General features: G+C 73.6%; 233 protein-coding genes, 3 tRNA genes, 2 pseudogenes and 1 riboswitch (2 of these 239 only partly in view). Of the genes and pseudogenes, 147 read left to right on the plus strand and 91 right to left on the minus strand.

Translation table 11 applies throughout. The annotated features are described in order from the left end of the window. A protein-coding gene (locus ABZW14_RS01985) for a citrate synthase 2 (RefSeq protein WP_355338243.1) crosses the window boundary here: on the minus strand, positions 1 to 89 show its start. 1,018 nt of this gene lie to the left of the window's left edge; only the first 89 of its 1,107 coding nucleotides appear in the window; it begins with the start codon at positions 87 to 89; its stop codon lies beyond the left edge, outside the window. A gap of 248 nt (positions 90 to 337) precedes the next feature. On the opposite strand from ABZW14_RS01985, the gene pdxH reads away from it, so the two are divergent. The 7 genes from pdxH (at position 338) to ABZW14_RS02020 (ending at position 6,331) form a co-directional block, all read left to right on the plus strand. After that, complete coding sequence (gene pdxH / locus ABZW14_RS01990) at positions 338 to 994, plus strand: pyridoxamine 5'-phosphate oxidase (protein WP_355338246.1); 657 nt, start codon at positions 338 to 340, stop codon at positions 992 to 994. After that, positions 991 to 2,295, plus strand: coding sequence for an MFS transporter (locus ABZW14_RS01995; RefSeq protein ID WP_355338249.1), 1,305 nt, complete (start codon positions 991 to 993; stop codon positions 2,293 to 2,295). Before pdxH ends, ABZW14_RS01995 begins: the two co-directional genes overlap by 4 nt. 10 nt (positions 2,296 to 2,305) lie before the next feature. After that, positions 2,306 to 3,235, plus strand: coding sequence for an aldose 1-epimerase family protein (locus tag ABZW14_RS02000; RefSeq protein WP_355338252.1), 930 nt, complete (start codon positions 2,306 to 2,308; stop codon positions 3,233 to 3,235). A gap of 2 nt (positions 3,236 to 3,237) precedes the next feature. After that, on the plus strand, positions 3,238 to 3,840 hold the full coding sequence (locus ABZW14_RS02005; protein WP_355338255.1) for a nitroreductase family protein: 603 nt from the start codon (positions 3,238 to 3,240) through the stop codon (positions 3,838 to 3,840). Between the two features lie 131 nt (positions 3,841 to 3,971). Further along, positions 3,972 to 4,277, plus strand: coding sequence for a type II toxin-antitoxin system VapB family antitoxin (locus tag ABZW14_RS02010; protein ID WP_046566293.1), 306 nt, complete (start codon positions 3,972 to 3,974; stop codon positions 4,275 to 4,277). A 31-nt stretch (positions 4,278 to 4,308) separates the two neighbouring features. After that, complete coding sequence (locus ABZW14_RS02015) at positions 4,309 to 5,469, plus strand: acyl-CoA dehydrogenase family protein (protein WP_355338258.1); 1,161 nt, start codon at positions 4,309 to 4,311, stop codon at positions 5,467 to 5,469. Between the two features lie 100 nt (positions 5,470 to 5,569). Further along, positions 5,570 to 6,331, plus strand: a complete 762-nt coding sequence (locus ABZW14_RS02020) for a DUF4230 domain-containing protein (RefSeq protein WP_355338261.1) — start codon at positions 5,570 to 5,572, stop codon at positions 6,329 to 6,331. A gap of 46 nt (positions 6,332 to 6,377) precedes the next feature. Here the strand turns inward: ABZW14_RS02020 and ABZW14_RS02025 are convergent, their stop codons facing one another. Further along, entirely contained in the window at positions 6,378 to 6,584 is a 207-nt protein-coding gene (locus tag ABZW14_RS02025; protein ID WP_355338264.1) for a PspC domain-containing protein, read from the minus strand. 304 nt (positions 6,585 to 6,888) lie between these two features. Between ABZW14_RS02025 and ABZW14_RS02030 the strand changes: the two genes are divergently transcribed. From ABZW14_RS02030 to ABZW14_RS02075, 10 genes are all read left to right on the plus strand, one after another. Continuing rightward, the gene (locus tag ABZW14_RS02030; protein ID WP_355338267.1) at positions 6,889 to 8,259 is read left to right on the plus strand and encodes an L-serine ammonia-lyase; all 1,371 of its coding nucleotides are present in this window, start codon (positions 6,889 to 6,891) and stop codon (positions 8,257 to 8,259) included. A 67-nt stretch (positions 8,260 to 8,326) separates the two neighbouring features. Then, positions 8,327 to 9,154 carry an ABC transporter permease gene (locus ABZW14_RS02035; protein WP_355338270.1) on the plus strand — a complete coding sequence of 276 codons (828 nt, stop codon included), beginning with the start codon at positions 8,327 to 8,329 and terminating at the stop codon, positions 9,152 to 9,154. Beyond that, complete coding sequence (locus tag ABZW14_RS02040; RefSeq protein ID WP_355338273.1) at positions 9,155 to 9,898, plus strand: ABC transporter ATP-binding protein; 744 nt, start codon at positions 9,155 to 9,157, stop codon at positions 9,896 to 9,898. It begins immediately after the preceding gene. Between the two features lie 38 nt (positions 9,899 to 9,936). Further along, the gene (locus tag ABZW14_RS02045) at positions 9,937 to 11,826 is read left to right on the plus strand and encodes a DUF5941 domain-containing protein (protein ID WP_355339376.1); all 1,890 of its coding nucleotides are present in this window, start codon (positions 9,937 to 9,939) and stop codon (positions 11,824 to 11,826) included. A 16-nt stretch (positions 11,827 to 11,842) separates the two neighbouring features. Further along, entirely contained in the window at positions 11,843 to 14,035 is a 2,193-nt protein-coding gene (locus ABZW14_RS02050) for a bifunctional glycosyltransferase family 2 protein/CDP-glycerol:glycerophosphate glycerophosphotransferase (RefSeq protein ID WP_355338276.1), read from the plus strand. Positions 14,036 to 14,193: 158 nt separating this feature from the next. Beyond that, positions 14,194 to 15,501, plus strand: a complete 1,308-nt coding sequence (locus ABZW14_RS02055) for an ABC transporter ATP-binding protein (protein ID WP_355338279.1) — start codon at positions 14,194 to 14,196, stop codon at positions 15,499 to 15,501. A gap of 74 nt (positions 15,502 to 15,575) precedes the next feature. Further along, a complete protein-coding gene (locus tag ABZW14_RS02060) occupies positions 15,576 to 15,971 on the plus strand; it encodes a VOC family protein (RefSeq protein WP_355338282.1) in 396 nt (131 codons plus the stop codon). Between the two features lie 9 nt (positions 15,972 to 15,980). Continuing rightward, on the plus strand, positions 15,981 to 16,448 hold the full coding sequence (locus ABZW14_RS02065; protein ID WP_355338285.1) for a DUF4442 domain-containing protein: 468 nt from the start codon (positions 15,981 to 15,983) through the stop codon (positions 16,446 to 16,448). Between the two features lie 47 nt (positions 16,449 to 16,495). After that, positions 16,496 to 17,245: a beta-phosphoglucomutase family hydrolase gene (locus ABZW14_RS02070; protein ID WP_355338288.1), complete on the plus strand. Its 750-nt coding sequence runs from the start codon at positions 16,496 to 16,498 to the stop codon at positions 17,243 to 17,245. Beyond that, positions 17,242 to 19,614, plus strand: coding sequence for a glycoside hydrolase family 65 protein (locus ABZW14_RS02075; RefSeq protein WP_355338291.1), 2,373 nt, complete (start codon positions 17,242 to 17,244; stop codon positions 19,612 to 19,614). Before ABZW14_RS02070 ends, ABZW14_RS02075 begins: the two co-directional genes overlap by 4 nt. Positions 19,615 to 19,663: 49 nt before the next feature. Here ABZW14_RS02075 and ABZW14_RS02080 read toward each other — a convergent pair whose 3' ends face one another. The 3 genes from ABZW14_RS02080 to ABZW14_RS02090 form a co-directional block, all read right to left on the minus strand. After that, on the minus strand, positions 19,664 to 19,843 hold the full coding sequence (locus ABZW14_RS02080; protein ID WP_355338294.1) for a hypothetical protein: 180 nt from the start codon (positions 19,841 to 19,843) through the stop codon (positions 19,664 to 19,666). 61 nt (positions 19,844 to 19,904) lie between these two features. Further along, positions 19,905 to 20,252, minus strand: a complete 348-nt coding sequence (gene trxA, locus ABZW14_RS02085) for a thioredoxin (RefSeq protein ID WP_355338297.1) — start codon at positions 20,250 to 20,252, stop codon at positions 19,905 to 19,907. Then, positions 20,222 to 20,614 (minus strand): MerR family transcriptional regulator, encoded by a 393-nt coding sequence (locus ABZW14_RS02090; RefSeq protein WP_091260961.1) that lies wholly within the window; start codon positions 20,612 to 20,614, stop codon positions 20,222 to 20,224. The genes trxA (ABZW14_RS02085) and ABZW14_RS02090 overlap by 31 nt, the downstream gene beginning before the upstream one ends. Positions 20,615 to 20,809: 195 nt before the next feature. On the opposite strand from ABZW14_RS02090, the gene ABZW14_RS02095 reads away from it, so the two are divergent. Then, a complete protein-coding gene (locus tag ABZW14_RS02095; protein ID WP_355338300.1) occupies positions 20,810 to 21,472 on the plus strand; it encodes a dienelactone hydrolase family protein in 663 nt (220 codons plus the stop codon). A 32-nt stretch (positions 21,473 to 21,504) separates the two neighbouring features. On the opposite strand, the gene ABZW14_RS02100 is transcribed toward ABZW14_RS02095, so the two are convergent. After that, positions 21,505 to 22,608, minus strand: coding sequence for an AI-2E family transporter (locus tag ABZW14_RS02100; RefSeq protein ID WP_355338303.1), 1,104 nt, complete (start codon positions 22,606 to 22,608; stop codon positions 21,505 to 21,507). A gap of 129 nt (positions 22,609 to 22,737) precedes the next feature. Between ABZW14_RS02100 and ABZW14_RS02105 the strand changes: the two genes are divergently transcribed. The 3 genes from ABZW14_RS02105 to ABZW14_RS02115 all read left to right on the plus strand — a co-directional run bounded on the left by ABZW14_RS02105 (position 22,738) and on the right by ABZW14_RS02115 (position 24,569). Beyond that, complete coding sequence (locus tag ABZW14_RS02105; RefSeq protein ID WP_355338306.1) at positions 22,738 to 22,920, plus strand: antitoxin; 183 nt, start codon at positions 22,738 to 22,740, stop codon at positions 22,918 to 22,920. Between the two features lie 183 nt (positions 22,921 to 23,103). Then, a complete protein-coding gene (locus ABZW14_RS02110; RefSeq protein WP_355338309.1) occupies positions 23,104 to 24,309 on the plus strand; it encodes a cytochrome P450 in 1,206 nt (401 codons plus the stop codon). Positions 24,310 to 24,335: 26 nt separating this feature from the next. Next, entirely contained in the window at positions 24,336 to 24,569 is a 234-nt protein-coding gene (locus tag ABZW14_RS02115; RefSeq protein WP_355338312.1) for a ferredoxin, read from the plus strand. Between the two features lie 3 nt (positions 24,570 to 24,572). Here the strand turns inward: ABZW14_RS02115 and ABZW14_RS02120 are convergent, their stop codons facing one another. Next, complete coding sequence (locus ABZW14_RS02120) at positions 24,573 to 25,475, minus strand: SMP-30/gluconolactonase/LRE family protein (protein ID WP_355338315.1); 903 nt, start codon at positions 25,473 to 25,475, stop codon at positions 24,573 to 24,575. A 96-nt stretch (positions 25,476 to 25,571) separates the two neighbouring features. On the opposite strand from ABZW14_RS02120, the gene ABZW14_RS02125 reads away from it, so the two are divergent. Continuing rightward, complete coding sequence (locus tag ABZW14_RS02125) at positions 25,572 to 26,027, plus strand: Lrp/AsnC family transcriptional regulator (RefSeq protein ID WP_355338318.1); 456 nt, start codon at positions 25,572 to 25,574, stop codon at positions 26,025 to 26,027. A 54-nt stretch (positions 26,028 to 26,081) separates the two neighbouring features. On the opposite strand, the gene ABZW14_RS02130 is transcribed toward ABZW14_RS02125, so the two are convergent. Next, positions 26,082 to 26,675: a hemerythrin domain-containing protein gene (locus tag ABZW14_RS02130; RefSeq protein ID WP_355338320.1), complete on the minus strand. Its 594-nt coding sequence runs from the start codon at positions 26,673 to 26,675 to the stop codon at positions 26,082 to 26,084. 206 nt (positions 26,676 to 26,881) lie between these two features. Here ABZW14_RS02130 and ABZW14_RS02135 point away from each other — a divergent pair, with 206 nt between their 5' ends. Next, the gene (locus tag ABZW14_RS02135) at positions 26,882 to 28,144 is read left to right on the plus strand and encodes an alkaline phosphatase (protein ID WP_355338323.1); all 1,263 of its coding nucleotides are present in this window, start codon (positions 26,882 to 26,884) and stop codon (positions 28,142 to 28,144) included. Between the two features lie 52 nt (positions 28,145 to 28,196). On the opposite strand, the gene ABZW14_RS02140 is transcribed toward ABZW14_RS02135, so the two are convergent. From ABZW14_RS02140 to eccB, 9 genes are all read right to left on the minus strand, one after another. Then, complete coding sequence (locus ABZW14_RS02140) at positions 28,197 to 28,871, minus strand: HAD-IA family hydrolase (RefSeq protein WP_355338326.1); 675 nt, start codon at positions 28,869 to 28,871, stop codon at positions 28,197 to 28,199. 86 nt (positions 28,872 to 28,957) lie between these two features. Beyond that, positions 28,958 to 29,602, minus strand: a complete 645-nt coding sequence (locus ABZW14_RS02145) for a C39 family peptidase (protein WP_355338329.1) — start codon at positions 29,600 to 29,602, stop codon at positions 28,958 to 28,960. A gap of 269 nt (positions 29,603 to 29,871) precedes the next feature. Then, positions 29,872 to 30,294: a TIGR03618 family F420-dependent PPOX class oxidoreductase gene (locus tag ABZW14_RS02150; RefSeq protein WP_355338332.1), complete on the minus strand. Its 423-nt coding sequence runs from the start codon at positions 30,292 to 30,294 to the stop codon at positions 29,872 to 29,874. Between the two features lie 49 nt (positions 30,295 to 30,343). Further along, entirely contained in the window at positions 30,344 to 30,685 is a 342-nt protein-coding gene (locus ABZW14_RS02155; RefSeq protein WP_355338335.1) for a YkvA family protein, read from the minus strand. A gap of 43 nt (positions 30,686 to 30,728) precedes the next feature. Continuing rightward, the gene (locus ABZW14_RS02160; RefSeq protein ID WP_355338338.1) at positions 30,729 to 31,565 is read right to left on the minus strand and encodes a hypothetical protein; all 837 of its coding nucleotides are present in this window, start codon (positions 31,563 to 31,565) and stop codon (positions 30,729 to 30,731) included. A gap of 132 nt (positions 31,566 to 31,697) precedes the next feature. Further along, complete coding sequence (locus ABZW14_RS02165; protein ID WP_355338341.1) at positions 31,698 to 32,138, minus strand: hypothetical protein; 441 nt, start codon at positions 32,136 to 32,138, stop codon at positions 31,698 to 31,700. Between the two features lie 163 nt (positions 32,139 to 32,301). Next, entirely contained in the window at positions 32,302 to 33,570 is a 1,269-nt protein-coding gene (locus tag ABZW14_RS02170; protein WP_355338344.1) for a WXG100 family type VII secretion target, read from the minus strand. Further along, positions 33,563 to 33,934: a hypothetical protein gene (locus ABZW14_RS02175; protein WP_355338347.1), complete on the minus strand. Its 372-nt coding sequence runs from the start codon at positions 33,932 to 33,934 to the stop codon at positions 33,563 to 33,565. The genes ABZW14_RS02170 and ABZW14_RS02175 overlap by 8 nt, the downstream gene beginning before the upstream one ends. A 116-nt stretch (positions 33,935 to 34,050) precedes the next feature. Next, a complete protein-coding gene (eccB, locus tag ABZW14_RS02180; protein ID WP_355338350.1) occupies positions 34,051 to 35,517 on the minus strand; it encodes a type VII secretion protein EccB in 1,467 nt (488 codons plus the stop codon). 161 nt (positions 35,518 to 35,678) lie between these two features. Between eccB and ABZW14_RS02185 the strand changes: the two genes are divergently transcribed. Continuing rightward, complete coding sequence (locus ABZW14_RS02185; protein ID WP_355338353.1) at positions 35,679 to 36,851, plus strand: type VII secretion protein EccE; 1,173 nt, start codon at positions 35,679 to 35,681, stop codon at positions 36,849 to 36,851. Here ABZW14_RS02185 and eccD read toward each other — a convergent pair. Then, positions 36,835 to 38,232: a type VII secretion integral membrane protein EccD gene (eccD, locus tag ABZW14_RS02190; protein WP_355338356.1), complete on the minus strand. Its 1,398-nt coding sequence runs from the start codon at positions 38,230 to 38,232 to the stop codon at positions 36,835 to 36,837. The two genes, ABZW14_RS02185 and eccD, sit on opposite strands and share 17 nt — an antisense overlap. Before the next feature lie 171 nt (positions 38,233 to 38,403). Here eccD and eccCa point away from each other — a divergent pair, with 171 nt between their 5' ends. The 7 genes from eccCa (at position 38,404) to ABZW14_RS02225 (ending at position 45,016) form a co-directional block, all read left to right on the plus strand. Further along, on the plus strand, positions 38,404 to 42,369 hold the full coding sequence (gene eccCa, locus ABZW14_RS02195) for a type VII secretion protein EccCa (protein WP_355338359.1): 3,966 nt from the start codon (positions 38,404 to 38,406) through the stop codon (positions 42,367 to 42,369). Between the two features lie 68 nt (positions 42,370 to 42,437). After that, the gene (locus ABZW14_RS02200) at positions 42,438 to 42,851 is read left to right on the plus strand and encodes a YbaB/EbfC family nucleoid-associated protein (protein ID WP_355338362.1); all 414 of its coding nucleotides are present in this window, start codon (positions 42,438 to 42,440) and stop codon (positions 42,849 to 42,851) included. A 16-nt stretch (positions 42,852 to 42,867) separates the two neighbouring features. Continuing rightward, positions 42,868 to 43,161, plus strand: coding sequence for a hypothetical protein (locus tag ABZW14_RS02205; protein WP_355338365.1), 294 nt, complete (start codon positions 42,868 to 42,870; stop codon positions 43,159 to 43,161). 31 nt (positions 43,162 to 43,192) lie between these two features. Then, a complete protein-coding gene (locus tag ABZW14_RS02210; protein ID WP_355338368.1) occupies positions 43,193 to 43,918 on the plus strand; it encodes a hypothetical protein in 726 nt (241 codons plus the stop codon). A gap of 17 nt (positions 43,919 to 43,935) precedes the next feature. After that, on the plus strand, positions 43,936 to 44,196 hold the full coding sequence (locus ABZW14_RS02215; protein ID WP_355338371.1) for a hypothetical protein: 261 nt from the start codon (positions 43,936 to 43,938) through the stop codon (positions 44,194 to 44,196). Positions 44,197 to 44,400: 204 nt separating this feature from the next. After that, positions 44,401 to 44,709 carry a WXG100 family type VII secretion target gene (locus ABZW14_RS02220; RefSeq protein ID WP_091260910.1) on the plus strand — a complete coding sequence of 103 codons (309 nt, stop codon included), beginning with the start codon at positions 44,401 to 44,403 and terminating at the stop codon, positions 44,707 to 44,709. A gap of 28 nt (positions 44,710 to 44,737) precedes the next feature. Beyond that, positions 44,738 to 45,016, plus strand: coding sequence for a WXG100 family type VII secretion target (locus tag ABZW14_RS02225; protein WP_091260908.1), 279 nt, complete (start codon positions 44,738 to 44,740; stop codon positions 45,014 to 45,016). Positions 45,017 to 45,119: 103 nt separating this feature from the next. Here ABZW14_RS02225 and mycP read toward each other — a convergent pair whose 3' ends face one another. Both mycP and ABZW14_RS02235 read right to left on the minus strand, forming a co-directional pair. Continuing rightward, complete coding sequence (mycP, locus tag ABZW14_RS02230; protein ID WP_355338376.1) at positions 45,120 to 46,358, minus strand: type VII secretion-associated serine protease mycosin; 1,239 nt, start codon at positions 46,356 to 46,358, stop codon at positions 45,120 to 45,122. 56 nt (positions 46,359 to 46,414) lie between these two features. Further along, entirely contained in the window at positions 46,415 to 46,756 is a 342-nt protein-coding gene (locus ABZW14_RS02235) for a helix-turn-helix domain-containing protein (protein ID WP_355338379.1), read from the minus strand. A gap of 207 nt (positions 46,757 to 46,963) precedes the next feature. On the opposite strand from ABZW14_RS02235, the gene ABZW14_RS02240 reads away from it, so the two are divergent. Next, complete coding sequence (locus tag ABZW14_RS02240) at positions 46,964 to 47,632, plus strand: carbonic anhydrase (protein ID WP_355338382.1); 669 nt, start codon at positions 46,964 to 46,966, stop codon at positions 47,630 to 47,632. Between the two features lie 63 nt (positions 47,633 to 47,695). On the opposite strand, the gene ABZW14_RS02245 is transcribed toward ABZW14_RS02240, so the two are convergent. Next, entirely contained in the window at positions 47,696 to 48,715 is a 1,020-nt protein-coding gene (locus ABZW14_RS02245) for a hypothetical protein (RefSeq protein ID WP_355338385.1), read from the minus strand. 3 nt (positions 48,716 to 48,718) lie between these two features. After that, positions 48,719 to 48,850: riboswitch (cyclic di-AMP (ydaO/yuaA leader) on the minus strand. A 154-nt stretch (positions 48,851 to 49,004) separates the two neighbouring features. Beyond that, positions 49,005 to 50,279: a YibE/F family protein gene (locus ABZW14_RS02250; RefSeq protein WP_355338388.1), complete on the minus strand. Its 1,275-nt coding sequence runs from the start codon at positions 50,277 to 50,279 to the stop codon at positions 49,005 to 49,007. 196 nt (positions 50,280 to 50,475) lie between these two features. Between ABZW14_RS02250 and ABZW14_RS02255 the strand changes: the two genes are divergently transcribed. Further along, a complete protein-coding gene (locus ABZW14_RS02255; protein WP_355338391.1) occupies positions 50,476 to 50,901 on the plus strand; it encodes a hypothetical protein in 426 nt (141 codons plus the stop codon). Between the two features lie 81 nt (positions 50,902 to 50,982). Beyond that, positions 50,983 to 51,609, plus strand: a complete 627-nt coding sequence (locus ABZW14_RS02260) for a DUF305 domain-containing protein (protein WP_355338394.1) — start codon at positions 50,983 to 50,985, stop codon at positions 51,607 to 51,609. 51 nt (positions 51,610 to 51,660) lie between these two features. On the opposite strand, the gene ABZW14_RS02265 is transcribed toward ABZW14_RS02260, so the two are convergent. Beyond that, a complete protein-coding gene (locus ABZW14_RS02265) occupies positions 51,661 to 51,873 on the minus strand; it encodes an SHOCT domain-containing protein (protein WP_355338397.1) in 213 nt (70 codons plus the stop codon). 147 nt (positions 51,874 to 52,020) lie between these two features. After that, positions 52,021 to 52,320: a metal-sensitive transcriptional regulator gene (locus tag ABZW14_RS02270; RefSeq protein WP_030504325.1), complete on the minus strand. Its 300-nt coding sequence runs from the start codon at positions 52,318 to 52,320 to the stop codon at positions 52,021 to 52,023. Between the two features lie 152 nt (positions 52,321 to 52,472). Here ABZW14_RS02270 and ABZW14_RS02275 point away from each other — a divergent pair, with 152 nt between their 5' ends. From ABZW14_RS02275 to ABZW14_RS02320, 10 genes are all read left to right on the plus strand, one after another. Continuing rightward, on the plus strand, positions 52,473 to 52,682 hold the full coding sequence (locus ABZW14_RS02275) for a heavy-metal-associated domain-containing protein (RefSeq protein ID WP_030504324.1): 210 nt from the start codon (positions 52,473 to 52,475) through the stop codon (positions 52,680 to 52,682). Positions 52,683 to 52,717: 35 nt separating this feature from the next. Further along, positions 52,718 to 53,698, plus strand: coding sequence for a hypothetical protein (locus ABZW14_RS02280; protein ID WP_355338402.1), 981 nt, complete (start codon positions 52,718 to 52,720; stop codon positions 53,696 to 53,698). A 14-nt stretch (positions 53,699 to 53,712) separates the two neighbouring features. Beyond that, the gene (locus ABZW14_RS02285; protein WP_355338405.1) at positions 53,713 to 55,962 is read left to right on the plus strand and encodes a heavy metal translocating P-type ATPase; all 2,250 of its coding nucleotides are present in this window, start codon (positions 53,713 to 53,715) and stop codon (positions 55,960 to 55,962) included. 130 nt (positions 55,963 to 56,092) lie between these two features. Further along, positions 56,093 to 56,266, plus strand: a complete 174-nt coding sequence (locus tag ABZW14_RS02290) for a CsbD family protein (RefSeq protein WP_355338408.1) — start codon at positions 56,093 to 56,095, stop codon at positions 56,264 to 56,266. A gap of 136 nt (positions 56,267 to 56,402) precedes the next feature. Beyond that, a complete protein-coding gene (locus ABZW14_RS02295) occupies positions 56,403 to 56,906 on the plus strand; it encodes a hypothetical protein (RefSeq protein ID WP_355338411.1) in 504 nt (167 codons plus the stop codon). Positions 56,907 to 57,017: 111 nt separating this feature from the next. Beyond that, positions 57,018 to 57,443 (plus strand): YbaB/EbfC family nucleoid-associated protein, encoded by a 426-nt coding sequence (locus ABZW14_RS02300; RefSeq protein WP_355338413.1) that lies wholly within the window; start codon positions 57,018 to 57,020, stop codon positions 57,441 to 57,443. Continuing rightward, on the plus strand, positions 57,443 to 57,766 hold the full coding sequence (locus ABZW14_RS02305; protein ID WP_355338416.1) for a hypothetical protein: 324 nt from the start codon (positions 57,443 to 57,445) through the stop codon (positions 57,764 to 57,766). Before ABZW14_RS02300 ends, ABZW14_RS02305 begins: the two co-directional genes overlap by 1 nt. A gap of 2 nt (positions 57,767 to 57,768) precedes the next feature. Next, a complete protein-coding gene (locus ABZW14_RS02310; RefSeq protein ID WP_355338419.1) occupies positions 57,769 to 58,263 on the plus strand; it encodes a hypothetical protein in 495 nt (164 codons plus the stop codon). Positions 58,264 to 58,270: 7 nt separating this feature from the next. Next, positions 58,271 to 58,777 carry an EndoU domain-containing protein gene (locus ABZW14_RS02315; RefSeq protein ID WP_355338422.1) on the plus strand — a complete coding sequence of 169 codons (507 nt, stop codon included), beginning with the start codon at positions 58,271 to 58,273 and terminating at the stop codon, positions 58,775 to 58,777. A gap of 17 nt (positions 58,778 to 58,794) precedes the next feature. Beyond that, positions 58,795 to 59,235: a hypothetical protein gene (locus tag ABZW14_RS02320; protein ID WP_355338425.1), complete on the plus strand. Its 441-nt coding sequence runs from the start codon at positions 58,795 to 58,797 to the stop codon at positions 59,233 to 59,235. Between the two features lie 3 nt (positions 59,236 to 59,238). On the opposite strand, the gene ABZW14_RS02325 is transcribed toward ABZW14_RS02320, so the two are convergent. The 3 genes from ABZW14_RS02325 to ABZW14_RS02335 all read right to left on the minus strand — a co-directional run bounded on the left by ABZW14_RS02325 (position 59,239) and on the right by ABZW14_RS02335 (position 62,139). Then, positions 59,239 to 60,483, minus strand: coding sequence for a sigma-70 family RNA polymerase sigma factor (locus tag ABZW14_RS02325; protein WP_355338428.1), 1,245 nt, complete (start codon positions 60,481 to 60,483; stop codon positions 59,239 to 59,241). Beyond that, entirely contained in the window at positions 60,480 to 60,842 is a 363-nt protein-coding gene (locus tag ABZW14_RS02330; protein ID WP_313724683.1) for a YciI family protein, read from the minus strand. Before ABZW14_RS02330 ends, ABZW14_RS02325 begins: the two co-directional genes overlap by 4 nt. Positions 60,843 to 60,945: 103 nt before the next feature. Continuing rightward, positions 60,946 to 62,139, minus strand: coding sequence for a DUF2786 domain-containing protein (locus tag ABZW14_RS02335; RefSeq protein WP_355338431.1), 1,194 nt, complete (start codon positions 62,137 to 62,139; stop codon positions 60,946 to 60,948). A 165-nt stretch (positions 62,140 to 62,304) separates the two neighbouring features. Between ABZW14_RS02335 and ABZW14_RS02340 the strand changes: the two genes are divergently transcribed. From ABZW14_RS02340 to ABZW14_RS02360, 5 genes are all read left to right on the plus strand, one after another. Continuing rightward, positions 62,305 to 63,144 (plus strand): DUF3152 domain-containing protein, encoded by an 840-nt coding sequence (locus ABZW14_RS02340; RefSeq protein WP_355338434.1) that lies wholly within the window; start codon positions 62,305 to 62,307, stop codon positions 63,142 to 63,144. Positions 63,145 to 63,199: 55 nt separating this feature from the next. After that, positions 63,200 to 63,865, plus strand: coding sequence for a response regulator transcription factor (locus tag ABZW14_RS02345; RefSeq protein ID WP_355338437.1), 666 nt, complete (start codon positions 63,200 to 63,202; stop codon positions 63,863 to 63,865). Positions 63,866 to 63,878: 13 nt separating this feature from the next. Continuing rightward, entirely contained in the window at positions 63,879 to 65,069 is a 1,191-nt protein-coding gene (locus ABZW14_RS02350; protein WP_355338440.1) for a HAMP domain-containing sensor histidine kinase, read from the plus strand. Between the two features lie 80 nt (positions 65,070 to 65,149). Then, positions 65,150 to 65,665 (plus strand): DUF2231 domain-containing protein, encoded by a 516-nt coding sequence (locus ABZW14_RS02355; RefSeq protein WP_355338443.1) that lies wholly within the window; start codon positions 65,150 to 65,152, stop codon positions 65,663 to 65,665. Between the two features lie 46 nt (positions 65,666 to 65,711). Continuing rightward, positions 65,712 to 66,692: an aldo/keto reductase gene (locus ABZW14_RS02360; RefSeq protein ID WP_355338446.1), complete on the plus strand. Its 981-nt coding sequence runs from the start codon at positions 65,712 to 65,714 to the stop codon at positions 66,690 to 66,692. A gap of 5 nt (positions 66,693 to 66,697) precedes the next feature. Here the strand turns inward: ABZW14_RS02360 and ABZW14_RS02365 are convergent, their stop codons facing one another. The 3 genes from ABZW14_RS02365 to ABZW14_RS02375 all read right to left on the minus strand — a co-directional run bounded on the left by ABZW14_RS02365 (position 66,698) and on the right by ABZW14_RS02375 (position 68,842). Then, positions 66,698 to 67,123 carry an ATP-binding protein gene (locus ABZW14_RS02365; protein ID WP_355338449.1) on the minus strand — a complete coding sequence of 142 codons (426 nt, stop codon included), beginning with the start codon at positions 67,121 to 67,123 and terminating at the stop codon, positions 66,698 to 66,700. 82 nt (positions 67,124 to 67,205) lie between these two features. Beyond that, positions 67,206 to 67,961: a class I SAM-dependent methyltransferase gene (locus ABZW14_RS02370; RefSeq protein ID WP_355338452.1), complete on the minus strand. Its 756-nt coding sequence runs from the start codon at positions 67,959 to 67,961 to the stop codon at positions 67,206 to 67,208. A gap of 131 nt (positions 67,962 to 68,092) precedes the next feature. Then, the gene (locus tag ABZW14_RS02375; RefSeq protein WP_355338455.1) at positions 68,093 to 68,842 is read right to left on the minus strand and encodes a DNA-formamidopyrimidine glycosylase family protein; all 750 of its coding nucleotides are present in this window, start codon (positions 68,840 to 68,842) and stop codon (positions 68,093 to 68,095) included. 161 nt (positions 68,843 to 69,003) lie between these two features. On the opposite strand from ABZW14_RS02375, the gene ABZW14_RS02380 reads away from it, so the two are divergent. The 9 genes from ABZW14_RS02380 (at position 69,004) to ABZW14_RS02420 (ending at position 79,043) form a co-directional block, all read left to right on the plus strand. Continuing rightward, complete coding sequence (locus ABZW14_RS02380) at positions 69,004 to 70,038, plus strand: PHB depolymerase family esterase (RefSeq protein ID WP_355338458.1); 1,035 nt, start codon at positions 69,004 to 69,006, stop codon at positions 70,036 to 70,038. 65 nt (positions 70,039 to 70,103) lie between these two features. Further along, positions 70,104 to 70,319 carry a hypothetical protein gene (locus ABZW14_RS02385; protein WP_244167616.1) on the plus strand — a complete coding sequence of 72 codons (216 nt, stop codon included), beginning with the start codon at positions 70,104 to 70,106 and terminating at the stop codon, positions 70,317 to 70,319. A 156-nt stretch (positions 70,320 to 70,475) separates the two neighbouring features. Then, complete coding sequence (locus tag ABZW14_RS02390) at positions 70,476 to 70,643, plus strand: hypothetical protein (RefSeq protein WP_355338461.1); 168 nt, start codon at positions 70,476 to 70,478, stop codon at positions 70,641 to 70,643. 227 nt (positions 70,644 to 70,870) lie between these two features. Next, positions 70,871 to 70,960, plus strand: coding sequence for a K(+)-transporting ATPase subunit F (kdpF, locus tag ABZW14_RS02395; RefSeq protein WP_154936237.1), 90 nt, complete (start codon positions 70,871 to 70,873; stop codon positions 70,958 to 70,960). Next, entirely contained in the window at positions 70,960 to 72,615 is a 1,656-nt protein-coding gene (kdpA, locus tag ABZW14_RS02400) for a potassium-transporting ATPase subunit KdpA (RefSeq protein ID WP_355338465.1), read from the plus strand. The genes kdpF and kdpA overlap by 1 nt, the downstream gene beginning before the upstream one ends. A 20-nt stretch (positions 72,616 to 72,635) precedes the next feature. Further along, complete coding sequence (kdpB, locus tag ABZW14_RS02405) at positions 72,636 to 74,828, plus strand: potassium-transporting ATPase subunit KdpB (protein WP_355338468.1); 2,193 nt, start codon at positions 72,636 to 72,638, stop codon at positions 74,826 to 74,828. Beyond that, a complete protein-coding gene (locus ABZW14_RS02410) occupies positions 74,828 to 75,709 on the plus strand; it encodes a potassium-transporting ATPase subunit C (protein ID WP_355338471.1) in 882 nt (293 codons plus the stop codon). The genes kdpB and ABZW14_RS02410 overlap by 1 nt, the downstream gene beginning before the upstream one ends. 83 nt (positions 75,710 to 75,792) lie before the next feature. Beyond that, positions 75,793 to 78,348: a DUF4118 domain-containing protein gene (locus ABZW14_RS02415; RefSeq protein WP_355338474.1), complete on the plus strand. Its 2,556-nt coding sequence runs from the start codon at positions 75,793 to 75,795 to the stop codon at positions 78,346 to 78,348. Then, positions 78,345 to 79,043: a response regulator gene (locus tag ABZW14_RS02420; RefSeq protein ID WP_355338477.1), complete on the plus strand. Its 699-nt coding sequence runs from the start codon at positions 78,345 to 78,347 to the stop codon at positions 79,041 to 79,043. Before ABZW14_RS02415 ends, ABZW14_RS02420 begins: the two co-directional genes overlap by 4 nt. Here ABZW14_RS02420 and ABZW14_RS02425 read toward each other — a convergent pair. Further along, positions 79,006 to 80,223: an MFS transporter gene (locus tag ABZW14_RS02425; protein ID WP_355338480.1), complete on the minus strand. Its 1,218-nt coding sequence runs from the start codon at positions 80,221 to 80,223 to the stop codon at positions 79,006 to 79,008. The genes ABZW14_RS02420 and ABZW14_RS02425 overlap by 38 nt on opposite strands. Before the next feature lie 376 nt (positions 80,224 to 80,599). On the opposite strand from ABZW14_RS02425, the gene ABZW14_RS02430 reads away from it, so the two are divergent. The 6 genes from ABZW14_RS02430 (at position 80,600) to ABZW14_RS02455 (ending at position 84,583) form a co-directional block, all read left to right on the plus strand. Continuing rightward, a complete protein-coding gene (locus tag ABZW14_RS02430; protein ID WP_355338483.1) occupies positions 80,600 to 81,529 on the plus strand; it encodes a DUF4331 family protein in 930 nt (309 codons plus the stop codon). 129 nt (positions 81,530 to 81,658) lie between these two features. After that, a complete protein-coding gene (locus ABZW14_RS02435; protein WP_355338486.1) occupies positions 81,659 to 82,069 on the plus strand; it encodes a hypothetical protein in 411 nt (136 codons plus the stop codon). 16 nt (positions 82,070 to 82,085) lie between these two features. Then, entirely contained in the window at positions 82,086 to 82,682 is a 597-nt protein-coding gene (locus tag ABZW14_RS02440; protein ID WP_355338489.1) for a cell wall protein, read from the plus strand. A 120-nt stretch (positions 82,683 to 82,802) separates the two neighbouring features. After that, a complete protein-coding gene (locus ABZW14_RS02445) occupies positions 82,803 to 83,669 on the plus strand; it encodes a MauE/DoxX family redox-associated membrane protein (RefSeq protein WP_355338492.1) in 867 nt (288 codons plus the stop codon). Between the two features lie 103 nt (positions 83,670 to 83,772). Next, positions 83,773 to 84,435: a hypothetical protein gene (locus ABZW14_RS02450; RefSeq protein ID WP_355338495.1), complete on the plus strand. Its 663-nt coding sequence runs from the start codon at positions 83,773 to 83,775 to the stop codon at positions 84,433 to 84,435. A gap of 72 nt (positions 84,436 to 84,507) precedes the next feature. Continuing rightward, a tRNA-Arg gene (locus tag ABZW14_RS02455) sits at positions 84,508 to 84,583 on the plus strand. Positions 84,584 to 84,861: 278 nt separating this feature from the next. Here the strand turns inward: ABZW14_RS02455 and ABZW14_RS02460 are convergent. Continuing rightward, positions 84,862 to 85,599 carry a class I SAM-dependent methyltransferase gene (locus tag ABZW14_RS02460; RefSeq protein WP_355338498.1) on the minus strand — a complete coding sequence of 246 codons (738 nt, stop codon included), beginning with the start codon at positions 85,597 to 85,599 and terminating at the stop codon, positions 84,862 to 84,864. 43 nt (positions 85,600 to 85,642) lie between these two features. Further along, entirely contained in the window at positions 85,643 to 86,596 is a 954-nt protein-coding gene (locus ABZW14_RS02465) for a WYL domain-containing protein (protein ID WP_355338501.1), read from the minus strand. 79 nt (positions 86,597 to 86,675) lie between these two features. Here ABZW14_RS02465 and ABZW14_RS02470 point away from each other — a divergent pair, with 79 nt between their 5' ends. After that, entirely contained in the window at positions 86,676 to 87,374 is a 699-nt protein-coding gene (locus ABZW14_RS02470; RefSeq protein WP_355338504.1) for a VOC family protein, read from the plus strand. Between the two features lie 174 nt (positions 87,375 to 87,548). Beyond that, positions 87,549 to 88,325, plus strand: a complete 777-nt coding sequence (locus ABZW14_RS02475) for an HAD-IIB family hydrolase (RefSeq protein WP_355338507.1) — start codon at positions 87,549 to 87,551, stop codon at positions 88,323 to 88,325. 40 nt (positions 88,326 to 88,365) lie between these two features. Here the strand turns inward: ABZW14_RS02475 and ABZW14_RS02480 are convergent, their stop codons facing one another. After that, positions 88,366 to 89,211 (minus strand): SDR family oxidoreductase, encoded by an 846-nt coding sequence (locus ABZW14_RS02480; protein ID WP_355338510.1) that lies wholly within the window; start codon positions 89,209 to 89,211, stop codon positions 88,366 to 88,368. A 118-nt stretch (positions 89,212 to 89,329) separates the two neighbouring features. On the opposite strand from ABZW14_RS02480, the gene ABZW14_RS02485 reads away from it, so the two are divergent. Beyond that, positions 89,330 to 89,686, plus strand: a complete 357-nt coding sequence (locus ABZW14_RS02485) for a helix-turn-helix domain-containing protein (protein WP_355338513.1) — start codon at positions 89,330 to 89,332, stop codon at positions 89,684 to 89,686. Positions 89,687 to 89,779: 93 nt separating this feature from the next. After that, on the plus strand, positions 89,780 to 91,573 hold the full coding sequence (locus tag ABZW14_RS02490) for an adenylyl cyclase (protein WP_355338516.1): 1,794 nt from the start codon (positions 89,780 to 89,782) through the stop codon (positions 91,571 to 91,573). A 72-nt stretch (positions 91,574 to 91,645) separates the two neighbouring features. Here ABZW14_RS02490 and ABZW14_RS02495 read toward each other — a convergent pair whose 3' ends face one another. Together ABZW14_RS02495 and ABZW14_RS02500 are read right to left on the minus strand one after the other, a co-directional pair. Next, positions 91,646 to 92,221, minus strand: a complete 576-nt coding sequence (locus tag ABZW14_RS02495; protein WP_355339381.1) for an ATP-dependent Clp protease proteolytic subunit — start codon at positions 92,219 to 92,221, stop codon at positions 91,646 to 91,648. A gap of 156 nt (positions 92,222 to 92,377) precedes the next feature. Beyond that, the gene (locus ABZW14_RS02500) at positions 92,378 to 92,950 is read right to left on the minus strand and encodes a helix-turn-helix transcriptional regulator (protein ID WP_355338519.1); all 573 of its coding nucleotides are present in this window, start codon (positions 92,948 to 92,950) and stop codon (positions 92,378 to 92,380) included. Between the two features lie 163 nt (positions 92,951 to 93,113). Here ABZW14_RS02500 and ABZW14_RS02505 point away from each other — a divergent pair, with 163 nt between their 5' ends. Continuing rightward, the gene (locus ABZW14_RS02505; RefSeq protein ID WP_355338522.1) at positions 93,114 to 94,127 is read left to right on the plus strand and encodes a potassium channel family protein; all 1,014 of its coding nucleotides are present in this window, start codon (positions 93,114 to 93,116) and stop codon (positions 94,125 to 94,127) included. A gap of 31 nt (positions 94,128 to 94,158) precedes the next feature. Here ABZW14_RS02505 and ABZW14_RS02510 read toward each other — a convergent pair whose 3' ends face one another. Then, positions 94,159 to 94,641 carry a MarR family winged helix-turn-helix transcriptional regulator gene (locus ABZW14_RS02510; RefSeq protein ID WP_355338525.1) on the minus strand — a complete coding sequence of 161 codons (483 nt, stop codon included), beginning with the start codon at positions 94,639 to 94,641 and terminating at the stop codon, positions 94,159 to 94,161. Between the two features lie 84 nt (positions 94,642 to 94,725). Between ABZW14_RS02510 and ABZW14_RS02515 the strand changes: the two genes are divergently transcribed. Continuing rightward, positions 94,726 to 95,373, plus strand: coding sequence for an NAD(P)H-dependent oxidoreductase (locus ABZW14_RS02515; protein ID WP_355338528.1), 648 nt, complete (start codon positions 94,726 to 94,728; stop codon positions 95,371 to 95,373). 66 nt (positions 95,374 to 95,439) lie between these two features. Here the strand turns inward: ABZW14_RS02515 and ABZW14_RS02520 are convergent, their stop codons facing one another. The 3 genes from ABZW14_RS02520 to ABZW14_RS02530 form a co-directional block, all read right to left on the minus strand. Then, positions 95,440 to 96,474 (minus strand): 2-oxoacid:ferredoxin oxidoreductase subunit beta, encoded by a 1,035-nt coding sequence (locus ABZW14_RS02520; protein WP_355338531.1) that lies wholly within the window; start codon positions 96,472 to 96,474, stop codon positions 95,440 to 95,442. Then, positions 96,467 to 98,314, minus strand: coding sequence for a 2-oxoacid:acceptor oxidoreductase subunit alpha (locus tag ABZW14_RS02525; protein WP_355338534.1), 1,848 nt, complete (start codon positions 98,312 to 98,314; stop codon positions 96,467 to 96,469). Before ABZW14_RS02525 ends, ABZW14_RS02520 begins: the two co-directional genes overlap by 8 nt. Positions 98,315 to 98,600: 286 nt before the next feature. Continuing rightward, positions 98,601 to 100,034, minus strand: a complete 1,434-nt coding sequence (locus ABZW14_RS02530; protein WP_355338537.1) for a hypothetical protein — start codon at positions 100,032 to 100,034, stop codon at positions 98,601 to 98,603. Between the two features lie 129 nt (positions 100,035 to 100,163). On the opposite strand from ABZW14_RS02530, the gene ndhC reads away from it, so the two are divergent. Next, positions 100,164 to 100,541, plus strand: coding sequence for an NADH-quinone oxidoreductase subunit A (gene ndhC, locus ABZW14_RS02535; RefSeq protein ID WP_355338540.1), 378 nt, complete (start codon positions 100,164 to 100,166; stop codon positions 100,539 to 100,541). A 6-nt stretch (positions 100,542 to 100,547) separates the two neighbouring features. Here the strand turns inward: ndhC and folP are convergent, their stop codons facing one another. Beyond that, positions 100,548 to 101,417, minus strand: a complete 870-nt coding sequence (gene folP / locus ABZW14_RS02540) for a dihydropteroate synthase (RefSeq protein ID WP_355338543.1) — start codon at positions 101,415 to 101,417, stop codon at positions 100,548 to 100,550. 118 nt (positions 101,418 to 101,535) lie between these two features. Between folP and ABZW14_RS02545 the strand changes: the two are divergent. The 4 genes and pseudogenes from ABZW14_RS02545 to ABZW14_RS02560 form a co-directional block, all read left to right on the plus strand. Next, positions 101,536 to 101,892, plus strand: a pseudogene (locus ABZW14_RS02545) (DivIVA domain-containing protein); the annotation flags it as partial. Positions 101,893 to 102,317: 425 nt separating this feature from the next. Further along, entirely contained in the window at positions 102,318 to 102,815 is a 498-nt protein-coding gene (locus tag ABZW14_RS02550; RefSeq protein WP_355338546.1) for an SRPBCC family protein, read from the plus strand. A gap of 46 nt (positions 102,816 to 102,861) precedes the next feature. Beyond that, positions 102,862 to 103,446, plus strand: a complete 585-nt coding sequence (locus ABZW14_RS02555; protein WP_355338549.1) for a DNA-3-methyladenine glycosylase I — start codon at positions 102,862 to 102,864, stop codon at positions 103,444 to 103,446. A gap of 55 nt (positions 103,447 to 103,501) precedes the next feature. Then, positions 103,502 to 104,125, plus strand: coding sequence for a hypothetical protein (locus tag ABZW14_RS02560; protein WP_355338551.1), 624 nt, complete (start codon positions 103,502 to 103,504; stop codon positions 104,123 to 104,125). A gap of 10 nt (positions 104,126 to 104,135) precedes the next feature. Here the strand turns inward: ABZW14_RS02560 and ABZW14_RS02565 are convergent, their stop codons facing one another. Continuing rightward, positions 104,136 to 104,927: an enoyl-CoA hydratase-related protein gene (locus ABZW14_RS02565; protein ID WP_355338554.1), complete on the minus strand. Its 792-nt coding sequence runs from the start codon at positions 104,925 to 104,927 to the stop codon at positions 104,136 to 104,138. Positions 104,928 to 104,931: 4 nt separating this feature from the next. Next, positions 104,932 to 105,750, minus strand: a complete 819-nt coding sequence (locus ABZW14_RS02570; RefSeq protein ID WP_355338557.1) for a PaaX family transcriptional regulator C-terminal domain-containing protein — start codon at positions 105,748 to 105,750, stop codon at positions 104,932 to 104,934. Between the two features lie 190 nt (positions 105,751 to 105,940). Here ABZW14_RS02570 and ABZW14_RS02575 point away from each other — a divergent pair, with 190 nt between their 5' ends. Together ABZW14_RS02575 and ABZW14_RS02580 are read left to right on the plus strand one after the other, a co-directional pair. Beyond that, positions 105,941 to 106,108, plus strand: a complete 168-nt coding sequence (locus ABZW14_RS02575; RefSeq protein WP_013283866.1) for a DUF3117 domain-containing protein — start codon at positions 105,941 to 105,943, stop codon at positions 106,106 to 106,108. 145 nt (positions 106,109 to 106,253) lie between these two features. Then, positions 106,254 to 107,714, plus strand: coding sequence for a leucyl aminopeptidase family protein (locus ABZW14_RS02580; RefSeq protein ID WP_355338560.1), 1,461 nt, complete (start codon positions 106,254 to 106,256; stop codon positions 107,712 to 107,714). Positions 107,715 to 107,727: 13 nt separating this feature from the next. Here ABZW14_RS02580 and ABZW14_RS02585 read toward each other — a convergent pair whose 3' ends face one another. Continuing rightward, a complete protein-coding gene (locus ABZW14_RS02585) occupies positions 107,728 to 108,339 on the minus strand; it encodes an O-methyltransferase (protein ID WP_355339384.1) in 612 nt (203 codons plus the stop codon). A gap of 247 nt (positions 108,340 to 108,586) precedes the next feature. Between ABZW14_RS02585 and ABZW14_RS02590 the strand changes: the two genes are divergently transcribed. Together ABZW14_RS02590 and ABZW14_RS02595 are read left to right on the plus strand one after the other, a co-directional pair. Continuing rightward, on the plus strand, positions 108,587 to 109,894 hold the full coding sequence (locus ABZW14_RS02590) for a trypsin-like peptidase domain-containing protein (protein ID WP_355339387.1): 1,308 nt from the start codon (positions 108,587 to 108,589) through the stop codon (positions 109,892 to 109,894). A 72-nt stretch (positions 109,895 to 109,966) separates the two neighbouring features. Further along, on the plus strand, positions 109,967 to 110,389 hold the full coding sequence (locus tag ABZW14_RS02595; RefSeq protein ID WP_091260793.1) for a preprotein translocase subunit TatB: 423 nt from the start codon (positions 109,967 to 109,969) through the stop codon (positions 110,387 to 110,389). A 66-nt stretch (positions 110,390 to 110,455) separates the two neighbouring features. Here ABZW14_RS02595 and ABZW14_RS02600 read toward each other — a convergent pair whose 3' ends face one another. The 3 genes from ABZW14_RS02600 to ABZW14_RS02610 form a co-directional block, all read right to left on the minus strand. Next, positions 110,456 to 111,604: a P-loop NTPase gene (locus tag ABZW14_RS02600; RefSeq protein ID WP_355338563.1), complete on the minus strand. Its 1,149-nt coding sequence runs from the start codon at positions 111,602 to 111,604 to the stop codon at positions 110,456 to 110,458. A 174-nt stretch (positions 111,605 to 111,778) separates the two neighbouring features. Further along, positions 111,779 to 112,384, minus strand: coding sequence for a DUF1003 domain-containing protein (locus tag ABZW14_RS02605; protein WP_355338566.1), 606 nt, complete (start codon positions 112,382 to 112,384; stop codon positions 111,779 to 111,781). Next, the gene (locus tag ABZW14_RS02610; RefSeq protein ID WP_355338569.1) at positions 112,377 to 113,663 is read right to left on the minus strand and encodes a CBS domain-containing protein; all 1,287 of its coding nucleotides are present in this window, start codon (positions 113,661 to 113,663) and stop codon (positions 112,377 to 112,379) included. The genes ABZW14_RS02605 and ABZW14_RS02610 overlap by 8 nt, the downstream gene beginning before the upstream one ends. 33 nt (positions 113,664 to 113,696) lie before the next feature. Here ABZW14_RS02610 and ABZW14_RS02615 point away from each other — a divergent pair, with 33 nt between their 5' ends. Both ABZW14_RS02615 and ABZW14_RS02620 read left to right on the plus strand, forming a co-directional pair. Further along, the gene (locus ABZW14_RS02615; protein WP_355338572.1) at positions 113,697 to 114,566 is read left to right on the plus strand and encodes a PhzF family phenazine biosynthesis protein; all 870 of its coding nucleotides are present in this window, start codon (positions 113,697 to 113,699) and stop codon (positions 114,564 to 114,566) included. 57 nt (positions 114,567 to 114,623) lie between these two features. Continuing rightward, positions 114,624 to 115,154: a hypothetical protein gene (locus ABZW14_RS02620; RefSeq protein WP_355339390.1), complete on the plus strand. Its 531-nt coding sequence runs from the start codon at positions 114,624 to 114,626 to the stop codon at positions 115,152 to 115,154. Between the two features lie 57 nt (positions 115,155 to 115,211). On the opposite strand, the gene ABZW14_RS02625 is transcribed toward ABZW14_RS02620, so the two are convergent. Then, on the minus strand, positions 115,212 to 115,907 hold the full coding sequence (locus ABZW14_RS02625; RefSeq protein ID WP_355338575.1) for an HAD family hydrolase: 696 nt from the start codon (positions 115,905 to 115,907) through the stop codon (positions 115,212 to 115,214). 103 nt (positions 115,908 to 116,010) lie between these two features. Here ABZW14_RS02625 and ABZW14_RS02630 point away from each other — a divergent pair, with 103 nt between their 5' ends. Further along, a complete protein-coding gene (locus ABZW14_RS02630) occupies positions 116,011 to 116,964 on the plus strand; it encodes a DMT family transporter (RefSeq protein ID WP_355338578.1) in 954 nt (317 codons plus the stop codon). Positions 116,965 to 117,019: 55 nt separating this feature from the next. Continuing rightward, positions 117,020 to 119,176: an APC family permease gene (locus ABZW14_RS02635; RefSeq protein ID WP_355338581.1), complete on the plus strand. Its 2,157-nt coding sequence runs from the start codon at positions 117,020 to 117,022 to the stop codon at positions 119,174 to 119,176. 77 nt (positions 119,177 to 119,253) lie between these two features. Here ABZW14_RS02635 and ABZW14_RS02640 read toward each other — a convergent pair whose 3' ends face one another. Together ABZW14_RS02640 and ABZW14_RS02645 are read right to left on the minus strand one after the other, a co-directional pair. After that, positions 119,254 to 119,544, minus strand: coding sequence for a hypothetical protein (locus ABZW14_RS02640; RefSeq protein ID WP_355338584.1), 291 nt, complete (start codon positions 119,542 to 119,544; stop codon positions 119,254 to 119,256). 49 nt (positions 119,545 to 119,593) lie between these two features. After that, a complete protein-coding gene (locus tag ABZW14_RS02645) occupies positions 119,594 to 120,418 on the minus strand; it encodes an SDR family NAD(P)-dependent oxidoreductase (RefSeq protein WP_355338587.1) in 825 nt (274 codons plus the stop codon). 126 nt (positions 120,419 to 120,544) lie between these two features. Here ABZW14_RS02645 and ABZW14_RS02650 point away from each other — a divergent pair, with 126 nt between their 5' ends. Further along, entirely contained in the window at positions 120,545 to 121,501 is a 957-nt protein-coding gene (locus tag ABZW14_RS02650; RefSeq protein WP_355338590.1) for a CoA ester lyase, read from the plus strand. 45 nt (positions 121,502 to 121,546) lie between these two features. Here the strand turns inward: ABZW14_RS02650 and ABZW14_RS02655 are convergent, their stop codons facing one another. After that, positions 121,547 to 122,134: a DUF4190 domain-containing protein gene (locus tag ABZW14_RS02655; RefSeq protein WP_355338593.1), complete on the minus strand. Its 588-nt coding sequence runs from the start codon at positions 122,132 to 122,134 to the stop codon at positions 121,547 to 121,549. Positions 122,135 to 122,247: 113 nt separating this feature from the next. Here ABZW14_RS02655 and ABZW14_RS02660 point away from each other — a divergent pair, with 113 nt between their 5' ends. Beyond that, positions 122,248 to 123,138 (plus strand): SDR family NAD(P)-dependent oxidoreductase, encoded by an 891-nt coding sequence (locus tag ABZW14_RS02660; protein ID WP_355338596.1) that lies wholly within the window; start codon positions 122,248 to 122,250, stop codon positions 123,136 to 123,138. Between the two features lie 3 nt (positions 123,139 to 123,141). Here ABZW14_RS02660 and ABZW14_RS02665 read toward each other — a convergent pair whose 3' ends face one another. Further along, the gene (locus ABZW14_RS02665; protein WP_355338599.1) at positions 123,142 to 123,576 is read right to left on the minus strand and encodes a DUF4190 domain-containing protein; all 435 of its coding nucleotides are present in this window, start codon (positions 123,574 to 123,576) and stop codon (positions 123,142 to 123,144) included. 181 nt (positions 123,577 to 123,757) lie between these two features. On the opposite strand from ABZW14_RS02665, the gene ABZW14_RS02670 reads away from it, so the two are divergent. Then, entirely contained in the window at positions 123,758 to 124,954 is a 1,197-nt protein-coding gene (locus ABZW14_RS02670) for an acyl-CoA dehydrogenase family protein (RefSeq protein WP_154229816.1), read from the plus strand. Positions 124,955 to 125,043: 89 nt separating this feature from the next. Here ABZW14_RS02670 and ABZW14_RS02675 read toward each other — a convergent pair whose 3' ends face one another. Then, complete coding sequence (locus ABZW14_RS02675; RefSeq protein WP_355338603.1) at positions 125,044 to 125,697, minus strand: hypothetical protein; 654 nt, start codon at positions 125,695 to 125,697, stop codon at positions 125,044 to 125,046. Positions 125,698 to 125,792: 95 nt separating this feature from the next. Here ABZW14_RS02675 and ABZW14_RS02680 point away from each other — a divergent pair, with 95 nt between their 5' ends. Beyond that, a complete protein-coding gene (locus ABZW14_RS02680) occupies positions 125,793 to 126,392 on the plus strand; it encodes a TetR family transcriptional regulator C-terminal domain-containing protein (protein ID WP_355338606.1) in 600 nt (199 codons plus the stop codon). 8 nt (positions 126,393 to 126,400) lie between these two features. Here ABZW14_RS02680 and ABZW14_RS02685 read toward each other — a convergent pair whose 3' ends face one another. Genes ABZW14_RS02685 through ABZW14_RS02695 form a run of 3 tightly spaced genes read right to left on the minus strand, consistent with a single transcriptional unit; the run spans position 126,401 to position 129,666 of the window. Then, positions 126,401 to 126,808, minus strand: a complete 408-nt coding sequence (locus tag ABZW14_RS02685; protein ID WP_355338609.1) for a CoA-binding protein — start codon at positions 126,806 to 126,808, stop codon at positions 126,401 to 126,403. A gap of 48 nt (positions 126,809 to 126,856) precedes the next feature. Then, positions 126,857 to 127,603 carry a hypothetical protein gene (locus ABZW14_RS02690; RefSeq protein WP_355338612.1) on the minus strand — a complete coding sequence of 249 codons (747 nt, stop codon included), beginning with the start codon at positions 127,601 to 127,603 and terminating at the stop codon, positions 126,857 to 126,859. A gap of 23 nt (positions 127,604 to 127,626) precedes the next feature. Next, positions 127,627 to 129,666: an intein-containing Rv2578c family radical SAM protein gene (locus ABZW14_RS02695; protein ID WP_355338615.1), complete on the minus strand. Its 2,040-nt coding sequence runs from the start codon at positions 129,664 to 129,666 to the stop codon at positions 127,627 to 127,629. A gap of 92 nt (positions 129,667 to 129,758) precedes the next feature. Between ABZW14_RS02695 and ABZW14_RS02700 the strand changes: the two genes are divergently transcribed. After that, complete coding sequence (locus ABZW14_RS02700; protein ID WP_355338618.1) at positions 129,759 to 130,139, plus strand: DUF393 domain-containing protein; 381 nt, start codon at positions 129,759 to 129,761, stop codon at positions 130,137 to 130,139. A 15-nt stretch (positions 130,140 to 130,154) separates the two neighbouring features. On the opposite strand, the gene ABZW14_RS02705 is transcribed toward ABZW14_RS02700, so the two are convergent. Genes ABZW14_RS02705 through ABZW14_RS02730 form a run of 6 tightly spaced genes read right to left on the minus strand, consistent with a single transcriptional unit; the run spans position 130,155 to position 137,452 of the window. Continuing rightward, entirely contained in the window at positions 130,155 to 130,901 is a 747-nt protein-coding gene (locus ABZW14_RS02705) for a cellulose binding domain-containing protein (RefSeq protein WP_355338621.1), read from the minus strand. Positions 130,902 to 130,956: 55 nt separating this feature from the next. After that, entirely contained in the window at positions 130,957 to 131,337 is a 381-nt protein-coding gene (locus ABZW14_RS02710; protein WP_355338624.1) for a DUF742 domain-containing protein, read from the minus strand. Beyond that, entirely contained in the window at positions 131,315 to 131,758 is a 444-nt protein-coding gene (locus tag ABZW14_RS02715) for a roadblock/LC7 domain-containing protein (protein WP_355338627.1), read from the minus strand. The genes ABZW14_RS02710 and ABZW14_RS02715 overlap by 23 nt, the downstream gene beginning before the upstream one ends. Further along, positions 131,755 to 133,620: a nitrate- and nitrite sensing domain-containing protein gene (locus ABZW14_RS02720; protein WP_355338630.1), complete on the minus strand. Its 1,866-nt coding sequence runs from the start codon at positions 133,618 to 133,620 to the stop codon at positions 131,755 to 131,757. The genes ABZW14_RS02715 and ABZW14_RS02720 overlap by 4 nt, the downstream gene beginning before the upstream one ends. After that, the gene (locus ABZW14_RS02725; protein ID WP_355338633.1) at positions 133,617 to 136,172 is read right to left on the minus strand and encodes a LuxR C-terminal-related transcriptional regulator; all 2,556 of its coding nucleotides are present in this window, start codon (positions 136,170 to 136,172) and stop codon (positions 133,617 to 133,619) included. Before ABZW14_RS02725 ends, ABZW14_RS02720 begins: the two co-directional genes overlap by 4 nt. Positions 136,173 to 136,183: 11 nt before the next feature. Beyond that, entirely contained in the window at positions 136,184 to 137,452 is a 1,269-nt protein-coding gene (locus tag ABZW14_RS02730; RefSeq protein WP_355338635.1) for an Hsp70 family protein, read from the minus strand. Positions 137,453 to 137,740: 288 nt separating this feature from the next. Here ABZW14_RS02730 and ABZW14_RS02735 point away from each other — a divergent pair, with 288 nt between their 5' ends. The 3 genes from ABZW14_RS02735 (at position 137,741) to ABZW14_RS02745 (ending at position 142,087) form a co-directional block, all read left to right on the plus strand. Then, the gene (locus ABZW14_RS02735) at positions 137,741 to 138,667 is read left to right on the plus strand and encodes an IniB N-terminal domain-containing protein (RefSeq protein ID WP_355338638.1); all 927 of its coding nucleotides are present in this window, start codon (positions 137,741 to 137,743) and stop codon (positions 138,665 to 138,667) included. A gap of 100 nt (positions 138,668 to 138,767) precedes the next feature. Further along, entirely contained in the window at positions 138,768 to 140,624 is a 1,857-nt protein-coding gene (locus tag ABZW14_RS02740; protein WP_355338641.1) for a dynamin family protein, read from the plus strand. After that, on the plus strand, positions 140,621 to 142,087 hold the full coding sequence (locus ABZW14_RS02745) for a dynamin family protein (protein WP_355338644.1): 1,467 nt from the start codon (positions 140,621 to 140,623) through the stop codon (positions 142,085 to 142,087). Before ABZW14_RS02740 ends, ABZW14_RS02745 begins: the two co-directional genes overlap by 4 nt. On the opposite strand, the gene ABZW14_RS02750 is transcribed toward ABZW14_RS02745, so the two are convergent. The 3 genes from ABZW14_RS02750 to trxA (ABZW14_RS02760) form a co-directional block, all read right to left on the minus strand. Continuing rightward, on the minus strand, positions 142,001 to 142,903 hold the full coding sequence (locus ABZW14_RS02750) for an HTTM domain-containing protein (protein ID WP_355338647.1): 903 nt from the start codon (positions 142,901 to 142,903) through the stop codon (positions 142,001 to 142,003). The genes ABZW14_RS02745 and ABZW14_RS02750 overlap by 87 nt on opposite strands. After that, positions 142,900 to 143,340 carry a hypothetical protein gene (locus tag ABZW14_RS02755; RefSeq protein WP_355338650.1) on the minus strand — a complete coding sequence of 147 codons (441 nt, stop codon included), beginning with the start codon at positions 143,338 to 143,340 and terminating at the stop codon, positions 142,900 to 142,902. The genes ABZW14_RS02750 and ABZW14_RS02755 overlap by 4 nt, the downstream gene beginning before the upstream one ends. Positions 143,341 to 143,488: 148 nt before the next feature. After that, on the minus strand, positions 143,489 to 143,857 hold the full coding sequence (gene trxA, locus ABZW14_RS02760) for a thioredoxin (RefSeq protein WP_355338653.1): 369 nt from the start codon (positions 143,855 to 143,857) through the stop codon (positions 143,489 to 143,491). Positions 143,858 to 144,403: 546 nt separating this feature from the next. On the opposite strand from trxA (ABZW14_RS02760), the gene ABZW14_RS02765 reads away from it, so the two are divergent. From ABZW14_RS02765 to ABZW14_RS02815, 11 genes are all read left to right on the plus strand, one after another. Then, positions 144,404 to 144,919, plus strand: coding sequence for a MaoC family dehydratase (locus tag ABZW14_RS02765; protein ID WP_091314480.1), 516 nt, complete (start codon positions 144,404 to 144,406; stop codon positions 144,917 to 144,919). A gap of 93 nt (positions 144,920 to 145,012) precedes the next feature. Continuing rightward, complete coding sequence (locus ABZW14_RS02770; RefSeq protein WP_355338656.1) at positions 145,013 to 145,504, plus strand: hypothetical protein; 492 nt, start codon at positions 145,013 to 145,015, stop codon at positions 145,502 to 145,504. Positions 145,505 to 145,574: 70 nt separating this feature from the next. Beyond that, a complete protein-coding gene (locus tag ABZW14_RS02775) occupies positions 145,575 to 146,198 on the plus strand; it encodes an RNA methyltransferase (RefSeq protein WP_355338659.1) in 624 nt (207 codons plus the stop codon). Between the two features lie 65 nt (positions 146,199 to 146,263). Then, entirely contained in the window at positions 146,264 to 146,950 is a 687-nt protein-coding gene (locus ABZW14_RS02780; protein WP_355338662.1) for a DUF6758 family protein, read from the plus strand. A gap of 118 nt (positions 146,951 to 147,068) precedes the next feature. Then, a complete protein-coding gene (locus ABZW14_RS02785) occupies positions 147,069 to 147,227 on the plus strand; it encodes a hypothetical protein (protein WP_013283898.1) in 159 nt (52 codons plus the stop codon). Positions 147,228 to 147,233: 6 nt separating this feature from the next. Further along, the gene (locus ABZW14_RS02790) at positions 147,234 to 148,109 is read left to right on the plus strand and encodes a PH domain-containing protein (RefSeq protein ID WP_355338665.1); all 876 of its coding nucleotides are present in this window, start codon (positions 147,234 to 147,236) and stop codon (positions 148,107 to 148,109) included. Positions 148,110 to 148,200: 91 nt separating this feature from the next. Then, positions 148,201 to 148,896, plus strand: a complete 696-nt coding sequence (locus tag ABZW14_RS02795) for a SigE family RNA polymerase sigma factor (protein WP_355338668.1) — start codon at positions 148,201 to 148,203, stop codon at positions 148,894 to 148,896. A gap of 56 nt (positions 148,897 to 148,952) precedes the next feature. Then, a complete protein-coding gene (locus tag ABZW14_RS02800) occupies positions 148,953 to 150,158 on the plus strand; it encodes a hypothetical protein (RefSeq protein ID WP_355338671.1) in 1,206 nt (401 codons plus the stop codon). A gap of 21 nt (positions 150,159 to 150,179) precedes the next feature. Continuing rightward, positions 150,180 to 151,046, plus strand: coding sequence for a PHP domain-containing protein (locus ABZW14_RS02805; protein WP_355338674.1), 867 nt, complete (start codon positions 150,180 to 150,182; stop codon positions 151,044 to 151,046). Between the two features lie 31 nt (positions 151,047 to 151,077). Further along, on the plus strand, positions 151,078 to 151,692 hold the full coding sequence (locus ABZW14_RS02810; protein ID WP_212838156.1) for a MarC family protein: 615 nt from the start codon (positions 151,078 to 151,080) through the stop codon (positions 151,690 to 151,692). Positions 151,693 to 151,824: 132 nt separating this feature from the next. Next, on the plus strand, positions 151,825 to 152,670 hold the full coding sequence (locus ABZW14_RS02815; protein WP_355339393.1) for a PD-(D/E)XK nuclease family protein: 846 nt from the start codon (positions 151,825 to 151,827) through the stop codon (positions 152,668 to 152,670). 13 nt (positions 152,671 to 152,683) lie between these two features. Here the strand turns inward: ABZW14_RS02815 and ABZW14_RS02820 are convergent, their stop codons facing one another. Both ABZW14_RS02820 and ABZW14_RS02825 read right to left on the minus strand, forming a co-directional pair. After that, positions 152,684 to 153,535 (minus strand): oxygenase MpaB family protein, encoded by an 852-nt coding sequence (locus ABZW14_RS02820; protein WP_355338677.1) that lies wholly within the window; start codon positions 153,533 to 153,535, stop codon positions 152,684 to 152,686. A gap of 44 nt (positions 153,536 to 153,579) precedes the next feature. Next, a complete protein-coding gene (locus tag ABZW14_RS02825) occupies positions 153,580 to 154,008 on the minus strand; it encodes a Fur family transcriptional regulator (RefSeq protein WP_091260714.1) in 429 nt (142 codons plus the stop codon). 174 nt (positions 154,009 to 154,182) lie between these two features. Between ABZW14_RS02825 and ABZW14_RS02830 the strand changes: the two genes are divergently transcribed. Next, positions 154,183 to 154,665: a DUF2231 domain-containing protein gene (locus ABZW14_RS02830; protein ID WP_355338681.1), complete on the plus strand. Its 483-nt coding sequence runs from the start codon at positions 154,183 to 154,185 to the stop codon at positions 154,663 to 154,665. A 98-nt stretch (positions 154,666 to 154,763) separates the two neighbouring features. On the opposite strand, the gene ABZW14_RS02835 is transcribed toward ABZW14_RS02830, so the two are convergent. Further along, complete coding sequence (locus ABZW14_RS02835; RefSeq protein ID WP_355338684.1) at positions 154,764 to 155,576, minus strand: hypothetical protein; 813 nt, start codon at positions 155,574 to 155,576, stop codon at positions 154,764 to 154,766. Positions 155,577 to 155,695: 119 nt separating this feature from the next. On the opposite strand from ABZW14_RS02835, the gene ABZW14_RS02840 reads away from it, so the two are divergent. Then, positions 155,696 to 155,872 (plus strand): hypothetical protein, encoded by a 177-nt coding sequence (locus tag ABZW14_RS02840; protein ID WP_355338687.1) that lies wholly within the window; start codon positions 155,696 to 155,698, stop codon positions 155,870 to 155,872. A 10-nt stretch (positions 155,873 to 155,882) separates the two neighbouring features. Here the strand turns inward: ABZW14_RS02840 and ABZW14_RS02845 are convergent, their stop codons facing one another. The 3 genes from ABZW14_RS02845 to ABZW14_RS02855 all read right to left on the minus strand — a co-directional run bounded on the left by ABZW14_RS02845 (position 155,883) and on the right by ABZW14_RS02855 (position 157,813). Then, positions 155,883 to 156,440 carry a flagellar biosynthesis protein FlgA gene (locus ABZW14_RS02845; protein WP_355338690.1) on the minus strand — a complete coding sequence of 186 codons (558 nt, stop codon included), beginning with the start codon at positions 156,438 to 156,440 and terminating at the stop codon, positions 155,883 to 155,885. 303 nt (positions 156,441 to 156,743) lie between these two features. Then, positions 156,744 to 157,103, minus strand: coding sequence for an FmdB family zinc ribbon protein (locus tag ABZW14_RS02850; RefSeq protein ID WP_355338693.1), 360 nt, complete (start codon positions 157,101 to 157,103; stop codon positions 156,744 to 156,746). A 62-nt stretch (positions 157,104 to 157,165) separates the two neighbouring features. After that, the gene (locus ABZW14_RS02855; protein ID WP_355338696.1) at positions 157,166 to 157,813 is read right to left on the minus strand and encodes a 5-formyltetrahydrofolate cyclo-ligase; all 648 of its coding nucleotides are present in this window, start codon (positions 157,811 to 157,813) and stop codon (positions 157,166 to 157,168) included. An 83-nt stretch (positions 157,814 to 157,896) separates the two neighbouring features. On the opposite strand from ABZW14_RS02855, the gene ABZW14_RS02860 reads away from it, so the two are divergent. The 7 genes from ABZW14_RS02860 (at position 157,897) to ABZW14_RS02890 (ending at position 164,894) form a co-directional block, all read left to right on the plus strand. Further along, complete coding sequence (locus tag ABZW14_RS02860) at positions 157,897 to 160,089, plus strand: diguanylate cyclase (RefSeq protein ID WP_355338698.1); 2,193 nt, start codon at positions 157,897 to 157,899, stop codon at positions 160,087 to 160,089. 9 nt (positions 160,090 to 160,098) lie between these two features. Further along, positions 160,099 to 161,094 carry a UTP--glucose-1-phosphate uridylyltransferase gene (locus tag ABZW14_RS02865; RefSeq protein WP_355338701.1) on the plus strand — a complete coding sequence of 332 codons (996 nt, stop codon included), beginning with the start codon at positions 160,099 to 160,101 and terminating at the stop codon, positions 161,092 to 161,094. Beyond that, positions 161,091 to 162,404, plus strand: coding sequence for a gephyrin-like molybdotransferase Glp (gene glp, locus ABZW14_RS02870; protein WP_355338704.1), 1,314 nt, complete (start codon positions 161,091 to 161,093; stop codon positions 162,402 to 162,404). The genes ABZW14_RS02865 and glp overlap by 4 nt, the downstream gene beginning before the upstream one ends. A gap of 32 nt (positions 162,405 to 162,436) precedes the next feature. Continuing rightward, on the plus strand, positions 162,437 to 163,045 hold the full coding sequence (locus ABZW14_RS02875; RefSeq protein ID WP_355338707.1) for a GNAT family protein: 609 nt from the start codon (positions 162,437 to 162,439) through the stop codon (positions 163,043 to 163,045). Between the two features lie 178 nt (positions 163,046 to 163,223). Then, complete coding sequence (locus tag ABZW14_RS02880; RefSeq protein WP_355338710.1) at positions 163,224 to 164,006, plus strand: hypothetical protein; 783 nt, start codon at positions 163,224 to 163,226, stop codon at positions 164,004 to 164,006. Positions 164,007 to 164,100: 94 nt separating this feature from the next. Next, entirely contained in the window at positions 164,101 to 164,652 is a 552-nt protein-coding gene (locus ABZW14_RS02885) for a dihydrofolate reductase family protein (RefSeq protein WP_355338713.1), read from the plus strand. 168 nt (positions 164,653 to 164,820) lie between these two features. Then, positions 164,821 to 164,894: transfer RNA gene (locus tag ABZW14_RS02890), tRNA-Ala, on the plus strand. A 107-nt stretch (positions 164,895 to 165,001) separates the two neighbouring features. On the opposite strand, the gene ABZW14_RS02895 is transcribed toward ABZW14_RS02890, so the two are convergent. From ABZW14_RS02895 to ABZW14_RS02910, 4 genes are all read right to left on the minus strand, one after another. Further along, the gene (locus ABZW14_RS02895) at positions 165,002 to 165,445 is read right to left on the minus strand and encodes a hypothetical protein (RefSeq protein WP_355338716.1); all 444 of its coding nucleotides are present in this window, start codon (positions 165,443 to 165,445) and stop codon (positions 165,002 to 165,004) included. Between the two features lie 46 nt (positions 165,446 to 165,491). Continuing rightward, on the minus strand, positions 165,492 to 165,968 hold the full coding sequence (locus ABZW14_RS02900) for a hypothetical protein (protein WP_355338719.1): 477 nt from the start codon (positions 165,966 to 165,968) through the stop codon (positions 165,492 to 165,494). Positions 165,969 to 166,055: 87 nt separating this feature from the next. Beyond that, complete coding sequence (locus ABZW14_RS02905) at positions 166,056 to 166,868, minus strand: G5 domain-containing protein (protein ID WP_355338722.1); 813 nt, start codon at positions 166,866 to 166,868, stop codon at positions 166,056 to 166,058. A gap of 188 nt (positions 166,869 to 167,056) precedes the next feature. Then, the gene (locus ABZW14_RS02910) at positions 167,057 to 167,248 is read right to left on the minus strand and encodes a general stress protein CsbD (protein WP_355338725.1); all 192 of its coding nucleotides are present in this window, start codon (positions 167,246 to 167,248) and stop codon (positions 167,057 to 167,059) included. Between the two features lie 211 nt (positions 167,249 to 167,459). Between ABZW14_RS02910 and ABZW14_RS02915 the strand changes: the two genes are divergently transcribed. Continuing rightward, positions 167,460 to 168,647: a hypothetical protein gene (locus ABZW14_RS02915; RefSeq protein WP_355338728.1), complete on the plus strand. Its 1,188-nt coding sequence runs from the start codon at positions 167,460 to 167,462 to the stop codon at positions 168,645 to 168,647. Between the two features lie 105 nt (positions 168,648 to 168,752). Here ABZW14_RS02915 and ABZW14_RS02920 read toward each other — a convergent pair whose 3' ends face one another. Together ABZW14_RS02920 and ABZW14_RS02925 are read right to left on the minus strand one after the other, a co-directional pair. Then, on the minus strand, positions 168,753 to 169,793 hold the full coding sequence (locus ABZW14_RS02920; protein WP_355338731.1) for a DUF4352 domain-containing protein: 1,041 nt from the start codon (positions 169,791 to 169,793) through the stop codon (positions 168,753 to 168,755). A 76-nt stretch (positions 169,794 to 169,869) separates the two neighbouring features. Further along, positions 169,870 to 170,526: a 4'-phosphopantetheinyl transferase superfamily protein gene (locus ABZW14_RS02925; RefSeq protein ID WP_355338734.1), complete on the minus strand. Its 657-nt coding sequence runs from the start codon at positions 170,524 to 170,526 to the stop codon at positions 169,870 to 169,872. A gap of 163 nt (positions 170,527 to 170,689) precedes the next feature. Here ABZW14_RS02925 and ABZW14_RS02930 point away from each other — a divergent pair, with 163 nt between their 5' ends. Continuing rightward, positions 170,690 to 170,908, plus strand: a complete 219-nt coding sequence (locus ABZW14_RS02930; protein WP_355338737.1) for a hypothetical protein — start codon at positions 170,690 to 170,692, stop codon at positions 170,906 to 170,908. Positions 170,909 to 170,962: 54 nt separating this feature from the next. Here ABZW14_RS02930 and ABZW14_RS02935 read toward each other — a convergent pair whose 3' ends face one another. The 3 genes from ABZW14_RS02935 to ABZW14_RS02945 form a co-directional block, all read right to left on the minus strand. Beyond that, positions 170,963 to 171,736 carry a peptidase gene (locus tag ABZW14_RS02935; protein ID WP_355339396.1) on the minus strand — a complete coding sequence of 258 codons (774 nt, stop codon included), beginning with the start codon at positions 171,734 to 171,736 and terminating at the stop codon, positions 170,963 to 170,965. Positions 171,737 to 171,744: 8 nt separating this feature from the next. Next, entirely contained in the window at positions 171,745 to 173,022 is a 1,278-nt protein-coding gene (locus tag ABZW14_RS02940) for a VWA domain-containing protein (protein WP_355338740.1), read from the minus strand. A gap of 394 nt (positions 173,023 to 173,416) precedes the next feature. Next, positions 173,417 to 175,114: a phospholipid carrier-dependent glycosyltransferase gene (locus ABZW14_RS02945; protein WP_355338743.1), complete on the minus strand. Its 1,698-nt coding sequence runs from the start codon at positions 175,112 to 175,114 to the stop codon at positions 173,417 to 173,419. A gap of 83 nt (positions 175,115 to 175,197) precedes the next feature. On the opposite strand from ABZW14_RS02945, the gene rsmI reads away from it, so the two are divergent. Further along, positions 175,198 to 176,046: a 16S rRNA (cytidine(1402)-2'-O)-methyltransferase gene (gene rsmI, locus ABZW14_RS02950; RefSeq protein ID WP_355338746.1), complete on the plus strand. Its 849-nt coding sequence runs from the start codon at positions 175,198 to 175,200 to the stop codon at positions 176,044 to 176,046. A gap of 6 nt (positions 176,047 to 176,052) precedes the next feature. Here rsmI and ABZW14_RS02955 read toward each other — a convergent pair whose 3' ends face one another. Then, positions 176,053 to 176,922 (minus strand): hypothetical protein, encoded by an 870-nt coding sequence (locus ABZW14_RS02955; protein ID WP_355338749.1) that lies wholly within the window; start codon positions 176,920 to 176,922, stop codon positions 176,053 to 176,055. Between the two features lie 138 nt (positions 176,923 to 177,060). On the opposite strand from ABZW14_RS02955, the gene metG reads away from it, so the two are divergent. Next, positions 177,061 to 178,863 carry a methionine--tRNA ligase gene (gene metG / locus ABZW14_RS02960; RefSeq protein WP_355338752.1) on the plus strand — a complete coding sequence of 601 codons (1,803 nt, stop codon included), beginning with the start codon at positions 177,061 to 177,063 and terminating at the stop codon, positions 178,861 to 178,863. A gap of 58 nt (positions 178,864 to 178,921) precedes the next feature. On the opposite strand, the gene ABZW14_RS02965 is transcribed toward metG, so the two are convergent. Both ABZW14_RS02965 and ABZW14_RS02970 read right to left on the minus strand, forming a co-directional pair. After that, the gene (locus ABZW14_RS02965; RefSeq protein WP_355338755.1) at positions 178,922 to 179,773 is read right to left on the minus strand and encodes an alpha/beta hydrolase; all 852 of its coding nucleotides are present in this window, start codon (positions 179,771 to 179,773) and stop codon (positions 178,922 to 178,924) included. A gap of 61 nt (positions 179,774 to 179,834) precedes the next feature. After that, positions 179,835 to 181,073, minus strand: coding sequence for a hypothetical protein (locus ABZW14_RS02970; RefSeq protein ID WP_355338758.1), 1,239 nt, complete (start codon positions 181,071 to 181,073; stop codon positions 179,835 to 179,837). An 82-nt stretch (positions 181,074 to 181,155) separates the two neighbouring features. Between ABZW14_RS02970 and ABZW14_RS02975 the strand changes: the two genes are divergently transcribed. The 6 genes from ABZW14_RS02975 to ABZW14_RS03000 all read left to right on the plus strand — a co-directional run bounded on the left by ABZW14_RS02975 (position 181,156) and on the right by ABZW14_RS03000 (position 187,053). Beyond that, the gene (locus tag ABZW14_RS02975) at positions 181,156 to 182,115 is read left to right on the plus strand and encodes a TatD family hydrolase (protein ID WP_355338761.1); all 960 of its coding nucleotides are present in this window, start codon (positions 181,156 to 181,158) and stop codon (positions 182,113 to 182,115) included. Positions 182,116 to 182,128: 13 nt separating this feature from the next. Beyond that, on the plus strand, positions 182,129 to 182,998 hold the full coding sequence (gene rsmA, locus ABZW14_RS02980) for a 16S rRNA (adenine(1518)-N(6)/adenine(1519)-N(6))-dimethyltransferase RsmA (RefSeq protein WP_355338764.1): 870 nt from the start codon (positions 182,129 to 182,131) through the stop codon (positions 182,996 to 182,998). 83 nt (positions 182,999 to 183,081) lie between these two features. Continuing rightward, entirely contained in the window at positions 183,082 to 184,035 is a 954-nt protein-coding gene (locus ABZW14_RS02985; RefSeq protein ID WP_355338767.1) for a 4-(cytidine 5'-diphospho)-2-C-methyl-D-erythritol kinase, read from the plus strand. A gap of 77 nt (positions 184,036 to 184,112) precedes the next feature. After that, on the plus strand, positions 184,113 to 185,912 hold the full coding sequence (locus ABZW14_RS02990) for an ABC-F family ATP-binding cassette domain-containing protein (RefSeq protein ID WP_355338770.1): 1,800 nt from the start codon (positions 184,113 to 184,115) through the stop codon (positions 185,910 to 185,912). 93 nt (positions 185,913 to 186,005) lie between these two features. Then, positions 186,006 to 186,461, plus strand: coding sequence for a DUF4383 domain-containing protein (locus tag ABZW14_RS02995; protein ID WP_355338773.1), 456 nt, complete (start codon positions 186,006 to 186,008; stop codon positions 186,459 to 186,461). A 115-nt stretch (positions 186,462 to 186,576) separates the two neighbouring features. After that, complete coding sequence (locus ABZW14_RS03000; protein ID WP_355338776.1) at positions 186,577 to 187,053, plus strand: DUF4383 domain-containing protein; 477 nt, start codon at positions 186,577 to 186,579, stop codon at positions 187,051 to 187,053. 7 nt (positions 187,054 to 187,060) lie between these two features. Here the strand turns inward: ABZW14_RS03000 and ABZW14_RS03005 are convergent, their stop codons facing one another. Both ABZW14_RS03005 and ABZW14_RS03010 read right to left on the minus strand, forming a co-directional pair. Next, on the minus strand, positions 187,061 to 187,744 hold the full coding sequence (locus ABZW14_RS03005) for a TetR/AcrR family transcriptional regulator (protein ID WP_355338779.1): 684 nt from the start codon (positions 187,742 to 187,744) through the stop codon (positions 187,061 to 187,063). A 41-nt stretch (positions 187,745 to 187,785) separates the two neighbouring features. Then, positions 187,786 to 188,757 (minus strand): acyl-CoA desaturase, encoded by a 972-nt coding sequence (locus ABZW14_RS03010; protein WP_355338782.1) that lies wholly within the window; start codon positions 188,755 to 188,757, stop codon positions 187,786 to 187,788. Between the two features lie 120 nt (positions 188,758 to 188,877). On the opposite strand from ABZW14_RS03010, the gene ABZW14_RS03015 reads away from it, so the two are divergent. From ABZW14_RS03015 to cysN, 9 genes and pseudogenes are all read left to right on the plus strand, one after another. Continuing rightward, positions 188,878 to 189,603 carry a helix-turn-helix domain-containing protein gene (locus ABZW14_RS03015; protein WP_355338784.1) on the plus strand — a complete coding sequence of 242 codons (726 nt, stop codon included), beginning with the start codon at positions 188,878 to 188,880 and terminating at the stop codon, positions 189,601 to 189,603. 15 nt (positions 189,604 to 189,618) lie between these two features. Further along, positions 189,619 to 189,690 (plus strand) — tRNA-Gln (locus ABZW14_RS03020). A gap of 103 nt (positions 189,691 to 189,793) precedes the next feature. Beyond that, positions 189,794 to 191,320, plus strand: a pseudogene (glmU, locus tag ABZW14_RS03025) (bifunctional UDP-N-acetylglucosamine diphosphorylase/glucosamine-1-phosphate N-acetyltransferase GlmU). Positions 191,321 to 191,372: 52 nt separating this feature from the next. After that, the gene (locus ABZW14_RS03030) at positions 191,373 to 192,353 is read left to right on the plus strand and encodes a ribose-phosphate diphosphokinase (RefSeq protein WP_091260632.1); all 981 of its coding nucleotides are present in this window, start codon (positions 191,373 to 191,375) and stop codon (positions 192,351 to 192,353) included. A gap of 298 nt (positions 192,354 to 192,651) precedes the next feature. Next, complete coding sequence (locus ABZW14_RS03035) at positions 192,652 to 193,344, plus strand: 50S ribosomal protein L25/general stress protein Ctc (RefSeq protein WP_355338787.1); 693 nt, start codon at positions 192,652 to 192,654, stop codon at positions 193,342 to 193,344. A gap of 97 nt (positions 193,345 to 193,441) precedes the next feature. Beyond that, positions 193,442 to 194,032 (plus strand): aminoacyl-tRNA hydrolase, encoded by a 591-nt coding sequence (gene pth / locus ABZW14_RS03040; RefSeq protein ID WP_355338790.1) that lies wholly within the window; start codon positions 193,442 to 193,444, stop codon positions 194,030 to 194,032. A gap of 94 nt (positions 194,033 to 194,126) precedes the next feature. After that, entirely contained in the window at positions 194,127 to 194,960 is an 834-nt protein-coding gene (locus ABZW14_RS03045) for an inositol monophosphatase family protein (RefSeq protein WP_355338793.1), read from the plus strand. An 80-nt stretch (positions 194,961 to 195,040) separates the two neighbouring features. Further along, positions 195,041 to 195,952, plus strand: a complete 912-nt coding sequence (gene cysD, locus ABZW14_RS03050) for a sulfate adenylyltransferase subunit CysD (RefSeq protein ID WP_355338796.1) — start codon at positions 195,041 to 195,043, stop codon at positions 195,950 to 195,952. Continuing rightward, on the plus strand, positions 195,952 to 197,256 hold the full coding sequence (gene cysN, locus ABZW14_RS03055) for a sulfate adenylyltransferase subunit CysN (protein WP_355338798.1): 1,305 nt from the start codon (positions 195,952 to 195,954) through the stop codon (positions 197,254 to 197,256). The genes cysD and cysN overlap by 1 nt, the downstream gene beginning before the upstream one ends. Positions 197,257 to 197,313: 57 nt before the next feature. On the opposite strand, the gene galK is transcribed toward cysN, so the two are convergent. Next, positions 197,314 to 198,480, minus strand: coding sequence for a galactokinase (gene galK / locus ABZW14_RS03060; protein ID WP_355338801.1), 1,167 nt, complete (start codon positions 198,478 to 198,480; stop codon positions 197,314 to 197,316). After that, a complete protein-coding gene (gene galE, locus ABZW14_RS03065; protein WP_355339399.1) occupies positions 198,477 to 199,406 on the minus strand; it encodes a UDP-glucose 4-epimerase GalE in 930 nt (309 codons plus the stop codon). Before galE ends, galK begins: the two co-directional genes overlap by 4 nt. Before the next feature lie 229 nt (positions 199,407 to 199,635). On the opposite strand from galE, the gene ABZW14_RS03070 reads away from it, so the two are divergent. From ABZW14_RS03070 to ABZW14_RS03095, 6 genes are all read left to right on the plus strand, one after another. Then, positions 199,636 to 200,661, plus strand: coding sequence for a hemolysin family protein (locus ABZW14_RS03070; protein WP_355338804.1), 1,026 nt, complete (start codon positions 199,636 to 199,638; stop codon positions 200,659 to 200,661). Between the two features lie 33 nt (positions 200,662 to 200,694). Further along, positions 200,695 to 201,720: a tryptophan--tRNA ligase gene (trpS, locus tag ABZW14_RS03075; RefSeq protein ID WP_355338807.1), complete on the plus strand. Its 1,026-nt coding sequence runs from the start codon at positions 200,695 to 200,697 to the stop codon at positions 201,718 to 201,720. 47 nt (positions 201,721 to 201,767) lie between these two features. Next, a complete protein-coding gene (locus tag ABZW14_RS03080; protein WP_355338810.1) occupies positions 201,768 to 202,325 on the plus strand; it encodes a 2'-5' RNA ligase family protein in 558 nt (185 codons plus the stop codon). Between the two features lie 57 nt (positions 202,326 to 202,382). Next, positions 202,383 to 203,318 (plus strand): YhjD/YihY/BrkB family envelope integrity protein, encoded by a 936-nt coding sequence (locus tag ABZW14_RS03085; protein ID WP_355338813.1) that lies wholly within the window; start codon positions 202,383 to 202,385, stop codon positions 203,316 to 203,318. Then, positions 203,315 to 203,689: a GntR family transcriptional regulator gene (locus tag ABZW14_RS03090; RefSeq protein WP_355338816.1), complete on the plus strand. Its 375-nt coding sequence runs from the start codon at positions 203,315 to 203,317 to the stop codon at positions 203,687 to 203,689. The genes ABZW14_RS03085 and ABZW14_RS03090 overlap by 4 nt, the downstream gene beginning before the upstream one ends. A gap of 74 nt (positions 203,690 to 203,763) precedes the next feature. Further along, positions 203,764 to 204,201, plus strand: coding sequence for a hypothetical protein (locus ABZW14_RS03095; RefSeq protein WP_355338819.1), 438 nt, complete (start codon positions 203,764 to 203,766; stop codon positions 204,199 to 204,201). A gap of 3 nt (positions 204,202 to 204,204) precedes the next feature. Here ABZW14_RS03095 and ABZW14_RS03100 read toward each other — a convergent pair whose 3' ends face one another. From ABZW14_RS03100 to ABZW14_RS03110, 3 genes are all read right to left on the minus strand, one after another. Further along, positions 204,205 to 204,567 carry a VOC family protein gene (locus ABZW14_RS03100; RefSeq protein ID WP_355338822.1) on the minus strand — a complete coding sequence of 121 codons (363 nt, stop codon included), beginning with the start codon at positions 204,565 to 204,567 and terminating at the stop codon, positions 204,205 to 204,207. A 156-nt stretch (positions 204,568 to 204,723) separates the two neighbouring features. Beyond that, positions 204,724 to 206,367, minus strand: a complete 1,644-nt coding sequence (locus ABZW14_RS03105) for a glycoside hydrolase family 13 protein (protein WP_355338825.1) — start codon at positions 206,365 to 206,367, stop codon at positions 204,724 to 204,726. Between the two features lie 138 nt (positions 206,368 to 206,505). Continuing rightward, complete coding sequence (locus ABZW14_RS03110) at positions 206,506 to 207,606, minus strand: LacI family DNA-binding transcriptional regulator (RefSeq protein ID WP_355338828.1); 1,101 nt, start codon at positions 207,604 to 207,606, stop codon at positions 206,506 to 206,508. Positions 207,607 to 207,785: 179 nt separating this feature from the next. Here ABZW14_RS03110 and ABZW14_RS03115 point away from each other — a divergent pair, with 179 nt between their 5' ends. The 4 genes from ABZW14_RS03115 to ABZW14_RS03130 all read left to right on the plus strand — a co-directional run bounded on the left by ABZW14_RS03115 (position 207,786) and on the right by ABZW14_RS03130 (position 213,531). Next, a complete protein-coding gene (locus tag ABZW14_RS03115) occupies positions 207,786 to 209,036 on the plus strand; it encodes a maltose ABC transporter substrate-binding protein (RefSeq protein WP_355338830.1) in 1,251 nt (416 codons plus the stop codon). Then, the gene (locus ABZW14_RS03120) at positions 209,036 to 210,679 is read left to right on the plus strand and encodes an ABC transporter permease subunit (protein WP_355338833.1); all 1,644 of its coding nucleotides are present in this window, start codon (positions 209,036 to 209,038) and stop codon (positions 210,677 to 210,679) included. Before ABZW14_RS03115 ends, ABZW14_RS03120 begins: the two co-directional genes overlap by 1 nt. Continuing rightward, positions 210,676 to 211,578 (plus strand): sugar ABC transporter permease, encoded by a 903-nt coding sequence (locus ABZW14_RS03125; protein ID WP_355338836.1) that lies wholly within the window; start codon positions 210,676 to 210,678, stop codon positions 211,576 to 211,578. The genes ABZW14_RS03120 and ABZW14_RS03125 overlap by 4 nt, the downstream gene beginning before the upstream one ends. A gap of 141 nt (positions 211,579 to 211,719) precedes the next feature. Then, the gene (locus tag ABZW14_RS03130) at positions 211,720 to 213,531 is read left to right on the plus strand and encodes a glycoside hydrolase family 13 protein (protein WP_355338839.1); all 1,812 of its coding nucleotides are present in this window, start codon (positions 211,720 to 211,722) and stop codon (positions 213,529 to 213,531) included. 68 nt (positions 213,532 to 213,599) lie between these two features. Here the strand turns inward: ABZW14_RS03130 and ABZW14_RS03135 are convergent, their stop codons facing one another. Further along, positions 213,600 to 214,202 carry a TetR/AcrR family transcriptional regulator gene (locus ABZW14_RS03135; RefSeq protein WP_355338842.1) on the minus strand — a complete coding sequence of 201 codons (603 nt, stop codon included), beginning with the start codon at positions 214,200 to 214,202 and terminating at the stop codon, positions 213,600 to 213,602. Between the two features lie 98 nt (positions 214,203 to 214,300). On the opposite strand from ABZW14_RS03135, the gene ABZW14_RS03140 reads away from it, so the two are divergent. From ABZW14_RS03140 to ABZW14_RS03170, 7 genes are all read left to right on the plus strand, one after another. After that, on the plus strand, positions 214,301 to 215,308 hold the full coding sequence (locus tag ABZW14_RS03140) for a hypothetical protein (protein ID WP_355338845.1): 1,008 nt from the start codon (positions 214,301 to 214,303) through the stop codon (positions 215,306 to 215,308). Positions 215,309 to 215,365: 57 nt separating this feature from the next. Further along, positions 215,366 to 215,707: a hypothetical protein gene (locus ABZW14_RS03145; protein WP_355338848.1), complete on the plus strand. Its 342-nt coding sequence runs from the start codon at positions 215,366 to 215,368 to the stop codon at positions 215,705 to 215,707. A gap of 277 nt (positions 215,708 to 215,984) precedes the next feature. Next, on the plus strand, positions 215,985 to 217,055 hold the full coding sequence (locus tag ABZW14_RS03150) for a BMP family ABC transporter substrate-binding protein (protein ID WP_355339402.1): 1,071 nt from the start codon (positions 215,985 to 215,987) through the stop codon (positions 217,053 to 217,055). A gap of 267 nt (positions 217,056 to 217,322) precedes the next feature. Continuing rightward, a complete protein-coding gene (locus tag ABZW14_RS03155) occupies positions 217,323 to 218,816 on the plus strand; it encodes an ABC transporter ATP-binding protein (protein ID WP_355339405.1) in 1,494 nt (497 codons plus the stop codon). Beyond that, a complete protein-coding gene (locus tag ABZW14_RS03160; protein WP_355338851.1) occupies positions 218,813 to 220,165 on the plus strand; it encodes an ABC transporter permease in 1,353 nt (450 codons plus the stop codon). The genes ABZW14_RS03155 and ABZW14_RS03160 overlap by 4 nt, the downstream gene beginning before the upstream one ends. Before the next feature lie 2 nt (positions 220,166 to 220,167). Beyond that, positions 220,168 to 221,448 (plus strand): ABC transporter permease, encoded by a 1,281-nt coding sequence (locus ABZW14_RS03165; protein WP_355338854.1) that lies wholly within the window; start codon positions 220,168 to 220,170, stop codon positions 221,446 to 221,448. Between the two features lie 92 nt (positions 221,449 to 221,540). Further along, positions 221,541 to 222,161, plus strand: partial view of a cytidine deaminase gene (locus tag ABZW14_RS03170; RefSeq protein ID WP_355338856.1) — the 5' portion only. The gene runs 99 nt beyond the window's last position; 621 of the gene's 720 nt are visible here — the first part of the coding sequence; it begins with the start codon at positions 221,541 to 221,543; the stop codon falls past the right edge of the window.

The following is a 222,161-nucleotide window of genomic DNA, read 5'->3' on the forward strand; positions in this document are numbered from 1 at the left end:
TAGCGCAGCGCGCCACCCTCGCGGTCGGGTTCGGCGATCTGGGTCTCGAAGGCTACGACGCCCTCCAGGCCCGGTTTGAAGTCGGACATGTCGTCTCCTGGCTTCCGGCGGTGGTGGTGGCCGCGCGGGCTGGACGGGCCCGCGGCTCGGGCGACCCCCTCAGGGATGTGTTCGGAACATCTTGCCTGCTCGGTAACCGGGTTCGCGACCCGCAGCGACTGTGCGCCACATGACATCCCCGCCGGTGGACATGCTCACGGGCTGGAGAAGACTGGGTGGTGGGGCCTGGCCAGCGTCGGGGGACGCCGGCATCCCCGGGAGAGGGACGACGAGAGTGATGGGCGACACACCTGCCCCGGCCGGTATGCGTAACGAGTACGCCGCCGACCTGGGCCTTTCCGAATCGGATCTCGCGCCGGACTGGCACACCCAGTTCGCCCGCTGGTTCGCCGACGCGGTGGCGCATCCGCTGCCCGAACCGAACGCCATGGTGGTCGGCACGGCCGACGCCGACGGGCGGCCGAGCGGCCGCACCGTGCTGCTCAAGGGGTACGACCCGGACGGGTTCGTCTTCTACACCAACTACGACTCCCGCAAGGGCGACGAGGCGACCGTCAACCCGTGGGCCAGCCTGGTGTTCCCCTGGTTCCCGATGCAGCGGCAGGTGACGGTCACCGGCCGGGTGAGCCGGGTCGACCGGGCCGAGACCGAGGCGTACTTCGCCGTCCGGCCGCGCGGCTCCCAGCTCGGCGCCTGGGCGAGCACCCAGTCCCAGGTGGTGCCCGACCGCGCGGCGCTGGACGCGGCGTACCGGGCGGCGGCCGAGCGCTTCGCCGACGTTGCGGAGATCCCCGCGCCGCCGCACTGGGGCGGCTTCCGGGTGCGGCCGGAGACCGTGGAGTTCTGGCAGGGCCGGGCCAGCCGGCTGCACGACCGGCTGCGGTTCCGGCGCACCGGGGACGGCACCTGGGCGATCGAGCGGCTGGCCCCGTGACGGGGGTGACGGAGGCCCGGCAGCGCGGAGCGCGCCGCTGGGCGATCGACCTGCGCCCGCTGGGCGTGCCCGCGTACCGCCGGGTGTGGCTCGGCAACGCCGTGGCGATGTTCGGCTTCCAGTTCACCGCCGTGGCGGTGCCCGTGGAGATGTTCGACCTGACCGGCGGCTCGTTCTGGGTCGGCCTGCTCGGGATCGCCGGCTTCCTGCCGCTGCTGGTCTTCGGGCTGTGGGGCGGGGCGGTCGCGGACGCCCGGGACCGGCGGCGGGTGCTGCTGGGCGGCGGCGCCCTGCTCTGGGCGTCGACCCTGGCGCTGCTGCTCCAGTCGCTGCTGCGCGTGGGCAGCCCGGTGCTGCTGCTGGTCCTGGTCGCGGTGCAGTCGATCGCGTTCGCCATAACCTCGCCGACCCGCAGCGCGATCCTGCCCCGCCTCGTGCCGGCCGAGCTGGTGCCGGCGGCCAGCACGCTGAACTTCACCACGTTCACCGCGACCTCGGTCTTCGGGCCGCTCGCCGCCGGCCTCATCTTCGCGACCTGGCGCATCGACATCGGGCTGCCGATCGCGTACGGGGTCGACGCGCTGCTGTTCACCGTGTCGCTCTGGGCCACCCTGCGGCTGCCGGCCATGCCGCCCGAGCCGGACCCGGGCGGCGACGGCACGCCGCGCAAGGCGGGGCTGGCCAGCATCGTCGACGGGCTCCGCTATCTGGCCACCACGCCGGTGCTGCTGCTCTCCTTCGCCATCGACCTGATCGCGATGATCCTGGCCATGCCCCGGGCGCTCTTCCCCGAGCTGGCGCACGAGCGGTTCGGCGGCGGGGCGGCGGTCGGCTGGCTCTACAGCGCGATCGCCATCGGCGCCATGCTGGGCGGCCTCACCTCCGGCTGGATCGGCCGGGTACGCCGGCAGGGGCTGGCGCTGGTGGTAGCCGTGGTCGGCTGGGGCGTGGCGATCGCCGCCGCCGGCCTGGCCCGCCAGCTCTGGCTGGTGGTGGCCCTGCTCGGCCTGGCCGGCGCCGCCGACCTGGTCAGCGCGACCCTGCGGCAGTCGATGCTGCTGGTCTACGCGCCGGACCGGATGCGCGGCCGGCTCCAGGGCGTCAACACGGTGGTGGTCGCCGGCGGCCCGCGCCTGGGCGACCTGCGGGCCGGCGCGATGGCCGCCGCCTCCGGCACCACCATCGCCATGGTGGGCGGCGGCATCGCCTCAGCCGTGCTCGCGGTGCTGCTCGTGACGGTCTTCCCGGCCCTGCTCCGCTACCGGGCCGCCGGGGCGGGCGAGCGGGACCGGACGGGCTAAGGTCGCCGGCATGGAGACCGACGCGCGCCCGTCCCCGTCGGGGGCACAGTGGACCATTGCCGCCGACGGGCACGAGGCCGTCGTGGTGGAGGTCGGCGGTGGCCTGCGGGCCTACCGGCACGACGGGACCGACTACCTCGACGGGTACGAGGCGGACGAGCTCTGCCCCGGCTCGGCCGGTCACGTGCTGGCCCCCTGGCCGAACCGGATCCGGGACGGCGCGTACACCTTCGGGGACCGGTCGTTCCAGCTCGACCTGACCGAGCCGGCCCGGCACAACGCCATCCACGGCCTGGTCAACTGGGTGCGGTGGGAGCTCGTCGAGCAGTCGCCGGACAGCGTGACGATCGCCTACGAGCTGCCGCCCAGCCCCGGCTACCCATGGGCGCTGCGGCTGCGGAGCCGGTGGAGCGTCGGCGCGGACGGGCTGCGGGCCGAGCACGAGGTGACCAACCGGTCCGGCGAGCCGGCCCCCTTCGGCTTCTCCGTGCACCCCTACCTGCAACTGCCGAAGGTCGGCGTGGACGAGCTGACCCTGCGGGTGCCGGGGCGGACCCGGGTGCTGCTGGACAACCGGCTCCTGCCGGTGGCCGCGACCGAGGTGGCCGGCACCGAGTTCGACTACACCGAGCCGCGCGCGATCGGCGGCGCGGTGCTCGACGTGGCCTTCGGCGACGTGGTGCGGGACGTGGACGGGGGCTCGTCGGTGACCCTGGCCGCCCCGGACGGCTCGGCCGCGGTGCACGTCTGGGCGGACGGCGAGTTCGGCTGGTGGCAGGTCTTCACCGGGGACACCCTCACCGGGGAGCGGCACCGGCGCTCGGTGGCGGTCGAGCCGATGACCTGCCCGGCCGACGCCTTCCGCTCGGGCCGGGACCTCATCACGCTGGCTCCCGGGCAGACCTGGCGGGGTGCCTGGGGCATCCGGCCCGGGGCCTGAGCGTGGAGTTCGCCGAGGTCGTCCGGCGCCGACGGATGGTCCGCAACTACGACCCGGACCGCCCGGTCCCGCCCGAGGTGGTGGACCGGCTGCTGGACCACGCCGTACGGGCCCCGTCGGCCGGGTTCGCCCAGGGCTGGGGGTTCCTGGTGCTGGAGGAGCCGGCAGACCGGGAGCGGTTCTGGGCGGCGGCCACCCCGGCCGGCGGCGGCCGGGAACGCTGGCTGGCCGGGATGCGCAAGGCCCCGCTGATCGTGGTGCCGCACGCCAACCGCTCCGCGTACCTCGACCGTTACGCCGAGCCGGACAAGGGCTGGGCGGACCGTTCCGAGGACCGCTGGCCGGTGCCCTACTGGTACGTCGACACCGGCTTCGCCGCCCTGCTGATGCTGCTCACCGCCGTGGACGAAGGGCTGGGGGCCTGCTTCTTCGGGATCCCGCCGCAGCGGATCGGGGCGTACCGGGAGGCGTTCGGCGTGCCGGCGGAGTACCACCCGATCGGCGCGCTCACGGTAGGTTACCGGGCACCCGACCACCGGTCGCCGTCGCTGCGGCGCGGCCGCCGGCCGGTGGACGAGGTGGTCCGGCGGGGCCGCTGGAGTTGAGGGTGGTTCAGCGCGTCCGGCCCGGGTATCGGCGGTAGGGAAACCGACATGAGGGAGTAAAACGCGGTGTGGCGGGTGCGGCTAGGCTGGCACCGACATCATTCGGCCGGCCGGGGGGAGGGGAGCGTGCCGTGATCTTCAGGGCGGTCCGGGACGGGCGTCCCTACCCGGAGCACAACCTCACGCTCAAGCAGTGGGCCGAGATCCCGCCGCGCCCGCTGCGGCTGGACCAGCTCATCACGACCAAGCGGGAGCTGGCGCTCGACAAGCTGCTCGCCGAGGACTCCACCTTCTACGGCGACCTCTTCCCGCACGTGGTGCAGTGGAACGGCGGCCTCTACCTGGAGGACGGCCTGCACCGGGCGCTGCGCGCGGCGCTCCAGCAGCGCAATCAGATCCACGCCCGGGTGCTGGTGCTCAGCGGTCAGGGCGAGTGACGCGCCCCTGAGTCTTCGTTAAGGTGACGCCATGACCCCTCTCGACCTGCTGGACATCGACGCGTCGCTGAGCGAGGAGGAGCGTCAGATCCGCGCCGTGGTGCGCCAGCTGATCGACGACCGGGTCCGCCCGCACGTCGCGGGCTGGTACGAGGACGGCCACGTCCCGGCCCGCGAGCTGGCCCGGGAGTTCGGCAAGCTCGGCCTGCTCGGCATGCACCTCACCGGCTACGGCTGCGCGGGCGCGTCGGCCGTCGCCTACGGGCTGGCCTGCCTGGAGCTGGAGGCCGGCGACTCCGGCATCCGCTCGCTGGTCTCGGTGCAGGGGTCGCTGGCCATGTACGCCATCTGGCGCTACGGCAGCGAGGAGCAGAAGCAGCGCTGGCTGCCCGCCATGGCGGCCGGCGAGGCGATCGGCTGCTTCGGGCTGACCGAGCCGGACCACGGCTCCGACCCGGCCTCGATGGCGACCCGTGCCCGCCGCGACGGCGACGACTGGATCCTGACCGGCAGCAAGCTGTGGATCACCAATGCGCCGATCGCCGACGTCGGGGTGATCTGGGCGCGCACCGACGAGGGCGTCCGCGGCTTCGCCGTACCGATGGACACCCCCGGTGTGACGGCGCGGGAGATCCGGCACAAGATGTCGCTGCGCGCGTCGCTGACCGGCGAGATCGCCCTCGACGACGTGCGGCTGCCGGCGGACGCCCGGCTGCCCGGGGCGACCGGGCTGAAGGCGCCGCTGAGCTGCCTCACCGAGGCCCGGCACGGCATCGTCTGGGGCGCGCTCGGCGCGGCCCGGGACTGCCTGGAGACCGCCCTGTCCTACGCGACCACCCGGACCCAGTTCGGCCGGCCGCTCGCCGGCTTCCAGCTCACCCAGGCCAAGCTCGCCGACATGGCGGTCGAGTGGAACAAGGGGCTGCTGCTCGCGCTGCACCTGGGCCGGCTGGCCGACGCCGGGAAGCTGCGCCCGGACCAGGTCAGCGTGGGCAAGCTGAACAACGTACGCGAGGCCCTGGCCATCGCCCGGGAGTGCCGCACCATCCTGGGCGCGAACGGCGTCTCGGGCGAGTACCCGGTGATGCGGCACGCCAACAACCTGGAGAGCGTGCTGACCTACGAGGGCACCTCGGAGATCCACCAGCTGGTCATCGGCCAGCGGCTGACCGGGCTCTCCGCGTTCGCCTGAGCTGGGGATTCCCCCATTCGGGTCGCTCGGCGAGCGACTGTCGCACGGTGGCCGTACCGTCATTCTCAGTCGATGTGTCTGACGAGGACGGTGAGGGGCGATGGCCCGCGACGGTGAGAACGAGCCCACCAGGGAGTTCCCGGAATACCCGACCGGCGAGTCCCTCCGGGCCCGGTCGGACGTGCCGTCCGACCCCCGGCCCGGTGGCCCGGCGTCGCCCGGTGCTCCGGCGCGGGGCCTGCTCTGGGTGCTCGGCGCGGCCGCGCTGGCCGTGGTGGTGCTGCTCGGCGTGCAGGCGACCGGCCTGCTGCCGGAGTTCCGCAACCCGTTCGCCAAGGAGCAGACCGACCGCAGCCAGCCGCCGCTGCTCAAGTCGATCCGCGACCTGAGCCGCTACGTGGCCGCCGAGGGCAACTTCCAGGTCGTGGTCGACGTGCAGAAGGACCGGCGCAACGTGCCCGACTTCCTGCTCAACGAGCGCACGCTCTTCGTCGGGGCGGGCCGCATCGAGGCGTACGTCGACTTCGCCAAGATCGCCGACGGGGCGGTGGTGGTCTCCGACGACGGCAAGTCCGTCGAGATCAAGCTGCCGGCGCCGCAGCTCGGCGAGACCGATCTGGACATGGACAAGAGCTACGTCTTCGCCGAGCAGCGCGGCCTGATCAACCGGCTGAACGACCTGGTCGGCGGCGATCCCAACCGGCAGCAGCAGGTCTACCAGCTCGCCGAGGACCGGATCACGGCGGCGGCCCGGGACAGCGGGCTCACCGCCCGTGCCGAGGAGAACACCCGCAAGATGCTGGAGGGTCTGCTCCGCTCGCTGGGCTACGAGAAGGTGACGGTCACCTACACGGCGTCCTGACGCCATCGGCGCCCGCCCCGGGTGATCCCGGGGCGGGCGGCACGGGTCAGTGGCGGGTGGCGAGGTAGCGGTCCTCGTTCGGCATGAGGATCCACAGGATCAGATAGACGATCACCTGGGTGCCGGGCAGCAGCAGCGACAGCAGGAACAGCAGCCGGACCAGGCCGGCGGACATGCCGAACCGCTGGGCCAGGCCGGCGCAGACGCCGGCGAACATGCGCCCCTGGCGGGGCCGGACCAGTTTGCGACTCATCGTCGAACTCCCACTTCTGCGGCGATCCGCCGCGCTGATTCCACGGTAGGAACGGGCGCACGTCCCGCCCTCGGCCCCGAGGAGGATCGGCGACCCGGGAACCCGTAGGTGCTTTACCCCGGCGGGCCATGATCGATTCACCGGCCGGTCAGCCGGTGACGGTGGGTTGACGGCGGGCGCGGAGGGTAGGCTCGCCGGTCGGGCGCCCACACCCCGGGTGCCGCCCGCCGCCTCCCGGAACCGGGGAGCGGCACACACCGGGCCGGACCCGCACAACGGGGACGACGGCGAGGAAAGTGCAGCCATGATCAGTGTTTTCGATCTCTTCAGCGTCGGTATCGGGCCGTCCAGCTCGCACACCGTGGGGCCGATGCGGGCCGCGCGGACGTTCGTGGCCGGGCTCAAGGCCGACGGCCAGCTCGCCGACGTCGTGCGCGTGCAGGCCGAGCTGTTCGGTTCGCTGGGCGCCACCGGCCACGGCCACGGCAGCGACCGTGCCGTGCTGCTCGGGCTGGAGGGGGAGGCCCCGGAGACGGTCGACACCGACACGGTGGGGCCGCGGGTGGAGCGGATCCGCGCCGAGCGGCGGCTGAGCCTGCTGGGCAGCCAGGAGATCGACTTCGACCCGGACCGGGAACTGGTGCTGCACCGCCGCCGCTCCCTGCCGTACCACCCGAACGGGATGACCTTCGCGGCCTTCGACGCGGCCGGGGAGCAGGTCCGGGCGCGCACCTACTACTCGGTCGGTGGCGGGTTCGTGGTCGACGAGGCGGCCGCTGGAGCCGACCGGATCAAGCCGGACAGCACCCGGGTCCGGCACCCGTTCCTCACCGGCGCGGAGCTGCTGGCGGTGACCGCCGAGACCGGCCTGTCGATCAGCGAGGTGATGCTCGCCAACGAGCTGTCCTGGCGCAGCGAGGCGGACGTCCGGGCCGGGCTGCTGGAGATCTGGCGGGTCATGCGGGAGTGCGTCGAGAACGGCTGCGCCCGCGACGGCGTGCTGCCGGGCGGGCTGAAGGTGCGCCGCCGGGCGGCCGAGCTGCGCCGCAGCCTGGAGGCGGAGGGCGACGCGAGCGACCCGCTGCACGCGATGGACTGGGTCACCCTCTTCGCGCTCGCCGTCAACGAGGAGAACGCGGCCGGCGGGCGGGTCGTCACCGCGCCGACCAACGGCGCCGCCGGGATCATCCCGGCCGTCCTGCACTACTACACCCGGTTCGTGCCGGGCGCCTCCGAGGAGGGCGTGATCCGCTTCCTCCTCGCGGCCGGCGCCATCGGGGTGCTGTTCAAGGAGAACGCCTCGATCTCCGGCGCCGAGGTCGGCTGCCAGGGCGAGGTCGGCTCGGCCTGCTCGATGGCGGCCGCCGGGCTGGCCGAGGCGCTGGGCGGCACGCCCGAGCAGGTGGAGAACGCGGCCGAGATCGGCATGGAGCACAACCTCGGGCTCACCTGCGACCCGGTCGGCGGCCTGGTGCAGATTCCGTGCATCGAGCGCAACGCGGTGGCCAGCATCAAGGCCATCACGGCGGCGCGGCTGGCGCTGCGCGGCGACGGGGTGCACGCCGTGTCGCTGGACAAGGTCATCAAGACCATGCGGGAAACCGGCGCCGACATGAAGATCAAGTACAAGGAGACGGCGCGGGGCGGCCTCGCCGTCAACGTCATCGAGTGCTGACGAACCCGAAGGGGTGACCCGGCGCGTCCGTACGCCGGGCCGCGACGCCCGGGGCGAGGATGGGACGGTGACGTCCGGCGTCGCCGCGCTCTGGTCCGCCCGCACCTCGCTGCGCATCCTGGTCCGGCGCGATCTCGCGGTGAAATACCAGCAGTCCGTGCTGGGCTATCTCTGGTCGCTCATCGAGCCGCTCGGCATGGGCCTGATCTACTGGTTCGTCTTCGGCGTGCTCTACTCCGGGGCCACCCGGCGGCACCTGGGCGACGCGGCCGGGTCGTACCCGCTGTTCCTGATCACCGGGATCTTCGCATGGATGTGGGCCAGCTCGGCGCTCACCGAGGCGACCAACGCGCTGACGGGGCAGGCCCGGCTGATCACCACGATGAACCTGCCGCGGCAGGTCTTCCCGATCGGCCGGGTCGCCGGCCGGTTCGCCGAGTACGTCGCCGGCCTGCCCATCCTGGCCGCCATCGCGGCCCTCTACGCCGCACACGGCCGGATCCACCTGGGCTGGACGCTGCTCGCGCTGCCGCTGGCCGTGGCGGTGCAGTTCGTCCTGCTGGTGGGGCTGGCGCTGCTGCTGTCGGCGGGCAACGTGCTGATGCGCGACATCGAGCGCACCATGCGGCTGGTCATCCGGCTGCTCTTCTACGCCACCCCGATCATCTACCCGCTGAACCTCGTGCGGGAATCGGGCATGCCGGGCTGGGTGAAGATCGCGTACGAGCTGAACCCGCTGGTCGGGATCTTCCAGCTGCACCACGCGATCTGGTATCCGGACGAGTTCCCCGACGCCCGGCTGCTCACTGTCACGGTGGCGGGCAGCCTGCTGGTGTTCGGGGTCGGCTGGTGGTCGTTCCGCCGCCTCGAACCGGCCGTCCTCAAGGAACTGTGAATGGCCGCGATCATCGAGGCGGACGGCCTCGGCATCCGGTTCGTCCGCAACCGCCGCCGCCAGCTCCGGCTGCGGGAACTGCTCATCCACCGGGGCTCCCGGGACCCGGACGCCGGCCGGTTCTGGCCGCTGCGGGACGTGTCGTTCCGGATCGAGCCGGGCGAGACGGTCGGCGTGGTGGGGCGCAACGGTACCGGCAAGAGCACCCTGCTGCGGCTGATCGCCGGCGTGCTGATACCCGACGAGGGCTCGATCCGGGTCCACGGCCGGGTGGCCCCGCTGCTGGAACTCTCCGCCGGCTTCTCCGGCGACCTGACCGGACGGGAGAACCTCTACCTGGTGGGCGGGCTGCACGGGCTGTCGTCGGCCTACCTGCGGCGGCACTTCGACGAGATCGTCTCGTTCGCGGGTGAGCAGGTCGAACGCGCCATCGACACCTCGGTCCGGCACTACTCGTCCGGCATGAAGGTGCGGCTGGGCTTCGCGGTGATCGCGCACCTGCCCCATCCCGTGCTGCTGGTGGACGAGGTGACCGCGGTCGGGGACGCGGAGTTCCGCGCGAAGTGCTATGCGACCATCGAGCGACTTCTCGCGGAAGGGCGCACGCTGGTGCTGGTGTCACACAACGACAAGGACCTCACCCGGTTCTGCCGTCGGGGGCTCTACCTCGACGCCGGGCGGCTGACCGTCGACGGGACGATCGACGAGGCGCTGCGGGCGTACGCCGGCGCGACGCAGCGGTGACGCTCGCGATCGTGCTCGCCGCCGGGCCGGCGGCGGGCCTGACCACCGATGCCGGGGAGCGCGTGGCCGACCGGCTCGCCGGGCAGTGGCGCCGGGCCGGGGCGGACGAGGTGCGGGTGGCCGCCGACCTGTCCGAGCTGGCCGACCTGGTGGCGGCCGCCACCGGGCCCGTGCTGGTCAGCGGGGCTGACCTGGTGGCGCACACGGCCGTACTCAAGCACCTCGCCACCAGCCCGGTGGGGCCGACGGTGGCCCTGGTGCTCACCGATCCGCCGGCCGCCGGGCAGGTGACGGTTCGCGAGGAGCGCGGCCAGGTGGTCGCGGTGGGCGACCCCACCGGCGCGACCGGTGTGTTCGGCGGCGCGCTGCGGGTCGGCCCGGCCGACCTGCCGGCCCTCGCCGCCGCGGCGAGGACCGCGGCCGGTGGCGGCGTCGACCAGCTCTTCGCGGACCTGGCCGGGTGCGGCACGCTGACCTTCGCCCACCGGGTACGCCTGCTCGTGGCGCACCGGGTCGGCGACCCGGCGGAACTGGCCGCGGCGCAGGCGGCCGTGGCCGCGGTCGACGAGGACCGTGCAGAGCTGAAGCTGTCGGTGAAGGAGCGGGACGACTTCTTCACCACGTTCTTCGTCAGCACCTGGTCCCCGTACGTGACGAAGGCCGCCGCCCGGATCGGCCTGGGCCCGACCGCGGTCACCCTGATCTCGGTGGTCTTCGCGGTGGCCGCGGCGGTGCTCTTCGGCGCCGGCGGGCGGCCCGCGCTGGTGGCCGGTGCGGTGCTGCTCTACCTGGGCTTCGTGCTGGACTGCGTGGACGGCCAGCTGGCCCGCTACACCCGGCACTTCAGCGCCTGGGGCGGCTGGCTCGACACGATGGCCGACCGGGCCAAGGAATACCTGGTCTACGCGGGCCTCGGCTACGGGGCCACGCACGCCGGCTTCCGCTACGGCTGGGCGCTGGCGATCGCCGCCATGACCCTCCAGACCGTGCGCCACATGACCGACACCTGGTACGGCGTGCTGCACGACGAGGCGGCCCGGCGCCCCCGCCCGGCCACCGGGGAGGCGGGCGGCATCGGCGGGAAGCTGAACGCTGCGTCGACGAAGGTGCAGGCGGACACCGGCTCGGTGTCCTACTGGCTGAAGCGGACCGTGGTCTTCCCGATCGGCGAGCGGTGGGCGCTCATGGCGGTGGCCGCCGCGCTGTTCGGGCCGCTGGTGGCGCTCTGCGCGGTGCTGGTGTGGGGGGTGCTGGCGTTCGCGTACACCGGTGGCCTGCGCACCCTTCGGGCGCGGTGGATGCGGGTGCCGGTCATGAGCACCGTCGACACCGGCCTGCACCGCGACGACGGGCCGCTGGCCCGGACGCTGCCGGCGCCCGGGAGGCTGCCGGCGGTCCGGCAGCCGCTGGTGCTGGCCGTGCTCGGTGCGCTCGGCGCGGCGGGCCTGCTGCTGTGGTCGTTGCTGGCCGTCCACGCCGGGGACGACCTGCCCGGCTGGGCGGTGGCGTTCGCGTTCGTCGTCCTGATGAGCGGGGCGCACGGCGCGCGGGCCGCGCACGACGGGCCGCTGGACTGGCTGGTCCCGGCGGCGCTGCGGGCCGCGGAGTTCCTCTTCGCGATCGCCGTCGGCGTGGCCGGGCGGGTGCCGCCGTGGCTGATCTTCGGGTACGTCTTCGTGCTGACCCTGCACCACTACGACCTGACCGCCCGGCTGGAGAAGCGGCAGGCCGCCCCGCCGCTGCACGCCGCCACGCTGGGCTGGGAGGGGCGTTCGGCGCTCCTCACCATCGGGTCAATCGCCGGAATTGCGAGCATCGCTCTGGCTACACTCGGTGCGTACCTTCTCGTGGTTTTTGTCGCGAGCGTGGTCCTCGCCTGGGTGGTCCTGCCGGCCCGCGTCCGTGGGGGTGACCGCTCGCCGGGCTGACGGAGGGCGGGCCGGGATGACCCTGATCAGCTTCGTCGTACCGGCCTTCAAAGTGCAGGGTTACCTGCGGGAGTGTCTCGACTCGATCCTCGACCAGCCGTTTGACGACGTCGAGGTGATCGGGATCGACGACGCCTCTCCGGACGGCAGCGGCGAGATCCTGGCCGAGTACGCGGACCGCGACCCCCGGGTCCGTGCGATCCGGCTCGCCGAGAACGTCGGGCTCGGTCCGGCTCGCAACATCGGGCTGGACCGGGCCACCGGCGACTACGTCTGGTTCGTCGACGGCGACGACTGGCTGGTCCCCGGCTGCCTGCCGCACGTGGCCGACCGGCTCCGCGCCACCCGCCCGGACGTGCTGATCGTCGACCACGTCCGGGCGCACTGGAACAACGTGGGCACGCGCAGCGCCATGCGGGACGTGTTCCCGGAGCCGCCCGGCGCGGCGACCTTCCGGCTGCGGGAGCGGCCGGAGACCCTGCGCCTGCTGCACACCGCCTGGAACCGGTTGGTCCGCCGGGAGTTTCTCGTCGAGCAGGGGCTGCGCTTCGCACCCGGCTGGTACGAGGACGTCTCGTTCAGCTATCCCGTGCTGATGGCCGCCGCGCGGATCGGCGTGCTGGACCGGGTCTGCCTCAATTACCGGCAGCGTCGCACCGGGGCGATCACCCGGACCCGTGGCGACCGGCACTTCGAGGTCTTCGCGCAGTGGCACCGGGTGTTCCGGCTGCTGGACCAGTGGGGGCCGGCCGTGGTGAACGGCCTGCGCCCGGCCGTCTTCGAGCGGATGATCTGGCACTACCTGACCGTGCTGGGCAACGGCGAGCGGATCGACCCCGAGCTGCGGCCGCCGTTCTTCGCCCAGATCCACGCCGACTACGTCCGCTTCCTGCCGCCTGAGGGCTACCCGGTCCCGCCCGGCCTGGAGGGGGTGAAGCACCGGCTCGTGGCGGCCGGTCGGTGGCGGGTGTTCAGCGCGCTCCGGGCCGCCCACCAGGCCGAGGAGCATGCCCGGCGCTCGGCCCGGCGGGCCAGGCGGCGGGTGCTGCCGGTGGCCCGGCGCAGCGCCCGCAGGGCCCGGGACGTGGCGCTGCGCGAGTACTACCGGGCCGAACTGCACCGCCCGCTCGACCCGACGCTCGCCGTCTACGCCGCGTACTGGTACCGGGGCTACTCCTGCAACCCGGCCGCCATCTACACGGCCGCCCGCCGGCTCGCCCCGCAGGTGCGCGGCGTCTGGATCGTCCGCCGGGACCGGGTCGCCGTGCTGCCGCCGGGCGTCGAGTACGTGGTGGCCGGCACTCCGGACTACTACCGGGTGCTGGCCCGGGCCCGCTGGCTGGTCAACAACGTCAACTTCCCGGACTTCGTCCGCAAGCGACCCGGCTCGGTGCACGTACAGACCCACCACGGCACCCCGGTCAAGGTGATGGGGCTGGACCAGCAGCGCTATCCGGTCGGCACGGTGGGAATGGACTTCGCGAAGCTGCTGCGCCGGGTGGACCGCTGGGACTACAGCGTCAGCGCGAACAGCTTCTCCACGCAGATGTGGGAGCGGGCCTACCCGGCCGACTACACCACGCTGGAGGTCGGCTACCCGCGCAACGACCGGCTGGCGCTCGCCACCGACGAGGAGTGCCGCCAGGCCCGCGCAGCGCTGGGCATCGGCCCCGACGAGTACGTGGTGCTCTACGCGCCGACCCACCGGGAGCACCTGCCCGGCTGGCGGCCGCCGTTCGACCCGGACCGGCTGGTCGAGGTGCTCGGCCCGTCCGGGCGGCTGCTGATGCGCAGCCACTACTTCCACGACCGGGAGCGGCGCCCGCGGGCGCGCTCCGCCGACGGGGTGCTGGACGTGAGCGCCCACGACCGGGTCGAGGACCTGTACCTCGCCGCGGACGTGCTGGTCACCGACTATTCCTCGGCGATGTTCGACTACGCGGTGCTGGACCGGCCGATCGTGGTCTACGCGCCGGACTGGGACGCGTACCGGGTGTCCCGGGGCGTCTACTTCGACCTGCTCGCCGAGCCGCCGGGCGCGGTCGCCGTCGACTTTCCCGGCCTGCTCGACGTGTTCCGCGGCGGCGCGGTGCGCGGGGCGGCCGCCGAGCAGGCCCGGCAGCGGTTCCGGGCCCGGTTCTGCGCGCTGGACGACGGGCACGCCGCCGAGCGGGTGGTCCGCCGGGTCTTCCTCGGCGAACCGGCCTGAAACGGGGTTACTGAGCGGTCGCTTTACCGATGGAAGGCCGCCAATCTCGTTAATGGTTCTTTCACAAGCCGAACATGGCACGTTTACCCGATGTGCGGACCCCATGATCCTGGTCACAGTCATTCCCGGGTTCGGGCCGAGAACTGGGGAGGCAGACGGTGACCACCGTCGCGCTCAAGGATGTCACCAAGGTGTTCCAGGACGGCACAGTCGCCGTCGACACCATCAACCTGGACGTCAACGACGGCGAGTTCATGGTGCTGCTCGGCCCCTCGGGCTGCGGCAAGTCCACCGTGCTGCGGATGGTCGCCGGGCTGGAGGATCCCACCTCCGGCGCGGTGCTGCTCGGCGGCGAGGTGGCCAACGACCTGCCGCCCCGGGACCGGAAGATCGCCATGGTCTTCCAGGACTTCGCGCTCTACCCGCACATGAGCGTCGGCGACAACATCGGCTTCCCGCTAAGGCTCTCCGGTGTCGAGCCCGGGCCGCGCGGCGAGCGGATCCAGGACGTCGCGAGCGCCCTGGGCATCGGCGACGTGCTCGCGCGCAAGCCCAGCCAGCTCTCCGGCGGCCAGCGGCAGCGGGTGGCCATGGGGCGGGCCATAGTGCGCCGGCCCGGGCTGTTCCTCATGGACGAGCCCCTCTCCAACCTGGACAGCGGCCTCCGCGCCGAGCTGCGCGCCGAGATCTCCGGGCTGACCCGCGAGCTGGGCGTCACCACCATCTACGTCACCCACGACCAGGCCGAGGCACTGACCATGGCCGACCGGGTCGCCATCATGCGCAAGGGCGTGCTCCAGGACGTGGGCACACCCACCCAGGTGTACGGGCGCCCGGCCACCCTCTACGTCGCCGCGTTCCTCGGCAGCCCGCGGATGAACCTGCTGGAGGCGTCGGTCTACGTCCACCTCGACCGGTACATCACGCTGAACCTCGGTGAGCAGGCGCTCTACCTGCCCTGGGACGACATCCGCAGCCGGGCCGTGGCGCACTACCACGGTGAGCGGATCGTGGTCGGCATGCGCGCCGAGGCGCTCACCCCGGTCGCCCCGGACACCGCCGGCGACGTGCTGCACGGCCGGATCCGCTACCTGGAGCACCACGGCCACGAGTCACTGGCCTTCCTCGACATCGGCGCCACCGCCATCGTGGTGGACGAGATGGGCAGCCGGGCGGAGGACGGCGACCCCGGCCAGCGTGGCCTGCGGCGGTTCGGCCAGGTCATGCAGCGGCTCACCGGGCGCGCGGCGGACGCGCCGGTCTCCGCCGCCCCGAGCGGCAGCGGGAGCCGGACCAGCGTGCTCCCCGACCCGGGCCGGCACCACCGCCGTCCCGCGGAACTGGCCGTGCGGCTGGCCCCGTACCCGGCGGTGTCGGCCGGGCACCCGCTCGCCGTCCAGGTGCGGATGGACGCCCTGCACTTCTTCGACGAGCGCGGCGACCGGATCGACGTCGGCTGGCGCTGAGGGCCCAGACAGTTACCTCGGCCGCCAGGCGCTGCGGGGTTGACTCTGCCTTCGGCCGGGCCGAGGGTGGCGGGATGGGGACGGTGATCCGCAACATCGCGTTCGACTGCGCCGATCCGTACGGACTGGCCCGGTTCTGGAGCGGGGTCTTCGACTGCCCGGTGGACCCGGAGTTCAAGCCCGGTGACGAGGAACTCGTCATCGAGCCGCCCGACGGTGCACGGATCTACTTCCAGCGCGTGCCGGAGCCGAAGACCGTGAAGAACCGCGTGCACATCTGCCTGGAGCCGGACGTGCCGCGCGACCGGGAGGTCGAGCGGATCCTCGCCCTGGGAGCCGCTGTCGTCGCCGACCGGCGTGACCCGGACGGCAGCGGCTGGGTCGTGCTGGCCGACCCCGAGGGCAACGAGTTCTGCGTGTTGCGCAGCGACGCCGAGCGCGCCCTTGCCGCGGAAGTTACTGCCGAGTAGCGTCTGGGCATGTCCATCGACTCTCGCCAGGTCGCGGCCGGTTTGCTGGAGGCCGTGCCGTTCGCCCGCACGCTCGGTATCGAATTCGTCGAGGTGGCCCCCGAGGCGGAGGGCGGGGTCCGCGCCGTGGTCCGGCTCCCCGACGTCCCGGAGCACCACAACCACGTCGGCGGCCCGCACGCCGGCGCCATGTTCACCCTCGGGGAGACCGCCTCCGGTGCGGTGGTGCTCGCCGCGTTCGGGCAGGTTCTCGACCGGGCCGTCCCGCTGGCCGTCACCGCCAGCATCCGCTACCAGAAGGTCGCCCTCGGGCCGGTGCTGGCGACGGCGCGGCTGGGGCGTACCCCGGCCGAGGTCGTCGCCGAGCTGGACGCCGGACAGCGGCCCGAGTTCCCGGTCGAGGTGGAGATCGGCACCGAGGACGGCACCGTGACCTCGGCGCTCACGGTGATCTGGACACTCCGCCCGAACCGCTGACGTCCGAATCGGGTTTGCCCGGGCGGTGCCCTGGATAGATTCAGGCAATGCTGGGTCTACCCGCGCAGGTGACCGCCTGTCTCTTCGATCTGGACGGTGTGCTGACGCAGACCGCCAAGGTGCACAACGCCGCCTGGACCGAGACGTTCAACGCGTTCCTGAAGGCGCGGGCGGCGGTCACCGGCGAGCCGTTCCGTCCGTTCGACCCGGGCCCGGACTACAACCGGTACGTGGACGGAAAGCCGCGGGCCGACGGGGTGCGCTCCTTCCTGGCCTCGCGCGGCATCACCCTGCCCGAGGGGTCGCCGGACGACCCGCCCGAGGCGGAGACCGTCAACGGGGTGGGCAACCGGAAGAACGTCATCCTGCTCAAGCGGATCCACACCGACGGCGTCGAGGTCTACGAGGGCTCGGTGCGCTACCTGGAGGCGGCCGCGCACGCCGGGCTGCGCCGCGCGGTGGTCTCGGCCAGCGCCAACTGCCGGGACGTGGTCGCCGCCGCCGGGCTGGACCCGCTGCTGGAGGCCCGGGTGGACGGGCTGGTCGCCCGCGAGCGTGGCCTGCGCGGCAAGCCCCACCCGGACACCTTCCTGGCCGGCGCGCAGCTGCTCGGGGTCGAGCCGGCGAACGCGGCGGTCTTCGAGGACGCGCTGGCGGGCGTCGCCGCCGGGAAGGCCGGCGGTTTCGGGTACGTGGTCGGGGTCGACCGGGTCGGCCAGGCCGACGACCTGCGCGCGCACGGCGCCGACGTGGTGGTCACCGACCTGTCGGAGCTGCTGACCGGAGCGCACGCGTGATCCGGGAACGGGCATACCCGGTCGAGCCGTGGCACGTCCGGGAGACCCGGCTCGACATGGATGTGCTGGCCCAGTCCGAGTCGGTCTTCGCCCTCTCCAACGGCCACGTCGGGCTGCGCGGCAACCTGGACGAGGGCGAGCCGCACGGCCTGCCCGGCACGTACCTGAACTCCTTCTACGAGCTGCGCCCCCTGCCCTACGCGGAGGCCGGCTTCGGCTTCCCCGAGTCCGGGCAGACCGTCGTCAACGTGACCAACGGCAAGCTGCTCCGGCTGCTGGTCGACGACGAGCCGCTCGACGTCCGGTACGGCGAACTCATCTCCCACGAGCGCGTCCTCGACATGCGCGCCGGCACCCTGCACCGCGAGCTGCACTGGCGCTCGCCGGCCGGCCGGGACGTGAAGGTCCGCAGCACCCGGCTGGTGTCGTTCACCCAGCGGGCGGTGGCCGCGATCCAGTACGAGGTCGAGGCGCTGGACGGGCCGCTGCGGCTGATCGTCCAGTCCGAACTGGTGGCCAACGAGACCCTGCCGCCGCAGAGCAAGGACCCCCGCGTCGCCGCGGTCCTGGAGTCGCCGTTGCAGGCCGAGGAGGAGCTGACCACCGACGACGGCGGCCTGCTCATCCACCGCACCAAGGTCAGCGGCCTGCGGGTCGCCGCCGCCATGGCGCACGACGTGCAGGCCCCGGAGCGCACCACCATCGAGTCCGAGGGCTACGAGGACTGGGTCCGCACCACCATCGGCTGCGTGCTCAAGCCCGGCCAGACGCTGCGAGTGGTCAAGTACCTGACGTACGGCTGGTCCAGCCGGCGGTCCCTGCCGGCGCTGCGCGACCAGGTCGGCGCGGCGCTGGCCGCGGCCCGGCTGGACGGCTGGGAGGGGCTGCGCCGGGAGCAGCGGGAATACCTCGACGAGTTCTGGGACGCCGCCGACGTGCGGGTGGAGGGCGACCCGGAGGTGCAGCAGGCGGTCCGGTTCGGCCTCTTCCACGTGCTCCAGGCCGGCGCCCGCGCGGAACGCCGGCCCATCGCCGCCAAGGGCCTCACCGGACCGGGGTACGACGGGCACGCCTTCTGGGACACCGAGATGTTCGTGCTGCCGGTGCTCACCTACACCCAGCCGGGCGCGGTGCGGGACGCCCTGCACTGGCGTTACTCGACCCTCGGCCAGGCGCAGGAGCGGGCCCGGACGTTGAACCTGGCCGGTGCCGCCTTCCCCTGGCGGACCATCGAGGGGCCGGAGTCGTCGGCGTACTGGCCGGCCGGTACGGCCGCGTTCCACATCGCCGCCGACATCGCCGACGCGCTGCGCCGCTACGTGCTCGTCACGGGGGACGACGCGCTGGAGCGCGAGATCGGGCTGGAACTGCTGGTCGAGACGGCCCGGCTGTGGCGGTCGCTCGGCCACCACGACCGCACCGGCCGGTTCCACATCGACGGGGTGACCGGTCCGGACGAGTACACCGCGGTCAAGAACGACAACGTCTACACCAACCTGATGGCACAGCGGAACCTGCTCACGGCCGCCGACTGCGCGATGCGCCACCGGGACCAGGCGCTCGACCTGGGCGTCACCGAGGAGGAGGCGGCCGCCTGGCGGGACGCGGCCGTCGCCATGCATCTCCCGTACGACCCGGAGATCCAGGTGCACGGCCAGGTGGAGGGCTTCACCCGGTTGCAGGAGTGGGACTTCGAGCACACGCCGCCGGAGAAGTACCCGCTGCTGCTGCACTACCCGTACTTCGACCTGTACCGGAAGCAGGTCGTCAAGCAGGCGGACCTGGTGCTCGCCATGCACTGGCGGGGCGACGCGTTCAGCGGCCCGGAGAAGATGCGCAACTTCAACTACTACGAGCGGCGTACCGTGCGGGACTCCTCGCTGAGCGCCTGCACCCAGGCGGTGATGGCGGCCGAGGTCGGCCACCCCGAGCTGGCCCACCGCTATCTGCGCGAGGCCGCGCTCATGGACCTGCACGACCTGAACGAGAACACCCGGGACGGCGTGCACATGGCCTCGCTCGCCGGGGCCTGGATCGCCCTGGTCGCCGGCTTCGGCGGCCTGCGTGACCACGACGGGACGCTCTCCTTCGCGCCCCGGCTCCCCAGCCGGATGGGCCGGCTGGAGTTCTCCCTCCAGTGGCGGTCGATGCGGCTGCGGGTCGACGTCCGGCCGCACCAGACCACCTACTCGCTGCGCAACGGCGGGCCGGACACCGTGGTGGAACTGCGCCACCACGGCGAGTCGATCCGGGTCACCGCCGCCCAGCCGGTCACCGTGCCGGTGCCGCCGGCGCACCCGTCCGGGCCGCCGCCGGAGCAGCCTCCCGGCCGGTCGCCGCTGCTGCACCTACCCGAGAACCTGAGCTGAGCGGAGCCCCCGGCCCGCGGGTTCGCGGGCCGGGGCTCCGGGGCGTACCTCAGAACTGGCGGCCGTTGGACGGCCGGCCGCCGGCGTCACGCGGCGCCGTCGCCCGCGCGTCGTCGGAGGTGCGGGCCACGGAGGCGCGGTCCGCCCAGTCCGGGGACTGCTTCAGTTCCTGTTTGCGGCGTTCCTGGTCGGTGAGGCCCTGTTCCCGGGACCTGTCCTGTTTCGCCATCACGATCCTCGCGATCCGTCGGGGTCCGTGGTCACCCCGCGCCTTCCCGATCCGGGCCGGCTCAACCGTCGAGGTGCCGGGCGAAGCTCAGCCGCAGGTGGTTCTTGGGGCGGGCGCCGACGATCGAGCCGACCACCTGGCCGTCCCGGAACACCAGCATCGTCGGCATCGACATCACCTGGTAGGCCCGCGTGCTGTCGGGGTTCTCGTCGGAGTTGACGGTGACGAAGCGCAGCGCGTCGCCGAACTCCTCGGCCAGCTCCGCCAGATGCTTCGAGACCGGGCGGCAGGGCGGGCACCACTCCGCCCAGAAGTCGACCACCACCGGCCGGTCGGCGGCCAGCACGGTGGCCGCGAAGGTCTCGTCGGTGACCGGGGTCAGTCGGCCCTGCTGCGTGTCCTGAGGCATGTTTCCTCCCGATGGGCGATCGCGCGGGCGAGCTGGTCGTGCAACTGGTGACGGACCGCGCCGAGCCGGTCGAGGTAGTCGTCCACCTCGGCCAGCTTGCGCCGCAGCACCGCCACGGAGTCGGGGCAGACGTCGCCGGAGCTGTTGCCGGCCCGCAGGCAGGCCACGAACGGCCGGATGTCGTCCAGCCCGAAGCCGACCGCCAGCAGCGCCCGGATCTCGTGCACGACGCGCAGCTCCGCCTCGTCGTAGACCCGGTAGCCGTTGGCCGACCGGCGCGGGCACACCAGCCCCTGGGACTCGTAGTAGCGCAGGGTGCGGGTGCTGGTCCCGGCCCGTTCGGCCAACTCCCCGATCCGCATCCCACCGCCCCCCAAACCTGCCTGCTCGCCCCCTGACCACCGTCACGCTAAACCTTGCCGCCGACGTCAAGGCAACCCTCAGGCCCGGCCCCGAACCCGCTGATGATGAAGTCAGCGGTGCGAGCGAGCGCTTTCCCTGCCGTCAACTTCATGATCACCGCGCCGGTGGGTATGAGCGGGCGGGAGGTGTGAGGTATGGGGGACACGCGTGAGGTGAGCGTGCCGGTCGTGGACGGCGGGCTGGTCGCGGACGTGATCGTGCCGTCGGGGGCCGTGGGAGTGGTGTTGTTCGCGCACGGGAGCGGCAGTTCACGGCACAGCCCGCGCAACGTGGCGGTGGCACACGAGTTCAACGGGCGGGCGCTCGGCACCGTGCTGGTCGACCTGCTCACCCCGGAGGAGGACGAGCGGGACGCGGTGACCGCCGAGCTGCGCTTCGACATCGGGATGCTCGCCGAGCGGCTGGCCGCGATCGTGGACTGGATGGCCGCCGAACCGACCCTGGGCCGGCTGCCGATCGGGCTCTTCGGCGCCAGCACCGGCGCGGCCGCCGCCCTGGTCGCCGCGGCCGCCCGGCCCGAGCAGGTCGGCGCCGTGGTCTCGCGTGGCGGCCGGCCGGACCTGGCGGGCAGCTCGCTGTCGACGGTACGCGCGCCGACGCTGCTGCTCGTCGGCGGGCTCGACGAGCAGGTGATCGTGCTCAACGAGCAGGCCCGGTCGGAGCTGGGCGAGATCGCCGAGCTGCGGATCGTGCCCGGCGCCACCCACCTCTTCGAGGAACCGGGCACTCTGGAGCAGGTGGCCGACCAGGCCGGGACGTGGTTCACCACCCACCTGCGCGAGCCGCACCCGGCCTGACCGGGCCGGGCGGCTCAGCCGGGCCGGGCGGCTCAGCCGGGCTGGGCGGCGCGGTGGCGTTGCACGGTGTCCAGCACCCGCCAGGTGACCGCGGCGATGGGCACCGAGACGAACGCGCCCGCGATGCCGGCGACCAGCGTGCCGGCGGTGACCACCACCAGGATGACGGCCGGGTGGAGCTGCACCTGCCGCTTCATCACCAGCGGCTCCAGCAGGTTGCCCTCGATCTGCTGCACGGCGATCACCGCGGCGAGGGTGAGCAGGGCGGTTGTGGGGCCGTTGGCCGCCAGGGCGACCAGCACCGCGACGGCACCGGCCACGGTGGCCCCGATGATCGGCACGAAGCCGCCGAGGAAGGTGATCAGCGCGAGCGGCAGGGCCAGCGGGACGCGCAGCAGCACCAGGGCCAGCCCGATGCCGATCGCGTCGATCGCCGCGATGATCATCGTGCCCCGGCTGTACGCGCCCAGCGTCCGCCAGCCGGCCCGGCCCGCCTCGGCGGTGACGTTCCGGCGCGGCCCGGTCATCCGTCGCAGCACCCAGTGCCACATCGACCGACCGTCCTTGAGCAGGAAGAAGAGCAGCACCAGGCCGAGCAGGAGCGAGCCGGCCACCTCGGCGGCCGTACGGGCCCCGGCGACCGGGTCCGGGGCGCTGCCGCTCAGCCCCTCCCGGATCTGCTCGACCAGGCGGTCGAGCTGCTCGTCGGTGACCGGAAGGCTGGAGGTGACGAAGTCGCGGCTGCGTTGCAGGCCCTGGTCGAGTTGCTGGCTCAGCTCGCCGAACTGGCTGGCGGTCAGGTTCCACACCAGCGCACCGACGCCGACCAGGATGCCGAGCAGCAGCAGGATGGTGAGCAGGGCGGCCGGCGCCGGCGGCACCCGGAGCCGGCGTAGCCGCAGCAGCACCGGGTCGAGCAGTGCGGTGAGAAAGAGCGTGCCGGCCAGCGCCACAGCCAGCGGGGCCAGCAGCACCGCGATCTTCCCGAGCAGCCAGAGCGCGGCGACCACCACGACGAGGCAGGCGCCCCAGGTGACCGCCGTCCGTACCGGCCAGGGCAGCCCGGCCCACGCCTGCCGCGGGCCCGCCGCCCGGCTCGGTGCCGCCGGCTGCGGCGTCCCAGCGTCCTCGTCCACGTCGCCTCCTCGATCGTGGCCGTTGGTACCCGACGCACGGGAATCCGACACCCGGGCACCCATGGGACGCCGCGGGTTTGTGCCACCGGCGCCAGGGAAGGCATTCACCGTATCGAAGGGAGAACGGACATGAGCGACTTCATGGACAAGGCCAAGGACTTCGCCGACAAGCACGACAAGCAGGTCGACAAGGGGATCGAGAAGGGCGGCGACATGGCCGACAAGCGGACCCAGGGCAAGTACGACCAGCAGATCGACAAGGGTGTGGAGATGGCTCAGCAGCGGACCGGGCAGGGCGACACCGGTCGCTGACCGAGCGACGATCCCGGGCCGTCCCGCGGGATGGCCCGGGATCGTCGTCCCGGAGACCGGAACGACCCTCTGGTCTTCATCGAACACTCTCGCTACCATCCGCAGTCGGGGCATGACTCAGCGTCGAGTCGTGCGAGTCGACCCGCACCGCCCGCGGTGCCGTGGACGAGAGCGAGCCAGCCGGTGACCGACACTTCCCAGGCGACCATCCCGCAGCGCTACCCGTTCAACGCCCCTGTCCGGCTCGACCTGGACGCCCGCTACGCCGAGCTGCGTGAGCAGCCGCTGGTCCGGGTCCAACTGCCCTACGGCGAGCCGGCCTGGCTGGCCACCCGGCACGCCGACGTGAAGACGGTGCTCGGCGACCCCCGGTTCAGCCGGGCCGCGTCGGTCGGCCGCGACGAGCCGCGGAACACCCCCCGCCAGCAGGAGACCGGGATCCTCTCGATGGACCCGCCCGAGCACACCCGGCTCCGCCGGCTCGTGGCGAAGGCGTTCACCGCCCGCCGGGTCGAGGAGCTGCGGCCGCGGACCCGGGCGGTGGCCGACGAGCTGGTCGACGGCCTGCTCGCCGCCGGGCCGCCCGCCGACCTCGTGGCGCACCTGGCGACGCCGCTGCCGATCCGGGTGATCTGCGACCTGCTCGGCGTGCCGGTGTCCGATCAGGACCGGTTCCACACCTGGTCCGAGGCGATCGTCTCGACCACGTCGCTGGAACCGGAGCTGGCCCAGCAGTACGTCGACAACCTGCTCGCCTACATGGGCGGGCTGGTCGCCCAGCGCCGGGTCGAACCCACCGACGACCTGCTCAGCGCCATGGTGCGGGCGCGCGACGACAACGCCGACCGGCTCACCGAGGAGGAGATGGTCACCCTCGCCGCCGGGCTGCTCGCCGCCGGCCACGAGACCACCGTGACCCAGATCCCCAACATGGTGTACGTCCTGCTCACCACCCCCGGCGCCTGGGACGTCCTGCGCGACCGGCCGGAGCTGGTGCCGGGCGCCGTCGAGGAGCTGATGCGGTTCATCCCGCTCGGCGCCACGGCGGCCTTTCCCCGCTACGCCACTGAGGACGTCGAGCTGGGCGGGGTGCTGGTCCAGGCTGGCGAGCCGGTGGTGGTCAACATCGCGGCGGCCAACCGGGACGACACCGTCTTCGCCGACGCCGACCGGCTGGACCTGACCCGCCAGGTCAATCCGCACCTCGGCTTCGGGCACGGCGTGCACCACTGCGTCGGCGCGCAGCTGGCCCGGATGGAGCTGCGGGTGGTGCTGGAGACGCTGCTCGACCGGGCACCGGGGCTCCGGCTCGCCGTGCCGGTGGAGGAGCTGACATGGAAGAGCGGCCTGCTGGTGCGGGGGCTCGTGGCGATGCCGGTGGCCTGGTGAGCCCGGCCGGGGACGGGGGAGAACCCGTGAGCGGAGAGACCGAGTGGCGGCTGCACGTCGACCCGACCCGGTGCATCGGGTCGGGGATCTGCGCCGGGGTGGCGCCGCGGCACTTCGTGCTGGCCGACGGGCTGTCCCGGCCGGTGGCCGAGCGGATCGCCGCCGACGAGTCGGTGCTGGACGCGGCGGAGTCCTGCCCGGTGGAGGCGATCGTGGTCTCCGAGGTGGAGAGCCTCCGGCGGATCGCGCCGGAGGGCTGACCGTCACCAGCCCGGGTAGCGCGCCCCGTTGACGTTGACCCGCAGGCTGAACAGCGAGCTGGAGGCGCAGATGTAGAGCTGGTTGCGCTTCGGGCCGCCGAAGGTGAAGTTGGCGACCACCTCCGGCAGGTGCAGCTTGCCGAGCAGCGTGCCGTCCGGGTCGAAGCAGTGCAGCCCGTCGTGCGCGGCGACCCAGACCCGGCCGGCGTCGTCGAGGCGTACGCCGTCGAAGGAACCGGCGTCGCAGGTGGCGAAGACCTCGCCGCCGCGCAGCGTGCCGCCCTCGGTCACCGTGAACCGGCGCAGGTGCTTCGCCCGGGTGTCGACCACGTAGAGCAGGGACTCGTCGGGGCTGAACGCCAGCCCGTTCGGCTGCCCGAAGTCGTCGGCGACCCGGCGCACCTCGCCGTCGTGCGGGTCGACGCGGTAGACGTGGTTGCCGCCGATCTCGCTCTCGGCCCGGTGGCCCTCGTAGTCGCTGTCGATGCCGTAGCTCGGGTCGGTGAACCAGATCGAGCCGTCGGAGTGCTCGACCACGTCGTTGGGGCTGTTCAGCCGCTTGCCGCGCCAGCGGTCGGCGAGCACCGTGTCGGTCCCGTCGGCCTCGGTCCGGGTGACCCGTCGCGCGCCCTGCTCGCAGCTCACCAGCCGGCCCCGCCGGTCGACGGTGTGCCCGTTGGCGTAGCCGGCCGGCAACCGGAACACCCCGACCGCCCCGCTGGTCTCGTCCCAGCGCAGCAACCGGTCGTTGGGGATGTCGCTGAAGACGAGGTAGCGCCCGGCGGGGAACCAGGCCGGACCCTCCAGCCAGCGGCCCCCGGTCCAGAGGCACGCCGTCCACTCGTCACCGTTGATTCGGCGGAACCGCTCGTCCCGCAGCTCGAAACGCGTCCTGAACCGCTCCACGTCAACCGCCTCCACGCGTGACTGTTGTTCGGCAGGACGCTAACATGGCCGAACCAGAGTCGGCCGTGAGGCAGAACACCGAACGGAGATGTGGCCTTGGACGAAGTGGACCGGAAGCTGCTCGCGGCGCTGCAACACGACGCCACCCAGTCGTACGCGGCGCTGGCCGGTCAGGTCGAGCTCTCCACGGGGGCGGTCCACGAGCGGGTGCGCAAACTGCGCGAGCAGGGGGTGGTCCGGCGGACCACGGTGGACGTCGACCCCGCCGCGGTCGGCCGGGGCGTGCTGGCGTTCGTGCTCGTGGAGGCGAACGCCTGGATGGGCGACCGGCCCACGCGCGAGGCGCTCGCCGCGTTGCCCGAGGTGGAGGAGGCGCACGTCATCGCCGGCCCCGCCTCGCTGCTCGTGAAGATCCGGGTCGGCACGCCCGAGCAGCTCCAGGCCAGCCTGCGCCGGCTGTTCCAGGTGGAGGGCGTCACCGGCACGCAGACCGTGGTGGTGCTGGAGAGTTTCTTCGAGCGCCCGCTCGACCCGTACCCCCAGACCCCGTGACACAGGGCGGCGGCCACGCCCCCGAGCCGGGTGCGTGGCCGCCGAGGCCGGTGGTCAGTTCTTCTCGCGCAGCTCCCGCATCGAGGTCGGCCGGCCGCTCAGCGCGTCGCGCATCCGGTCGACCAGGCCGGCGCCCGGAGCGAGCAGCCGGTTCGCGGGCGGGTGGTCCGGCGCGGCGGGGTGCGGCCGGGTCGGCGCCGACTTCTTCGCCGCCTCGACCTTGGCGGCCAGCTCGACCAGCTCCTCCCGGGCGCAGGCCGCGCGCAGCCGGGGGAAGAGGTCGCTCTCCTCGTCCTGCACGTGGTGCCGGATGGTCGCCGTGAGGTGGGTCAGCAGCTCGTCGAAGCGCGGCTCGGAGGGGGCCAGCGACTCCAGCTCCTTCATGGTCCGCTCGGCGTCGGAGTGCTCGGCGATCTCGTGCTCGGCGAGCTGGTCACCGTCGGGGAGGGCCTTGCGCGCGGCCGGGTAGACATGGGCCTCCTCGGCCACGGAGTGCCGGACCAGCTCGGCGATCACCACGGCGGCGAGCTGCCGCCGGTGCTCCGGGGTGCCCTGCCGGCTCTCCAGCTCGACGAAGATCGCCTCGACCTCGCGGTGGTCGGTCATCAGGACGTCGACGACGTCCCGTTCCGTCTGTACGTCGGTCATCTTGGTAGCCCCTTACCGGTGGGTTGCGGAACGGCTTGTCTGGCCACTACCCCCGGCGCTTCGGCCGAACCGGCCGAATTTCCGTTGCCTCGGGCGACAAGAGTCCCGGCAACGGCCGCCCTCCGTTAATGTGGCGGCCAACTGCCCGGCCGGTGGCTGCGGTTGCGTGATGGCTGCCAAGCGTTCCATCCGCCAGGAGGAAACCCGTGACTTTCCGTTCCCGCCGCTGGCTGCTCGCCCCCGTCGTCGCCGGGGCAGTGGCCGCCGCCGGACTGAGCCTGGCCAACCCGATCACCGCCGCCGACGCCGGCGCGGCGAAGGGCAAGGCCCGCAACGTCATCTTCATCAACGGCGACGGCATGGCCGCCGCCCAGCGCGAGGCGGCCCGCCTCTACCTGGCCGGCCTCGACGGCCAGCTCACCATGGACAAGCTGCCCTACTCCGGCCAGCTCACCACCAGCCCGCACGACCCGAAGAGCCCGATCACCGACTCGGCCGCGGCGGCGACCGCCTGGGCCACCGGCGAGAAGACCTACAACGGGGCGATCAGCGTCGACGTGGACGGCAACCCGCTGCCCACCCTCGGTGCCGCGGCCAAGGCGGCCGGCAAGTCCACCGGTCTGGTCACCACCGCACAGGTCACCGACGCCAGCCCCGCGGCCTTCTTCGCCAACACCGCCGACCGCGGCAAGCAGGACGAGATCGCCCGGCAGTACCTGGAGGTCACCCGGCCGGACGTGATCCTGGGCGGCGGCGAGGACTGGTGGCTGCCGGCCGGCAAGGCCGGCGCGTACCCGGACCAGCCGGCCGAGGACCCGTCCGAGGCCAGCAAGGGCACCAAGGGCGACCTGATCGCCGAGGCGCAGGCCAAGGGCTACCGGTACGTCTCCACGGCCGCCGAGCTCCAGGCCGCCGATGGCGGCAAGCTCCTCGGCCTCTTCGGCAACGAGGAGCTGTTCCAGCAGCGGCCCGAGGGTGAGGGCGACGTCTACGCCCCGCCGGCCAGCCTGGCCACGATGACCGAGAAGGCGCTCTCCACCCTGTCGACGAACAAGAAGGGCTTCTTCCTCCTGGTCGAGGAGGAGGGCGTCGACGAGTTCGCCCACGAGAACAACGGCACCCGGATGCTCCAGGCCCTCGGAGAGCTGGAGAAGGCCGTCGCGGTGGCCCGCAACTACGCGGCCACCCACCCGGACACCCTGGTCGTGGTGACCGGCGACCACGAGTGCGGCGGCCTGACCGTCGAGGACACCGGCACCTCCGACGAGTCCGGTGACGGCATCTCGGCCGAGGACGGCCCCTTCCCGATCAAGGGCAGCAGCCAGAGCTTCAACCTGGACTGGACGACCAGCGGCCACACCGGCGCCGACGTGCCGGTGACCGCGTACGGGCCGCTGGCCGACCAGTTCACCGGCAAGCACCCGAACACCCACGTGCACGACGTGCTGGCCCAGATCCTCACCCGCTGACCGCAGGCTCCCCGGCGCCCTCCCGTCCCCGTGGCGGGAGGGCGCCGCCGCGTCAGCGCCCGTGGGCCGGCTCACGGAGCAGGACGGGCAGCTCGCCGAGGGCGGTCAACGCCCGGCCGGCCCAGCTCGGGTCGGTGTCGTTGTGCTCGGTGGTCCGGACCACCGTCATGCCGACCGCCGCCGCACCGGCCAGCTCGCCGTCCGCGCCGTCGCCCACGAACACGCACGCGCCCGGCGCGGCGCCGAGGCGTTCGGCCGCCAGCCGGTAGATCGCCGGGTCGGGCTTGGCCAGGCCCACGTCGCTGGAGAAGACCGCGACGTCGAACCGGCGGGCCAGGTCGGTCGACGGCCACGCCTCGGCGGTCTCCGCGGTGGCGTTGCTGACCAGCCCGATCGGGTGGCCGTCGGCGCGCAGGGCGTCCAGCACGGCCAGGGTCGACGGCCGGACGTGGCCCAGCAGCCGCCGGGCCAGCTCGCGGCGGTGCGCGGCTGCCCGGGCCACCTGCTCCTCGGTGGGCGCGCCACCGAGCCGCCGGGCCAGGATGCGTACGGTCTCCGCGGCGTCCCAGCCGGTCATCCGGTCGCGCCAGGTGGCGTGGTACGCCTCGACCAGCGCGGCCGGCTCCACCCCCACCATCAGCGCCATCTCACCGACCACCCGGTCCCGCTCGGGGTCCCCACCGGGCACCAGGGTGTGGAACAGGTCGAAGATCACCGGTCGCGGCACGGTCAGGACTCTAGCGGGACCGGCGACCGGGCGGACGCCGAAAGGGCCGGCCTCCCCGCTCGGGGAGACCGGCCCTGTGCGATCGGTCAGGAGCTGTAACCGCGGCCGGCGATCCAGTTGGCCAGCTCGGTCACGTCCATCCAGTACGTCGGCTCGTTCGGGCTGGCCGGGTCGGCGATCAGCACCGTGTTGCCGTCGTCCTTGTACTCCACCACGGTCAGGTAGTGACCGGGGTAGCTGTGCTCGACGCCGTCGATGTCCAGCGCGCCGCCCAGGATGTTGGCGACGACCGGCCGGCCCTGGTCCACGGCCGCCCGGACGTCCGCCCGCAGCCGCTCGACCTGCTCCTTGGTGGCCACGTCGTCCCGGATCTCGGTGGTCTTGTACTTGCCACCGGTGTACTCGTTGAGCACCCGGGTGACGTCGATGGCCGAGTCCGTGCCGTTCTCGGTGGTGCCCAGCTTGGCGGCCAGCTCGTCCTGGCTGACCTCCTTGCCCTCGGCCGACAGGGCGATGCGGGTCGACGCCGGGCCGCAGTAGAAGTAGTTCGGCTGCGCCTCGTACTCGTAACCGGCGCTGCGCTCGCCCTTGCCCTTGACGGCGGTCGACAGGGCCTTCGGACCGGCCTGCGCCGGCGCGGCGTGCGCCGCCACGGCCGGGCCGGCGACGACGCCGCCGGACACGCACAGGCCGGCGACGGACAGCATGCTCTTACGGAAGATCGAGTTCATGTCGAAGCTCCATTCGGGGGTTGACGGCTCCGGGGTGCGGAGACGTGGCACCGGGAGTGGCGCTCGGCGTGCTCTCGGGGGATCTCGCTGCGCGCCGACGGCGCGGCCCCGCTCGCTCACCGGGGTGGCGGGCCTGCCGCCCGCACGCTCGTATCGCTCGTACGGGAGGTGCAACGGACCGCTACGGGCCGCGATTTCCGCAGGTGGTGGCCGTCACGGTTTAACCGGACATCCGGCGCGGACGGGCTCTCGCCGCCGTGACGCCCGGGTCAGGCGGTGCCGGTGGGAAGGCTGCCGAGGAGGCGGGTCACGGCGATCTCGATGACCACGCGCTGCGGATTCGGACGCGGGGTGCGGTAACGGGCGGCGTACCGCCGCTCGGCCTCGGCCACCGAGGCCGCGTCGCGGCGCACCACCGCCCGGCCCTCCACGGTCAGCCACCAGCGGCCGTCGAGCTGGCAGACCGCCACGGGCGTGCCCGCCGGGCCGGCCGCGGCGACGTGCCGGGCCTTGGCCGAGGTGCCCGAGGTGATCACGCGGGCCAGGCCGGCCTCCACGTCGAAGGTGACCCCCACGGGTACGACGTGCGGGGTGCCGTCCGCGCGCAGGGTGGTCAGCGTGCCGAGGTGCCGGTCCCGGAAGAACCGGGCGACCCGCTCGTCGTGGGGGTCCAGCCGGTGGTCGCCCGCCATGTGCCGTCCTCGGTGCCCTGGTGCGGGCCGACCGCCGGCCCCGCGCCGATCATGACACGGGGCGGCGCAGCCGGCCCGGCCCCGGCGGGGAGTCCGACCGGTCGGGCAGCCCGCGCTGGGCGGCCCGGTGCTTGGCGGCCAGCCGGCTCAGGTAGATCAGTGCACCGGCCAGCACGCCCATGTCGTCCAGGTAGATCGGGTCGGGGAGCAGGTCCACCGGCAGGATGGTGTAGATCAGCGCGCCGTAGAAGGCGACCTTGCCGCCGACCCCGAGCGCGCCCAGCATGCGGCGGGTGCGAACCACCCGGACGGCGAGCAGCACCGCCCCGACCAGCGTCGCCAGCGCGGCGACGGCGGCGAGCACGACCAGTACCCAGGCTTCACGGGACACGAAGTCACGCTAACCGAGCCGGGCCAGCTCCGCCCGGAGCCGGTCAGTACGCCGGCACGGCCGCCCGTCCCCTGGCCACCGGGGTCAGCTCGCGGGTGGTGTCGGCGGCCCGGGTGGGTGAGGGCAGCTCGCGGGTGACCTCCGGCCCGGTCAGGTCCGCGATGGACAGCGAGGACCGCGGCTCGGTCGCCGGGCTCGTCGCCACGTACGCCTCGTCGCGCAGGCTCCGCGCGGCGGCGGCGGCCAGCTCGGCGGCCCGCCACGCGACCTGCTCCCGCTCCCGGGCGGCCTGCTGCCGGGCCCGCAGGTTGTCGCGGACCAGCCGGCGCAGCAGCAGCTCCTGCTCGACCGGGTGCCGGCGCGGGTCCCAGCCCCGGTGGCCGAGGATGTCGCTGAGCTGCTCCACGGTGATCTCCTTGCGCCACTGGGCGTCCAGCGCCGCCCGGTGCAGCCACCGCTCCCGGTCCACGTACTCGGCGGGGGTCCGGGCGGTCCGCGGCAGGGGCAGCGCCGCAGCGGTGGCCAGCCGGCGGACGTCCTCCTCCGCCGCCTCGTACGCCTGCCACGCCTCCTCGACCTCCTCCTGGGCGGCCAGCCACTCGGCCCGGCGCCGCTCGGCGGTCGCCGCCGCCCGGGAGGCGGCCACCGCCACCTCCTGCGCGTACCGGGACTGTTCCCGGGCGCGCTCGCGGGCCTGCTCGGCCAGCTCGATGCTGCTCGGCCGGGCGGCCTCGCTGATCCGGTCGCCGAACACCGAGCGGAACCGGTCCGGGCGGACGATCAGGGCGGCGACCACGACGGTCGCCACGGCGAGCAGGGCCAGCCAGATCACGGCGGCCCGGGGAACGTCGGGCAGGACGGTGGAGAAGACGGTCTGCATCACCAGCACCTCGTGGTGGAACGGTCGGAGTCAACGGTCGGGGCCCGGTCGACGGGCGGGTCGCGGCGGCACGCGAACGGGATGCGCGGCGGGCGGGGTGCGGCTGGCGCCGGGGCGTTGCCGGGCGGCGCGTCAGGCGCGCGGCGGACCGCGGCGGGCGATGGCGGCCCGGCCGGGGTCGCCGGCGGCCACGACGGCCGGACCCCCGACGGGTGCGGCGACGTCGGCGACGGCCTGGTGCGACGGACCGGCCGGGGCCGGCGCGGCGAGCGGATGCCGGACGGGCGAGTCGACGGCGAGCCGGAGGCCGGACGCCTCCGTGGCCGGCCGGCCGGCCGGGGTCACGTCGACGGGGACGGCGGCCTGAGCGTCGACCCGGAGGACGGTGGCCTGAGCGTCGACCCGGAGGACGGCGGCCGGGCGGGCCGGCGTGGTCGCGGCGAGATGGTCGGGGGCCGGCGTGGCGGCCGGGCCGCTGACGCCGGCGATGAGCGCCAGGGCGGTCACGGCCGTGCGGGCGATCCGGCGCAGCGTCGCCGTCCAGAGGGACGAGGCGAACGCTACTGGCAGCACCGCTTCAACCTATCGGTCAGATCCGACTCATGCAGCTCGACGATCTTTCCGAGGGACGTGACCCGTCCCACGATTCGCTGTGGACGGACCCCTCCCGGGCCTTTCGCCCGACACGAAACGGCGCGGCGCCCCGGTGGGACGCCGCGCCGTCATGAGCCTGCGGTCAGTTGCCGCCGAGCACCGGCGGCGGGGCCGCCTCGCCGTCGGTCCAGACCATCTCGTCCTCGGTCAGCCAGGTGAGCCGGCCCTCGGCGTCGTCATCCTGGTCGCCGCGCGCGCCCAGCACGCCGTTGCGGCCGGCCATCGCGGGCCGCCCGGTGGCCCCGCCCTTGCCGGTGGAGCGGCTCTCCGTCTCGATCGTCACGCCGCGCCCGGAGGCGAGGCGGCCGGTGCCGGCGGCCGACCGGCTCTCCGCGCCGAGCCCGCCGACCCGGCCGGAGGTCGCCGAGCCGCCGCTCGACCCGGCCAGCGACCCGGTGCCACCCAGCACGCCGGGCATGCCGTAGAGCGAGCCGCCACCACCGGTCGGCACGGCCGGGCTGGTGCCACCGAGCCCGGGGCCCGCCGCCAGGCCGGTGGTCGGGCCGGTCATGGGCGGGGCGGCACCGGCGAGCGAGGTGCCGGTCGGCTCGACCGTGCCGCCCGAACCGATGGTGCCCGGGGTGCCCGCGCCGGGTTGGCCGCCCGTCGTGTCACCGCCGCCTGTCGTGCCGCCGCCGGGGGTGCCGCTGCCCGGGGCGGTGTGGTGCACGCCCGAGGTGGTCGCGGTGCCGTTCGCCGCGGGACCGAAGCTGCCGACGCCCGGCCCGGCCGACGGCGTGCCGACCGAGGGGCCGCTCTTCAGCGACGGGCCGGTCCGGTCGCCGTCGTCCGGGAGCCCGGAATCCGGCGGCTCCGGCACGACGATGCGGCCGTAGGCCGAGAAGTCGTAGCCCTCGGCCAGCTTGGCGACGACCTGCACCATCCGCTGGTGCGCCTTCTCCTGCTCGGCCTTGTCCTGCTCGTGGCCGACGATGCCGCCGACCACCGCGCCCGGCAGGCCGCCGACCAGGAAGCCCTTGCCGGCGCCGGAGAGCAGCTTGTCGTTGTCGTCGGTCTCCTCGGGGCTCTCCGCCTTCGCCTGGGCCGTGCGCAGCTCGCTGGCCATCATGTCGAGCCCCTGCCGGATGCCCGTCATGCCCTCGGACAGGTTGGCGGAGTAGTCGGCGACCAGGTTGAGCCGGCGGTGGAACTCGCGGGCGGCGTCGCCCGACCAGGTCTTCAGCAGCGCGTCCAGGTCGGCGGTCAGGTCACGGCCGAGGTCGTCGAGGGTGCCCTTCATCGACGTCCACTGGGCGCTGATCCCGTCGATCTGCTTCGGGTCGCCGGCGTTGACGCCCTGGTAGAGCTCCTTGTGGCTGACGTGCTCGTAGCGCTGGGTGTATTCAGACACGCGGATCCTCTCCCTTCGGCTTCATCGCCTCGGTCAGCCCGGAGAGAGCGGCGACGATGTCGGCCGCGGCGGCCGCGTTGCGTGCCTCGGCGGTCTTGTAGTTGGTCATGATGGTCTTGGTGGCCTTCTGGGCGGCCACGATCGCCCGCCGCAACCGGTCGACGTGGTTGACGTAGCTCTGGTGCGTCTCGGAGTAGCGACGGGAGTTGTCGGTGGCGTCGGTGAACGTGCCGAGTGCCGGCGGCCGGCACTGCATCTCGGTGTTGAGCTTCTTCAACACCGACTCCGCCTCGCTCAGCCGGCGCTCGAGCCGCTGGTGGAAGTCCTCCAAGGACAGTACGTCTACTGTCGTGCGCCCGGTCATGGCTGCATCCCCGTAGTCATCGTCGAGAACCGTTGGCCACGTTCAGGTTAGTCGACACGGGCCAGCCGGGGCGACCCGTCACCGCACCGATCCACATCGGACCCGCACCGTCGTGGTCAGCCGCCCTGCGCGGGGGCCCCGTCGTCGCCCGGCCCGGGCGTCGCGTCGCCACTCGGCGCCGCACCCGGATCGAAGTGGTTCATGGCGGCCTCGCGCTCCAGGGTCGGCCCGGTCGGCACCAGCGCCAGCAGGGACGCGGGCACCGCCAGCGGGGTCACGTCGCCGTAACCGAGGGCGCTCTTCGCGTCGCCCGAGGCGGTGCCCAGCGGGAACCGGACGCCCTGCGCGGTGATCAGGTAGACCGTCGAGCCGGCCGCCGCCTTGCCGCTCTCCCCGGCGGTGGTCTGCACCAGCACGCCCTTGCCGCCGGGCAGCAGCACGCTCTCGGCGGTCCGGACCGCGTCGCGGCCGGTCTGCCGTGCGGGCACGCCGGTCGCCGCGGTCAGCTCGGCCGGCGGCTGGTCGAAGACCTCCAGGGTGGTCGTCGGCTGGCCGGCCGGCCCCGAGCGGTACGTGGCGCAGAGCACCGTCCGCCCGGCGCGCACCTCGTGCAGGGTCGGCAGCCGGTCCGGCAGGCCCTCGGCCTCCAGCCGCTGGTCGGTGAGGAGTTGGCCGGCCTGGTCCGGCGTGATGTCGGTGACCTGGCCGCCGCCGCCGAGCAACAGCAGCGCGGTGACCTCCCGGATCGCCACCAGGCCCTGCTTGGCCAGCACGTAGTACTGGCCGGCGGCCCGGTAGACCTGCCCGACCCGGGCCGGGCGGTCGCCCACGGTCAGCCCGCTGGCGTCGCCCTCGCCGTCGATCGTCGGCTTGCGCAGGGCCGGACCGACCGGCACCGCGTTGAGCAGCTGCTGCCCGACCGTCAGCGTGGCCGCCCCGGCCATCTTCAAGGCCACCAGCGCCTGCTCGTCGCCGACCACCCGCAGCCGCGCGCCGCCGGTGAGCAGGTAGCGCGCGTCGTTCACCTTGACCAGGACCGCGCGGTCGGTGAGTGGGATGCCGCCGGGCAGCGGCCGGTCGATGACCAGGCGGGTCGTGGAACGCTGCGGGTCGTTCGCGTCGGGCACGTCGCACACCGACCACGGGAGGCCGACCAGCGACTTCTTGTCCGGCACGTCGTCCGGGGCGCCCACGATGCCGACCGCCCGGCCCCGCGGCCGGTCCTTGATCGAGGCCTGCGACACGGTGCGGACCGGCGTGGAGGCGTCGTTGAGGATGAGCCGCGCCGAGGCGTAGTTGAGCGTCGGGTGCAGCAGCTTGTCGTCGGTGAAGACGTAAGTGGCACCCGTCTCGCGCTCGATCACCAGCGTGTTCGGCTCCAGCGGGGCGGAGTTGTTGGTGAGCTGCCCGTACGCCCCCGCGCCGCCGAGCACGACGGCGGCCGCGATGACGCTGCCGAACACGGCCATGCCGAGACGCCGCATCGGCAGGTCGTTGGTCTCCGGGTCGCCGGAGAGCAGCGCCGAGACGATCCGGCGGGTGACGAAGCGGTACGCCTGCACCTGATCGCGGCGGGTCCGCATGACTAACCTCCGGCAGGGGTGGGTCCGCGGCGATCAGGTCGGAACGCCGCCGCGGGCTTCCCTACGATAAGGGGCCGTCGACGGTTGACCGGGACCCCGCCCGCCCCCGGCGACGCACCGCACCGGCGGATGCCCAGGATGTCCAGAAGGGACGCTCAGCGATGACCCAGGTCCAGGCGCCACCCGGTCGTACGGCCACCGCCCCCGCCGTGCCGGCGGACCGGCCGGTCACCCCTGCCGACCGGCGCCGCCGCGGCCGGCTCGGCCCGGTGGTCGTCGGCCAGCTCGTCGTGCTGGAGTGCGCCGCGCTCGCCGTCTGGTTCGCCACCGGCGGCCCCGCCTGGCTGCTCGCCGTCGTCGCCGTGCTGGCGCTGCTGGCCGTGGTGGCCGCCTTCGCCCGCCGCGGCGGCCGCTGGTGGTACGAGGACCTGATGCTCCGCCGCCGCCTGCGCCGCCGCCGGAACGCGGCCCGCGGCGCGGCGCCGGCCGGCGACCCCCGGCTGGCCGCGCTGGCCCCGGAGCTGTCCGTCGTCGAGCTGACCGAGCGCGGCACCCGGCTCGGCATCGGCCAGGACGACCGGGGCTGGTTCGCCGCCGTCGCGCTGACCGGCCGGCCCGGCGCGCCCGCGGGGTCGATCGAGGCCGCCGTGGTGGACCGCGCGCTCGCGGTGCTCGCCGACTTCACCGGCCCGGTCACCCAGACCCAGGTCGTCTCGCACACGCTGGTCTGGTACCCGGCCCCGGGCGCGCCCCCGGCGGCGCACCGCACGGTCTGGGTGGCGCTGCGCCTGTCGGTCGCCGACGCCCGCGCCGAGACGGTGAGCCGGGGCGGCGGCATGCGCGGTGTGCACCGCACGGTCGCGGCCGGCGTCGGCCGGCTCGGCAAGGCGCTCAACGCCGCGGGCCTCGGCCACCGGGTGCTGGGCCGGGACGAGTTGCACGCGGCGGTCGTCTCCGGCGCCGGGCTCGACCTGGCCCCGGAGGCGCCGGTGGAGACCTGGAGCAGCCTGCGCGGCGGCGGCTGGACCCAGCGCTGCCTGGCCCTGCGGGTCCGCGCCAGCGGCTCGCTGGGCGCCCTGGTCGACGCGGTGACCGGCACCTCCGCGCCGTCGCACACGGTCGCGGCGGTGGTGCTTCCCGGCGGCCGCCAGCTCCCGCCGCTGCTGCGGGTGGCCGCCATGGACGGCCACGCCGAGGCGCTGGTGAAGGTGGTCCGGGACATGGCCCGCCGGGCCGGGGTGCCGGCCCGCCCCCTGGACGGCCAGCACGGTCCCGGCGTCTACGCCACGGCGCCGGTGGGCACCGCCATGGGCACGGTCACGGCCGAAGGTTGACGATCCAGCCGTAGAGGCCGCAGACCCAGACGGCCAGCGGCACCAGGGCGACGATCAGCAGGATCTCGATGATGTCCAGCGTGCGGCCCCAGACCGGCGAGATCCGCTTGCCCGCCACGGACAGCCCGTAGATCAGGCTGATCACGGCGACCACCAGCAGGCCGCCCAGGATCAGCCCGAGCCGGACCGGGAGCGGGTTGGCGCCGAAGGTGGCCGCGGCGGCCAGCCCGAGGCCGAGGGTGCCGGCCAGCAGCACCGGGGTGCGCTGGCCGCGGCCCAGGAACGGGCGGGCCCGCAGCAGCGCCAGCAGGGCCAGCACGAGGCAGAGCAGCACCGCCGGCAGCCGGCCGTTGTCGGCGAGCACCATCTCGCCGCCGAGCACCAGCACCGAGACCGTCCAGAGCAGGCCGGTGAGGAACGCGTCGGCCCGCTCGCTGTTGCGCAGCACCTGCGGGCCGTCCACCGATTCGGTGTCGCTCTTCAGGTCGTCCGGGCCGGTCGGGATCGACGGCACCGGCAGCCGGGCCAGCCGGTAGGAGATCATCGGCAGCGCCGGCAGGGCGCCGAAGGCCACCGTCGCCACCACCGCGGCGGCGGCCGCCGCCCCGATGCCGAAGGCCAGGCAGAGCGCCGCGCCGAAACCGACCGCCACGCCCACCCCGACCGCGCCGAGGAACAGCGGCAGCCGCTCGCCGACGGCCAGGGCGGCGACCGCGCCGAAGAGCACCACCGCCGTCGCGGCGAGCAGCACGTGCGGACTGGCCAGCTCGGTGAGCCGCCGGTCACCGGCGAGGACCAGGAGGCCGCCGATCGCGGCGTAGCCCAGGCCGCCCATCGCGAGCATGGCGCCGGTACGGCTGTCGCCGGCCGCCCGGGACAGCACCGCGGCGCTGACCAGCAGCGCGACCGCGACGACCAGGGCGGCGAGCGCGCCGGGCAGCTGCGGTGGCCCGGCGAACAGGGTGGCCGCCGCACCGGCCGCCAGCGCCGCACCGGCGAGGAGCACCGAGAACGCCCGGGTGGTGCCTACCTGCCAGGCGCCGGCCCGCTGGTTGGTCGCCGAGGCGACCGCGTCCACCACGTCGTCGAAGACGATCTCGGGCGCGGCGGCGGCCCGCGGGTTGAAGTAGAGCACCTCGCCGTCGCGGACGCCGAGCTGCGCGGCGGTCCGGCCGCCGTCGAGCGGCTGCCCGCCCAGCCGGGACAGGCTCCAGCCGCCGTGCCGCACGCCCTCGTCCGCGAGATCCTCGCCGGCGTAGCGCAGCAGCGTCGGCAGCAGGTCGGCCAGCGGCACGTCGGACGGCAGCGCCAGATCCATCCTGGTCCGCGGCGCCACGATGGTGATCCGGCTCAGTCCGCCGGTCGCCGTCTTCGTCGCCACTGTGGCCTCCTCGTGCTCGCCTACGATCCACCTCGGCCGCCCGCGCCGCCCCCGTGGGTCCACGGCGCCTCCGGGAGATTACCTACGATGGCGGTCGCACAGGTTGCCCACCCGACGACTCGGGTGCGTCGGCCGACGACGAGCAGGGCCGCTTCTGGGGAGGAGACAGCCGTGAGCACGGTGGTGTTCCGCCGGCTTCCGCGTCAACCGGGGCCCGCGCTGCCGCGCGGGGAGGTGCTGCTGGAGTCCCCGCCCGAGCTGCCGGAGCCGCAGGCCAAGGGCATGGGTCAGGTGCTGATGATCCTGCCGATGCTCTGCGGCGTCGGCGCCATGGCCTTCCTCTACGCCGGTCGCGGCGGCGGCATGATGACGTACGTGGCCGGTGGCCTGTTCGGCGTGTCGATGCTGGGCATGGCGGTCGGCACGCTCGGCAACGGCGGCAACGACAAGGCCGAGCTGAACGCCCAGCGGCGCGACTACATGCGTTACCTGGCCCAGATGCGCAAGCGCACCCGGCGGGCCGCCGAGCAGCAGCGCTCCGCGATGACCTGGCGGCACCCCGAGCCCGACGCGCTCTGGTCGGTCGCCGCCTCCCGCCGCCTGTGGGAGCGGCGGATCACCGAGGACGACTTCGGCGAGGCCCGGATCGCGCTCGGCCCGCAGCGGCTGGCCGTGGAGATCGTGCCGCCGGAGACCAAGCCGGTGGAGGACCTGGAGCCGATGAGCGCGATCGCGCTGCGCCGGTTCGTCCGGGCTCACTCCAGCGTGCCGGACCTGCCCACCGCGCTGTCGCTGCGCGCCTTCAGCCGGATCGCGCTGCGCGGCGACCGGGAGCCGGTGCTCGACCTGGCCCGGGCCGCGCTGGGCCAGCTGGTCACCTTCCACGCGCCGGACGACCTCCTGGTGGCCGTGGTGGCCGCCCCCGACCGGCAGCCGGTGTGGGACTGGGTGAAGTGGCTGCCGCACGCCCAGCACCCGGGGCGTACGGACGCGGCGGGCGCCCGCCGGATGGTCTTCGCCAGCCTTGCCGAGGCGGAGGCGGCGCTCGCCAACGAGTTGGGCGGCCGCCCCCGGTTCGCGCCGGAGGCGAAGCCGCTCACCACGGCACCGCACCTCGTGGTGGTGCTCGACGGCGGCGAGGTCTCGTCGACCTGCGCGCTGATGGGGCCGGGCCTGCTCGGCGCCACGGTGCTCGACCTGTCCGGCACGGTGCCCCGCGACGCCGGCCGCTGGCTGCTCTGCCTGGACGCCGGCGACGGCAGCGGGCTGGACCTGGTGCGTGGCACGGCCACGTCCCGGTTGGGCCGGCCGGACCGGCTCAGCATGGCGGCGGCCGAGGGGCTGGCCCGACAGATCGCTCCCTACCGGCTCTCGCAGCAGCAGGGCGCCAGCACCGAGGAGCCGCTGGCTCGCAGCATGGAGCTGCCGGACCTGCTCGGTGTCGGTGACGCGGCGACAGTGGACACCCAGCAGACCTGGCGGCCGCGCAGCCACCGGGACCGGCTGCGCATCCCGCTCGGCGTCGGGCCGGACGGCAACGTGGTCGAGCTGGACTTCAAGGAGTCCGCGCACGAGGGCATGGGCCCGCACGGCCTGGTCATCGGCGCGACCGGTTCCGGCAAGAGCGAGCTCCTGCGCACGGTGGTCGCGGCGCTGGCCGTGACGCACTCGTCCGAGGAGCTCAACTTCGTCCTGGTCGACTTCAAGGGTGGCGCCACCTTCGCCTCGCTGGACGCGCTGCCGCACACCAGCGCGGTCATCACCAACCTGTCGGACGAGCTGCCGCTGGTCGACCGTATGCGGGACGCCCTGGCGGGTGAGATGAACCGCCGGCAGGAGGTGCTGCGGGCGGCCGGCAACTACGTCTCGCGCTACGACTACGAGAAGGCCCGGGCCGCGGGCGAGCCGCTGGAGCCGATGCCCAGCCTGCTCATCATCTGCGACGAGTTCTCCGAGCTGCTCGCCGCGAAGCCCGACTTCATCGACCTCTTCGTGATGATCGGCCGGCTCGGCCGGTCGCTCGGCGTCCACCTGCTGCTGGCCTCGCAGCGGTTGGAGGAGGGGAAGCTCCGGGGACTGGACACCCACCTGTCGTACCGGATCGGTCTGCGGACCTTCTCGGCGGTGGAGAGCCGCATCGTGCTGGGCGTGCCGGACGCGTACGAGCTGCCGAGCGCGCCGGGCCACGGCTACCTGAAGACCGACACCACCACGATGCTGCGGTTCCGGGCCGCCTACGTGTCCGGCCCGTACCGGGCGCCGGGACAGGTGCAGCGGTCCACCCGGGCGCAGGTGCAGCGCCGGATCGTCCCCTACGGCATCGACTACGTGCCGGCGCCGGCCCTGCCGAGCCCGGCCGAGGCGGCGCCCGAGCCGGAGCAGACCGGCGACGGCAAGGCCGTGGCGATGCTGGACGTGCTGATCGACCGCCTCCAGGGGCAGGGCCGACCGGCGCACCAGGTCTGGCTGCCGCCGCTGGCCGAGCCGTCGGGCCTGGCCGAGCTGCTGCCGCCGCTGAGCGTGCACCCGACGTTCGGTCTGACCACCGCCAACTGGCCGGGGCGGGGCCGGCTCACGGTGCCGGTCGGCATCGTGGACCGCCCGTACGAGCAGCGCCGCGACCCGATGATGGTGGACCTGTCGGGTGCCGGCGGCAACGTGGTGATCGTCGGCGCCTCGCTGAGCGGCAAGAGCACCATGCTGCGCACGATGCTGGCCTCGCTGGCGCTCACCCACACCCCGCGCGAGGTGCAGTTCTTCTGCCTCGACTTCGGTGGTGGCGCGCTGCGCAGCCTGGACGGGCTGCCGCACACCTCCGGGGTGGCCGGGCGGCGCGACGTCGAGGCGGTCCGCCGGACCGTGGCCGAGGTGGTCGCCGTCATCGACGAGCGGGAGAACCGGTTCACCCAGCACGGCATCGACTCGGTGGCGAGCTACCGCCGGCGCCGGGCGGCCGGAGAGTTCGCCGACGACCCGTTCGGCGACGTCTTCCTCGTGATCGACGGTTGGAACACGCTGCGCCAGGAGTACGAGGAGCTGGAGCAGACCATCACCAACCTGGCCAACCGCGGGCTCGGTTTCGGCGTACACGTGGTGATCACCGCCGTGCGGTGGGCGGAGATCCGGATCAACATGCGGGACCTGCTCGGCACCAAGCTGGAGCTGCGGCTCGGCGACCCGGCGGAGTCGGAGATCGACCGGCGGGCCGCGCAGAACGTGCCGGTGGGCACGCCCGGTCGCGGCCTGACCCGCGACAAGCTGCATTTCCTCACCGGCATCTCGCGGATCGACGGCAAGCGCGACATCGAGGACCTGACCGAGGCGTCGGTCGCTCTGGCCGGGCACGTCGCGGCCAACTGGCCGGGCCGCCCGGCGCCCAAGGTACGGCTGCTGCCGCGCAAGCTGGCCGTCACCGAGCTGGCGAAGGTCATCGACCGGTCGGCGCCGGGCATCCCGATCGGCGTCAACGAGTCGGCGCTCGCCCCGGTCTACCTGGACCTGACCAGCGAGCCGCACCTGACGGTGTTCGGCGACGCGGAGTGCGGCAAGACCAACCTGCTGCGCCTGATCGCCCGGGGCATCGCCGAGCGGTACACCCCGGCCCAGGCCCGGCTGGTCATCGCCGACTACCGGCGTGGCCTGCTGGGTGCGGTGGAGGGTGACCACCTGCTCGACTACGCGCCGTCCAACCAGGTCTTCAGCCAGGGCCTCGGTTCGATCCGCAGCGCCCTGCAGAACCGGCTGCCCGGGCCGGATGTGACCACCGCCCAGCTGCGCGACCGGAGCTGGTGGAAGGGTCCGGAGCTCTACATCCTGGTGGACGACTACGACCTGGTCGCGTCCGGCGGCAACAACCCGCTCAGCGCGCTGCACGAGTTGCTGCCGCAGGCGCGGGACATCGGCCTGCACCTGATCATCACCCGCCGGGTGGGTGGTGTGGCCCGTGCCCTCTACGAGCCGGTGCTGCAACGCCTGCGCGAGCTGGACTCGCCGGGCCTGCTGATGTCCGGCAGCCGTGAGGAGGGCGCGGTGTTCGGCAACCTGCGGCCGAGCCCGCAACCGCCGGGCCGGGGCACCCTGGTCCGCCGCCGGGACGGGCAGCAGCTCATCCAGACCGCCTGGACGGAGCCCGCCTGACGGGGCGGACGTCGCATGATCGGGTCCGGTAGCGTCGGCCCGACCGTCAAGCCGAGGAGAGGACAGTCGTGAGCACCTCGTGGGGTAACGGCAGCGCCGCCGTGGAGAGCCTGCTGCGCCAGGCGCAGGAGCAGCAGCGCCGGCTGGCCGAGTTCCAGCAGCAGCGCGCCGAGCTGCGGGTGACGGGGGAGAGCCCGGACGGCCTGGTCCGGGTGACGGTCGACGGGGACATGAAGGTCGGCGGCATCGACCTCAACGCGCGGGCGATGCGGCTGGACAGCTACACGCTGGCGGAGTCGCTCCAAGCCGCGATCGACGCGGCGTACGCGGCCTTCGCCGAGCGGCAGCAGGAGCTGATGACCGACATGCTCGGCGGCTCGGACCTGGTCCGCCGGGCGCAGGCGGGCAACCTCACCCCGGAGGACTGGTTCCGGCAGTTCGGGGTGGACCTGACCGACCCGACCCGCGGCCTGCGCCGCTGACCAGGGAGGAGACGCCGTGGCGAACAAGGTCGACGTCGACGCGATCCGCAAGGCGAGCACCAAGCTCGACGCTCCGGACGGCCCGATCCAGTACCTGCGCAACGTGCAGACGCTGCTGGAGAGTGTGAAGCTGCCGGACGGCGCGTTGACCCTCTTCGGCGGCGCGACCGTGCAGGCGCACAACGCCTCCGTGGACGGTCATCTGAACAACGTCAAGACGGGCATCGAGCACCTGCACAAGGCGGCCCAGCAGCTGGAGCAGACCGCCAAGAACTGGGAGAAGTCCGACCAGCCCTGGGTCGTCAAGTGACCGGCCGGGCGCGCGACGGGGGGAACAGCTGATGTCGGAGATCCTGATCGCCAACGCGGCCGGCACGGTGACCGGCACGCACACGGTCGCCGCCGCGACGGCCCCGGTGCGCGGCCTGCTGCCGGCGGCGCGGGCCAACTGGATGTGGCTGGTCTTCGCCGGGGCGCTCGGTGCCGCGATCGCCTATCTGGAGACGTTCGACAACGACGAGGTCAACAAGTCCATCAAGGAGTGGGGCGACGCGGCGCGGCTGCTCGGCGGCGACCAGTTCGGCGCGGCGCTGGAGCAGGTCCCTCCGTCGGACACCGAATGGGACTTCGACGACCGCGACGCGTTCGACCTCTTCCTCCGCAAGCTCGGCGCCGAGATCAACTCGCTGGCCGAGGCGTTCAACGCCAACAAGGACACGCTGACCTCCGCCCGGGACGCCTTCAACGACGCGGTGAATGCGCTGGTCGACGCGCTCATCCCGATCCTCATCGCGGTGATCGCGTCGGTGGCACTCCAGGCGTTCCCGCCGACCGCGCCCATCGCCGAGGCGATCGGCGTGGCCGGGATGGTGGCGAGCGCGGCGATCCTGGCACTGGTCTTCGGGGACATCAGCGCGGTGTTCTCGGCCGTCATGGCCGGCTTCCAGGGCAACGACCGGTTCGCCTTCGTCTCGGACTCCCGGCCCGGCTGGGCGCCGACCGGCCAGGACCCGGACATCAAGGACATCAAGATCGACTGGGTGCAGGACTCCAAGTTCTACCAGTGACGGGAGGGGGTCCCGAGATGACCTTGGTGCTCTTCGTGTACTTCCTGGTGACCGTGCCGGTCTTCCTCGGGCTGGCGCTGGTCGCCCAGTTGTCCCGGGCCGGGTGGGCCAAGCGGGCCGCCGAAGTGGTGTTGCTCACCGGGGTCGCCGCGCTGATCCCGGTGGTGCTCGACCGGGCGCTCGACCGTCCGGTGCTCTGGCTGTTCGTGGCGCTGCTGGCGGTGGTGCTGGTCTTCGGCGCGGTGATGCACGTCCGGTCCTACCGGCGTCCGTCCTGACCCCTCGCTGGCGCCGCCGACCGTCCACGTCGTACGGTCTGATCGCCGGACGGCGTTGTGCGCCATGGGGATGCAGGGCTGCGCGGATTGGACGTCGTCCGCTACGGTTCGGTTGAAGTGTCCGTCGGTGGGGTGCGTACGCCTTGCCGCGGGGGAGGGGCGCGGCGGATCCGCCGCCACAGAGATGACGGAAGGGTGTGAAGCATGGCGTTCGAGGTCAGTGCAGCGACTCTGCACACCGCCGCGAGTGACGTGCGGTCCACGCGCAGCGACGTCGACGGTGAGCTGAAGAAGCTCTGGAACGTGGTCGACGACCTGGCCATCGCCTGGAAGGGCGGGGCGTCCACGGGTTTCCAGAACCTGATGCAGCGCTGGAACGAGGACACGAACAAGCTGCTGACGGCGATGGACAACATCGCCGACCTGCTTGACAAGTCGGGCACGACGCACCAGGTCAACGACGAAGAGCAGCAGCAGATGCTGGACAAGTTCCACTCTGCTCTCAACCCGTGATCCGCAGAGACAGGCAGAGGAGGAACCGATGAGCATCAAGGTTGACTACGCCGTCCTCGAGAGCAGCAACCAGCAGATGCAGACCATCTCGCGGACCATCGACGAGAAGCTGGACACGCTGCGCTCGATGCTGACGAAGCTCGAGTGGGAGGGCCAGGACCGCGTCGCCTACCAGCAGCACCAGGCTCAGTGGGACGCCGCCGTGCGGGACATCAACAAGGTCCTGAACGACATCGGCCACGCGGTCGGCATCGCCCGCGAGAACTACATGACCACCGAGATGAGCAACTCCAAGGTCTGGGGCTGACCCGACCGATCCGCTGCGGCTCCGCTCCGGCTCACGCCGGGGTCGGGGCCGTAGTGCTTTTCCGGGCCGGGTCCGGCACCGGCCCGGACCGGCGCCGGGCCGCTCAGGCGTCCTGCGGCGTGGTGCGTCGCCCGGGGCGCCAGCCGCGCCGGCGGCCCCGCACCAGGATCGGCCGCAGCGCCAGCAGGGCCCCGGCCAGCACCGCGCCGATCACGGCCGCCCAGATCGCCACGGTGCGCTGCCAGGCCAGCGGGTCGGTGTGCGGCGCGGGCGCCGGCATCGCGCCCAGCGGCGGGTCGCTGCGGGTGCCCAGCAGGCTGGTCACCGCCCGGTACGGATTGACCACCCCGTAGCCGACCAGCGGGTTGTGCCCGTCGGGCGGGCTGTCGGCGGTCCGGGTGAGCCGGAACGCCACGTCCTTCGGGGTGATGTCCGGGTGCGCGGACCGCACCAGCGCGGCGACCCCGGAGACGTACCCGGTGGCGAAGCTGGTGCCGCCCTGCGGCTCGGCCAGGTAGCCGGAGCCCTGCGGGGCCGGGCCCATGATGTTCAGCCCCGGCGCGGCGATGTCCACATAGTCGCCGGTGACCGAACTGCCGACGTGGCCGCCGCTCTCGTCCACACCGGCGACCGCGATGACCCCCGGGTACGAGGCCGGGAACGCCGGCTGGTCCTGCTGGTTCTCCTGCCGGTTGCCGGCGGCGGCCACCAGGATCACGCCCTTGCCGAGGGCGTAGTCGACGGCCGCCTTCAACGCCGGGTCGTCGAGGGTGACGAGGGAGAGGTTGACGATGTCGGCGCCGTGGTCGACCGCCCACCGGATGGCCTTGCCGATCTCGGCCGGGATGGACTCGTCGAAGGCCTTCTGGTTGTCGGCCAGCACCCGCACCGGCAGGATCTTGGCCTCCGGCGCGATCCCGGTGTAGGGCGTGCCGGTGCCCTCCTTCCCGGCGATGATGCCCGCGATGAGGGTGCCGTGGCCGACCAGGTCGCACTGACCGTGGAACTTGGCGAGCTGGTTGAAGTCCTCCCCGGCGAGCACCCGGCCGCGCAGCAGCGGGTGGGTGGGGGAGACGCCGGAGTCGATGACCGCGACGGTGATGCCCTTGCCCTTGGTGACCCGCCAGGCCGCGGCCGGGTCGAGCCGGGTCAGCGCCCAGGGGGCGTCGGTGGGCGCGGGGCCGCCCGGCGGGCCGCACTTCGGGGCCGCCACGGCGGGCGCGGGCACCGCCAGCACGCCGCCGAGCAGGGCGGCGACCGCCGCTCCGGAGAGGACGGATCGGATCCGGTGTCCGGTCCGGACGCGCTCGGTCGTCCCGTCCGGCCGCAAGCTGTCGCGCACGCGCTGAGATTACCGTCGCCGCGCCGTCCACGGTGACGGGCGTACGCGAGGAGCGGTCAGCTCTCGGCCGCCGGCTCCGGGAGCGGCTCGGCGGTGAAGAGGGCGAGCAGGGCGCCCACCTGCTGGTCGGCCTCGGCCGGGTGCCGGAAGTGCCCGCTCGGGTTGACCGTGTACTCGTTGCGCCGCCCCACCCGGGTGCGGCGCAGGTAGCCACCGGCTTCCAGGTCGGCGACGATCGCCTGGGCGGCCCGCTCGGTGACCCCCACCTCGTCGGCCACGTCCCGGAGCCGGGCGGTGGGGTTGCGGGCGATGGCCAGGAGCACGTGCCCGTGGTTGGTGAGGAACGTCCAGTTCCGGCCGCCGCCTCTCGCACCCGGTGTCGTCGCCATGGTGGTCATCGTATGGCCCTCTCGCGTATCCTCCGGTCCTGCCCTCGATCGCCGGGTGCCGCCGGAGCCCCGCGTCAAGGGCGCCGCAACGTATGAAATCCGTATCACGTAAATCTTGACGTACCTTGGACTGCGTGTGACCGTGGGTGCCGAGGCCGCCTCCGCCGCCGGCCGGGCTGACCAGGGCTTTCATGCGCGAGGACGAGGTGAGGACCAGTGCCGCCGATCACTCCCGAACAGGCGCTCGCGGAGCTCTACGCCGGTAACCGCCGGTTCGTCACCGGCGCCCCGCACCATCCGAATCAGGACGCCGGACACCGGGCGGCCGTCGCCGACGGCCAGCACCCGTTCGCGGTGCTCGTGGGCTGCTCCGACTCCCGGCTCGCCGCCGAGATCATCTTCGACCGGGGGCTCGGTGACCTCTTCGTCGTCCGCACCGCCGGCCACACCGCGGGCCCGGAGGTGCTGGGCAGCGTCGAATACGCGGTGACCGTGCTGGGCACCCCTCTCGTGGTGGTGCTCGGCCACGACTCGTGCGGCGCGGTCCAGGCCGCCCGTGAGGCGGTCCGCACCGGCACGTCGCCGTCCGGGCACCTCGGCGCGGTGGTGGACGCCGTCGCGCCGAGCCTGCTCCGGGCCGCCCGGGAGGGCGTCGAGGACCTCGACGGGATCGTCGACATCCACATCGCGCAGACCGTGGAGGCGCTGCTGGCCCGGTCCTCCGTGCTCGCCGGCGAGGTGGCGGCGGGGCGGTGCACGGTGGTCGGCCTGTCGTACCGGCTCAGCGCGGGCGAGGTGCGCACGGTGGCCGAGGCCCCGGCCGGTTCGCCGGCCACCCCGGTGCCCGCCCCGGCCGCACCCGCCGACCCGGCGCTGGCCGGCTGACCCACCCGAGAACGCCGAAGGGCCGGCCCGCGTCGCGGGCCGGCCCTTCGTGTGCGTACGTCGTCAGAGCAGCGACATGTGCACGTGGTCGGTGTGGTTGGAGGGCCCGCTGTAGGACTTCCAGCCGGTGGCCGGGAACCAGATCTGCCGGTTCCAGATCACGTAGTAGATGCCCAGCCGGTCGGCGTTACGGATGAGGAAGGCGGCGACGTTGTTGCCGTACATCCGCTGGTCCTTCGTGCGCCACGGGGAGAAGCCGCTGTTCTGGAGGGACCAGTCGCAGGCCCGGCCCTTGGGGTGCTCCCACGGCCCGCCCGGGCGGTAGCAGCCCACGAAGCGGTTGAAGCCGGCCCGCTTGACCTCCTTGTAGGCGTGGAGCGTGCGGGGGGTGATGCAGCCCGAGGTGGTCGGGTCGTTCTCGCTGCACGACTCCGGCTTCCAGTCGCCGTCGGCCGTCCGGCCGGGACCGATCCGGGCGACCGGCGAGGTGGCGGCGACCAGGCCGCCGGTGAAACCGAGCCCGCCGACCAGCTTCAGCGCCTTCTCCGTCTCGGCCTTCTCGCGGGCCATCGCGTTCTTCTGCTTCTCCTGCTCGCGCACCTCGGCGTCGAGCGCGATCTTGGCCTGCTCGGCGCGGTTCTTCGCCGCGTTGATGGCGGCGAGCTTCTGCGCGTTCAGCAGGTTCAGCTCGTCGAGGGCGGCGACCCGCCGGACGAACGAGTCGGGACTGTTGCTCTCCATGAGCATGGCCATGGCACCCATCCGGCCGGTCCGGTAGGACTGCGCGGCCATCTGGGCCACCTGCGGGCTCAGCGCGTCGAGCTCGCCCTGCGCCGCCTTCACCTCGAGGGCGAGCTGGAGCTGGCGCTTGCGCGACTTGTCGAGCTTCGCCTTGGCCTGGAGGTAGGCCCGGTTGGCGCTGTCGATGGCCTCGGTGATGAGAGGGTCGTCGTCGTCCTCGGAGTGCCCCGAGGGGGTGGGGTTGCTCGGGGCCGCCATCGCCGGGGTCGGCCCGGCCAGCACGGTGAGCGCGGCGAGCACGGCCACCACGGGGGTCAGCCAGCGGCGCAGGGGTGCCGTCACAGTGTTCCCTTCCGTCGGCCGCCGACCGGGTTAGCTGCCGGGTTCGGGACGGAAGTGGCCCCTACCGCTCGCGCGGATTCACCCCATGTACCTGGTTCCCCGGCTCGCCCGCGGGCGATTGGGCGGCGGCACCGCTGGCGCGGGTGCGCGCCTTCGGCGGTGACCGGCAGCGAGGTTACCCGAGACTCCTCTCGGTGTTCTACGTCCGGAAGCCGACCAATAGCGAGAATTCGTCCTCGCAATGCGTGACCAGGATCGCGTTTGAAATCCGCCGTCACGCTGCGGAGTGTCACCATGCGGCCTCCGTGCTCCTGTCGCCGCCCAGCGCCTCCAGCGCCTCGTCCCTGGCCTCCGGCGGCCGCGGGGCCGGGGGCGCCACCGGGCCCGCGGTGGTGCGCCGCCCGGCCGTGGTGACCACGGCCGCCAGTCCGGTGGTCAGCGGTACGGCCGCGATCAGGCCGAGCGTGGCCACCGCGCTGCGGACGATCTCCTGGGCCAGGAACTCGCTCGTGAGGATCTCGCTCACCGGCCGCGAGTCGGCGACGAGCAGGAGCAGCAACGGCAGCGAGGCGCCCGCGTACGCCAGCACGATGGTGTTGACCGTGGACGCGATGTGCGCCCGGCCCACCCGGGTTGCCGCCCGGTAGAGGTGCCGGCGGGAGAGCGTGGGGTTGGCATGGGCCAGCTCGGTGACCGTGGCCGCCTGGGTGACCGTGACGTCGTCCAGCACGCCGAGCGAGCCGATGACGATCCCGGCCAGCAGCAGCCCGTGCAGGTCCACGTCGCGCTGGAGCATCGACAGGGTGGTCGCGTCCTCGCTGCCGAAGCCGGTCAGGTGGGTGGCGGCGGTGGCCAGGGTGCCGAGGACCCCGGTCAGCACCAGGCTGCCGAGCGTGCCGAGCACGGCCACCGAGGTCTGCGCGGTGATCCCGTGGGTCAGGTAGAGCACCACGAACATGATCAGCGCGGCCCCGACGATCGCCATCAGCAGCGGCGGCTGGCCGGCGCCGATGCCGGGCAGCACGAAACCGAGCAGGATGGCGAAGCTCGCCACCAGCCCGCCGAGCGCGGCCAGCCCGCGCCAGCGGCCGAACGCCACGATCGCCACGGCGAACAGCGCCGCCAGCCAGACCAGCGTGCCGCGCCGGTGCTCGGCGATGTTGTAGGTCTTCATCGCCGGATCGGCCGGGTCGGTCAGCTCGACCAGGATCACCTTGTCGCCGACCTCGACGCGGGGCGCGCCGGGGCCGGAGGGCACCGGCGTCTCGACCTGCCGGCCGGCGTCCGGACCCTGCTCGGCGCTGACGGTCACCGTCCCGCACGGGCCGGCGGACCCGCCCTCCGGCGTCTCGGGAGTCGGTGGGCACGGCACGGTCACCACCCGGGTCACCGTGCCGTGGTAGCGGGGCAGTGCCGGCGCGTCCGCAGGGTCCGGGCCCTGTCGGGGCCAGAGCACCAGCGCGGCGACCACGGTGATCAGGAAGAGCGGCACCACCGTCGCGACAAGGATCCGCCGTACGCCCGGCGGGGCGGACGGCGCGGGACGGGTGTGGTCGGCGCCCATGGCGTCTCTCCCAACGATTCGCGACGGGACAGGTCTCACCGGGCCGGTCGGTTCACCGGTCGGCCCGGGTGCCCGCGGAGCGACGCAGGCCGGGGTCGTCGCCCGGAATGGTAGCCAGGCGGGCCGGCGCGCACCGAGGACGCGACCGGCGGCGGTTCCCGGCCGGGGCGCCCGGTCGGTTGGCTACCGTGAGGGTGTGGCGATGCGGACGGCGGTGAGCGGGCGCTGGGCCCGAATCCTGCTGCTGCTCGGCACGCTGGTCGGGTTGACCGCGATGCACACCCTCGGCCACGGCGGGCACGAGCCGGCGGAACGGCCGGTCGCCCACGCCGTCGGGCACACCGGAGGGGCCGCCACCCTCGCGGACTGCACGGGCGACGGCTGCCCGGTGCGCGCGCTGCCGCTGACCCACCCGGGCGGTGACCCGTCCGGGTGGAGCGTCTGCCTGGCCGTGCTGGGCGCGTTCGCCGTCGTGCTGCTGCTCGCCGTGCTGCTAAGGGCCGGGTCGCGGGGCGGCTTCCCGGCGGTCCGTGGCCCGCGCCGGCCCGCCGCCGGTCCCCGGGCCCCGCCGCCCCGGCCCCACGGGCTACGCCTGGCGACGACGTCGGTGCTGCGCAGATAGGACGCCCGACGCGGGGACCGGACCACCGGTTCGCGCGTCCGCCGACCGCTGCGTACGTTCCGACACCCGAAAGGCTCACTCGTGTTCACTCGTACCCTCGCGCGCCCGGCCGCCCTGGCCGGCGCCGCGCTCACGGCCGCGTTCGTCCTGTCCGCCTGCGGTGGCGCGGACCACCCGACCGCCGGCCACGATCCGTCGGCCGCGACCGGCACGCCCGCCGCCGGGGCCTCGGCCTCGTTCGACGCCGCGGACGTGATGTTCGCGCAGATGATGATTCCGCATCACCAGCAGGCCGTGGAGATGTCCGGGCTGGCGGAGACCCGGGCCGGCGACCCGGAGGTGAAGCGGCTGGCCGCGCAGATCAAGGCGGCCCAGGCGCCGGAGATCGCCACCATGACCGGCTGGCTCGCCGCCTGGGGCCGGCCGGTGCCCTCGGCGAGCGCCGGGCACGGCATGCCGGGGATGGATCACGGCATGCCCGGGATGATGTCCGGGGCCGACCTGGCGAAGCTGGCCGCGGCGTCGGGCACCGACTTCGACCGGCAGTTCCTGACCATGATGATCGCCCACCACGAGGGCGCCATCACCATGGCGGAGGAGGAGATCGCCCGCGGCGTCCACCCGGACGCCACGGCCCTCGCCCGGCAGATCGTCACCACCCAGCAGGGCGAGATCGACGCCATGCGGAAGCTGCTCGACCGGCTCTGAGCCGGTGACGGTGCGGGTGCCCGGCCGCTCGCGGCGGGGCACCCGCACCGGTCAGGCCAGGCCGGCGCGACGGCGGCGGTACTCCTCGTCGTCGATCTCGCCGTGGGCGTACCGCTCGTCGAGGATGCGACGGGCCGAGGACGGCAGGGCACCCGCGGCCGGCCCGGTGAGCCGGATCACCAGCCAGACGAGTCCCACCAGCACCAGCAGCCCCAGCAGGGACCAGGCCCACATCCAGCCCATCATCGGGCCGTTCCACATCATCCGGCCGCCCTCCGATCCGGTGTCCCGAGGGTCGGCCGGTCCGGTGCCGCTCGTCGGCGCCGGTCCCGGTCGCCACCTCGAACGTACGGCGGAGGTGGGCCCGGCGGCCGGGCCGATGGACCCGAGCTGCGGGGCCGGACGTCCTGGTCAGCCGCGCTTCATCAGGCGGCCGACGGCGGCCATCATCTCGGAGGCCATCTCGTCGGCGCGGCCCTCGGCGGCGCCCTCGTGCATGCAGTGCCGGGCGTGCCCGTCGAGCAGGCCGAGGCCGACCTTGTCCAGTGCGGCCTGAATGGCGGAGATCTGGGTCAGCACGTCGATGCAGTAGCGGTCGTCCTCGACCATCTTCTCGATGCCGCGGACCTGGCCCTCGATGCGGCGGAGCCGCGCGAGCAGCTGGTCCTTGCTGGCGGTGTAGCCCCGGGTCGGGGTCGTCGGTGCGGTCATGACGTCAAGGATACCGTACCCCTCGGGGGTATGGTACGGTCCTTGACGTAGCCGATACCCCCACCGGGTAACGGTACGACGACGGGCAGCCGTGTCTCCTGACATTACCCCCCGGGGGTATATGCTGGAGGCGGCGGGAAAGGAGATTCGGGATGGTCACCACCACGTACCAGGTGCAGGGCATGACCTGCGGGCACTGCGTCAACTCGGTCAGCACCGAGGTGAGCGCGCTGCCGGGCGTCACCGACGTCCAGGTCGACCTGGCCTCCGGCCGGGTCACCGTCACCAGTCAGAGCCCGTTGGACACGGACACCGTTCGCGCCGCCGTGGACGAGGCCGGTTACGACCTCGTCGGGGCGTGACGGGTCCGCGGACCCGAAGAAACCGAGGTACCACGATGAACACGGCGACGAAGCTGAGCGGCTTCGCCCTCGGTCTCGCGGCGGTGTTCGGCACGGCGTACGGGGTCGGCCACGCGGCCGGCCCCGTCACCCCGGCCGCCGAGACCCGCCACGACGCCACCGACGGCGGCCACGACTCCGGCGCATCCGACCACGGCGACGGGGGCCACGCGGCCACCGACACCGCCCACCTGCCCGGCGGGCTGCTCGTCTCCGACCGCGGCTACACGCTCCAGCAGGTGACCGCCCCGGCGGGCGAGTTCGCCTTCCGGATCACCGGCCCGGACGGCCGGCCCGTCACCCGCTACGACGTGGCGCACGACAAGCAGATGCACCTGATCGTCGCCCGCCGGGACCTGTCCGGCTTCCGGCACGTCCACCCGGAGCTCTCCGCCGACGGCACCTGGCGGGTCGCCTCGCCGCTCGCCGGGCCCGGCGTCTGGCGGGCGTTCGCCGACTTCACCCCGACCGGCGGCGAGCCGCTCACCCTCGGGGTCGACGTCACCGTCCCCGGCGCGCTGGAACACCGGCCGCTGCCCGCCCCCGCGACCAGCACCACGGTCGACGGCTACACGGTCACCCTCACCGGCGCCCCGCAGCCCGGCCGGACCAGCCGGCTCACCCTGACCGTCAGCCGGGACGGCCGGCCGGTCACCGACCTCCAGCCCTACCTCGGGGCGTACGGGCACCTGGTGGCGCTGCGCCAGGGTGACCTCGCGTACCTGCACGTGCACCCGGAGGGCGCGCCCGGCGACGGGCGGACCCCGGCCGGGCCGGCCGTCACCTTCGCCGCCGAGGTGCCCTCGACCGGCGCGTACCGTCTCTACCTGGACTTCCGGCACGGCGACGCGGTGCACACCGCGGAGTTCACCGTGCTGGCCGGAGACCAGGCCGCGCCGGCGCCCGCCGCGCCGGCTCCCACGACCGCACCGACCCCGGGCGCCGACCACGGCACCCCGGGGCACGGGCACAACTGACCGGAGGTGCCGCGATGACATCCGCGAAGTCCCTGCCGGTCGCGCCGAACCTGATCGAACTCGCGATCGGCGGCATGACCTGCGCCTCCTGCGCCGCCCGGATCGAGAAGAAGCTCAACCGGATGGACGGCGTCGAGGCCACGGTCAACTACGCCACCGAGAAGGCCACCGTCCGGTACGCCGAGGAGATCAGCCCGGCCGACCTGATCGCGACGGTGGAGAAGACCGGTTACACCGCCGTCGTCCCGCCGCCGCCCACCCAGGCCGCCGAGGCGACCGCCGAGCCGGTGGACGAGCTGCGCGGGCTGCGTACCCGGCTGTGGGTGTCGGTCGTGCTGGCCGTGCCGGTGATCGTGCTGGCCATGGTGCCGGCCTGGCAGTTCGACTACTGGCAGTGGCTGTCGCTGACGCTGGCCGCCCCGGTCGTCGTCTACGGCGGGCTGCCGTTCCACCGGGCCGCCTGGATCAACCTGCGGCACGGCGCGGCGACCATGGACACCCTGGTCTCGCTCGGCACCCTCGCCGCGTTCGGCTGGTCGCTCTGGGCCCTCTTCCTCGGCGACGCCGGGATGCCCGGGATGACCCACCCGTTCCGCTTCGACATCACCCGCACCGACGGGGCCGGCAACATCTACCTGGAGGCTGCGGCCGGGGTGACCGTGTTCATCCTCGCCGGCCGCTTCTTCGAGGCCCGGTCCAAGCGGACCGCCGGCGCCGCCCTGCGCGCTCTGCTGGAGCTGGGCGCCAAGGACGTCGCGGTGCTGCGCGGCGGGCAGGAGACCCGGATCCCGGTCGACCAGCTCATGGTCGGCGACCGGTTCGTGGTCCGGCCGGGCGAGAAGGTCGCCACCGACGGCGTGGTCGAGGAGGGCACCTCCGCGGTCGACGCCAGCATGCTCACCGGCGAGTCCGTGCCGGTCGAGGTGGGGCCGGGCGACACCGTGGTCGGCGCCACCGTCAACGCCGGCGGCCGGCTGGTCGTCCGGGCCACCCGGGTCGGCGGCGACACCCAGCTCGCGCAGATGGCGAGGCTGGTGGAGCAGGCACAGACCGGCAAGGCGGCCGTGCAGCGGCTCGCCGACCGGATCTCCGGCGTCTTCGTGCCGATCGTGATCGCCCTGGCGGCCGGCACGCTGGGCTGGTGGCTCGGCACCGGGGCCGGCACGACGGCCGCCTTCACCGCCGCGGTGGCGGTGCTGATCATCGCCTGCCCGTGCGCGCTCGGGCTCGCCACGCCGACCGCGCTGCTGGTCGGCACCGGGCGGGGCGCCCAGCTCGGCATCCTGATCAAGGGGCCGGAGGTGCTGGAATCCACCCGCCAGGTGGACACCGTCGTGCTGGACAAGACCGGCACCGTCACCACCGGGAAGATGACGCTTGTCGACGTGCTGCCCGCCGAGGGTGTGGACCGGGCCGAACTGCTCCGGCTCGCCGGCGCGCTGGAAGGGGCGTCCGAGCACCCGATCGCCCGCGCCGTCGCCGACGGCGCCGCCGAGGCGGGACCGCTGCCCGCGGTCACCGGCTTCGCCAACGCCGAGGGCCTCGGCGTGACCGGCACGGTCGACGGCCGGGAGGTGGTGGTCGGGCGGCTCCGGCTGCTGCGCGAGCGCGGTCTCGACGTACCCGAGGAGGTCGTGCGGGCGGTGACCGACGCGGAGGCCGCCGGCCGGACGGCGGTTCTGGCCGGCTGGAACGGCCGGGCCCGCGGGGTCCTCGCGGTAGCCGACGCGGTGAAGCCGACCAGCCGGGCGGCCGTCGCCCGGCTGCGCGAGCTGGGGCTCACCCCGGTGCTGCTCACCGGCGACAACGCCACCGTGGCGAAGGCCGTGGCCGCCGAGGTCGGCATCGACGAGGTGATCGCCGAGGTGCTGCCGGCCGACAAGGTGGACGTGGTCGAGCGACTCCAGGGCGAGGGCCGGACCGTGGCCATGGTCGGCGACGGGATCAACGACGCCGCCGCGCTGGCCCGGGCCGACCTGGGGCTGGCCATGGGCACCGGCACCGACGTGGCCATCGAGGCGTCCGACCTGACCCTGGTGCGGGGCGACCTGATGACCGCCGTCGACGCCATCCGGCTCTCCCGACGCACCCTGGCGATCATCAAGGGCAACCTGTTCTGGGCCTTCGCCTACAACGTGGCCGCCCTGCCGCTGGCCGCCGCCGGTCTGCTCAACCCGATGCTCGCCGGCGCCGCGATGGCCTTCTCGTCGGTCTTCGTGGTGACGAACAGCCTCCGGCTGCGGCGCTTCCGCCCGGTCGGCTGACGATCGCCGCCGCCGGCCCAGGTTCACACCGGGCCGGCGGCGGTCCGTCCAGCACCGGACGGAACGGGATTCAGTCGGCGGACGGCGGGGTACTTGCCTGACGTCACGGAACTGCTGAGTGGAGGTTCCCATGGGTATCGACGACAAGATCAACAACGCGACCGAGAACACCGCCGGCAAGGTCAAGGAGGGTGTCGGCCGGGCCACCGACGACGAGCGCCTCGAGGCCGAGGGCCGCAACGACCAGGCCGCCGCCAACCTCAAGCAGGCCGGCGAGAAGGTCAAGGACGCCTTCAAGAGCTGACCACCGTCCTGCGCGTCGCCGGGCCGGCAGCCACTGCCGGCCCGGCGACGCTGCGCGGGTGGTGGACCGGCCGCCGCCGCGTGTCGTACCGCCTCGATCCGGCCGGTCGCCCGGCCGCCGACCGTACGGGAGAACGATGTCCGCCACCGCCGCGATCCGCGCCGCCGCACTGGTGACGATGACCGCGCTCGCCGCGGCCTGCCAGCCTGCCGCGGAGGACCGCCCGGTGCCGGCCGGTGAGTCGACCGCCGCGCCCGCACCGTACGCCACCGCCGCGTCCGCGCCCTCCGCCACCGCCTCGCCGTCGCGGGTGACCGCCGCGAACACGGCCGCCGTCTGCGCCGCGGTCGACAAGCTCATCATCGCCAAGAGCCGGGAGATCGCCGCGGACTCCGCGGCGGCCACCCGTCGGCAGCTCACCCCCGAGCAGATCAACGCGCAGGTCAAGGCCGACCTGGCCGATCTTGCCGACGGGGTACGCGGGCAGGCCGCCCGGGCCGAGGACCCGGAGATCAGGGCACTGGTCGGCGACGCCGCCGAGCGGATCGACGCCGGAGCGCGGTCGTCGACGCCGGTGAGGTGGCTGGGCTCGACGTTCGTCGAGATTCCGCAGCGGCTCGCCCGGGAGTGCCGCGCCTGAGGGCGCGCTTCCTCCACATCGGATCGTCCACTGTCGCTCACTCGGGGTCACCCGCGTTGGCGCGGACTGCGTAGCATGCGAGAGGACCTCGACCCCGGAGGAGCTACGCCCATGGCCCAGCCCGTCGATCCGTCCGGCCTCGGCCGCGCGCTGTCCGAGACCATCTCCGCGCTGGGCCGGTTCACCGCCGGCGCCGACGGCGAGGCGCCCCCGCCCCCGGAGGGAACGGGTGAGGCGGCCGACGGCCTGGTCCGGGTGACGGCCGGCCCACCCGGGCGGATCACCACGCTGACCCTCGACCCCCGGGTGATGCGGCTGCCGAGCGAGTCCCTGGCGGAGGAGATCGGCGCGGCGGTCAACGCCGCGCTCGCCGACCTCCAGGAGAAGGCCACCGCCGCCGTGCCCGGCCAGGTCGACCTGGGCTCCCTCGGCGAGCAGTTGCGCCGCATCCAGGAGGACGCCGGCCGGCAGCTCACCACCTTCACCGACGCGCTCGTCGAGGCCCAGGACCGGCTGTCCGGCCAGGGCGGTCGCTGATGGCCATCGAGGTCGACCCCGAAGGGCTGGGCGGCTCCGGCCGCGCGCTGGGTGACATGGCCACCCGGTTCAGCCAGGCCACGACGGCGTTCCAGGCCGAGCTCGCCGCCTTCGGCCGGCCCTGGGGCACCGACGACATCGGTTCGCTCATCGGCGCCGCCCACGACGAGGTCTCCGCGTTCGCCTTCGAGTGCTTCGACGGCGCGCTGGCCGAGATCGCCGCCGCCGGCACCGACCTCACCGACATGGCCACCCGCTATGCCGAGATCGAGGCCGCCATCACGCAGGGCTTCGACGGGCTGCGGCAGGCGTTGGGAGGCTGACGGTGGGTCTCGAACTACCCGGCGAGCTGCGCTCACTGCTGGGCATCCTCGGCTACACCTGGCCCGAGGCCGACGAGGTCAAGCTCTTCGAGATGGGCAACGCCTGGATCCGCTTCTCCGGCACCCTGTCCGGTTTCGTGGCCGAGGCGAACACCGGGGCGGCCGCCGTCTGGTCCGGCCACACCGGCCAGGACATCACCGCCTTCCAGTCCTGGTGGAACCGGGAGGACAGCCCCGCCGACAGCCTCCGCGACGGGGTGACGGCGGCCGTGCTCACCGGCACCGGGCTGATCATCTGTGGCGCGATCGTGCTCGCCCTGAAGATCGCCGTCATCGTGCAACTGGTCGTCCTGGCCATCCAGATCGCCCAGGCGATCGCCACGGCGGCGGTCACCTTCGGCGCCTCGCTCCTGGAGATCCCGATCTTCCAGCAGCTGGCCCGGACCATCGTCGGCAACCTCGTCCAGGAGGTCCTCTGGAAACTCGTCGACGGGTGAGCGGCTGATGGCCAAGGGATCGGGAAAGGCCAGCGGCCGCCTGATGCGCGCGGCACTGAAATACCTGAAGCGCGCCAACAGGCGCAACCGTCCGGGGCGGATGAACGCGCACTTCCGGGACCACGTCTTCGGTGGGCACGTGAAGCCCGGGCAACCGAAGGGGTCCGGCTACCACTACCGGCCGGGCGGCCAGGACTTCCCGGGCCGGCGACTGAAGCCCGGCACGGTCAACCGGGATCCGCGGACCGGGGCGTACGAGGCGGAACCCGAGTTCTTCGACCCGACCCGGAACCCACCGCACGGAGAGTGGAAGCCCAAGGCGGGCAACAACGGGGTCAGCTCCTTCTATCCCGACCACTGGACTCCGGCGGAGGTCGACGCAGCCGTCCCGGGAGCCTTCAACAACGCGGTGCCCGCGGGCGGGAACATGTGGCGTGGCACGTACCGCGGCCTGACCATCGAAGGCTTCTACGATGGCGCCGGTGGGTTCACCCACGGGTGGCCCGTCCTCTGACCCGCGGAAGGAACACCTTGAGCTTCATCACGTTCTCGCTCGACCAGTTCAACCTCCCCGTGTTCCGGGTGGACGACAAGCGGTACGAGACGCTGGGAGCCTGGCTGATCGCGGATGTCTCGCGCCACTTCCTGGTCTGCCTCGACGGCTTGGCGATGATCGACGACGTGTCGAACGGCCGCCCTCCGTTCGAGGAGTGGAGCAGCGAGAACTACGAGGTCTCCTTCGCCTCCTCCGGCGTCGTGATTCAGAACTCCTGGCTGGAGCACGAGCACGGCGCGTACACGGTCGACGAGGTGCGGCGGGCGTTGGAGGACTACTGGTCCTTCCTGGTGGCGCTGCCGGAGCGCCCGTTGATCAGGGAGTTCCGGCCCGATCTGCCGGAGTCGCAGGCGGCGCTGCTGCGCTGGGAGGAGAAGTGGGGGCGGCCGCACCCCTACCGGGGCCGCCTGCTCTGAGGTTCACCGGTCGCCGGCCAGCCGCGCGGCGCGTACCTCGAGGTAGTGCCGCTCCGGCAGGCTGGTGGTGGCGCGGGCGGCGGCCAGGTAGGCGGTCCGGGCGTCATCCCGGTCTCCGGCCAGTTCGAGGAGATGGGCCCGGACGGCGGCGAGCCGGTGATGGCCGGCGGTCCGCTCGTCGTTGTCCAGCTGCGCCAGCAGGGCGAGGCCGGCCCGCGGACCGTCCAGCATGGCCACCGCGGCGGCCTGGTTGAGGGTGACCATCGGATTCGGCGCGAGCCGGGCCAGCACCCGGTAGAGGGCGACGATCTGCCGCCAGTCGGTGTCGGCCGCGGTGGGCGCCTCGGCGTGCACCGCCGCGATGGCGGCCTGCACCTGGTAGGGGCCGGGGGCCGACCAGGTCAGCGCCTCGGTCACCAGGGCGACGCCCTCGGAGATCTCGGCCCGGTCCCAGCGGGTGCGGTCCTGCTCGGCCAGCGGCACCAGCTCACCGCCCGGGCCGGTGCGCGCCGCCCGGTGCGCGTCGGTGAGCAGCATGAGGGCCAGCAGCCCGGCCACCTCGCCGTCGTCGGGGAGCAGCCGGCGCAGCTCCCGGGCCAGCCGGATGGCCTCGGCGGTCAGCTCGACCCGGTGCAGCTCGGCCCCGCTGGAGGCGGTGTACCCCTCGTTGAAGACCAGGTAGAGGACGCGCAGCACGGCGCCCAGCCGCGCGTCCCGGTCGGCCGCCGAGGGCATGGCGAACCGGGCGCCGGCCGCCTCGATCCGCTGCTTGGCCCGGCGGATCCGCTGGCTCATGGTGGCCTCCGGCACCAGGTACGCCCGGGCGATCTCGGCGGTGCTCAGGCCGCCGACCGCCCGCAGGGTCAGCGCCACCTGGGCGCTGACCGTGAGCGCGGGATGGCAGCAGAGGAAGAGCAGTTTCAGCGTGTCGTCCCCGCTGGGCGGCTCCTCGTCGGCGGGCGGGGCGACGGCCGCGTACGCCGGTTCCCGGACCGCGACCGCGACCTCGCGGTCCCGGCGGGCCCGCTCGCTGCGCCACTCGTCGGTGAGCCGGCGGTTCGCCACGGTGACCAGCCACGAGCGGGGATGGTCCGGCACGCCCTGCGCCGGCCACTGGGTCGCGGCGGCGAGCAGTGCCTCCTGGACGGCGTCCTCGCAGGCGTAGAACTGACCGTGCCGGCGGACGAGCACGCCGAGGACCTGCGGCGCGAGGGCGCGCAGCAGGTCCTCGACCGCCCGGTCGGTCACATCTCCGTCCCGGACTGCTCCATCACGGGCCGCACCTCCAGCACGCCGACGCCGTGCGCGACGTCCGGCCAGCGCGCGGCGATCTCGGCGGCCCGCTCCGGGGTCTCGCAGTCGACCGTCAGGTAGCCGGCGAACTGCTCCTTGCTCTCCAGGAACGGCCCGTCGGTGACCTCGGTGCCGCCGCCCGCGGCGGGCCGGACGGTGCGGGTCTGCGCCGGGTGCGCCAGCGCCTCACCGCCGACCAGCTCACCGGACTCGGTCAGCTCCTTCATGATCACGTCGACCTCGCCGAAGATCGCGTTCCGCTCCTCCTCGGACAGCTCCTCGACGAAGCCGGGCCGGTTCCAGATCAGCAGCATGTACTTCACGGTCACTCCTCGGGTCGGGGCCACCGGCGGTGGCGCCTCTCGCAGACGGGTCGGAGCCGGCTCGCCTGATCCGACATCTTTCCCGAGGAAAAAGTCAGCGGGCTCCGCGCAGCGGGCGGCGCGCCGGTGTGCCGGGGTCGAGCGAGGCGCGGTCGGCGGCCGTGGTGCCCGAGGTCCAGCCGTCCGCGTCGCGGACCTGGAGCCGGTGCCGGGTGACGCCAGGGAAGAGCTGGTCGACCCGCTCCTTGACGGCGTCGGAGCGGGCGGCGAGCACGGGAAGCAGCCGCTCGTCGGCCCGTTCCTCGGCCGCCGCCGTGGTGGCCGCCCGCAGGCGCTCGCCGATCCGCAGCGCGAACGCGTTGAGGAAGGACTCGTCGTAGCCCTTGGTGCGCCGGCCGCTGCCCGGGCGGCGTTCGCCCCGGCCGCGCAGCATCGCGGCGGTGGCCTGCACCAGCAGCGAGGTGTGCAGCAGTTCGACGGCGTCCAGGTCGGCCGGGAAGCCGAGCACGGTGGCGAAGCCCAGGTCGTCCGACCAGATCGACTCGCAGCGGTTGGCCGCCGCCACCTCCTGGATGAGCAGCGCCTTCGCCGCCGCGTACGGGGCGTCGGTGCCGAGCCGCACGCCGCCGGGCCGGTCCGGTCGCTCGGCCGCGGCGTCGAGCAGGGCGGCGTCGATGCTGTGCCGGGCCATCAGCTCCTGTGCCTTGCCGGTGAGCGCCTCCGCCTCGGCGGGGAAGGTGGTCGACTCGGCCTTGGCCAGCAGCGCGCGTACCCGGTCCAGCATCCGTGAGCCGCCGGCCGGGGCGGTGGCGCGCGGGGCGGCGGCCGGTCCGCCGGGTGGCGGGCGGAGCACCGCGATCGGCGGCAGCCCCGCCACCAGGGCGAGCGCGTCGACGGCGTCCCGCAGCGCGCTGATCCGGTCGCCCTCGGCACGCCGGTCCAGCCAGCCCGCGTCGCCGTCCCACCGCGCGCCCAGCTCCGCGAGCTGGGCGTCGAACCAGGACGGGACCGGGTCCGGCAGCGTACGCCGCTGGGCGGCCAGCACGTCCCGCAGTAGCCGGGCGCCCCGCGGGGTCAGCCGGCGGGTGGCGATCCGCTCCAGGTCCACGGGCTGCCAGCCGCGCGGCCAGAGCCGCGCCACGTCGCGGGCCAGCCGGGTGAGAAGCGCCGCGTCCACGGCCGGCGGGTCGCCGACCACCAGCCGGTCCAGGGCCCGCTCGGCCGCGCGTACGTCGGTGCCGCGCGCCGCCGTGAGGGCGTCGGCGAGCACCTGGTCGGCATCCGGCACGGGTGGCTCCCTCTCTGGCGGCAGGTGGCGGGTCGCGCACCCGGGAACGAACGGTACCGGCGCGGGAACCGCCCCGGCCCGTGAGCGCGCTCACCGTTCATCCGTCCGGGCCCGGCGTCCGTACTCCTGACCGGATCGGGGCGGGCGCGACGGACGGAGATCGACGTGGGCGGGCGGGGCAGGCGTGACCGGGGTCTGCACCGGCGGCGGCGGGCGCCCCGCGCCGGTCCCCTGACCCTGGTCCTGCTGCTGGTCGTGGCCGGTCTCGCGGGATACGCGGCCCGGTGGCACCCGGACCTGCTGGTCGCGGCCGGCGTGCGGCCCGCCGCCCGCGCCACCGGGCCCGCCCGACCGGCGGTGGCCACGCCGGCCGCGCCGCCGGTCCCGGCCGCCGGCCGGGTGCCGCCCGGGATCAGCTTTCCGGACCGGGGTACGGGCCGGTTCCGCACCGCCACCGGCGTCGGCGCGGTGGCCGGCCGCGCGGGCGATCTGCTCCGCTACCGGGTCGCCGTGGAGGGCGGCATCGGCAACGTCGATGTCGAGCGCTTCGCCCGGGAGGTGGCCGCGACGCTGGCCGACCCGCGCGGCTGGACCGGAGACGGCCGGTGGCGGCTGCAACGGGTGGGGCGCGACGATCCGGCCGACTTCACGGTGCTGCTGACCACGCCGGTGACCCGGGGACGGCTCTGCGCCGACACCACCGACCACTACACCTCCTGCCGCAACGGCGACCAGGTCGTGATCAACGTGGCGCGCTGGGTGCACGGTGTGCCGCAGTTCCCCGACCTCGGCCGCTACCGGCAGTACCTGCTGAACCACGAGGTGGGGCACCGGCTGGGCCGGGGCCACGAACTCTGTCCCCGGGCGGGCGGACCGGCGCCGGTGATGGAACAGCAGACGCTCGGCCTGCACGGGTGCCTCCCCAACGCCTGGCCCCTGGTGGGCGGCGCCGCGCACAGCGGCCCGCCCGGCCAGTACGACGACCCCATCCCGGTGGACGACTGACTCCCGGCACGGACGCGCCGAGCTGGAGTGGTCACAGAAGGTGAATACTGGGCCGGTGGAGAGCGCCCGCCCCCGCCTGCTGCTGGTCGAGGACGACCGTGCCCTGACCGGCCTGCTCGCCGACCTGCTCACCGAGGAGGGGTACGAGGTCGACGTGGCCGGCGACGGGCACAGCGGCCTGCACCACGCGCTGACCCGCGACTACCAGCTCATGGTGGTCGACCGGGGGCTGCCGGCGCTGGACGGGCTGGCGCTGGTCGGCCGGCTCCGCGCCCGCGGTGTGACGTGCCCGGTGCTGCTGCTGACCGCCCGGGGATCGGTTGACGACCGAGTGGAGGGGCTGGACGCGGGCGCGGAGGACTACCTGGTCAAGCCGTTCGAGGTGGCCGAGCTGCTGGCCCGGCTCCGGGCGCTGCGCCGGCGGCACCCGGAGGCGGCCGGCTGGCTGCCGCTGGGGCGGCGCCGGCTGGACGTCGACAACCGCCGGGTGGTCGACGGCACCGGGGAGATCCCGCTCTCCGCCCGCGAGTTCGCCGTGCTGCACGCCCTCGCCGGCCGGCCGACGAAGGTGTTCACCCGGGCCGAACTGCTCAGCGCCGTCTTCGACAACGCCGACGCGCCGGGCACCGTCGATGCCTGCGTCCACCACCTGCGCCGCAAGCTGGGCCGGGACACCGTCCGTACGGTGCACGGGCTGGGCTACCGGCTCGGGCCGGGCTGAGGCGGGCAGCGTCGTGGACGAGGCCCGGCTGGACCGTGCCCGCCGAATCAGCGTGGCCCAGACCGCCGGGGTGATCGGGGTCGTCCTGCTGCTGGTCGGCGCGCTGATGTTCGTGCTCACCAGCCGTCAGGAGTCCCGGGCGCTGGACGCCGGGCTGGCCACGGTGCTGGCCGCGGCCGAGGACGTGGACGACCCGCCGCCCGGGCAGGTCCTGGCCCGGCAGCGCCCCGGCACGGCGGCGATCGAGGTGACCCCGAGCGCGTCCCCGGAGCTGGTCCGGATCCTGGCTGGTGTGATCGGCCGACCGCCCGGCCGGTACGAAACCGACACCGGTGACGACCAGCGGTTCCGGGTGCTGGTCGCCCGGCGGGCGGACGGCAGTCGCTGGGCGGTCGCCGCCGACCTCGCGCCGCTGCGCCAGCGGCAGGGCCAGCTCGCCGTGGCGCTGCTCGTGGCCGAGCTGGCCGGTCTGGCCGGTGCGCTGGTCGCCGCCGCACTGCTGGCGCGGCGGGCGGTCGCGCCGCTGGCCACCGCGCTGACCCTGCAACGCCGTTTCGTCGCCGACGCCTCGCACGAGCTGCGCACCCCGCTCACCGTGCTGCACACCCGGGCGCAGATGCTGGCCCGCCGGGCGCGGAGCCAGCCGGCGGACCGGCTCACCGACCAGCTCGACCAGCTCGTGGCGGACACCCGGGCGCTCGGCGAGGTGGTCGAGGACCTGCTGGTGTCGGCCGCCGCCGAGCACCAGCCGCTGCCGGACACCGAGGTGGACCTGGCCGAGGTGGCCCGCGAGGTGGTGACGAGCATGTCCGCGTACGCGCAGGAGCGCCAGGTCGACCTGCGGGTCGAGGCGGCCGGCCCGGCCCGGGTCCGGGGCGCCCGTACGGCCCTGCGCCGGGCGCTGACGGCGCTGGTGGACAACGGCGTCGGCCACACGACCGACGGCGGCCACGTCACGGTGACCGTGATACGCCGTGACGGCCGCGTGGTCGCCGAGGTCGCCGACGACGGGGTGGGGCTGGACCCGGCCGAGGCGGACCGGCTCTTCGACCGCTTCGCGCACGGCACCGCTGGAGCCGGCCGCCGGTTCGGGCTGGGCCTGGCGCTGGTGCAGCACGTGGCGCGGGCGCACCGCGGCACGGTCGAGGTCGCCGGCGCACCGGGGCGCGGCGCCACCGTCACCTTGCTCCTGCCGGCGACCTGAACCGCCGCAAGAACTTCCCAAGAAACGCTGGGCACTGTGGGGCCGGACAGTGGAACGCCCCCGATCGTCGAGGAGAGATCGTGCCCGACACCGTCAACGGACTGCCGGTGCACCCGCTCGTGGTGCACGTCGTCGTGGTCCTCCTGCCGCTGGCCGCGCTCGGTGTGGTCGCGCTGGCCGTCCGCCCCTCCTGGCGGGGCCGCTTCGGGGTGCTCGTCGTGCTGATCGCCGCGCTGGCCACCGCCGCCGTCCCGCTCGCCAGCCAGAGTGGCGAGGGCCTGGAGCGCCGGGTCGGTGACCCGGGCCGGCACGCCGAGCTGGGGGACACCCTGATCTGGTTCGCGCTGCCGCTGCTGGTCGCCGCGGTCGCGCTGGTCTGGCTGCACCGCCGGTCCGGGCGGCCGGTCGAGGACGGGACCGAACGTCCGCGTACGTCCGGTCCGGGCGCGGTCGGCGTGGTGGTCGCGGTGCTGGCCGTGGTGGTCGCGGCGGCGAACCTGGTGCAGGTCTACCGGGTCGGCGACTCCGGCGCGAAGGCCGTCTGGGGCGACACCCCGGCGGCGACCTCGGGGCACGGCGGCGACGACGGCGACTGACCCGGGCGGCCTGCGACGCCCGCCGGCCGGTGGTGAGATGGACCGCATGGAGTACGTGAAGTTCGGATCCACCGGCCTGGAGGTGTCCCGGCTCTGCCTGGGCTGCATGAGCTACGGCGAGCCGAGCCGCGGCGGCCACCCCTGGTCGCTGCCGGAGCAGGAGAGCCGCCCCTTCATCCAGCAGGCGCTGGAGCTGGGGGTCAACTTCTTCGACACCGCCAACGTCTACTCGGACGGCACGAGCGAGGAGATCGTGGGCCGGGCGCTGAAGGACTTCGCCCGCCGCGAGGACGTGGTGATCGCCACCAAGGTGCACGGCCGGATGGGCCCCGGGCCGAACCGGGGCGGGCTGTCCCGCAAGCACATCATGAGCGAGATCGACGCGAGCCTGCGCCGGCTGGGCACCGACTACGTCGACCTCTACCAGATCCACCGGCTCGATCCGGGCACGCCGATCGAGGAGACCCTGGAGGCGCTGCACGATCTGGTCCGGGCCGGCAAGGTCCGCTACCTCGGCGCCTCCTCGATGTACGCCTGGCAGTTCGCGAAGGCGCTCTGGGCCGCCGAGCGGCACGGCTGGACCCGGTTCGTCTCGATGCAGAACCACTACAACCTGCTCTACCGGGAGGAGGAGCGGGAGATGCTGCCGCTCTGCCTCGACCAGGGCGTCGCGGTGATCCCGTGGAGCCCGCTGGCCCGGGGCCGGCTGACCCGGGACTGGGGGGAGCGCACCGCGCGGGTGGAGACCGACGAGTTCGGCCGGGCGCTCTACGCGCGTACCGAGGATAACGACCGGGCGGTTGTCGACGCGGTGGCCCGGATCGCGGACACGCGCGGCGTGCCCCGGGCGCAGGTGGCGCTGGCGTGGGTGGCCCGCAACCCGGCGGTGACCGCGCCGATCGTGGGCGCGACCAAGCCGCACCACCTGACCGACGCGGTGGCCGCGCTGGAGCTGGAGCTGACCGACGAGGAGGTGGCCGCCCTGGAGGCGCCCTACGTCCCGCACCCGGTCGCGGGGTTCCAGTAGGCGGGTCAGCGCGGGAACGAGGCCCAGATGTTCTTGGTCTCGTCGGTGGCGTACCAGCCGACCGCCAGCGAGACCGACTCGGCCAGCATCAGCCCGCGCCCGCCCGAGTCGAGCGGGTGGATGTCGCCCAGCCCCGGGACGGTGCCGAGGTCGTGGTCCGCCACGTCGAGCACGAAGCAGTCGTCGGCCGTTAGCAGGGTGACGATCGTCGGCGGCCGGCCGTGCCGCAGCGCATTGGTGGCCAGTTCGGTGGCGACGAGCACCACGAGGTGGGGGACCTCGTCGAGGTCCTCGCCCTGGACCAGGCCGTGCCGGGTCAGCGCGTCGCGCAGCGACGCCCGCAGCTCGCGCAGCTCCTCGGCCGTGGCGAGCACCCACTGTTCCAGTTCGGTGGCCTGCGGCGGTGGTGGCGAGGTGCGCAGCTGTCCCATGAACAGGCTTTACCCTCCGTAGCCGCGGGCTAAGCCGGCCCGGCCCGGCTCCCGGCGGGGCACCGGGAGCCGGGCCGGCCGATCAGCGCCGGAGCAGGGCGAAGACGCCCCAGCCCAGATACTCGCGCTGGTAGCGCACGTGCCGCAGCGGGTCCTCGGTCAGCTCCCGGCGCAGCTCCCCGGCAAGCTCGTCGTCGGGGTTCGCGTCCAGCCAGCGCCGCAGGTTGAGCCAGTGCGCGGCGGCGTACCGGTCCCAGCTGTCCTGGTCGGCGAGGACCATCTCCACGAGGTCCCAGCCGCACTCGCCGAAGAGCCCGACGAGCCCGGGCAGGTCCCGGAACTCGTCCCGGGAGCGGGCGTGGCACCCGGCCACGGTCTCCTCGTCGGGCGGGTCGCGCCGCCAGTACGGCTCGCCCACCAGGACCATCCCGCCGGGGCGCAGGCCGCGCTCCAGGATCTCCAGGGTGCCGGGCACACCCCCGCCGATCCAGGTCGCCCCGACGCAGGCGGCCAGGTCGACGCGCTGCTCCGGTACGTGGGTCGCGGCGTCGCCGTGCACGAACCGGACCCGGTCGGCGACGCCCAGCTCGGCGGCGCGGGCCCGGGCGGCGGCGGTGAAGGCGGTGCTGATGTCCACCCCGGTGCCGGTCACACCGTGGTCCCGGGCCCAGGTGCAGAGCAGCTCGCCCTTGCCGCTGCACAGGTCGAGGATCGACGTGCCGGGCCGGAGCTTGATCGCCCGGCCCAGGGTGGCGAGCTTGGCGTCGTCGAACGGGTTGAGGATCCGGAGGTCGCCCTCGCGGATGGTGAAGCTACGTGGCAGATCCAATGTGGTCACTCCAGGGGATGGGTGCGGAGGTCGGAACGAGGCGGGAAACGCTCGGCACGGGCACCAAAACACCCTCTTCAGGCAGTCGGAGTGACGTCGGCGGCGAGGCTAGCCATCGCCACGGCGGGCCGCCAACCGAATTAGCCGGCCGGCTGGTCCACCGGGCAGGCGTACGCGGTCCGGCCGCCCACCTGCCAGGTCCGCACCGGGCTGCCGCAACGCCGGCAACGCTCCCGCTTGTACACCCACCGCTCGTCCGGTGCGGCCGGGTCGCTGACCACCTGACCCCGGTCCCGGCCGAGCGCGAGGTGGCGCACGGCGAGGCGCCACAGCCGCTCCGCCGCCGGGGCGCCGATCGTGCGGGCGTCCGGGTCCAGCCCGGCCAGGAAGAGCAGTTCGGCCCGCCACGCGTTGCCGATGCCGGCCCAGACGGCCTGGTCGAGCAGTGCCGCACCCACGGGCGCGCCGGTCGCGGTGAGCCGGCGGACCGCCTCGGCCGGGTCGGCGTCGGCGCGCAGCGGGTCCGGCCCGAGCGAGGCCCGCAGTGCCTCCTCCGCGTCCGCGGGCAGCGGCTCGCAGCGGATCGGCGCGATGAGGTCGTACGCCACCGAGGGGCCGGCCAGCCGCAGCCGGGTGCCGGGACGGGGCGGCGCGGCCGGGTCGTCGTAGCGCAGGAACAGCCCGCGCATGCCGAGGTGGACGTGCAGGACGGGCGCGTCGGGGAAGTGGTAGAGCAGGTGCTTGCCGTCGGCCTCGACGGCCCGCAGCGGCCGGTCCGCGTAGGGGGCCGGGTCGAAGCGGCCCTGGGGGCTGGAGAGCGTGACGGCATGCCCCGCGAGCGCGTGGTGCTGCTCCCGCGCGTACCGGTGGATGAGGTGGCCCTCGGGCATGTCCGGCGCGTACCCGGCCCGCCGGGGCGGAAACGACCGGTGGGCCGGCCACACCACCGGCGCCCCCGAGGTGTCGGCCGACCGGATATCTGCTGTGGTCTATATCACGTTACCGTGCCGGCACGCCGGCCGTCCCGCCGGCGCTCCGACGGGAGAACGCCATGAAGACACCGTGGAAAGCCGTCACCATCCTCGCCGCCGCCCTCCTCCTGGTCCTGCCCGGCGGCGTCGCCGCCCGGGCCGCGAGCACGCCGTACACCAAGACCCCGGTCACGGGCTCGCTGCGCACCTACCCGATCTCCGCCGTGTATGTCGCCGGGGTCTCCTCCGGTGGCTACATGGCCACCCAGCTCCAGGTCGCCTACTCGGCGCGGATCCGGGGCGCCGCGATCTTCGCGGCCGGCCCCTACTACTGCGCACAGAACAACGTCTCCCAGGCCCTCTACGGCTGCGGGGACAACATCTACCCGACCTACGTCGCCACCCTGGAGGGCTACACCCGCACCTGGGCGTCCTACGGCTGGGTGGACGGCACGGGGAACCTCGCCGGCCAACCGGTGTACGTCTACCACGGCGGCAACGACGGCACCGTGAAGAAGTCGGTCACCGACGACCTGGTCCGCTACTACCAGGACTTCGGGGCGAGCGTCCGCTACGACTCCGGCAGCGCGGCCGGCCACTCCTGGGTCACCCCCTACGGCACGGTGGGTTGCACGGCCACGGCCTCGCCGTTCCTCGCCGACTGCGGCACCGACCCGCAGGGCGCCTTCCTCGGCAAGCTGCTCGGCTCGGTCTCCGCGCCGAACACCGGCCCGCTGGGCGGCACCCTGATCCGGTTCGGTCAGGACACCTTCGCCACCAACGGCTGGGCCAACGGGCTGAGCATGGATGCCAACGGCTTCGCGTACGTGCCGAGCGCCTGCGCCGCGGGAACCACCTGCCGGCTGCTGGTCGCCCTGCACGGCTGCGCCCAGGGGTACGCCAAGGTCGGCACCGCCTTCGTCGACCGGGCCAACCTCAACCAGTACGCCGACACCAACCGGCTGATCGTGCTCTATCCGCAGGCGGTGGCCAGCGCGGTGAACCCGAACGGCTGCTGGGACTGGTGGGGCTACCTCGGTGCGACGAACTATCCCATCAAGGGAGGCGCCCAGGTCGAGACGATCATGAACATGGTCCGCCGTCTGGACGGCTGAGCCGGGACTCCGGCCCGCACCGGTAGGTGCGGGCCGGTCGGCTACTGCGCTACCGTCACCACGTGATGGTCGAGGAGCACTGGTGGAACGGGGTCACCGCCCCTCGTGGGCGTCGTGACGTCTACATCCGCACCGACGGGCAGCGCTGGGAGGTGCAGGCCCAGATCGGCGGCGCCAGCGGTCGCTCGAAGATCCAGGAGTGCCCGAGCCGGGGCTCGGCGAGCATCCTGGCCGGTGCGTGGCGCGGTAGCGGCGCCGGCTGGCGCGAGGTGCGCCGCTGACGGTGGCCCGTCGGGCGCTGTCGAGTCCCCGTCGAAATTGATCGGGCGCGCGTAGCAGACCCGTGAGAGCTGTCGGCCCCGAGCGACCGCGTGGCTGGTATGGCTTCAGGGCGGGCCGGACCGAGAAGGCCCGCGGCTGTCTCTCGGAGGCGTGCTGTGGCTGTCGCGCGAGATCAGGGCCGGGCGGTCGGGGAGCGGGCCCTCACCGGATTCCGGATCGCCGCCGTGTCCGCGGCGACCTTCGTCGGCTTCCTCGCGCACCGGTACGGCGAGTTGACCGGCGCCTCCGCCGTCCGGCTTGCGGTGACCGCCCCCACCCGCTGATGGGCCGGCGTGAAAACGCCGTCAAGAAAGCGCTGCGCGGCGTGATGGTCGCGTTATAGCCCCTGTCCAGGCGTGCTGGCCGGCGTTTTGATTGCCCGGCGCGACCGGGAAGCGGTCGCGGGGAACGTCCGCTAGGAGAGGTCAGCCGTGTCTGACGTGCTGTTCGTGTTGCTGACGGTGGGGCTGTTCGCGGCTCTCGCCCTCGTGGTGAGGGGCGTGGAGAAGCTGTGAGCGCCGTCAACGTCGTCGGCCTGGTGCTGGCGATCGGCCTGGGTGTCTTCCTGGTCGTCGCCCTGCTGTTCCCGGAGCGCTTCTGATGAGCATGACAACAGCCGGGGTGCTCTTCATCCTGTCGCTGGTGGTGGCGCTGGTCGCCGTCCACCGGCCGTTCGGGGACCACATGTATCGGGTGGTCTCCGGCACCCGGTCCTCCCGCGTCGAGCGGGGCATCTACCGCGTGGTCGGGGTCAACCCGGCCGCCGAGCAGTCCTGGGGCGTATACGCCCGCAGCGTGCTGGCCTTCTCGGCCGTCTCCATCCTGTTCCTGTACGCGTTCCAGCGCCTGCAGAACCACCTCTGGCTCTCCCTGGGCCTCGACCCGGTGGTGCCGCACGGCGCCTGGAACACCGCCGTCTCGTTCGTGACCAACACGAACTGGCAGTGGTACTCGGGTGAGGCGACCATGGGGCACCTGGTGCAGATGGCCGGCCTGGCCGTGCAGAACTTCGTCTCGGCCGCGGTCGGTATCGCCGTCGCGGTGGCGCTGGTCCGGGGCTTCGCCCGCAGCCGCACCGGCGAGCTGGGCAACTTCTGGGTCGACCTGACCCGCGTCACGCTGCGGATCCTGCTGCCCGTCGCGGTGTTCGGCGCGCTCGCCCTGATGATCGGCGGCGCGGTGCAGAACCTGTCCGGCGGCACCGACGTGACCACGCTGACCGGCGGCACGCAGCACATCACCGGCGGTCCGGTGGCCAGCCAGGAGGTCATCAAGGAGCTGGGCACCAACGGCGGCGGCTTCTACAACGTCAACAGCGCCCATCCGTTCGAGAACCCGACCACCTGGACCAACTGGCTCGAGATCTTCCTGATCCTGGTGATCCCGTTCAGCCTGCCCCGGGTGTTCGGCCGGATGGTCGGCCAGAACCGGCAGGGCTACGCGATCGCCGCGGTTATGGCGATCCTCGCACTGGCCAGCGTCACCCTGACCAACGTCTTCGAGCTGGCCGGCAACGGCACGGTGCCGCAGGCGGTCGGCGCGGCGCTGGAGGGCAAGGAGGTGCGGTTCGACGTGTCGAACTCGGCCACCTTCGCCGCGGCCACCACGCTCACCTCGACGGGCGCGGTCAACTCGTTCCACGACTCGTACACCGCGCTGGGCGGGATGATGACGCTGGGCAACATGATGCTCGGCGAGGTCGCCCCGGGCGGGGTCGGCGCCGGCCTGTACGGGCTGCTGATCCTCGCGGTGATCACGGTGTTCGTCGCCGGCCTCATGGTCGGCCGCACGCCGGAGTACCTCGGCAAGAAGATCGGGTCGCGCGAGATCAAGTTCGCCTCGATGTACTTCCTGATCACCCCGGCCCTGGTGCTCGCCGGCACGGCCGCCGCGTTCGCCACCGGCAACAACTCGACCGCGCTCAACGTCGGCCCGCACGGGCTCTCCGAGGTGCTCTACGCGTTCACCTCGGCGAGCAACAACAACGGCTCGGCGTTCGCCGGCATCACCGTGAGCACGCCCTGGTGGAACACCGCTCTGGGGCTGTGCATGCTGCTCGGCCGGTTCCTGCCGATCATCTTCGTGCTCGCGTTGGCCGGCTCGCTGGCCCGCCAGAAGCCGACGCCCGCGTCGGAGGGCACCCTGCCGACCCACAGGCCGCTCTTCGTCGGCATGGTCGTCGGCGTCACGGTGATCCTCGTCGCGCTGACCTTCCTGCCCGCCCTCGCGCTCGGCCCGCTGGCCGAAGGGCTGTGACCACCATGAGAGAGAAGGACATGACCACGTCTACGCCGGCGCCGCACGGCGCGGCGGACGCCGCCACCCACGGCACACCGGCCACCCAGGGCAACCGGGTCGGCGGTGGCCTGCTCGACCCGAAGCAGTTGCTCCGGTCGCTGCCGGACGCGTTGCGCAAGCTCGACCCGCGCACGCTGTGGCGCAACCCCGTGATGCTGATCGTCGAGATCGGCGCGCTCTTCACCACCGTGCTCGCGGTGGCCGACCCGTCCGTGTTCGCCTGGGCGATCACCGTCTGGCTGTGGCTGACCGTGGTCTTCGCCAACCTGGCCGAGGCGGTGGCGGAGGGGCGCGGCAAGGCGCAGGCCGACACCCTGCGGCGGGCGAAGCAGGACACCATCGCCACCCGCCTGCTCGGCTGGAAGCCGGGCGCGGCGGCCAACGCGTACCGCGACGAGGCGGTGCCCGCACCGCAGCTCAAGCAGGGCGACATCGTCCTGGTCGAGGCCGGGCAGATCATCCCGGGCGACGGCGACGTCGTCGAGGGCATCGCCAGCGTCGACGAGTCCGCGATCACCGGCGAGTCGGCCCCGGTGATCCGGGAGTCCGGCGGCGACCGCAGCGCGGTCACCGGCGGCACCCGGGTGCTCTCCGACCGGATCGTCGTCAAAATCACGCAGAAGCCGGGCGAGAGCTTCATCGACCGGATGATCGCGCTCGTCGAGGGTGCCAACCGGCAGAAGACCCCGAACGAGATCGCGCTCAACATCCTGCTGGCCGCGCTGACGATCATCTTCCTGCTCGCGGTCGTCACGCTCCAGCCGTTGGCGATCTTCTCGAAGGGCTACCAGGCCGCGGCCCCGGACACCGCGGCGATCACCGACGGCGGGGTCACCGGCATCGTGCTGGTCTCGCTGCTGGTCTGCCTCATCCCGACCACCATCGGCGCGCTGCTGTCCGCCATCGGCATCGCCGGCATGGACCGGCTCGTGCAGCGCAACGTGCTGGCGATGAGCGGCCGGGCGGTCGAGGCGGCGGGCGACGTCAACACCCTGCTGCTGGACAAGACGGGCACGATCACCCTGGGTAACCGGCAGGCCGCGGAGTTCCTGCCGGTGGCGGGTGTGGACGCGGCGACGGTCGCCGACGCGGCGCAGCTGTCCAGCCTTGCCGACGAGACGCCCGAGGGGCGCTCGGTGGTGGTGCTGGCCAAGAACGACTTCGGGCTGCGCGAGCGCGAGCCCGGCCTCATCCCGCACGCCACCTTCGTGCCGTTCACCGCGCAGACCCGGATGAGCGGCGTCGACCTGGCCGCGGAGGGCTCCGACGGCGTCCGGCAGATCCGCAAGGGCGCCGCCGCCGCGGTGATGAAGTGGGTACGCGAGAACGGCGGCCACCCGACCGAGCAGGTCGGTGAACTGGTCGACGCGATCAGCGGCACCGGCGGCACCCCGCTGGTGGTCGCCGAGCACGTGACCGGCGAGCCGGCGCGGACCCTGGGCGTCATCCACCTCAAGGACGTCGTCAAGGCCGGCATGCGGGAGCGCTTCGACGAGATGCGCCGGATGGGCATCCGGACCGTGATGATCACCGGTGACAACCCGCGGACCGCGAAGGCCATCGCCGACGAGGCCGGCGTGGACGACTTCCTCGCCGAGGCCACGCCGGAGGACAAGCTCGCCCTGATCAAGAAGGAGCAGGAGGGCGGCCGGCTGGTGGCGATGACCGGCGACGGCACGAACGACGCGCCCGCGCTGGCTCAGGCGGACGTCGGGGTGGCCATGAACACCGGCACGTCGGCCGCGAAGGAGGCCGGCAACATGGTCGACCTCGATTCCGACCCGACCAAGCTGATCGAGATCGTGGAGATCGGCAAGCAGTTGCTGATCACCCGGGGCGCGTTGACGACGTTCAGCATCGCCAACGACATCGCGAAGTACTTCGCGATCATCCCGGCCATGTTCGCCGGCATCTACCCGAGCCTGGACGCGCTCAACGTGATGCGGCTGGACAGCCCGGCGTCGGCGATCCTCTCCGCGGTCATCTTCAACGCGATCGTCATCGTCGCGCTGATCCCGCTGGCCCTGCGCGGCGTGCGTTACCGCCCGGCCAGCGCCTCCAAGCTGCTCAGCCGCAACCTGTGGCTGTACGGCCTCGGCGGCATCGTGGTGCCGTTCGTCGGCATCAAGCTCATCGACCTGCTCGTCCAGTTCGTCCCGGGGATCTCGTGATGCGCCTTCCCAGTTGGCTCTCCCAGCACCTGGCCGCCCTGCGCGCGGTGCTCGTCTTCACCGTGCTGCTCGGGCTGGCCTACCCGCTCGCCCTGGTCGCCGCGGGCCGGATCCCCGGCCTCGACGGCAAGGCGGACGGCTCGCTCGTCACCGTCGGCGGCAAGGCCGTCGGCAGCGCCCTGATCGGGCAGTCCTTCACCGACGCGGACGGCAACCCCGTCCCGCGCTACTTCCAGTCCCGCCCGTCCGCCGCCGGTGACGGCTACGACCCGACCGCCACGGCGGCCGGCAACCTCGGCCCGGAGAGTGTGGTGGACACCGTCACCGGTGACGAGGAGACCTCGGCGCGGAGCCTGCTCACGCAGGTCTGCGCGCGGAGCAAGGCGGTCGGCGAGCTGGACGGCGTCGACGGGCGGCGCCCGTACTGCACGCCGGACGGGGTCGGCGCCGTGCTGGCCGTGTTCCGCGCCGACGGGCTCACGGGCCGGATCACCCGGGTGGTCAGCGTCAACCAGGTCGCGCCGGCGACGCCCTTCGTGGCCAGCTGGCAGGGCATCCCGGTCGAGCTGGCCCGGCCCGGCCACGACTACGTGGCCGAGGGCGGCATCGTCACGCCGGTCCGGGGCGACGCGCCGGCGAAGCCGGCCGTGCCGGCCGACGCGGTCACGGCGAGCGGCAGCGGTCTCGACCCGCACATCTCCCCGGCGTACGCGGAGATCCAGGTGGCCCGGGTGGCGCGTGAGCGCGGCGCGGACGCGGCGGCGATCCGCCGGCTTGTCGCGGAGCACACCACCGGCCGGTCGCTCGGCTTCATGGGCGAGCCCGGCGTGAGCGTCCTGGAACTCAACCTCGCGCTGGACGAGAAGTTCCCGGCGCGCTGACGTTCGTCCGTCCGGAAGGGGCCCCGCCAGTTCGCCGGTTCGACTGGCGGGGCCGCCACCTCGATGTCGGGGAAGATGGTGCCGTGGCCAGGGGAGAACTGCGGATCTATCTCGGGGCCGCCCCGGGGGTCGGCAAGACGTACGCCATGCTCGAGGAGGCCCAGCGCCGCGCCGAGCGCGGCACCGACGTGGTGATCGGGCTGGTCGAGACGCACGGCCGGCCGCATACCGCCGCCATGATCGGCGATCTCGAGCTGGTGCCCCGCCGGTCGATCAGCTACCGGGGCGCCGACTTCACCGAGATGGACCTCGACGCGGTGCTGGCCCGCCGGCCCGAGGTGGTCGTGGTCGACGAGCTGGCGCACACCAACGTCCCCGGCTCCCGGCACGACAAGCGCTGGCAGGACGTCCAGGAGCTGCTCGACGCCGGGATCAGCGTGCTGTCCACGGTCAACGTCCAGCACCTCGAATCGCTCAACGACGTCGTCGCGCAGATCACCGGCACCACCCAGCGGGAGACCGTTCCGGACCAGGTGGTCCGCGCCGCCGAGCAGGTCGAGCTGGTCGACATGACCCCGGAGGCGCTGCGCCGCCGGATGGCCCACGGCAACATCTACCGCCCCGACAAGATCGACGCGGCGCTCGGCAACTACTTCCGGGTCGGCAACCTCACGGCGCTGCGCGAGCTGGCCCTGCTCTGGCTGGCCGACAAGGTCGACGAGCAGCTCGACGCGTACCGGGCGCAGCAGGGGATCTCGGCCACCTGGGAGGCCCGCGAGCGGGTGGTGGTGGCGCTGACCGGCGGGCCGGAGGGGGAGACCCTGATCCGCCGGGCGGCCCGGATCGCCGCCCGGAGCAAGGGCGCCGACCTGCTGGCCGTGCACGTGGCACGCAGCGACGGGCTGGCCGGGGCCGACCCGGCCCGGCTGGCCCGGCAGCGGGTGCTCGTGGAGAGCCTGGGCGGGACGTACCACCAGGTGCTGGGCACGAACGTCCCGGCGGCGCTGCTCGACTTCGCCCGGGGCGTCAACGCGACCCAGCTCGTGCTCGGCGCGAGCCGGCGCGGGCGCTTCGCCCAGCTGCTCTCCCGGGGCGTCGGGGTCACCACCACCGCGCTCTCCGGGCCGATCGACGTGCACCTGGTGACCCACGCCGAGGCCGGCCGGGGCCGGCGGGCGGCCGAGACGCCGGCCGCGCTGTCCCGGCGCCGGCGGCTGCTCGGCTACGCGCTCGCGGTTCTCGGCATGCCGCTGCTGACCCTGCTGCTCGCGGCACTGCCCGACCTCACGCTGACCAACGACATCCTGCTCTTCCTCGCGGGCGTGGTCGGGGTGGCGCTGGTCGGCGGGATGTGGCCGGCGCTGGTCGCCGCGCTGGGCGGCTCGTTGCTGCTGAACTGGTACTTCACCCCGCCCTTCCACACGCTGACCATCGCCGAGGCGGACAACCTCCTCGCCCTCGGCGTGTTCGTCGGGGTGGCCATCGCGGTGAGCTGGGTGGTCGACGTGGCCGCCCGGCGCACCCGGGAGGCCGCCCGGGCCTCGGCCGACGCGCAGACGCTGGCCACGGTGGCCGGTGGCGTGCTGCGCGGCGAACGGCCGCTGCCCGCGCTGCTGGACCGGCTGCGGGAGACGTTCGCGCTGCGCGCGGTGAGCGTGCTGGAGCTGGTGGCGGAGGCCGAGGGGCGCCCCGGCCGGGCCCGGGAGGCGGCGGCCTGGCGGGTGGTGGCGAGCGTCGGGGAGGCGCCTCCGGGCAGCCCCGGCGCCGGGGAGACCGCCGTGCCCGTCGATGACCGGCTCTCCGTGGTCCTCGCCGGCCGCCGGCTGGAGGCCGCCGACCGGCGGGTGGTCGAGGCGTTCGCCGCCCAGGCCGCCGTCGCGCTGCGCCAGGAGCGGCTCGCCGAGGAGGCCGCCACGGCCCGCCCCCTCGCCGCCGCCGACCGGATGCGCACCGCGCTGCTCGCCGCGGTCAGCCACGATCTGCGTACGCCGCTGGCCTCGGCGAAGGCGGCGGTGAGCAGCCTGCGCAGCCCCGACGTCGAGTTCGACGCGGACGACCGCGAGGAGTTGCTGGCCACCGCCGACGAGTCACTGGACCGGCTGGGCCGGCTGGTGGCGAACCTGCTCGACATGAGCCGGCTCCAGGCCGGCGCGCTGGGCGTGACGGCGACCGCGATCGGGCTGGAGGACGCCGTACCCCGGGCCCTGGACGAGCTGGGTCCGCCGGCGGCCGACGTCACCACGGACATCCCGCCCGACCTCCCGGCGGCCCTCGCCGACCCCGGCCTGCTGGAGCGGGTGCTGGTCAACATCGTGGCGAACGCGCTGCGGCACAGCCCGCCCGGTCACCCTCCGACGATCACCGCCAGCGCACACGCGGGCCAGGTCGAGCTGCGGGTGATCGACACCGGTCCGGGCATCCCGGAGGATCAGTGGGAGCACGTCTTCCTGCCGTTCCAGCGCCTCGGTGACCGGGACAACCAGACCGGGGTCGGGCTGGGGCTGGCGCTGTCCCGGGGACTGGCCGAGGCGATGGGTGGCAGCATCACCCCGGAGACCACCCCCGGCGGCGGTCTCACCATGGTGCTGCGGCTGCCGGCCGCCACCGGCGGGATCGAGTCGGAGGGGCCGCGGGAATGACGCGCATCCTGGTCGTCGACGACGAGCCGCAGATCCTGCGCGCCCTGCGGATCAACCTGCGGGCCCGCGGCTACGACGTCGAGGTCGCCGACAGCGGGGCGGCCGCACTGAAGGCGGCCGCCGGCCATCCACCGGATCTGGTGGTGCTGGACCTCGGCCTGCCCGACCTGGACGGCACCGAGGTCATCCGCGGCCTGCGTGGCTGGACCGGTGTGCCGATCATCGTGCTCTCCGGCCGGGCCGGCAGTGAGGACAAGGTCGCCGCGCTCGACGCCGGCGCCGACGACTACGTGACGAAGCCGTTCGGGGTGGACGAACTGCTCGCCCGGATCCGGGCGGTGACCCGCCGGCTGGCCGGCTCCCCGGCCGATGCGGCCGGGGCGGGATCCGCCGCCACACAGCGGATCGGCCGGCACACCGTCGACCTCGCCGACCGGGTGGTGACCCGCGACGACGGGGTCGAGGTGAAGCTCACCCCCACCCAGTGGGCGATGCTGGAGAAGCTGCTGCGGCACCCGGGGAAGCTGGTCAGCCAGCGCCAGCTCCTGCACGAGGTGTGGGGTCCGGAGTACCACAACGAGACCAACTACCTGCGGCAGTACATGGCCCAGCTGCGGCGCAAGCTGGAGGACGACCCGGCCCGGCCCCGGCACCTGATCACCGAGCCGGGGATGGGCTACCGCTACCGGCCCTGACCCGCGTCACCGGTGCGTCCGGCCCACGGCCACGGGAGACGGTCCAGAACACCGCCGTGCCGAGCAGCGCGGCGGCCGGGGCGATCGCCAGCCCGTACCGGAGGTCGGTCGACACCAGCGGGCCGGCGAGCGCGGAGCCGGCGGCGCTGCCGACCACGAACGCCGTGCTCACCCACGCGAACGCCTCGGCCACCGTGCCGGGCTCGGCGAGCCGCTCGGCGGTGAGGAAGATGGCGGTCAGCACCGGCGGGAGCGCGAGCCCGCTGATCACGAGCAGTCCGGCCATCGGGATCGGGCCGGGGGAAAGCAGCAAGGGCAGGTAGCCGACCGTGAGCGCGGTGGCCAGCAGCGGCAGCCGTCCGGGCCCGCCCGGCCGGGCCCGGGTGTAGAGCAGGCCGCCGGCCAGGGCGCCCGCCGCCTGCGCCGCGAGCAGCCAGCCACTGAGCCGCCGGTCGCCGGCCGCCTCGGCGTAGCCGGTCACGGCGACCGCGATGCTGCCGACCGCCGCGCCGACGCCGACCACGCCGGACATCAGCACGGTGAACCGGGGTACGCGCAGCGGGCCGGCCCAGTGCCGGACGGCCGGCACGCCGCGCCAGGCGCGCACGGCGGGGCTGAGCGCGTACGCCGCGGTGCCGGCGAGTTGCAGCACCCCGGCGGCGACCAGCCCGGCGGACGGGCCGGCCAGGGTCACGGCGAGCAGGGTGACCAGCGGGCCGACCACGAAGATCACCTCCTGCACGGCGATGTCCAGCGTGTAGGCGGTGGGCACCGTGGCGGGCGGGAGCAGGGCGGGCCAGAGGGTACGCAGGCACGCCTCCAGCGGCGGCGTGCCGAGCCCGGCCACCGCCGCGCCGACCACGGCGCCGGTGACGTGCCCGCCGGTCAGCGCCACCGTCCCGAACCCGAGGCCGGAGAGCACCGCGGCAGCCCACAGCACGGGCGGCTGCCGCCAGCGGTCCACGGCCCGGGCGAGCAGCGGCGTGCCCACCGCCATCCCGGCGGTGTACGCGGCGACCAGCAGGCCGGCGGCCGCCAGGCTCAGCGACTGGCGGGCGAAGAGGAGCAGGGCCAGCGGCCCGCTGGCGGTGGGCAGCCGGCCGACCTGGCTGGCGAGGAGAACCCGGAGGACCTGGGGTGCGCGCAGCACCGCCCGGATCCCGGAACTGTCGACGGACATGAGGCATCGCTCCCGGTACGACGTGAGAGGGAATGGAGGCGTCGGGTGCCGGGATGCCTCAGGGAGCGAAGTCGGTCCGCTCGTGGTCGTTGCCGTAGAGCGGCAGGGCAGGGGTGAGCCACTGGGCGTACGCGGCTGCCACGGCCTCCACCGGGATCACCCGCTGACGGTAACCCACGTGGGGGCTCAGGAGGAAGGTAGCGGATTGGCGCTTTTGCGATATTACGCCCGGATAGGCTCGGGCCTGCCGTGTCCAGCCGCTGACCCGGGAGACAGCCATGTCGCACCACCTCGACACCCCGCTCGCCGCCCAGAGCGGCCAGCTCTACCTCGACGACCTGTACGTCTTGACGGGGAGCGCGGCACCGTCCTGGTGATGGACGTGAACAGCTCGGTGACCCGTGCCGACATCAAGCCCGGCTTCCACCATGAGGCGCGGTACGAGTTCAAGGTGCACGTCGACGGCAGCGAGATGGAGGAGCTGACCTACCGGGTGGCGTTCGGTGAACTCGACGGGCAGGGCCGGCAGGACCTCACCGTGCACGCCCTCACCGGCGCGGAGGCCTACGACGACGTCGCCACGGGCACGCCGGTCGCCCAGGGCCGCACCGGGGAGGAGGTGACCGGCGGCAACCTGCGGGTCTGGGCCGGGCGGATCACCGACCCCTTCTACATCGACCTGGACCAGCTCGCCACCGTCAACGACGCCTTCAAGAACGGTGCCCGCCTGGACCGCTCCGCCTGGCGCCCGGAGAACGCGAAGAACAGCTTCGCCGGCACCACGGTCGATTCGATCGTGCTGGAGGTGTCGCGCGACGAGCCCATCATGCGCGTGGGCAACCGCATCGGCGTCTGGGCGGCGACCAAGCTGGCCACCGACGCCGGGGGATGGCGGCAGATCAACCGCGCCGGCCACCCGATGATGTGGCCGATCTTCTGGCCCACCGACACCGACTTCTCGAACCCCGCCAACACCCGCCACCCCTGCGAGGATCTGCGGGCCGACGGTGCGGAGATCGCGTCGACGGTCGCCCGGGTGGTGGCGGCCAACGGCACCGCGCCCGACCCGGGGGCGTACGGCTGGAGCGTTGCCCGCGAGCTGTACCCGGACGTGCTGTCCTACCAGATCGGCACCCCGGCGAACTACGGGTTCGCCGCCCGCAACGGGCGCACCATGGCCGACAACGCGCCCGAGGTGATGTTCTCCCTGGTGCTCAACACCGGCCTGACCTCCGGCCTCACCCCCGACGTCACCCGGGATGCCCGCGCCGCGTCCTTCCCGTACGTGATACCTGCCGGGCGCTGACCAGGCCAGGCGGTTTCCGCCTGTAGGAAATCTTCGACCCGCCTGTTGACGTGGATGGTTTTCGTCACAACAATCGCCATCTATATCGACATCCATCGTTGTCGATCAACGATCGGGAAGGAGGTATCCATGGCGGCCATACGAGGCGAAGTGTCGTGGTTCTGCTGCGGCACCGCCTGGGGACCGTGCGGCACCGCCGGGGGCGGCGCCTGCGGCACCTGCAAGTCGGGCAACTACCAGCACGCCTGGCCGAACACCTCGGACGCGTGCTACGCCATCACCCACCCGGACACCTGCGGTCTCAGCATGAGCCGGCGGACCTGCGGATTCCGGCACTACACCACGAACCTCTGCAACGGCTCCCGGGTCGGCACCACCATTGCCGACTGCGGCCCGCAGACGGACCTGTTCTGCGGCGAGCGCACCTGCTGCGGCTCGGCCTGCGGCAGCAACCGGATCATCGACCTGACGCCCGCGGCGTTCAGTGCGATCGGCAGTCTCTCCGTGGGGCTGCGGCCCTGCTCGGTCGACACCGTCTGAACAGGAGGGTTCCGTCATGCCGCAGACCCTGGACCGCCGTCGCCTCCTCGCCACCGCCGCCCTCGGCGGCGTGGTGGGCGCCACCGGACTCGGCTCGCTCGCCCCCGAGGCGGCCTTCGCCGCCGAGCCGGCCAGCGTCGAGCCGGGCGCGCCCGACCCGAACTTCGTCGAGGGCCGGATCAGCAAGATCTCCGGCCACCTGCTGCTGGTCACCGGATCCGACACCGTGCTGCACTCGATCCGGATCACCGACGGCACGAGCATCTGGAAACTGCACCCGACCACGTTCGACCAGGTCGCCATCGGCGACGGGCTCTACGCCCGCGGCGTCCGCCTGCCCGACGGCACGCTGGCCGCCGACTCGGTGTGGGTCAACATCGTCAACCTGCACGCGCACATCGCCGCCGTCGGCCGCAACCTGCTGCACCTCGACCACAAGGGCCAGCGGATCGTCGCCCACGTCGTGCCCGGCCGTTCCGCCGCCGTCTACAACGGCACCCCGGCCATCAGTGACCTGTCCCTGCTCCGGGTCGGCCGGCACGTCCAGGTGCTCGGCGCCTGGCACCCGGACACCAACGAGATCGACATCGCCACCGTCTACGCCGCCGCCTGACCGGTACGTCCGACGGCTCCAGGTGCGACGCGGCGTCAGACGCGCCGAACTGGAGCCGTCGCAGGCGGATCTCCGGACCGCCCGGACGTCACCCGTCGGCCCCAACCGAGGGGAGAACCCATGATCAACATGATCGCGGCGCTGCAACCGCTGGTCGTCGGTGCGGTGCTGATCTGGTCCGCCCGCGTCAAACTCCTCAACCGGCACGCCGCCACGGCCGCCCGGCGGTCCGCGCTCGTCGGGCTGATCGGGGAACACCGCGCGCTGCCCGCGTACCGGCTGCTCGGAGGCGTCGAGCTGACCCTCGGCGTGCTCCTCCTGCTGCCGCCCGCCCTGCGGCTGGAGACCGCCGCCGCGACCGCCCTCGCCATCGGCTTCCTCGGCTACCTGGCGTACGCCCGCCGGGCCGCGCCCGCCTCCTCCTGCGGCTGCCTGAGCAGCCGCCCGACCCCGGTCTCCGGTCGCAGCCTCGGCCGGGCCGGGCTACTGGTGGTGGCGGCGGGGCTGGCCACCCTGGCACCCGGCAGCTGGCCGGCCGCGCTCGCCGACCGCCCGCTGGCCGGCGCCGCCACGCTGCTGGCCGAGGCAGCGGTCATGGTGGCGCTCTCGCCCGAACTGGACGCCGCCTGGCTGCTGCCGCTGCGCCGGCTGCGCGCCCGGCTGACCGACCCGCTGCGCGGCGGCACTGGGCTGCCGCTGCTCGCCACCGTGCAGCAGGTGCAGCTCAGCGACTCCTACCGGCGCGTCGCGCCGCTGCTCCGCTCCGACGTGCGCGAGCACTGGGACGACGGCGAGTGGCGCTTCGTCGGCCACGCCGCGCGCTACCAGGGCCGGCCGGCCACCGCGGTCTTCGCCGTCCCGCTGGCCGACGGCGAACCCGACGCGGTACGGGTCGCCGTCGTCGACGACGCCACCGGGCAGACGCTGCTGGCCCTGGCCGGCGCCGGGCGACCCGCCGGTCCACGGCTCGACGTGGTGCCCGCGTAGCGGGCGGACGGGACCACCGGCTCCGGTGGTCCCGTCACGCGGGGCCTCGGAGGGGCACCCGCCGCGCGCCGCACCCGTTGCGGAGGCTTGCCATCATCGATGCGTGACGTGGAATGACCTGGCCCGTCCGAGAAGTGCCCCACCGGCCGACGACGCGGCGGCCGCCCGCGCCGACAACCGCACCAACCTGCTCGTCGCCGAGTACAACGCGATCCGGGCCATGATGGCGCAGAAGTCCGCCGCATCACACGCTCTCGTCGGCGCCTACCTGACCGTGGTGGCGGTGATCCTGGGGTTCGTGGTCGCCAACCGGGCCGATCCCCGCCTGCTGCTCGCCGTACCGGTGCTGGCGGCGATCTCGGGGATCACCATCCTCCGGCGGCGGCGGGACCGCGAGGCGGCGAACAGCTACATCCGCGAGGTCCTCCGGCCGCTCGCCGTCGAATGCTCCGGCGACGACCGGGTCTTCCGGTGGGACGACTTCTACGCGCAGCAGAGGGACGCCCGGTCCCTGCTGTACGAGTTCGGGTTGCAACTGGTCTTCCCGCTGTCCGGGCTCGTCTGCCTGTTCGTGACCCTGCCGCTGCTGGGCTCGGTCGGCGACTGGTCGGCCTGGCTGGCGGGGCTGGGTTTCCTCGTCGCGTTGATCTCCGCCTACGTCCGGCAGAACCGGGCCCATCTCCGCCGGTCGGTGTCCGGCGTCCGCTCCCTGCGACTCGGGGTCGTGCGGCGGCTGCGCAGACGGGGCGGAGGTGCCCTCCCGTGATCGTCGGAGGGCCGAACGCGGTAGCTCCCGGCCGACGCGGGCACCCCGCCGCTCGCTAGACTGGCGGCTCGCGCCCTCGTAGCTCAGGGGATAGAGCATCGGTTTCCTAAACCGTGTGTCGCAGGTTCGAATCCTGCCGGGGGCACCAGGTCACACCCTTGATCACCGATCACTGTTCGGCCTTCCGGGGCTCCCGTGCCCACGCCGGCGAGCGGCCACCAGGGCGCCCTGCGAGTCCGCGACCCAGCTCGGATCCGTGGAGAGGTCCGCCAACCGTTGCCGCCGCATCGAGGTCCGGCCAGCTGTCGGCACTCAGTGGATGCTGTGAGCGGCAGCCCTGTGCCACGAGACTGATGGCGCGACGTCATCCTCCTGGAACGCCGCAGCCCGACTGTCGACTGACGGGCCGGGCCACCGGTCAGGGGGTCAGCCGGGCAGGCGGTAGACGGAGACGTGGGAGCGGGACTCGGCCGTGAACTCCGCGCCGGACCAGTCCGCGTGCCTCGACTCCAGTTCGAAGCCGGCCAGCTGACCCATCAGGTCCAGCTCAGCCGGCCAGATGTAGCGGTGCGGGCTGCGGAACAGCCGCGCCTCCTGGCCCTCGCCGAAGTGGAAGTGGTGCGACACGACGCGCTGGCGCAGCACGTCGTAGGTGTCCAGGCCGATGTAGCCGGGGTCGGCCTGCCACACCGTCGCCTGCTCGCCGGGCGTCAGCTTGCGTAGCTCGGGCACCCACAGCTCGATCACGAACCGCCCGCCGGGGCCGAGGTGGCGTGCCGCGTTGCGGAAGCAGGCGACCTGCTCCGCCTGGTCGAGCAGGTTGGAGATGGTGTTGTAGACCAGGTAGACGAGGGTGTAGTCGCCGGGCGCCGTGGCCGTCGCCATGTCGCCGACGACCACCGGGATCGTCGCCTCGTCGGCCTTCGTCCGGAGCTGGGCCACCATCGGTGGGGACAACTCGATCCCGGTGACCGGCACGCCCCGTCCCGCCAGCGGAATGGCCACCCGGCCGGTGCCGACGGCGAACTCCAGGGCGCGCCCGCCACCCGCGAGTGCGGCGAGGCGGTCCACCGTGGGCCCGAGCACCTCCGGCGCGAACATCCCGGTGCCCGGCGTGTCGTAACGCTGGGCTGCATCCGCGTCCCAGATCTCCTCCTGGCGCATGGCACCACGGTCGTCGTCGACGCCGGCCGAGTCCACCGGATTTTCAGGTTGCGTACCGGGCGGCGGCCTCGCGCAGCTCGTCGGCCACCTGGGCGCGCAACTCGGCGGGGGCCAGCACCTCGACCGCCGAGCCGAGGCCGAGCAGGGCCGACCGCGCCCAGCCGCGGTTCTCGAACGGCACGGTCAGCTCGACCTCGCCGGTCGCGGTGACGGGCACCCGGTCCTTGCCGGCGATCTGCACCGCGCGGCGCAGGCGGGGCAGCGCGGCCGCGGCGACGCGTACGGTGACCTCGACGGCGACGGCCTCGTCCTCCAGGGCGCGGCGGGACTCGGCCCAGGCCGTCGCGAGGTCGAAGCCGGGCGGGCGGGTCGCCGGCTCGTCGAGGAGCGTCACCGCGCGCATCCGGGAGACCCGGTAGGTGCGTCGCTGCCCGTCCCGCAGCGCCACCAGGTACCAGTCACCGGCGGCGAGGACCACACCGAGCGGATCGATCTCCCGGGTGACCGGGCGGCCGCCCCGGACGTAGCGGATGCGGACACGGCGGTCGCGCCACAGGGCGTCGGCGAGGTCGGGCAGGCAGGGCACCGGTTCGGGGGCGCCGTACCAGCGGGTCGGGTCGAGGTGGAACCGTTCGGTGGTCCGGCCGGCACGTTCCCGGGCCGCGCCGGTGAGGCTGGCCCAGACCTTGATCCGCGCGCCCTCCAGCAGTTCGCCCAGGCCGAGTTGTTCGGCCGGGCCGGCGAGGCCCAGGAAGGCCAGCGCGCCCGCCTCGTCCAGACCGACCCCCGTGAGCCTGGTCCGGTAGCCGCGGTCGAGGCGGTAGCCGCCCGCCGGTCCCCGGGCGGCGCGGATCGGGATCCCGGCCGCGACGAGGGCCTCGACGTCCCGCTGGACGGTCCGCTCGCTGACCTCCAGCCGCTGGGCCAGCTCCCGGCCGCTGGCCTGGCCTCGCACCTGGAGCTGCAACAGCAGGGTCATCATCCGCGACGCACGCACCCCGCCATGATCGCGCATATACGACAGAGGATGTCGGGAACTGGCGGGAGACTCGGCCGGGACGACGAGAGGAGTGGACGTGTCCGAGCGGATCACGGCGACGGAATTCCATGCGGCGGCCGGGGTGGCGGACTGGCGGGTGCTGGGCGAGGGGGCGGGCGCCTGGTTCCGCGCCGGATCGTTCGCGGCCGGCGCACGCCTCGCGGCCGCGATCGGCGAGCTGCCCGGCCTGGACGGGCATGCGCCGGACGTCGACCTGCGGCGCGACGGGGTGGCCGTACGCCTGGTCACCCGCACGGCCGAGCACTACGGACTGACCGGCCGTGACCTCGACCTGGCCCGGCGGATCTCGGTGCTGGCCCGCGACCTCGGCGTGCCGGGGGACCCGGCCGCCGTGCAGTCCGTCCAGATCAGCGTCGACGCGCTCGACCTGCCGGCGGTGACCCCCTTCTGGCGCGCCCTGCTCGGTTACGAGCACCGTGCCGGCAGCCCCGAGGACCTGGTCGACGGGCGGGGACGCGGCCCCGCGTTCTGGTTCCAGCAGATGGACGCCCCGCGACCGCAGCGCAACCGGATGCACGTCGACGTCTGGGTGCCGTACGACCGGGCGGAGGCCCGGGTCGCGGCGGCCGTCGCGGCCGGCGGGCGCCTGGTGGACGACTCCCATGCCCCGTCGTTCTGGGTGCTGGCCGACCCGGAGGGCAACGAGGCCTGCGTCGGCGCAGTGGGCGGGCCCGATCCGGCGGCCGGGGTGTCCGCCCCGCCCACGACGGCGTGACCGGCCTCCGGAACGGGGCGGTTTCCACCGGTCCGTGCTGTTAACCTGCGTGCGAGGGCCGCGCTGTGCATCGGCGGCCTCGACCGGGCGCCAGCCCCGGGCCATCGGGGTGGCAGTGGCTCACGTCGGTACCCTGCTAGTCCTGGCCTGCCCGCGACGACATGGTGGTACTTCGTGAACGATCTTCGAGTGGTGGCGTTCGACCTGGACGACACCCTGGCGGTTTCCAAGTCCCAGATCGATCGTCGGATGGCGGAACTCCTCGGCCACCTGCTCACCGAGGTGGATGTGCTGGTCATCTCCGGTGGCCGGTTCGAGCAGTTCCAGACGCAGATGCTGGCGCACCTCGACCTGACCGAGGAGCAGCGCCTCCGGCTGCACCTGATGCCGACCTGCGGCACCCGCTACTACCGCTGGCGGGACGGCGACTGGTGGCAGGTCTACGCCGAGGACCTCAGCGAGGCCGACAAGGCCCGGGTCGTCGCCGCGCTCACCGAGTCGGCGCAGGCGCTCGACCTGTGGGAGGCGAAGACCTGGGGCGACATCATCGAGGACCGGGGCAGCCAGATCACCTTCTCGGCGCTGGGCCAGTCCGCGCCGCCGGTCGAGAAGTACGGCTGGGACCCGGACGGCAGCAAGAAGAAGCGGCTGCGGGACGCGGTCGCCGCGAAGCTGCCCGACCTGGAGGTCCGGGGCGGCGGCTCGACCTCGATCGACGTCACGCGCAAGGGCGTGGACAAGGCGTACGGCATGCGGAAGCTGCTGGAGTGCCTGGATCTGAAGATCGACAACGTGCTGTTCGTCGGTGACCGGCTCGACGTGGGCGGCAACGACTACCCGGTGAAGGCCATGGGCATCCGCTGTGTCGCCGTCACCCGCTGGGAGGAGACGGCCGACTACGTGGAGAACCTGGTCGACGACCTGGTGAAGCTGCGGGCCGAGCCGGCCTGACCGCCGCCCGGGATCGGGAGGGCGGCGGCCAGGGCGGGCATCAGAGCGCGGCGCGGATCGCCTCGGCGAGCGCGGTCGGGGTGCGACCGAGCAGTCCGGCCAGGTCGTCGCTGACCTCCAGTTCACCCTGGGCGATGCCCCGGTCGGCGTCGGCGAGCATGGCCGCGTACCCCTCGGGGACGCCGGCCGCGACCAGCAGCTCGGTGTACTTGTCCACCGGCAGGTCGAGGTAGGAGACCGGTGCGCCGGTCTGCCGGGAGACCTCGGCGGCCAGCTCGGCCATGCTGAACGGCGCGCCGCCCAGCTCGTACACCCTGCCGGCCTGATCCGGTGTGGTGAGCACCGCCGCGGCGGCCTCGGCGTAGTCGGCGCGGGTGGCGGCGCTGACCCGGCCGTCACCGGCCGCGCCCGCGACCCCGTGCTGGCGGTACGCGGGGAGCTGGCCGGTGTAGTTCTCCAGGTACCAGCTGTTGCGCAGGAACACGTACGGCAGGCCGGAGTCGCGGATGAGCTGCTCGGTGGCCTTGTGCTCGGCGGCGAGCGCCAGCGTGGAGGTGTCCGCCTTCGCGATGCTGGTGTAGACGACCAGCCCGACGCCGGCCTCCCGGGCGGCGGTGACCACGTTGCCGTGCTGCGCCACCCGCCTGCCCGCCTCGCTGCCGGAGACGAACATCAGCGTCTCGGCGCCCGCGAAGGCGGTGCGGAGCGACGCGGGGTCGTCGTAGTCGGCCCGCCGGGTCTCCACGCCCCGCTCGGCGAGGTCGGCGAGCCGGTCGACGTCCCGGCCGAGCGCCACGATGCGGTCGGCGGGTACGCCCCGGTCGAGCAGCGAGGAGATGATCAGGCGGCCGAGGTGGCCGGTGGCGCCGGTGACGACGATGGACATGAGCACTCCTTGTTGATGGCGACGTTGTCTTCCCTCGCCAACGGGAACAACTCCTCGATGCTTCCCGTTGGAGAGTAGGCACCTTCAAGTTCGGTACGCACTGAAAGAGAGTGGTCACGTGCAGGCGGACCCGTTCAACCGGAACTGCGGCAGCCGGAAGGTCCTCGACCGGATCGGTGATCGCTGGAGCGTGCTGGTCGTGCTCACTCTCGCCGGCGGCGACAAGCGCTACGGCGAGCTGGCCGAGCGGATCGACGGCATCAGCCAGAAGATGCTCACCCAGACCCTGCGCGGGCTGGAGCGCGACGGCCTCGTCACCCGTACCGTGCACGCCAGCGTGCCGCCCCGGGTCGACTACGCGCTCACCGATCTCGGCCGTAGTCTGCTCGACCTGGTCGCCGGCCTAGAGGCGTGGGCCACCACCCACCTGACCGAGGTGGAGGCTGCCCGGGCCCGCTACGACGCGCGGGGTTAGTTCCGGTACCGGCCATGGCTGGCGGGATCGGTGTCGATGCGGTAGGAACGCCCAGAGAGCGCTCTCCGTCCCCATCACCGAACAGGCAGGCAGATGAGACCACTCGACCCCTCCCGCCGCCGCTTCCTCGCCCTCACCGCCGCCTCGGCGGCATCGGTCACCGCCCTCGGGCTCCCGGCCGGGCCCGCCGCCGCGTCCCCGGCCGGCGACGGCAGCGACGCCGAGCCCGACTTCGGCCCCAACGTCTTCGTGTACGACCCGGCCACCCCGGTCGAGGAGATCCAGTCCACCCTGGACGAGCTCTTCGCCGGCCAGGAGCACAACGAGATGGGCTCCGACCGGTACGCCGTGCTGTTCAAGCCCGGCCGGTACGAGGTGAACGCCCGGCTCGGTTACTACACCACCGTGGCCGGCCTCGGCGCGCACCCCGACGACGTGGAGATCCACGGTGCGGTGCGGGTGATCGGGCAGCCCGACCCGAACTCCCAGGCCGGCATCTCCGCGCTGACCAACTTCTGGCGCTCGGTGGAGAACCTCGCCGTCAGCCCGACCGACTGGTCGAACCAGTGGGCGGTCTCCCAGGCGTCCCCGATGCGCCGGGTCCACATCAAGGGCATCCTCTGGCTGGAGCCCGGCAACGGCGGCTACTCCAGCGGCGGCTACATCGCCGACTCCAAGGTGGACGGCATCACCATCAACGGCTCCCAGCAGCAGTGGCTGACCCGGGACAGCGAGCTCGGCGGCGACTGGACCAACGGGGTCTGGAACCAGGTCTTCTCCGGCGTCGTCGGCGCGCCCGCGCAGGGCTTCCCGAACCCGCCGTACACCACGCTGGCGACCAGCCCGGTGACCCGCGAGAAGCCGTACCTCTTCGTGGACGGTGCGGGCCGGTGGCGGGTCGCCGTTCCCCGGCTGCGCCGCGACACGGCGGGCACCACCTGGGGCGCGGGCGCCCCGCCGGTGCCCTCCCTGCCGCTGTCCGACTTCTTCATCGCCAAGCCCACCGACTCGGCCAAGCGGATCAACCAGGAGCTCTCGCGGGGGCGGCACCTGCTGCTCACCCCGGGCGTCTACCACTTGGAGCGGGCGCTGCGGGTGAAGCACCCGGACACCGTCGTGCTCGGCCTCGGCATGCCCAGCCTCGCCCCGACCACCGGCGACGCCGCCCTGCGGATCGAGGACGTGGACGGCGTCCGGATCGCCGGGGTGCTGGTCGACGCCGGGGCGGTCGAGTCAGAGGTGCTCGTCGAGGTCGGCAAGCGCAACAGCCACCGGTCGCACGCGACCGACCCGATCTCCCTCCAGGACGTCTTCTTCCGCATCGGCGGCCCGTACGCCGGCCGGGCGGTGACCAGCCTGGTCGTGAACAGCCGGCACACCCTGATCGACAACATCTGGGCCTGGCGCGGCGACCACGGCAAGCCGGGCACCATCGGCTGGACCGTCAACACCGCCGACACGGGCGTGGTGGTCAACGGCGACGACGTGACCGCGTACGGGCTCTTCGTCGAGCACTATCAGCGCTGGCAGACCATCTGGAACGGCGAGCGCGGCCGGACCGTCTTCTACCAGAGCGAACTGCCCTACGACCCGCCGAGCCAGCCGGCCTGGCGCAGCCCGACCGGCAACGGCTGGGCCTCCTACAAGGTCGCCGACCACGTGCGCGAGCACGAGGCGTGGGGGCTGGGCGTCTACTCGTACTTCAACCAGAAGGTGGACATCCGCTGCGACCGCGCCATCGAGGCGCCCCGCCGGGCCGGTGTGCGGTTCCACGACGCCATCACCGTCTTCCTGGACGGCAGCGGCGGCATCGAGCGCACCGTCAACGAGGCCGGCACCCCGGTCGTCGGCTCGTACGGCACCAGCCCGGTGGTCAGCTACCCCTGATCCGCCGATCAGGATCGCGGCCGGCGGCCGGCGGGATCCCTCCCGCCGGCCGCCCCCGTCTCCGGCCGCGCCTCAGCCCGGCAACTGCTCCGCCCGGGTGACCACCTGGTCGATGAGGCCGTACTCGCGGGCCTGCTCGGCGGTGAACCAGCGGTCCCGGTCCCAGTCGCGCTGGATCTCGTCCAGCGTGTGCCCGCTGTGCCGGGCGATCAGCTCCTGCATCGTCCGCTTCACGTGCAGCATGTTCTCCGCCTGGATGGTGATGTCGGCGGCCGTGCCACCCATCCCGCCGGACGGCTGGTGCATCATCACCCGCGAGTGCGGCAGCGCGAACCGCTTCCCCGCAGCGCCGGCGCAGAGCAGGAACTGCCCCATCGAGCCGGCCATCCCGAGGGCCAGCGTCGCCACGTCGTTCTTGACGTACCGCATGGTGTCGTAGACGGCCATCCCGGCGCTGACCGAGCCACCGGGCGAGTTGATGTAGAGGAAGATGTCCCGCTCCGGGTCCTCGGCCGCCAGCAGCAGGATCTGCGCGCAGATCTGGTTGGCCGAGGCGTCGGTGACCTCGGTGCCGAGGAAGATGATCCGTTCCTTGAGCAGCCGCTCGAAGACCCGGTCCCCGAGGCTCGGCTGCGCGTCGTCCAGCATCCAGATGCCGTGTGCCATGACCTGAACCACCCTCCGTGCCCGCCGGTGGGCGAGGGGCCGCCCGGCAACCGGCGGTCTCCAGCCTCCGGCGGGTGGCACCGTGCGGCCCAGGGTTTCTGCCCGGGGCAGATCCGCCCTGGGCAGAACCGGCCGGGCCTAGGCGGCGGTCAGGCGCCGCCGGCCCGCCCGGGCGCGCCGCCGGGCCAGCGTGACGGAGGTACGCGGACGGTGGCGGGCGGCCGGCGCGGAGGGGATCAGCCAGATCCGGGTGCCGGTGCCGAACGCGGTGGGGGAGGCGTACCCGAGGTCGGGGCCGACCGGCGCGGGCGCGGTGCCGGGCAGCCGCAGCGTCCCGCCGAGCAGCGGGGTCGGGGCGACCGGCCGGCGGGTGGCGTGCAGCCGCGGCCCGCCGACCCGCACCTGCGGCCCGGTCCGGGTGGCCGGCACGCGGTCCAGCCGGGCCAGCGTCACGCCGGAGGCCACCGGCGCCCGCCGCTCGGCCCGGCGCAGCTCGTCGCGTGCCTCTTCGAGCAGGTCGGAGAGGTGGATGCCGAGGGCCCGGCAGATCGCCGCCAGCACCTCGGAGGAGGCCTCCTTGCGACCGCGTTCCACCTCGGAGAGGTAGGGCAGCGAGACGCCGGCCGCCAGCGCCACCTCGCGCAGGGTGCGGCCCTGGCGCAGGCGCACCCGGCGGAGCACCCCGCCGATCACCCGTCGCAGCAACGACATGCGGGCCTCCTCGCGGTCGTGGTCCCCCGGACGTCCCCATCATGCCCCGTCGCGGCGACGGAGACCGGCCCGGCCCGGCCCGCATCTCGCCCCGGCAGGCCGGATCCCGGCGTACCCGCTATGTTGTGGGCGTGCAGGCGACGGTGGCGGAGCAGGGCCGACGGTGATCCATTTTCCCGCGCAACGGCGGGGGCCGCTGAGCGCGCTGAGTCTGCGCCTGCTCGCCGCCCTGGGCCTGGTCCTCGCCGTGGTGGCGGCGGTCTGGATCGACCGTGACGGCTACCGCGACGTCAACGAGGACGGCCTCACCCTGCTCGACTGCTTCTACTACGCGGTGGTCTCGCTCTCCACCACGGGCTACGGCGACATCACCCCGGCCTCGTCGTCGGCGCGCCTGGTGAATGTCCTGTTCGTCACCCCCGCCCGGGTGCTCTTCCTGATCATCCTGGTCGGCACCACCCTGGAAGTCCTGACCGAGCAGTACCGGACCGGCCGTCGCCTGTCGCGGTGGAGGAGAATCGTGAAGGACCACGTCATCATCTGCGGCTACGGCACCAAGGGCCGCAGCGCCGTCTCCGCGCTGCTGGAGAACGGTCTGGACAAGTCCAAGATCGTGGTCGTGGAGCGGAGCGGCGCCGCGCTCAGGCAGGCCACCTCGGCCGGGCTGGTCGCCATCGAGGGCTCGGCCACCCGCTCGTCCGTGCTAGAGGAGGCGCACGTCCGCACCGCCAAGGCGGTCATCATCGCGACCGACAGCGACGATGCCTCGGTGCTGGTGGCGCTGACCGTCCGGCAGCTCACCGCCGGCCAGGTGCGGATCATCGCGGCGGTCCGGGAGGCGGAGAACGCCCCGCTGCTCAAGCAGAGCGGGGCGCACCACGTGATCGTCTCCTCGGCGACCGCCGGCCGGCTGCTCGGCCTCTCCACCTCGGCCCCGCCGCTGATCGACGTGGTGGAGGACCTGCTCACCCCGGGCCAGGGCATGGCGCTGGCCATGCGTTCCGCCGAGCGCAGCGAGGTGGGCCGGTCGCCCCGCGAGCTGGAGTCGCTGGTCATCGCGCTGGTCCGGCGGGGCAAGGTGGTCACGTTGAACGACAAGGCCGGCGCGGTGATCGAGACCGGCGACATGCTGGTCCACGTGCGCGACGACCGGCCGCAGTCCGCGGCGACGGTCTGACCTTCCCCTGATCCGGCCGGCCACCCGGCCGTCAGCAGGCGGCGTCCGGCTCCTCCGCGGCCGCCTCGGCGCAGTTGAGCGGGCGGCCACTGGTCGCCCGACGGAGCAGTTCGTAGAGCGTGTCCCGCTCGGCCGGATCCAGCGCGCCGAGCACCTCGTCCTCGGCCCCGGCGAGCGCGCACTCGGCCTCGCGGAGCCGCCTCGCGCCCACGGCGGTGAGGCTCACCACGTGCCGGCGGCGGTCCTCGGGTGACCGTCGCCGCTCGACCAGGCCCTCCGCCTCCAGGTCGTTGAGCAGCCCGACCACGTTCGTGCCGTCGATCTGGAGCGTGCCGGCCAGCCCCTGCTGACTAATGCCGTCCGATTCCCGCAGCACGGTGAGCGCCACGAGATGCCGGGGGCGCAGGCCGAGCGGTGCCAGCACCGACTCGGAGCGCAGCCGCATCCGCCGGGCCAGATGGTCGAGCAGGGGCCCGGAGCGGTGCTCCGACTCCTCGACCGGCAGGGCTGGCATGTGACCCAGTTTACGCACGGCGCGGAACATCCCCCTGCTATAAATGGTTGGCGCTACACAAACGATCTGTGGAGGGTTAACCACATGGCACACCTGCTGTACATCGACTCCAGCATCCGGGGCGAGCACTCGGTCAGCCGGCGGCTCACCGCCCGGGCCGCCGCCGCGTGGCGCGCCGCCCACCCCGGCGGCACGGTCACCCACCGCGACCTGGGCCGGGAGCCGCTGCCACACCTCGACGAGGCCGGCGGCCTGGCGCGGATGGTGCCGGCGGAGCAGCACACCGCGGCTCAGCGCGCGTCCTGGCAGCTCTCCGAGCGGCTGGTGGACGAGGTGAAGCGGGCCGACACGATCGTGCTCGGCCTCCCGCTCTACAACTACGGCGCGCCGAGCAGCGTGAAGACCTGGGTCGACCACCTCATCGCGCCCGGCATCGCGTTCGACCCGGCCACCGGGGCCGGCCTGCTGGGCGGTCGCGAGTTCATCGTGCTGGGCAGCCGGGGTGGCGGCTACGGCCCGGGCACCCCGCGCGAGGGCTGGGACCACGCCGAGCCCTGGCTGCCGCACGGCCTGTCGATGACCGGCCTGGAGCCGCGCTTCATCTCGGCCGAGCTGACCCTGGCCCCGGTCACCCCGGCCATGGCCGAGCTGATCCCGCTGCACGAGCAGAGCCTCGCGGCGGCCGAGCGGGCCATCGACGAGCTGTGGGTGCCGGCCTCGGCGGTGGCCTGACCCGACGACGAAGGGCGGGCCGTCCCCCTCGGGGAACGGCCCGCCCTTCGCGTGCTCAGGGACGCGTCAGAGGATCGTCCAGGTGTCGCCGGCGGACAGCAGGCCGGCGAGCTGCTGCTCGGGGGTCTGGTCGACGCCGGCCTTCGCCTCCGCCACCTGCTCCTGCACCACCGTGTCGTAGGACGAGCGGGTCACCGAGCGGAACACGCCGATCGGGGTGTTCCGCAGGTCCAGCCCGGGCAGCCGGGACAGCGCGAAGGCGTACGCCGGGTCGGCGACGCCCGCGTCGTGCACCACGATCTCCTCGGCCGGGGTGTTCGCGGTCTCCCGGACCTCCAGCCCGAAGCCGCCCGGCGGGTGGACGACGCAGAACTGGCCGTCCTTGCCGAAGGTGATCGGCTGCCCGTGCTCCAGCCGGATCAGGAAGTCGTCCCGGGTGGCCGGCTCCTTGAGCGGGTCGAACGCGCCGTCGTTGAAGATGTTGCAGTTCTGGTAGATCTCCACGAACGCGGAGCCCTTGTGCTCGGCGGCGGCCCGCAGCACCGACTGGAGGTGCTTGCGGTCGGAGTCGATGGTCCGGGCCACGAAGGTGGCCTCCGCGCCGAGCGCCAGCGACAGCGGGTTGAACGGGGCGTCCGCCGAGCCGACCGGTGTCGACTTGGTGACCTTGCCGATCTCGGAGGTCGGCGAGTACTGCCCCTTGGTCAGGCCGTAGATCCGGTTGTTGAACAGCAGGATCTTGAGGTTGACGTTGCGGCGCAGCGCGTGGATCAGGTGGTTGCCGCCGATGGAGAGGGCGTCGCCGTCACCGGTGACCACCCAGACCGACAGGTCCGGCCGGCTCACCGACAGGCCCGTGGCGATCGCCGGGGCGCGGCCGTGGATCGAGTGCAGCCCGTAGGTGTTCATGTAGTACGGGAAGCGCGACGAGCAGCCGATGCCCGAGATGAAGACGATGTTCTCCCGGGGGATGTTCAGCTCCGGCATGAAGCCCTGGACGGCCGCCAGGATGGCGTAGTCCCCGCAGCCGGGGCACCAGCGCACCTCCTGGTCGGACTTGAAGTCCTTGGCGGTGAGCTTGAGGGCGACGGGCTCAGACATTCTTCAGGACCTCTTCCAGCATCGTCTCCAGCTCGGCGGCGGTGAACGGCAGGCCGCGGACCTGGTTGTAGCTGATCGCGTCGACCAGGTACTTCGCCCGGATCACATGGGCGAGCTGGCCGAGGTTCATCTCCGGGATGACCACCCGGTCGTACGCGCGCAGCACCTCGCCGAGGTTGGCCGGCATCGGGGCCAGGTGGCGCAGGTGCGCCTGGGCGACGGACAGGCCGCGCTGCCGCAGCCCCCGGCAGGCCGCCCCGATCGGCCCGTACGTCGAACCCCAGCCGAGCACCAGCACCCGGGCGTCGCCGTCCGGGTCCTCCACCTCGACGTCCGGCACCGGGATGGTCTCGATCCGGGCTGCCCGGGTGCGCACCATGAAATCGTGGTTCGCCGGGTCGTACGAGATGTCGCCGGTCTTGTCCGCCTTCTCCAGGCCGCCGATCCGGTGCTCCAGCCCGGCGGTGCCCGGGATGGCCCACGGCCGGGCCAGGGTCTCCGGGTCCCGCAGGTACGGCAGGAAGGTGGTGCCGTCCTCACCGTTGGGCCGGGTGGCGAACTCGACCCGCAGGTCGGGCAGGCTCTCCACGTCCGGCAGCAGCCACGGCTCGGAGCCGTTGGCCACGTAGTTGTCCGACAGCAGCAGCACCGGGGTGCGGTAGGTCAGGGCGATCCGGGCCGCCTCCAGCGCCGCGTGGAAGCAGTCCGCGGGCGACTTCGGCGCGATGACCGCGACCGGGGCCTCGCCATGTCGGCCGTACAGGGCCATGTTGAGGTCGGCCTGCTCGGTCTTGGTGGGCATGCCGGTGGACGGCCCGGCACGCTGCACGTCGACGATGACCAGCGGCAGCTCCAGCGCCACGGCCAACGAGATCGTCTCGCTCTTCAGCGCGACGCCCGGGCCGCTGGTGGTGGTGACGCCGAGCGAGCCGCCGTACGAGGCGCCCAGCGCCGCGCCGACCGCGGCGATCTCGTCCTCGGCCTGCATGGTGACGACGCCGAACTTCTTGTGCTTGCTCAGCTCGTGCAGGATGTCCGAGGCCGGGGTGATCGGGTAGGCGCCCAGGAAGACCGGCAGCCCGGACCGGACCCCGGCCGCCACCAGGCCCAGCGACAGCGCCGCGTTGCCGGTGATGTTCCGGTAGGTGCCCGGCACCATCTTGGCCGGCTTGACCTCGTAGCGGACCGAGAAGTCCTCGGTGGTCTCGCCGAAGTTCCAGCCGGCCCGGAAGGCGGCCACGTTCGCCGCGACCAGCTCCGGCCGGGCGGCGAACTTACGCTCCAGGAACCGCAGCGTCGACTCGTACGGGCGCGAGTACATCCAGCTCAGCAGGCCGAGCGCGAACATGTTCTTGGCCCGCTCGGCGTCCTTCTTGGACACCGCCTGCTCGGCCAGCGCGCCGATCGTCATCGAGGTCAGGGCGACCGGGTGCACCACGTAGCCGGCGAGCGTGTCGTCGTCGAGAGGGCTGGTGGTGTAACCCACCTTGGCCAGGTTGCGCCGGGTGAACTCGTCGGTGTTGACGATGATGTCCGCCCCGCGCGGCAGGTCGGTCAGGTTGGCCTTGAGCGCGGCCGGGTTCATGGCCACCAGCACGTTCGGCGCGTCACCGGGCGTCAGGATGTCGTAGTCGGCGAAGTGCACCTGGAAGCTCGACACGCCTGGCAGGGTGCCGGCGGGGGCGCGGATCTCGGCCGGGAAGTTGGGCAACGTGGAGATGTCGTTGCCCAGCTGGGCCGTCTCCGAGGTGAACCGGTCACCCGTGAGCTGCATGCCGTCGCCGGAGTCGCCGGCGAACCGGATCACCACCCGGTCCAGTTGACGGATCTGCTTGGTCACGCCCGCACCTCGCTTCGCTGAGCGCCGTCGCACGGGCGGCTGAACGTGATGGTGACCCCGCCTTGCCCGGCCACGTGCCCTCCTAGACGCGCTGCTGCCGCCGGCCGTCCGTCGCTGGCCCGGCCTGCTCCGTTTCTCACGTCAGAGCCTACGTCGGCCCGTTAGGGCAACCTTGGTGGAGGTCCGACGTATGGGACCTGATCGGGCCGCTGTATGCCCGGCTTTGCGGCGTTTAGTACCGCAGCCCGTAATTCAGATCACCGCAATCCGGAAGACGTTCGCGCGTTCACTCCTCGGCGGGCCGGGCGACCGACTCCGCCGCCGCGGCTCCCGAGCGCCGGCGCAGCGAGGTGGTCGCCAGGGCCAGCGCGAGCGCCACGAGCAGCCCGGAGACCCCGATCAGGGTCACCGCCGTCCGGTGCACGGAGGTGTCGTCGTCATCGGCGGCCGGCGCGGCGGCGGCCACCACGCCCTGCGACCCGGTCGGGACGGGCGCCCCGGCCGCCGGGGTGGCCTGCGCGGCCGCCGCGGTGATGCGGAAGCTCATCTGCACCTGCCGGTCCCGCCCGCTCCGCGGATCCAGCCGCCCGACCACCGCGCCGGCCAGGGGGGCCCGCTGCTGGGCCTCGGCCGAGGCGGTCACCGGCAGGCTCAGGTTGACGGTCCGGCCGGCCGGGACGGTGCCCAGCCGGCACCGGGTCCGGTCCGGGGCCACCGCGGCGCAGCCGGCCGGCAGGTCGGTGACGGTCACCCCCGCGGGGAGGACCACGTCGACCCGGCCGGTGGCGTCGACCGTGCCGGTGTTGCCGAGGCGGACGCCCAGGGTGCTCGGCGCGCCGCTGATGTCGAAGAGCACCTCGTCGGCGCGGAGCGAGATGCCGGGCACCGGCGGCCCGGGCGGGAAGAGCACCGCGAAGCCCTCGTCGTCACTGGCCGCGCCGGCCACGCCCGGCGCCGTGGCGGTGACCCGGACGGACCCGCTCAGCGGCATGGACCGCCAGGCGGTGCCGGCGACCCGGACGCGGATCGAGGCGCGGAACTGCGCTCCCGGGGCGGTGGCCCACTCGCCGCACCGGTGACTGCCGCCGCCCGCGGGGGCGCACCCCGGCGTGCCGGCGTCGGTCAGCCCGGACGGCAGGGTGTAGCCGAGGCGGACCCGCTCGGCCCGGCCACCGGTGTTGGTCACCGTCACCCGGAGCGTGGTCACCGTGCTGGCCGCGTTCCAGTAGGCGGGCGTCAGCACGACGTCGTCGGTGGTGATCCGCACGCCCAGCGGGCTGCCGGCCGGTTGGGCCGGCGGCGGGGCCACCACGGGTGGCGGTCCGGCCGGTGGGGGAGCCGGTGCGGTCGTGGTGGGCGCGGTCGTGGTGGGCGCCGGTTCGGGCACCGTGGTCGTGGGCGCCGGCGCGGTGGTGGTCGGGGCCGGCGGCGTGGTCGGCGGGATCTCCTCCGTCGGCGGCGGGCTGGTGGGCGCCGGCTCCGTCGTCGTGGGTTCCACCGTGGGCGTCGCCCCGGTCGGCTCGGTGCCCGGCTCGCCCCCCGGCTCCGCGGGCACGCCCGGTTCGGCCGCCAGGGCCACGGGGGTCATGGCCCGCGAGGCCGCCCAGGTCGGCGCCACCGCGAGGGTCGCCGCGATCCCGGCGACGAGCGCGGGAACGAGGAGTGCGGGGGCGGCTCGGAGAGCGGCGCGCCGAGCAGGCCGTACGCGGGGGCGGGCCATCTGTCCTCCGTGACGCTCAGTGAGGTCTCATTATTTGGCAACAGTTGCCTTCGAGCACTAGTCCCGCAAAGAAACAAATCCGTAACGTGTTCGAGGCGGCCCGACGGCCCGACCGGTAGGCTCCCGACCGTGACCGGTTACCTCGGCTCGTACGCCACGCTCGGTCTCCTGCTCGTTGCCGCAGTGCTCTTCTTCATCACGGCGTTCTCGGCCAATCGGGTGTTACGTCCTGGCCGTCCGGCTGATCCCTGGGGCAAGCGGGCCACCTACGAGTGCGGTCTCGACCCGGTCGGCGGCGACTGGGCGCAGATGCAGATCCGCTACTACGTCTACGCCTACCTGTACGTGCTCTTCGCCGTGGAGGCGGTCTTCCTCTTCCCCTGGGCGCTGGTCTTCGACCGGCCCGGGTTCGGCGTGACCACCGTGGTGGAGATGGGCGTCTTCGTGGCCGTGGTGGCGCTCGGCATCCTCTACGCCTGGCGCCGGAACATCCTCCGCTGGACCTGACCCGGCTCAGGCCAGCCCGCGCCGGGTCGCCGCCGGTGGCCGGTCCCCCCGGATCGACGCCACCATGTCCAGCACCCGGCGCGTCTCGCGGACCTGGTGGGCGCGGAACACCCGGGCGCCCAGCCAGGCCGAGACGGCGGTGGCCGCCAGGGTCCCCTCCAGCCGGTCGGGCACCGGCAGGTCCAGCGTCTCGCCGATGAAGTCCTTGTTCGACAGGGCCACCAGCAGCGGCCAGCCGGTGCCGGCGAGCTCGCCGAGCCGCCGGGTGATCTCCAACGAGTGCCGGGTGTTCTTGCCGAAGTCGTGCGCCGGGTCGATCAGGATCCCGTCCCGCCGTACGCCGAGGCCGACCGCGCGCTCCGCGAGGCCGGTGACCGTGCCGACCACGTCGGCCACCACGTCGTCGAACGCGGTCCGGTGCGGCCGGGTCCGCGGGGTGAGGCCGCCCGCGTGCGAGCAGACGAGTCCGGCGCCGGTCGCCGCGGCGACCCGGGCGAGCGCGGGATCCGCCCCCGACCAGGTGTCGTTGAGCAGGTCGGCGCCGGCCGCCACCGCCTCCACCGCCACCTCGGCGCGCCAGGTGTCGATCGAGATGACCACGTCCGGGAAGGCGGCCCGGACCGCGGCGATGGTGTCCACCGTGCGGCGGATCTCCTCGGTCACGTCGACCTCGTCGCCCGGCCCCGCCTTCACCCCGCCGATGTCGATGACCTCCGCGCCCTCGGTCACCGCCCGCTCGACGGCGCGCAGCGCGCTGTCCTGAGCGAAGGTGGCACCCCTGTCGAAGAACGAGTCCGGCGTTCGGTTGACGATGGCCATCACGACCAGCTCACCGGGGGAGAAGGTCCGCCCGCCGAGCCGCAGCGCCCCGGTCATGCCCGCCTCCTCGTCGCCGATCCGCGCACCGGTCGCCCCGACGCTATCCCGTCCGGCGATTCGGATCGGAGGCGGCGGAGGGCTCGCCCGATCCCCGCCCGCATGCCACGATCTCCCCATGGGTGAGGTTCTGCTCCTCTTGGTCGTCGCGCTGACCGTGGCGGCGGTGGTGTTCGGGGTGACGGTGCTGGTCTCCGGACGGGATCCGGGCCTGGCGCCGGCCGAGCCGGACGGGCGGGCCGTGCCCCTGCCGGGCAGCCGCCCGCTGGACGAGTCGGACGTCGCCGACGTGCGCTTCGACACCGCGGTGCGCGGCTACCGGATGGCCCAGGTCGACGCGGCGATGCGCCGGGCCGCCTACGACATCGGCTACAAGACCGAGCTGATCGGCGTGCTGGAGGCCGAGAACGCCGCGCTCCGCGAGGGCCGGATCGAGGAGGCCGACGCGCTGCGCCGGGCCCGCGCGGAGGCCGCCGCGACGGGTTCGGAGGCCGAGGCCCCCGCCCGGGCGGGCAGCGCCGAGCCGCACACCGCCGTCGCCGAGCCGCACATCGCCGCCGACCCGCTCACCGCCGAGGCCGGCGTGGCCGAGGCACCGGCCGCCGCCGCGGTCGAGGACGTGGCCACGCTGCCGTCCGCCGCTGCTCCGGCCGCGGCCACCGGTGGGCCCGCTCCCATCGCACCGGTGGCGACCCCGGTCGACGAGACCCCGCCCGAGGTCGGCCTCCGGCCGCCCACCGACCCGACCGCCACCCCCACCGACCGAGACCCCACCGACGAGCCCGCCCGGGACGCCGGCCCGACCGTGGCGGCCCGCGACGCCGGCCCGACCGGCGAGACCGCCGGGACGGGCGACGACGCCGAACGGGAGCGCGGGCCGGTGGTCCGCTCGGAGTCCGCGTGACCGGCGCCGCCGACGGCGCCGGCTTCGCCGAGGCGGCGCAGCCCGGGGCCGCCGAGGTCACCGCGACGGTGATCGTCGACGCGCCGGCCGAGCGCGTCTTCGCCGCGCTGACCGCCTGGGAGCGGCAGTCCGACTGGATTCCCCTCACCACCGTCCGGGTGATCGAGGGGGACGGCGGCGAGGGGAGCCTGGTCGAGGCGGTCACCGCGCTCGGCCCGGCCGTGCTCCGCGACGAGATGCGGGTGGTCCGGGTGGACGCGCCGTACGAGGTCGGCGTGGTGCACTGCGGCACGCTGCTGCGCGGCCCCGGCGTGCTGCGCTGCACCCCGCTGGAGCGGGACCGGACCCAGGTGGTCTGGCACGAGTGGTTCCACCTGCCCGGCGGGACGGCCGGCCGGGTGGCCTGGCCGGTGCTCTGGCCCGGCTCGAAGTTCGGCCTGACCCAGGCGTTGAAGAAGTTCGCCCGGCTGGTGGAGCAGGGCCGGCTGCCCTGACTACCGGTCGCCGCCGTTGTCAGTGGGCTGACCTACCGTGTACGGCGTGACTGACCTGGTGACCAGCGCCGACGGGCTGCCCCGCTGCGCCTGGGGCGCGAGCACCCCGGACTACGCCGTCTACCACGACGAGGAGTGGGGCCGGCCGCTGCGCGGCGACGACGCGCTCTACGAGCGGCTGACCCTGGAGGCGTTCCAGTCCGGCCTGTCCTGGCTGACCATCCTGCGCAAGCGGCCCGCGTTCCGGCTCGCCTTCGACGAGTTCCGGATCGAGAAGGTCGCGGGCTACGGCGAGGCCGACGTGGCCCGGCTGCTGGCCGACGCGGGGATCGTCCGCAACCGGGCCAAGGTCGAGGCGGCCATCGCCAACGCGCGCGCCGCCCTGGCGCTGCCCGACGGCCTCTCCGCGCTGCTCTGGTCCTACGCGCCGCCGCCCCGGGCGGCCCGGCCGCGCTCGTTCGCCGAGGTGCCGGCGCTCACCTCCGAGTCCACGGCGCTGGCCAAGGCGCTCAAGAAGCGCGGCTTCCGTTTCGTCGGCCCGACCACGGCCTACGCGCTCATGCAGGCCACCGGCATGGTCGACGACCACCTCGCCGGCTGTCACGTGGTCCGGGACCGTCCGGGGGCGTGACCCGGGCGGCGGATGCGCCGGGACCGGTGCCGCTCCGGCGTGATGGGATTGGGACATGACCGACACCGAGCCGCGGGCGAGCGGGACGATCGAGGGCGGCACCGGGCCGGGCGCCTGGGCGGTGCTGCTGCCCGCCGAGCGCTACGAGGCCGAGCGGCTGGTGCACCACGACACGCTGGAACTGACCGGGCTCGACGAGGCCGCGGGGCCCCGGCCCGGCGACCAGATCGCGGTGCTGGTCGACGAGCCGCTGCGGCTGGTGGCGCTCGGCCGGGTCGCGCTCGCCACCGGCGAGACCCGGGAGGACCCGGACGACCCGCAGTCCGAGGCCGGTCCCGGGGTGCTCGTGGTGACGTACACCCGGCGGGTGCTCGACGAGCCGGTGCCGGTCGGCGGCCTGGCCCTCGACGGGCCGGTCACCGGGCTCGACCCGGCCCGCTTCCGGGAGCTGGCCGACCGGCTCGGCCCGCCGCCGGCCCGCCGCTCCTGGCTGGTCAGCCTCGACCTGCCGATCGAGGCGGCCTCGCCCGCCGAGGCGGTCCGGCTCTTCTGGGCCTACGTGCAGGAGCTGGGCCCGCGCGAGCTGCCCGCCTTCGTGTCGCCGGCCGGTGACGAGCTGGCCATGCAGGCGTTCGTGCTCGGCGTTGAGGCCAACCAGGATCCCGAGGAGGACGACTGACCCGCGCGGGTCAGCGACCCTCGAAGACCGGCTTCTGCTTGTTCACGAACGCCATGGTCGCGGCCCGGTGGTCGGCGGTGGCGCCGCAGATCGACTGAGCCTGTGCCTCGGCGGCCAGCGCGTCGGCCAGAGTGCCGGCGTCGGCGATGGAGAGCTGCCGCTTGATCGCCCCGTACGCGACGGTCGGGCCGGCGGCGAGCCGGGCGGCCAGTTCCTGGGCGGCCGGGAGCACCTGCTCGTCGTCGTCGACGAGCCGGGTGAGCAGACCCAGCCGGCAGGCCTCCTCGGCGCCGACCGGCTCGGCGAGCATCAGCAGCTCGACGGCCTTGGCGTGGCCGACCAGCCGGGGCAGCGTCCAGGAGGCGCCGGTGTCGGCGGCCAGCCCGATGCCGGCGAACGCCATCAGGAACCGGGTCTTCGGGCCGCCGATGCGGAAGTCGGCGAGGAACGCCAGCGAGGCGCCGGCCCCGGCGGCCATGCCCCGGACCGCGGCGATCACCGGCTTGGGCAGGTTGGCCAGCCGGGCGGCGATCGGGTTGTAGTGGGCCCGCACGGTGCCCAGCGGGTCGGCGTCGGCGGACTCCAGGGTCTGCACGTGCTCCCGCAGGTCCTGCCCGGCGCTGAACGCCGTGCCCGCGCCGGCCAGCACGATCGCCCGGCAGGACCGGTCGGCCTCCAGCTCCGCGAGGGTGTCCCGGAGCGCCTCCTTGAGCGCCACGTCGAGCGAGTTCATCGCCGTCGGGCGGTTCAGCGTCAGGGTGACGACGGCGTCGGTGCGGTCGACGAGCAGCGGCTCGGTCACGTTTCTAACGACCCTTCTGTCGGGCGAGGCGGTTGCTGGCGTCGAGGCACTGCTCGACGTACCGGTCGGCGGCCGGCCGGAGCCGGGCCGCGTGCCGGTCGAAGAAACTGGCGGCGCTGCTGCCCGGCCAGCGCTCGGGAAGCAGCGCCGGGGGCAGCTGCGGGTCCCGGAACAGGAACGTACGCCACGCGTGCACCAGGCTGAACCGGGCCGCGTACGCCTCCTCGTCGCTGCTGCGCACGGTGATCCCGCTGAGCAGTGGCTTCTGCTCGGCGACGAACCGCTCGTACGCGCGGCCGATCTCGGCCAGGTCCCAGGCGCGGCGGACCACCCCCATGGCGCCGGGGGTGCCGGCGGCGTGCGCGGCGGTGAACCGCTCGTAACGCACCCCGGCCTCGGCGAGCAGGACGTCGACGTCCTCGCCCGGCCGGGTCGCCACCCAGGTGCAGTCGTCGAGCGTGCCGTAGCCCAGGAAGGTCAGGTTGGCGGCGAGCCGCTGCCGGTCCCGGCGGGACGCGGGGGCGTCCAGCACCAGGAGGTCGAACCGGCCGTCCCAGGCGTGCCGCCCGGTGCGGTAGATCCGGGCGCCCGCCTCGTCGAGCCGGCGGGCCGCCTTCGGTGTGATCGAATATCCGGGCCCCGAGGCGAGCCGGAGCGGTTCGAGCCAGCCCTGACGGACCATCCGGGAGACCGCCGTGCGGACCGCCGGCGGGGCGATCCCGAGCGGTGCCAGCAGCTTGACCAGGGCGGCGACCGGTGCACGGCCACCCCTCGCCCGGAGGTGGTCGCCGTACAGGTCGAAGAGTGCCGACCGTGCCTGCATGACCGCACATTGTGACAGGCCTATCCAAGATAAGCTAGATGCTGTTACATCAATGCTGCTTCGGTTTGGGTCCTGCGGTGTTCATCAGGGAAAATCGTTGGTCGACACCCCCGCGACGGTTGCGGGTGGTCTTGACGAAGTGGCTGTGGGGCAACCCACCGACCCTGGCGTAGGTCTGAGGGGAGACAACATGGCGGCGATGAAGCCGCGGACGGGCGACGGTCCGCTGGAGGTCACCAAGGAGGGTCGGGGCATCGTCATGCGGGTCCCGCTGGAGGGTGGTGGCCGGCTCGTCGTCGAGATGACTCCCGACGAGGCCACCGCGCTGGGTGACGCGCTGAAGGCGGCTGCCGGCTGATGCGGGGAGCGGTCCGCGCGACGTTCCGTCGTGCGGGCGGTTCGCCCTACCCTGAGCCACCGGCCTGGCCGGTGGCTCAGGGCCTTCCGCAGGCGGTGACCGGCAAAGTGTCCCGCTTAGAGCAGTTTCGGAGGTACGGTCCAGCGTGCTGGCCATTCGTCTGGTGAGCGGGCCCGCGCGGCCCGACACCCTCGTCCTGCCCGTTCGTCCCGGAGGGCCGGACGCCCCGGCCACGCTGGTCCCCACCGCCACCCCGCCCGGTGACGACGTCCGGGCCGAGGCGGCCGCGCTGCTGCCCGTCGCCCGGCTCACCGGCGCCGCCGGTGAGGTGCGGGAGCACCTGCGGCCCGGTGGCGCCCCCGCTCGGCTCTGGCTGCTGGGCGTCGGCGACGGCGACGAGCACGGCTGGCGGATCGCCGGCGCGGCGCTGGCCCGAGCCGCCAGGGATGAGACGCACATCACGATCGCGCTGCCGGACGAGGCCACGGACGCCCTGCGCGGCCTGGCCGAGGGGCTGCTGCTCGGCTCCTACCGCTACCGGCTGACCGAGGCCGGCGGCACGCCCGCGCTGGCCGAGGTGGACGTCGTGGTCGGCGACCCGGAGGCGCTCGCGCCGACCCTGGCCACCGCCCGGACCACCGCCGAGATGACCCGGCTGGCCCGGGACCTGACCAACACCCCCTCGTCCACCAAGAACCCGGAGTGGTTCGCCGCCCAGGTGGCCTCCGCCGCGTCCGGCCGCGCCGGCCTGCACCTGCGGGTGCGCGAGCCGGAGGAGCTGGTCGCCGAGGGCTTCGGCGGCATCCTGGCGGTCGGTGGCGGCTCGGCCAGCGGCCCCCGCCTGGTCGAGCTGGACTGGCGGCCGGCCGGCGCGCGGACCCACGTGGTGCTGGTGGGCAAGGGGATCACCTTCGACACCGGCGGCATCTCGATCAAGCCGGTGCCGGCCATGAAGCTGATGCGCAAGGACATGGCCGGGGCCGCCGCGGTGGTCGCCGCCACCCTGGGCGCCGCCGCGCTGGAGCTGCCGGTACGGGTCACCACGCTGGCCCCGCTCGCCGAGAACATGGTCAGTGGCTCGGCGTTCCGCCCCGGCGACATCGTCCGCCACTACGGCGGCCTGACCAGCGAGAGCACCAACTCCGACGCCGAGGGCCGGCTGGTGCTCGCCGACGCCATGGCGTACGCCGTCCGGGAGCTGAAGCCCGACCTGCTGGTCGACCTGGCGACCCTGACCGGGGCGAACGCGGTGGCGCTGGGCAAGCGGCACGCCGCCCTCTACAGCGAGAACGACGACCTCGCCGCCGACCTGCTGGGCGCGATCACGGCGGCCGGCGAGCGGGCCTGGCGGATGCCGCTGGCCGACGACTACGTCGAGTACCTCGGCAGCGAGATCGCCGACCTGCACAGCTCGCCGAACCGGGGCGCCGGCTCGGTGGTGGCCGCGCTGTTCCTCCGCGAGTTCACCGGCGAGCTGCGCGACCGCTGGGTGCACGTGGACATGTCCGCACCCTCCTGGTCGGACGACGTGCACGGCGAGCTGGTCAAGGGCGCCACCGGCTGGGGCGTCCGCGGGCTGCTGCGCTGGCTGGCCACGCTGGGCTGACCGGCCGGGGCGGTCAGCCCTTCACGGCCGCGAGCAGGCCGTGCCCGACGGGCAGCAGCGCCGGCACCCAGTGCTCCGACTCGCGGATCGCCTTGATGGTCTCCCGCACGGTCACGGTCTCCATGTCACGGGCGGCCGGGTCGCCGATCCGGCCGCCGGCCAGGGCCCCGTTGAGCGCGAGCACGCCGCCGGGGCGCAGCAGCCGCAGCGCCGCGTCCACACAGGCGGCGTAGCCGGCCGCCTCGGCGTCGACGAAGACCAGGTCGTAGGCGCCGTCCGCGAGCCGCGGCAGCACGTCGAGGGCCCGCCCGGTGATGATCCGGGTACGCCCCGACGCGAAACCCGCCTCCTGGAACAGCCGCCGGGCGATGCGCTGGTGCTCGACCTCCACGTCGATGGTGGTGAGCACCCCGTCGGGGCGCATGCCGCGGAGCAGCCAGACGCCGCTCACCCCGGTGCCGGTGCCGATCTCGACCACCGCCCGGGCGTTACCGGCGGCGGCGAGCAGGCGCAGCGCGGCGCCGGCCCCCGGCGTCACCGCGTCCACGCCCACCTCCTGGGCCAGGGCGCGGGCCGTCCGCAGCACGAGATCCTCGGTGACGTACGACTCGGCGAACTGGAGCACCTGGGCGGTCGAGTTGCCGGAGCCGGCGACCGTGGCGATGGGACACCTCCGGGCGGACTGGTACGAGGGGTCGGTTGGCACTGAGAGCCTAGAGGCGAGCCTCCACGGGCGCAGCCGCGAGTCGGCCCTCAGACGATCACGCGGGGCAACCCCTGACTCCACTCGGGGCATCCGTGCAATCCTGGACGGAGTCCCGTGCGGCACGGCCGGCTCCGCCGACCCCCCGGCGCGGGGCATGGGGGACGGACTGGGAGGCACCGACGTGACCGACGGCTGGGACTGGCGCCGGCCCGGCGGGAGCCCGGCACCGGCGGGAGGGCCGGCGCAGGGGCAGCCGCCGCAGGGCGCCGGGGGCGGCACCTCGCCCTGGTGGTCCGACGCGCTCGCCGACCCCTGGCGCGACCCGTACGCGCCCGCCGCCGTTGTGGTGCCGGCCGCCCCGGTCGCCGGCAGCGGCGAGCCGGAACCGGTGACCGATCCGGACGCGCCGAGGCGGCCGGGCCTGCGCCAGGTGGTGCTGGTCTCGCTGATCACCGCACTGCTCGCCGGCTCGCTCGGCAGCGCCCTGACCTACGCGTTCCTGCGGGGCGGCGGGGGCGTGCCGACGCTGGGGGCACAGTCGGGGCAGGCCCCGGCGCTGGCCCAGCGCAAGCCCGAGTCACTGGCCGGTGTGGCCGAGAGGGTGCTGCCCAGCGTGGTCACCGTCCGGGTGGCCAGCCTCGGCGGCACCAGCGAGGGCTCCGGCTTCGTGGTGAGCGCCGACGGGCACATCGTCACCAACGACCACGTGGTGGCGGGCGGTCCCGGCAAGGCCACGGTGGTCTTCAGCGACGGCAGCACCGCCCCCGGCACCGTGGTCGGGCAGGACCCGGAGTCCGACATCGCGGTGATCAAGGTGACCCGCACCGGGCTGAAGCCGGTGGAGTTCGGCGACTCCGACGCGCTCGCCGTCGGCGATCCGGTGCTGGCCATCGGCTCGCCGCTCTCCCTGGCCAACACCGTGACCGCCGGCATCGTCAGCGCCCTGGACCGCACCATGATGGCCGGCGAGCCGGGCGGGCCGAACCGCTACTACGCGGCGATCCAGACCGATGCCGCGGTCAACCACGGCAACTCGGGCGGCCCGCTGGTCGACGGGGCCGGCCGGGTGGTGGGGGTGAACTCGACGATCAAGTCGCTGGTCGCCGACGGGCAGGAGGCCGGCAACATCGGGCTCGCCTTCGCCATCCCGATCAACCAGGCCAAGCGGGTCGCCGAGGACATCATCGGCACCGGGAAGGCCCGGCGTACGGTGATCGGCGCCCAGGTCGGCGGCACCGGCGTGAGCGGCGGCGGCGTACGCCTCAACGGCGTCGAGCCGGCCGGGCCGGCCGCGGCGGCCGGGCTGCGTACCGGGGACGTGGTGCTCCGGCTCGACCGGCACCCGATGAACGATCCGACCGACCTCGTGGCGCTGGTCCGCAAGTACGCCCCGGGTTCGGTGGTGACGGTGGAGTACCGGCGCGGGTCGGATCGGCAGAACGCGTCGGTGACGCTCGCCGCAGACGCCAAGTGACCATGCCTCACCCCCTCCCGGCCGGCCACCTGACGTGCGTAGTCTTGCCCTGACACGCCACGAGGAGGCCGAGTGTTCGAGAACCTGAACTGGTGGGAGATCGGCGCCCTGCTGCTCCTGGCACTGTTGATCTTCGGGGACCGGCTGCCCACGGTGATCAACGACGGCCTCCGGATGGTCCGCAACCTGCGCAACATGGCGCGGAACGCCACCGGTGACCTGAGCCGCGAGCTGGGCACGGACATCCAGCTGGAGGACCTGCACCCGAAGGCGTTCATCCGGAAGCACCTGCTCAGCGAGGAGGACGAGCAGGCCCTCCGGAAGCCGCTGCAGAGCATGTACGACAACCTGCGTTCGGACGTCACCGGCGTCCACGAGGACCTGAAGGACGTGGCCAAGGCGGCCGACCTCCGGACCAACGGCACCCGCCCGGCCACCGCGACCGGCGGTGCCCCGGCACCGGCGCCGCGCCCCTCGTACGACGACGCCACCTGAGCCCCACAACCGGAGCGACCCTCCCCGGCGTGGGCCGGAGAGGGTCGGCGGGAAAGCTGTCCGGGGTCAGCGACCGGCCGGCTTGAGACCCAGGGGCTTGCCGAGCAGGGACTCGCGGCGCACCGCGAGGCGGTCGGCGACCTGCACCAGCGCCCGGGCGGCCGGGGCGTCCGGCTGGGCCAGCACGATCGGCGTGCCGGCGTCGCCGCCCTCGCGCACCCGGGTGTCCATCGGGATCTGCCCCAGCACCGGCACCTGCGCGCCGATGGTCCGGGTCAGCGACTCGGCGACGGCCGCGCCGCCGCCGGCCCCGAAGACCTCCATCCGGGAGCCGTCCGGCAGCTCCAGCCAGGACATGTTCTCGATTACGCCGACCACCCGCTGGTGGGTCTGGAGCGCGATGGCGCCGGCCCGCTCGGCCACCTCGGCGGCGGCCGCCTGCGGGGTGGTGACGACCAGGATCTCGGCGTTCGGCAGGAGCTGGGCCACCGAGATCGCGATGTCTCCGGTGCCCGGGGGCAGGTCGAGCAGGAGGACGTCCAGGTCACCCCAGTAGACGTCGGCGAGGAACTGCTGCAGGGCCCGGTGCAGCATCGGGCCGCGCCAGACGACGGCCGCGTTGCCCGGGGTGAACATGCCGATCGAGATGACCTTCACGCCGTGCGACTGCGGCGGCATGATCATGTCCTCGACCCGGGTGGGCGCGCCGTCGGCGCCGAGCATCCGGGGCACCGAGTGGCCGTAGATGTCGGCGTCCACCACGCCGACCGAGAGGCCGCGGGCGGCCAGCGCGGCGGCCAGGTTGACGGTGACGCTGGACTTGCCGACGCCGCCCTTGCCGCTGGCGACCGCGTAGACCCGGGTGCGGGAGCCGGGCTGGGCGAACGGGATGACGGGCTCGGCGGTGGCGCCGCCGCCGCGCAGCTTCGACTGGAGCTCCTGGCGCTGCTCCGGGCTCATCACGCCGAACTCGATCTCGACGCCGGTCACGCCGGGCACCGCCCCGACGGCGGCGGTGATGTCGGTACGCAGCTTGTCCTTCAGCGGACAGCCGGCCACGGTGAGCAGCAGCTCGACCCGGACCACGCCGTCGTCGCCGACCGCGGCGGAACGGACCATGCCCAGCTCGGTGATCGGCCGACGGATCTCCGGGTCGTTGACGGTGGCCAGGGCGGCCTGGATCGCGTCGGAGATGGTGCTGACGGGTGCTGACATGTCCGCAATGCTACGTCGGTGGTCATCGGCGTCCGCCGCTGGCGGGGGCCGGTGTGAGCGAATCGATGGCCGCCCGAGGGGTGGACGGGCCGCGCCGGGAAGTGGGACGATCGGGCTGAACGCCGCTCGCCTGGCCCCTTGAGGCGCGCGGCGTTCAATACGTTCCGGCCGGGTTCAGTCGAAGCGCCCGTCGTGGGCGAAGTCCCCGTCGAGGTCGTCGCGGGGCTCGTCGAGCGGCTCCCCGCCGGCCTGCCGCCGGGCCTCCCGCTCCTGCTGCCGGCGCTCCAGCTTCCGCCGCCGCTCGGCCGCCTCGTCCAGCTCCTCGGCCAGCCGGGCCAGCTCGGAGCGGAGGAAGTCCCGGGTCGCCACCTCGCCCAGCGCGATCCGCAGCGCGGCGATCTCCCGGGCCAGGTACTCCGTGTCGGCCTTCTGCATGGTGGCCCGCCGCCGGTCCTCCTCCAGCGCGATCCGGTCCCGGTCGGCCTGCCGGTTCTGCGCGAGCAGGATCAGCGGGGCCGCGTAGGAGGCCTGGAGCGAGAGCACCAGGGTCAGGAACGTGAAGGTGTACGGGTCGAAGCGCAGGTTCTCCGGCGCCAGGGTGTTCCAGGCGAACCAGGCGGCGATCACCAGTGTCATGTAGACGATGAAGTTCGCCGTGCCCATGCCCCGGGCGATCCCCTCCGACCAGCGGCCGAAGGTCTCCGCGTCGATCCGGGGCAGCCGGAGGCCCCGGGGCGCGCGCGGCTGGTCCAGCCGCTCGGTGCGTCGCTGGTCAGCCATTGCCGCCGTCCAGGGGCTCCTCGTCGGTGGCGGGCGTGGTCGTCATGGCGTCCCGGTCCCGCCAGTCCCGCGGCAGCGAGTGGTCCAGCACGTCGTCCACGGTCACCGCGCCGACCAGCCGCATGCTCCGGTCCACCACGGGCATGGCGACCAGGTCGTACGTGGCCATCCGGCGGGTGATCTCGGGCAGCGGGGTGGTCGGCCGCAGCGGGTCGATGTCGTTGACGACGACCCCGCCCAGCAGGTCGGCCGGGGGCTCGCGGAGCAGCCGCTGGAAGTGGACCATGCCCAGGTACCGCCCGGTCGGCGTGGTGAGCGGGGCGCGGGTGACGAAGACCTGCGCGGCCACGGCGGGGGAGAGCTGCGGCTCGCGAATGCGCGCCAGCGCCTCGGCCACGGTGGCGTCCGGCGGCAGGATCACCGGCTCGGAGGTCATCACGCTGCCGGCCGTGCCGGAGGCGTAGCGCAGCAGCTGGCGTACCGGGGTGGCCTCGTCCGGCTCCATGAGGTCGAGCAGCACGTCCTGCTCGGGCGGAGGCAGCTCGTTGAGCAGGTCGGCCGCGTCGTCCGGGTCCATCTCCTCCAGCACGTCGGCGGCGCGCTCCCGGTCCAGCGCGGCCAGGATCTCCACCTGGTCGTGCTCGGGCAGCTCGCCCAGCACGTCGGCGAGCCGCTCGTCGTCCAGCGCGGCGGCCACCTCGTTGCGCCGGGCGTCGGGCAGGTCCTGGAGGGCGTTGGCCAGGTCGGCCGGGCGCATGTCCTCCAGCACGGCGAGCAGGTTGGCCGTACCCCGGTTGTCGGCGAGGCCACCGAGGCCGCGCACCCGGTCCCACTCCACCTGGTGCAGGTGGCCGCGGCGGGTGAGCCGGCTGGTCTGCTCGCGGACGGCGACCCGGGTCAGCGCCCACTCGCCGCCGCGGCTGCTCTCCATCGCCACGTCGACCACCGAGCCGGCCTGCCCGGTGTCCAGCTGGACCCGGCGGTCCAGCAGCTCCTGGAGCACCAGCAGCTCGTTGGGGCGCTTCTCGAACCGGCGCAGGTTGAGCGTGCCGCTGCCGAGCACCACGGCGTCCGGATCGATGGAGGTGATCCGGTTGATGGAGAGGAAGATGCGCCGCCGCATCGGCATCTCGGCGACCAGCCCCACCACCTCGGGCGGTCGTTGGGTCGGCCGCACCCGGGCGACGGCGTCCCGGATCCGGCCCACCTGGTCGCCGTTCGGGTCGAAGACGGCGACTCCGGCGAGTCGAGCGATGTAGACCCGGTTCGGCGTGCTCACGGGCACCAGCCTAAGGGCCTAGTGTTTATCAACATGTCGACCTTGGCGTACGAGATCGTGGACGTCTTCACCGACCGCCCGTTCGCCGGCAACCCGCTGGCCGTGGTGTTCGGCGCGGAGGGGCTCGCCACCGAGCAGATGCAGGCGCTCGCGCTGGAGTTCAACCTGTCCGAGACGGTGTTCGTGCTGCCGCCCACGCAGGTCGGCGCGACGTACCGGGCGCGGATCTTCACCCCGGCCGAGGAGCTGCCCTTCGCCGGCCACCCGAGTGTGGGCGCCGCGGTGACCGCGAGCCGGCGCGGCCTGTTCGATGTGGGCAGGGTCACCCAGGAGTGCGGCGCCGGCGTGTTGCCCATCGAGGTCACCCCGACCGGCGCGACCCTCACCGGGGGCACCCCGACCCTGGGACCCGAGCTGGACCCGGAGCCGCTGCTGGAGATGGCCGGTCTGACCGCCGCGGACCACGCCGGCCCGGCACCCCGGGTCGCCGGCTGCGGCCTGGAGTTCCCCTACCTTCCGGTCCGTCCGGACGCGGTGGCCCGCGCCAAGGTGAACGCGGCGGCAGCGGAGCGGTACGGGGTGGAGCACGTCAGCGTCTTCTCCTGGGACGCCGACTCCCAAACCGCGCACGCCCGCGTGTTCGTGCCGGGCCTCGGCGTGCCCGAGGACCCGGCGACCGGCTCGGCCGCCCTGGGCCTGGGCGTCTGGCTGGTGGCCAGCGGGCTGCTGCCCGGCGACGGCCGCTCCGAGTACGCGGTCCGCCAGGGCATCGAGATCAACCGGCCGTCCGCGCTGGCCTGCACGGTGACGGCGGCCGGCGGGGTGGCGGTGGGCGCGACGGTCGCCGGGCACGTCATGCCGGTGGCCCGGGGCGAGATCGCCGTTCCGCCCTTCGTCGGCTGAGGCGGCCGGTCGCGGCGCGGTAGCGTGCCGCTGAGGACGTGGTCCACCCGGGCCGGGATGCGGGAGGATGCCGGAGTGAGCGACGAGATCGAGCGGACCGCCACACCGCTGGTGGACGAGGCCGTGAAGAAGGCGGCCGTCTGCTGGGTCAGCGTCGACGGCGGTCCGGCGTACGGCCTCTGGTGCCTGCCGCTCGACGGCGCGCTGCTGGTGGTGACCGGCCCGGGCGAGCAGTCCGCCCCGGGGCTGGCCGACGCGGGCGCGGCCGAGGTGACGCTGCGCGGCGACCACGGCGGCCGGATCGTGACCTGGCCGGCCCGGGTCACCCGCCTGCGGCCGGGCGGCGAGGAGTGGGAGACCGCCGCGCCGCTGGTCGCCGCGAAGCGGCTGAACGCCCCGGGGCCCGCCGCCGACCTGGTGGCCCGCTGGGCGGCCGAGGGCTGTGCGCTGACCCGGCTGAGCCCGGCGGGCGCCGCCGTGTCCGGCGCCGACCTGCCGGCCGGGTCGCTGGCCGAGCAGCCCCGGGAGGCACCGGTGGTCCGGGCCACCCGCAAGCCGTTCCGGCTGCACAAGGTCCGCCGCCGCTGAGCCGCCGCCGCTGACCCGCCGCCACTGACCCCCCCCGCCGGCCGGGCCCGGCGGCCGTCAGCCGACGGCGACCCGGTCGAGCAGGCCGAGCACCTCGGTGAGCGAGGTCAGCACCGGGCCGTTCCAGCCGTCGTCGGCGTTGAAGACCATGTGACCGGCCAGGTCCGGCGCGGCCAGCCGGACGGCGGTCATGCCGGTCCGCTCGGCGCCGGTGAGTTCCTGGCTGCCGCCGTCGCCGACGTAGAGGCAGTCGGCCGGGGTGAGGTCGAGCCGGTGACAGGCGGCCAGGTAGAGCGCCGGATCGGGCTTGCAGCGCCCGACCTGCACCGAGAAGATCCGCACGTCGAGCAGCGGCGCGACCGCCAGCTGGGGCAGGAACGCCGGCAGCTCGTGGGTGCAGTCGCTGATCAGGCCGGTGCGGACGCCCTGCCCGCGCAGCGCGGCCAGCACCGGCACCGCCTCGGCGCGCAGCCGGGTGTCGGCGCGCACCGCCCGGTGCCGGGAGGCGACGGCGGCGCGTACCGCCTCGTCGGAGGGGTGCACGCCGGCCTGCCCGCAGACCCAGCGCAGGGTCGCCTCGGCGTTGCCGAACCGCCCGCTGGCGCGCTGGTAGTAGCTGCGGTCGAGCACGTCGATCAGGGTGTCGGCCGGGCAGCCGAGCAACTCGGCGATGGTGCGGTGCGCGGACCCGCGCTGGACGCACCGGGTCAGCGTGCCGAAGAAGTCGAACAGCACCGCGTGGTATCTGGACACGGGGAACGCCTCCGGACGTCGAGGGGGGATCGCCGGGACGTGCATGATCGTAACGGAGTGATGACGGTCCGTGGTGCCGGGCGGCGTGTGAGTATTGCTCTCCGTGTCCCACCCTCCGCACCGCCCGCCGCTCGACGCGCTGACCGTCGGCGCGCTCGCGCTGGCCGTCACCGCCGTCTCGTCCTCCGCGCCGCTGGTCGCGTTCGCCGCCGCGCCGGCCCTCGCCATCGCCTTCTGGCGCAACGTGCTGTCGCTGGCCGTCCTCGGCCCGGTCTCGCTGACCCGGCGGGCCGAGTTCCGGGCGTTGACCGTCGGCGCGGGCCGGCGGGAGGGGCTGTACTGCGTACTCTCCGGGGTCGCGCTGGCCGCCCACTTCGCCACCTGGATGCCGAGCGCGCAGCTCACCTCCGTGGCCGCGGCCACCGCGCTGGGTGCCACCCAGCCGGTCTGGCAGGGCCTGATCGCCCGCTGGCAGGGGCGGCGGCTGCCCGGGGTGGTCTGGGCCGGCATCGCGGTGGCCGTGCTCGGCGCGGTGCTGGCCACCGGCGCCGACTTCGGCGTCTCCGGCCGGGCGTTCGCCGGTGACCTGCTGGCCGTCGCCGGCGGCATGTTCGCCGCGGTCTACACGGCGTTCGGCGAGCGCGCCCGCGCCAGCATCAGCACCACGACCTACACCACCATCTGCTACGGGGTCTGTGCGGCGATCCTGCTGGTGGCGTGCCTGGTCGGCGGGGTACGCCTGCACGGCTACGACGCCGGCACCTGGCTGGCGATCCTCGGCCTGGTGGCGGGCGCCCAGCTGCTCGGTCACTCGATGTTCAACTACGCCCTGCACCGGGTCTCCGCCACCACGGTCAGCGTGCTGATCCTGCTGGAGGCGCCCGGCGCGGCGCTGCTCGCCGGGGTGTGGCTCGGCCAGCTGCCCCGTCCGCTCGCCCTGCCGGGGCTGGCCCTGCTGCTGGCCGGCGTCGCCGTCGTCATCCTCGGCGGGGCCCGGGCCGGCCGCCGCACCGAACCGGTCACGGTGCCGGCCGACCCCGCAGCGCTGGTCGACTGACCGGCTTTCGCGGAAACCGCTCCCCGCCGGACCGGTTTCCGTGAGAGTGCGGGGGGTGGGGGCGGCACGGGAAGGCGGCGACGAGGCCGAGCGGGGGACGGTCGTCACCCCGTCGGCCGAGTTCCCGCCGCTCGGCCACGAGGAGCGGGCTGCCCTGGGCCGGATCGGGGAGCGCTGGCGGGCGCCGCGCGACCCGGACGACCTGCCCGTCGACCCGACGCTCGGCCGCACCGGGCGGCCGCCGCAGCCGACCCGGTTCGGCCGGCTGGCGCCGATCGAGATGTTCACCGTCGAGGAGCCGGGCGAGCTGGTCGCGACCGGGCCGGCCCACCTGCCCCACTCGCGGGCCGGGCGGCTGCTCAGCCGGGCCCGACGGACGCTGTTCGGCCCGCCGATCTCCAGCGCCTCCGTGCTCTACGAGCGGATGCGCAAGCTGGTCGCCCTGCCCATCCTCTCCTCCGACCTGCTCAGCTCGGTGGCGTACGGGCCGGAGGCGATGCTGGGCGTGCTGGTGCTGGCCGGCAGCGCCGCGCTCGGGCTCTCCCTGCCGCTGGCCGCCCTGCTGGTGCTGCTGATGGTCGGGGTCGGGTTGTCCTACCGGCAGACCATCCCGGCCTACCCGCACGGGGCCGGCTCGTACATCGTGGCCGGCGACAACCTGGGACGTACGCCGGGACTGGCGGCGGCGGCCGGGCTGATGCTCGACTACGTGCTGACGGTGTCGGTGTCGGTGGCGGCCGGGGTCGGCGCGGTCACCTCGGCGCTGCCCGGCCTCGCCCCGCTCACGGTGCTGCTCGGGGTGCTGGTCATCGCCGTGCTGCTCGCCGGCAACCTGCGCGGCGTGCGCACCGCCGGGAACCTCTTCGTGCTCCCCACGTACGCCTTCGTGGTCGCGGTCCTCGCGCTGCTGGTGGTCGGCTACGCGCGGGCGGCGGGCCGGGGCTTCGCGCCGGTGTCGCCACCGCCGGTGCCGGCCGCGGAGGGACTGGGGCTGCTGCTGATCCTGCGCGCGTTCTCCTCCGGCGCGGTGTCGATGACCGGCATCGAGGCGGTGTCGAACGCGGTACCCGCCTTCCGGCGGACCGAGTGGCGCAACGCCCGCACCACCCTGGGCTGGATGGTCGCCATGCTGGTCGCGCTCTTCGCCGGCCTGGTCGGGCTGATCCATCTGGACGGCCTGGTTCCGCGGCCGGGCGAGACGCTGCTCTCGCAGCTCGGCCGGGTGACCTTCCCGGCCGGCCCCTGGTACGCGTTCCTCCAGGCCACCACCGCGCTGATCCTGCTGCTGGCGGCGAACACCGCGTTCAACGACTTCCCCCGGTTGCTCTTCTTCATGGCGCGGGACGGCCACGCCCCCCGCCGGTTCCTGCACATGGGCGACCGGCTCGCGTTCAGCAACGGACTGGTCGCGCTCTCCCTCGCCGCCGCGATCGTCTTCGTGGCGTTCGGCGGGCACACCGAGCGACTGATCCCGCTCTACGCCGTCGGCGTCTTCCTCGCCTTCACCCTGTCCCAGGCCGGCATGGTGGTGCACTGGCGGCGCCGTCGCGGGCGGGGCTGGGCCCGGCGACTCACGATGAACGCCGTCGGCGCCGCCCTCTCCGGGCTGGTGCTGCTCACCGCCGCCGTGGCCAAGTTCAGCGAGGGCGCCTGGGTGGTGGTGATCGCCGTGCCGCTGCTGGTGCTGCTGTTCCGGCGCGTGCACCGCCACTACGCCACGCTGAACCGGGCGCTGGCGCTCAAGCCGCCGGCGCCCGCGCCGCCCGGGCCCGCCGGGTCCGCCGAGGGCGAGGAACTGCCCCAGGAGGTACGCCACCTGGTCGTCGTGCCGGTCGCCCGGCTGAACCGGGCGTCCCTGCGGGCCCTGGCGTACGCGGCGTCGCTGGGCCAGCCGACGCTGGCCGTGCACATCGCACCGGAGGACGCCGAGGCGGACCGGTTCCGCGAGCAGTGGCAGGCCTGGGGCGACCACCTGCGGCTGGAGACCATCGTCTCGCCGTACCGGGCGGTGATCGGGCCGCTCGCGCACTACCTGGAGGCGCTGCACACCACCCGGCCCGAGCTGACGCTGACCGTGATCGTGCCGGAGGTGGTGCTCCGCCGCCGCTGGCACCGTCCGCTGCACAGCCGCGTCGAGCAGCGGCTCCGCGCCGCCCTGCGGGCGCTGCCCGGCGTGGTGGTCACCAGCGTTCCGGTCCACCCCGCCGAGTGAACCTCAGAGGTACGCCGCGAAGTGGTCGGCCACCAGGGTGCCGGCCGGCCGTGCTGAAGTGAAGGGGAGGCGGGCGGTCAGACGTCGTGGACGTCGAGGACCTTCGTGGTGGGGGCGGCGTCACCCAGTGCGGCCCGCAGCGCCACCCGCTCCGGGTCCACCATGAAGGCGTCGTAGCCGGCCCGCGCGGCGAACCGGATCACGTGCACCTCGGTCGTCCCGTCGCCGGTGCGCAGCCGGCGTTCCAGCCGCCCGCCGTGCCGCCCGAGCAGGGCGAGCACCGCGTCCTCGTACCGCCGGCCGGCCTCCGGATCGGCGCCCAGGTCGACCAGGGCGACCAGCAACGGCCCTTCCGCATGTTCGGTCATGCGGCGGAGTATGGCAGCGAGCCACCCGGCGGGGAGACCCGCAGACGGCTCAGGTGTCGAGCCCGACGGCCTTGGCGCTGGCGGTCCAGAGCCGGGCGGCGAGGGCGGGGTCGGCCGCCTTGGGCAGCGGCCGGCGGAGCCGCCGGTCGGCGTAGTAGCCGCCGGTGACCAGTCGCGCCGGGTCCTGGTTGGCGAGCCAGACCAGCGTCTCGGCGCCCTTCTCGGGGCTGCGGAACGGCAGCAGCCGCATGCCGAGCGCGACCAGCCGGCTCTCGTTGCCGAACCGGGTCCGCACCACGCCCGGGTGGAACGAGTGCGCCGGCACCTCCGGCCAGCGCCGCGCCGCCTCGGCGGTGAACAGGATGTTCGCCTGTTTGCTGGTGCCGTACGCGCGCATCGGCCGGTAGCGGCGCAGTGTGGCGTTGAGGTCGTCCGGGTCGAGCACGCCGCTGCGGTGCGCGCCGGAGGCGGTCACCACCATCCGGCCGACCCGGTCCCGCAGCAGGTTGCTGAGCAGGAACGGCGCCAGGTGGTTGGCCTGCATGCTCAGCTCGAAACCGTCGACCGTGGTGACCGGCTGGAGCACGATCGCCCCGGCGTTGTTGGCCAGCACGTCGATCCGGTCGTACGCGGCGCGCAGCCGCTCGGCGAGCCCGCGTACGTCGTCCAGCACGGCGAAGTCGGCGCGGAACAGTTCGGGCTGCTCGCCGCAGCACTCGCGCACCCGCTCCCCGGCGGCGCGCAGCCGGGCCGGATCCCGGCCGACCAGTACCACCCGGTCGCCCCGGCGCGCCAGGTCCACGGCGGCAGCGAGGCCGATGCCCGAGCTGGCGCCGGTCACCACCACGGTCCGGCGCTCAGTGAGATCTTCCACAGGTCCATTCACCCCGGTCACGGCACGAGGTTACCGTGGCGTCACAACGCCCTTTGGGATCGTTAAGTTCTCGTCTTTCACCTGGTGGCGTCGGCGTGCCCGCCGGACGCTGGAAGGAGCGCACCCATGGCCGCAGTCGGTCGCCCCCGCCGGTCCTGCCTCGCGGTACCCGGCTCCAGCGTCAAGATGCTCGGCAAGGCCCAGGGTCTTCCCGCCGACCAGGTCTTCCTCGACCTGGAGGACGCGGTCGCGCCGCTGGCCAAGCCGGACGCCCGCAAGAACATCGTGGCCGCGCTGAACGAGGGTGACTGGGCCGGCAAGACCCGGGTGGTCCGGGTGAACGACCTGACCACGCCGTGGACCTACCGGGACGTCATCGAGGTGGTCGAGGGCGCCGGGGCCAACCTGGACTGCATCATGCTGCCGAAGGTGCAGAACGCCGAGCAGGTGCACTGGCTGGACCTGCTGCTCACCCAGATCGAGAGGACGCTCGGCCTGGAGGTCGGCCGGATCGGCATCGAGGCGCAGATCGAGAACGCGGCCGGCCTGGTCAACGTCGACGCCATCGCGGCCGCCTCGCCCCGGGTCGAGACGATCATCTTCGGCCCGGCCGACTTCATGGCCTCGATCAACATGAAGTCGCTGGTGGTCGGCGCGCTGATCCCGGACTACCCGGGCGACCCCTACCACTACATCCTCATGCGGATCCTGATGGCCGCCCGGATGCACGACAAGCAGGCCATCGACGGCCCGTTCCTGCAGATCCGGGACACCGACGCGTTCCGCGAGGTGGCGAAGCGCTCGGCGGCCCTGGGCTTCGACGGCAAGTGGGTGCTGCACCCGGGCCAGATCGACGCGGCCAACGAGGTCTACTCCCCGGCCCAGGCCGACTACGACCACGCCGAGCTGATCCTCGACGCGTACGACTGGTACACCTCGGAGGCGGGCGGGAAGCTCGGCGCGGTGATGCTCGGCGACGAGATGATCGACGAGGCGTCCCGCAAGATGGCGCTGGTGATCGCGGCCAAGGGCCGGGCCGCCGGGATGAGCCGCACGTCGTCGTTCACCCCGCCGTCGGAGTGACCGGTCCGGCCGCCCCGAGTTCGCACCCGGGGCGGCCCGCCGGGTTCAGTAGGTCGTGCTGGACGGGTCCTGGTTGGCCGCCCAGACGATGAAGATCACGATGGCGATGGTGGCCAGCACGGCCAGCACGGTGGCGATCCAGCCGACGATGATGCCGGCGGTGGCGAAGCCCTCGCCGCCCTCGCCGCGCTCCCTGATCTGCTTGCGGGACACGTGGCCGAGGATCGCGCCCACCACGCCGATGTAGCCGCCCAGGCCGTAACCGCAGAGGCCGAGGGCGCCGATGATCGAGACGATCATCGCGGCGATGGCCAAGCCGTTCTGCTTCGGTGCGGGCGGGTAGCCGTATCCGGGATAACCGGCCGGAGGCGGGTACGCGCCCGGCTGTGAATGGGTGTCCGGCTGCGGATAGGCGCCCGGTGCGTAACCGGCCGCGTACGGGTCGCCGCCGGCCGGTGGGTAGCCCGGGGCTGGGTAGGGCGAGGCGGCGCCCGCGTACGGGTCGGCCGCGGTGGGCTGGCTGGGGATCGGAGCACCCGCCATCGGCAGTGTCGGGTCGGCCGGCGGGCTCGACTGCGGTCCGGCCGCCGCCGACGGGTCGTGCCAACCACCGGACGGTGGGGGATAGGTCATCAGATCATCTCCATGGACGTGGTGCGGTCAGGGTAGCCATCGGCGCGCAAGTCGCAGGACCCCCTTCCGGGTGCCGCGTTGCCCGCAACGTCCACAGCGGGCAGGATCGCGGCATGGCACTTGACGCGCGCGGTGGTCGGTCGCGACGGGACGTCAGCCGGCCGGGCCTGGTGCGCCGGCCGCGCGGCGGCGCACCGGCCGGCTCCGCCGACCAGGACCAGCCGGCGCCGCTCGCCGAGCCGACCACGATGCGCCTGGACGGCCGGGTCGCGCTGGTCACCGGCGCGGGCAGTCCGGACGGCATCGGGTACGCGACCGCGCGCCGCCTGGCCGACCTGGGCGCCCGGGTGGCCATCGTCTCCACCACGCGGCGCATCCACGAGCGGGCCGGCGAGCTGGGCGTCACCGGCTTCGTCGCCGACCTCACCGACGAGTCCGAGGTGGGCGCGCTCGCCGACGCGGTGGCCGAACAGCTCGGTGACGTCGAGGTGCTGGTCAACAACGCGGGCCTGGCCAGCCGGGCCAGCCCGGAGGTGCTGCGGCCGGTGGCCCAGCTGACCTACGACGAGTGGCGCGGCGAGATCGACCGCAACCTGACCACCGCGTTCCTGTGCAGCCGTGCGTTCATCGGCGGGATGGCCGAGCGGGGCTGGGGGCGGATCGTCAACCTGGCGGCCACCGCCGGGCCGGTCAACGCGCTGCCCACCGAGGCCGGCTACGCGGCGGCGAAGGCCGGTGTGGTCGGTCTGACCCGGGCGCTGGCCATGGAGATGATCGCCGACGGGGTGACCGTGAACGCCGTGGCGCCGGGCATCATCCACACCGCGGCGTCCACGATGGTCGAGATCAAGCAGGGTCTCGGCACCCCGGTGGGCCGTCCCGGGACGCCCGACGAGGTGGCCGCGGCGATCGCCTTCCTCTGCTCGCCGGCGGCCTCCTACATCACCGGCCAGATGCTGGTGGTCGACGGCGGCAACAGCGTCCGGGAGGCCGAGTTCCGCTGACGGTCAGTAGGTGCGGCCGTTGTCCGAGTTGGCCCAGATGGCCAGGCCGATCCAGCCGCAGCAGACCAGCAGGCCGAGCGCGGTGAAGACGTAGCTGAGGATCAGCCCCCAGGTGGCGAGCTGGTCGCCCTCCTCGCCGGTCCGCCGGATCTGCCGCTTGGCCAGGTGCCCGCACACGATGCCGGCCGGGGCGAAGACGAACGCGAAGACCAGCGACAGGATGGCGAGCACGTTCGGCCCGCCGCCGCGTGGCTGCGGGCCGGGGCCGGGCGGCCCGTACTGCCCGTAGGGCGGTTGCGGGGCGTAGGGCGGCTGGGCGGCCCCGGGCGGCTGGTGCCCCCAGTGCGGCTGTTGCTGCGGCTCCCCGTACGGCTGGCCGTAGGCCGGCGGCTCGTACGGCGACGGTGGCTGCTCGGGCTCACCGGGTGGTTGGCTCACGTCCCTCCCCGCCCTCTCGTCGCAGGTCGACGGCCCTCTCTCTTGCGGACGCTACCCGCAGCGGTGAACCTTTTCACAGCGGTTGTGTGGACTGGTCACCTTGGCTCCGCCGGGCGCGGGGCCGATACTGACCCAGCGTTCAGTTACCCATGAGTAATGCGCCGATCCCCCGGAGGCTGAGATGGCCCGACTCGCCCAGACGCCCGGCCTGACCGACGTGCAGCGGTCGATCCTGGAAACCGTCCGGGAGTTCGCCGACAAGGAGATCATTCCGCACGCCCAGCGGCTGGAGCACGCCGACGAGTACCCCACCGACATCCTCGACGGGATGCGGGAGATGGGGCTGTTCGGCCTCACCATCGACGAGGAGTACGGCGGCCTGGGCGAGTCCCTGCTGACCTACGCCCTCGTGGTCGAGGAACTGTCCCGGGGCTGGATGTCGATCTCCGGCATCGTCAACACCCACTTCATCGTGGCGTACCTGATCTCCCAGCACGGCTCGGCCGACCAGAAGGCCCGGCTGCTGCCCCGGATGGCCACCGGTGAGGTGCGCGGCGCCTTCTCGATGTCGGAGCCCGAGTGCGGCTCCGACGTCTCGGCGATCAAGTCGAAGGCCGTCCGCGACGGCGACAACTACGTGCTCAACGGCCAGAAGATGTGGCTCACCAACGGCGCGTACTCCTCGGTCGTCGCCACCCTGGTCAAGACCGACACCGGTGCGGACTCGGTCTACGGCAACATGAGCACCTTCCTGCTGGAGAAGGAGCCCGGCTTCGGCGAGACCGCCCCCGGCCTCACCATCCCCGGCAAGATCGACAAGATGGGCTACAAGGGCGTCGAGACCACCGAGATGGTGCTCGACGGCGTGACGGTCCCCGCCTCGGCCGTGCTCGGCGGCGAGGAGAAGGTCGGTCGCGGCTTCTACCAGATGATGGACGGCATCGAGGTCGGCCGGGTCAACGTGGCTGCCCGGGCCTGCGGCATCTCGATCCGCGCCTTCGAGCTGGCCGTCGCGTACGCCCAGCAGCGCCGCACCTTCGGCCAGCCGCTGGCGAAGCACCAGGCCGTGGCGTTCAAGCTCGCCGAGATGGGCACGAAGATCGAGGCGGCCCACGCGCTCATGGTCAACGCGGCCCGGCTCAAGGACGCCGGCCAGCGCAACGACGTCGAGGCCGGGATGGCCAAGCTGCTCGCCTCGGAATACTGCGCCGAGGTCGTCCAGGAGGCGTTCCGCATCCACGGTGGCTACGGCTACTCGAAGGAGTACGAGATCGAGCGGCTGATGCGGGAGGCCCCGTTCCTGCTCATCGGCGAGGGCACCTCGGAGATCCAGAAGACCATCATCAGCCGCGGCCTGCTGAAGGAGTACAAGCTCTGAGCCGCCGCCGTCGTCACCGGCCCGGTGGCGTCGTGTTGATCAAGAAGTTTGCGTCGGATCCGGCCGCGCCGGTGACGCAAACTTCTTGATCAGCGGCGCCGGGTGGTGGTGGGGTCCGGTGCCGGTAGGTGGTCGCGGGCCTTTCTGGCCAGGGCGTCGGGTTCGTCGGCGTGGAGGCGGATCTCGCTCACCGGCTCGCTGGGGCCGTTCGGCAGCCCGACCGAGAGCGGCCGGTGCAGCACCAGGTCGACGCTGGTCTGCTTGCCGGTGACCACGTTGAGCACCGTTCCGGCCTCGGTCCGCTCCACCTGCACGGTGCGGCTCCCGGCCAGTGAGCGGTGGCGGACGTCGACCCGGGCCACCGCCTCCCAGGGCACCGTGAAGTCGACCGAGAAGCCGTTGCGCACGCGCAGCCCGGCAGGTTCGGCGACGTGCGGGTGGACCTGGAGGGCGGCGTAGAGGCCGATCATCCAGAGCACTCCCCAGACGCCGAGCCCGAGCGCGACCTCGCGAACCGTCGGCCAGGGCATGGTGTGCCGGATGATCACGTCGAAGATCGGAATCTCGACGGCGGAGAGCGCGATGAAGGCGACGAGGATCGGCTTGACCGCACCGAGGTAGCCGAACGCTTCGGCGCCCTCGGGTAGGGCGACCGGTCGGCGCAGGAGCCAGCGGTAGAGGCTCCGCCACATCCGCCACTCGTAGACGATCACGCGGCGTAGCAGGTCGAGCGTCTTCCTCATGCCGCACCACCTCTCATCCTTTTTGCATTGCAGTCGCAATGTAAAACGCCCGACGGCGTGGTGTCAATGCAGTCGTATTGTGAAAGCATGGGGAGATGCCGAAGCGGGTCGACCACCGGGAGCGCCGGGCGCTCATCGCGGACGCGCTGATGCGGGTCGCGGCCGAGCAGGGCCTGGAGGCGGTCAGCCTCCGCCACGTGGCCGCCGCGGCCGGGGTCAGCGCCGGGATGGTGCAGCACTACTTCCGCACCCGGGACGAGATGATGACCTTCGCGCTCGCCGTGGTCCGGGAACGCAACGAGGCCCGGGTGACCCGGGCGATCTCCGCACTCGGCGCGGCACCCGCACCGCGCACGCTGCTGCGGACCATGCTGGCCGAGCTGCTGCCCCTCGACGAGGAGCGCCGAGCCGACGGCCGGGTCGCGCTGGCGTTCCTGGCCTACACCGCCGTACGCCCCGCCGTCGCCGCCGCGCTGCACGACGAGACGGCCGCCCTGCTGGGTTTCGTCGCCGCCCAGATCCGTGCCGGGGCCGAGGGGCGCATCGATCCGGAGCGGGCCGCGGTCGGTCTGCTGGCCGTGATGGAGGGCCTCGGCATCTACCTGCTCGGCGGGCACTACCTGCCGGAGACCGCGCTGGCCGCCCTCGACACCCAGCTCGACCTGCTCTTCGGCCCCGAGCCGCCGCCGGGGTAGAGCGGAGGTCAGCCCCGGCGGGTCAGGCCGCCGGCGGCCCGCTCGATGATGAGGCAGCGGTCCTCGACATAGTCGATGCCGGCCTCCTCGGCGATCCGCCGCGCCTCGGCCGAGAAGATCCCGAGCTGCAACCAGACCGCCGGCGCGCCGATCGCCACCGCCTGCCGGACCACCTCGACGGCGTCCGGGGCCGGCCGGAACACGTCGACCAGGTCGACCGGGTGCGGGATGTCGGCCAGCGACGGGTACGCCTTCTCGCCGAACAGTTCGTCCACGGTCGGGTTCACGGGGATGATCCGCCAGCCGTGCCGCTGCATCTCCAGCGGCACGCGGTGCGCGGCCTTGCCCGGGTCGCGGGACGCGCCCACGACGGCGATCACGGCGGAGTCGGCGAGGATCTGCTGGGCGGAACGCATTCGCCGAGCCTAACCCGGCCGGCCCTCGGCGACCCGGGGACCGCCGCGTCAGGCGGCGTGCTGAGGGGCCCCACCGAGGGCGTGCCGGAGCCGGGCGTACTCCGCCGTGGTGCCGATGGCCGCCCGATGCCGAGGATGGGTGGCGTAGTGCTGGATGGCGGCGGCCAGGAGCGCCGGGGCGACCGTCAGCTCCCGGACCGGCACGAAGACCCCCGGTCGTAGTCCGCGGCCGACCCGGCGGATCAGTTCCGGCCGGGTGACCGGCAGGCGCAGGTAGCGGCCCGCCGCGCCCGGCCCGACCGGCGCTTCCGCGCCGAGTGCCTCCCATGGCACGACGGCCACCGGACGCGGCGCGCCGCAGGTGACGCCCGCCGGGGTCAGCGCGACGAACGGCATCCGCCGCCAATGCCCGGTGGCGATCGCGACACCGAGCACCACGTACGCGGTGACCAGTGCCCACCGCAGCGGGTCGTCGGCGGCCCGGTGCCCGCTGTCGACCGCCATGAACGCGAGCCACCCGCACAGGATCGGCGGGTAGCCGAGGGCCCGGTCCGGTGGCGAGAAGAAGGCCCGGGCGGTCTCGTCGATGCGCAACTCCGCGGTGCCCGGCCGGCGCACGAGATCCCGGAACAGCAGGACGAGGAGCAGGACCGGCGCGACCAGGGTCAGCAGCCCGGCGGCTCCGCCGGCCGAGTCCGCCCACTGGGAGAGCAACCCGGCACCGAACCCCACCGCCGGTGCGATCAGGGCGCTGGTGCGTCGGCGGCGCAGCGCCGCAGCGATGATCTCCCGCACGGGTGCATCGTAGGCGGGCCCGGCTACAGCAGGGAGAGCTGCTCGGCGGCCGGGGCGGGCGGCGTCTCGGGCACCTGGCGGTTGTCGCCGGCCTCGCCCCGGTGCAGCCCGTGCCGGCGGGTCGCCATTCGCACCCGCGCGGTGACCTCCCGCTGGTACGGCTGCGGCGCGTACGCCCCGGCCTGGTAGAGCTGCCGGTAGCGCGGGACCAGGTGCGGGAACTCGCGGGCCAGCCAGCGCGCGTACCACTCGCGGGCGCCGGGCCGCAGGTGCAGCGGCAGCGGGGTGACGCTGGTGGCCCCGGATGCAGCGATCGCGGCGACCGTGGCGTCGATCGACTCGTCGTCGTCGCTGAGCCCGGGCAGGATCGGCGCCATCAGCACGCCCACGGGGAAGCCGGCGTCGGTGAGCCGGCGTACGGCGTCGAGCCGGCGACGCGGGCTCGGCGTGCCCGGCTCGACCGCCCGCCACAGCGCCTCGTCGACGAACCCCACCGAGTAGGACAGCCCGACCCGGGTCACCTCGGCGGCCTGGCGCAGCAGCGGCAGGTCCCGCAGCAGCAGCGTGCCCTTGGTCAGGATGGAGAAGGGGTTGGCGAAGTCGCGCAGCGCCGCGAGGATCTGGGGCATCAGCTCGTAGCGCCCCTCGGCCCGCTGGTAGCAGTCCACATTGGTGCCCATGGCGATGTGCGCGCCGCGCCACTTCGGGGCGGCCAGCTCACGCCGCACCAGCTCACCGGCGTTGACCTTGACGATCACCTTGCGGTCGAAGTCCGCGCCGACGTCGAGGTCGAGGTAGGTGTGGGTGTTGCGGGCGAAGCAGTTGTGGCTGACCACCCCGCTGGCGATGAAGTCGCCGGTGCCGGTGGTGATGTCCCACAGCGGAAGCTCCAGCCCGAGATCCTCGATGCTCGCCACCCGCAGCCGGGCCCGGAACTTGAGTGCCGTGCCCTCGATCGAGCGCTTGCGGGTGACCGCCGGGTCGGTCAGGTGGAAGAAGCGCAGCCGCTCCGGCAGGCCGCCGGTCAGCCGGACCTGGCGGGCCCGGTTGAGGTTGCCCGGGTCGTCGAGCGCCCACCGGAAGCCGAACCGGTCCAGGGCGGTGCCCGCCCGGCGCAGGCTCTCGTCGTCGCCGACGCTGATCCGGAAGACGCCCTGGCGGCAACTGCCGACGGCGTCGAAGGTGCCGGCGAGGAGGCCCAGCCACCAGTCGTCCGTCGGCTCGTCGGCCGGGCGGATCAGCTCGGCGACCGCCTCGGCGTCACCGGGCCGCGCGGTGCGGATCGGGGTCGTCGACCGGCGGCCGGCCCGGACCGGCGGGCCGGGCAGCCGTTCCGTGCCGATCCCGGCGTCGGCGAGGAACCGCTCCGCGCGCTCCAGCGCCTCCTCGTCGGCGGTGGCCAGCCGGAAGCGGCTGCCCGGGTGGTCGGCGTCGCGCACCACGGCGCAGAGGTAGCCCCGGCGGTAGTCGGCCGAGCGTTTCGGGGCGGAGGCGAACCCGCCGGTGCCGAGCAGGCGGTTGCGGGTGGTCAGGTAGGGCCGCCGCCCGCCACCCCGCATGCTGCCGGTCACGTGCTTCCAGCCGCGCTCGGTGAGGAACCGGTGGTCGCCGCTGGCGACCAGCGTGGTGCCGTCCTCCAGCGTCACCCGGTAGGCCCGCTTCACCGTCGACCACTTGTCGCGCACGGTGGTGACCACGTAGTGCCGGTAGGCGCCCCGCCGCTCCGTGCCGTAGATGCGGTCGCCGACCTCCAGCTCGCTGATCGGCCTCGTGCGGCCGTCGGCCATCAGGATCGGCGTGTCACCCGAGAGGCAGTACACGCACGCGTGGCTGCATCCGCGGTAGGGGTTGATCGTCCACTCGAACGGGACGCGGGACTGGCCCGGCACCCGGTTGATGATCGACTTTGCCCGCACCTCGTAGAAGGTCATGCCGGCGAAGCCGGGGGTGTCGAACGTGCGGGCGACGGCGCCGGGGAGCGCCAGCGGCAGGGGTGGAGCCGCTGGCGCTGCCCCGTCGGGAGTCCCCTCGTCCGGGGGAGCGGAGAGGTTGTCCCAGCGCATGTGCTTTATTCGAACACGCGTACGAATGAAGCGCAAGTGACCCGCCGAACACCGGGCACCGGAGTGGGGCGGGCGGGGTGCAGGATGGAGGCATGGAGACGTCGACCTTCGTCTACGACGGCGACTGCGCGTTCTGCACACAGTGCGCGCGGGTGATCGAGCGCTGGATCCCGACCGGGGCCCGCGTGCTGCCCTGGCAGTTCGCCGACCTCGACGCGCTCGGCCTCACCCCCGCCGAGTGCGAGGAGGCGGTGCAGTGGGTCGGCGCCGACGGCGTACGCGCCGCGGGCCCGGACGCCATCGCCCGGCTGCTCGGGGCCAGCAACCCGCTCTGGCGGATCGCCGGTGCCGGTCTCCGGTTCCCTCCGGTACGCGCCGCCGCCTGGCCGGCTTACCGCTGGGTGGCCCGCAACCGCCACCGCCTGCCCGGCGGCACCGCGGCCTGCGCGGTGCCGTCCGCCGGGCGCAACTGACGCCCGGACCGGCGGTCAGCCGGGCAGGCCCGCACAGGCCGCGCCGTCGATGGTGCACGCCGTGGGCGTGGCGCTGATCGCCGCGCCGCTCACCCGGAACGTGACCCGGACCGTGCCGTGGCCGGGCACCGCGCCGTCGGTCCCCTCCGGCACGAAGGTCCACGTCGTGCCGTCCTGGCTGGCCCGGGCCCCGGTGACCGACGTGACCCGGAGCGACTCGCGGGGCAGCACGACGACCAGCGTCCACGTCGGCGCCGCCACCGGGCCGGGGTTGTCGATCGTCACCACGGCGCCGTAGCTGAGCAGGGCGCTGTCCTCCACGGCGAAGGTGGCCCCCAGCGGGACGGGTGGCGGTGGCGCCGGGGTGGTCGCCGACGGTGCCCCGGTCGAGTGCGGGGTGGCCGGCGGCGCCGGCACCGCCCGCGCGGTCGAGGTCAGGGGTGGTGCGGACGCCCGGGCGGTGGCGAGACCCGGCTCCGGCCGGTCATCCGGGGTCCCGGTCGCCGCCGGCTCGGTCGCCGGCACGCCCTCGCCGGGCCCGACGGCCACCGGCGTCAGCTGCTCCGGGGTGCGCAGCACCGTGACGATCGAGAGCGCCGTCGCCAGCAGCACCCCCAGCGAGGCGACGATGGCCACGTAGGCGAGTCGCGAGCCGTCCCGCCGGCCGGTGACGGCGCGACGCACGGCCCCGGCAGCGGCGACGAGCCCGTCCAACAGGATGATCGGCAGGGTCCGCCGGGGTGGGGACGGTGGTGCCGGCACTGGGCCTTACCCCCTTCAGGTCGTCCGTCGAGCCGGGGTGCGCGGTCGCCGCCCGTCACAGTGTGCGGAGACCGTCGAGCAGCGCCTCAAGCAGTTCCCTGGACGACGCCCCGGACAGTGCCGGCGGCTCGTGCGTCTCGATCAGCCCCGCCTCCAGCAGATCACCGAGCAGTACCCGGACGGTACCCAACGGAAGCTCCAGATCGGCGGCGACCTCCGCCACCGACAGTGGACGCCGGCACCGCTCGACGATCCGGGCCTGCTCGGGAAACAGCCGCGCGGAGGCGGGGGCCGCCCGCCGGGTCACCACGAGGGAGATCAGGTCGAGCTGGCCCCGGTCGGACGTGAGGCGGCCGCGCGTCACCGTGTACGGCCGGGCCACCGGCCCGGCGTCCTCGTCGTACCACGCCTCGTCAGGGTCTCCGGTGGTGAGCACCGCTGGTCCCGCCTGCCGCCGTCCGGGCTTCGAGGTAGACGGGCAGGGCCCGCTCGGCCTGTGCCGCGAACAGCGCCACCTCGTACGCCATGTCGCCGACGTCGGCGTCACCGGCCATCCGAACGGTGAGGATCGCTCCGCCCCGGGTGGTGGCGACGAACACGAACGAGCGGGCCATCTGCACGACGATCTGCCGCAGGCCGCCGGCCAGGCACACCCGCCCGGCGGCCTGCCCCAGGGCGTACAGCCCGCTGACCAGGCTGGCGAGATGCTCCGCGACCTGGTCCGCCACGTGCCGGGAGCGGCCGAGCAGCAGACCGTCGGGGGAGAGGACCACGGCGACCTCGGCCCCGGGTACCCGGTCGACGAGGCCGTCGAGGGCGGCGGTCAGGTTGTCGGTGGCGACCGCTGAAAACGTCATCCGGTTCCTCTCCCGCTGTTGCGGAGCGTTGTCGCGAGGGTTTCGGGGGCGGTGGGTGCGGGCCGGGCCGCCCCGGACGGGCGGACCCGGGTGGGCAGCCCGGCACCGTCGGCCACCGCGGCCGGCGGGTGCGGGGTCGACGCGTCGCTGGTGGGTACGGTCCCGGTGACCAGACCGGGTGGGAGCAGGACGACGGCGGCGGTCCCGCCGCGCGGGCCGGGACGCAGCGAGACCCGGGCGCCGCACCGGGTGGCCAGCAGGGCGGCGATGTGCAACCCGGTGCGGCCGGCGGGCGGGCCTTCCCGGGGCGGCCGGCCCAGGAGTTCGTTCGCCTCGGCCAGTGCGGCGGCGTCCAGGCCGGGCCCGTCGTCGAGGATCACCACGGTGCAACCCCGCGGCCCCGGCTCACCGGCGACCCGGACGGTGGTGTGCTCCGGCGAGCAGGCCAACGCGTTCTCCATCAGTTCGGCCAGCAGGTGGACGACGTCGGTGACGCCGGGCCCGGCGAGCGTCCACGGCCAGTGCGGTGCGATCAGGACCCGGTGGTAGTCCGGCACCTCGCTGACGGCACCGCGGACCACGTCGAGCAGCGGCACCGGCCGCCGCCAGCGGCGGGCCGGCATCGCGCCGGCGAGGATCACCAGCTTCTCCACGTTGCGGCGGATCCGGGTGGCGAGGTGGTCGAGCCGGAACAGGTCGGCCGTCTCCTCGGCCGTCCGCTCCCGTCGCTCCATGTCGCTCAGCAGGGTGAGCTGCTCGTGCAGGAGGGACTGGTTGCGCCGGGTCAGCCGCAGGACCAGATCGTCGGTGGCGGTCGTGGTCGGCGGAGCATCACCGGTCAGGCGGCGGACCGTGCGGGACCAGCCGACCAGCACGACGAGCACGGCGATGAGCCCGAGTCCCACCACCACGCCGGTCCGGGTGACCACCAGCGCGGCGCCCGGGGCGGCCCGGTCGACGCTGTCGCGTGCCGTGGCGGTCACCAGGTCCCGCAGCCCGCTCAGGGCCGGGTCGACCGCCTCCCGCCAGTTCCGCGGGCTGATCCCGGCCGTGCCGCCGCCGTCCGCCCCGAGCAGCCGGTCCTCGATCCGCAGCAGGCCGGCGAATTGGGGGCTCTGCACCAGCCGCCCGTGCCGGTCCCGTCCGCCGGCCGGCAGCGCCTCGGCGGCCACCGTCCGGGCGTACCGCTGGGTGGTCACCAGCTCCACCAGCCGGGGCCGGTCGTCGTCGCCCAGCCCGCCACCGGCCAGGGCAGCGGCCACCAGGGTGTCCTCGCGGGCGAGCAGCTCGCGGGCGCGGGCCAGCGCGACGACGGCCCGGGTCTCGCCGGCCAGCTCGTCCTCGCGCCCGCCCCACTCCGGGCCGTACACGGCGAAGGCGGCGTCGATCAGCCGGTCGTACGCGGCCACCGCGCTGGGCCGGTCGAGCCGCCCGCCGTCCACCCCGGACCGGAGGGTGGCCAACCCGGTCAACTGCCGGACCAGCTCGTCGGCCCGGTCCCGCACGGCCCCCGCCGTGAGCAGCCGCGGGTCGTGGTCCTCGGTGAACGCGCGTACGGGAGCGACGGCGCCGTCCGTCCGGCCGCGTGCCTCGACCAGCGACGCCCGCATACGGCCGGCACCGGCGATCGTCTCGGCGGTCAGCCGGCGTTCGCCCTGAAGCGCGAGGATCAGCAGGTCGGTGGGCTGGCCCAGGGTGTCCGCCAGGGCCCGGACCCGGACCAGCCCGGCGGCGTCCCGGCCGGTCAGCACCGCGGCGTACGCCCACAGGGTCAGCAGCACGGCGGCCAGCGCGCCGAGCTTCAGCCGCAGCCGGCGGTCACCGGTGCGCCCCACCGGTCCCGGTGCGGCCGGCCGGCTCACCGGGAGTCCCGATCCGGCCAGGGCCGCCGGCCCGCGACGCTCGACCGGTCCGCGACGACGGTGCGCAGGAGGGCCAGCAGCTCCGCCCGGTTGGCGCAGTTCAGCCGGGACCGCATCCGCGCCACGTGGTGCTCCACCGTCTTGGCGGAGATGAAGAGCCGGTCGCCGATCTCGCGGTAGGTCAATCCCGCCAGCACCAGCTCGGCCACCTCGTGCTCCCGGTCGCTGAGGCGGTAGCGGGTGGGACCGGTGCCGACGTCGGCCACCGGGGCGGAGCCGTCGTCCGCTCCGCCCGTGGGGGCGGCCGGCCGGGCCTGGAGCACCCGGGCGCACTCCAGCAGGCTGGTCATGGCGCGCCGGTCCGAGGTGCGGATCGCGGCCTGCCCGGCGAGGCGGGCGGCGTCCCAGCACAGCCCGGCGTCGTGCAGCCCGCGGGCGGCGGCCTCCACCCGGACCGGGTCCACGACGCCGCGCAGCACCTCGACCCAGACCGTGGCGGCCGCGGCGGCCACGGCGGCGTACCGGCTGTGGTCCGCGGCGGCGAGCAGGGCGGCGACGTGCGCGTCGGCGGCGGCCGGCTCCTCGGTGAGGATCGCGGCGTGCAGCCCGGTCCAGTGCAGGGGCGCGCTCCACAGCGCCGGGGCGCCGAGCCGGTCCAGCAGGAGCCAGGCCTCCCGCAGGTAGGGCTCCAGCCGGGCCAGGTCGCCGAGCCGGGCGCCGGCGACGGCCAGCTCGCCCAGGGGCAGCAGTGTGAACAGGTCCACCGGGTGTCGGACCACCGCCTCCAGCGCCGGGCCCCAGCCGCGTTGCAGCCCGCCGACATCGCTGTTGCGGCGAGCGATGCCGAGCCGGAGTGCGCTGGCCAGGAGCAGGTCGCGCGACTCCAGTGGCCGGTCGCCGGCGGTGATCGTGGCGAGGCGGTCGGCCGCGGCGGCCGTCTGGCCGCGGACCATCAGGATCCAGGCCTGCAGCAGCCGGTGGCGGCGGGCCATGAGCGGCCCTCCGATGCCGGTCGTCACGGCTCGGTCCAGCACTCCGTCGGCGATGTCCAGCTCGGCACAGTGGATCGCGGTCAGGGCAGCGAGCGCGGCCGGGCTGTCCGGCAGGAGCACCCGGCGCCCGTCGGGCTCCAGCAGCGCGGTCGCCTGCACCAGCCGGGACAGCGCGCTGGTCGGCGGGGCGGCGACGCTCTCCCGTACCCCCTCGGCCATCAGCCGCGCGGCGCCGGCGTGCAGGGTCGGCGGCTCGCCGGCCGGGTCGTCCGGCAGGTCCGCGCCCGCCGCCGGACGGCCGAGCGCGAGAGCTCCGACGGCGGCGAAGGCGGCGGACGGGGCGAGGCCGGACCACCGGTACAGCTCGACGCTGCGCTCCACCTGGCCCCGGTGCGCCAGCGCCGTCGCCGCCACCGTGGCCGCCTCCGCCCGCACGGCCGGCGGGGCCGTCGCGAGCAGGCGGTTCGCCAGGCGCAGCGCGGTCTCCAGGTCGCCGGCGAGCGCCGCGGCGACCGCCTGCCGGGCGCCGGCCGGCTGGCCGGCCGCCGTGGCCGCGGCGAACAGTTCGGCGGAGAGCGCGGGCTCGCCGCCCAGCGCCTCCTCGGCCGCGGCCTCCAGCGCCGCGGCCGGGCAGTCGTCGAGTGCGCCGGCCGCGCGCAGCGACCGGACCAGCGGGAGCACCGCCGCACCGCGACCGAGCTGCACCTCGGTGAGGCGGCGCCAGATCGCCGTGCGTTCGGTGGCCGGGCTCAGCGCGACGACCGCCCGCCGCACGATCGGCGCGAGCCGGCCGTCGGCGCCGAGCAGGCCCGCCGCCCTGGTGTGCGCCACAAGGTCGTCCACCGTGGCCGGCTCCCGGTCGAGCAGCGGGCCGAGGAGGTCCACGGGCAGCGGCACGCCCGCGGCGACGGCCAGCAGCAGCCGCCGGACGTCGGGCGGCAGCTCCTCCAGGTCCGGCCCGAACGGGAGGATGGCCGGCCGCGGCGGCTCGGTCGGGAGGCCGGGCGGGATCCCCGGCCCGCGCAGCCCGCGGACCAGCCGCTCGACGTCCCGCGGAACGCCGCCGGTCTGGGCGTGCACGAACGCGGCCAGCTCGTCTCCCCGGCCCAGGTCGGATACGCCGGCCAGGTAGTCGCGGGTCTGCTCGGCGGTGAACGGGCCCAGGACGACCTGCTCCCCGTCCCGTTTCAGCGCGTCGGCCAGCCGGACCAGCGCCGCCGACCGGGGCCACGGGCGGTAGCCCACCAGAAGCCGGTGCCGGCGGCCGACGACCAGCCCGCGCAACGTCTCCAGCCGCGTGTCGTCCAGCAGGTGCGCGTCGTCGACCAGCAGCACGGCCTCCGGGTCGGCCGGGCGGTCCGGGCTCGGGGCGCCGTCCCGCACCGTGCCGCCCGCCTCCCGGTGGGCCCGCGCCAGCTCCCGGAGCAGGGTGCTCTTCCCGTGGCCGCCGGGACCCGTCACGCCCACGGCGAGGGGGCGCCCGGGATCCGCCGCGACCGCGCCGAGCAGGGCGGCCGGCCCGGCGCCAGGCACGAACCGGGTGTCCGTGGCGGTGCTCATGATCATCAGGGTCATCCTTCGCGGTCCCGGCCGCGGCCCCGGGCCAGCACCAGGCGGGACGCCTTCGGCAGGTTCAGCGGGGTGATCCGGACCGGTGGGCGGGCCGGAGGCTCGCCGTACCGGGGTTGATGCGGTTCGGCGTGCCGCCACGCCGGAACGGCGGGCCCGGCGTCACTGACGGGTGCGGAGGCGGGCACCGGCGCCGGGCGGCGCGGGCGCGGTGACACCACCTGACAGGCGGCCAGCGCCGCCCCGGTCGCGGCGGTCAGCTGGGGGTCGGGCTCCACCTCGACGGCAACGGGCAGCGCCGCGGCGAGCAGTTCGGCCACCAGCGGGATCCGGGCCGAGCCGCCGGCCAGGAGGACGCCGTCGAGCTGCGCCGGCGTCAGGCCGGCGGAGTGCACGGTCCGCACCAGCAGGTCGACGGTGGCGCGCACCGCGGGCCGGATCAGGTCCTCGAACTGCGCCCGGGTCACCGGCACCCGCACCGGCCCGTCCGGCAGGGTGAGCATGACGTCGGTCTCCGTGCCGATGGTCAGCTCGCGCTTGACGCGGTCGCACTCGGCCAGCAGATCGAGCGGGCCCGGATACGTCTCCCCGCCGGCCGGACCGGTGACCGCGCGGCCGAGCGCGGCGCGGACGTGTTCGGCGAGCGCCTCGTCGAAGTCCGTGCCGCCGAGCGTCTCCAGGCCCTGCGGCAGGCCGAACGTCTCGTACCTGCCCCGCGCGTTGCGACGGACCAGCGCCGCCTCGAAGGAGTTGCCGCCCAGGGCGTAGACCGCGGCCGTGGTGCCCGGGAAGCCCCGCGCGGCATGGCTCTCGGCCACCGTGACCGTGCGGGGGAGCAGCGTGACGTTGCGCAGGTCGAGGGCCCACAGTGCCCGGTGCAGCAGGTCACGCCGGTGCGGGCCCCACCCGGCGGGATGGCTGAGCACGACGGCCTCGGCGAACGCGTCCTCGTGGGCGGCGACACGGTGCACCACCCACGCCGCCAGCTCCGCGACCAGCGTCTCCGGCGGGCACGGCTCGCCACCGAGCAGGAGAGGCACGTCGTCGCCGACCCGGCGGACGAAGTCGCGGGTGGTGCGGCTGTGGTCGTCGGTGGCCGGCTCGCCCACCGTGAGCGACCCGTCCGGCTCCAGGTGCAGCACCGACGGTACGACGGTTGACCGGCCACCCAGCGCGACGGCCTCGGGGCGGGCCCAGGTCTCGCCCCGACGTCTCGCGACGGTGGCGGCCGTGCCGGTGTTCCCGATGTCCAACCCCAGGACGTACGGCATTCGTTCTTCCTCCACCGCGAGTGGCCTGGGGACGGTGTCGGCACCGTGTGGACCCACCCCCGGCGAAACCCCGTGGGCTCCTACGTTCGTACCAGAGATCGCCACCGACCCGGTACCCTAACTCCGGCCGGCCCGGCTCCCCCTGTCCCCCTAACGAACGAGGGGGCGAGGACCCTAATCGGCGGGGGCCGGTTGCGGGAAGCGCCCCGATGACGACCACGGACCCCCGGCCATAGCGTCACTCTCGCGGCACGACGGTGCTGACGCTACGTTCGAGGAGAAGCCCCCATGGATTCGCACCAGACCCTGCACGACTTCGTGCTCAACCTGCTCACCGACCCCGATGCGCGGTCGGCCTTCGACCTCGACCCGGAGGGCGCGCTGCAGGCCGCGGGGCTCACCGACGTCACCGCCGCCGACGTGCAGGACGTCGTCCCGCTGGTGGTCGACTACGCCCCCGGCGCGGCGGGGCTCGCGCCGGTGGCCCCGGTGGCCGGGCAGCTCGGGCTCGACCCGCTCACGGGCGACGCCACCGACGTGGTCGGCCAGGTCCAGGCGCTGCCGCACCAGGTCGGCGTCAGCAGCTCCCACAGCGGTGTGGACGTGTCGGCCGGCGCCCTGGGCGCCATCGCGATCGACCCGGCCGGCCTGTACGCCGGGGCGTCCCTGGTGCCGGGCGTCGGCCTGGGCGTCGGGCCGGGCGGGCTCGGCACCGACCTGACCGCGGTGCACGATGTGGCGGACACCCTCGACTCGGACGTGGTGGGCGCGGTGAACACCGCCGTCGACCCGGTCGTCGGGGACGTGGCCGGGACGGCCGGTGACCCGTTCGGCGCCACGGCCGGTGTCGACCCGCTGCACGACGGCGGCGTGCTCGGCGGCGACCTGGGCGTCCTGGGCGGCACGCAGGGCCAGGTCCACGGCGTCGTCGGCTCGCTCGGCGTCGACCAGACCCTGGGCGGTCTCGGCCTGGGCGACGGCTCCGGCGTGGTCCCGCCGGTGCACGTGCCGACCACCGTGGACGGTGTGACGCACCAGGTGGACAGCACTCTCACCGGCGTCACCGGCACGGTCAGCGGCGTGACGGGCACGGTCGGCGGCCTGACCGGCGGGATCACCGACGGGGTGAGCGGCGACGCCGGGGTGCACGGCGCCGGGGTCCACGGCGACGTGCACGGTGCGACCGACGGCGGCCTGCTGGGCGGGCTGCTCTGACGGAGGGCTCGGTCGGGGACGGGAGGCGCGATCCGGCCTTCCGTCCCGCTTCCGTTCGCGACCCTCTTGATAATTGCGCTGAAATGCGCACACTTGGTGCGTGATCGCGGGGATCTGGCTGGACGTGCTCGACGAGATCGCCCGTACGTGCGGCGCACACGGGCGAGGCGACCTGCTCCAGACGGTGCGGCAGAAGCGGGTGCAACTGCTGGACCCCAGGCTGCGCGTCCTGGTCATCGGCGAGTCGCAGCAGGGCAAGAGCCAGCTGATCAATGCCATCGTCAACGCGCCGGCCTGCCCGGTCGGCGACGGCCGCACCACCGTGCTGCCCACCGTGGTGCAGCACGCGGAGGCCCCGTCGGCGGCCCTGGTCCAGGCGCCGCCCCCCGCCCCCGGTCGGCCCGCCGCGGCGCTCCCGGTGACCGGCGAGCGGACCGCGGTGCCGCTGGACCAGGTCGCCGCCGGGGTGGCCGGCACGTTCGGTCGCCGGCCGGGCGGCGGTCCCGCGTACGTCGAGATCGGACTGCCGCGCGCGCTGCTCGGCGCCGGCCTGGTGCTGGTGGACACTCCCGGCACCGAGGAGGCGACCGCGCTGGGGGCCGCCGGCCCGACCGCCGCGCCGGCCTGGGCGGACACCGTGCTGCTGGTCTCCGACTCCACGCGGGAACTCTCGGCCGGTGAGCTGACCATGCTGCTGCACGTCGCACGGTCGCACCCGAACGTGGTGCTGGTGCAGACCAAGACGGATCTCGTGCCGGACTGGCGCGCGGTCGCCGAGCGCAACCGGCAGCACCTCGCCGGGGCCGGCGTGCCGGCGCCGGTCATCCCGGTCTCGGCGGCCCTGCGGCTGCGCGCGGCCGTCGCTGACGACCGGGAGTTGAACGCCGAGTCGGGCTTTCCCGTGCTGATCGGCCGGTTGCAGCGGGACCTCGCGGGGAAGTCCGACCGCCTGGCCCGGGCGGCGGTGGGCGTGATCGCCCGCACCGTGGTGGAGCAGCTGGCCGCGCCGCTGCGGGCCGAGCTGGAGAGCCAGGAGGCCGAGGGGCAGTCCGGCCCCATCTCCCGGCTGCACGCGGCGCAGCGCGAGGTCGACGAGCTGCGTCGCTGCTCCACGAGGTGGCAGAACACGCTCGCCGACGAGATGGCCGACCTGCTCTCCGACATCGAGTACGACCTGCGTGACCGGACCCGGCAGATCCTGCGGGAGGTCGACGACGCGTTCGACAGCGCCGATCCGCTGGTCAGCTGGGACTCCTTCCAGGAGTGGCTGGAGCACAGCCTGACGGAGGCGGCGGAGGCCAACCACGAGTGGCTGGTCCGGCGCTGCGACTGGGCCGCCCGCCGGGTGGCCGACACCTTCGCCCGCTACGGCGGCGACGTGCTGCCGCCCTGGTCGGTGACGGCGCCCGCGGACCCCGGCGACGACCTCCCGGAGCTGGAACGGCCCACCGTCGACCGGTTCACCACGAGCCAGAAGCTGATCAGCGGCATGCGCGGTTCGTACGGTGGCCTGCTGATGGTCGGGCTGGCGACGACGCTGGCCGGCATGCCGATGATCAACCCGCTGTCGGTGGGCGTCGGCGCGCTGTTCGGCGGGAAGAGCATCCGCGACGAGAGCAGGCAACTGCTCCGCCGCCGCCAGGCGGTGGTCAAGACGGCGATCCAGCGGCACGTCGACGACTTCTTCGTCCGGGTCACCAAGGACCGCCGGGACGCCGTCCGGCAGGTGCAGCGGATGCTGCGGGACCACTTCACGGCGCTGACCGAGGAACTCCAGGAGGCCATCATCCGGTCGTTCCGCAGCGCGAAGCAGGCCGCCGACACCGACGCGGCCGTCCGCGACCAGCGGCAGCGCGAGATCCGGCTGAAGATGACCCGGCTGGCCGGCCTCTTCGAGCAGGCCCAGCAGCTCACCGGCGCCCGGCCCGCTCCCGCACCGCTGGAGCCCCGGCCGTGACGGTCGGGCTGCGGCTGGACGAGGCGGTCTGGGGGCTCCTGCACCAGGCGCTCCAGCACTACCGGGACAACCCCCGGGCCACGGACCACCTGCGGCACCAGCTGGCCCGGCTGGAGCAACCGCTGCGGGTGGCCATCGCCGGCCCGTGGCGGTCCGGCAAGTCGACCCTGCTGAACGCGATCATGGGTGAGGAGGTCGCGCCGGTCGACGGGGTGGACGGCAGCGCCGTCTTCACCTGGTACGAGGACGGGCCGCAGCCGAGCGCCACCGCGTACGCGAGCGGGCACCCGCCGCAGGAGCTGGCGATCGCCAAGTCGGCGACCGGGATGCGGGTGGACCTGGTCGGCTGGCGGGCGGGCGAGCTGCGCGACATCGTGGTGCAGTGGCCGACCCGCACGCTGCGCCAGGTGACGTTCATCGACACCCCGGCCACCGGCCGCGACGATCAGGGCCGTGCGCCGGTGATGGAGCGGGTGCTGCGGGACGCCGACGCGGTGCTGTACCTGACCCGGGACGGCCGCGACAGCGACCTGCGGGTGCTGGAGACCAGCCGCGAGAGCGCGGTCGGGCAGGCCGCGGCCGTGCACGTCATCATGGTGCTGTCCCGGGTCGACGAGACCGGTGGCGGACGGATCGACGGCCTGCTCACCGCTCGCCGGCTCGCCCGGCGACAGCACCGGGACCCCCGGGTGAACGAGCTCAGCGTGCACGTCGTCCCGTGCAGCGGCCTGCTCGGCCTGGCCGGCCGGATCCTCAGCGAGTCGGATCACGCCGTGCTCGCGGCGCTGGCGCGGGTGCCCCGTCCGGAGCTGGAGACGCACCTGCTCTCGGCCGACCGGTTCCTCCGCGGCGACCTGCCCGTCCGGCTCGACACCGGCGTACGTGCCGCGCTGCTGGACCGGCTCGGGCTCTTCGGGATCCGGCTGGCGACCACGCTGATCCGCACCGGCTGCGACAGCCGGGCGAAGCTCTCCGCCGAGCTGATCCGGCGCAGCGGCCTGACCGAGCTGCGCGAGTCGATGGCCCGCCTCCTCGTCGACCGGCGGGACACGCTGAAGGCGCGCTCGGCGCTGGCGGCCGTCGAGGCGCTGCTGCGGGCCGAGCCGGGCCGGGGCGCGGACGACCTGCTGGGCCGGGTCGAGCAGATCCTCGTCGGGGCGCACGAGTTCCGCGAGCTGCGCCTGCTCGCCGCGCTGCGAGCCAGCCGGCTCGGGTTCGACGCCGAGCTGGCGGCGGAGGCAGCGCGGCTGGTCGGCGGTGACGGGGTCGGCCTGGCGGCCCGGCTGGGCGTCGAGCACGACGCGACGGTGCACCGGCTCTGGGACGTCGCCGCGGAGGCCCAGTGGCGGTGGCGGAACCGCGCGGAGGATCCGCTGTTACGCCTGGCCCAGCGGCGCGGCGCCCAGGTCGTCGTCCGCAGCTGCGAGGGGATGCTCGCCGAGCTGGCCGAGGGGGGCCGGTGACCGGCGCCGGCGGAGCCAGGCGATCGGGCGGACCTTCTCCAGGGGCAGGAAGCTGGTCATCGCCGCCAGGTGCGGCGCGAACGAGATGGTGATCGTCGCGATGGTCACCGCGTGGAACGAGTAGAAGAAGCCGACGGCGGCCAGCCGCCACCGCTCCGGCAGCAGGAAGACGAGCGGGCTGAGCAGTTCGAAGGCCAGGATGCCGAACTGGGCGACGATCAGCAGGTGCGGCACCTGGGCGATCACGTCGGCCAGGTCGGTGCCGCGCCGGATGATCGCCCGGGCCAGCACCGAGCCGGTGGCCCAGTCCGGGCCGCCGAAGCGGAACTTGGCCCAGGCCGCCAGGAAGTAGGTGCAGATGACCCCGATCTGGGTGACCCGCAGCGCCCAGCCGCCCGCCTCGGTGCGGGTCGGGTCGCCGTGCCGGGCCCGCCCGGCGGTGGGCAGCGCGGCCAGCGCGACGAGCAGCCCGAACCGGTCGTGGTCGACCTTGCCGTAGCTCATCGCGACGATCATCCACTCGAAATAGAGGGCGAAGACCGTCCAGCCGAGCAGCCGGGGCGCCCGGCCGGTCGCGGCGAGCAGGGAGACCGCCAGCAGCACCCAGAAGATCACGCCGACCAGGGCCGGGGTGGGGGTGGGCAGCGGGAGCAGCCGGCCGATCAGCAGCGGCTGGTAGAGGTCGCCGGGCACGTCGACCCGGGTGCGTACCCAGGGGGTGAAGACCACCAGGTCGGCGGCGACGAAGAGGTAGACGAGGGTGCGGAAGGCGGCCACCCGGCCACGCGGGACCGCCTCGGTCAGCCAGCCGGTCACGGGACCGTCTCCCAGCGCACGGCGGTGCGATCGGTCCAGCGGCCGGTGGGCCGGCCGCCCTGGATGTCGTACCAGCGGACCACGATGCGGACCTCGACCAGCGCGGGGGCGGCCGGGTGGCGCTCGGCGTACGCCTCGGCGACCCGGCGCAGGAGGCTCGGGTCGGCGGCGTACCGGTCCTGCTGGCCCTCGATCTCGGCCCGGCGGATACCGGTGGCGTCCTGGCCCAGCGGCACCACGGCCCCGGTGCGGTCCACACCCTCGACGCGGGTGTCGGGCGCGGGCGCGTCCGGCGGGTCGGAGGTGGAGTACATCCGGAACGGGCCGAACGGGAAGTCGTCATCGACGCCGCGAACCGTGCCGAGGAGGAGCAGCGCCAGCCCGAGCAGCGTTGCGCCCAGCCGGACGGCGCGCCCGCGGGTGGTCAAGGTCTCCATCGGCTCGTGACGATACGGGATGAACATGGCCGGAAGGCGTCGGTCCGTCGTCCATTCCTCGCTGCCCGTGTCGCCCTTTCCGGGCCGCCCGGACGACGGCGGCCGGGCCCCCCGCGGGGACCCGGCCGCTGGTGCGGAGCCGGTGGGCTCAGTGCTGGTGGCCGTGCTCGGCGAGCTTCTTGCGGACGTCCTCCATGTCGAGCTGCTCGACCTGCTCGATCAGGTTCTCCAGCGCCGACTCGGGCAGGGCGCCCGGCTGGGCGTAGACGATCACGCCGTCGCGGATCGCCATCACCGTCGGGATGGAGCTGATGTTGAACTTGGCGCCCAGCTCCTGCTGTGCCTCGGTGTCGACCTTGCCGAAGACGATGTCCGGGTGCTTCTCGGACGAGCGCTCGTAGACGGGGGCGAAGCGCTTGCACGGGCCGCACCAGTCCGCCCAGAAGTCGAGCAGAACGATGCCGTCGCGTTCGGTCACCTCGTCGAAGTTGGCCGTGGTCAGCTCAACCGTTGCCATTGCACTCTCCGATCAGCGCGGATTTCCTACGTCCCGTGAAACCAGGGTGGATGGCTCCGCATTCCCGTGACGTGCGCGACGAAACACTGCGCAACGCGGCGGTGACCCTGGGACGCATCGAGCGGAATCGGTGCGCCGGGCCCTGCGGAGCGCAAGTGCATGCCGCATTTGCGTGACGGGATGTGATGGGAGCGCTTCCAAACCGCTCACGGCACGTGCGCGCTACGAATCGGCAATTTGACGCTTGACAAGCGGGGATCCGAGCTGCAGAGATCGCTTGTGGAGTGATCACGAGTCACTACGAGTAATGTTACGAAAAGGTAAATGTGACGCCCGTCTCTGTCGTTGCAGTACCGGCGTACGGCAGAATCTGTCGCATCAGAGCGTGGGCGGCGGGTGCCGGGGAGGGCCCCGCCGCTCATTGCGTCTCCACCCGGGTCGGTCCGGGTGTGACTTTTCCGCACGGGCAGCGCCCCACCCCTCGCCTTAACAAGCGGTAAGGCATGCTGTGCCGAACTCCATCGCCACCCGTCGAAGGGGACAAGGATGCAGTTCGGCCGCTACTACGAGGAGTTCGAGGTCGGCGCCGTCTACCGGCACTGGCCCGGCAAGACGGTCACCGAGTACGACGACCACCTCTTCTGCCTGCTCACCATGAACCACCACCCGCTCCACATGGACGCCCACTACGCCGAGTCGGCGAGCCAGTTCAAGCGCAACGTGGTGGTCGGCAACTACATCTACTCGCTGCTGCTCGGCATGTCGGTGCCGGACGTCAGCGGCAAGGCGATCGCCAACCTGGAGATCGAGTCGCTGCGGCACGTCGCGCCGACCTTCCACGGCGACACCATCTACGGCGAGACGACGGTGCTGGACAAGCGGGAGTCCTCCTCCAAGCCGGACCGCGGCGTGGTGGCGGTGGAGACCCGCGGCTACAACCAGGACGGCACGCTGGTCTGCGTGTTCCGCCGCAAGGTCATGGTCCCCAAGAAGGAGTACGCGGCCGCGGCCCTGCCCGAGGGTGTCGACCCCGAGCGGCCCAGCTTCCCCGAGCCGCGCTGACCCCTCCCGTACGCCCGGAAGGGCCCCTTTTCCGATCCGCGGGGAAGGGGCCCTTTTCCCGTTCCGGGGCATATGCTGACGCCGGAGGTCACCATGAGCCACTCCGTCGCCGGAGAGCCGCCCTCTGCCGGCCGCCGTGCCGCACCGCTGACCACCGCCGTCTACTCCGCGGCGGAGTGGGACCTGCTGACCGGCCTGCCGGGCCGCGTCCTCGTCGCCGCCGCCACCCCCGGTCCGGGCCGCCCGCCACGCGGCGTCGCCGCCGGGCTCGCCGGGCTGGACGCGGTGGCCGCCGGCCGGGCCTTCGACAGTGACCTGATCCGCGCCGTCGTCGCCGCCATCTACGCCCGCCACGACGGCGCCGCCGAGCCGGACGAGCGCCTCACCGACCTGGTCGACCTGCTCGCCGCCGCCCGCGCGGCGGTGCGGGTGCTGCGGCGGCGCGCCGACCCCGCCGACTCGGCGGCGTACCGGCAGTGGGTCGAGTCGGTGGCGGCCCGGGTGTGCCGGGCCGGCGAGGCCGCCCTGAGCCCCGCCGACCGGCGCTTCCTCGACCGGCTCGCCGGCGCGCTGGACCTCCGCTGACGGCGCGCTGCCGGACAGCCGACACCCGCTCCCGTGGGGGCGGCGCTCCGGGCCGTACCCTCTGCAGACCGTGACCGACGACCAGCTCGACGTGGGTGTGGGGCCCTGGCCCGGCGACCCGCCGGACGACCCGCGCTACGACCCGGAGCTGCTCGTCGAGGGCGACCGGCGCAACGTCGTGGACCGCTACCGCTACTGGCGGCGGGAGGCCGTGGTGGCCGACCTGGACCGCCGTCGGCACGACTTCCACGTGGCCGTCGAGAACTGGCAGCACGACTTCAACATCGGCACGGTGGTCCGCAACGCCAACGCCTTCCTCGCCGCCGAGGTGCACATCGTCGGGCGGCGGCGGTGGAACCGGCGGGGCGCCATGGTGACCGACCGCTACCAGCACGTCCGGCACCATCCGACGATCGAGGAGTTCGTGGCCTGGGCGGCGGGGGAGCGGCTGGCGGTCGTCGGCATCGACAACCTGCCCGGCTCGAAGCCGCTGGAGGCCGCCACCCTGCCGCGGCGCTGCGTGCTGCTCTTCGGCCAGGAGGGACCGGGGCTCTCCGAGGTCGCCCGGGCCGCCTGCGACCAGCTCTTCTCGATCGCCCAGTACGGCTCCACGCGCTCGATCAACGCCGGCGTGGCCAGCGGGATCGCCATGCACGCCTGGATCCGGACGTACGCCGGGCCGCCACCGGAGTGACCGATCCGGCCGCTCCGCTTGACGCCCCGCCGGTCCGGGGTGACGGTGAAGGCGTGAGTGTCGCGGTGAGTTGTCCCAGGTGCGCGGGCCCGGTCCGGGAGCCGGACCTGATGCACGGCGAATACCGGTGCCTGCGCTGCGGCCCGGTGCCGCCGCTGCACGTGCCGGAGCACATCGGTGCCGAGATCATGGCGAGCGTGGCGGAGCGGGTGGCCGCCGACGCCGACCCGGCCGGGCGGCCCGGGATGCCGCTCTGGTGCCCGTGGCCGCTGCCCACGGGGTGGACGCTGACCGGGGTGGCCTGGGTGGGGGACGACCGTTCCGGGGTCCGCGCCACGGCGGTGGCCTGCGCCGGCCCGGCCCCGCTCGATGGTGGACCGGCCGACCTGCTCTTCGTCGCCGAGGAGCCGGGCGTCGGGCTGGGCTCGCGCCTCGCCGGCCTGCCCGGTCCCGACCCGGGGCCCGAGGTGGCGGAGGCGCTCGCCGATCCCGGCCCTGGTCACCCCGAGCGGGTGCCGCACGCCAAGATCCGGGTGGGCGGCCATCCCACTCCACTGTGGCTCGTGAATTCCCCGACCGATCGAAGCGCGTACGCCGGCGAGGCTCGGGGAATGTGGCTCCATGCGATAGCCTGGCCGGCGAGTGCGGGTCACCTCCTCGCGGAAGAAGTCGTGCTGCACGACCTCACCGAGTGGACACCGCCCGAACTCGTGTACGGCGCACCATCTCCGTACCTGCACGGGCGGGCCTGAACGGCCGGCACCGGCGGGTCGGACAAGAGACGCAGATATTCACTCTACGACACCATACTGATACTCTGGGTGCCGCTGCGGTAAACGGACCCGGCTCCGCGCGAGAGGATGGCCCGCTATGGTCAAGAAGGTCCTCACCTGGGCCGGCATCGCATTCTTGATCTTCTTTGTCGCCTACCGGCCGAACTCCGCCGCCGACGTGTTCAAGTCCCTCGGCGGCGGCATCATGGACATCGCGCAGGGCTTCGGCGACTTCTTCACCAACCTGGTCGCCTAGCCGCCCATGGGAAGCCCCTCCGGTCCACCCTTCGACCCCGACGACCCCGACCGGGAGCGCCGGGAGCGCGACACCGAGCCGATTCCGCGGATCGACCCCGACGACGGCCCGGGCTTCGGCTCGGGTTCCGGCTACGGCGGCGGTCCCTCCCTTTCGGACGACGCCGCCTTCGGAGACGGCCCGGCGTTCGCCGGGGAGGGGCGGTCCGGCCGCGGCTGGATCCGCGACCCGGAGGCCGGCTACCAGAGCCCGCAGATCTCCGAGGAGGAGCTGGCCGGCCTGCGTGCCGACGCCTCCGGCATGGCCCCCCGCCGGGTGCTGCCGATGGAGGACGAGCCGAGCGCACTGGCGGCCCGCTACCTCTTCCCGACCGAGCGCTTCCGGGGTGAGTGGAAGCGGCACTGGGTCCACCTCTCCACCCCGATCATCGTCGGCATCGCGGCGACCTTCGTGCTCGGCTACCTCTCCGGCTTCCTCGCCGGGCGCGACGTCGGGGCGCTGACCACCGTCGCGGTGCTGCTCTGGTTCGCCGTGATGGGCTGGGTGGCCTGGCGGGTCGCCGACTGGTGGTACGACCGCTTCATCCTCACCAACAAGCGGGTCATGGTCGTCAACGGGATCATCACCCGCCGGGTGGCCATGATGCCGCTGGTCCGGGTCACCGACATGAAGTACGAGCAGACCCCCACCGGTCGCGCCCTCAACTACGGCACCTTCGTGCTCGAGTCGGCCGGCCAGGAGCAGGCGCTCCGCGAGATCAAGAACCTGCCCAACCCGAACGAGCTCTACCTGCGCGTCGTGGAAGAGATGTACGAGCCGCAGGCCGTCGAGGCGCGGATCGGCAAGGAGCAGGACGAGGCCAAGGCCGACGACGGCGCCTGAAGCTTTCTGTCCGAACATCCGGAGGAAGTGCACACCTTTTGCCGTCGACCCACCCCGCTCTACCGTGGGAGCCTGCCAGGCAGGACGGGGCGTGGAGGTGGACGTGGCGAGCAGGGATCCGCTGGAGGAGGAGTTCCGCGAATTCGTCGCGGCCCGCTCCGGCGCCCTGCTGCGCACCGCCTACCTGCTGGCCGGTGACTGGGCCACCGCCGAGGACCTGCTCCAGACCGCGCTGACCAAGACCTACCTGGCCTGGAAGCGGCTCGGCGGGATCGATGCCATCGAGCCGTACGCCCGCCGGGTCATGGTCAACACCTCGACCAGCTGGTGGCGCCGGCGCTGGCACGGTGAACGCCCGACCGAGGTGCTGCCCGAGCGGGCCGGGGTCGACGAGATCGAGCAACAGCTCGACCGGGACGCGCTGTGGCGGCACCTCCAGGCGCTCCCGGCCCGGCAGCGGGCCGTGCTCGTGCTCCGCTTCTACGAGGACATGTCCGAGGCGCAGACCGCCGCCCTGCTGGAGATCTCCCCGGGCACGGTGAAGAGCCAGACCTCCCGGGCGCTGAACACGCTGCGCCGCCGGCTCGGTTCCGAGGCCGCCCTCGGCCTGCCGGACGCGCCGGAGGAGCAGGCCGCGCCGCCCGCACCGCGTACGCCGCCGCGGGTGGTCCGGCAGCCCGCCCCGGCACCGCCGCCCGCCCCCGCCCCGCCGGTGGCCCGCCCGGCCGCGCTCCCCGGCGCGGCTCCCGCACGACCCGCCGCGTCCGTCCCGGTGCAGTCCCGATGAGCCGCGCGCCGCAGGACTGCGACAACCGGACGGGCGGCCCGAAGCGTCCACTACCCGTGACCGAGGACGAGCTGGAACGGGCGCTGCGGCAGACGCTGGCAGGCCGCGTCGCCACGTCCCGGCCGCTCAGCGCCGACCCGGCCGGTGCCGCACTCCGCCGGGCCCGGCGCACCGCGCGGCGCCGCACGCTGACCGGGCTCGCCCTGGCCGGCGTGGCGACCGTGCTCGTCACCACCGGCATGGCCCAGCTCGGCGGGCCGACCGGGCACGGCGGCACGCCGACCGTGGTGCTCGGTGACCCCGACGGGTTCTCGCCCTCGCCGCTGCCCACCGCCACCAGCCCGGCGCCCGGCAGGGGCCCGGTCCGCGCCGAGCTGGACCTGATCATCGGTTCGTCGCTGGACACCAGCGGGGGCGAGCGCCGGGAACTGACCGGGGTGAGCGGCGTCGAGCGGGCGCAGCGGGTCCCCGACTACGGCGGCTGGCTCGTCACCTCGGCGGCCACCCCGGCCGGCCGTACCCTCTGGTGGGTGCCACCCAACGGCAGCGAGCCGCAGGTGATGCTCACCGGGGCGGACGCCGTCGTGGTGTCCGCCGACGGGCGGCAGGTCGCCTGGCGTGACGGCGCCGAACTGGCCGCCGCCGGCGTGGTCGGGGGCCAGCTCGTGGCCGGCAGCCGGACGGCGGCGCCCGAGGGGGCGGTCCCGATCGGCTTCGCCGGCGACGCCGTGCTGATCCGGCAGCCCGACCACGGCGGGGTCAGCGTCTGGCGGCGGTCGGCGGGTGGCACGCCGGGCCGGGCCAACCGGGACGTGCTCACCGTCTACGGCACGCTGCCCGACGGCCGGGTGGTCGGCCTGGTCTCCGCCGGGTCGCCCCGGCAGCCCTGCGTGGCCCTGCTCGACCCGGCCCGCGACCTCACCCCGGTCCGCACTGGTTGCGGCCCGGCGGTGGCCACCGACGGCCTCGGCGGGATCTCCGCCGACGGGCGGTGGCTGCTGCTCAACGCCGCGCGCAGGAACGCCCTGCTGGTCGACCTGGCCGGCCTCGGCGGTGCCGCCGCGACCCACCCGGCCGGCCCGGCGGTCGCCGGTTCGGTGGCCTGGACCCGCAGTGGGGCGGCGCTGCACGTCGACGCCACCGGCGGCCTGGTCCGGGTCCGGCCCGACCGGGTGCTGGCCGGCGAGCGTCCCACCGCCTACGCGCTCGACGGGGTGGCCCCGGACGAGCGCCTCGTGGTGGTGGCCGACACCCGCTCCTGACCGGGGCGTAGCGTCGGCGGGGTGAGCGCGGCCGCCCGGATCGACCTGCACACCCACTCCACCGCCAGCGACGGCACCCTCAGCCCCGCCGAGCTGGTCCGGGCCGCCGCCGCGGCCGGTCTCGACGTCGTGGCGCTCACCGACCACGACACGACGGCCGGCTGGGAGCCCGCCGTTGCGGCCCTGCCACCCGGGCTCACGCTGATCCGGGGCGCCGAGCTGTCCTGCCGCTGGTTCGGCGTCGAGCCGGCGATCCCACTGCACCTGCTCGCGTACCTCTTCGACCCGGCCGAGCCGGAGCTGGTCGCCGAGCTGGCCCGGGTCCGGCGCGCCCGGGAGGAACGCGGTGAGCGGATCGTGCGGCTGCTCCAGGCCGACGGGATCCGGGTGAGCTGGTCGGAGATCCTGGCCGGCGCCGCCGGCGGGACCGTCGGCCGGCCGCATATCGCGCAGGCGCTGATCCGGGCCGGGCTGGTCGCCACCACCACCGAGGCGTTCGGGCCGCGGTGGCTGGGCGAGCGGTACCGGCTGCCCAAGGAGGACATCGATGTGTTCCGGGCCGTGGCGCTGGTCCGGGCGGCCGGCGGGGTGCCGGTATTCGCCCACCCCCGGGCCAGCCGGCGGGGCCGGATCGTGCCCGACGAGCTGATCGTGGAGCTCGCGGCGGCCGGGCTGGCCGGCCTGGAGGCCGACCACGAGGACCACAGCCCGGCCGAGCGGGAGCACGTTCGCGCGCTCGCCGCCGAGCTGGGGCTGGTGGTCACCGGGTCGTCGGACTTCCACGGCACGCACAAGACCGTCCGGCTCGGCGCGTTCACCACCGGGATCCGGGCGTACGAGCGGATCATCGAGCTGGCCCGGGGGGTGACCCCGGTCGCTTCGAGCTGAAGCGTTCCGGCCACGCGGCTACCGTGTCCGAGTGGATCTCAAGCTCTTCGGCGAGGTCTTCGTGACCCTGCTGGTGATCGTCGACCCGCCCGGCATGATGCCGATCTTCCTGGCGCTGACCGGCCCGCTGGCCGCCCGCGACCGGAACCGGGCCGCCTGGCAGGCCGTCGCGCTGGCGCTCGGGGTGATCGTGGTGTTCGCCGTGGCCGGTCAGACGATCCTGGCCTATCTGCACGTCGACCTGCCCGCGTTGCAGGCCGCCGGCGGCCTGCTGCTGATCCTCGTCGCGCTGGAGCTGCTGACCGGCAAGTCCGATGACCCGAACCAGCAGGCCACCTCCAACATCGCGCTGGTGCCGCTCGGCACCCCGCTGCTGGCCGGCCCGGGCGCCATCGTCGCCACCATGCTCTTCGTGCAGCAGGCCGGTGGCTTCACCGACTATCTGGCCATCGCCGCCGCGATCGTCGCGGTCATGGTCGCCGTCTGGGTGGTCCTGCGCTTCTCCGGCGGCATCGTCAAGATCCTCCGGCCGGGCGGCATCGAGGTGCTGACCCGGATCGCCGGCCTGCTGCTGGCCGCCATCGCCGTGCAGCTCATCGCCGACGCGATCGCCGCGTTCGTCACGCAGTACCTCACCATGGGCTGAGCCGTCTCGGCGCTGTCGTACCGGGGTGGCAGGATCTCAGGCGTGCGACGACCCTCCCCGACCGGGCGACCCACCGGCGGCCGCCCACCCCGGCCCCGCGCCGAGCAGGCCGAGCAGCTCGGCTTCGAGGGCATGCCGGAACGGCTCTTCGTCTGCACCCCCAGCAAGCTCGGCGCCTACGCCGACTGCCCCCGGCGCTACCGCTACTCGTACGTGGACCGCCCCGCGCCGCCCAAGGGCCCGCCGTGGGCGCACAACTCGCTCGGCGCCAGCGTCCACACGGCCCTGAAGAACTGGTACGCGCTGGCCCCCGACCGCCGCCGCACCGAGGTGCTGGGCACCCTGCTCAAGGGCACCTGGGTCCGCGAGGGCTACCGCGACGACGAGCAGGAGCGGGACGCGTTCCGGCGCGCGCTGTCCTGGCTGGAGTCCTACGTGGCGGGGCTCGACCCGGCCGACGAGCCGGTCGGGGTGGAGCGGGTGGTCGCGGTGAAGACGGCCGTGCTCGCCTTCAACGGCCGCACCGACCGGATCGACTCCCGCCCCGGCCCCGACGGCCGGCCCGAGCTGGTGATCGTCGACTACAAGACCGGCCGCACCGGGCTCGACGGCGACGACGCGCGCGGCTCCCAGGCCCTCGCGCTCTACGCCTACGCGGCCGAGCGGGTGTTCCGCCGCCCGTGCCGGCGGGTCGAGCTGCACCACCTGCCCACCGGCACGGTCGCCGCGCACGAGCACACCCCGGAGTCGTTGCAGCGGCAGCTCACCCGCGCCGAGGACACCGCGCGGGACATCATGGCCGCCGAGCGGGCCGTGGCCGACGGCGCCGATCCCGACGAGGCGTTCCCCACCGACCCGGGGCCCCGCTGCGGCTGGTGCGACTACCGGCGCACCTGCCCGGCCGGCGCCCGGTCACCCGGCAAGGATCCGTGGGCGGCCGTGGAGCGCCCCGCCGAGCCGGCCGCCGGCCAGGACTGACCGGCCTCGGGTCTCAGGCCGCCCCGACGCGGGCGGCGCGCTCCTTGGCGGCCTGCAGCAACGGGCCCTCCCGGTAGCGTCGCGGCACCGCCGCCAGGGCGAGCCGCAGCGCGCGCACGCTCAGGTCGGCCGAGAGCGCGGTGGTGGGCAGGCCGAGGCCGCCGTACAGCCGCTGGGCCCAGGCCGGCAGCAGCGCCAGCGCGGTGCCGGCGATCCCCAGGTACGCCCAGCGCGGCGGGCCGAGATGCAGGCCGAGCCGCACCGGCAGGCTGAGCTTCCACGGGATCGGCGGAGCGGTCAGGAACAGCGCGGTCTCCGCCGCCTCCCTGGTCATCCGCAGCTCGGGCCGGATCCCCCGGTAGTAGTCGGCCACCTCGGCGGCGGTGCCCGGCACGTCGGCCGGGTTCAAGCCGACCAGGGCCGCCGCCCGGCGCTGCTCGGTGTAGTAGCCGTCCACCTCGTCGTCGGTCAGCGCGAGCCCGGCCCGCCGCGCGGTGCTCACGAACGACTCGACCTCGGTGACGTGCACCCAGCGCAGCAGGTCGGGGTCGTCGATGCGGAACGGCTCGCCGGTGAACGGATCGGTGGCCCGCATCCGGGCGTGCAGCGTACGCAGCCGCCGGCCGGCCGCCTCCGCCTCGGCAGTGGTGCCGTAGATCGTCGTGGCCACGTAGGTGGCCGTGCGGACCAGCCGGCCCCAGGCGTCCCTGCGGTAGTTGCTGTTCTGGGCGACGCCCGCCATGGCGCGCGGGTGCAGCGCCTGGAGGTAGAGCGAACGCAGGCCCGCGACGATCAGGATCGGCTCCTCGTGCACCTTCCACGTGACCGATCCCGGACCGAACAGGCCGAGGTCATCGGAGTCCACCGACCAAGAGTGCCACGCGCCCGGCGTCTCCCCGCCCGGGGCGCTCAGTCGTCGGCGGAGCGGCGGGCCTGGCAGGCCGGGCAGAGGCCCCAGAAGGTCACTTCCGCCTCGTCGACCTCGAAGCCGTGTGCGACGTTCGGGTCGAGGCAGGGGGCGTCGCCGGTGGCGCAGTCGACGTCGGCGATCTCGCCGCAGCCCCGGCACACCACATGGTGGTGGTTGTCGCCGACGCGGGCCTCGTAGCGGGCGGGGCTGCCGGCCGGCTCGATCCGGCGGGACAGCCCGGCCCGGGAGAGCGCGCCGAGCACGTCGTAGACGGCCTGGGTGGAGACCGAGTCGAGACGCTCGCGGACCCGCCGGGTGATCTCGTCGACCTCCAGGTGCCCCCCGGCGGCGAGCACGTCCAGCACGGCGAGGCGCGGTCGGGTGACCCGCAGGCCCTTCGACCGGAGCAGCTCCTCACCAGTTGACATGCGCCCATGACAGCACGGTGCGTGCGGACCGACAAGCGAGCGTGATCCCGGGTGGCCCGGGCCACAGGTGAACCGTGCCGGTGACACGTGCGTGTGTCGATGTACGGAAGCGTGCCGGCGGATCATCGCGTCGTACGCTGGCCGCGCGATCGCGTCCACTCGCCGGAGGTGTCGGTGTTCAGGGAAGTCAACGGCCTACCGGGCCACGTCCTGGTCGTACACGCCGCGGTGGTGCTGGTGCCGCTGCTGGCGTTGCTCTCCGTCGCGTACGGGGTGCTGCCCCGCTGGCGGCCCCGGATGGGCTGGGCGGTGGCGGTCCTCGCCGTGCTCACCCCGATCGTCACCTGGGTGGCGACGGAGTCCGGCGAGGAGCTGGAAGAGGTGCTGCGCAGCCGGGGCTACCCGCCCGAGGGCCTGCAGAAGATCCACGAGCACTCCGAGTACGGCGAGAACCTGCTCTGGTTCACCGTCGGGCTGGCCGTGGCGGCGCTCCTGCTGCTGCTGGTGACCAGCGGCCTCGCCCGGACCCGCAACCTGCCCCGCTGGCTGCCCCTGGTGCTCACCGCGGTGGTGGTCGTGCTCGCCGTCTTCGCGCTGGTCTACGTCTACCTGACCGGCGACAGCGGCGCCAAGATGGTGTGGAGCGGCATCGTCTGACCCGGATCGGCAGCCGGGCCTGGGTCGACTCACCGGAGGCGGCCCGGCTGGCTCCCCGGGGGCGGCCCGGCCGACTCACCGGAGGCGGCCCGGCCGGCTCAGAAGAGCAGGCGCGAGCAGAGCAGGCAGGTGAGCAGCACCAGCACGACGCCGACCACGGCGCCGATGCCGTAGGTGAGCCGCTGGGCCTGCCCCTCGGCCTGATCCATGGCGGCCATGTCCTGCGGCGGGAGCCGGCGGGGCGGCGCCGGCTGCACATGCACCGGCGGCCGCCAGCCGGGCGGCGGCGGAACGGTCGGCGGCGGGCCGGCATACCCGACCGGTGCGCCACCCGGCCCCCAGCCGCCGGCCGGAGCGGGCTGCTGCGGCCACCCACCGGGGCCGGTGGCCTGGCCGGGCCAAGCGCCGCTCGGCGGAGCGTGCCCGGCCCAGCCACCGATCGGCCCGGCCTGTCCAGGCCAGCTGCCGGTCGGTCCGGCCTGCCCGGGCCAGCTGCCGGTCGGTCCGGCCTGCCCGGGCCAGCTGCCGGTCGGTTCGGCCTGCCCGGGCCAGCCGCCGGCCGGGGCCGGATCGTGGCCGGGCCTCGCCCACGGGCTGTCGGTGTGGCCGGCGCGCGACCAGGGGCTGGCCTTCGCGGGTGATGCGTCGGCGGTCGGGCTCTCGGGCTGGTCGCTTTCGGCGGCCAGGCCGCGCGGCAGATCCCCATCGGCTTCCGCGCCAACCGCCCGGTCGGCGCCGGGCTGATCCGTGCCGTCGGGCCGGTCGGTGCCGGACCGATCGGTGCGGGGCGGCCGGCCGGTGTCAGGCCGATCGGTGCCGGACCGGCCTCCGGGCGCCGGGATCGCGCCGGCCGGCTCGTCGGGGCGTCGCCAGGTCTCGTCCTCGGGGCTGCCACCGCTCGGCGTCGTCACGCCGACCGACGCTACCAACGCCGCGGCCGGTCGGCCGCCCGACGCGACGGGGCCATGCACCCGGCCTCCGACGCCCGACCGGTCGAACCGGCTCCCCTCGGGCGGTATCCTTGCCGCTCGTGAGCGATCCCGGCATCCTTGTCCCGCGCGGCGACGACGACCGCGTGGTCGACCTCAGCGAAGACTTCGTGGTGCTGCCCGAGCAGACCACCGACGACACCGACCGTGGCTGGGGCGAGCGCTCGTCCGGCAACGACGACTGGCTGCTCGCCGAACGCCCCCCGCACTGGGACTGACCCCGCCGGCTCATTCGCGGACGACCACGGCGAAGCGGCTGCCCTCGGGCAGGCCGACCGCGCGCTGGGCCTGCTCGGGGCGGAGCGCCAGGTAGAGCGCCGAGGAGCCGTCGACGGCCCCGGCCGCACCCACCACGTCGAGGACCAGCGCCCGCGGCGCGAGCAGGGTGGCCGCCGCCGCCCCGCCGGCCGGCACGACCAGCAGGTCCACCCGGGCACCCGGCCGGAGCACCGCCAGCGCGGCCGGCTCGGCGAGGCGGATCGGCACCCCGACCGCCCCGGCCGGCAGCGGCAGGGCGGCGGCCCGACGATCACCACCGGCTTGAGCGCCGCCAGCCGGGGCGCTACCGGGCGACGTGCCGCCAGAAGGAGCACCGCCAGCCGGGGCGCCACCGGTCGGGGTGGGAGCCACGGCCGGGACCGCGCCAGGCGGACAGCCGGCCGGGGTTTGCAGGACGGCCGCGGCCAGCCCGAGCAGCACCGCGACCAGCGCCACCCGGAGCAGCGTTCGCCCCCGGGGCAGCCCGCGCCACCGCACCGGCCGCAGCGATGCCTCCCCACCCGCCACAGCGCCCTCCCACCCACGGCTCCGACCCGTACGCGGGCAGGCTAGGTGCCAAGCGACGTCCCCCGCCGCCCCCACCGGCCCGCCTGTGGAAAACCCGCCAGCCTGTGGACAACCGGGCCCTGGCATCGTTGATCAAGAGGTTTGCGTCACCAGGGCGCGAGATTTTGACGCAAACTTCTTGATCAACGCCGGTGGGTGGGTGGGCGGGGTGGGTGGGTGCCGCGTGTCGGGAGGGGACCCGCCGGGAAACGCGAAAAGTGGTCATCCGCGTGGGATGACCACTTTTCGGGGAGCCTGACGGGGTCAGGAGGAGCTGCTGGCCGCCGGTGCCTTGCTGGCCGACGAGCCAGAGGACGAGCTGGACGAGCCGGACGCGCTGGACGAGCCGTTGCTCGAACCGCTGGACGAGCTGTCGGACGAGCCGCTGGTCGACGACTCCGACTTCGCCGGCTTGCTCGTGGTGCTCGTGGCGCTGTCGGAACCGGACGAACGGGAGTCCGTGCGGTAGAAGCCGGAGCCCTTGAACACGATGCCGACCGAGTTGAAGACCTTGCGCAGCCGCCCCTCACACGCCGGGCACTCGGTCAGCGGCGCGTCAGAGAAGGACTGCACCGCCTCGAGCTGGTGGCCGCACGCGGTGCAGGCGTACTGGTACGTGGGCACGTTCTCCTCCGGATCCTGGCACAGCCGGTTGGCACTCGACGGATTCGAGTGCCAATGGTGCGTCATGGAACCCGGGTTCGTCCAGCGGAAGCGCCTTGGGCCACATCCGGCACCGCCACCAGCCCGTCGCCGGGCGTGATCACGAACCGCACCGGCTGGTCGTGGGGCTGCGCCGGAACGGCGTCGACCAGCTCCCCGTCGTGCAGCAGGGCGACCGTGGGGACCGTGGCGGGCACCCGGGCCAGCGCCCGGTCGTACGAGCCGCCGCCCCGGCCCAGCCGGAAGCCCCGGCGGTCCACCGCCACGGCCGGCACCACCACGAGGTCGGCACCGGCCACGGCCGAGCTCCCCAGCGGCGGGCCGGTCGGCTCGCGCAGGCCCCGGCCGGCGGCCCGCAGCGACGCCGGGTCGGTGTAGGCGGCCCAGTCCAGGTCGAGGTCGTCGAGGAGCACCGGCAGCAGCAGTTCGGCCTCCGGTGGCAGCGCCGCCCGCAGCACCGCGGGCAGGTCGTTCCCGCCCGGCTCGGAGCCGACCGGCACGTACGCGGTCATCCGGGCCGGCCGCAGCCGGCGTACCAGATCGACGAGCCCGGCCTGGACGGCCGCCGCGGCCTCCGCCCGGTGCGGCGCCGACAGCGACCGGCGGTGGGCGAGCAGCGCGACCCGCAGGTCCCGCTTGGCCACATCCGCTTCATCAGAAAATTCCGGCACGCAACACTCCTGACGCAACGCTTGCCTCCCGGTCGCTCTGTGTCAGCATCGCAGGAAGGGGCGCGGTACTTCCGGGGGGAAGCTTGACGCTACGCGGGCGGTTGACGGCGGCGTTCCTCACGGTGGTGCTCGGCCCCGTCCTGCTCGGCGCGTTCTTCGTCGGGTCCACCCTGAGCGCCGTCGACCGTGGCCGCGCCACCGAGCGCCTGGGCGTCGCGGCGGCCGGGGTGCGCACCTCCGTCGACGCGCTCTGCCAGCAGCTCCGTGCGGCGGCCGACGCGGTCGCACTCGTCGCCGATCCGGCCGCCCGGCCCCGCGCGGCCGACCAGGTGGTCGCCCGGGGCCTGGCCGCCGCCGTGCTGATCGCGGGCCCGGCCGGCAACACCAGCTACGCCACTCCCGGTGGCCCCGCCGGGCCCTGGCAGGACTGCGCCGCCGACGCGACCGCCGGCCCGGTCCGCGCGCTCGCCGCCCGGGTCCGGCTCCGCGATCCGGCCGGCGCCGACCTGGGCACGGTCGCCGCCGCGCAGCCCGTCGACCCGGCCTTCGTGGCGCGGCTCGCCGCCGTGACCGGGGCCGGGGTCACCCTCCTCGACGACCCGGGCCGGATCACCCAGACGACCGAGGACCGGGAGGTACGCGCAGCGGTGCTGGCCGCCGCCCGCCAGGCGGACGGGGACCGGGTGACCGGCACCGCCGACGGCCGGTACGTGCGCCGGGTCGGCCCCGCCCCCGGCCAACCGCTGGCGCTGGTGCTCTCGGTGCCGGGGGAGCGCCCACCCGGGCTCTACGCGGCTCTGGTCGGTGCCGTGGTGCTGGCCGCCCTGCTGGCCGTGGTGGCCGCCTGGCGGCTGGCCCGGGTCACCACCCGGCCCCTAGTCGAGCTGGCGGGAGCGGTGGACCGGGTGGCACAGGGCGACCTCACCACCCGGGTGCCGGTCCGCACCCGCGACGAGATCGGGCGGCTGGCCGGCGCGTTCAACCGGATGACCCGGGAGACCGGCAGCTATGTCGCCGCCCTGACCAGCAGCCGGGATCAGCTCCGCGGCCACCTGACCGTGCTCGGCGACACCCTGGCCAGCACCCATGACCTGCAACGCATCCTGCGGGTGATCCTGCACAGCGCGATCGCCGCCACCGGCGCCCGGGCCGGCGCCGTGCTGCTGGTCGACGGCGACGGCGCGCTGGTCGGCCAGTGCGTCGAAGGGCTGGACGGGCGCTGGCCGACCGGGGACCCGGCCGACCCGGCCACGCTGCGGGTGCCGGTCGGCGCCGGGGTGCTCGGCACGGTGGCCGCCACCGGGGAGCCGCTACGCGGCCGGTGGGAGCCGCCGGACGCGCCGACCGGGGAGCCGTCCTGCGAGACGTACGTGGCGGTGCCGTTCGCCGCTCCCCGCGGCGCGGAACCGCGCGGCGGCCCGGACCGGCCCGGCCATCCTCCGGCCGACGGCGATCCGGCCGACCCCGACCGCGCTCTCGGCGTGCTGGCCCTCTACGACCGGCCCGGCGCCGACGGGTTCGACGAGGACGACCTCGTCACCCTGCGGACCTTCGCCGGGCACGCGGCGGTGGCGGTGGAGAACGTCCGGGTGCACGAGGAGGCCCAGCGGCTCTCGCTGACCGACCCGCTCACCGGGCTGTGGAACTACCGCTACCTGCGCGAGTCGATCCGCCGCGAGGTCGAGCGGGCCAACCGCTTCGGCCGCATGCTCAGCGTGCTCGCCCTCGACCTGGACCGGTTCAAGCACGTCAACGACACCTGGGGCCACGCCGCCGGGGACGCGGTGCTGATCGAGTTCGCCCGCCGGGTACGCGGCGAGATCCGGGAGGTCGACCTCGCGTTCCGGCACGGCGGCGAGGAGTTCGTGGTGCTGCTGCCGGAGACCGACGCCCGGGGCGCCACGATCGTCGCCGAGCGGCTCGGCTCGGTGGTCCGGGACCAGCCGGTCGCGGTGGAGGGGCACGGGGGGGAGCCCATCCGGGTGCCGGTGACCGTCTCCATCGGCATCGCCGTGTACCCGGACCACGCGGCCGGTGGCCAGCAGGTGCTCGACGCCGCCGACGACGCGCTCTACGCGGCCAAGGCCGCCGGCCGCGACGGCTACCGGCTGGCGCTGCCCCCCGACCCGGTCCCCACCCAGGAGATGCCGGTGGTGGTCGCCGCGGTCAGCCCGCCCGACGGACAGCCCCGGCCCGGCGCCGGCGACGCCGCGACGGCGGCACAGGGCGGCGCGTCTTCCGGTCCTCACCCGCCGCGGCAGAGCCGTGGCCGATAGTCTCGCGACATGTCGGAGCACTCAGCGAACCCCTCAGCGACCGCCGCGACCGGTCGCTCCCGCGCCGTCAAGGCCGTCATCCCGGCGGCCGGCCTGGCCACCCGGTTCCTGCCGGCCACGAAGGCGGTCCCCAAGGAGCTGCTGCCGGTGGTCGACCGGCCGGTGCTCCAGTACATCGTCGAGGAGGCCGCCCAGGCCGGGCTCAACGACGTGCTGCTGATCACCGGGCGCGGCAAGACGGCCATGGTGGACCACTTCGACCGCCGGCCCGACCTGGAGGAGCGGCTGGAGAGCAAGCCCGAGCTGCTGGCCGCCGTCAAGCGCACCGAGGACCTGGCCGAGATCTACACCTGCCGCCAGCCCGAACAGCTCGGCCTCGGCCATGCCGTCGGCTACGCCGAGTCGCACGTCGGCGACGCGCCCTTCGCGGTGCTGCTCGGCGACGAGTTCGTCAAGATGGACGAGCCGCTGCTGCCGGCCATGCTGGACCTCCAGGCCCGCACCGGCGGCGTCGTGCTGGCGTTCTTCGAGGTCGACCCGTCCGAGACCTCGCGCTACGGCATCGCCTCGGTCGAACCGGCCGGGCCCGAGTTCGGCGACCTCGCCGAGGTCGTCCGGGTCACCGGCATGGTGGAGAAGCCGAAGCCGGAGGACGCGCCGAGCAACCTGGCCGTCCTCGGCCGCTACGTGCTCCCCGGGAAGATCTTCGACGCGATTCGGCGCACCGAGCCGGGCAGCGGCGGGGAGATCCAGCTGACCGACGCCATGGAGATCCTGCGCAACGAGGGGGTGCCCGTGCACGCCATCGTCTACCGGGGCACCCGCTACGACACCGGCCAGCCACTCGGCTACCTCCAGACCGTGGTGCAGATCGCCGTCGAGCGCGAGGACCTGGGCGCCGAGTTCCGCAAGTGGCTGACCGAGTTCGTCAACAACGGCGACGAGACGGTCACCGCGGCGATCCTGAACGGGATGCGCGACCAGTCCGGCGGTGCCGGTACATGACCGCGACGGCCGACGCCGAGGCGGCCGCGAACGAGTTGACGCCGCTCGCCGACTACCTGGGCAGCGTGCTGCGCAGGTTACGCGCGCTGCCTCCGCTCGACCTCGACCTCACCCAGGCGTACGGCAACGTTCTCGCCGAGGACGTGGTCGCGCCGCACTCGTACCCCGCCTTCGACCAGGCGGCGGTGGACGGGTACGCCGCGCGCTGGGAGGACATCTCCGGAGGAAGCCGGGGGCCGGGCTACGTCCCGGCCCCCTCCGGTATCCCCGGTGGGCGCAGCATCCGGCTGAACGTGGTCGGCGACCTGGGCGCGGCGAGCTGGCGGCCGGTCCGGCTCACCCCCGGCTCCTGCTTCTCGGTGGCGGCGGGGGCGCCCCTGCCCGTCGGCGCCGACGTGGTGGTCCCCGTCGAGTGGACCGACCAGGGCATGGCCGCCGTCGAGATCTTCCGCGCCCCCAAGCGGGGCTACGGCGTGCGCCGCGCCGGTGAGGAGCTGCCCGCCGGCACGCTGCTCGCCCGTGCCGGTGCGTACGTCTCGCCGGCCCTGGTCGCGGTGTTCGCCGCCACCGGCATCGGGCACGTGGTGGTCCGGCCCAGCCCGCGGGTGGTCATCGTGGCCACCGGCGACGAGCTGGTCGACGTGGGCCGGGGCAGCCAGCCCGGCCAGGTGGTGGACACCAACTCGCACGCGCTGACCGCCGCTGCGGCCGAGGCGGGCGCGCTGGCGTACCGCGTCGGGATCTGCGACGACGACCCGGAGGCGTTGCGCGGCCTGCTGGAGGACCAGACCCTGCGGGCCGACCTCATCATCACCACGGGCGGCACCGGCACCGGCCCGGGCGACATGGTGCGCCGGATCCTGTCCCGCCGCGAGGGCGGCCGGGCCGGGCCGGTCACGTTCACAGAGGTCGCCCTCTATCCCGGAACGGCCCTCGGATTCGGTACGGTCGGCGCCGAGGAGGTGCCGGTGGTGTGTCTTCCCGGTGAGCCAGGCGCGGCGCTGATCGGCTTCGAGGTGCTGGCCCGCCCGGCCATCCAGTTGCTGGCCGGCGCCGAGCCGGTGTTCCGGCCCAGCGTCCGGGCGCACCTGCTGGAGACGGTCTCGTCCCCGGTGGGGCTGCGCGAGTTCCGCCCCGCGCACGTAGCCGAGCGGCGCGGCGGCGGCTACACCGTGCAGCCACTCGCCGGTGGGCCGTTCACCCTCTCCGGCCTCGCCGAGGCGAACGGCCTGCTCGTCCTCGGCGAACGGGTCACCACCGCGGCGGCGGGCTCCACGGTGGATGTTCTCCTGCTGGACCGGCGCCGGTGAGTTGGTTCCGGCGGCCGCCAGGATGGCCGGCGGTGCTCGTGGACGGTCCGGTGGTGCTGCGGCCGTACCGGCGTTCCGACGCGATCAGCTGGTCGGAGATCCGGCGGGCCAACCGCGCCTGGCTGTCCCCCTGGGAGTCCCACCTCCCGGGCAGCTGGGACGAGATGAACTCACCGGCCGCGTTCCGCTACGTGCATGCCGACCAGCGGAAGTCCGCGCGGACCGGTGACGGCATGCCGTTCGCGGTCTGCCTGCGCGAGAACGGCACCGAGAGGCTTGTCGGCCACCTCAACGTCGGCAGCATCGTGCGGCGCGCCTTCTGCTCCGGCTACGTGGGCTACTGGGTGGACTCCCGGGTCGCCGGTCGCGGCGTCATCCCCACTGCGGTGGCTCTGGCCGTGGACCACGCGTTCGGCCCCGGCGGGCTGCACCGGATCGAGGTGAACATCCGGCCGGAGAACCAGCCGTCCCGCCGGGTGGTGGAGAAGCTCGGCTTCCGCGAGGAGGCCTACCACGTGCGTTACATGCACATCGACGGCGCCTGGCGTGACCACATCGGATACGCGATGACCAGTGAGGAAGTGTTCGCCGAGGGCGGCCTGCTGGCCCGGTGGCACCGCGTGCGTGACAACCGCGGGTGAAGGCTCCCACTCGCCACGCCCGGCGCGGCGCACGGTGAAGTCGGTCGGCGGCCCGTAACCTCAAGTAACTGCAAGCTGTGGCAAGCGCTGCCTGCCCGCACGATCTGCGCCATCAACGACGGGCGACGGAAGAAGTTGCGGTCGTGTGGCGCTCGCCCCGAACTTGGTGACGGGAGGGGTGAGGGTGCCGACCTCGGTGCTCCTCGCCGTCCTCGCCGCCGCCGGTCTGCTCGCCCTCGCGCCGGCGCTGGTCCGCCGGTACGACGCCACCGAGCGGCTGGTGGCGGAGCGGGCGCAGTCGACGGCCCGGGTGCTCCAGCGCCGCCGTCGACGTCGCACCGTGCCCGGACGGCGGCCGGTGCGCCCACCCCGCGCCCTCATTGTCACGCTGAGTGAAGATGTCAGCACGGGTGGTCTCGCCCGTCCGGTATCGGCGCCACCGTCCCGCCGCCGCTCGGGCCGGCTCCGCTCGGTGCCGCCCGCCCCCGCCAAGTCCCGCCGACGGCACCCCGCGAAGCGGCGGCACACGCCGGCCGTCTACCGGCGGCGCCGGGTGCTCGCCGCTCTGCTGCTGCTCAACCTCGTCGAACTGATCGGCGTGGTGCTGGTCAGCCCCGGATTCTGGATCAGCGTCTCGGTCACCGGCACGCTGCTCGTGGCGTACGTCGTACACCTGCGGCAGCGGGCCCTCGCCGGGCGCCGGCGGCGGCGCGCGGAGGCCCGGGAGGCCGCGTGGCTGGCCGCCCGCCAGGCCGAGGTGCGCCGCGAGCAGGCCCGGCGCGCCGCGGCCCGGCGGGAGGCGCAGCGCCGCCTGGCCGCCCAGCGCGAGGCGGTGCGGCGTACCGCCATGGGGCTGGACCGGCCCGCGGACCTGCCGCCCGCGGCGAGCGGTGGCTCGGTCTCCTACCGCCGGGCCGGCGGCCTGCGGGGGCGGCCGTACCAGAGCGGGCGGGGCGCTTAAAAAATCTTCCGCCGGCGTTGTCGAATCCGGTGGGTGTCGTTCGACGGGTTGGTGAAGGCCGGTGCGGAGCCGGCCGTAACCAGGGGAGCTTGTGATGGCCACGATCGTGTCGAACTTCTTCATCTCGCTGGACGGTGTCGTGGAGCGGCCCGACCAGTGGCACTTCCCCTACTTCGACGACGAGATGGGCGCCGTCGTGGGTCGCGGGGTGGCGGGGACCACGGCGTTCCTCATGGGGCGCACGCAGTACCAGGAGTGGTCGGAGTACTGGCCCGGCCAGACGGGGGACGACATCGAGTTCGCATCGTTCATCAACTCGGTGCCGAAGTACGTGCTGTCCAACACGCTCACCCAGACGACCTGGCAGAACTCGCAGCTGATCTCGGGCGACTCCGACCGGGTCGCGGCGCGGCTGCGGGAGATCAAGGAGAGCGCCGACGGGGAGATCTCCATGTCGGGCGGCGCCACCACGGTCCGGTGGCTGCTGGCCAACGGCCTGCTCGACGAGCTGCGGCTGCTGGTCCACCCGATCGCCGTGGGCCACGGGCAGCGGCTCTTCGAGGACACGCCGACCTGCCCGCTGCGGCTGGTGAGCAGCGAGACGCTGAAGAGCGGGGTGCTGAACCTGGCGTACGCGCCGGCCTGAGGGGCGGCTCGGGAGATCTTGGAGGGTTTGGGCCCCGGTGGGGGCCGTTTCCCTCCAAGATCTCCTGGTCCGGTGGGGCGGTTCGCGTCGGAGCTGCCCGACCTGTTAACCTTGGCGCCGGCCCGCCCGGTGCAAGCCGGGTGGGACCGACGCTGGTACGCCAGCGGAGGGGCTGTGGCGCAGACCGGTAGCGCACCTCGTTCGCATCGAGGGGGTCAGGGGTTCAAATCCCCTCAGCTCCACCCAGTTCAAGGGCCGTTTCCCATGGTGGGGGACGGCCTTTTTCGATCTTGTACAGCAGCGAGGTACAGCAGTGATCGACCGCAGGGTCGATGGGGCTGGCCGCGAGCTAATCCGGCAGCGGTGTGGGATGCATCGTGAGGTAGATCAGCCCCTGCTCCTCGTGAACCGTGCAGGTCAGTTCGTAGGGCTCGGCAGCGCCAATGCGGAAGACGAGGGTGACTCGATCCGGCACGAATCTCTCTGTGCCGGTGGGCTCGCCGAAGACGCCGGTGATCTCTTGCTGGTCCAGTCCTGCCCGTAGGGGGAGCCGGAGTGCGTCGATCATGCTCTGAGCCGTCGGCTCCGGCAGGGCGACGAGGTCGATCGCTACCGAACGCGTTACCTCGGGAGCCGACTCAAGACGAAGCCACTCCGTGAAGCCCGACGCCTCCCCAACCCAGCAACGCTCCAGGTACTCCCAGCCGCGAAGCTGCTCAAGGTGCTCCGCCGCTACGAAGTGGGCGAGGCGAAGCCGACCGAAGGCGTCATGCGAGATCCCCCACGGCTCCACCCTGGCACTCCTTCAGTTAATCGAGATCGGGCGACAGTACCGCAGGTCACAGGAACTGGTCACCGAGCCGCGTGAGGGCCGTCTCGGCCGCCTCCGAGGCGACTCGGGCGTAGACGTTCATGGTCACGGCGATCTGGCTGTGCCGGAGGATCCGCATCATGACCCTGGGGTGGACGTCGAGAGCCACCAGCAGGGTGGTGCAGGCGGGCCGGGTGGTGTGCACGGAGATCTCCCGGACGCGGGCTTTGCGGCAGCGGGTCTTGAACTCCCGGTGGAAGTTCCTCGGCTCGACCGGCGCGGCCGGCGACTCGGCGAGCGGGTCGGGGGCATCAACCGGAACCCGTTGGTGCCGCCCCACGATCCGGCGAACTCGGCGAGGATCCACCGGCCCGGACATCGACGAGCCACGGCTGGCGGCCGAGCGGTTCGTCCAGCACCTGGAACGGCGGGACGACGCGGCGGCGTACGCGTCGACGTGCCCGGAGGCCCAGGAGCGGGTCACGCTGGCGGAGTTCACCGCCACGGTGGAGCGCCTGGGCCGCCCGGTGTCGCACACGCTCACCGGTGCCGCCTTCGGCACGCCAGCGATCCGGTCGCGGCGGTTGCGCCGTCAGGTGTCGCAGGCGATCCCGTCGCCGTCGCGGTCCAGGTCGTAGATGTCCTCGCCCACCACCCGCACCGGCCCGTCGACGTACGCGGGGCCGTTGCCGCTGCCGCCGGCGCAGTCGACGTCGCTGGCGATCGGCACGCAGGCGCCGCTGTAGTTCGGGTCGCACTGCCGCGTCTGCTTGGTCCCGACGGCAATCACCTGCGTGACCGGCGCCTTCGTGACCACGGAACGCACGAGCTTCTTCCCGGTCTGCACGCCGTCGGTGACGGTCACCTGGTAGGTGAGCGTGCGGACGCCCGCCGCCCCGCGGGTCCGGATCTTCTTCGTGCCCTCGGCAAGGGAGGAGTCCTTGACCGTCCTGGTCGAGTAGGCGATCTTCTCGGTCGTCGTGACGATCCGGGTCTCCACCTGCGGGGACGGCGACTCGCTCGGCGCCGCCTCGGTCGTGCTGGCCGCCGCCGTCGGGGTGGCGACATCGGCCACGGCCGGAGCGGGAGCGGCGGCCTCGCCGCCGTTCGGCGCTGAGGTGGCCGGGGCGGCGTCCTTCTTGCCGGTGTCCGCCGGAGAGTCGGCGACCGCGCCGATGGCGACGCCGCCGCAGCAGCAGAGCACCAGGACACCCGCCGTCACGATGGCGACCTGCGCGCCGCGCGAGAGGCGGCGCCACCACGACTGCCGCGGCGGAGCGGCCGGGTACTGGCCCATCGGGTACGGCGGGACCGCGTCGAACTTGGCGGTCGGCTGCTGGTGGGGCGGCGGCGGGGGCGGCGGCGCCTGCCCGCGCCACGGGTCCTGCGGCGGTGGGTACGTCACGCCTCTCAGTCTGCTTTCAGCCGCAACAATTGCTAGCGGCTAATCGGGCACCCTCAGTGCCGACACCTCGACGGCCTGTCAGGTCGGAATGTTCCGACTGGTCGCCCGGAGCGACGAGTGGTGATCGGCCACCCGGCCGACGGGAACCACTGGTCAGCCGGGTTCCCGCCGCACCGGAGACCGGTCGATCAGGCGGTGAAGTCGTCCCGCGCGTCCCCGGCGTCCTGCTGGACGTGCTCGCCGGGGCGCTTGCCCCGGACGGCGTCCTGGCGCCGCACCTCGTCCGCCTCGGACCGCTCGTCCCGGTTCATGTCGCCCAACCGCGCCCGGGCCGGGCCGGCCAGATCCTCGAGGTCGTCCTTCGCCCGTTCGACGCTCATGTCGCCTCCCCTGCCGTCGTGGCGCCGTCGCGCCCTCCGCCCGCGGCGTCCCCGCCCGTCGAGGAGTGAAACCCGAGCGGGCTGGTCAGCGCTTCCGCCGGGCCAGGCCGCGAGCAGGCCCGGGTGGTAGGTCTCGCGGGCGGGGTGCACACCGGCTTCCCTTCGGGTGGCAGGCTCCCCGGAGCGAGCACGAGCCGGAGGGAGCGGGGACATGGCGGGTTGGTCCGCGATGGCGGGAACGAACGATTTCGAGGTACCCGGTGAGGAGCAGGCCCGGGACCTGGTGGAGGCCCTGTCCACACACGGGTTCGCCTACGTCACGGCCCGGCCGTCACCGCGCGGCGGTTGGCTGGTGACGGTCCTCGACGAGGGGCCGTACCCGGTGGACACCGTCGGGCACCGGACCATCGAGGCGGTGGCCAGCGCCGCCGGCCTCATCGCCCGCGAGCACGGCGGGTACGCCGCCGGCGGCAGCCGTTTCGACGTGAGCAGGCTGCCCAGCTATCGAGAGGCCCAGGCCCCCGTGGTGCGCACGAACCCGGGGACGCGCCCGCCGATCCCGACCGTCGTGGTCGTGCCGCCCCCGCCCTCCGCGCCGCTGGCGCTGACCCCGGACATCGCCGTCGAGGACGTGCCGATCGACCTGTCCGGGTTGGACGACGTGCCCTGGGCCGAGCTGTCCCACGCCCACGGCTCCGCCGAGGACATTCCCGGCCTGCTGCGCGAGCTGGCCGACCCGTACGGCGACTGGGACGAGATCCTCGACGAGCTGTTCGGCGACGACCTGCTGCACCAGGGGACCTGCTACTCGGCCACCGCGCCGGCGCTGCCGTACCTGTCGCGGCTGATCCGCTCCGGGGCTTTACCCGCCCGGCAGCGCCTCCACCTGCACGCGTGGCTGCTCATCGCCGCCGGCCGACTCGGGGACGGCCTGATCGCCGGCGCCGAGGTGGCGCTGGTCCACGGCGAGCCGCCGGAGCCCGCCTCCTGGACCGAGGAGGTGTACCGCGCGGTCGACCGGGAGCTGCCGGCCCTGCTGAGGCGGTGGGAGGTCGAGGTGCCCGCGGTGCGCTTCGTGCTGGCCGCCCTGGCCGGGCTTTACCCCGTGCACGGGCGTCAGGTCGTCGGCCGGATCACGGCGATGGCCGAGGAGTTCGAGGGCACCCGGGCCGGCGCGTACCTGCGGCTGGCCGAGGCCCTCGTGCAGGGCCGGGACGAGTCGGCCGGCGAGCTGGCGGCGGCCATCGTGGCCTGGGAGGACGACCTGGACCCGGATTGGCTGGACGCCCCCGGGGTCGGGGTGGCCGTACGGGCGGGGCAGGTCCTCACGGAGGGCGGGCTGCGCACGCTGAGCGACGTCGAGCGGGCGGCCGTCGGTGGGGAAACCGAGCCAGGCTGACGGCGGCCGGACCGACGCCGTCGACCGCCGTGCCCGACCGGTTCGGGCGACGCGAAGGGGGCCGGTCCACACGGGACCGGCCCCCTTGCCGCCGCACGTGGGCCGTTACGGCTTCCAGGAGCCCGCGGTACGCAGGTGGTGCTGGTACTCCAGCGTGCCGCTCTTGTTCTTGACGTCGAAGATGAGCTGCCCGGTGCGCTTGCTGCCGCTGGGCAGGTTGTTGCCCGAGCCCATCAGCTTGCCGCAGCCGGAGAAGGCGCCACCGACGCCGCTCTCCTCGGTGCCGTCGGCGCCGACCCACTTGAAGAAGAACGGGTTGATCGAACCGGTGCCCTTGGTGACCTCGGCGGTCACGTCGGCGATCAGGTACATGCCGTTCTTCGGATCCGGCATGAACTCCTGGCAGGCCTTGTCCTTGGTCCGGAAGTTGCTGACCGTGATCTCGACGGTGCCGTCGTCGTCGTTGACGATCAGCGTGTCGCCGGACGGCATGTTGAAGGTCTCGTTGTCGGTCTTGCCCGGCTCCGGCGTCGCCGAGGTGCCGCCGGTCGGGGTGTCGTCGACCGGGTCGCTGTAGGTGACCCCGGGGGTGGGGAGGCTGTCGATGGCGTCCTTGGTCTTCTGCGCCCCGCTGTAGATGGCGAAGATGCCGCCGCCGCAGCAGAGCAGCAGCATGACCGCCACCACGATGCCGACGGTGATCCAGACGTTCTTGTTGGACTTCTTGGCCGGCGGGCCGAACTGCCCGGGCGCGGGCGGGTATGGCCCGGTCGGCGGGTACGCCTCACCCGGGGGCGGCGGGAACTGCCCGGGCGGCGGGGGGAACGCGGCCCCGGCCGCCGGGTACGGCGGCTGCGGCGCGCCCGGCGGCGGGTACGGGGCACCCGAGGTCGGCGGCTGCGGCGCGTACGGCGGCTGCGGCGCGTACGGCGACTCCGGGGCGGACGGGTACCCGCCACCCGCCGGCGGGTACGGCGGCTGCGGCGGGTACGGCGCACCCGAGGTCGGCGGCTGCGGCGCGCCCGAGACCGGCTGCGGGCTGCCGGGCACCGGCGGCATCGGCGCGGTGGGGAACGCCTGGGTCGGCGGTTCCTGAGGCGGCTGGTTCGGGTCCTGCGGTCCGAACGGAGGCTGAGGGTGGCTCACCGTACTCCTTGGGGCACCTTCGAGATCGACAGTCGGAACGACGGTACAAGCCCGTCGCAACGCGACCGTCAGGCCCTCACCCCGGTACCAGAACGGCGGCGGTGCGCACCAGATCGGCATCCACCGCGAACCGACCGGCTATCGACGACGGCGGATCGGTCAGCGGGGCGGCGGCGAGCCGGGCCGGCGCGATCCGGGCGGTGAACGTGCCCGCCTCGGGGTCGAGCGTGACCCGGGCGTCGGGAAAGTCCAGCCAGGTCCCGACGAGCGGCCGCCACACCTTGTAGACGGTCTCCTTGACGCTGAACAGCACGACCGGCCAGGCCACCTCGCGCGGCAGCCGGGCCAGTTCCGCCTCCTCCTCGGGCAGGCAGACCTTCCGGCGTACCCCGGTGGGAAGGTCCCGGTGGCGCTCGGCGTCGATGCCGACGGCGCGGATCTCGGCGGCGCGGGCGGCGGCGGCCGCGCAGTAGTCCCGGGTGTGGGTGATGGCGCCGACGATGCCGGGCGGCCAGACCGGGGCGCGGTCGGTGCCGGCGGGCACCGGCGTGGCCGGCAGCCCCAGCCCGGCCAGCGCCCGGCGGGCGCACACCCGGCCGGCGGTGAAGTCGCGGCGGCGGCCGGCCACGGCCCGCTCGCCCAGGCCGGCGCGCTCGGCCGGGAGCAGCGCGCCGGTCCAGTCCGCGGCGCCGGCCACCGCCACGGCGACCTCGGGCGGCAGTAGGTCCCGCATGAGGGGGGAACGTACCGCAACCATGTAACGCCGGAGCGTTCCGGGGCGCTGTTTGATCGTTCTGGGGAGACACCGTCCACAAGCACGAGTCCACTCACGAGAGGATCGGCCGATGACGCCTGGCGCGAAGGCGTCGGGATCACGATCGGGCGAGCACGCCCCCGTGACCCCCGACTGGATCTGTGGCTCCTGCGGCGACGAGTGGCCCTGTGCCACGAAGCGCCGGCGGCTGCTGGACGAGTACCGGGTGGACCGTGCCTCGCTGAGCGTCTATCTCGGCTCCTGCCTGGCCGCCGCCACGCAGGACCTGCGCGCCGCCCCGGTCGGCTCCCTCCAGGACCGGTTCATCGGCTGGGTGCCGCGCACCCCGCGCACCCTCTGACCCGCGCTTCCGGTGGCCGCCGCGTCGGGTTCGGGGCGGCCACCGGTCGCGGGCTCAGGGGCGGCGGGGCCGCCGGGTGAGCGCGAAGCCCACCACTCCCGCCACGGCGGCCAGCACGCCGCCGACGCTGGTCCACACCCAGCGCGAGCCGGGCTCCGGTAGCCAGCCGGTGAGGCCGCCCTCCTCCTCGGCGACGGGCTCCGGCGCCGGCTCCGCGGTGAGCACCGTGCCGGCCTTCGTGTTCGCCACCAGCGGCGCCGCCAGCTTCCCGTCGTCGCCGGACCCGCCGCCGTCGGTGTCGGCGCCGACCAGCAGGTCCACCTCGACCGGCAGGCCCAGGTCGGGTTCGGGCAGGTCGGTGACCGAGAGCCGGAGGTAGTAGGTGCCGGGCAGCGGGTCGCCGGACCACGGCTCCGCCCAGGGCCGGACCCGGCGCAGCGTGCAGCCCAGCGCCACGCTGGTCGCGGTCGCCGCCGCGGTCGGGGTCTGCGCGCCGGCCGTGCACGCCTGGCGGCGGCGCAGTCCGTCGAAGACGTCGACGGTCCAGGTGGACGCGCCGGTGCGCGCCTTGCCGAAGGAGACCGTGGCCGTGACCTCGTGGACCTGGCCGGCCTCGGCGCGGAACGACCAGTAGAGATGGTCGCCGGTCGAGGCGCCCACCCGGACCGGCTGGCCGGGGGTGATGGTCGTGGCGGTCAGGAACGAGGTGCCGGCCTTGGTGACCGTGGCCGCGCCGGGCGAGGGCGTCGGCGCCGCGGCGGCGGCCGCCGGAGCGAGGGCCAGGCCGGCGGCGGCCAGCGCCGCGGCGGAGCGGATCAGCGTACGCATCGTCAGTCTTACCTCCACGTGGCCACCCACCAGCGGGTGAGCAGGCCGGCGATCAGCCCGGTGACCAGCCCGGCCAGGGTGAGCAAAAGCAGCAGCACCCAGCCGCGGCCGAGGTCCGGCCCGTCCGGGGCGGGGGACGCGGCGACCACGTCGACGGTCAGCTCCACCGGCATGCCCGGGGTGACCTGGGTGCCGGGGCGCGGCGCGAACGAGTTGCTGACCACGAGGCACACGGTCCGCGCCGCCTGCACCCCGCTCGGGGTGGGCTCGGGGCCGGGCTCCTCCTCGGCGGCCGACCAGCGCAGCCCGGCCGAGACCACGTCGGTGCGCCCGCTGCCCGCGTCGACACCCCGGACCAGTTCCCGCCCGTCCGGTGCGGTGGCCCGCAGCAGCACGCCGTAGTCCGGGTTCACCGGCCGGTCCAGCGCGAGGCTCACCGAGGCGCGCAGCTCCTGCCCGGGGCGTACCGGCACCCGGTACCAGCGGTGCTCGGCGAACGCCTCCCGGTCGGTGTAGACGCCGGGGGCGAGGAGCGGGGCATCGTCGCAGCCGGCCGACCCGCCGACCACGGTCGGGGTGGCGGTGTAGGTGTCCCGGGCCCGGTCCACCAGCTGCTTGATGCGCCCGGTCAGCTCGTCGGCGCTCTGCGCCGCCGTGTACGTGCCGCCGGTCGCCCCGGCGATGCAGAGCAGCTGCCGGCGGACCTTCTCGTCGGGAGCCAGGCCGAGCGTGTCGACGACCAGCCGGGTGCCCTGGGCGGCCAGCTCACGGGCCACCTGGCAGGGGTCGGGCGGGGCGCAGGTGTCCTCGCCGTCGGTGATCAGCACGATCCGGCGGGCGGTGCTGCCGGTGCCCAGGTCCTGCGCGGCGGACCGGAGCGCCAGCCCCACCGGGGTGAAGCCGGTCGGGCGCAGCGTGGCGACGGCCGCCTTGGCCTGCGTACGGTCCACGGGGCCGACCGGCACGATCTGCTGGGTGTCCCGGCAGCCCTGCTTCTTGTCCTCACCCCGGTAGGTGGCGCCGAGCACCCGGATGCCGAGCTGGGTCTCGTCCGGCAGCGCGTCGACCACCTCGTTGAACGCCTGCTGCGCCACCGAGATCCGGCTGCGCCCGTCGATGTCCCGCGCCCGCATCGAGCCGCTGACGTCGAGGACCAGCTCGACCTTGGGTGGCTCGGCAGGGGGTTCGGTGGTCCCGTCGTCGGCCGCGGCGGGCGGCGGACCGATCAGCGCGGTCGTCGCCAGCAGTCCGAGAAGGACGGCCGCCGATCGTCTCTTGTTGATCACCGGGCGAAGTGTAGTGAGATCCACTGTGGAAGATCATCCGGGTCCGGCAATCAAGATCGATCGATGCGCCGAGCTCATCGTCAGGGGCCGTGCGGTGCCCGTCCGCGCGTCGGTGAACAGTAAGGAATTCGTAATGTTTCCGCAGTGTGACCCACCGTAACGTGCCCGATGTAAACCATTTGGGGGGTGGCGCATTCGTCGGAAATCTGACCAGGGCCGACCCGTTGTGCCGCTGCCACACTGTGGTTAAGCTCTGTCTTGCGCGCCCCAATCGCCCGCTTCCCCCGTGGCAGGCGATCGGGGCGCGCTTTTTCGTGCCTCCGGTTCCGGGCCCCCCGGCCGCCTGCAACGGCCGACGCGTGATCGCAACCGGTTTTCGGCCGGGCCGCGCCGATCAGATCCAGCGACCGTCCAGCCACATCCGGGCGGACCAGTCCGCGTAGGCCATGAGCCGGCCCACGAAGATCGGATAGAAGTAGCCGAAGCAGAGGGCGACCAGCAGCACGTACGCGCCCGCGATGATCCCGCCGATCAGCCGGCGGTCGGAGGTCTCCTCGGCGCTTGGCGGCGCCGCCGTGCCGGCGGCCGGGGCGGGCGAGATGATCGCGCCGAGCACGTAGACCACCGCGAGCACGAGGAACGGCACCGCAGGCGCGGCGTAGAACGAGAACATCGTGCGGCCGTCGAGGGCGAACCAGAACCAGGGCAGCAGGCCGGCGGCCACGCTGAGCAGGATGGCGCCGGCCCGCCAGTCGCGCCGCGCCAGCCCGAGCCAGACCGTCGCCGCCAGCGCCGGCAGGAACGACCACCAGAGCAGCGGCGTGCCCAGCAGCAGGATCTCCGAGGCGCAGCTCGGCGCGCCGCAGTTGCCGTCGCCGGACCAGTAGAAGGCCACCGGCCGGCCGAGCAGCAGCCACTGCCACGGCCAGGACTGGTACTTGTGCGGGTCGTCGAGCTGGGTGTGGAAGCCGTACGCGGCCTTGTGGTATTCCCACAGGTTGATCAGCGGCCCGATGACCGGGGTGTCGCTCAGCCCCGGCGTGTTCGGGTAGCGGCTGGCCAGGCGGTAGTAGCCCTCGTCGCCGAGCAGCCAACCCGACCAGGTGAGCACGTAGGTGACGACCATGAGCACGCCGGCCGCCAGCAGCCACGGCAGCTCGTCGAGCAGGGCGTCCCGCCACGGACGGCGGACCCCGGCCGAACGGCGGACGCCGACCTCCCAGAGGAGCACCAGCAGCGCGAAGGCCGGGACGAAGTAGAGGCCGCTCCACTTCACCGCGCACGCGCAGCCGAGCAGCACCCCGGCGGCCAGCCGCCACCACGGCCAGTCGCGCCAGGTCGACGGCGGACGCCCCGCCCGCCCCGGCAGCGACGGGTCGAGCCCCGCCTCCAGGGCCCGGGCCCAGCGCCGGCGCCGGGCGTCGCGGTCGAGCACCAGGGCACCGAACGCGGCCAGCACGAACAGCAGCAGGAAGATGTCGAGCAGCGCGGTGCGGGAGAGCACGAAGTGGAAGCCGTCCAGGGCGAGCAGCAGCCCGGCCGCGCAGCCCAGGGTGGTGGAGCGGAACATCCGCCGGCCGATGCGCACCAGCAGCAGCACCGACAGGGTGCCGGCGACGGCCGCCGCGAACCGCCAGCCGAACTCGGGGGCGGTGGTCATCAGGTGCCCCGGCACGGAGATCTTCGTCTCCGCGTCCTGGTAGCCGAAGGCCCACTCGCCGAGGCCGATGAGCCACTTGCCCAGCGGCGGGTGCACCACGTACGACGGGCCGTTGTCCTTGTAGTTCCACTCGACGCCGCGGTCGATCAGCCCGTAGGCGTCGCGGGCGTAGTAGATCTCGTCGAAGATCTTCCCGTTGGGGCCGCTCAGGCCGACGAAGCGCAGGATCGCGGCGATCGCCACCACGACACCGGTGGCCAGCCAGGCGCGCCCCCGGTCGAGGTGGGCGTCGACGGTGTCGAGCCGACGCCGGACGACGGCCGGGATCCGGCCGCCGCCGCTCGTGGCGGGGCCGGCGGCCCCGTCGGCGTTGGTCGGCTCGCCGGCGGACCCGGCCGCGTTCGCGCTCTGTGCTGTCGACGCACTCGTCACCCGGCGATCGTAGGCTGCGAAGGTGCCCGGTGGCGCCCGTCGTCTCCGAGATTGGTACGGCCGTCGATGAAGGAGCGCACGTCGTGGGTGAAATGTCCGAGGTTGGCCGCCTGGTGCTGCTCGGCGCGCCGCTGGGCAACCCGGGCGACGCGTCCGCCCGGTTCCGCGAGGTGCTCGCCGCCGCCGACGTGGTCGCCGCCGAGGACACCCGCCGGCTCACCCGGCTGGCCCGCGACCTGGCGGTCACCGTGCCGGGCCGGATCGTCTCCTACTTCGAGGGCAACGAGGAGCGGCGCACCCCGGAACTGGTCGAGGTGCTCGCCGGCGGCTACACGGTCGCGCTCGTCACCGACGGCGGCATGCCCAGCGTCTCCGACCCCGGCTACCGGCTGGTCCGGGCCGCCCTCGACGCCGGGATCCCGGTGACCGCGGCCCCCGGCCCGAGCGCCGTGACCACCGCCCTGGCGCTGTCCGGGCTGCCCTGCGACCGGTTCTGCTTCGAGGGCTTCCTGCCCCGCACGCCCGGCGCCCGGCGGTCCCGGCTGCGCGCGCTCGCCGCCGAGGAGCGCACCCTGGTGCTGTTCGAGGCGCCGCACCGGATCGCCGGTGCGCTGGCCGACCTGGCCGACGCGTTCGGCCCGGACCGGCCCGCCGCGGTGTGCCGCGAGCTGACGAAGACGTACGAGGAGGTGGTCCGCCGGCCCCTCGGCGAGCTGGCCGAGTGGGCCGCGGAGGGCGAGCCGCGCGGCGAGATCACCCTGGTCGTGGCCGGAGCGCCGCCGGCCGCGGCGGTCCGGCCCGACGACGACACCCTGCGCGCCGCGGTGGCCGCCCGCGAGGCGGCCGGGCTGTCCCGGCGCGACGCCATCACCGAGGTCGCCACCGAGTACGGGCTACGTCGCCGCGAGGTCTACACGGTCGTGCACAGCTGACCGCCGCTACCAGGCCGAGGCCAGGAAGCCGGCGGTGATCAGCAGCGGGCCGGCCAGGGCCATGCCCACCGCCCAGCGGCGGTGCCGGCGGTCCGGCAGCCGGGTCGCGCCGGTCCACCGGGCGATCCCGGCGGCGCAGCCGGCCACCAGCAGCAGCCCGAGCAGCCAGCGCAGGTGCCGGCCGGCGCCGGCGTCCGCGTAGGCGATGTGCGCGGCCGGCCCGGTCATCCGGGCGGGCAGCACCGAGCCGGTGGCGCTGCGCTCGGCCGGCACCCCGCTGACCCGGATCCCGTGGGCCAGGAAGCGCTGCCCGTCGGCCTGGAAGAGCCCCCGGCAGCGCTGGGTCAGCCCGCCACCGGTGCAGTCCGTGATCACCGCCGTGCCGCTCGTCCCGTGCCCCACGGCCAGCCAGAGCGGCCCGGCGCTCACCCAGGCGAAGAATGCGGCCAGCAGGGTCAGCGACAGCAGGACGGACAGCCCGGTGACCGGGTCCGGGGGCCGGGCCGGGCGGGCCGGGTCGCGCCGGGCCGCCCACCGGCGCACCGGCCACCGGGCGGACCGGGGGCGCGGCTCCTCCCGCAGTGGGGTGCCGTCCCAGTGCACCTTCTCGATCGGCGCCCAGGCGGTCCCACCGTCCGCCGGGACGGACAGCCGCTGCCAGCGCGGCTGCCGGACCGGCACCCGGCGCGGGACGGCGTCCACGGGCGCCCCGGTGGTCGGTTCGACCTCCACGGGCGGGTCCGCCGGGTCCAGCCGGGGCTGGGGAGCCACCGACCCGCCGCGCGCGGGGATCCGCCGCGCGGCCTCCCCGGCCGTCGGCGCGGAGGAGGGCCCGCCCGGCCCGGGCGCCGCTGGTCTGCTGGTCACGCCGTTCATTTCACACCGGCGGGCGGGGGCCGCCGGGCAGCTCACACCGCGTGTCGGCGACAAATCGGGCGTACGGGCGGGGTCGGCTCGTGGGACGCGCCCTATTGGTTCGCGGGTGGCCCGCGGCAATCACTAGGCTTGACGCTCATGAGTCACGTTCTCGCCGCGGTCGCCTGGCCCTACGCCAACGGCCCGCGCCACATCGGCCACGTATCCGGATTCGGCGTTCCCTCCGACGTCTTCGCCCGGTACATGCGGATGGCCGGTCACGACGTGCTCATGGTCTCGGGCACCGACGAGCACGGCACCCCCATCCAGGTGCAGGCCGACGCCGAGGGGGTCACCCCGCGTGAGCTGGCCGACCGCTACAACCGGGTGATCGCCGAGGACCTCCGGGCGCTGGGCCTGTCCTACGACCTGTTCACCCGCACCACCACCCGCAACCACTACGCCGTGGTGCAGGAGCTGTTCCAGGGGCTCCACCGCAACGGCTACATCGTCCCCAAGGTCACCACCGGGGCGATCTCCCCGTCCACCGGCCGTACCCTGCCCGACCGCTACATCGAGGGCACCTGCCCGATCTGCGGCTACGACAGCGCCCGTGGCGACCAGTGCGACAACTGCGGCAACCAGCTCGACCCGATCGACCTGATCAACCCCAAGTCGAAGATCAACGGCGAGACGCCGGAGTTCGTGGAGACCGAGCACTTCTTCCTCGACCTGCCCGCCCTGGCCGAGGCGCTGCGGCAGTGGCTGGACACCCGGGAGGGCTGGCGGCCCAACGTGCTGCGGTTCTCCCGCAACCTGCTCGACGACCTCCAGCCCCGGGCCATCACCCGGGACCTGGAGTGGGGCGTTCCGATCCCGCTCGACGGCTGGCGCGACCGGTCCGACAAGCGCATCTACGTCTGGTTCGACGCGGTGATCGGCTACCTGTCCGCCTCCATCGAGTGGGCCCGCCGCACCGGCGACCCGGAGGCCTGGCGCAGGTGGTGGTCCGCCGACGGCGAGGGCAAGGACGCCCGCGGCTACTACTTCATGGGCAAGGACAACATCGTCTTCCACTCGGTGATCTGGCCGGCGCTGCTCGGCGGCTACTCCGGCGAGGGCTCCCGCGACGGCGAGCCGGGCGAGCTGGGCCGGCTCAACCTGCCCACCGAGGTGGTCTCCAGCGAGTACCTGACCATGGAGGGCCGCAAGTTCTCCTCCTCCCGCAAGGTGGTCATCTACGTCCGCGACTTCCTGGAGCGCTACGACGCCGACGCGCTGCGCTACTTCATCGCGGTGGCCGGCCCGGAGAGCAACGACACCGACTTCACCTGGGCCGAGTTCCTCCGCCGCAACAACGACGAGCTGGTCGCCGGCTGGGGCAACCTGGTCAACCGGTCCATCTCCATGGCGGCGAAGAACTTCGGCGCGATCCCGCCGGTCGACCCGGCCGGGCTCACCGAGGCTGACCGGGCCCTGCTGGACACCGCGAAGGCGGGCTTCGCCACGGTCGGCGACCTGATCGCCCGGCACCGGCAGAAGCAGGCCATCGGCGAGGCCATGAAGGTCGTCGCCGAGGCCAACAAGTACCTGTCCGAGCAGGCGCCCTGGAAGCTCAAGGGCGAGGACGACAAGCCCCGGATGGGCACCATCCTGCACGTCGCCCTCCAGGTGGTCAGCGACGCCAACACGCTGCTCACCCCGTTCCTGCCGCACTCCGCGCAGAAGATCCACGAGCTGCTCGGCGGCACCGGGGTGCATGCGCCCATGCCGGTGATCGAGGAGGTCGACGACCTCGACGGCGGGCCGGCGTACCCGGTGCTGACCGGCGACTACACGGTCGGGGCGCGCTGGGAGTCCGTACCCCTGGCGGTGGGCCGGCCGCTCGCGGCGCCGAAGCCGGTGTTCCGCAAGCTCGACCCGTCGATCGTCGACGAGGAGCTGGCCCGGCTGGCCGGCTGAGCCGACCGACACGCGACGCGGCCCCGGGGTTCCCCCCGGGGCCGCGGTCGTCGGTGGCTCAGGCGCGGGCCATCTTCGGCGCGCCGATGAACTCCATGATCGCCTGATTGACCTCGGTCGGGTGCGTCCACGGCGTGCCGTGCGGCGCCCCCTTCAGGGTGACCATCCGGCAGTCGGACAGCATGTTCTGCAACCGCTGGCCGGTGACCGGGTACGGCAGCACGTTGTCCTTGTCGCCCTGAATGATCAGCACCGGGATGTTGATGTTCGGCAGGTCGCCCCGGAAGTCGGTCAGCCAGGCGTCCACGGAGTCGTGAGTGCCCTTCGCCGACGCCCGCGCGCCGATCTCCCAGTGCGCCCGGTACGCCTCCTCGCTGACCCACTTGCCCTTGGTCTCGCTGTAGTTGAAGAAGGCGTCGCAGAACTGGGTCAGGTAGGCGAACCGGTCCTGGATGATGGCCGCCTTGAACCCCTCGAACAGGCTCTTGTCGACCCCTTCCGGATTGTCCTGCGTCTTCAGGAGGAACGGCGCCAACGGCGCCATCAACACCGCCCGCTCCACCCGGTCCGAGCCGTACGCGCCCAGGTAGCGGGTCACCTCGCCGGTGCCCATCGAGTGCCCGATCAGGATCGCGTTGCGCAGGTCCAGCTCGGTCATCAGCACGTCGAGGTCGGCCGCGAAGGTGTTGTAGTCGTAGCCGAACGCCGGCTGGGCGGAGTTGCCGAACCCGCGCCGGTCGTACGTGATCACCCGGTAGCCGGCCGCGAGCAGCGGGTTGGCCATCTTCTCCCAGGTCGCACCGTTGAACGGGAACCCGTGGATCAGGACGATCGGCTGGCCGGAGCCGTGGTCCTCGTAGTAGAGGTCGATAGGTGCGGAATTCTCCGTACCGACGGTGACGAAAGGCATGGCCGGTTCTCTCCCCATTGCGTGCGTCTCGGACGCCCGCGCTTTCCCGCCCCGGTCGCCGTTATTCCGTCGCGTACGGCAGATCGACCACCCGGTCGTCCGTCAGCTCGGCACCCGGCGCCCACGTCTCGTAGACGCCCCGCTCGTGGCACTGCGCCCCGGTCGTGGTGACCGCATCCGGATCGGGCCGGCACAGGCGCAGCCGCAGCCAGCCCGCCTCCTCCCGCAGCACCAGGCAGGGCACCCCGCGCCAGGTGGCGTAGCGCAGCCGGCGGGCCGCCGACTCCACCGGGTAGCGGACCGTCCGGGTCATGGCCAGTACCCGGAACCCGCCCGGCTGGTCGGCCACCGCCTCGTACTCGGTGCCACCGTAGGCGCCGACGAGCTGGGTCGAGCGGGGCGCGTCGCCGGTCGGCACGTACTCCTGGTCGGGGGAGAGGCCCGGCACCGCGGCGAGCAGGTGCCGCCACTGCGGGCCGACCATGCGCAGCCAGCCCCGCTGCTCCGCCTGGTAGGTGTAGAGCACCACCTCCACCCCCTCCGCCGGGTAGGCGAGCAGGGTGGCGTTCGCCGGCATCGGCAGGTCGGCGAAGTCGCGGGTGACGAACTCGGGGATGAGCTGGGCGTTGCTCGGCACGAACCCGGTGCCCAGCACCGGCGGCCCGAGCCGGTCCCGCGGCGGCAGCGCCGTCAGCCCCTGGTGCGCCGGGCCGACCGGCACGTCGTAGTCCGCCGGGTCGGCGGCGCGCCAGCGCAGCGCGTACGCCACGTCGCCGCCCTCGGAGTCGCCGCGCAGCACCGCCATCCCCGCCGGGGTCCGCAGGTGCGCCACGTCGTGCTCCCGGTGGCAGAAGCCGTGCGGCAGCCAGCCCCGCACGTAGCCGGCGAGCTGCCGGGCGGAGAGCACCTTCACCATCCGGGTACCCGGGCGGATCAGCGCCGAGCCGCGCACCGCCGCGAGCGACGGGTCGCCGGCCGCGCCCGGCTGCTGGCTGAGCTGGTGCAGGTACGCCCAGCCGTGCTCACGGTGCAGCGGCATCAGCAGCGGCGGGTCGGCATCCTCGGTCGGCTCGGCCGCACCGTGCACCGCGCTCACCTCGGTGACGTGCACGAACCGCCGCCACGGGTACGCCACCCCGGGTCGGGGCGCCCACTCGAAGCCGGGCGCCTCGTCGGCGCTGAACAGCTCGAACGCCGCGCCCCGGGCGATCTCCTCCGCCGGGTGGACCCGGCCGTCGTACGTCACGCGCAGCCCGGTCCGCTCGGAGGCGGCCCCGTTGGCCTGGGGAGTGACGGTCACGCACCGGACCGTAGGCGCGACAGATGTTGTGCGCGTGAACAGTCGATGGCGGTCCGGAAACGCCGGCCCGTGGCGGTGTGTGATGCTGGCCGCGATGAGCGAGCAGACCGAAACCCGCAAGCAGCGCGCCGCCCGCCGGGCCGGTGAGTTCCCGCCCGCACCGGAGGCGCTGGCCGTGCCCGTGCTGGACAGCCACACCCACCTCGACATCACCGTCAGCGAATACGGCGTTCCCCCGCGAAGCGCGAGGAGTGAGCCGGGCTCGCGAGCCCCGCAGTCGCGAGCGGACAGCGGCCCGGTCGGCCCCGCCGACGACCCCGTGGCGGCGGCGATCGCGGTGGCCGCCGGCGTCGGCGTGGACCGGCTCGTGCAGGTGGGCGTGGACGTCGAGTCGTCCCGGTGGGGCACCGACGTCGCCGAGCGTTACGGCGCGGTGCTGGCCACCGTGGCGCTGCACCCGAACGAGGCGCCCCGCCTGGCCGACCTCGACGAGGCGCTGCGCCAGATCGAGGCGCTCGCCGGCCGGGACCGGGTCCGCGGCATCGGCGAGACCGGGATGGACTTCTTCCGCACCGGCGACGAGGGCCGGGCCGCGCAGGAGGAGAGCTTCCGGGCGCACATCGCCATCGCCAAGCGGTACGGCAAGGCGCTGGTCATCCACGACCGGGACGCGCACGCCGACGTGCTGCGGATCCTCGACGACGAGGGCGCCCCGGACACCGTGGTGCTGCACTGCTTCTCCGGCGACGCCGACTTCGCCCGCGAGTGCGTCCGCCGGGGCTACCTGCTCAGCTTCGCCGGCACGGTCACCTTCGGCAGCGCGTCGGCCCTCCGCGAGGCCGCCGCGGTCACCCCGCCCGGGCAGCTGCTGGTGGAGACCGACGCGCCGTACCTGACCCCGATGCCGCACCGGGGGCGCCCGAACGCCTCGTACCTGATCCCGCTGACCGTGCGGTTCCTGGCCGAGACGACCGGGACCGACCTCGACGAGCTGTGCGCGGCCATCTCCGCGACCGGCGAACGCGCGTTCGGGCCGTGGTGAAAGGATGCCCGGCGTGACCGGACTCCTCGGCCCGGCGGAGATCCGGGAGCTCGCCGCGCGGCTCGGCGTGACGCCGACCAAGAAGCTCGGCCAGAACTTCGTGCACGACCCGAACACGGTGCGCCGGATCGTCACCACCGCCGGGCTCGCCCCCGACGACGTGGCGCTGGAGGTCGGCCCCGGCCTCGGCTCGCTCACTCTGGCCCTGCTGCCGGTGGCCGCGCACGTGCACGCCGTGGAACTCGACCGGGCGCTGGCCGCCGCGCTGCCGGAGACCGCCGCCCGGTTCGCCGGCCCCGACGCCGCCCGGCTCACGGTGCACCCCGCCGACGCGCTGCGGGTCACCGCCGCCGAGCTGGCCGACCCGGCGCCTACCGCGCTCGTGGCGAACCTGCCCTACAACGTGGCCGTGCCGGTGGTGCTGCACCTGCTCGCCGAGCTGCCCACCCTGCGCCACGGCCTCGTGATGGTGCAGAAGGAGGTCGCCGACCGGCTCGTCGCCGGTCCCGGCTCCAAGGTGTACGGCGTCCCGTCGGTCAAGCTCGCCTGGTACGCCCGCTCCCGGGCCGCCGGCAAGGTACCGCCGAACGTCTTCTGGCCGGTGCCGAACGTCGACTCCGGGCTGGTCGCCTTCACCCGGCGGGAGCCGCCCCGCGCCGACGTACCGCGGGAGGCCGTCTTCGCGGTGGTCGACGCGGCGTTCGCGCAGCGCCGCAAGACCCTGCGCGCCGCACTCGCCGGGTGGGCCGGCGGCGCGGACCGGGCCGCCGCGGCGCTCACCGCCGCCGGTGTCGACCCCGGCGCGCGCGGCGAGTCGCTCACCGTGGAGCAGTTCGCGGCCATCGCCGCGTCGGCCCCGGCCGCCTCCGCCGCCGACCAGTAGGCTGGCGCCGTTGCCCACCCCGCCGAGGAGCTGACCGTGCAGAAGCCGTTCGACATCCGCCTGCGCCCGCGGGACATCGCCCCGTGACCGAGGCCTGGCGACCGGACGACGAGGACGGGCAGCGGCGCGGGTCCAGCGGCCCGGTAAAGGTGCGGGTGCCGGCGAAGGTCAACCTGCACCTCGGGGTGGGGCCGCTTCGCCGCGACGGCTACCACGAGCTGAACACCGTCTACCACGCGATCTCCATCTACGACGAGCTGACCGCCCGCCGGGGCGACACGCTCACCCTGACCATGGAGGGCGAGGGCGCCGGCGAGCTGGCCCTGGACGACTCCAACCTGGTGATCCGGGCCGCCCACGCCCTCGCCGGCTACGCGGGTGTCCTGCCGCACGCCCGGCTGCACCTGCGCAAGCAGATCCCGCTCGCCGGCGGACTGGCCGGTGGCAGTGCCGACGCGGCCGCCGCGCTGGTCGCCTGCGACGCGCTCTGGGGCACCGGGCTGTCCCGCGACGAACTGGCCGGGATCGCCGCCGACCTGGGCTCCGACGTGCCGTTCCTGATCCACGGCGGCACCGCCCTGGGCACCGGGCGGGGCGAGGCGGTCAGCCCCGTGCTGGCCCGCCCCACCTCCTGGCACTGGGTGGTGGCCGTCGCCGACGGTGGCCTCTCCACCCCGGCCGCCTACCGGGAGCTGGACCGGCTCCGCGACGCCGGCACCGCGGGGGAGCCGCTGGGCAGCACCGACGCCCTGCTCGGCGCGCTGCGCCAGCGCGATCCGCGGGTGCTCGCCGCCGCCCTCGGCAACGACCTTCAGGCCGCCGCGCTGACCATGCGCCCGTCGCTGGCCGACACGCTGAAGGCCGGGGAGGCGGCCGGGGCGCTCGCCGGCCTCGTCTCCGGCTCCGGCCCGACCTGCGTCTTCCTCGCCACCGACGAGGCGCACGCCGGGCGGATCGCCGCCGACCTGGCCGCCGCCGGCGTATGCCGGGACGCCCGGGTCGCGCACGGCCCGGTCCCCGGCGCCCGCGTCGTCTGAGGCGCGCCGGCCGGCCCGCGTACCCTTGAGGCGGGCGTCCCGGGCACCGGGGCGCCTTGATCATGAAAGGTGGGTTCGTGGCCAACATCGTCAACCTGGACCGGGTGTCCAAGGGGTACGGCGCCGCCGGGCCGCTGCTCACCGACGTGTCGCTGGGCCTCGACGACGCCGACCGGGTCGGCGTCGTGGGCCTCAACGGCGCCGGCAAGTCCACCCTCCTGCGCCTGCTCACCAAGCAGGAGGAGCCCGACGACGGCCGCGTCACCCACCGCCGCGACCTGCGGGTCTCCTGGCTCCCGCAGAGCCTGGCCCTGGCCCCCGAGGCCACCGTCCGGGACGTGGTGCTCGGCACTGCCTGGCTCGGCGAGAGCATGGGCGCCGAGCACGAGTGGGCCGGCGACGCCGGCGTGCGGGCCATCCTCGACGGCCTCGGCATGCCCCACCTCGGCCTCGACGCGCCGGTCGGCCCGATGTCCGGCGGCGAGCGCCGCCGCGTCGCGCTCGCCGCCCTGCTGGTCCGCGACGCCGACCTGCTCATCCTCGACGAGCCCACCAACCACCTCGACGTCGGCGGCGTCGACTGGCTGGCCCGGCACCTCGTCACCCGCAAGGGCGCGCTCGTCGTGGTCACCCACGACCGCTGGTTCCTCGACGCCGTCTGCACCGCCACCTGGGAGGTCGCCGATCAGGCAGTCCGGGCCTACGAGGGCGGCTTCGCCGCCTGGACCCTGGCCCGCGCCGAGCGGCAGCGCGTCGCCGCCGCCACCGAGGCCCGCCGGCAGAACCTGCTCCGCAAGGAGATCGCCTGGCTGCGCCGCGGCGCGCCGGCCCGCACCTCCAAGCCGAAGTTCCGGATCGACGCCGCCAACGCGCTCATCGCCGACGTGCCGGAACCGCGCGACACCATGTCGCTGCAACGGCTCGCCACCGCCCGCCTCGGCAAGCAGGTGTACGACCTCGACGCGGTCACCCTGCACGCCGGCCCGAAGGAGATCCTGCACGACCTCACCTGGCAGGTCGGCCCCGGCGACCGGGTCGCGATCCTGGGGCGCAACGGCGCCGGCAAGACCACCCTGCTGCGGATGCTCGCCGGGGTGACCCGCCCCGACGGCGGGCGGTTCGCCGCCGGGCAGACCGTACGCCCCGCGTTCCTCTCCCAGGAACTCGCCGAGCTCCCCGGCCACCTGCGCGTCCTCGAAGCCGTCGAGGAGGTCGCCCGGCGGGTGCAGCTCGGCGACCGGGAGATCAGCGCCGCCCAGCTCGCCGAGGTCTTCGGCTTCGACGACCGGCGGCTCTGGACCCCGGTCAGCGACCTCTCCGGCGGCGAGCGCCGCCGGCTCCAGATGCTGCGGCTGCTCGCCGGCGAGCCCAACGTGCTCCTCCTCGACGAGCCCACCAACGACCTGGACACCGACACCCTGGCCGCACTGGAGGACCTGCTCGACTCCTGGCCCGGCACGATCATCGTGGCCAGCCACGACCGCTACCTGATCGAGCGGGTCACCGACGTCGCGTACGGGATGTTCGGCGACGGCCGGCTCGTGCACCTGCCCGGCGGCGTCGACGAGTACCTGGCACGCGCCGCGGCCCGTGGCGGCCCCGCGCCCGCCGACCTCACCCCGGCCGGGGCCGCCCCGGCCCGCGAGGGCATGTCCGCCGCCGAGGTACGCACCGCCAAGAAGGAACTCAGCCGGCTGGAACGCCAGATCGCCAAGCTCGAACAGAAGGAGGCGACGCTGCACGAGCAGCTCGCCGCCAACGCCACCGACTACGCCAGGGTCGCCGAGCTGGACGCCCAGCTCAAGGAGATCCGGGCCGAGCGGGACCGCACCGAGGAGGCCTGGCTGGCCCTCGCCGAGGAGCTGCCCGGCGGCTGACCCCGGCCGGGGTGGGGGGTGTGCGGCGTCACTGACGGGCGTGCGGGACAATCGCAGCCGACCCCTGTTCCGTTCGGCCTTGGAGACGCACAGATGGCCCACACCCCCGTCAACCACCCCGCGCGGCCTGTCTACCGGGCGATCGGCGGGCTCGTTGGTCTGTACTTCATCGTCTTCGGCGTGCTCGGCATCATCGCCAGCGCCGGCAACGACGTCCTCGCCCAGGACGACACCAAGGTCCTCGGCCAGGGCACCAACCTCGGCTTCTCGATGCTCACGATCCTGCTCGGGGCCGGGATCCTGGTCGGCACCGTGATCGGCCGCAACCTCGACGTGGCGATCAACCAGTGGCTCGCCTACGTCCTGATGGCCCTCGGCCTGGCCGAGCTGGCGTTCCTGCACACCGACGCCAACATCTTCAACTTCTCGATCATGACCGACATCGTGGTGCTCACCCTCTCGCTGGTGCTCCTGATGGTCGGCATGTACGGCAAGGTCGGCACCGACGAGGAGCACGAGGCCTGGCAGAAGGCCCGCCTGGTGCTCTGACCCGCAGCCACCCCCGAAGGCCCGGCGACCGCCGGGCCTTCGGCGTTTTCCGGGGACGGGAGCGGGTGCCTGGGGGGACAATTGCGCCAAATCAGTCAGCCGACCGGAGGCTCCCATGGCGCACTTCCCGGTGAACCACCCCGCACGGCCGCTCTACCGGGTGCTGTCCGGGCTCATCGGCCTCTACATCCTGGTCTTCGGCGTCTACGGCGTCTTCGAGACCTGGGGCGAAGGGCTGTTCAGCCGGGAGAACACCACGGCCCTCGGCCTCCGCACCAACCTGGCGTTCGCGCTGGTCTCCGTGGTCTTCGGCGCCTTCCTCATCATCGGCGCGTCCCGCCGCGGCAACCTCGGCCACTACATGAACCTGACCGCCGGGGCCGTCTTCCTGGTCACCGGCATCCTCATGATGGCCGTCCTGCAGACCTCGGCGAACTTCCTCAACTTCTCGATGTCCACCGTCCTCATCTCGCTGGTGTTCGGGCTGGTCCTGCTCGCCACCGGCCTCTACGACAAGGTCGGCACCGATGAGCACGCCGCCGAGGAACGGCGCCGCCGCAACCACCCCGTCGCCGAGGCCCACCAGCGCTGAACGCGGCTCAGCCCCGCTTGCGGACCGTGATCAGGCCCGGCTTCGCCTCCAGGTGCGACAGGCCGTTCCAGGCCAGATTCACCAGGTGCGCCGCCACCGTCTCCTTCCGCGGCTTGCGCACCTCCAACCACCAGCGCCCGGTCAACGCCACCATGCCCACCAGCGCCTGCGAGTAGAGCTCCGCCAGCTTCGGGTCGTAGCCCCGGCTCGAGAACTCCGCACCCAGGATGTGCTCCACCTGGTGCGCCACATCGTTCATCACGCTGCTGAAGTTGCCCGTCGCCGACATCAACGGCGACTCCCGGACCAGCACCCGGAACCCGCTGGTCTCCTCCTCGATGTACGTCAGCAGCGTCAACGCCGCCTGCTCCAGCAACTCCCGCGGATGCCCCGCCGTCAACGCCGTGGTGATCCGGTCCAGCAGCGAACGGACCTCCCGGTCCACCACCACCGCGTAGAGCCCCTCCTTGCCGCCGAAGTGCTCGTAGACCACCGGCTTGGAGACCTTCGCCCGGGCCGCCACCTCCTCGATCGAGGTGGCGTCGAACCCGCGCTCGGCGAAGATCTGCCGGGCGATCGAGATCAGTTGCTCACGCCGCTGGGTCGCGGACATCCGTACCCGGGAGGGCTTCGCCGCCGGGACGGCCCGCCGCCGGGCGGAGCTGGCGTCGCTGCCGGGAACGTCGGTCATTCGGCCCATCCTGCCAAACCCGCCCCACGCCGATCGACCGGTTACCGCGCCGGCCGGCCGCGCACCCGCCCCGGCTCCACCAGCTTCGCCGTGATCCGCTCCGGTTTCGGCCACCGCACCGACCAGGCCGCGCCCGCCTTCTCCAGCAGCCAGATCACCCGCGCCGACGGATCGACCTGCCCGCGCAGCACCCCGTGCCGCGCGCTCGTCGGCTCGGCGTGGTGCAGGTTGTGCCAGCTCTCCCCGAACGACAGCAGCGCCAGCGGCCAGAAGTTCGACGCCCGGTCGCCCTGCCGCACCGCGAACGGGCGCTCGCCGTAGACGTGGCACACCGAGTTGATCGACCAGGTGACGTGGTGCAGCAGCGCGATCCGGACCAGGCCGCCCCAGAAGAACGCGGTCAGCGCGCCCCGCCACGACCCGGTGAGCAGGCCGCCCATCGCCGCCGGCCCCAGCACCGACACCACCACCAGCACCGGGAACAGCCGGTCGACGCGCCGGGTGATCGGATCGGCCACCAGGTCCGGCGCGAACCGCTCCCGGTTGGACAGCTCCCGGTTGAACAACCAGCCCACGTGCGCGTGGAACAACCCCTTGGTCAGCCCGCCGATGCTCTCCCCGAACCGCCACGGCGAGTGCGGATCGCCCTCCTGGTCGGAGAACGCGTGATGCCGCCGGTGGTCGGCCACCCACTGGATGATCTCGCCCTGCACGGCGAACGAACCCGCGACCGCCAGGGTGGCCCGCAGCCACGGTTTCGCCTTGAACGAGCCGTGGGTGAAGTAGCGGTGGTAGCCGACGGTGATGCCGAGGCCGGACAACACGTACCAGAACGCGGCGACCAGCACGTCGGTCCAGCCCAGCCAGCCGCCCCAGGCGACCGGCACGGCGGCCAGCAGGGCGAGGAACGGGACGACCACGAAGGCCCACAGGGCGATCAGGATGCCGCGGGACTGGTGGCCCTGGGTCAGGGGCTTCGGCCCGCTGTCCGGGCCGGTAAGGGTGGTCGACATGGCACCTCCCAGTGGACGGGCTACGCCTACGTCACCGTAACCAGGAACGGCCTAGATCGCAGCGGACACGTCACTTCATCGATGACCCGACCTGTCGTACGCCCGCCCTAACCTGCCGGCATGACCGACCCGCTCGCCGAACTGCGCGACGCGGCGAGACGGCTGCGGGCCGAGGGCCACACGGTCAACCAGATCGCGGAGCAGTTGACGGTCGCCAAGTCGACGGCCTATCGCTGGGTGGGGCATCTCCCGCTCGACGGCTCCTCGGAGGCGGCCGGGCGGCGTCGCATCGAGGCGGACGCGCGTCGCGCAGTTCACCGGGCGGCCTCGCGGAAGCAGCGCGAGGACGCCGAACGCGAGGTGCAGGATGCGGCTGCCGCGTGGGTCGGGGCACCGGCCCTTCGGGAACTGATGCTCGTCGGCGCGGTGCTCTACTGGTGCGAGGGCACGAAGAGCAAGCCGGACAACCCCCGCTACGACCTCACCTTCACCAACAGTGACATCAGGCTGGTGGAACTGTTCGTCCGGTTCATCGAGGCCACCGGACGATCCCGTCAGGACCTTCGGTACCGGGTGAGCATTCACGAGAATGCGGACGCCGAGGCCGCCGGTCGGTGGTGGGCCGCTCAACTGGGGGTGGATCCGGGCTCGTTTCAGCGGCCGACCCTGAAGCGGCACAATCCGCGGACGACGCGGACGAACATCGGGGCGGACTACCGGGGTTGTCTCGTGGTACGTGTGCCGAGATCGCGGGAGCTCTACGTCTGGATCGAGGGCGTGGTGGAGGGTCTGGCCGCGCCGCGTGCCAAGGATCCGAGCCACCGGAAGGTGGACGACAGGCGCTAAGCTGTTGGCGACCCTTCGGCCGTGGTGTAACTGGCAACACCCAAGATTTTGGTTCTTGTGTTTCAGGTTCGAATCCTGGCGGCCGAGCAATTCTCTGGTATCGGTGCCCTTCTTGGGGTAAGCGGCGGCCTGCCCGGCTGTCTGGTTAGCATGGCCGCGAGACTGTCGCCGTCCCGACGGGAGCCACGTCGTGTCCCAGCCCCACCTCCGCACCGTTGTCGTGCTCGCCGCCGGTGAGGGCAAGCGGATGAAATCGGCCCTGCCCAAGGTGCTGCACCCGCTGCTCGGTCGTACCCTGCTCGGTCACGTGCTGGCCGCGGCCGAGCCGCTCGGCGCGGACCGCCAGGTGGTCGTGGTCGGCCACGGCGCCGACCAGGTGCGCGCGCACCTGGCCGAGATCGCCCCGGCGGCCACCCCGGTGCTCCAGGAGCGGCAGCTCGGCACCGGGCACGCGGTCCGGATCGCGCTGGACGCGGTCCCGGACGCCGCCGGCACCGTCGTGGTGATCAACGGGGATGTGCCGCTGCTGCGGCCGGAGACCGTGGCGGCCCTGGTCGAGGCGCACGAGAGCGCGGGCGCGGCGGCGACCGTGCTGGCCGCCGAGGTGCCCGACCCGGCCGGCCTGGGCCGGATCGTCCGCGACGTCGAGGGGCGGCTGGCGCAGATCGTCGAGGAGCGCGACGCCACCCCGGAGCAGCGCGCGCTGCGGGAGATCAACGCGGGCATCTACGCGTTCGACGTGGCGCGGCTGCGGGATGCGCTGGGCAAGCTCTCCACCGACAACGACCAGGGCGAGGAGTATCTGACCGACGTGTTCGGCCTGCTCCGGGACGCGGGGGAGCCGGTGGCGGTGCACTGCGCCGCCGACCACGTGGAGACGCTGGGGTGCAACGACCGGGTCGAGCTGGCCGCGCTGCGCCGGCTGCTGCGGGACCGGGTGAACGAGGGTTGGATGCGCACCGGGGTGAGCATCCTGGACCCGCACACGACCTGGATCGACGTGACGGTGACCGTCGAGCGGGACGCGGTGATCGACCAGAACACGCAGCTCCAGGGCGCGACGGTGGTCGGCGCGGGCGCGATGGTCGGGCCGGACACGACGCTGGTGGACACCACGGTCGGCGCGGGCGCGAGCGTGGTGCGCAGCCACTCGGTGGGCGCCGAGGTGGGCCCGGAGGCCAGCGTCGGGCCGTACGCGTACCTGCGGCCGGAGTCGCGGCTGGGCCGCAAGGCGAAGGTCGGCACGTTCGTGGAGACGAAGAAGGCCGCCATCGGCGAGGGTTCGAAGGTGCCGCACCTGTCGTACGTGGGTGACGCGACGATCGGCGAGCACAGCAACATCGGCGCGGCGACGGTGTTCGTCAACTACGACGGCGTGCAGAAGCACCACACGACGATCGGCAGTCACGCGCGCACCGGGGCGGACAACATGTTCGTGGCGCCGGTGCGGGTGGGCGACGGCGCGTACACGGCGGCGGGTTCGGTGATCATCTCGGATGTGCCGGCGGGGGCCATGGCGGTGGCCCGGGGTCAGCAGCGCAACGTCGAGGGCTGGGTGTTGCGCAAGCGGTCCGGCACGGCGGCTGCGGAGGCGGCGCAGCGGGCCCGCGAGGGTGCGTCGGAGTCGGCCCCCGCCGCAAGCGAAGGTGACTGAATCCACGGGCGGCCGGAGACCGTGGGAGGACCGGTGAACACGGGGGATACTGCAACCGAATAGTCCCCGGCTCACCGCCGCCGGGAACCACCGACATACGGGAGCAGACGGGCCCATGGGCAGCATCGTCGCCGAAAACCGCAAGAGCCTGATGCTCTTCTCCGGACGGGGTTTTCCGGAGCTGGCCAAGGAGATCGGTGAGGTGCTCGGCGTCGCGCCGACTCCTTCCGACTCGTACGATTTCGCCAACGGTGAGATCTTCGTACGTTTCAAGGATTCGGTTCGTGGTTCGGACGCCTTCGTAGTGCAGTCCGTGACGCACGGGGTGAACACCTGGGTCATGGAGACCCTGATCATGGTCGACGCGCTGAAGCGGGGTTCGGCCAAGCGGATCACGGTGGTCCTGCCGTTCTACCCCTACTCGCGGCAGGACAAGAAGCACCGCGGCCGGGAGCCGATCTCGGCCCGGCTGGTGGCGGACCTGCTGAAGACGGCGGGCGCGAACCGGATCCTGACGGTCGACCTGCACACGGCGCAGATCCAGGGCTTCTTCGACGGCCCGGTGGATCACCTGTTCGCCATGGACGTGCTGGCCGAGTACGTGGAGCACAAGTACGCGGGCCGGCCGATGACCGTGGTGGCTCCGGACTCGGGCCGGGTGCGGGTGGCCGAGCGGTGGACGGACCGGCTGGGTGGCTGCCCGCTGGCGTTCATCCACAAGACCCGGGATCCGCTGAAGCCGAACCAGGTGGTGGCGAACCGGGTGGTCGGTGAGGTCGAGGGCCGGGTCTGCCTGATCGTCGACGACATGATCGACACCGGTGGCACGATCACCAAGGCCGCCGACATCCTGAAGGAGTCGGGCGCGGCGGAGATCGTGGTGGCCTCCACCCACGCGCTGCTGTCGGACCCGGCGACCGAGCGGTTGAAGAACAGCCCGATCAGCGAGGTGGTCGTGACGAACACGCTGCCGCTGCCGCCGGAGAAGCAGCTCGACAAGCTGACCGTGCTGTCGATCGCCCCGCTGCTGGCCCGGGCGATCCGGGAGGTCTTCGACGACGGCTCGGTGACCACCCTTTTCGGTGGCCTGAGCTGAGTTCCGCGCCCGCCGGCGGCGGCTCTCGGGGAGGGTCGCCGCCGGTCGGGAAAGTGGCCGGCACGGTGTAGCCGGCGGTGATATGGGGACTGCCGGATAGCTCGGAAATCGCTCGGGTAGACTGGTGCGGTTGCCACGGCGAGGGTGCCCGGCGGGTCGCTGAAAAGCACCGCACGGAGGCGCCGTCATCGACGCGGTGCTCCGGGCGGTCGTTCATGACCTTGAGCCCCAGCGAGCCCCTCGCCCCAGCACCGCCAGACGACAAGCCGCCGCAGCGAAAAGCATCAGGAGTTTCCCCGTGTCCGAGGTAAAGATCAGCGCCGAGCCCCGCACCGAGTTCGGCAAGGGTGGTGCCCGTCGTACCCGCCGGGCCGGCAAGGTGCCCGCCGTGCTGTACGGCCACGGCGAGAAGCCCAAGCACATCGCGCTCCCGGCGCGTGAGTTCGCCGCCGCGATCCGCAAGGGCGGTGCGAACCAGCTCTTCGCGATCGAGGTCAGCGACGGCACCCAGGTGCTGGCGCTGCCGAAGGCGATCCAGCGTGACCCGATCAAGGACACCTTCGAGCACGTGGACCTGCTGCTGGTCCGCCGGGGCGAGAAGGTCACCGTCGAGGTCCCGGTCCAGCTGACCGGTGAGGCCGCGAAGGACACCCTGATCGTGCACGACCACGACACCCTCTCGGTGACCGCCGACGCCACCAAGGTGCCGGACCACCTGGAGGCCTCCATCGAGGGCGCCGAGGCCGGCACCCAGATCACCGCGGGCGACGTCGAGCTGCCGGCCGGTGTGGAGCTGGCCGCGGACGCGGAGCTGCCGGTCGCCTCGGTGACCGCCGCCCCGACCGCCGAGCAGCTCGAGGCCACCCTCCCCGAGGTCGAGGTCGCCGAGGAGGAGGCCGAGGCCGAGGTCGGCGAGGAGACCGCCGAGGCTCCGGAGGGTGCTCCGGCCGAGGGCGAGCCGGCTGCCGAGGAGCCGAAGACCGAGGCCTGATCGGCCCGCAGGCTGTGCGACAGGCGTCCCCGGTTCCCGGGGGCGCCTGTCGGCGTATCGGAGACGGGTCGGCGGGCAGAGCGGAAAGGGACGTGGCGTGACGGACGAGGCGGGGCCGTGGCTGGTGGTCGGCCTGGGCAACCCCGGTCGGGAGTACGCGGGCAACCGGCACAACGTCGGCTTCATGGTGGCCGAGCTGCTGGCCGGCCGGCTGGGCGGTAAGTTCGGCCGGCACAAGCGGGCGATGGGCGAGGTGGCCGAGGGGCGGCTGGGTTTCGGCGGCCCGAAGCTGGTGCTGCTCAAGCCGCTGACCTACATGAACCTCTCCGGCGGCCCGGTGGTCGCGCTGGCCCAGTTCCACAAGATCCCGCCGGAGCGGGTGATCGCGGTGCACGACGAGTTGGACATCCCGTACGGCCAGCTGCGGGTGAAGTGCGGCGGCGGCGAGGGCGGCCACAACGGCCTGCGCTCGATGTCGAAGTCGCTGGGCACCAAGGACTACGTGCGGGTGCGGTTCGGCATCGGCCGGCCGCCGGGCCGGCAGGACCCGGCCGACTACGTGCTGTCGGACTTCTCCTCGGCGGAGCGCAAGGAGCTGGAATTCCTGGTGGACCGGGCGGCGGACGTGGTGGAGTCGGTGGTCAGCAAGGGCGTGGAGCCGACGCAGAACCTGTACCACGGCGCCTGAGGCGCCGGGCGGGGCGTCCCGGGCGGGCCGGGTCCGGCCGGTAGTCTGCGCCTTTCTGACGTGTGCGAAGGCGGGCGACGGGAGCGGAAACACCATGGGCAGTCCTCCGATGATCGACGGCGCGTTCGCCCGGTGGCTGGCGGCGCGGGCCGGGCAGGCGCTGATGGGCCTGCGCGCGGAGCTGGGCTTCGCCGACGCGGGGGCGCTGAAGTCGGCCGGGGACAAGGTCTCGCACGATCTGATCCGCACCGAGCTGGCGAAGTGGCGGCCGGCGGACTCGGTGCTGTCGGAGGAGGACGAGGGTTCCCGGCTGGCCTGGACGGCCGAGGTGAGCAGCGACGCGGTGTCCCGGCTGAACGCCGACCGGGTCTGGATCATCGATCCGCTGGACGGCACCCGGGAGTTCGCGGAGGAGGGCCGCTCGGACTGGGCGGTGCACGTGGCGCTCTGGTCGCGCAGCGCGCCGACGCCGCACGGTCTGGTCGCGGGCGCGGTGGGCCTGCCGGCGCAGCACCGGGTGCTGGGCACGGACTACCCGCCGGCGTACCCGCCGATGACCCTGGAGGCCGCCACGGCGGGCGGCGGCAGGACCATCCGGTTGGCGGCCAGTCGTAGCCGTCCGCCGGTTTTCCTGACCGATCTGGCAGAGGACATCGGCGCCCATCTGGTTCCGATGGGCTCGGCGGGCGCGAAGATCGCCGCTGTGGTCACCGGCGAGGTCGACGCGTACATCCATGCGGGCGGTCAGTACGAGTGGGACTCGGCCGCTCCGGTCGCTGTGGCGACGGCCACCGGACTGCACGCTTCCCGGATCGACGGATCTGCGCTGAAATACAACGAGGCCGACCCACGCCTGCCCGACCTGCTGGTCTGCCGCAAGGATCTCGCCAGCCGGTTGCTTGCAGCGCTGCAGAGGCATTCCGGGTAGCCTGAGCGTTCTTCTTCACGAGTCCGACCGGAAAGGTCTGGAATCCCGATGTGCGGATCCGAGCGAATCGAGTTCGTGTCATGACGGCCCCCGCCGCGTACCAGGTGTCGCATCTGGACGCGCTCGAGGCGGAGAGCATCTTCGTGATGCGCGAGGTCGTCGCCGAGATGGAGCGCCCCGTGCTGCTCTTCTCCGGTGGCAAGGACTCGATCGTGATGCTCCGGTTGGCCCAGAAGGCGTTCGCCCCGGCCAACATCCCCTTCCCGGTGATGCACGTCGACACCGGGCACAACTTCCCCGAGGTTCTCGAATACCGGGACCAGCGCGTGGCCGAGCTGGGTCTGCAGCTCATCGTGGCCAGCGTGCCGGAGGCCCTCACCAAGGGGCTGGTGCGCGAGTCGGCCGACGGCATGCGCAACCGGATCCAGACCCCGGTGCTGCTCGACGCGGTGGAGAAGCACCGCTTCGACGCGCTGTTCGGCGGCGCCCGCCGGGACGAGGAGAAGGCCCGGGCCAAGGAGCGGGTGTTCAGCTTCCGCGACGAGTTCGGCCAGTGGGACCCGAAGAACCAGCGCCCCGAGCTGTGGGCCCTCTACAACGGCCGGCACCACCCGGGCGAGTCGATCCGGGTGTTCCCGCTCTCCAACTGGACCGAGCTGGACGTCTGGCACTACATCGCCCGGGAGCGGATCCCGCTGCCGTCGATCTACTACGCGCACCAGCGCGAGGTGATCGAGCGCGACGGCATGCTCTACGCGGTCAACGAGTTCTTCCGCGCCCGCGCCGGTGAGCAGCCGTTCAAGGCCCAGGTGCGGTACCGGACCGTGGGTGACGCCTCCTGCACCGCGGCGGTCCGTTCGGACGCCGACACGGTGGAGAAGGTGATCGAGGAGGTGGCCGCGACGCGGATCACCGAGCGCGGCGCGACCCGCGGCGACGACCGGGTCAGCGAGGCCGCCATGGAGGACCGCAAGCGGGAGGGCTACTTCTGATGAGCGTCGAGACTGTTGCGCCGGCCGAGGCCGACGCGTCGGCCCGGCCGATGGACCTGCTGCGGTTCGCCACCGCGGGCAGCGTCGACGACGGCAAGTCGACCCTGATCGGCCGGCTGCTGTACGACACGAAGTCGCTCTTCACCGACCAGCTCGCCGCGGTCGAGGCGGTCAGCGCGGCCCGGGGCGACGAGTACACCAACCTGGCGCTGCTCACCGACGGCCTGCGCGCCGAGCGGGAGCAGGGCATCACCATCGACGTGGCGTACCGCTACTTCGCCACGCCGCGGCGGAAGTTCATCATCGCGGACACGCCGGGGCACATCCAGTACACCCGGAACATGGTCACCGGTGCCTCCACCGCCGACCTGGCGCTGATCCTGGTGGACGCGCGCAAGGGCCTGGTGGAGCAGTCCCGCCGGCATGCGTTTCTGTGCTCGCTGCTGCGGGTGCCGCACCTGGTCCTCTGCGTCAACAAGATGGACCTGGTGGACTGGTCGCAGGAGGTGTTCGAGCAGATCGCCGACGAGTTCACCGCGTTCGCCGCGAAGCTCGACGTGCCGGACCTGACCGTGGTGCCGATCTCCGCGCTGCAGGGCGACAACATCGTCACCCGCTCGGAGAACATGCCCTGGTACGAGGGCCCGTCGCTGCTGCACCACCTGGAGCGGGTGCACATCGCGTCGGACCGCAACCTGGTCGACGTCCGCTTCCCGGTGCAATATGTGATCCGGCCGCAGTCCACCACCGTCACCGATTACCGGGGCTACGCGGGCCAGGTGGCCTCGGGCGTGCTCAAGGCCGGTGACGAGGTGATGGTGCTGCCCTCGGGCTTCACCAGCCGGATCGCCGCCGTGGAGACCGCCGACGGCCCGGTGGAGGAGGCGTTCCCGCCGATGTCGGTGACCGTCCGGCTGGCCGACGAGATCGACATCTCGCGCGGCGACATGATCTGCCGGCCGAACAATGCCCCGACCGTCGCGCAGGACATCGAGGCGATGATCTGCTGGATGGATGAGACCCGTCCGCTCCAGGTCGGCGGCAAGTACGCCATCAAGCACACCACCCGCTCGGCGCGGGCGATCGTGCGCGGGCTGCACTACCGGCTGGACATCAACTCGCTGCACCGTGACGAGACGGCCGGCGAGCTGAGGCTCAACGAGATCGGCCGGGTGCGGCTGCGCACCACGGTCCCGCTGCTGGCCGACGAGTACCGGCGCAATCGCACCACGGGCGGGTTCGTCATCATCGACGAGACCACCAACCGCACCGTCGGCGCCGGCATGATCGTCGAGGCCGGCTGACGAGGATCGCACGTGCGAAGGCCCCCGGTCGGTCGACCGGGGGCCTTCCGTTCTTCGTCAGTCGAGGCGGGCCGCGCCGCCGGCCGGGAGGACGGTGCGGGTGCCGGGCGCGGCGAAGCCGCGGTCGGCGTACGCGGCGGTCACGGCGGCCGCCACGGCGTCGGCGGCGTCCGCGTCGACCAGCGCGAGGACGCAGCCGCCGAAGCCGCCGCCGGTCATGCGGGCCCCGTACGCCCCGGCGGCCAGGGCCGCCTCGACCGCGGTGTCGATCTCCGGCACGGTGATCTCGAAGTCGTCCCGCATCGAGGTGTGCGAGGCGGTCAGCAGCGGGCCGATGTCGCGGACCCGGCCGGCGCGCAGCAGGTCGACCGTGTCGAGCACCCGCTGGTCCTCGGTGACCACGTGCCGGACCCGGCGGCGGGTCTCGTCGTCGTCGAGCCGGGCCAGCGCGGCGTCCAGGTCGCCGGTGGCGACGTCGCGCAGTGCGGCCACGCCGAGCGCCTCGGCCGCCCGCTCGCAGGACTTGCGGCGGGCGGCGTACTCGCCGTCGGCGTGCCGGTGCGGGGCGCGGCTGTCGACCACCAGCACGGCCAGCCCGGCGGCGTCCAGGTCGAACGGGATCTGCTCGACCTCCTCGGTGCGGCAGTCGAGGAAGAGGGCGTGCCCGGACCGGCCGCGGATCACCGCGGACTGGTCCATGATGCCGGTGGGCGCGCCGACGTAGTCGTTCTCGGCCCGCTGGGCGAGCCGCGGCCAGCGGTCGGTGGGCAGGTTGAGCCCGCCCAGCTCGACCAGGGCGGCGAGCACCGCAGCCTCGATGGCCGCCGACGAGGAGAGCCCGGAGCCGACCGGCACGTCGGAGGCGATGGCCAGCCGGGCGCCGGGCACGTCGTGGCCGGCCGCGCGCAGCGCCCAGACGACCCCGGCCACGTAGGCGGCCCAGCCGTCGACGCGGCCGGGCTCGTCGGCCTCGGCCGGCCCGAACTCCACGGGCTCGTCGTCCAGCTCCGACCACACGGACCAGCGCCCGTCGCCGGTGGCCGCCGCGGCGACCACGGTACGCAGCGGCAGCGCGAAGGGCAGCACGAATCCGTCGTTGTAGTCGGTGTGCTCACCGATCAGGTTGACCCGGCCGGGAGCCGCCCAGCGGCCCGCGGGCTCCGTGCCGTACCGCTGCCGGAAGCCGGCGGTGGCGCGGGCCGCGACGTCACCGGCAGCGCTCATTGCCGGCCCAGGATGTGCGTGCGGTAGAACTCCCAGGCGTCGCCGACCATGTCCTGGAGGGTGGGCTTCTCCGGCGTCCAGCCCAGCTCGGCGCGGGCCAGCGCGGAGGAGGCGACCAGTTCGGCGGGGTCGCCCTCGCGGCGCGGGGCCACCTCGACCGGTACGGGGTGCCCGGTGACCTCGCGGACCACCTCGATCACCTGGCGGTTGGTGAAGCCGTTGCCGTTGCCCAGGTTGTAGATGCGGTGCCGGCCGGCGGTGGCGGCGTCGAGGGCCAGCAGGTGCGCGCGGGCCAGATCCTCGACGTGGATGTAGTCGCGGACGCAGGTGCCGTCGGCGGTCGGGTAGTCGTCGCCGAAGAGTTGGAGCTTGTCGCGCCGGCCGGCGGCCACGTCGAGGGCGAGCGGGATGAGGTGGGTCTCGGGGTCGTGCCGTTCGCCGATCACCCGTCCGTCGTGCCGGTAGGCCCCGGCCACGTTGAAGTAGCGCAGCGAGACGGCGGCCAGGTCGTGCGCGACCGCCTCGGAGGTGAGCGCCATGTCGACGGCCAGCTTGGTGGCCCCGTAGGTGTTGGTGGGGGCCTTGACGGCGGTCTCCGGGATGGGCAGCTCGGTGGGGTTGCCGTAGACGGCTGCGGTGGAGGAGAAGACCAGCCGGGGCACCCCGGCGGCGCGGACCGCGTCGATCAGGGCGAGCGAGCCGACTGTGTTGGTCTGCCAGTAGAGCTCCGGCTTGACCATCGACTCGCCGGCGGCGATGAGGGCGGCGAAGTGCAGCACGCCGTCGAAGCCGGCGTCGGGAGTGAGCACCCGGGCGGCCTCGTGGATCGGCAGGTCGACGTGGGTCGCCTCGGGCGCGAGCGCCGCCCGGTGGCCGGTGCGCAGGTCGTCCAGCACGGTCACCTCGTGACCGTGGTCGAGCAGCATCCGGGTCACCACGCTGCCGATGTAACCGGCGCCGCCGGTGACGAGCAGTTTCACGTCGCTCCTCCTGCCTCGGCCGCCTGCCGCGGCGGCCGTCCGTGATCACCCTACGGCCGCGGGCTGTGTCGCGGCTGCGAGTGAGGCCGTCCGCTATTCCACCACAATCCTTCATGATTGAACAGATCCGAACATCACCCGGAGTGCCCGGCGTCCGCTGTCTACCATCCTTGTCATGCGGGAGGGAGGTGGTCCCGGGCCCCGGCGACGTCCGTCGGGGCGGCCCAGACGCGAACCGGGACCCGTGGCCCGCACCGTGGCCCGCCTCGTGGTGCGGGCCGCCGACGGCGCCACCCGCCTGGTCACCGACCTGCTCGGGGCCAGCCCGACGGCCGGCCGTGAGCAGATCAGCGAGGCCGAGCTGCGCGACCTGGTCGCCGCCAGCACGGTGCTCGACCCGGACGAGCGGCGCATCATCGACGAGGTGCTGGTGGCCGGCGCGCGGCTGATCCGCGAGGTGATGGTGCCGCGCACCGAGGTGGTCTTCCTCGCCACCGGGCTCACCCTGCCCGAGGCCGAGCGGCTGGTCCGGGCCGAGCCGCACACCCGCTACCCGGTGGTCGACGGCACGAAGGACGACGTGGTCGGCTTCGTCCACCTGCGCGACCTGCTGCTGCGCCCCGAGCGGGACCCGCGCGCCACCGTCGCCGAGCTGACCCGTGAGGTGAAACGGCTGCCCGGCAGCAAGCGGGTGCTGGCCGCGCTCACCGAGATGCGCCGCGAGGGCCACCACCTGGCCGTGGTGGTCGACGAGTACGGCGGCACCGCCGGCATCGTCACCTGCGAGGACCTGGTCGAGGAGCTGGTCGGGGAGATCCACGACGAGGACGACGCGCCGCCCGACCCGGCCCACGACGGGCTGCCCGCCGTGGTCGACGGCCGGCTCAACCTGGCCGACTTCGCCGAGCGCACCGGGGTGCCGCTGCCCGCCGGGCCGTACGAGACGGTCGGCGGGTTCGTGATGGCCGCCCTCGGCCGGTTGCCGGTCACCGGCGACGAGGTGCCGGTGGCCGCCGACCCGGACGAGGCCGGCGGGCCCGTCCCGGACGACCCGCCCGGCGGCTGGCTGCTGCGGGTGGTGGCCCTCGACGGGCGGCGGGTGTCCCGCCTCGCCGTCTCCACGGCCCGCCTGCCCGAGCCGCGGCGCGAGGTCACGGCCCCGCTCCCGCCCGTGCCCGCCCGACCCACCGGCCCGTCATGACGGCCGCCGGGGCTTGCTGACAGAATTGCCGGCATGTCCGACGTACCCGCCCGCCCGCGCGTCTTCTCCGGCATCCAGCCGACGGCCGACTCGTTCCACCTCGGCAACTACCTGGGCGCGGTACGGCACTGGGTGGCCCTCCAGGAGAGCCACGACGCGTTCTACTGCGTGGTGGACCTGCACGCGATCACCGCCGGGCACGACCCGAAGGTGCTCAAGCAGCGCAGCCGCATCGCCGCCGCGCAGCTCTTCGCGGTCGGCCTCGACCCGGAGCGCAGCACCCTGTTCGTCCAGTCGCAGGTGCCCGAGCACCCGCAGCTGGCCTGGGTGCTCGGCTGCATCACCGGCTTCGGCGAGGCGAGCCGGATGACCCAGTTCAAGGACAAGTCGCAGAAGCAGGGCAGCGAGCGGGCCAGCGTCGGCCTGTTCACCTATCCGATCCTCCAGGCCGCCGACATCCTGCTCTACCAGGCGCACGCGGTGCCGGTCGGCGAGGACCAGCGGCAGCACCTGGAGCTGTCCCGCGACCTGGCCCAGCGGTTCAACTCGCTGTTCGGCCCGACCTTCACGGTGCCCGCGCCGCACATCGTCAAGGACACCGCGAAGATCACCGACCTTCAGGACCCGACGGCCAAGATGTCGAAGTCGTCCTCCTCCCCAGCCGGCATCATCGACCTGCTGGAGGAGCCGGCCCGCTCGGCCAAGAAGATCCGCTCCGCGGTCACCGACACCGGGCGGGAGATCGTCTTCGACGCCGAGGGCAAGCCGGGCATCTCCAACCTGCTCACCATCTACTCGGCGTTGTCCGGCCGGGGCATCGACGACCTCGTGGCCGCGTACGACGGCAAGGGCTACGGCGATCTGAAGAAGGACCTCGCCGAGGTGGTCCGGGAGTTCGTCACCCCGATCCAGGAGCGCACCCGCGCCTACCTGGACGACCCGGCGCAGCTCGACAAGCTGCTCGCGCAGGGCGCCGAGAAGGCCCGCGCGGTCGCCGCCCCCACCCTGCACACCGTGTACGAGCGGATCGGCTTCTTCCCGCCGGTCCGGTTCGAGTAGCGGCCCGGGCACGGCGGGAACGGGTGTCGCAGTCGGTGGCCGGAGGGATGGCGCGCAGCGTGGATGGCAGGGACGGGGCGCCGGACGCCGGTGAGACGATCCAGATCGGGATCGCGGTCGACATCCCGGAGCCGTGGGGCGGGATGCTCACCCGCCGGCGGATCGAGGCCGGTGATCCGCTTGCCGTCCCGGCGCACGTCACGCTGCTCGGGCCCACCGAGATCCCGGTGCACGCGCTGCCGGCCGTCGAGGAGCACCTGGCCCGGGTGGCCGCCACCCACCTGCCGTTCACGCTGCACCTGCGGGGCACCGGCACGTTCCGGCCGGTCACCCAGGTGGTCTTCGTGGCGGTGGCCGCCGGGATCAGCGAGTGTGAACTGCTCGCCGCCGCCATCAACGCGGCCCCCGAACTGCACCGCGAGGCGCGCTTCCCGTACCACCCGCACGTGACGGTGGCCCAGGACGTGCCGCCGGAGGTGCTCGACAAGGCGTACGAGGACCTGGCCGACTTCTCCGCCCTCTTCGAGGTGGAGGCGTTCACGCTCTTCTCGCACAGCGGGGCCACCCGGTGGCAGCCCCGCCGCGACTTCCGCCTCGGCGGCTGAGCTGAGCGCGCGGCCGGCCTGCCGACACCGCGCCGGGAGATCGGCGAGGATGGCGGGGTGAACGTCATCGGCCGGATCGAGGCGGCGCTCGGTCGCCGCGTCGACGCGGTCCGGGCCCGCTCGTCGGCCTTCGACCACGTGTGGCGGGCCGGGGCGCTCTACGCCGACCTGCTCGGTGGCCGGCTGGCCGCCGCCATCGCCTACTACGGCTTCTTCGCCGTGTTCGCGCTGGCCCTGGTCGCGTACTGGATCTTCGGCACGATCCTTCAGGACAACCGCGAGGTCAGCCGGGCGGCGGCCGACTTCCTGGAGGGGAACCTGCCGTTCCTCGACCCCCAGCAGATCGCCGAGAGCAGCAACACCGTCGGCGTGATCGGCCTGGTCATCCTGGTCTTCACCGGGATCGGCTGGGTCGAGGCGATCCGCTCCTCGCAGCGGCTCATGTACGGCTTCAACCAGCAGCCCGGCAACCTGGTGGTCCGCCGCCTGGTCGACCTGGGGGTGCTGGTCGCGGTGTTCGTGCTGCTCGGCGTCTCGGTGGCGGCCGTGGACGCGCTGGAGTCGCTGCTGCGGTTCCTGCTGCGCAGTACCGGGTCGGTCGGGCTCACCACGGTCAGTGCGGTGCTCAGCGTGCTGGTCAACGCGGTGCTGGCCACCGCGCTGCTGGTGGCGGTGCCCCGGTTGCGGATGAGCCGCCGCCGGCTGCGCCCCGCCGTGCTGGCGGTCGCCGTCGGCATCACGCTGCTCAACACCGTCGGGCGCTACTACGTGGTGCGCACCGAGCGGAACCCGGCGTACACCGTGGTGGCCACGGCGGTGGGGCTGCTGCTCTACCTCTACCTGCTCAACCAGATGGTGCTCTTCGGCGCCGCACTGGCCGCCACCAGCCGCTACGGGCGGGTGGTGGACCTCGCCGAGGGCGGCGCCGCGCGGGAGGTGGACGTGGAGGTCGACGAGGAGACCGACCCGGGCACGCCGGGAGGGGCGGGATGAGCACGCGGATCCGCATCGACCAGGACTCGGCGGTGCCCCCGTACGAGCAGGTGCGCGGGCAGCTCGCGGGCATGATCGGTGACGGCCGGCTGCCGGTCGGCACCCGGCTGCCCGCGGTCCGGCAGCTCGCCGCCGACCTCGGTCTGGCCGTGAACACCGTGGCGCGGGCGTACCGGGAGCTGGAGTCCGCCGGGCTGGTGCAGACCCGGGGCCGGCACGGCACCGTGGTGGCCCCCGGGCGCGATGACGCCGCCGACCGCCTGCACCGGGCCGCCGCGGCGTACGCCGCCGAGGCGCTCCGCCTGGGCGTCCCGCCGGACCGCGCGGTCGCCCTGGTCCGTGCGGCTCTGGACGCCGGTACGCACGGGTGAGAGCGGCCGCCGGAGAGGGGGGAGTTGGCGTGAATGAGCCGCCCGTCCGCGCCGCGACCGACCATGATGGGCCGGTGGGCGCACTCGTGACACTGGACCTGCCGGACGACTCGCCGATGCTAAGCCTGCCGTGGATCATCACGTTCGGCCCGCTCGGCGACGACGACGAGTGGGAACCGGTGGTCTGCGGCCCGTACGAGCGGCCGCACGCGCTCGCCCTGGCCGAGGCGGTGGTGGCCGAGGAGCAGCTCATGGCGGTGGTGGAGCCGCTGCTGCCGGCGCTGACGCCCGACGAGATCCGCAGCGAGATCGCCGCCGCGCAGATCGCCGCCGAGGACGAGGCGGCCCGGATCGACCAGGCGGACCTCTACGGCGACTTCGAGGACGTCATCGACGAGGAGCTGGAGCTGGCCGCCGAGCGGGAGCCGGAGCCGGCGAACCCGCCCAGCCGGGACGAGGTCCGGGCCGGTCTCGCCCGGATCGCGCAGATGCTCACCAGCCGGGGGGCCTGAGGGTCAGCTCGGCGGCCCGTCGAGCACGCAGAACTCGTTGTCCTCCGGGTCGGCGAGCACCACGAAGCCCTCCGTACCGGTCTGCCCCACGTCGACCCGCCGGGCGCCCAGGCCGATGAGCCGGTCGACCTCGGCCGCCGGGTCGCCGTCGGAGACCAGGTCCGGGTGGAGCCGGTTCTTGCCCCGCTTCGGGGTTCCGCTGCCCTGCAACCAGACCGTCGGGCCGGGCCGGCCGGGCGGCGGGTAGAGCTTCGCGCTGCCGTCGCGGCCCTGCCGGACCGTGTAGCCGAGGGCGGCCGACCAGAAGGCGGCCATCCGATCGACGTCGTTGACATCGAGCGTGTACTGCGCCAGGTGTGTGGTCATCACCTGGTGGTACCCCACGGTCCCAGATGGACACCGACCCCTCGGGAACCGAAGAGTCCCCGAGGGGCCGGCGCCACCTCACCCCCCACCACAAGGGGTCGGTAGCCCAGCCGCCCGTCGGCGCGGGGCACAACGGACGACCAGGTCAATGGCGGGTTACCCGGCCCAGCGCCGTTCGAACCACGCAGCCGCGTCGACCGGCAGGACGTGGCCGTCGCCCCGCTCGGTGAGACCGGCGCTGGCGACGACCGGCCGGCCGTGTCCGGCGACCGTCACCTCCGCGCCGCTGAGGTTGACCACGCAGGTCAGTTCGGCGTCGCCGGCGGTGCGGCGGAACGCCAGCACCCCGGGCTCGGTCTCCAGCCAGGTGACGCCGCCGGCGCCGGCCAGCGCCGGATGGTCGTGCCGGATCCGCAGCGCGGCACGGTAGAGCTCCAGCGTCGAGCCGGTCACCCCGGCCTGCGCGGCCACCGACAGGGCACGCCAGGTGGCCGGGGCCGGCAGCCAGCTCAGCTCGCTGCCCTCCGGGCCGAAGCCGTACGGGGCCAGCTCGCCGCTCCACGGGATCGGCACCCGGCAGCCGTCCCGGCTCTCGCCGGTGCGCAGGAACGCCGGGTCCTGCCGCAGCTCGTCGGGGAGGTCCAGCACCTCGGGCAGGCCCAGCTCCTCGCCCTGGTAGACGTAGGCGCAGCCGGGCAGGGCGAACATCAGCAGGGCGGCGGCCCGGGCGCGGCGCAGGCCGACCTCCCCGTCGCCGTACCGGGTCACGTGCCGCTGCCGGTCGTGGTTGGAGAGCACCCAGGTGGTCGGCGCTCCCACGATGGTCGACTCGGCGAGCGCCGTGTCGATCACCTTGCGGAACGAGTCGGCCGACCAGGTGGCGTCGAGGAAGTCGAAGCTGAACGCCTGGTGCAGCTCGTCCGGGCCGATGTAGCGCGCCAGCCGCTGCGGCGTCTCCGCCCACGCCTCGGCCACCGCCATCCGGCCGCCCGGGTAGCTGTCCAGGATCGGCCGCCAGGCGCGGTAGATGTCGTGCACCTCGTCCTGGTCGAAGTAGGGCAGCCGGCCCTTGCCCAGCAGCTCGGACTGGCGCTGGCCGGTGGTCATCGAGTTGAAGCCGACGTCCGGCAGGCCCTCGGCCTTGATCATCCCGTGCGCCACGTCGATGCGGAAGCCGTCCACGCCCCGGTCGAGCCAGAACCGCAGGATGTCCTCGAACTCCGCGCGCACCTCCGGGTGGCGCCAGTTGAGGTCGGGCTGGGCCGGGTCGAACAGGTGCAGGTACCACTGGCCGTCGGCGACCCGGGTCCAGGCGGGGCCGCCGAAGATGCTCTCCCAGTCGTTCGGCGGCAGCTCGCCCTGCTCGCCCGTGCCCTCGGCGAAGAGGTAGCGCTCGCGCTCGGGGGAGCCGGGGCCGGCGGCCAGCGCCGCGGTGAACCACGGGTGCGCGCTGGAGGTGTGGTTGGGCACCAGGTCCACGATGATCCGCAGGCCCAGGGCGTGCGCGTCGGTGATCATCGCGTCGAAGTCGGCCAGGTTGCCGAAGAGCGGATCCACGTCCCGGTAGTCGGCCACGTCGTAGCCGGCGTCGACCTGGGGCGAGGTGTAGAAGGGGGTCAGCCAGAGCGCGTCCACCCCGAGGTCGCGCAGGTACGGCAGGCGCTGCCGGATGCCCTGGAGGTCCCCGACGCCGTCACCGTTCGCGTCCGCGAAGCTGCGGACGTAGACCTGGTAGACGGCCGCGGACCGCCACCAGTCGTCGTCGGCGGTCAGCGGCGTGGGGTGGGGGGCGGAGGTCATCGGTGTGGATCCCCGTTCTCTGGCGCGGGACGGCGGCGCCCGGCGCGGCATCGGTGGTGGCACCGGGCGTCTGAGCAGAATGCCGCCCTAGCGCTGCAAGAGTCAAGCATTCCTTGCGCAAGAACTGACGGCAAGGGGTCAGGCGGGGACCGCAAGGGTGGGGTCGACGGAGGAGGGGCGCTGGCGCTGCGGGCCCCCGGCGCCGGCCGGGCGGGCCACCGCCGTCGAGCCGCGCACCACCAGCTCCGGGCGGAACAGGTACTCGGAGTTCGGGGCGGCGTGCCCGTTGATCTCGTCGACCAGCGCGCGGACGGCGGCCACCGCCATGGCGGCGACCGGCTGGCGCATGGTGGTCAGCGGCGGGTCGGTGAAGGCCATCAGCGGGGAGTCGTCGTAGCCGACCACCGAGACGTCACCGGGGACCGTGAGGCCGCGTTGCCGGGCGGCCCGGACCGCGCCCAGCGCCATGAGGTCGGAGCCGCAGACCAGGCCGGTGACGCCGCGCTCGATGAGCCGGCCGGCGGCGGCCTCGCCGCCCTCGACACCGAACAGGGAGAGCTCGGCCAGCTCGGCGACCTCCGCCTCGCCGGTGCCGACCAGCCGGCTCATCGCGGAGCGGAAACCGGCCACCCGGCGCTGCACCGGCACGAACCGGTCCGGGCCGGTGATCAGGCCGATCCGCCGGTGGCCGAGCGCGACCAGGTGCGCGACGGCCAGCTCGGTGGCCTCACCGTCGTCGCAGGAGACGAAGGGCGCCGCGATGCCGGGCGCGTACCCGTTGATCATGACGATCGGGAGTGGACGGGCGATCAGCGCCCGGTACCGGTCGTGGTTGGCGGCGGTGTCGGCGTGCAGGCCCGAGACGAAGACGATCCCGGAGACCTGCCGGTCGAGCAGCATCTCGACGTACTCGTCCTCGGTGACGCCGCCGGGGGTCTGCGTGCAGAGCACCGGGGTGAACCCGCTCTGCGCCAGCGTCGACTCGATGACCTGGGCGAAGGCCGGGAAGATGGGATTGTCCAGCTCGGGCACCACGAGGCCGACCAGCCCGGCGCTGCGCTTGCGCAGCCGGGCGGGGCGCTCGTAGCCGAGCACGTCGAGGGCGGTGAGGACGGCCTGCCGGGTCTCCGGGGCCACTCCGGGGCGGTCGTTGAGCACCCGCGACACCGTGGCCTCGCTGACTTCGGCCTGTTGGGCGATGTCGGACAGTCGAGCGCGCATGGCGGCACTGTAGCTCACCGGTAAGTTCTTGCGTACGCTCCTGCAAGCCCTTCCATTCCCTGCAACCTCTTGCTAACGTCCCCGCAACATGCGAGAGCAGCGGCGCAGCATCCGTGCGCCGGTCAGCAAGAAATTTCGAGGTTCCCACTGGCGAGCCGCCCTTCCCCCGGCGGGCCGCCATGACGACAGGAGTACCGATGCGCATCCGTACCGCGGGTGTGGTCGCTGTCCTCGGCCTGGCGCTCGCCGCGTCCGGCTGCGGCGGCGGTGACAGCGACAAGCCGGCCGCCAAGGAGTCCGCCAAGGCCACCGGCGGCAAGCTGGTCATCTGGGCCGACGACAAGCGGACCGCGGCCCTGAAGCCGTTCGCCGAGGAGTTCGGCAAGGAGAACGGTGTGACCGTCGAGGTCCAGGCCGTCTCCAAGGACCTGCAGACCAACTTCGTCACCGCCTCGCAGCAGGGCAGCGGCCCGGACGTCGTGGTCGGCGCGCACGACTGGATCGGCAACATGGTCCAGAACGGCGCCATCGACCCGGTGCAGCTCGCCGCCGAGCAGAAGAGTGCGTTCAACGAGACCGCGATCAAGGCCGTCACCTTCAACGGCCAGCTCTACGGCGTCCCCTACGCCACCGAGAACGTCGCGCTGATCCGCAACACCGAGCTGGCACCTGAGGCGCCGAAGACGATCGAGGACCTGGTCACCGCCGGCAAGAAGCTCAAGGCCGAGAAGAAGGCCACCGAGATCCTCTGCCTCCAGTCCGGCCAGAACGGCGACGCCTACCACATCTACCCGCTGTACACCTCGGGCGGCGGCTACCTGTTCGGCACCGCGGCCAACGGCGACTACGACCCGAAGGACCTGGGCGTGGGCAAGCCGGAGTCGATCGCGGCCTTCCAGAAGATCGCGAAGCTCGGTGAGAAGGGCGACGGCGCGCTGAAGCGCTCCATCACCGGCGAGAACTCCATCGCCACCTTCACCGGCAAGAAGTGCGCCTTCCTGGTCTCCGGGCCGTGGGCCATCGCCGACGCCAAGAAGGCCGGCATCAAGTACGACATCTCCCCGGTCCCCGGCTTCGCCGGTGGCAAGGAGGCCCAGCCGTTCGTGGGCGTCCAGGCGTTCTACGTCGCGGCCAAGGGCAAGAACAAGGCGCTGGCCCAGGAGTTCGTCACCAACTACGTGACCAAGCCCGAGCTGGCCGTCGCGCTCTACAAGGCCGAGCCGCGCCCGCCGGCGCTGACCGCCGCCTTCGACCAGGTCAAGGGCGAGGACGCGGACCTGGCCAAGTTCCAGGAGGCCGGTAAGAACGGCCAGGTGCTCCCGGCGATCCCGGCCATGGCCGCGATCTGGGACCCGTTCGGCAAGGCGGAGGCCGCCATCATCGGCGGCGCCGATCCGGCCAAGACGATCACCGCCGCGGGCAAGACCATCGCGGGCCAGATCAAGTAATGAGCACGTCGCTGTCCGGCCCGGGGTCTGCTGAGCAGGCCCCGGGCCGGGAGCCCGTTCGCCGCGGGCTCCCGCGCACGTCCCGTACCGCGCGGAACCACGCGCCGATCACCGCGACCGGCCTCGTCGTCAAGGTGGTCCTGCTCGGCCTGGTGGCCGGGATCGCGATCTGGGCGGCGTTCCCGCTCATGGAGGCCGAGCACTGGGTCGGGCTGGGCATCCTCGCCGCCACGACGGCCGGCCTGTTCTACCTCTACCTGAGCCGCCGGCACATCCCGGCCAAGTACCTGGTCCCCGGCACGCTCTTCCTGATCGCCTTCCAGGTCTTCCCGGTGCTCTACACGGCGAGCACCGCCTTCACGAACTTCGGCGACGGTCACCGCGGCAGCAAGGACGACGCGATCGTCGCCATCCAGACCTCCTCGGTGCGGCAGGTCCCCGGCTCTACCGAGTACTCCCTCTCCATCGCCACGACGGGCGACCCGGCGACCGGTCCACTGGTGTTCCTGCTCAGCGACCCGAAGACCAAGGAGGTCTTCGCGGGCGACGCGGGCGGGCTGCGCCGGCTCGACGCCGGCGAGGTGACGGTCAGCAGCCTCAGCGGCAAGATCACCGCCGCCGAGGGCTACACCATCCTCAACATCGGTCAGGCCAGCGGTCGCAGCGACGCCATCACCGCCCTGGTGGTGCCGACCTCCGGCGGCGCCATCCGCTCCAACGGCCTCACCCGCGCCTACGAGGGCAAGGCGGTCCGGGCGTACGACGCGGGCTGCGACTGCATCAAGGACAGCGAGACCGGGAAGACCTGGACGGCGGACCCGGAGAACGGCTCCTTCGTCGCCGCCGACGGTGAGCGGCTCGCCCAGGGCTGGAAGGTCAACGTCGGGCTGCGGAACTTCACCCGCGTGCTCACCGACCCGAACATCTCCGGGCCGTTCTTCGGCACCCTGCTGTGGAACTTCGCGTTCGCGGTGGGCTCCACCGGGCTCACCTTCCTGCTCGGCATGGCCATCGCGCTCGCCCTGCACTCGCCCCGGATGCGCGGCACCAACTTCTACCGGGTGCTCCTGATCCTGCCGTACGCCATGCCGTCGTTCGCCATGCTGCTGGTCTGGCGGGACATGTTCAACACCGACTTCGGCCTGGTCAACAACCTGTTCGGGCTCGGGGTGGACTGGTTCGGCCAGACCTGGTCCGCCCGGGCGGCGGTGCTGCTGGTGCAGCTCTGGCTGGGCTACCCGTACATGTTCCTGGTGGCAACCGGCGCGCTCCAGGCGATCCCGCGCGAGCTGACCGAGGCCACCTCGGTCGACGGCGCCAGCCCGTGGCAGTCCTTCCGGGCGGTCACCCTGCCGCTGCTGCTGGTCGCGCTCTCGCCGCTGCTGATCGCCTCGTTCGCGTACAACTTCAACAACGCCAACGCGATCCTGTTCACCACCGAGGGTGGACCGTTCGCGCCGGACAACCCGACCAACGGCGCCACCGACCTGCTCATCACCTACACCTACCGGCTGGCCTTCGGCGCCCAGGGCGCCGAGTTCGGCATGGCCGCCGCGGTCTCGGTCTTCATCTTCGCGATCGTGGCCACGGTGTCGGCGATCAGCTTCCGGCGGACCCGCAAGCAGGAGGAGGTGTACTCGTGACGACCTACACCGACGCTCCCGTCGCCGACCACAGCGCGAAGGGGAGGTCGAGAAAACGGTGGTTCGCCCAGGTGGGCTGGCGGCACCTCGTCGGGGTGCTGGCGGTCGCGTTCAGCCTCTTCCCGATCCTGTTCGTGCTCTCCGCGGCGCTCAACCCGCTCGGCACGCTCTCCTCGACGGATCTGCTGCCGACCGGCGGGGTGTCGTTCGAGAACTTCACGAACCTGTTCGACAAGACCGCGTTCGCGCACTGGTTCCTCAACTCACTGCTCCTGGCGGGGGTGGCCAGCTTCGCGTCGATCTTCCTGTCCGCGCTGGCCGCGTACGCGTTCTCCCGGATGCGCTTCGCCGGGCGCCGGGTCGGCCTGCTCACGCTGCTGCTGATCCAGATGTTCCCGCAGTTCCTGGCCATCGTGGCGATCTTCCTGATCTTCACGACGATCACCGACCTGTACCCGGCCATCGGCTTCAACACCCCGTGGGGCCTGTTCCTGCTCTACATGGGTGGCGCGCTGGGGGCCAACACCTGGCTCATGAAGGGCTTCTTCGACACCCTGCCGAAGGAGCTGGACGAGTCGGCGACCATGGACGGCGCCTCGCACGTCCAGGTCTTCTTCCGGATCATGTTGCCGCTGGTCGCGCCGATCCTGGCGGTGACCGGACTGCTCGCCTTCATCGGCGCGATCAACGAGTTCCTCATCGCCAACGTGTTCCTCACCAACACCGAGTCGAAGACCCTCGCGGTCGGCATGTTCGGCCTGGTGGCGGGCGAGCGCAACAACAACTTCGGAATGTTCGCGGCGGGCACCCTGCTCACCGCCGTCCCGACGGTGCTGGTGTTCCAACTGCTCCAGCGCTACATCGTCTCCGGCCTCACGGCCGGGGCCGTCAAAGGCTGAGCCTCCTCGGTTCACGCTGCGGCAAGGGCGTCGTGTCGGCGTACACCGGAGCGGTTTCCGGGCGGACCGCCGCGGTCGGGTGACCGGCCGCGGCGGGTGCCCGCCCCACTCCCTGTCCTCCACGACGCGAAAGGCATCCGCATGTCTCTCCAGCCGCACCACGACGGCTCCGCCACCTACGTGCCCGAGCAGGAGCCCGCGCTCGGGCAGACCGTCCCGGTCCTCGTCCGGGTGCCGGCCGGCGCCGGCGTCCGTCAGGTGCACGTCCGGACCACCGGCGACGGCGAGCCCCACTTCGCCGAGGCGGTCATCGACCGCACCGAGGGCGGTGACGTGTGGTGGCGGGCCGACGTCGAGGTCCGCAACCCGGTCAGCAACTACCGCTTCCTGCTCGACGCCGCGGCGGGCGCCCGCTGGCTGAACGCGGCCGGACTGGCCGACCACGACGTGCCGGACCACGGCGACTTCAAGCTGGTCAGCTACGCCCCGCCGCCGGCCTGGGCCCGGGACGCGGTGATCTACCAGATCTTCCCGGACCGGTTCGCCCGCTCGGCCGCGGCGACCGGCCGCACGGCGCCGGACTGGGCGATCCCGTGCGACTGGGACACCCCCGTCATCGGGCGTGGCCCGGAGACGCCCCGCCAGTTCTACGGCGGTGACCTCGACGGGATCACCGAGCGGCTGGACCACCTGGACCGGCTCGGGGTGAACACCGTCTACCTCACACCGATCTTCCCGGCCCGCTCCAACCACCGGTACGACGCGGCCAGCTTCGACACCGTCGACCCGCTGCTCGGTGGGGACGCCGCGCTGGCCCGGCTGGCGGACGCGGTGCACGCCCGGGGCTGGCGGCTGCTCGGCGACATCACCAGCAACCACACCGGCGACGCCCACCACTGGTTCACCGCCGCCGTCTCCGATGTGCACGCCCCGGAGCGGGAGCTGTACTACTTCGACCTGCCCGGCGGGGACTACGAGTCGTGGAACGGGGTCAAGTCGCTGCCGAAGCTCAACTGGGGCAGCGCCGAACTGCGCCGCCGCTTCGCCACCGCCGAGGACTCGCTGCTGCGCCGCTGGCTGCGCCCGCCGTACGCGCTGGACGGCTGGCGGGTGGACGTGGCGAACATGACCGGCCGGCGGGGCGCGGACGCGTACACCCACGAGGTGGCCCGGCTGCTGCGCGAGGTGGTGGCCGGCACCCGGGCCGACGCGCTGCTGCTCGCCGAGCACGGCCACGACCACACCGGTGACCTGGACCGGGACGGCTGGCACGGCACCATGAACTACGTCGGCTTCACCGACCCGGTCTGGTCCTGGCTGCGGCGGAGCGACGGCACGCTGCCCAACTTCCTCGGCACCCCCGGCGGGGTACGGCGGCGGGACGCGGGCGCGGTGCTGGCCACCATGAACACCTACCGGTCGCTGATCTCCTGGCGGTCGTACACGCACTCGTGGCAGCTGCTCGGCTCGCACGACTCGGCCCGGATCCGGACCGTGGTCGGCGACGCGGCCCGGCAGGAGGTGGCCGCCGGCCTGCTCGCCACCATGCCGGGTACGCCGGTGATCTTCGCGGGTGACGAGCTGGGCCTGACCGGCACCAACGGGGAGGGCTCCCGGACCCCGATGCCGTGGCACCGGCCGGAGAGCTGGGACGCGCGCACGTTCGACGCGTACCGGTCGCTGCTGGCGCTGCGCCGCGGCGAGCCGGCGCTGCGGCACGGCGGCCTGCGCTGGGCGTACGCCGACGCCGACACCCTGGTCTTCCTGCGCGAGGCGCCGACGGGCGCGGTGCTGGTGCTGGCCCGCCGCGCGCCCGGCACCCCGGTCCGCCTGACCGGCCTGCCGGCCGGGGACAACGTCTACGGTGGCGCCCCGGCCCTGCACCCGGACGCCGACGGCGCGGTGACCCTCCCGGCGGACGGCCCCACCTTCCAGGTGTGGCGCCTGGCCTGACGCCATTCCCCGCGCCCCCGGCTTGTGCCCCTCCTGTCGGGGCGCGAACTGCAGGATCGCGGGCGGAGTCAGGGGCGCGGGGTGGGCCGGAGCAGGGCGCGGACGCCGGTCAGGTAGGTGGCGCGGTCCGGGGAGCCGGTCAGGATGCGTTGCAGGAGGTAGCCGGGAACCAGGGCGAACAGGGCCGCGCCGACCGCCTCCGGGTCGGCGTCCGCGGGCAGCTCGCCGGCCGCGCGGGCCCGCCGGGCCAGCGTGGTGAAGTGGGTGCGGAAGCCGGCGTACGTCCGGCCGACGAACTCGGCGAGAGCCGGGTCCCGCTGCGCCTCGCCCCACACCTGCACGGCCAGCGGGAGCACGCCGTCGGGGTCGGACTGCGCGTCGACGTAGGTGAGGGCCCGGTCCAGCGCGTCGACCAGCGGCAGCGGCGGGTCGGCCGCGGCGAGTTCGGCGAAGAGCCCCTCGGCGCCGCCGATCACCGACTGGGCGATGGCGGTGATCAGGTCGTTCTTGCTCGGGAAGTAGCGGTAGACCGCGCCGACCGAGAGTCCGGCCTCCCGGATCACGTCCTGCATCGAGGTGTTGTGGAAGCCGTCGCGCCGGAAGCAGCGCCGGGCCGCGTCGAGGATCTGCTGGCGGCGGGCCGCGAGGTGTTCGTCCGATACGCGTGGCACGACCCACAGTGTAAAGCGAACGCTCGTTCTTGACGGCGGGCCGGACGGCGGCGCACTCTCAGTTCAAGAGAACGAACGTTCGTTTTTAGGAGGCGGAGATGCCTGCTCACCTGTCCCGGATCCGCTCGCCCTGGCTGCTCGCCGCGCTGCTCGTCGTCCTGGCGGTGGTGGTGCAGGCGCTGCTCGTACCCCTCTTCGCGGCGCCGGCCGCCCACCTGGCGCCGCGCGACCTGCCGGTCGTCGTCGCCGGGCCGGCGCCCGCCACCGCCGAGCTGGCCGGTCGGCTCGCGGCCGCCCGCCCCGGCGGCTTCGCCGTGACCACGCTGCCCGACGCCGCGGCGGCCGACCGGGCGCTGCGGGACCGGGAGGCGTACGCCGCCTTCGTGGTCGGCCCGGACGGCGTCGCCCTGCACACCGCCCCGGCCGCGAGCCCGACCGTGGCGGCACTGCTCACCGAGGCCGCCGGGCAGCTCTCCGCCGGCCGCCCGGTGCCCGTGGTGCAGGTCGTGCCGGCCGACCCGGACGACCCGCGCGGGGCCGGCTTCGCCGCCGGGTTCCTGCCCTTCGCGCTGACCAGCATGCTCGCCGGGGCGCTGCTCACCGTGCTGGTCGCCCGCCGCCGCGCGCGGCTCGCCGGCCTGCTCGGCTACGCCGTCCTGGCCGGTCTGGTGGGCGCCGCGGTGCTGCACGGCTGGCTCGGCGTCCTCGACGGAGACCTGTGGCGCGAGGCGGCCGCGATCGGGCTGTTCGCGCTGGCCGCGGCGGGCACCGTGGCGGGTCTCGGCGCGCTGCTCGGCGGCGCCGGGTTCGGGCTCGGCGCGCTGCTCGTCTTCCTGGTCGGCAACCCGCTGTCCGCGGTGGCCGCCGCGCCCGAGCTGCTGCCGCAGCCCTGGGGCGCGATCGGGCAGTTCCTCCCCGTCGGGGCGGGTGGCACGCTGCTGCGCTCGGCCGCGTTCTTCGACGGTGCGGGGGCCGGGCGGCCGGTGGCCGTGCTGGCCGGTTATGCCCTCGTCGGTCTCGCCCTGGTCCTCGTCGGCCGCCGTTCCGTCCGCCCCGGCGCGGGCGACCCGGCGCCGGAGCGGCGGCCCGCCGAGGTCACGGTATGACGGCACCTCGGGGGGCGGGCTACTACAAGTCGTCGTTGATGGGGGAGGATGGCCGGCGTGGAAGCTCTTCGACTGATCCTTCTCTACGTCCATCTGATCGGCTTCGCGATGCTGCTCGGCGGTTCGATCGCCCAGTACGTCAGCGGCCGTCTGCGGATCAACGCGGCCATGCTCTGGGGCTCGGTGATCGGGCTGCTGACCGGAATCGGTCTCGCCGCCCCGCTGCGCGACGGCGAGGAGCCGGCACCGGCCAAACTTGTTACCAAGTTGGTGCTCGCGCTGCTGATCTTTGTCATGGTCTTCTTCTCGCGTAAGCGGGAGTCCGTGAACCGCGGGCACTTCCTCGCGATCATCGGGTTGACGCTGGTCAACGCGGCGGTGGCGGTCTTCTGGCGTTAGCCCTCCGGCGCAGCGGGAAGACCTCGGGAAACGGACGTTCGCGACACCTCTCTGGAGGGCCGTCGGCACGAAAGGTGATGTGCCCCACGCATCGGTTACGTAGGGGTAACGACCGCTCAACAGTCGTGCACGATTGTCGGCCGGTGGGTGGGCGCGGGCGTACGCTCCCGTCCGTAACGTGGGACGCCGGCGGCACACCGCAGGCCGGCGCAAGGGCTGCCACCGCGCACGACGCGGTGTGCAATGGGAAGGAGACGTCTTGCGCTCTGTGCGTGGGATGCGGATCGCCTCCGCCATCGTGGCGGGTGGCCTCGTGCTGGGCGCCGCCGCGTGTGGTGAGGCCCCCAAGGACGACAACAACGCCGGCGGCAACGGCGGCAAGAAGTTCAGCGCCTGCATGGTGACCGACGTCGGCGGCATCGATGACAAGTCCTTCAACACCTCGGCCTGGAAGGGCCTCCAGGAGGCGAAGAAGGAGAACGACAACATCGACATCAAGAACGTCCAGTCGAAGGCCGAGGCGGACTACGAGGTCAACCTGACCGGGTTCGTCAACCAGAAGTGCGACTTCATCCTGGCCGTCGGTGGCCTGATGTCGGACGCCACCAAGAAGGCCGCCACGGCGAACCCGAACCAGCAGTTCGGCATCGTGGACGCGAACCCGGGTGTGGACAACATCTACCCGATGCAGTTCGACACCGCGCAGGCCGCCTTCCAGGCCGGTTACCTGGCCGCCGGGCTGAGCAAGACCGGCAAGGTCGGCACCTACGGTGGTCTGCCGATCCCGCCGGTCACCATCTTCATGGACGGCTTCGCCGACGGCGTGGCCCAGTACAACAAGGCCAAGGGCAAGAACGTCCAGGTCATCGGCTGGGACAAGGCCACCCAGAAGGGCTCCTTCACCAACGACTTCGTCAAGCAGGACGAGGGCAAGAAGGTCTCCGACGCGCTGGTCGCCCAGGGTGCGGACATCATCATGCCGGTCGCCGGCGGCGCCGGCCTCGGCACCACCGCCGCGGCCCAGGCCTCGGGCGGCAAGTACTCGGTCGTCTGGGTGGACGTCGACGGCTGCGAGAGCACCCCGAACTGCCCGGCGCTGGTCACCACGGTCGTCAAGAACATCCCGGACGCCGTGAAGGACGCCGTGCTGAAGGCCGCCAACGGCGAGAAGCTCCAGGCCAAGCCCGGCTTCGTCGGCACCCTGGCCAACAACGGCGTCTCGATCGCCCCGTACCACGACTTCGACAGCAAGGTCCCGGCGGACCTGAAGGCCGAGGTCGACAAGATCAAGGCGGACATCGCCGCCGGCACCATCACGGTCACCTCGAAGGCCCAGCCGACCAAGTGACCGCTCCGCCGGCCGCCGCGGTGAGATCATCGGCAGCGGGGGCCGGCGGGCACCAGGTTTGAACGATCCGGCCGCCTCGGCGCACGTGGGGAGAACCCGCGACGTCGGGGCGGCCGGTCACCTTGATCCCCCACTGACCCCCACCCGCGCGGTGGGCGGCGCGGCGGTCGCTACGCTGCACCATCGCTCGCACTCCAGGAGGTTGCGCTGAGACTCGAACTGCGCGGCATCACCAAGCGGTTCGGTGATCTGGTCGCCAACGACCACATCGACCTGACGGTGGAGCCTGGAGAGATCCACGCCCTGCTCGGCGAGAACGGTGCCGGCAAGTCGACCCTCATGAACGTGCTCTACGGGCTCTACCAGCCCGACGAGGGCGAGATCCTGGTCGACGGCAAGCCACTGAAGCTGAAGGGCCCGTCGGACGCGATCGCCGCCGGGATCGGCATGGTGCACCAGCACTTCATGCTGGTGCCGGTCTTCACCGTGGCCGAGAACGTCATGCTCGGCGCGGAACAGACCAAGGGAGGCTTCACCGGCTTCCTCGACCGCCGGCGGGCCCGGCGCGAGGTCGCCGAGGTCTCCGAGCGGTACAACCTCCGGGTCGACCCGGACGCGGTGATCGAGGACCTGCCGGTCGGCATCCAGCAGCGGGTGGAGATCGTCAAGGCCCTCACCCGCGACGTCGACCTGCTCATCCTCGACGAGCCGACCGCCGTGCTGACCCCGCAGGAGACCGAGGAACTGCTCACGGTCATGCGGTCGCTCAAGGAGGCCGGCAAGTCGATCGTGTTCATCACCCACAAGCTGGGTGAGGTCAAGGCCATCGCCGACCGGATCACGGTGATCCGGCGCGGGAAGACGGTCGGCACTGCCGAGCCGAGCGCCAGCCGCGACGAGCTGGCCGCCCTCATGGTGGGCCGCAGCGTCCGGCTTACCGTGGACAAGAAGCCGGCCCAGCCGGGCAAGCCGATCCTCGAGGTCGCCGGCCTGGTCGTCGACGACGACCGGCAGGTGCGCGCGGTCGACGGCGTGGACCTGACCGTGCGCGCCGGTGAGGTGCTCGGCATCGCGGGTGTGCAGGGCAACGGGCAGACCGAACTGATCGAGGCGATCATGGGCCTGCGCCCGGTGCTCGCCGGCTCGATCACCCTGGACGGCGAGGCCGTGCACGGCTGGTCGACCAAGAAGGTGCTCCGCGCCGGCGTCGGGTACGTCCCGGAGGACCGCAGCGTCGACGGCCTGGTCAAGGAGTTCTCCGTCGCGGAGAACCTGGTGCTCGACATCTACGACCGGCCGCCCTTCGGCAAGGGCCTCTCGCTGAAGCCGGACGCCATCGCGAAGTCGGCGAAGGAGCGGATCGAGCAGTTCGACGTCCGCACCTCCTCGGCCGACGCGGCGGTCGGCACCCTCTCCGGCGGCAACCAGCAGAAGGTGATCGTGGCCCGGGAGCTGTCCCGGCCGCTGAAGCTCTTCATCGCCGCCCAGCCCACCCGGGGCGTGGACGTCGGCTCGATCGAGTTCATCCACAGCCGGGTCATCCGCGAGCGGGACATCGGCACCGCCGTCATGGTGGTCTCCAGCGAACTGGACGAGGTGATCGGCCTGGCCGACCGCGTCGCGGTGATGTACCGCGGCCGGATCATCGGCATCGTCGGCCCGGACACCCCGCGCGAGGAGATCGGCCTGCTGATGGCCGGCATCACGCCGGACACCGCCACCACGACCGCTGACGGCCCTGGCAACGAGGACGAGGCATGACCAACCCGAATCCGGTGTCGGGCTCCCCGGACAAGGAGCCGGCGACCGAGGCGCAGGAGGCGCGGAGCGAGGCCCGGGCGACACCGCCCGCGCCCGCCGGCGACACCGAGCGCGCGGTACCCGCCACCGCGACGAAGCAGCCCGAGGAGCCCCGCCCGACCCTGGGCCGGCTCTTCCTGCACAACCTCTGGGCGGCCAACACGGTCACCGTGACCGTGCTCGCGGTGCTGCTCGCCATGCTGGTCGGCGCCGTGCTGATCATCGTCTCCGACCCCGAGGTGCTGGCCACCTACGGCTACATCACCGCCCGACCGGCGGACGCGCTCAACTCCAGCTGGACCGTGGTCAGCGAGGCGTACGCGAACCTGTTCAAGGGCGCCATCTTCGACCCGGACGCGGTCGGCTTCACCGCCGCGATGGGGCCGATCTCGGAGACGCTCACCTACACCGCGCCGCTGGTCTTCACCGGTCTGGCGGTCGCGCTCGCCTTCCGCGGCGGCCTGTTCAACATCGGCGCCCAGGGCCAGGCGACCATCGGTGTCATCCTGTCCGCCGTCGCCGGTTTCGCGCTGCCGCTGCCGCCCGGGGTGCACCTGCTCGTCGCGCTGATCGCCGGCGCGCTCGGCGGCGCGCTCTGGGGCTTCGTACCGGGCATCCTCAAGGCGCGCACCGGCGCCCACGAGGTGATCAACACGATCATGCTCAACTACGTGGCGGTCTACTTCCTGTCCTGGATCATCATCCAGAGCGGGGTGCAGAACCCCAACCGGTCGGACGCGATCAGCAAGCCGGTCGAGTCCTCCGCCCAACTGCCCCGGTTGCTCGGCGACAACCTGCGGGTGCACGCCGGCATCCTGGTCGCGGTGCTGGCCACCTGGTTCATCGCCTGGCTGCTGAACCGCTCGACGCTCGGCTTCGAGCTGCGCGCGGTCGGCGAGAACCCGGACGCCGCCCGGACCGCCGGCATCAGCGTGACCAAGACGTACGTGCTGGTCATGGTGATCTCGGGCCTGCTGGCCGGCCTCGGCGGGTCGAACATGGTGCTCGGCTCGACGGCCAACGCGCTGACCCCGCTGGTGATCGCGCAGATCGGCTTCGACGGCATCCTGGTCGCCCTGCTCGGGCGGGTGAAGCCGTGGGGCGTGCTGCTGGCCGCGCTGCTGTTCGGCGCGCTCCAGGCGGGCGGCAACCGGATGCAGTCGTACTCCGGGATCTCGCTGGAGCTGGTGACCGTGCTCCAGGCGCTGATCGTCATCTTCATCGCCGCGCCGGCCCTGGTGAAGGCGATCTTCCAGCTCCGGGCGGCCCGCGCGGCCCGGCTCCAGACGAGCCTCGCGAAGGGCTGGTGAGCATGTCCACCACCGCTGTCCCCGAGGTCGCCGTGACCGCGGTCGACGAGGGCTTCTGGACGCGTGCCCGCAAGACCGGTGCCGTCCTGCTGGCGCTGGGCGTGCTCGCCACGGTGCTGTTCGGCGCGCTCGCCACCGGCCAGGAGGCCCGCTTCACGCTGAGCGAGACCGAGGGCGGCGCCGCCCTGGAGATCAACGGCACGGTCGGCGCGATCCTCTTCGGGATCATCGCGGCCGCGGCCGGTGCCGCCCTGCTCGCCGGGGTGCCGAAGCGCTGGTTCACCCTGGTGCTCGGCGTCGGGCTGGTCGCCTTCGTGCTGAGCTTCCTGTGCTGGCAGGTCTCCGCGGCCCCCGAGGGCCGCAACTTCATGCCGCTGGTCAACATCGTCCGGGGCACGTTCATCCTGGCCCTGCCGTTGATCTTCGGCGCGCTGGCCGGCGTGCTCTGCGAGCGCTCCGGCGTGGTGAACGTGGCGATCGAGGGCCAGCTGCTGATGGGCGCCTTCTCCGGCGCGCTGTTCGGGAGCATCTCCGGCAGCGTCTGGGTCGGTCTGGTCGCCGCCGCGATCGGCGGCGCGCTGATCTCGCTGCTGCTGGCCGTCTTCGCCATCCGCTACCTGGTCGACCAGGTGGTCATGGGCATCGTGCTCAACCTGCTGGCGGTCGGTGTCACCGGCTTCCTCTACGAGCGGCTCATGCAAACCGACGCGACGAAGTACAACAGCGCGCCGCGGTTCAGCAACTGGGAGATCCCGCTGCTGAAGGACATCCCGCTGATCGGCCCGGCGCTGTTCCGGGGCAACATCTTCCTCTACGTCGGCCTGCTGCTGGTGCTGGTCATCCACATCGCGCTGTTCCGTACGCGGTGGGGGCTGCGGACCCGGTCGGTGGGTGAGCACCCGACGGCCGCCGACACGCTCGGCGTGAAGGTGCTCCGGCTGCGCTACCGCAACGTGATCATGGCTGGGCTGGTGGCCGGTGTCGGTGGCGCCTCGTACACCCTGGCGCTCTACTCGTTCACCAAGAACATGATCGGCGGTAAGGGCTTCATCGCCCTGGCCGCACTGATCTTCGGCCGGTGGAGCCCGACGGGCGCGCTGCTCGCCGCGCTGTTCTTCGGGTTCGCCGACCAGCTCGCCACCTACCTGGGCGCGATCGGCAGCAGCATCCCGAGCCAGTTCCTGGCCATGCTGCCCTACCTGGCGACGATCCTGGCGGTGGCCGGGCTGGTCGGCAAGGTGCGGGCGCCGGCCGCCGACGGCAAGCCGTACATCAAGGGCTGACCGCCCGCGACGCAGCGTGCCCGGCGGGGGAGACCCGCCGGGCACCGTCGTCTCCGGCCGCCACCGCGACCGATCAGCGTGAATTGGGCAGAATGGGAGTCGTGATGGAGATCGACTGGGAGCGGCTGCGGGCCGCCGCCACCGAGGTCATGCGGCACGCGTACGTGCCGTACTCGAAGTTCCCCGTCGGGGCGGCCGCCCTGGTGGACGACGGCCGGGTGGTGGTCGGCTGCAACGTGGAGAACGCCGCGTACGGGGTCGTCCTCTGCGCCGAGTGCGGTGTGGTCTCCTCGCTGCACGCCACCGGCGGCGGCCGGATCGTGGCGCTGTCCTGCGTCGACGCCACCGGCGAGCCGCTGATGCCGTGCGGCCGGTGCCGGCAGCTGCTGTGGGAGAACGGCGGCCCGGAGTGCCTCATCGAGGCGAGGGGCGGCACGCTGCGGATGGCCGAGTTGCTGCCGCACGCGTTCGGGGTGGAGGACCTGGAGGCGGTGACCGGCGAGACGCCGGTGCCGGTGGTCCCGGAGCGGCTCGCCGCCTGGCGGGGGCGGGGCACCGTCTTCGTGCACCCGGACCTCTCCGCCGGGCAGCAGGTCTGGACGGCGTACTGGGAGCGGTCGGCCGGGGACAGCGAGGGCGCCGAGACCGGTGTGCTGGAGGAGGGCCCGACCTGGGACGACCCCTCCGAGGCGATCACCTGGGGGCTGGCCCGG

This window comes from Micromonospora sp. NPDC004551, from assembly GCF_040609975.1.
Lineage (GTDB): Bacteria > Actinomycetota > Actinomycetes > Mycobacteriales > Micromonosporaceae > Micromonospora.

Excerpts from the sequence above, each read along its gene's own strand:
- ABZW14_RS02265 (WP_355338397.1), bottom strand. The coding sequence starts at position 51,873 with ATGATGTGGAACGGCCCGATGATGGGCTGGATGTGGGCCTGGTCCCTG.
- ABZW14_RS02145 (WP_355338329.1), bottom strand. The coding sequence starts at position 29,602 with ATGAACTCGATCTTCCGTAAGAGCATGCTGTCCGTCGCCGGCCTGTGC.
- ABZW14_RS02935 (WP_355339396.1), bottom strand. The coding sequence starts at position 171,736 with ATGCGTACGCTGATCCGCTCCGCCGCGGCGCTGGCCGCCGCCGGCCTG.
- ABZW14_RS02480 (WP_355338510.1), bottom strand. The coding sequence starts at position 89,211 with ATGTCCATCGTCGTCACCGGCGCCACCGGCCACCTCGGCCGCCTGATC.
- metG (WP_355338752.1), top strand. The coding sequence starts at position 177,061 with ATGAGTCACGTTCTCGCCGCGGTCGCCTGGCCCTACGCCAACGGCCCG.
- pdxH (WP_355338246.1), top strand. The coding sequence starts at position 338 with ATGGGCGACACACCTGCCCCGGCCGGTATGCGTAACGAGTACGCCGCC.
- ABZW14_RS03000 (WP_355338776.1), top strand. The coding sequence starts at position 186,577 with ATGGCGCACTTCCCGGTGAACCACCCCGCACGGCCGCTCTACCGGGTG.
- ABZW14_RS02725 (WP_355338633.1), bottom strand. The coding sequence starts at position 136,172 with ATGAGCACCGCCACGGACACCCGGTTCGTGCCTGGCGCCGGGCCGGCC.
- ABZW14_RS02150 (WP_355338332.1), bottom strand. The coding sequence starts at position 30,294 with ATGGCGGGCGACCACCGGCTGGACCCCCACGACGAGCGGGTCGCCCGG.
- ABZW14_RS03005 (WP_355338779.1), bottom strand. The coding sequence starts at position 187,744 with ATGACCGACGTTCCCGGCAGCGACGCCAGCTCCGCCCGGCGGCGGGCC.
- ABZW14_RS02615 (WP_355338572.1), top strand. The coding sequence starts at position 113,697 with ATGTCGACCTTGGCGTACGAGATCGTGGACGTCTTCACCGACCGCCCG.
- ABZW14_RS02700 (WP_355338618.1), top strand. The coding sequence starts at position 129,759 with ATGGAGACGTCGACCTTCGTCTACGACGGCGACTGCGCGTTCTGCACA.
- ABZW14_RS02220 (WP_091260910.1), top strand. The coding sequence starts at position 44,401 with ATGGCGTTCGAGGTCAGTGCAGCGACTCTGCACACCGCCGCGAGTGAC.
- ABZW14_RS02275 (WP_030504324.1), top strand. The coding sequence starts at position 52,473 with ATGGTCACCACCACGTACCAGGTGCAGGGCATGACCTGCGGGCACTGC.
- ABZW14_RS02080 (WP_355338294.1), bottom strand. The coding sequence starts at position 19,843 with ATGGCGAAACAGGACAGGTCCCGGGAACAGGGCCTCACCGACCAGGAA.
- eccB (WP_355338350.1), bottom strand. The coding sequence starts at position 35,517 with ATGCGGACCCGCCGCGATCAGGTGCAGGCGTACCGCTTCGTCACCCGC.
- ABZW14_RS03080 (WP_355338810.1), top strand. The coding sequence starts at position 201,768 with ATGGCGCGCAGCGTGGATGGCAGGGACGGGGCGCCGGACGCCGGTGAG.
- ABZW14_RS02685 (WP_355338609.1), bottom strand. The coding sequence starts at position 126,808 with ATGCGTTCCGCCCAGCAGATCCTCGCCGACTCCGCCGTGATCGCCGTC.
- ABZW14_RS02560 (WP_355338551.1), top strand. The coding sequence starts at position 103,502 with ATGACCGACACCGAGCCGCGGGCGAGCGGGACGATCGAGGGCGGCACC.
- ABZW14_RS03120 (WP_355338833.1), top strand. The coding sequence starts at position 209,036 with ATGAGCACGTCGCTGTCCGGCCCGGGGTCTGCTGAGCAGGCCCCGGGC.
- ABZW14_RS03045 (WP_355338793.1), top strand. The coding sequence starts at position 194,127 with ATGGGCAGTCCTCCGATGATCGACGGCGCGTTCGCCCGGTGGCTGGCG.
- ABZW14_RS02175 (WP_355338347.1), bottom strand. The coding sequence starts at position 33,934 with ATGACCGGGCGCACGACAGTAGACGTACTGTCCTTGGAGGACTTCCAC.
- ABZW14_RS02130 (WP_355338320.1), bottom strand. The coding sequence starts at position 26,675 with ATGACCGACGTACAGACGGAACGGGACGTCGTCGACGTCCTGATGACC.
- ABZW14_RS02360 (WP_355338446.1), top strand. The coding sequence starts at position 65,712 with ATGGAGTACGTGAAGTTCGGATCCACCGGCCTGGAGGTGTCCCGGCTC.
- ABZW14_RS02490 (WP_355338516.1), top strand. The coding sequence starts at position 89,780 with ATGAGACCACTCGACCCCTCCCGCCGCCGCTTCCTCGCCCTCACCGCC.
- cysD (WP_355338796.1), top strand. The coding sequence starts at position 195,041 with ATGACGGCCCCCGCCGCGTACCAGGTGTCGCATCTGGACGCGCTCGAG.
- ABZW14_RS02090 (WP_091260961.1), bottom strand. The coding sequence starts at position 20,614 with ATGCGGATCGGGGAGTTGGCCGAACGGGCCGGGACCAGCACCCGCACC.
- ABZW14_RS03070 (WP_355338804.1), top strand. The coding sequence starts at position 199,636 with ATGCGGGAGGGAGGTGGTCCCGGGCCCCGGCGACGTCCGTCGGGGCGG.
- ABZW14_RS02515 (WP_355338528.1), top strand. The coding sequence starts at position 94,726 with ATGGCACACCTGCTGTACATCGACTCCAGCATCCGGGGCGAGCACTCG.
- ABZW14_RS02365 (WP_355338449.1), bottom strand. The coding sequence starts at position 67,123 with ATGGGACAGCTGCGCACCTCGCCACCACCGCCGCAGGCCACCGAACTG.
- ABZW14_RS03165 (WP_355338854.1), top strand. The coding sequence starts at position 220,168 with ATGTCCACCACCGCTGTCCCCGAGGTCGCCGTGACCGCGGTCGACGAG.
- ABZW14_RS02300 (WP_355338413.1), top strand. The coding sequence starts at position 57,018 with ATGGCCCAGCCCGTCGATCCGTCCGGCCTCGGCCGCGCGCTGTCCGAG.
- ABZW14_RS02380 (WP_355338458.1), top strand. The coding sequence starts at position 69,004 with ATGAAGACACCGTGGAAAGCCGTCACCATCCTCGCCGCCGCCCTCCTC.
- ABZW14_RS02605 (WP_355338566.1), bottom strand. The coding sequence starts at position 112,384 with ATGGCTGACCAGCGACGCACCGAGCGGCTGGACCAGCCGCGCGCGCCC.
- ABZW14_RS03015 (WP_355338784.1), top strand. The coding sequence starts at position 188,878 with ATGACCGACCCGCTCGCCGAACTGCGCGACGCGGCGAGACGGCTGCGG.
- ABZW14_RS03140 (WP_355338845.1), top strand. The coding sequence starts at position 214,301 with ATGCCTGCTCACCTGTCCCGGATCCGCTCGCCCTGGCTGCTCGCCGCG.
- ABZW14_RS03105 (WP_355338825.1), bottom strand. The coding sequence starts at position 206,367 with ATGACCTCCGCCCCCCACCCCACGCCGCTGACCGCCGACGACGACTGG.
- galE (WP_355339399.1), bottom strand. The coding sequence starts at position 199,406 with ATGCTGCTCGACCACGGTCACGAGGTGACCGTGCTGGACGACCTGCGC.
- ABZW14_RS02460 (WP_355338498.1), bottom strand. The coding sequence starts at position 85,599 with ATGCGCCAGGAGGAGATCTGGGACGCGGATGCAGCCCAGCGTTACGAC.
- ABZW14_RS02570 (WP_355338557.1), bottom strand. The coding sequence starts at position 105,750 with ATGCAGGCACGGTCGGCACTCTTCGACCTGTACGGCGACCACCTCCGG.
- ABZW14_RS03160 (WP_355338851.1), top strand. The coding sequence starts at position 218,813 with ATGACCAACCCGAATCCGGTGTCGGGCTCCCCGGACAAGGAGCCGGCG.
- ABZW14_RS02050 (WP_355338276.1), top strand. The coding sequence starts at position 11,843 with ATGACCCTGATCAGCTTCGTCGTACCGGCCTTCAAAGTGCAGGGTTAC.
- ABZW14_RS02670 (WP_154229816.1), top strand. The coding sequence starts at position 123,758 with ATGGCCCGACTCGCCCAGACGCCCGGCCTGACCGACGTGCAGCGGTCG.
- ABZW14_RS02250 (WP_355338388.1), bottom strand. The coding sequence starts at position 50,279 with ATGGGCGCCGACCACACCCGTCCCGCGCCGTCCGCCCCGCCGGGCGTA.
- ABZW14_RS02675 (WP_355338603.1), bottom strand. The coding sequence starts at position 125,697 with ATGAGGAAGACGCTCGACCTGCTACGCCGCGTGATCGTCTACGAGTGG.
- ABZW14_RS02770 (WP_355338656.1), top strand. The coding sequence starts at position 145,013 with ATGAGCCACTCCGTCGCCGGAGAGCCGCCCTCTGCCGGCCGCCGTGCC.
- ABZW14_RS02885 (WP_355338713.1), top strand. The coding sequence starts at position 164,101 with ATGGCCACGATCGTGTCGAACTTCTTCATCTCGCTGGACGGTGTCGTG.
- ABZW14_RS02765 (WP_091314480.1), top strand. The coding sequence starts at position 144,404 with ATGCAGTTCGGCCGCTACTACGAGGAGTTCGAGGTCGGCGCCGTCTAC.
- ABZW14_RS02025 (WP_355338264.1), bottom strand. The coding sequence starts at position 6,584 with ATGAGTCGCAAACTGGTCCGGCCCCGCCAGGGGCGCATGTTCGCCGGC.
- ABZW14_RS02965 (WP_355338755.1), bottom strand. The coding sequence starts at position 179,773 with ATGCCTTTCGTCACCGTCGGTACGGAGAATTCCGCACCTATCGACCTC.
- ABZW14_RS02225 (WP_091260908.1), top strand. The coding sequence starts at position 44,738 with ATGAGCATCAAGGTTGACTACGCCGTCCTCGAGAGCAGCAACCAGCAG.
- ABZW14_RS02520 (WP_355338531.1), bottom strand. The coding sequence starts at position 96,474 with ATGTCTGAGCCCGTCGCCCTCAAGCTCACCGCCAAGGACTTCAAGTCC.
- ABZW14_RS02620 (WP_355339390.1), top strand. The coding sequence starts at position 114,624 with ATGCGGGAGGATGCCGGAGTGAGCGACGAGATCGAGCGGACCGCCACA.
- ABZW14_RS02755 (WP_355338650.1), bottom strand. The coding sequence starts at position 143,340 with ATGGAGACCTTGACCACCCGCGGGCGCGCCGTCCGGCTGGGCGCAACG.
- ABZW14_RS03115 (WP_355338830.1), top strand. The coding sequence starts at position 207,786 with ATGCGCATCCGTACCGCGGGTGTGGTCGCTGTCCTCGGCCTGGCGCTC.
- ABZW14_RS02600 (WP_355338563.1), bottom strand. The coding sequence starts at position 111,604 with ATGTCAGCACCCGTCAGCACCATCTCCGACGCGATCCAGGCCGCCCTG.
- ABZW14_RS02315 (WP_355338422.1), top strand. The coding sequence starts at position 58,271 with ATGGCCAAGGGATCGGGAAAGGCCAGCGGCCGCCTGATGCGCGCGGCA.
- ABZW14_RS02530 (WP_355338537.1), bottom strand. The coding sequence starts at position 100,034 with ATGGCCCGCCCCCGCGTACGGCCTGCTCGGCGCGCCGCTCTCCGAGCC.
- ABZW14_RS02095 (WP_355338300.1), top strand. The coding sequence starts at position 20,810 with ATGGGGGACACGCGTGAGGTGAGCGTGCCGGTCGTGGACGGCGGGCTG.
- ABZW14_RS02730 (WP_355338635.1), bottom strand. The coding sequence starts at position 137,452 with ATGCCGTACGTCCTGGGGTTGGACATCGGGAACACCGGCACGGCCGCC.
- ABZW14_RS02015 (WP_355338258.1), top strand. The coding sequence starts at position 4,309 with ATGACCCCTCTCGACCTGCTGGACATCGACGCGTCGCTGAGCGAGGAG.
- ABZW14_RS02785 (WP_013283898.1), top strand. The coding sequence starts at position 147,069 with ATGGTCAAGAAGGTCCTCACCTGGGCCGGCATCGCATTCTTGATCTTC.
- ABZW14_RS03090 (WP_355338816.1), top strand. The coding sequence starts at position 203,315 with ATGAGCACGCGGATCCGCATCGACCAGGACTCGGCGGTGCCCCCGTAC.
- ABZW14_RS02495 (WP_355339381.1), bottom strand. The coding sequence starts at position 92,221 with ATGCTGGACGACGCGCAGCCGAGCCTCGGGGACCGGGTCTTCGAGCGG.
- ABZW14_RS02105 (WP_355338306.1), top strand. The coding sequence starts at position 22,738 with ATGAGCGACTTCATGGACAAGGCCAAGGACTTCGCCGACAAGCACGAC.
- ABZW14_RS02435 (WP_355338486.1), top strand. The coding sequence starts at position 81,659 with ATGGCGGCCATACGAGGCGAAGTGTCGTGGTTCTGCTGCGGCACCGCC.
- galK (WP_355338801.1), bottom strand. The coding sequence starts at position 198,480 with ATGAGCGCTGCCGGTGACGTCGCGGCCCGCGCCACCGCCGGCTTCCGG.
- ABZW14_RS02735 (WP_355338638.1), top strand. The coding sequence starts at position 137,741 with ATGGATTCGCACCAGACCCTGCACGACTTCGTGCTCAACCTGCTCACC.
- folP (WP_355338543.1), bottom strand. The coding sequence starts at position 101,417 with ATGACCGGGGCGCTGCGGCTCGGCGGGCGGACCTTCTCCCCCGGTGAG.
- ABZW14_RS02020 (WP_355338261.1), top strand. The coding sequence starts at position 5,570 with ATGGCCCGCGACGGTGAGAACGAGCCCACCAGGGAGTTCCCGGAATAC.
- ABZW14_RS02295 (WP_355338411.1), top strand. The coding sequence starts at position 56,403 with ATGTCCGCCACCGCCGCGATCCGCGCCGCCGCACTGGTGACGATGACC.
- ABZW14_RS02305 (WP_355338416.1), top strand. The coding sequence starts at position 57,443 with ATGGCCATCGAGGTCGACCCCGAAGGGCTGGGCGGCTCCGGCCGCGCG.
- ABZW14_RS02210 (WP_355338368.1), top strand. The coding sequence starts at position 43,193 with ATGTCGGAGATCCTGATCGCCAACGCGGCCGGCACGGTGACCGGCACG.
- ABZW14_RS02445 (WP_355338492.1), top strand. The coding sequence starts at position 82,803 with ATGATCAACATGATCGCGGCGCTGCAACCGCTGGTCGTCGGTGCGGTG.
- ABZW14_RS02650 (WP_355338590.1), top strand. The coding sequence starts at position 120,545 with ATGGCCGCAGTCGGTCGCCCCCGCCGGTCCTGCCTCGCGGTACCCGGC.
- ABZW14_RS02065 (WP_355338285.1), top strand. The coding sequence starts at position 15,981 with ATGTCCATCGACTCTCGCCAGGTCGCGGCCGGTTTGCTGGAGGCCGTG.
- trpS (WP_355338807.1), top strand. The coding sequence starts at position 200,695 with ATGTCCGACGTACCCGCCCGCCCGCGCGTCTTCTCCGGCATCCAGCCG.
- ABZW14_RS02915 (WP_355338728.1), top strand. The coding sequence starts at position 167,460 with ATGGCGGGTTGGTCCGCGATGGCGGGAACGAACGATTTCGAGGTACCC.
- ABZW14_RS02420 (WP_355338477.1), top strand. The coding sequence starts at position 78,345 with ATGACGCGCATCCTGGTCGTCGACGACGAGCCGCAGATCCTGCGCGCC.
- ABZW14_RS02040 (WP_355338273.1), top strand. The coding sequence starts at position 9,155 with ATGGCCGCGATCATCGAGGCGGACGGCCTCGGCATCCGGTTCGTCCGC.
- ABZW14_RS02425 (WP_355338480.1), bottom strand. The coding sequence starts at position 80,223 with ATGTCCGTCGACAGTTCCGGGATCCGGGCGGTGCTGCGCGCACCCCAG.
- ABZW14_RS02070 (WP_355338288.1), top strand. The coding sequence starts at position 16,496 with ATGCTGGGTCTACCCGCGCAGGTGACCGCCTGTCTCTTCGATCTGGAC.
- ABZW14_RS02385 (WP_244167616.1), top strand. The coding sequence starts at position 70,104 with ATGGTCGAGGAGCACTGGTGGAACGGGGTCACCGCCCCTCGTGGGCGT.
- ABZW14_RS02030 (WP_355338267.1), top strand. The coding sequence starts at position 6,889 with ATGATCAGTGTTTTCGATCTCTTCAGCGTCGGTATCGGGCCGTCCAGC.
- ABZW14_RS02575 (WP_013283866.1), top strand. The coding sequence starts at position 105,941 with ATGGCGGCGATGAAGCCGCGGACGGGCGACGGTCCGCTGGAGGTCACC.
- ABZW14_RS02790 (WP_355338665.1), top strand. The coding sequence starts at position 147,234 with ATGGGAAGCCCCTCCGGTCCACCCTTCGACCCCGACGACCCCGACCGG.
- kdpA (WP_355338465.1), top strand. The coding sequence starts at position 70,960 with ATGAGCATGACAACAGCCGGGGTGCTCTTCATCCTGTCGCTGGTGGTG.
- ABZW14_RS02975 (WP_355338761.1), top strand. The coding sequence starts at position 181,156 with ATGCTGGCCGCGATGAGCGAGCAGACCGAAACCCGCAAGCAGCGCGCC.
- ABZW14_RS02910 (WP_355338725.1), bottom strand. The coding sequence starts at position 167,248 with ATGAGCGTCGAACGGGCGAAGGACGACCTCGAGGATCTGGCCGGCCCG.
- ABZW14_RS02640 (WP_355338584.1), bottom strand. The coding sequence starts at position 119,544 with ATGACCGAACATGCGGAAGGGCCGTTGCTGGTCGCCCTGGTCGACCTG.
- ABZW14_RS02160 (WP_355338338.1), bottom strand. The coding sequence starts at position 31,565 with ATGCAGACCGTCTTCTCCACCGTCCTGCCCGACGTTCCCCGGGCCGCC.
- ABZW14_RS02865 (WP_355338701.1), top strand. The coding sequence starts at position 160,099 with ATGTCGGAGCACTCAGCGAACCCCTCAGCGACCGCCGCGACCGGTCGC.
- glp (WP_355338704.1), top strand. The coding sequence starts at position 161,091 with ATGACCGCGACGGCCGACGCCGAGGCGGCCGCGAACGAGTTGACGCCG.
- ABZW14_RS02235 (WP_355338379.1), bottom strand. The coding sequence starts at position 46,756 with ATGACCACCATGGCGACGACACCGGGTGCGAGAGGCGGCGGCCGGAAC.
- ABZW14_RS02510 (WP_355338525.1), bottom strand. The coding sequence starts at position 94,641 with ATGCCAGCCCTGCCGGTCGAGGAGTCGGAGCACCGCTCCGGGCCCCTG.
- ABZW14_RS02270 (WP_030504325.1), bottom strand. The coding sequence starts at position 52,320 with ATGACCGCACCGACGACCCCGACCCGGGGCTACACCGCCAGCAAGGAC.
- ABZW14_RS02680 (WP_355338606.1), top strand. The coding sequence starts at position 125,793 with ATGCCGAAGCGGGTCGACCACCGGGAGCGCCGGGCGCTCATCGCGGAC.
- ABZW14_RS02925 (WP_355338734.1), bottom strand. The coding sequence starts at position 170,526 with ATGCGGGACCTACTGCCGCCCGAGGTCGCCGTGGCGGTGGCCGGCGCC.
- ABZW14_RS03030 (WP_091260632.1), top strand. The coding sequence starts at position 191,373 with ATGGGCAGCATCGTCGCCGAAAACCGCAAGAGCCTGATGCTCTTCTCC.
- cysN (WP_355338798.1), top strand. The coding sequence starts at position 195,952 with ATGAGCGTCGAGACTGTTGCGCCGGCCGAGGCCGACGCGTCGGCCCGG.
- ABZW14_RS03150 (WP_355339402.1), top strand. The coding sequence starts at position 215,985 with ATGCGGATCGCCTCCGCCATCGTGGCGGGTGGCCTCGTGCTGGGCGCC.
- ABZW14_RS02825 (WP_091260714.1), bottom strand. The coding sequence starts at position 154,008 with ATGTCAACTGGTGAGGAGCTGCTCCGGTCGAAGGGCCTGCGGGTCACC.
- ABZW14_RS02655 (WP_355338593.1), bottom strand. The coding sequence starts at position 122,134 with ATGACCTATCCCCCACCGTCCGGTGGTTGGCACGACCCGTCGGCGGCG.
- kdpB (WP_355338468.1), top strand. The coding sequence starts at position 72,636 with ATGACCACGTCTACGCCGGCGCCGCACGGCGCGGCGGACGCCGCCACC.
- trxA (WP_355338653.1), bottom strand. The coding sequence starts at position 143,857 with ATGGCAACGGTTGAGCTGACCACGGCCAACTTCGACGAGGTGACCGAA.
- ABZW14_RS02660 (WP_355338596.1), top strand. The coding sequence starts at position 122,248 with ATGGCACTTGACGCGCGCGGTGGTCGGTCGCGACGGGACGTCAGCCGG.
- ABZW14_RS02815 (WP_355339393.1), top strand. The coding sequence starts at position 151,825 with ATGCCGGAACGGCTCTTCGTCTGCACCCCCAGCAAGCTCGGCGCCTAC.
- ABZW14_RS02440 (WP_355338489.1), top strand. The coding sequence starts at position 82,086 with ATGCCGCAGACCCTGGACCGCCGTCGCCTCCTCGCCACCGCCGCCCTC.
- ABZW14_RS02280 (WP_355338402.1), top strand. The coding sequence starts at position 52,718 with ATGAACACGGCGACGAAGCTGAGCGGCTTCGCCCTCGGTCTCGCGGCG.
- ABZW14_RS03100 (WP_355338822.1), bottom strand. The coding sequence starts at position 204,567 with ATGACCACACACCTGGCGCAGTACACGCTCGATGTCAACGACGTCGAT.
- trxA (WP_355338297.1), bottom strand. The coding sequence starts at position 20,252 with ATGCCTCAGGACACGCAGCAGGGCCGACTGACCCCGGTCACCGACGAG.
- ABZW14_RS02500 (WP_355338519.1), bottom strand. The coding sequence starts at position 92,950 with ATGTCGTTGCTGCGACGGGTGATCGGCGGGGTGCTCCGCCGGGTGCGC.
- ABZW14_RS02000 (WP_355338252.1), top strand. The coding sequence starts at position 2,306 with ATGGAGACCGACGCGCGCCCGTCCCCGTCGGGGGCACAGTGGACCATT.
- ABZW14_RS02060 (WP_355338282.1), top strand. The coding sequence starts at position 15,576 with ATGGGGACGGTGATCCGCAACATCGCGTTCGACTGCGCCGATCCGTAC.
- ABZW14_RS02215 (WP_355338371.1), top strand. The coding sequence starts at position 43,936 with ATGACCTTGGTGCTCTTCGTGTACTTCCTGGTGACCGTGCCGGTCTTC.
- ABZW14_RS02185 (WP_355338353.1), top strand. The coding sequence starts at position 35,679 with ATGACCCAGGTCCAGGCGCCACCCGGTCGTACGGCCACCGCCCCCGCC.
- ABZW14_RS02410 (WP_355338471.1), top strand. The coding sequence starts at position 74,828 with ATGCGCCTTCCCAGTTGGCTCTCCCAGCACCTGGCCGCCCTGCGCGCG.
- ABZW14_RS02430 (WP_355338483.1), top strand. The coding sequence starts at position 80,600 with ATGGACGTGAACAGCTCGGTGACCCGTGCCGACATCAAGCCCGGCTTC.
- ABZW14_RS03130 (WP_355338839.1), top strand. The coding sequence starts at position 211,720 with ATGTCTCTCCAGCCGCACCACGACGGCTCCGCCACCTACGTGCCCGAG.
- ABZW14_RS02375 (WP_355338455.1), bottom strand. The coding sequence starts at position 68,842 with ATGCCCGAGGGCCACCTCATCCACCGGTACGCGCGGGAGCAGCACCAC.
- ABZW14_RS02695 (WP_355338615.1), bottom strand. The coding sequence starts at position 129,666 with ATGCGCTGGGACAACCTCTCCGCTCCCCCGGACGAGGGGACTCCCGAC.
- ABZW14_RS02955 (WP_355338749.1), bottom strand. The coding sequence starts at position 176,922 with ATGAACGGCGTGACCAGCAGACCAGCGGCGCCCGGGCCGGGCGGGCCC.
- ABZW14_RS02330 (WP_313724683.1), bottom strand. The coding sequence starts at position 60,842 with ATGCTGCTGATCTGGAACCGGCCCGGCTTCGTCGAGGAGCTGTCCGAG.
- ABZW14_RS03010 (WP_355338782.1), bottom strand. The coding sequence starts at position 188,757 with ATGTCGACCACCCTTACCGGCCCGGACAGCGGGCCGAAGCCCCTGACC.
- ABZW14_RS02290 (WP_355338408.1), top strand. The coding sequence starts at position 56,093 with ATGGGTATCGACGACAAGATCAACAACGCGACCGAGAACACCGCCGGC.
- ABZW14_RS02285 (WP_355338405.1), top strand. The coding sequence starts at position 53,713 with ATGACATCCGCGAAGTCCCTGCCGGTCGCGCCGAACCTGATCGAACTC.
- ABZW14_RS02715 (WP_355338627.1), bottom strand. The coding sequence starts at position 131,758 with ATGACGTTTTCAGCGGTCGCCACCGACAACCTGACCGCCGCCCTCGAC.
- ABZW14_RS02995 (WP_355338773.1), top strand. The coding sequence starts at position 186,006 with ATGGCCCACACCCCCGTCAACCACCCCGCGCGGCCTGTCTACCGGGCG.